The organism is Streptomyces sp. NBC_00045 (assembly GCF_045041095.1).
Taxonomy (GTDB): Bacteria; Actinomycetota; Actinomycetes; order Streptomycetales; family Streptomycetaceae; genus Streptomyces.
The window spans coordinates 2,007,096-2,233,615 of record NZ_CP108271.1; the positions used below are offsets into that span (position 1 = coordinate 2,007,096).

General features: G+C 72.0%; 205 protein-coding genes, 3 rRNA genes, 3 pseudogenes and 1 riboswitch (2 of these 212 cut by a window edge). Of the genes and pseudogenes, 80 read left to right on the forward strand and 131 right to left on the reverse strand.

Annotation, left to right across the window (positions count from 1 at the left end):
• On the reverse strand, positions 1-976 hold the beginning of the coding sequence (locus OHA65_RS09515; RefSeq protein WP_328762274.1) for a right-handed parallel beta-helix repeat-containing protein. Its footprint begins 1,130 nt before the window's first position; the window shows 976 of its 2,106 coding nt (coding positions 1-976); the start codon lies at positions 974-976; its stop codon lies beyond the left edge, outside the window.
• A 191-nt stretch (positions 977-1,167) separates the two neighbouring features.
• Between OHA65_RS09515 and hmgA the strand changes: the two genes are divergently transcribed.
• Positions 1,168-2,481 carry a homogentisate 1,2-dioxygenase gene (gene hmgA / locus OHA65_RS09520; protein ID WP_328762276.1) on the forward strand — a complete coding sequence of 438 codons (1,314 nt, stop codon included), beginning with the start codon at positions 1,168-1,170 and terminating at the stop codon, positions 2,479-2,481.
• A gap of 85 nt (positions 2,482-2,566) precedes the next feature.
• Positions 2,567-3,316 carry a GntR family transcriptional regulator gene (locus tag OHA65_RS09525; protein ID WP_327282698.1) on the forward strand — a complete coding sequence of 250 codons (750 nt, stop codon included), beginning with the start codon at positions 2,567-2,569 and terminating at the stop codon, positions 3,314-3,316.
• Between the two features lie 57 nt (positions 3,317-3,373).
• Here OHA65_RS09525 and OHA65_RS09530 read toward each other — a convergent pair whose 3' ends face one another.
• Positions 3,374-3,538 (reverse strand): hypothetical protein, encoded by a 165-nt coding sequence (locus tag OHA65_RS09530; RefSeq protein ID WP_327282699.1) that lies wholly within the window; start codon positions 3,536-3,538, stop codon positions 3,374-3,376.
• A gap of 155 nt (positions 3,539-3,693) precedes the next feature.
• Between OHA65_RS09530 and OHA65_RS09535 the strand changes: the two genes are divergently transcribed.
• On the forward strand, positions 3,694-4,809 hold the full coding sequence (locus tag OHA65_RS09535; RefSeq protein ID WP_328765159.1) for a type ISP restriction/modification enzyme: 1,116 nt from the start codon (positions 3,694-3,696) through the stop codon (positions 4,807-4,809).
• Positions 4,810-5,060: 251 nt separating this feature from the next.
• Here the strand turns inward: OHA65_RS09535 and OHA65_RS09540 are convergent, their stop codons facing one another.
• Positions 5,061-5,795, reverse strand: a complete 735-nt coding sequence (locus OHA65_RS09540) for a TetR/AcrR family transcriptional regulator (protein ID WP_327282700.1) — start codon at positions 5,793-5,795, stop codon at positions 5,061-5,063.
• A gap of 64 nt (positions 5,796-5,859) precedes the next feature.
• On the opposite strand from OHA65_RS09540, the gene OHA65_RS09545 reads away from it, so the two are divergent.
• The 3 genes from OHA65_RS09545 to OHA65_RS09555 all read left to right on the forward strand — a co-directional run bounded on the left by OHA65_RS09545 (position 5,860) and on the right by OHA65_RS09555 (position 8,947).
• A complete protein-coding gene (locus tag OHA65_RS09545) occupies positions 5,860-6,822 on the forward strand; it encodes an ATP-binding cassette domain-containing protein (protein WP_329313099.1) in 963 nt (320 codons plus the stop codon).
• Complete coding sequence (locus OHA65_RS09550; RefSeq protein WP_327282702.1) at positions 6,819-7,607, forward strand: ABC transporter permease; 789 nt, start codon at positions 6,819-6,821, stop codon at positions 7,605-7,607. Before OHA65_RS09545 ends, OHA65_RS09550 begins: the two co-directional genes overlap by 4 nt.
• A gap of 116 nt (positions 7,608-7,723) precedes the next feature.
• Positions 7,724-8,947: a CaiB/BaiF CoA-transferase family protein gene (locus OHA65_RS09555; protein ID WP_327282703.1), complete on the forward strand. Its 1,224-nt coding sequence runs from the start codon at positions 7,724-7,726 to the stop codon at positions 8,945-8,947.
• 37 nt (positions 8,948-8,984) lie between these two features.
• Here the strand turns inward: OHA65_RS09555 and OHA65_RS09560 are convergent, their stop codons facing one another.
• Entirely contained in the window at positions 8,985-9,254 is a 270-nt protein-coding gene (locus OHA65_RS09560) for a hypothetical protein (protein WP_076046471.1), read from the reverse strand.
• 366 nt (positions 9,255-9,620) lie between these two features.
• On the opposite strand from OHA65_RS09560, the gene OHA65_RS09565 reads away from it, so the two are divergent.
• Positions 9,621-11,315, forward strand: a complete 1,695-nt coding sequence (locus OHA65_RS09565; protein ID WP_328765160.1) for a serine/threonine-protein kinase — start codon at positions 9,621-9,623, stop codon at positions 11,313-11,315.
• Positions 11,316-11,323: 8 nt separating this feature from the next.
• Here OHA65_RS09565 and OHA65_RS09570 read toward each other — a convergent pair.
• Positions 11,324-12,126: pseudogene (locus OHA65_RS09570) on the reverse strand (SGNH/GDSL hydrolase family protein).
• 206 nt (positions 12,127-12,332) lie between these two features.
• Here OHA65_RS09570 and OHA65_RS09575 point away from each other — a divergent pair.
• Together OHA65_RS09575 and OHA65_RS09580 are read left to right on the forward strand one after the other, a co-directional pair.
• Positions 12,333-13,433: a DUF5925 domain-containing protein gene (locus OHA65_RS09575; protein ID WP_371646429.1), complete on the forward strand. Its 1,101-nt coding sequence runs from the start codon at positions 12,333-12,335 to the stop codon at positions 13,431-13,433.
• 115 nt (positions 13,434-13,548) lie between these two features.
• A complete protein-coding gene (locus tag OHA65_RS09580; protein WP_328762281.1) occupies positions 13,549-14,091 on the forward strand; it encodes an FABP family protein in 543 nt (180 codons plus the stop codon).
• 19 nt (positions 14,092-14,110) lie between these two features.
• Here the strand turns inward: OHA65_RS09580 and OHA65_RS09585 are convergent, their stop codons facing one another.
• Positions 14,111-14,497, reverse strand: coding sequence for a GntR family transcriptional regulator (locus OHA65_RS09585; RefSeq protein WP_327282706.1), 387 nt, complete (start codon positions 14,495-14,497; stop codon positions 14,111-14,113).
• Between the two features lie 247 nt (positions 14,498-14,744).
• Here OHA65_RS09585 and OHA65_RS09590 point away from each other — a divergent pair, with 247 nt between their 5' ends.
• Positions 14,745-15,764, forward strand: a complete 1,020-nt coding sequence (locus OHA65_RS09590) for a lytic polysaccharide monooxygenase (protein ID WP_327282707.1) — start codon at positions 14,745-14,747, stop codon at positions 15,762-15,764.
• 39 nt (positions 15,765-15,803) lie between these two features.
• Here OHA65_RS09590 and OHA65_RS09595 read toward each other — a convergent pair whose 3' ends face one another.
• Positions 15,804-16,670: an alpha/beta fold hydrolase gene (locus OHA65_RS09595; RefSeq protein ID WP_327282708.1), complete on the reverse strand. Its 867-nt coding sequence runs from the start codon at positions 16,668-16,670 to the stop codon at positions 15,804-15,806.
• Between the two features lie 191 nt (positions 16,671-16,861).
• Here OHA65_RS09595 and OHA65_RS09600 point away from each other — a divergent pair, with 191 nt between their 5' ends.
• Entirely contained in the window at positions 16,862-18,010 is a 1,149-nt protein-coding gene (locus tag OHA65_RS09600; protein WP_329313105.1) for an acyl-CoA dehydrogenase family protein, read from the forward strand.
• Here OHA65_RS09600 and OHA65_RS09605 read toward each other — a convergent pair.
• Both OHA65_RS09605 and OHA65_RS09610 read right to left on the reverse strand, forming a co-directional pair.
• Entirely contained in the window at positions 18,007-18,996 is a 990-nt protein-coding gene (locus tag OHA65_RS09605) for a hypothetical protein (RefSeq protein WP_371646431.1), read from the reverse strand. The two genes, OHA65_RS09600 and OHA65_RS09605, sit on opposite strands and share 4 nt — an antisense overlap.
• Complete coding sequence (locus OHA65_RS09610) at positions 18,993-22,532, reverse strand: DNA polymerase III subunit alpha (RefSeq protein WP_328762288.1); 3,540 nt, start codon at positions 22,530-22,532, stop codon at positions 18,993-18,995. The genes OHA65_RS09605 and OHA65_RS09610 overlap by 4 nt, the downstream gene beginning before the upstream one ends.
• Before the next feature lie 64 nt (positions 22,533-22,596).
• Here OHA65_RS09610 and OHA65_RS09615 point away from each other — a divergent pair, with 64 nt between their 5' ends.
• The 3 genes from OHA65_RS09615 to OHA65_RS09625 all read left to right on the forward strand — a co-directional run bounded on the left by OHA65_RS09615 (position 22,597) and on the right by OHA65_RS09625 (position 24,487).
• The gene (locus tag OHA65_RS09615; RefSeq protein ID WP_405759169.1) at positions 22,597-22,788 is read left to right on the forward strand and encodes a TetR family transcriptional regulator C-terminal domain-containing protein; all 192 of its coding nucleotides are present in this window, start codon (positions 22,597-22,599) and stop codon (positions 22,786-22,788) included.
• A 98-nt stretch (positions 22,789-22,886) separates the two neighbouring features.
• Positions 22,887-23,792, forward strand: a complete 906-nt coding sequence (locus OHA65_RS09620) for an alpha/beta hydrolase (RefSeq protein ID WP_328762291.1) — start codon at positions 22,887-22,889, stop codon at positions 23,790-23,792.
• Between the two features lie 122 nt (positions 23,793-23,914).
• Positions 23,915-24,487: a dihydrofolate reductase family protein gene (locus tag OHA65_RS09625; RefSeq protein ID WP_327282714.1), complete on the forward strand. Its 573-nt coding sequence runs from the start codon at positions 23,915-23,917 to the stop codon at positions 24,485-24,487.
• Between the two features lie 60 nt (positions 24,488-24,547).
• Here the strand turns inward: OHA65_RS09625 and OHA65_RS09630 are convergent, their stop codons facing one another.
• From OHA65_RS09630 to OHA65_RS09645, 4 genes are all read right to left on the reverse strand, one after another.
• Positions 24,548-25,321 carry a hypothetical protein gene (locus OHA65_RS09630; protein WP_327282715.1) on the reverse strand — a complete coding sequence of 258 codons (774 nt, stop codon included), beginning with the start codon at positions 25,319-25,321 and terminating at the stop codon, positions 24,548-24,550.
• Positions 25,322-25,431: 110 nt separating this feature from the next.
• Positions 25,432-26,307 carry a S1 family peptidase gene (locus OHA65_RS09635; RefSeq protein WP_327282716.1) on the reverse strand — a complete coding sequence of 292 codons (876 nt, stop codon included), beginning with the start codon at positions 26,305-26,307 and terminating at the stop codon, positions 25,432-25,434.
• 148 nt (positions 26,308-26,455) lie between these two features.
• Complete coding sequence (locus OHA65_RS09640) at positions 26,456-27,277, reverse strand: DUF1684 domain-containing protein (protein WP_327282717.1); 822 nt, start codon at positions 27,275-27,277, stop codon at positions 26,456-26,458.
• Between the two features lie 77 nt (positions 27,278-27,354).
• On the reverse strand, positions 27,355-28,686 hold the full coding sequence (locus OHA65_RS09645) for a DUF5685 family protein (RefSeq protein ID WP_405761744.1): 1,332 nt from the start codon (positions 28,684-28,686) through the stop codon (positions 27,355-27,357).
• Positions 28,687-28,968: 282 nt separating this feature from the next.
• Here OHA65_RS09645 and OHA65_RS09650 point away from each other — a divergent pair, with 282 nt between their 5' ends.
• Positions 28,969-29,418: a cell division protein SepF gene (locus OHA65_RS09650; RefSeq protein ID WP_327282719.1), complete on the forward strand. Its 450-nt coding sequence runs from the start codon at positions 28,969-28,971 to the stop codon at positions 29,416-29,418.
• Positions 29,419-29,427: 9 nt separating this feature from the next.
• Here OHA65_RS09650 and OHA65_RS09655 read toward each other — a convergent pair whose 3' ends face one another.
• Both OHA65_RS09655 and OHA65_RS09660 read right to left on the reverse strand, forming a co-directional pair.
• Positions 29,428-30,612 carry an acyl-CoA dehydrogenase family protein gene (locus OHA65_RS09655; protein ID WP_405755381.1) on the reverse strand — a complete coding sequence of 395 codons (1,185 nt, stop codon included), beginning with the start codon at positions 30,610-30,612 and terminating at the stop codon, positions 29,428-29,430.
• A 150-nt stretch (positions 30,613-30,762) separates the two neighbouring features.
• The gene (locus tag OHA65_RS09660; protein ID WP_405761745.1) at positions 30,763-32,430 is read right to left on the reverse strand and encodes an MFS transporter; all 1,668 of its coding nucleotides are present in this window, start codon (positions 32,428-32,430) and stop codon (positions 30,763-30,765) included.
• A gap of 315 nt (positions 32,431-32,745) precedes the next feature.
• Between OHA65_RS09660 and OHA65_RS09665 the strand changes: the two genes are divergently transcribed.
• Both OHA65_RS09665 and OHA65_RS09670 read left to right on the forward strand, forming a co-directional pair.
• Positions 32,746-33,861 carry a hypothetical protein gene (locus OHA65_RS09665; protein ID WP_405761747.1) on the forward strand — a complete coding sequence of 372 codons (1,116 nt, stop codon included), beginning with the start codon at positions 32,746-32,748 and terminating at the stop codon, positions 33,859-33,861.
• A 236-nt stretch (positions 33,862-34,097) separates the two neighbouring features.
• Positions 34,098-35,186: a phosphatase PAP2 family protein gene (locus OHA65_RS09670; RefSeq protein WP_327282723.1), complete on the forward strand. Its 1,089-nt coding sequence runs from the start codon at positions 34,098-34,100 to the stop codon at positions 35,184-35,186.
• Between the two features lie 383 nt (positions 35,187-35,569).
• On the opposite strand, the gene OHA65_RS09675 is transcribed toward OHA65_RS09670, so the two are convergent.
• On the reverse strand, positions 35,570-36,535 hold the full coding sequence (locus OHA65_RS09675; RefSeq protein ID WP_327282724.1) for a YafY family protein: 966 nt from the start codon (positions 36,533-36,535) through the stop codon (positions 35,570-35,572).
• A gap of 110 nt (positions 36,536-36,645) precedes the next feature.
• The gene (locus tag OHA65_RS09680) at positions 36,646-37,503 is read right to left on the reverse strand and encodes a transglycosylase family protein (RefSeq protein ID WP_405761749.1); all 858 of its coding nucleotides are present in this window, start codon (positions 37,501-37,503) and stop codon (positions 36,646-36,648) included.
• Between the two features lie 293 nt (positions 37,504-37,796).
• Between OHA65_RS09680 and OHA65_RS09685 the strand changes: the two genes are divergently transcribed.
• Together OHA65_RS09685 and OHA65_RS09690 are read left to right on the forward strand one after the other, a co-directional pair.
• The gene (locus tag OHA65_RS09685; protein WP_327282725.1) at positions 37,797-38,612 is read left to right on the forward strand and encodes a hypothetical protein; all 816 of its coding nucleotides are present in this window, start codon (positions 37,797-37,799) and stop codon (positions 38,610-38,612) included.
• A 233-nt stretch (positions 38,613-38,845) separates the two neighbouring features.
• Positions 38,846-39,289, forward strand: a complete 444-nt coding sequence (locus OHA65_RS09690) for a hypothetical protein (RefSeq protein WP_327282726.1) — start codon at positions 38,846-38,848, stop codon at positions 39,287-39,289.
• A 16-nt stretch (positions 39,290-39,305) separates the two neighbouring features.
• Here the strand turns inward: OHA65_RS09690 and der are convergent, their stop codons facing one another.
• The 4 genes from der to OHA65_RS09710 form a co-directional block, all read right to left on the reverse strand.
• Entirely contained in the window at positions 39,306-40,766 is a 1,461-nt protein-coding gene (der, locus tag OHA65_RS09695; RefSeq protein WP_327282727.1) for a ribosome biogenesis GTPase Der, read from the reverse strand.
• A gap of 76 nt (positions 40,767-40,842) precedes the next feature.
• Positions 40,843-41,430 (reverse strand): lysophospholipid acyltransferase family protein, encoded by a 588-nt coding sequence (locus OHA65_RS09700; RefSeq protein ID WP_327285593.1) that lies wholly within the window; start codon positions 41,428-41,430, stop codon positions 40,843-40,845.
• A gap of 56 nt (positions 41,431-41,486) precedes the next feature.
• Entirely contained in the window at positions 41,487-42,185 is a 699-nt protein-coding gene (gene cmk / locus OHA65_RS09705) for a (d)CMP kinase (RefSeq protein WP_327282728.1), read from the reverse strand.
• Positions 42,186-42,312: 127 nt separating this feature from the next.
• Entirely contained in the window at positions 42,313-43,401 is a 1,089-nt protein-coding gene (locus OHA65_RS09710; protein WP_327282729.1) for a prephenate dehydrogenase, read from the reverse strand.
• Between the two features lie 90 nt (positions 43,402-43,491).
• Here OHA65_RS09710 and OHA65_RS09715 point away from each other — a divergent pair, with 90 nt between their 5' ends.
• From OHA65_RS09715 to OHA65_RS09725, 3 genes are all read left to right on the forward strand, one after another.
• A complete protein-coding gene (locus OHA65_RS09715) occupies positions 43,492-43,986 on the forward strand; it encodes a DUF952 domain-containing protein (RefSeq protein ID WP_327282730.1) in 495 nt (164 codons plus the stop codon).
• A 95-nt stretch (positions 43,987-44,081) separates the two neighbouring features.
• Positions 44,082-44,552, forward strand: a complete 471-nt coding sequence (locus tag OHA65_RS09720) for a Rieske (2Fe-2S) protein (RefSeq protein ID WP_327282731.1) — start codon at positions 44,082-44,084, stop codon at positions 44,550-44,552.
• Positions 44,553-44,580: 28 nt separating this feature from the next.
• Entirely contained in the window at positions 44,581-45,288 is a 708-nt protein-coding gene (locus tag OHA65_RS09725; RefSeq protein ID WP_327282732.1) for a DNA polymerase beta superfamily protein, read from the forward strand.
• 71 nt (positions 45,289-45,359) lie between these two features.
• Here the strand turns inward: OHA65_RS09725 and OHA65_RS09730 are convergent.
• From OHA65_RS09730 to OHA65_RS09795, 14 genes and pseudogenes are all read right to left on the reverse strand, one after another.
• Positions 45,360-45,488: pseudogene (locus OHA65_RS09730) on the reverse strand (DNA polymerase beta superfamily protein); the annotation flags it as partial.
• A gap of 14 nt (positions 45,489-45,502) precedes the next feature.
• Positions 45,503-46,519, reverse strand: coding sequence for an ADP-ribosylglycohydrolase family protein (locus OHA65_RS09735; RefSeq protein WP_327282733.1), 1,017 nt, complete (start codon positions 46,517-46,519; stop codon positions 45,503-45,505).
• A complete protein-coding gene (locus OHA65_RS09740) occupies positions 46,516-47,247 on the reverse strand; it encodes an NUDIX domain-containing protein (protein WP_327282734.1) in 732 nt (243 codons plus the stop codon). The genes OHA65_RS09735 and OHA65_RS09740 overlap by 4 nt, the downstream gene beginning before the upstream one ends.
• The gene (locus OHA65_RS09745; RefSeq protein WP_327282735.1) at positions 47,244-48,341 is read right to left on the reverse strand and encodes an AAA family ATPase; all 1,098 of its coding nucleotides are present in this window, start codon (positions 48,339-48,341) and stop codon (positions 47,244-47,246) included. Before OHA65_RS09745 ends, OHA65_RS09740 begins: the two co-directional genes overlap by 4 nt.
• Positions 48,338-48,937: a nicotinamide riboside transporter PnuC gene (pnuC, locus tag OHA65_RS09750; RefSeq protein ID WP_327282736.1), complete on the reverse strand. Its 600-nt coding sequence runs from the start codon at positions 48,935-48,937 to the stop codon at positions 48,338-48,340. The genes OHA65_RS09745 and pnuC overlap by 4 nt, the downstream gene beginning before the upstream one ends.
• Before the next feature lie 128 nt (positions 48,938-49,065).
• Positions 49,066-50,358, reverse strand: a complete 1,293-nt coding sequence (locus tag OHA65_RS09755; protein ID WP_327282737.1) for a pseudouridine synthase — start codon at positions 50,356-50,358, stop codon at positions 49,066-49,068.
• Entirely contained in the window at positions 50,358-50,987 is a 630-nt protein-coding gene (gene scpB / locus OHA65_RS09760) for an SMC-Scp complex subunit ScpB (protein ID WP_327282738.1), read from the reverse strand. The genes OHA65_RS09755 and scpB overlap by 1 nt, the downstream gene beginning before the upstream one ends.
• On the reverse strand, positions 50,984-52,009 hold the full coding sequence (locus OHA65_RS09765) for a segregation/condensation protein A (RefSeq protein WP_328765162.1): 1,026 nt from the start codon (positions 52,007-52,009) through the stop codon (positions 50,984-50,986). The genes scpB and OHA65_RS09765 overlap by 4 nt, the downstream gene beginning before the upstream one ends.
• Positions 52,010-53,222: 1,213 nt before the next feature.
• On the reverse strand, positions 53,223-53,714 hold the full coding sequence (locus OHA65_RS09770) for a hypothetical protein (RefSeq protein ID WP_327282739.1): 492 nt from the start codon (positions 53,712-53,714) through the stop codon (positions 53,223-53,225).
• Positions 53,699-54,859: a ParA family protein gene (locus tag OHA65_RS09775; RefSeq protein WP_371646450.1), complete on the reverse strand. Its 1,161-nt coding sequence runs from the start codon at positions 54,857-54,859 to the stop codon at positions 53,699-53,701. The genes OHA65_RS09770 and OHA65_RS09775 overlap by 16 nt, the downstream gene beginning before the upstream one ends.
• Positions 54,860-55,185: 326 nt before the next feature.
• Positions 55,186-56,301 carry an alanine dehydrogenase gene (ald, locus tag OHA65_RS09780; protein ID WP_327282741.1) on the reverse strand — a complete coding sequence of 372 codons (1,116 nt, stop codon included), beginning with the start codon at positions 56,299-56,301 and terminating at the stop codon, positions 55,186-55,188.
• Between the two features lie 152 nt (positions 56,302-56,453).
• Complete coding sequence (locus OHA65_RS09785) at positions 56,454-58,517, reverse strand: tetratricopeptide repeat protein (RefSeq protein ID WP_327282742.1); 2,064 nt, start codon at positions 58,515-58,517, stop codon at positions 56,454-56,456.
• 76 nt (positions 58,518-58,593) lie between these two features.
• Complete coding sequence (locus tag OHA65_RS09790; protein WP_327285595.1) at positions 58,594-59,223, reverse strand: NUDIX hydrolase; 630 nt, start codon at positions 59,221-59,223, stop codon at positions 58,594-58,596.
• An 89-nt stretch (positions 59,224-59,312) separates the two neighbouring features.
• Entirely contained in the window at positions 59,313-60,950 is a 1,638-nt protein-coding gene (locus OHA65_RS09795) for a CTP synthase (RefSeq protein WP_327282743.1), read from the reverse strand.
• 446 nt (positions 60,951-61,396) lie between these two features.
• On the opposite strand from OHA65_RS09795, the gene OHA65_RS09800 reads away from it, so the two are divergent.
• The 3 genes from OHA65_RS09800 to OHA65_RS09810 all read left to right on the forward strand — a co-directional run bounded on the left by OHA65_RS09800 (position 61,397) and on the right by OHA65_RS09810 (position 66,484).
• Complete coding sequence (locus tag OHA65_RS09800; protein WP_327282744.1) at positions 61,397-63,250, forward strand: glycoside hydrolase family 15 protein; 1,854 nt, start codon at positions 61,397-61,399, stop codon at positions 63,248-63,250.
• Positions 63,251-63,381: 131 nt separating this feature from the next.
• On the forward strand, positions 63,382-64,764 hold the full coding sequence (locus OHA65_RS09805; protein ID WP_328762304.1) for an FAD-binding oxidoreductase: 1,383 nt from the start codon (positions 63,382-63,384) through the stop codon (positions 64,762-64,764).
• 94 nt (positions 64,765-64,858) lie between these two features.
• Positions 64,859-66,484, forward strand: coding sequence for a PucR family transcriptional regulator (locus OHA65_RS09810; protein ID WP_327282746.1), 1,626 nt, complete (start codon positions 64,859-64,861; stop codon positions 66,482-66,484).
• 555 nt (positions 66,485-67,039) lie between these two features.
• Here OHA65_RS09810 and OHA65_RS09815 read toward each other — a convergent pair.
• From OHA65_RS09815 to OHA65_RS09835, 5 genes are all read right to left on the reverse strand, one after another.
• Entirely contained in the window at positions 67,040-68,164 is a 1,125-nt protein-coding gene (locus OHA65_RS09815; RefSeq protein ID WP_327282747.1) for a glycosyltransferase family 4 protein, read from the reverse strand.
• Between the two features lie 208 nt (positions 68,165-68,372).
• Positions 68,373-70,091, reverse strand: a complete 1,719-nt coding sequence (gene recN / locus OHA65_RS09820) for a DNA repair protein RecN (RefSeq protein ID WP_327285596.1) — start codon at positions 70,089-70,091, stop codon at positions 68,373-68,375.
• Between the two features lie 85 nt (positions 70,092-70,176).
• The gene (locus OHA65_RS09825) at positions 70,177-71,121 is read right to left on the reverse strand and encodes an NAD kinase (protein ID WP_327282748.1); all 945 of its coding nucleotides are present in this window, start codon (positions 71,119-71,121) and stop codon (positions 70,177-70,179) included.
• Positions 71,118-71,933, reverse strand: coding sequence for a TlyA family RNA methyltransferase (locus OHA65_RS09830; RefSeq protein ID WP_327282749.1), 816 nt, complete (start codon positions 71,931-71,933; stop codon positions 71,118-71,120). Before OHA65_RS09830 ends, OHA65_RS09825 begins: the two co-directional genes overlap by 4 nt.
• A gap of 7 nt (positions 71,934-71,940) precedes the next feature.
• Positions 71,941-72,270: a hypothetical protein gene (locus tag OHA65_RS09835; RefSeq protein WP_327282750.1), complete on the reverse strand. Its 330-nt coding sequence runs from the start codon at positions 72,268-72,270 to the stop codon at positions 71,941-71,943.
• Positions 72,271-72,335: 65 nt separating this feature from the next.
• Between OHA65_RS09835 and OHA65_RS09840 the strand changes: the two genes are divergently transcribed.
• Positions 72,336-72,683 (forward strand): SCP2 sterol-binding domain-containing protein, encoded by a 348-nt coding sequence (locus OHA65_RS09840; RefSeq protein WP_328762307.1) that lies wholly within the window; start codon positions 72,336-72,338, stop codon positions 72,681-72,683.
• A 115-nt stretch (positions 72,684-72,798) separates the two neighbouring features.
• On the opposite strand, the gene OHA65_RS09845 is transcribed toward OHA65_RS09840, so the two are convergent.
• The 4 genes from OHA65_RS09845 to OHA65_RS09860 form a co-directional block, all read right to left on the reverse strand.
• Positions 72,799-73,653 carry an ABC transporter ATP-binding protein gene (locus OHA65_RS09845; RefSeq protein WP_327282752.1) on the reverse strand — a complete coding sequence of 285 codons (855 nt, stop codon included), beginning with the start codon at positions 73,651-73,653 and terminating at the stop codon, positions 72,799-72,801.
• Complete coding sequence (locus tag OHA65_RS09850) at positions 73,650-74,720, reverse strand: FecCD family ABC transporter permease (protein ID WP_405761751.1); 1,071 nt, start codon at positions 74,718-74,720, stop codon at positions 73,650-73,652. Before OHA65_RS09850 ends, OHA65_RS09845 begins: the two co-directional genes overlap by 4 nt.
• Entirely contained in the window at positions 74,717-75,763 is a 1,047-nt protein-coding gene (locus tag OHA65_RS09855; RefSeq protein WP_405761753.1) for a FecCD family ABC transporter permease, read from the reverse strand. The genes OHA65_RS09850 and OHA65_RS09855 overlap by 4 nt, the downstream gene beginning before the upstream one ends.
• Positions 75,764-75,916: 153 nt before the next feature.
• Positions 75,917-76,948 (reverse strand): HAD-IIA family hydrolase, encoded by a 1,032-nt coding sequence (locus OHA65_RS09860; protein ID WP_371646456.1) that lies wholly within the window; start codon positions 76,946-76,948, stop codon positions 75,917-75,919.
• A gap of 118 nt (positions 76,949-77,066) precedes the next feature.
• On the opposite strand from OHA65_RS09860, the gene OHA65_RS09865 reads away from it, so the two are divergent.
• Complete coding sequence (locus tag OHA65_RS09865) at positions 77,067-78,338, forward strand: DUF1015 domain-containing protein (RefSeq protein WP_327282756.1); 1,272 nt, start codon at positions 77,067-77,069, stop codon at positions 78,336-78,338.
• 84 nt (positions 78,339-78,422) lie between these two features.
• Here the strand turns inward: OHA65_RS09865 and OHA65_RS09870 are convergent, their stop codons facing one another.
• The 6 genes from OHA65_RS09870 to OHA65_RS09895 all read right to left on the reverse strand — a co-directional run bounded on the left by OHA65_RS09870 (position 78,423) and on the right by OHA65_RS09895 (position 87,314).
• Positions 78,423-79,292: a tetratricopeptide repeat protein gene (locus tag OHA65_RS09870; RefSeq protein ID WP_327285597.1), complete on the reverse strand. Its 870-nt coding sequence runs from the start codon at positions 79,290-79,292 to the stop codon at positions 78,423-78,425.
• On the reverse strand, positions 79,289-80,776 hold the full coding sequence (locus OHA65_RS09875) for a hypothetical protein (RefSeq protein ID WP_405763492.1): 1,488 nt from the start codon (positions 80,774-80,776) through the stop codon (positions 79,289-79,291). The genes OHA65_RS09870 and OHA65_RS09875 overlap by 4 nt, the downstream gene beginning before the upstream one ends.
• Before the next feature lie 223 nt (positions 80,777-80,999).
• A 5S ribosomal RNA gene (gene rrf, locus OHA65_RS09880) occupies positions 81,000-81,116 on the reverse strand.
• A 106-nt stretch (positions 81,117-81,222) separates the two neighbouring features.
• A 23S ribosomal RNA gene (locus tag OHA65_RS09885) occupies positions 81,223-84,345 on the reverse strand.
• A 279-nt stretch (positions 84,346-84,624) separates the two neighbouring features.
• Positions 84,625-86,149, reverse strand: a 16S ribosomal RNA gene (locus OHA65_RS09890).
• The 16S, 23S and 5S rRNA genes sit together here, the layout of an rRNA operon.
• Positions 86,150-86,672: 523 nt before the next feature.
• Positions 86,673-87,314, reverse strand: coding sequence for a DNA-3-methyladenine glycosylase (locus OHA65_RS09895; protein WP_327282757.1), 642 nt, complete (start codon positions 87,312-87,314; stop codon positions 86,673-86,675).
• Positions 87,315-87,425: 111 nt separating this feature from the next.
• Between OHA65_RS09895 and OHA65_RS09900 the strand changes: the two genes are divergently transcribed.
• The 3 genes from OHA65_RS09900 to OHA65_RS09910 all read left to right on the forward strand — a co-directional run bounded on the left by OHA65_RS09900 (position 87,426) and on the right by OHA65_RS09910 (position 89,438).
• Positions 87,426-88,208 (forward strand): sporulation protein, encoded by a 783-nt coding sequence (locus OHA65_RS09900; protein WP_327282758.1) that lies wholly within the window; start codon positions 87,426-87,428, stop codon positions 88,206-88,208.
• A gap of 40 nt (positions 88,209-88,248) precedes the next feature.
• On the forward strand, positions 88,249-88,782 hold the full coding sequence (locus tag OHA65_RS09905) for a YbhB/YbcL family Raf kinase inhibitor-like protein (RefSeq protein ID WP_327282759.1): 534 nt from the start codon (positions 88,249-88,251) through the stop codon (positions 88,780-88,782).
• Positions 88,783-88,931: 149 nt separating this feature from the next.
• Positions 88,932-89,438, forward strand: coding sequence for an HNH endonuclease (locus OHA65_RS09910; protein ID WP_327282760.1), 507 nt, complete (start codon positions 88,932-88,934; stop codon positions 89,436-89,438).
• Between the two features lie 48 nt (positions 89,439-89,486).
• Here OHA65_RS09910 and OHA65_RS09915 read toward each other — a convergent pair whose 3' ends face one another.
• The 4 genes from OHA65_RS09915 to OHA65_RS09930 all read right to left on the reverse strand — a co-directional run bounded on the left by OHA65_RS09915 (position 89,487) and on the right by OHA65_RS09930 (position 92,778).
• The gene (locus OHA65_RS09915) at positions 89,487-90,263 is read right to left on the reverse strand and encodes a sulfite exporter TauE/SafE family protein (RefSeq protein ID WP_328762312.1); all 777 of its coding nucleotides are present in this window, start codon (positions 90,261-90,263) and stop codon (positions 89,487-89,489) included.
• Between the two features lie 110 nt (positions 90,264-90,373).
• The gene (locus OHA65_RS09920; protein ID WP_327282761.1) at positions 90,374-91,366 is read right to left on the reverse strand and encodes an SPFH domain-containing protein; all 993 of its coding nucleotides are present in this window, start codon (positions 91,364-91,366) and stop codon (positions 90,374-90,376) included.
• A gap of 94 nt (positions 91,367-91,460) precedes the next feature.
• Positions 91,461-91,889 carry an NfeD family protein gene (locus OHA65_RS09925; protein WP_405761755.1) on the reverse strand — a complete coding sequence of 143 codons (429 nt, stop codon included), beginning with the start codon at positions 91,887-91,889 and terminating at the stop codon, positions 91,461-91,463.
• 88 nt (positions 91,890-91,977) lie between these two features.
• A complete protein-coding gene (locus OHA65_RS09930) occupies positions 91,978-92,778 on the reverse strand; it encodes an ABC transporter ATP-binding protein (protein ID WP_054222280.1) in 801 nt (266 codons plus the stop codon).
• 155 nt (positions 92,779-92,933) lie between these two features.
• Here OHA65_RS09930 and OHA65_RS09935 point away from each other — a divergent pair, with 155 nt between their 5' ends.
• Positions 92,934-93,716, forward strand: a complete 783-nt coding sequence (locus OHA65_RS09935; protein ID WP_327282763.1) for a hypothetical protein — start codon at positions 92,934-92,936, stop codon at positions 93,714-93,716.
• A gap of 83 nt (positions 93,717-93,799) precedes the next feature.
• Here OHA65_RS09935 and OHA65_RS09940 read toward each other — a convergent pair whose 3' ends face one another.
• From OHA65_RS09940 to OHA65_RS09950, 3 genes are all read right to left on the reverse strand, one after another.
• Positions 93,800-94,045 carry a chaplin gene (locus OHA65_RS09940; protein ID WP_327282764.1) on the reverse strand — a complete coding sequence of 82 codons (246 nt, stop codon included), beginning with the start codon at positions 94,043-94,045 and terminating at the stop codon, positions 93,800-93,802.
• Between the two features lie 151 nt (positions 94,046-94,196).
• Positions 94,197-94,838: a response regulator transcription factor gene (locus OHA65_RS09945; protein WP_327282765.1), complete on the reverse strand. Its 642-nt coding sequence runs from the start codon at positions 94,836-94,838 to the stop codon at positions 94,197-94,199.
• Positions 94,831-95,976: a GAF domain-containing sensor histidine kinase gene (locus OHA65_RS09950; RefSeq protein WP_327282766.1), complete on the reverse strand. Its 1,146-nt coding sequence runs from the start codon at positions 95,974-95,976 to the stop codon at positions 94,831-94,833. Before OHA65_RS09950 ends, OHA65_RS09945 begins: the two co-directional genes overlap by 8 nt.
• 473 nt (positions 95,977-96,449) lie before the next feature.
• Between OHA65_RS09950 and OHA65_RS09955 the strand changes: the two genes are divergently transcribed.
• Positions 96,450-97,175 carry a transglycosylase SLT domain-containing protein gene (locus OHA65_RS09955; protein ID WP_327282767.1) on the forward strand — a complete coding sequence of 242 codons (726 nt, stop codon included), beginning with the start codon at positions 96,450-96,452 and terminating at the stop codon, positions 97,173-97,175.
• Positions 97,176-97,276: 101 nt separating this feature from the next.
• Here OHA65_RS09955 and OHA65_RS09960 read toward each other — a convergent pair whose 3' ends face one another.
• The gene (locus OHA65_RS09960; RefSeq protein ID WP_327282768.1) at positions 97,277-99,826 is read right to left on the reverse strand and encodes an FHA domain-containing protein; all 2,550 of its coding nucleotides are present in this window, start codon (positions 99,824-99,826) and stop codon (positions 97,277-97,279) included.
• 255 nt (positions 99,827-100,081) lie between these two features.
• On the opposite strand from OHA65_RS09960, the gene OHA65_RS09965 reads away from it, so the two are divergent.
• Together OHA65_RS09965 and serB are read left to right on the forward strand one after the other, a co-directional pair.
• Complete coding sequence (locus OHA65_RS09965; RefSeq protein WP_405761757.1) at positions 100,082-101,689, forward strand: streptophobe family protein; 1,608 nt, start codon at positions 100,082-100,084, stop codon at positions 101,687-101,689.
• Positions 101,690-101,961: 272 nt separating this feature from the next.
• Positions 101,962-103,161 carry a phosphoserine phosphatase SerB gene (serB, locus tag OHA65_RS09970; protein WP_327282770.1) on the forward strand — a complete coding sequence of 400 codons (1,200 nt, stop codon included), beginning with the start codon at positions 101,962-101,964 and terminating at the stop codon, positions 103,159-103,161.
• 103 nt (positions 103,162-103,264) lie between these two features.
• Here the strand turns inward: serB and OHA65_RS09975 are convergent, their stop codons facing one another.
• The 4 genes from OHA65_RS09975 to OHA65_RS09990 form a co-directional block, all read right to left on the reverse strand.
• Positions 103,265-103,786, reverse strand: a complete 522-nt coding sequence (locus OHA65_RS09975; RefSeq protein WP_327282771.1) for a histidine phosphatase family protein — start codon at positions 103,784-103,786, stop codon at positions 103,265-103,267.
• 124 nt (positions 103,787-103,910) lie between these two features.
• The gene (locus OHA65_RS09980; RefSeq protein WP_371646471.1) at positions 103,911-104,114 is read right to left on the reverse strand and encodes a hypothetical protein; all 204 of its coding nucleotides are present in this window, start codon (positions 104,112-104,114) and stop codon (positions 103,911-103,913) included.
• A gap of 160 nt (positions 104,115-104,274) precedes the next feature.
• Entirely contained in the window at positions 104,275-104,394 is a 120-nt protein-coding gene (locus OHA65_RS09985; protein ID WP_267882186.1) for an SGM_5486 family transporter-associated protein, read from the reverse strand.
• A gap of 5 nt (positions 104,395-104,399) precedes the next feature.
• Positions 104,400-105,704, reverse strand: a complete 1,305-nt coding sequence (locus OHA65_RS09990) for an MFS transporter (RefSeq protein ID WP_328762319.1) — start codon at positions 105,702-105,704, stop codon at positions 104,400-104,402.
• A gap of 71 nt (positions 105,705-105,775) precedes the next feature.
• Between OHA65_RS09990 and OHA65_RS09995 the strand changes: the two genes are divergently transcribed.
• A complete protein-coding gene (locus OHA65_RS09995) occupies positions 105,776-106,447 on the forward strand; it encodes a FadR/GntR family transcriptional regulator (RefSeq protein WP_327282774.1) in 672 nt (223 codons plus the stop codon).
• Between the two features lie 75 nt (positions 106,448-106,522).
• Here OHA65_RS09995 and OHA65_RS10000 read toward each other — a convergent pair whose 3' ends face one another.
• From OHA65_RS10000 to fabG, 3 genes are all read right to left on the reverse strand, one after another.
• Positions 106,523-107,017, reverse strand: a complete 495-nt coding sequence (locus OHA65_RS10000) for a hypothetical protein (RefSeq protein ID WP_328762321.1) — start codon at positions 107,015-107,017, stop codon at positions 106,523-106,525.
• Between the two features lie 214 nt (positions 107,018-107,231).
• The gene (gene fabI / locus OHA65_RS10005; protein WP_327282776.1) at positions 107,232-108,002 is read right to left on the reverse strand and encodes an enoyl-ACP reductase FabI; all 771 of its coding nucleotides are present in this window, start codon (positions 108,000-108,002) and stop codon (positions 107,232-107,234) included.
• A gap of 5 nt (positions 108,003-108,007) precedes the next feature.
• A complete protein-coding gene (gene fabG / locus OHA65_RS10010; RefSeq protein WP_030300576.1) occupies positions 108,008-108,727 on the reverse strand; it encodes a 3-oxoacyl-[acyl-carrier-protein] reductase in 720 nt (239 codons plus the stop codon).
• Between the two features lie 185 nt (positions 108,728-108,912).
• Between fabG and OHA65_RS10015 the strand changes: the two genes are divergently transcribed.
• From OHA65_RS10015 to tyrS, 3 genes are read left to right on the forward strand one after another with little or no spacing between them, the layout of a single operon-like run.
• Entirely contained in the window at positions 108,913-110,436 is a 1,524-nt protein-coding gene (locus OHA65_RS10015) for a TldD/PmbA family protein (RefSeq protein WP_327282777.1), read from the forward strand.
• Positions 110,433-111,836, forward strand: coding sequence for a metallopeptidase TldD-related protein (locus tag OHA65_RS10020; RefSeq protein WP_327282778.1), 1,404 nt, complete (start codon positions 110,433-110,435; stop codon positions 111,834-111,836). Before OHA65_RS10015 ends, OHA65_RS10020 begins: the two co-directional genes overlap by 4 nt.
• A gap of 58 nt (positions 111,837-111,894) precedes the next feature.
• Positions 111,895-113,163, forward strand: a complete 1,269-nt coding sequence (tyrS, locus tag OHA65_RS10025) for a tyrosine--tRNA ligase (protein WP_327282779.1) — start codon at positions 111,895-111,897, stop codon at positions 113,161-113,163.
• An 86-nt stretch (positions 113,164-113,249) separates the two neighbouring features.
• On the opposite strand, the gene OHA65_RS10030 is transcribed toward tyrS, so the two are convergent.
• A complete protein-coding gene (locus OHA65_RS10030) occupies positions 113,250-113,528 on the reverse strand; it encodes a GlsB/YeaQ/YmgE family stress response membrane protein (protein ID WP_327282780.1) in 279 nt (92 codons plus the stop codon).
• Positions 113,529-113,761: 233 nt separating this feature from the next.
• On the opposite strand from OHA65_RS10030, the gene OHA65_RS10035 reads away from it, so the two are divergent.
• On the forward strand, positions 113,762-114,040 hold the full coding sequence (locus tag OHA65_RS10035) for a DUF3099 domain-containing protein (protein ID WP_327282781.1): 279 nt from the start codon (positions 113,762-113,764) through the stop codon (positions 114,038-114,040).
• Positions 114,041-114,186: 146 nt separating this feature from the next.
• Positions 114,187-114,462, forward strand: coding sequence for a hypothetical protein (locus OHA65_RS10040; RefSeq protein WP_328762323.1), 276 nt, complete (start codon positions 114,187-114,189; stop codon positions 114,460-114,462).
• A 29-nt stretch (positions 114,463-114,491) separates the two neighbouring features.
• On the opposite strand, the gene moaA is transcribed toward OHA65_RS10040, so the two are convergent.
• From moaA to OHA65_RS10055, 3 genes are all read right to left on the reverse strand, one after another.
• Positions 114,492-115,481 carry a GTP 3',8-cyclase MoaA gene (gene moaA, locus OHA65_RS10045; protein ID WP_327282783.1) on the reverse strand — a complete coding sequence of 330 codons (990 nt, stop codon included), beginning with the start codon at positions 115,479-115,481 and terminating at the stop codon, positions 114,492-114,494.
• Between the two features lie 177 nt (positions 115,482-115,658).
• On the reverse strand, positions 115,659-117,296 hold the full coding sequence (locus OHA65_RS10050; protein WP_327282784.1) for a cation acetate symporter: 1,638 nt from the start codon (positions 117,294-117,296) through the stop codon (positions 115,659-115,661).
• On the reverse strand, positions 117,293-117,658 hold the full coding sequence (locus OHA65_RS10055; RefSeq protein WP_327282785.1) for a DUF485 domain-containing protein: 366 nt from the start codon (positions 117,656-117,658) through the stop codon (positions 117,293-117,295). Before OHA65_RS10055 ends, OHA65_RS10050 begins: the two co-directional genes overlap by 4 nt.
• Before the next feature lie 264 nt (positions 117,659-117,922).
• On the opposite strand from OHA65_RS10055, the gene OHA65_RS10060 reads away from it, so the two are divergent.
• A complete protein-coding gene (locus OHA65_RS10060; RefSeq protein ID WP_327282786.1) occupies positions 117,923-119,464 on the forward strand; it encodes a S8 family serine peptidase in 1,542 nt (513 codons plus the stop codon).
• A gap of 68 nt (positions 119,465-119,532) precedes the next feature.
• Here OHA65_RS10060 and OHA65_RS10065 read toward each other — a convergent pair whose 3' ends face one another.
• The 3 genes from OHA65_RS10065 to OHA65_RS10075 are packed head-to-tail and all read right to left on the reverse strand — an operon-like array spanning position 119,533 to position 122,214.
• The gene (locus tag OHA65_RS10065) at positions 119,533-120,576 is read right to left on the reverse strand and encodes a zinc-dependent alcohol dehydrogenase family protein (RefSeq protein ID WP_327282787.1); all 1,044 of its coding nucleotides are present in this window, start codon (positions 120,574-120,576) and stop codon (positions 119,533-119,535) included.
• A gap of 28 nt (positions 120,577-120,604) precedes the next feature.
• Positions 120,605-121,300, reverse strand: a complete 696-nt coding sequence (locus OHA65_RS10070; protein ID WP_327282788.1) for a lysoplasmalogenase — start codon at positions 121,298-121,300, stop codon at positions 120,605-120,607.
• Positions 121,297-122,214, reverse strand: a complete 918-nt coding sequence (locus OHA65_RS10075; RefSeq protein WP_327282789.1) for a sterol desaturase family protein — start codon at positions 122,212-122,214, stop codon at positions 121,297-121,299. Before OHA65_RS10075 ends, OHA65_RS10070 begins: the two co-directional genes overlap by 4 nt.
• Positions 122,215-122,327: 113 nt before the next feature.
• Between OHA65_RS10075 and OHA65_RS10080 the strand changes: the two genes are divergently transcribed.
• A complete protein-coding gene (locus OHA65_RS10080) occupies positions 122,328-125,423 on the forward strand; it encodes an NACHT domain-containing protein (protein WP_328762329.1) in 3,096 nt (1,031 codons plus the stop codon).
• Between the two features lie 22 nt (positions 125,424-125,445).
• On the opposite strand, the gene OHA65_RS10085 is transcribed toward OHA65_RS10080, so the two are convergent.
• The 4 genes from OHA65_RS10085 to OHA65_RS10100 are packed head-to-tail and all read right to left on the reverse strand — an operon-like array spanning position 125,446 to position 129,650.
• Positions 125,446-126,666 carry an amidohydrolase family protein gene (locus OHA65_RS10085; RefSeq protein ID WP_328762331.1) on the reverse strand — a complete coding sequence of 407 codons (1,221 nt, stop codon included), beginning with the start codon at positions 126,664-126,666 and terminating at the stop codon, positions 125,446-125,448.
• Complete coding sequence (locus OHA65_RS10090; protein WP_327282792.1) at positions 126,663-127,955, reverse strand: amidohydrolase family protein; 1,293 nt, start codon at positions 127,953-127,955, stop codon at positions 126,663-126,665. Before OHA65_RS10090 ends, OHA65_RS10085 begins: the two co-directional genes overlap by 4 nt.
• A gap of 11 nt (positions 127,956-127,966) precedes the next feature.
• Positions 127,967-128,851 carry an SDR family NAD(P)-dependent oxidoreductase gene (locus tag OHA65_RS10095; protein ID WP_328762333.1) on the reverse strand — a complete coding sequence of 295 codons (885 nt, stop codon included), beginning with the start codon at positions 128,849-128,851 and terminating at the stop codon, positions 127,967-127,969.
• A gap of 1 nt (position 128,852) precedes the next feature.
• Positions 128,853-129,650, reverse strand: a complete 798-nt coding sequence (locus OHA65_RS10100) for an acetoacetate decarboxylase family protein (RefSeq protein ID WP_327282794.1) — start codon at positions 129,648-129,650, stop codon at positions 128,853-128,855.
• 122 nt (positions 129,651-129,772) lie between these two features.
• On the opposite strand from OHA65_RS10100, the gene OHA65_RS10105 reads away from it, so the two are divergent.
• The 5 genes from OHA65_RS10105 (at position 129,773) to OHA65_RS10125 (ending at position 133,415) form a co-directional block, all read left to right on the forward strand.
• Positions 129,773-130,465 (forward strand): TetR family transcriptional regulator, encoded by a 693-nt coding sequence (locus OHA65_RS10105; protein WP_329313141.1) that lies wholly within the window; start codon positions 129,773-129,775, stop codon positions 130,463-130,465.
• 43 nt (positions 130,466-130,508) lie between these two features.
• The gene (locus OHA65_RS10110; protein WP_327285599.1) at positions 130,509-131,486 is read left to right on the forward strand and encodes a DEDDh family exonuclease; all 978 of its coding nucleotides are present in this window, start codon (positions 130,509-130,511) and stop codon (positions 131,484-131,486) included.
• Between the two features lie 64 nt (positions 131,487-131,550).
• Positions 131,551-131,784, forward strand: coding sequence for a hypothetical protein (locus OHA65_RS10115; RefSeq protein ID WP_078613516.1), 234 nt, complete (start codon positions 131,551-131,553; stop codon positions 131,782-131,784).
• A 70-nt stretch (positions 131,785-131,854) separates the two neighbouring features.
• The gene (locus OHA65_RS10120) at positions 131,855-132,649 is read left to right on the forward strand and encodes an SURF1 family protein (RefSeq protein WP_327282796.1); all 795 of its coding nucleotides are present in this window, start codon (positions 131,855-131,857) and stop codon (positions 132,647-132,649) included.
• A 10-nt stretch (positions 132,650-132,659) separates the two neighbouring features.
• Positions 132,660-133,415: an SDR family oxidoreductase gene (locus OHA65_RS10125; RefSeq protein ID WP_328762338.1), complete on the forward strand. Its 756-nt coding sequence runs from the start codon at positions 132,660-132,662 to the stop codon at positions 133,413-133,415.
• A gap of 42 nt (positions 133,416-133,457) precedes the next feature.
• On the opposite strand, the gene amaP is transcribed toward OHA65_RS10125, so the two are convergent.
• From amaP to OHA65_RS10150, 5 genes are read right to left on the reverse strand one after another with little or no spacing between them, the layout of a single operon-like run.
• Entirely contained in the window at positions 133,458-134,033 is a 576-nt protein-coding gene (amaP, locus tag OHA65_RS10130) for an alkaline shock response membrane anchor protein AmaP (RefSeq protein ID WP_327282798.1), read from the reverse strand.
• A gap of 4 nt (positions 134,034-134,037) precedes the next feature.
• A complete protein-coding gene (locus OHA65_RS10135; RefSeq protein WP_327282799.1) occupies positions 134,038-134,640 on the reverse strand; it encodes a DUF6286 domain-containing protein in 603 nt (200 codons plus the stop codon).
• Positions 134,637-135,074, reverse strand: a complete 438-nt coding sequence (locus tag OHA65_RS10140; RefSeq protein WP_327282800.1) for a hypothetical protein — start codon at positions 135,072-135,074, stop codon at positions 134,637-134,639. The genes OHA65_RS10135 and OHA65_RS10140 overlap by 4 nt, the downstream gene beginning before the upstream one ends.
• A 7-nt stretch (positions 135,075-135,081) precedes the next feature.
• Positions 135,082-135,264: a hypothetical protein gene (locus OHA65_RS10145; protein WP_327282801.1), complete on the reverse strand. Its 183-nt coding sequence runs from the start codon at positions 135,262-135,264 to the stop codon at positions 135,082-135,084.
• A gap of 10 nt (positions 135,265-135,274) precedes the next feature.
• The gene (locus OHA65_RS10150) at positions 135,275-135,706 is read right to left on the reverse strand and encodes an Asp23/Gls24 family envelope stress response protein (RefSeq protein WP_327282802.1); all 432 of its coding nucleotides are present in this window, start codon (positions 135,704-135,706) and stop codon (positions 135,275-135,277) included.
• Positions 135,707-135,895: 189 nt separating this feature from the next.
• Here OHA65_RS10150 and OHA65_RS10155 point away from each other — a divergent pair, with 189 nt between their 5' ends.
• Positions 135,896-136,849, forward strand: a complete 954-nt coding sequence (locus tag OHA65_RS10155) for a zinc-binding dehydrogenase (RefSeq protein WP_327282803.1) — start codon at positions 135,896-135,898, stop codon at positions 136,847-136,849.
• A gap of 69 nt (positions 136,850-136,918) precedes the next feature.
• Here the strand turns inward: OHA65_RS10155 and OHA65_RS10160 are convergent, their stop codons facing one another.
• The 3 genes from OHA65_RS10160 to OHA65_RS10170 form a co-directional block, all read right to left on the reverse strand.
• A complete protein-coding gene (locus OHA65_RS10160; RefSeq protein WP_405761761.1) occupies positions 136,919-137,698 on the reverse strand; it encodes an enoyl-CoA hydratase/isomerase family protein in 780 nt (259 codons plus the stop codon).
• Between the two features lie 188 nt (positions 137,699-137,886).
• The gene (locus OHA65_RS10165; protein ID WP_054222696.1) at positions 137,887-138,108 is read right to left on the reverse strand and encodes a helix-turn-helix domain-containing protein; all 222 of its coding nucleotides are present in this window, start codon (positions 138,106-138,108) and stop codon (positions 137,887-137,889) included.
• A 372-nt stretch (positions 138,109-138,480) separates the two neighbouring features.
• Positions 138,481-140,079 carry an ABC-F family ATP-binding cassette domain-containing protein gene (locus OHA65_RS10170; RefSeq protein ID WP_371646492.1) on the reverse strand — a complete coding sequence of 533 codons (1,599 nt, stop codon included), beginning with the start codon at positions 140,077-140,079 and terminating at the stop codon, positions 138,481-138,483.
• Between the two features lie 294 nt (positions 140,080-140,373).
• On the opposite strand from OHA65_RS10170, the gene OHA65_RS10175 reads away from it, so the two are divergent.
• A complete protein-coding gene (locus tag OHA65_RS10175; RefSeq protein ID WP_328762344.1) occupies positions 140,374-141,264 on the forward strand; it encodes a neutral zinc metallopeptidase in 891 nt (296 codons plus the stop codon).
• 146 nt (positions 141,265-141,410) lie between these two features.
• The gene (locus OHA65_RS10180; RefSeq protein WP_327282807.1) at positions 141,411-141,806 is read left to right on the forward strand and encodes a VOC family protein; all 396 of its coding nucleotides are present in this window, start codon (positions 141,411-141,413) and stop codon (positions 141,804-141,806) included.
• Positions 141,807-141,852: 46 nt separating this feature from the next.
• Here OHA65_RS10180 and OHA65_RS10185 read toward each other — a convergent pair whose 3' ends face one another.
• Together OHA65_RS10185 and OHA65_RS10190 are read right to left on the reverse strand one after the other, a co-directional pair.
• Positions 141,853-143,337, reverse strand: coding sequence for a hypothetical protein (locus tag OHA65_RS10185; protein ID WP_371646494.1), 1,485 nt, complete (start codon positions 143,335-143,337; stop codon positions 141,853-141,855).
• A gap of 117 nt (positions 143,338-143,454) precedes the next feature.
• Positions 143,455-144,585, reverse strand: coding sequence for a hypothetical protein (locus OHA65_RS10190; RefSeq protein ID WP_327282808.1), 1,131 nt, complete (start codon positions 144,583-144,585; stop codon positions 143,455-143,457).
• A 355-nt stretch (positions 144,586-144,940) separates the two neighbouring features.
• On the opposite strand from OHA65_RS10190, the gene OHA65_RS10195 reads away from it, so the two are divergent.
• The 7 genes from OHA65_RS10195 (at position 144,941) to OHA65_RS10225 (ending at position 153,544) form a co-directional block, all read left to right on the forward strand.
• A complete protein-coding gene (locus OHA65_RS10195; RefSeq protein WP_328762348.1) occupies positions 144,941-146,230 on the forward strand; it encodes an inorganic phosphate transporter in 1,290 nt (429 codons plus the stop codon).
• Between the two features lie 28 nt (positions 146,231-146,258).
• Positions 146,259-146,480: a hypothetical protein gene (locus OHA65_RS10200; RefSeq protein WP_327282810.1), complete on the forward strand. Its 222-nt coding sequence runs from the start codon at positions 146,259-146,261 to the stop codon at positions 146,478-146,480.
• A gap of 114 nt (positions 146,481-146,594) precedes the next feature.
• Positions 146,595-146,746, forward strand: a riboswitch (cobalamin riboswitch).
• 38 nt (positions 146,747-146,784) lie between these two features.
• On the forward strand, positions 146,785-147,744 hold the full coding sequence (locus OHA65_RS10205; RefSeq protein WP_405755458.1) for a cobalamin biosynthesis protein: 960 nt from the start codon (positions 146,785-146,787) through the stop codon (positions 147,742-147,744).
• Positions 147,745-147,755: 11 nt separating this feature from the next.
• Positions 147,756-149,300, forward strand: a complete 1,545-nt coding sequence (locus tag OHA65_RS10210; RefSeq protein ID WP_405759175.1) for a cobyric acid synthase — start codon at positions 147,756-147,758, stop codon at positions 149,298-149,300.
• Positions 149,301-149,454: 154 nt separating this feature from the next.
• Entirely contained in the window at positions 149,455-151,563 is a 2,109-nt protein-coding gene (locus OHA65_RS10215) for a putative cobaltochelatase (RefSeq protein ID WP_405755461.1), read from the forward strand.
• On the forward strand, positions 151,563-152,162 hold the full coding sequence (gene cobO / locus OHA65_RS10220; protein WP_054222705.1) for a cob(I)yrinic acid a,c-diamide adenosyltransferase: 600 nt from the start codon (positions 151,563-151,565) through the stop codon (positions 152,160-152,162). Before OHA65_RS10215 ends, cobO begins: the two co-directional genes overlap by 1 nt.
• Positions 152,156-153,544 carry a cobyrinate a,c-diamide synthase gene (locus tag OHA65_RS10225; RefSeq protein WP_371646502.1) on the forward strand — a complete coding sequence of 463 codons (1,389 nt, stop codon included), beginning with the start codon at positions 152,156-152,158 and terminating at the stop codon, positions 153,542-153,544. The genes cobO and OHA65_RS10225 overlap by 7 nt, the downstream gene beginning before the upstream one ends.
• 11 nt (positions 153,545-153,555) lie before the next feature.
• On the opposite strand, the gene OHA65_RS10230 is transcribed toward OHA65_RS10225, so the two are convergent.
• Positions 153,556-154,281 (reverse strand): ZIP family metal transporter, encoded by a 726-nt coding sequence (locus OHA65_RS10230; protein WP_327282814.1) that lies wholly within the window; start codon positions 154,279-154,281, stop codon positions 153,556-153,558.
• An 86-nt stretch (positions 154,282-154,367) separates the two neighbouring features.
• Between OHA65_RS10230 and cobC the strand changes: the two genes are divergently transcribed.
• A complete protein-coding gene (cobC, locus tag OHA65_RS10235) occupies positions 154,368-155,798 on the forward strand; it encodes an Rv2231c family pyridoxal phosphate-dependent protein CobC (RefSeq protein ID WP_327282815.1) in 1,431 nt (476 codons plus the stop codon).
• A 117-nt stretch (positions 155,799-155,915) separates the two neighbouring features.
• A complete protein-coding gene (locus tag OHA65_RS10240; RefSeq protein WP_405761762.1) occupies positions 155,916-157,154 on the forward strand; it encodes a CapA family protein in 1,239 nt (412 codons plus the stop codon).
• A 13-nt stretch (positions 157,155-157,167) separates the two neighbouring features.
• On the opposite strand, the gene OHA65_RS10245 is transcribed toward OHA65_RS10240, so the two are convergent.
• Together OHA65_RS10245 and OHA65_RS10250 are read right to left on the reverse strand one after the other, a co-directional pair.
• Positions 157,168-158,088, reverse strand: a complete 921-nt coding sequence (locus OHA65_RS10245; RefSeq protein WP_405755467.1) for an SCO1860 family LAETG-anchored protein — start codon at positions 158,086-158,088, stop codon at positions 157,168-157,170.
• Positions 158,089-158,383: 295 nt separating this feature from the next.
• A complete protein-coding gene (locus tag OHA65_RS10250) occupies positions 158,384-159,472 on the reverse strand; it encodes an amidohydrolase family protein (protein WP_371646507.1) in 1,089 nt (362 codons plus the stop codon).
• 88 nt (positions 159,473-159,560) lie between these two features.
• Between OHA65_RS10250 and OHA65_RS10255 the strand changes: the two genes are divergently transcribed.
• A complete protein-coding gene (locus OHA65_RS10255; RefSeq protein WP_329313150.1) occupies positions 159,561-160,649 on the forward strand; it encodes an aminotransferase class V-fold PLP-dependent enzyme in 1,089 nt (362 codons plus the stop codon).
• 66 nt (positions 160,650-160,715) lie between these two features.
• Here OHA65_RS10255 and OHA65_RS10260 read toward each other — a convergent pair.
• The 8 genes and pseudogenes from OHA65_RS10260 to OHA65_RS10295 form a co-directional block, all read right to left on the reverse strand.
• Positions 160,716-161,366: pseudogene (locus tag OHA65_RS10260) on the reverse strand (DNA alkylation repair protein); the annotation flags it as partial.
• A gap of 135 nt (positions 161,367-161,501) precedes the next feature.
• Entirely contained in the window at positions 161,502-162,206 is a 705-nt protein-coding gene (locus OHA65_RS10265; RefSeq protein WP_371646510.1) for a DsbA family oxidoreductase, read from the reverse strand.
• A gap of 64 nt (positions 162,207-162,270) precedes the next feature.
• Positions 162,271-162,732, reverse strand: a complete 462-nt coding sequence (locus OHA65_RS10270) for an N-acetyltransferase family protein (protein WP_371646805.1) — start codon at positions 162,730-162,732, stop codon at positions 162,271-162,273.
• A gap of 62 nt (positions 162,733-162,794) precedes the next feature.
• Positions 162,795-164,243 carry a penicillin-binding protein 2 gene (locus OHA65_RS10275; RefSeq protein WP_327282822.1) on the reverse strand — a complete coding sequence of 483 codons (1,449 nt, stop codon included), beginning with the start codon at positions 164,241-164,243 and terminating at the stop codon, positions 162,795-162,797.
• 62 nt (positions 164,244-164,305) lie between these two features.
• On the reverse strand, positions 164,306-164,974 hold the full coding sequence (locus tag OHA65_RS10280) for a response regulator transcription factor (RefSeq protein WP_327282823.1): 669 nt from the start codon (positions 164,972-164,974) through the stop codon (positions 164,306-164,308).
• Positions 164,971-166,278, reverse strand: a complete 1,308-nt coding sequence (locus OHA65_RS10285; protein WP_329313154.1) for a histidine kinase — start codon at positions 166,276-166,278, stop codon at positions 164,971-164,973. Before OHA65_RS10285 ends, OHA65_RS10280 begins: the two co-directional genes overlap by 4 nt.
• Positions 166,279-166,353: 75 nt before the next feature.
• On the reverse strand, positions 166,354-167,205 hold the full coding sequence (locus OHA65_RS10290; RefSeq protein WP_405761764.1) for a hypothetical protein: 852 nt from the start codon (positions 167,203-167,205) through the stop codon (positions 166,354-166,356).
• 296 nt (positions 167,206-167,501) lie between these two features.
• Positions 167,502-168,317 (reverse strand): IclR family transcriptional regulator, encoded by an 816-nt coding sequence (locus tag OHA65_RS10295; protein ID WP_327282826.1) that lies wholly within the window; start codon positions 168,315-168,317, stop codon positions 167,502-167,504.
• A gap of 146 nt (positions 168,318-168,463) precedes the next feature.
• On the opposite strand from OHA65_RS10295, the gene OHA65_RS10300 reads away from it, so the two are divergent.
• The 4 genes from OHA65_RS10300 (at position 168,464) to OHA65_RS10315 (ending at position 171,963) form a co-directional block, all read left to right on the forward strand.
• Positions 168,464-169,987, forward strand: a complete 1,524-nt coding sequence (locus OHA65_RS10300; protein ID WP_327282827.1) for an aldehyde dehydrogenase (NADP(+)) — start codon at positions 168,464-168,466, stop codon at positions 169,985-169,987.
• Between the two features lie 145 nt (positions 169,988-170,132).
• Positions 170,133-170,354, forward strand: a complete 222-nt coding sequence (locus OHA65_RS10305) for a hypothetical protein (RefSeq protein WP_327282828.1) — start codon at positions 170,133-170,135, stop codon at positions 170,352-170,354.
• Positions 170,355-170,416: 62 nt separating this feature from the next.
• Entirely contained in the window at positions 170,417-171,664 is a 1,248-nt protein-coding gene (locus OHA65_RS10310) for a TerD family protein (RefSeq protein ID WP_329316342.1), read from the forward strand.
• Positions 171,665-171,777: 113 nt separating this feature from the next.
• The gene (locus OHA65_RS10315) at positions 171,778-171,963 is read left to right on the forward strand and encodes a hypothetical protein (RefSeq protein ID WP_327282830.1); all 186 of its coding nucleotides are present in this window, start codon (positions 171,778-171,780) and stop codon (positions 171,961-171,963) included.
• Between the two features lie 65 nt (positions 171,964-172,028).
• Here the strand turns inward: OHA65_RS10315 and OHA65_RS10320 are convergent, their stop codons facing one another.
• The gene (locus OHA65_RS10320; protein WP_329313158.1) at positions 172,029-173,468 is read right to left on the reverse strand and encodes an alkaline phosphatase PhoX; all 1,440 of its coding nucleotides are present in this window, start codon (positions 173,466-173,468) and stop codon (positions 172,029-172,031) included.
• Between the two features lie 248 nt (positions 173,469-173,716).
• A complete protein-coding gene (locus OHA65_RS10325; RefSeq protein WP_329313160.1) occupies positions 173,717-175,189 on the reverse strand; it encodes a hypothetical protein in 1,473 nt (490 codons plus the stop codon).
• Positions 175,190-175,508: 319 nt separating this feature from the next.
• On the opposite strand from OHA65_RS10325, the gene OHA65_RS10330 reads away from it, so the two are divergent.
• The 3 genes from OHA65_RS10330 (at position 175,509) to OHA65_RS10340 (ending at position 178,292) form a co-directional block, all read left to right on the forward strand.
• Positions 175,509-177,350 (forward strand): endonuclease/exonuclease/phosphatase family protein, encoded by a 1,842-nt coding sequence (locus OHA65_RS10330; protein WP_329313163.1) that lies wholly within the window; start codon positions 175,509-175,511, stop codon positions 177,348-177,350.
• A 99-nt stretch (positions 177,351-177,449) separates the two neighbouring features.
• Entirely contained in the window at positions 177,450-177,887 is a 438-nt protein-coding gene (locus OHA65_RS10335) for a GNAT family N-acetyltransferase (RefSeq protein ID WP_327282834.1), read from the forward strand.
• A 150-nt stretch (positions 177,888-178,037) separates the two neighbouring features.
• Positions 178,038-178,292 (forward strand): hypothetical protein, encoded by a 255-nt coding sequence (locus tag OHA65_RS10340; RefSeq protein WP_327282835.1) that lies wholly within the window; start codon positions 178,038-178,040, stop codon positions 178,290-178,292.
• A gap of 232 nt (positions 178,293-178,524) precedes the next feature.
• Here the strand turns inward: OHA65_RS10340 and dapD are convergent, their stop codons facing one another.
• Positions 178,525-179,505 (reverse strand): 2,3,4,5-tetrahydropyridine-2,6-dicarboxylate N-succinyltransferase, encoded by a 981-nt coding sequence (gene dapD / locus OHA65_RS10345; protein WP_327282836.1) that lies wholly within the window; start codon positions 179,503-179,505, stop codon positions 178,525-178,527.
• 9 nt (positions 179,506-179,514) lie between these two features.
• On the reverse strand, positions 179,515-180,789 hold the full coding sequence (locus OHA65_RS10350; protein WP_327285603.1) for an MFS transporter: 1,275 nt from the start codon (positions 180,787-180,789) through the stop codon (positions 179,515-179,517).
• A 104-nt stretch (positions 180,790-180,893) separates the two neighbouring features.
• Here OHA65_RS10350 and OHA65_RS10355 point away from each other — a divergent pair, with 104 nt between their 5' ends.
• Positions 180,894-181,769, forward strand: coding sequence for a winged helix-turn-helix transcriptional regulator (locus OHA65_RS10355; RefSeq protein ID WP_327282837.1), 876 nt, complete (start codon positions 180,894-180,896; stop codon positions 181,767-181,769).
• Between the two features lie 52 nt (positions 181,770-181,821).
• Here OHA65_RS10355 and OHA65_RS10360 read toward each other — a convergent pair whose 3' ends face one another.
• The 11 genes from OHA65_RS10360 to OHA65_RS10410 form a co-directional block, all read right to left on the reverse strand.
• Positions 181,822-182,400 carry a TetR/AcrR family transcriptional regulator gene (locus OHA65_RS10360; RefSeq protein ID WP_371646519.1) on the reverse strand — a complete coding sequence of 193 codons (579 nt, stop codon included), beginning with the start codon at positions 182,398-182,400 and terminating at the stop codon, positions 181,822-181,824.
• Entirely contained in the window at positions 182,400-182,720 is a 321-nt protein-coding gene (locus OHA65_RS10365; RefSeq protein ID WP_327282839.1) for a multidrug efflux SMR transporter, read from the reverse strand. Before OHA65_RS10365 ends, OHA65_RS10360 begins: the two co-directional genes overlap by 1 nt.
• A 62-nt stretch (positions 182,721-182,782) precedes the next feature.
• Positions 182,783-184,153: a DUF3616 domain-containing protein gene (locus tag OHA65_RS10370; RefSeq protein WP_329313168.1), complete on the reverse strand. Its 1,371-nt coding sequence runs from the start codon at positions 184,151-184,153 to the stop codon at positions 182,783-182,785.
• Positions 184,154-184,362: 209 nt separating this feature from the next.
• Positions 184,363-184,710, reverse strand: coding sequence for a metal-sulfur cluster assembly factor (locus tag OHA65_RS10375; protein ID WP_053688648.1), 348 nt, complete (start codon positions 184,708-184,710; stop codon positions 184,363-184,365).
• On the reverse strand, positions 184,707-185,171 hold the full coding sequence (gene sufU, locus OHA65_RS10380) for a Fe-S cluster assembly sulfur transfer protein SufU (protein WP_030160391.1): 465 nt from the start codon (positions 185,169-185,171) through the stop codon (positions 184,707-184,709). Before sufU ends, OHA65_RS10375 begins: the two co-directional genes overlap by 4 nt.
• 16 nt (positions 185,172-185,187) lie before the next feature.
• Positions 185,188-186,444, reverse strand: coding sequence for a cysteine desulfurase (locus OHA65_RS10385; protein WP_030858993.1), 1,257 nt, complete (start codon positions 186,442-186,444; stop codon positions 185,188-185,190).
• Positions 186,441-187,205, reverse strand: a complete 765-nt coding sequence (gene sufC, locus OHA65_RS10390) for a Fe-S cluster assembly ATPase SufC (protein WP_327282841.1) — start codon at positions 187,203-187,205, stop codon at positions 186,441-186,443. Before sufC ends, OHA65_RS10385 begins: the two co-directional genes overlap by 4 nt.
• Before the next feature lie 7 nt (positions 187,206-187,212).
• Positions 187,213-187,530 (reverse strand): bifunctional 3-phenylpropionate/cinnamic acid dioxygenase ferredoxin subunit, encoded by a 318-nt coding sequence (locus OHA65_RS10395; protein ID WP_053785806.1) that lies wholly within the window; start codon positions 187,528-187,530, stop codon positions 187,213-187,215.
• Positions 187,530-188,708 (reverse strand): Fe-S cluster assembly protein SufD, encoded by a 1,179-nt coding sequence (gene sufD, locus OHA65_RS10400; RefSeq protein ID WP_327282842.1) that lies wholly within the window; start codon positions 188,706-188,708, stop codon positions 187,530-187,532. The genes OHA65_RS10395 and sufD overlap by 1 nt, the downstream gene beginning before the upstream one ends.
• A gap of 78 nt (positions 188,709-188,786) precedes the next feature.
• A complete protein-coding gene (gene sufB / locus OHA65_RS10405) occupies positions 188,787-190,202 on the reverse strand; it encodes a Fe-S cluster assembly protein SufB (protein WP_266630401.1) in 1,416 nt (471 codons plus the stop codon).
• Complete coding sequence (locus OHA65_RS10410) at positions 190,199-190,942, reverse strand: MarR family transcriptional regulator (RefSeq protein ID WP_327282843.1); 744 nt, start codon at positions 190,940-190,942, stop codon at positions 190,199-190,201. Before OHA65_RS10410 ends, sufB begins: the two co-directional genes overlap by 4 nt.
• A 364-nt stretch (positions 190,943-191,306) precedes the next feature.
• Here OHA65_RS10410 and OHA65_RS10415 point away from each other — a divergent pair, with 364 nt between their 5' ends.
• The 4 genes from OHA65_RS10415 (at position 191,307) to OHA65_RS10430 (ending at position 195,254) form a co-directional block, all read left to right on the forward strand.
• The gene (locus OHA65_RS10415) at positions 191,307-192,233 is read left to right on the forward strand and encodes an ABC transporter ATP-binding protein (RefSeq protein WP_328762365.1); all 927 of its coding nucleotides are present in this window, start codon (positions 191,307-191,309) and stop codon (positions 192,231-192,233) included.
• Positions 192,230-193,015: an ABC transporter permease gene (locus OHA65_RS10420; protein WP_405761767.1), complete on the forward strand. Its 786-nt coding sequence runs from the start codon at positions 192,230-192,232 to the stop codon at positions 193,013-193,015. The genes OHA65_RS10415 and OHA65_RS10420 overlap by 4 nt, the downstream gene beginning before the upstream one ends.
• Positions 193,016-193,099: 84 nt before the next feature.
• On the forward strand, positions 193,100-194,260 hold the full coding sequence (locus OHA65_RS10425) for a hypothetical protein (RefSeq protein WP_327282846.1): 1,161 nt from the start codon (positions 193,100-193,102) through the stop codon (positions 194,258-194,260).
• Between the two features lie 25 nt (positions 194,261-194,285).
• The gene (locus tag OHA65_RS10430; protein ID WP_405759178.1) at positions 194,286-195,254 is read left to right on the forward strand and encodes a COX15/CtaA family protein; all 969 of its coding nucleotides are present in this window, start codon (positions 194,286-194,288) and stop codon (positions 195,252-195,254) included.
• A gap of 58 nt (positions 195,255-195,312) precedes the next feature.
• Here the strand turns inward: OHA65_RS10430 and OHA65_RS10435 are convergent, their stop codons facing one another.
• The 3 genes from OHA65_RS10435 to OHA65_RS10445 all read right to left on the reverse strand — a co-directional run bounded on the left by OHA65_RS10435 (position 195,313) and on the right by OHA65_RS10445 (position 197,920).
• A complete protein-coding gene (locus tag OHA65_RS10435) occupies positions 195,313-196,440 on the reverse strand; it encodes an amidohydrolase family protein (protein WP_405761769.1) in 1,128 nt (375 codons plus the stop codon).
• Between the two features lie 148 nt (positions 196,441-196,588).
• Entirely contained in the window at positions 196,589-196,933 is a 345-nt protein-coding gene (locus OHA65_RS10440; protein WP_327282849.1) for a hypothetical protein, read from the reverse strand.
• A gap of 39 nt (positions 196,934-196,972) precedes the next feature.
• Positions 196,973-197,920 carry a heme o synthase gene (locus OHA65_RS10445; protein ID WP_327285604.1) on the reverse strand — a complete coding sequence of 316 codons (948 nt, stop codon included), beginning with the start codon at positions 197,918-197,920 and terminating at the stop codon, positions 196,973-196,975.
• A 256-nt stretch (positions 197,921-198,176) separates the two neighbouring features.
• Here OHA65_RS10445 and tkt point away from each other — a divergent pair, with 256 nt between their 5' ends.
• From tkt to pgl, 5 genes are all read left to right on the forward strand, one after another.
• Positions 198,177-200,282, forward strand: a complete 2,106-nt coding sequence (tkt, locus tag OHA65_RS10450; protein WP_327282850.1) for a transketolase — start codon at positions 198,177-198,179, stop codon at positions 200,280-200,282.
• Between the two features lie 35 nt (positions 200,283-200,317).
• Positions 200,318-201,436: a transaldolase gene (gene tal / locus OHA65_RS10455; protein ID WP_327282851.1), complete on the forward strand. Its 1,119-nt coding sequence runs from the start codon at positions 200,318-200,320 to the stop codon at positions 201,434-201,436.
• A gap of 5 nt (positions 201,437-201,441) precedes the next feature.
• The gene (gene zwf, locus OHA65_RS10460; RefSeq protein ID WP_327282852.1) at positions 201,442-202,968 is read left to right on the forward strand and encodes a glucose-6-phosphate dehydrogenase; all 1,527 of its coding nucleotides are present in this window, start codon (positions 201,442-201,444) and stop codon (positions 202,966-202,968) included.
• A complete protein-coding gene (opcA, locus tag OHA65_RS10465) occupies positions 202,965-204,056 on the forward strand; it encodes a glucose-6-phosphate dehydrogenase assembly protein OpcA (protein ID WP_327282853.1) in 1,092 nt (363 codons plus the stop codon). The genes zwf and opcA overlap by 4 nt, the downstream gene beginning before the upstream one ends.
• Positions 204,057-204,156: 100 nt before the next feature.
• Positions 204,157-204,939, forward strand: a complete 783-nt coding sequence (pgl, locus tag OHA65_RS10470; RefSeq protein ID WP_327282854.1) for a 6-phosphogluconolactonase — start codon at positions 204,157-204,159, stop codon at positions 204,937-204,939.
• 77 nt (positions 204,940-205,016) lie between these two features.
• Here the strand turns inward: pgl and pgi are convergent, their stop codons facing one another.
• The 13 genes from pgi to OHA65_RS10535 form a co-directional block, all read right to left on the reverse strand.
• Positions 205,017-206,723: a glucose-6-phosphate isomerase gene (gene pgi / locus OHA65_RS10475; protein ID WP_405763392.1), complete on the reverse strand. Its 1,707-nt coding sequence runs from the start codon at positions 206,721-206,723 to the stop codon at positions 205,017-205,019.
• Positions 206,724-206,876: 153 nt separating this feature from the next.
• Entirely contained in the window at positions 206,877-207,212 is a 336-nt protein-coding gene (locus tag OHA65_RS10480; protein ID WP_007263454.1) for an RNA polymerase-binding protein RbpA, read from the reverse strand.
• A gap of 186 nt (positions 207,213-207,398) precedes the next feature.
• On the reverse strand, positions 207,399-207,620 hold the full coding sequence (gene secG / locus OHA65_RS10485) for a preprotein translocase subunit SecG (RefSeq protein WP_327285605.1): 222 nt from the start codon (positions 207,618-207,620) through the stop codon (positions 207,399-207,401).
• Positions 207,621-207,771: 151 nt separating this feature from the next.
• On the reverse strand, positions 207,772-208,548 hold the full coding sequence (gene tpiA / locus OHA65_RS10490; RefSeq protein WP_327282856.1) for a triose-phosphate isomerase: 777 nt from the start codon (positions 208,546-208,548) through the stop codon (positions 207,772-207,774).
• Positions 208,549-208,554: 6 nt separating this feature from the next.
• Positions 208,555-209,766: a phosphoglycerate kinase gene (locus OHA65_RS10495; protein WP_327282857.1), complete on the reverse strand. Its 1,212-nt coding sequence runs from the start codon at positions 209,764-209,766 to the stop codon at positions 208,555-208,557.
• A 144-nt stretch (positions 209,767-209,910) separates the two neighbouring features.
• The gene (gene gap / locus OHA65_RS10500; RefSeq protein ID WP_327282858.1) at positions 209,911-210,918 is read right to left on the reverse strand and encodes a type I glyceraldehyde-3-phosphate dehydrogenase; all 1,008 of its coding nucleotides are present in this window, start codon (positions 210,916-210,918) and stop codon (positions 209,911-209,913) included.
• Between the two features lie 231 nt (positions 210,919-211,149).
• Complete coding sequence (locus tag OHA65_RS10505; RefSeq protein ID WP_405761771.1) at positions 211,150-214,104, reverse strand: M14 family zinc carboxypeptidase; 2,955 nt, start codon at positions 214,102-214,104, stop codon at positions 211,150-211,152.
• Positions 214,105-214,335: 231 nt separating this feature from the next.
• Entirely contained in the window at positions 214,336-215,325 is a 990-nt protein-coding gene (gene whiA, locus OHA65_RS10510; RefSeq protein WP_030160342.1) for a DNA-binding protein WhiA, read from the reverse strand.
• Positions 215,316-216,386 (reverse strand): uridine diphosphate-N-acetylglucosamine-binding protein YvcK, encoded by a 1,071-nt coding sequence (yvcK, locus tag OHA65_RS10515; protein ID WP_327282860.1) that lies wholly within the window; start codon positions 216,384-216,386, stop codon positions 215,316-215,318. Before yvcK ends, whiA begins: the two co-directional genes overlap by 10 nt.
• Positions 216,383-217,390, reverse strand: coding sequence for an RNase adapter RapZ (gene rapZ / locus OHA65_RS10520; RefSeq protein WP_405761773.1), 1,008 nt, complete (start codon positions 217,388-217,390; stop codon positions 216,383-216,385). The genes yvcK and rapZ overlap by 4 nt, the downstream gene beginning before the upstream one ends.
• Positions 217,387-219,441 carry an excinuclease ABC subunit UvrC gene (uvrC, locus tag OHA65_RS10525; protein WP_405755511.1) on the reverse strand — a complete coding sequence of 685 codons (2,055 nt, stop codon included), beginning with the start codon at positions 219,439-219,441 and terminating at the stop codon, positions 217,387-217,389. The genes rapZ and uvrC overlap by 4 nt, the downstream gene beginning before the upstream one ends.
• Before the next feature lie 697 nt (positions 219,442-220,138).
• Positions 220,139-220,978: a hypothetical protein gene (locus OHA65_RS10530; RefSeq protein WP_405761775.1), complete on the reverse strand. Its 840-nt coding sequence runs from the start codon at positions 220,976-220,978 to the stop codon at positions 220,139-220,141.
• Positions 220,979-220,983: 5 nt separating this feature from the next.
• Positions 220,984-221,637, reverse strand: a complete 654-nt coding sequence (locus OHA65_RS10535) for a papain-like cysteine protease family protein (RefSeq protein ID WP_405761776.1) — start codon at positions 221,635-221,637, stop codon at positions 220,984-220,986.
• 252 nt (positions 221,638-221,889) lie between these two features.
• Between OHA65_RS10535 and OHA65_RS10540 the strand changes: the two genes are divergently transcribed.
• Positions 221,890-222,879 (forward strand): hypothetical protein, encoded by a 990-nt coding sequence (locus OHA65_RS10540; RefSeq protein WP_327282864.1) that lies wholly within the window; start codon positions 221,890-221,892, stop codon positions 222,877-222,879.
• 40 nt (positions 222,880-222,919) lie between these two features.
• On the opposite strand, the gene OHA65_RS10545 is transcribed toward OHA65_RS10540, so the two are convergent.
• Complete coding sequence (locus OHA65_RS10545) at positions 222,920-223,351, reverse strand: Rieske (2Fe-2S) protein (RefSeq protein WP_327282865.1); 432 nt, start codon at positions 223,349-223,351, stop codon at positions 222,920-222,922.
• A 142-nt stretch (positions 223,352-223,493) separates the two neighbouring features.
• Here OHA65_RS10545 and OHA65_RS10550 point away from each other — a divergent pair, with 142 nt between their 5' ends.
• Complete coding sequence (locus OHA65_RS10550) at positions 223,494-224,390, forward strand: carbohydrate kinase (RefSeq protein ID WP_328762381.1); 897 nt, start codon at positions 223,494-223,496, stop codon at positions 224,388-224,390.
• Here OHA65_RS10550 and OHA65_RS10555 read toward each other — a convergent pair.
• The gene (locus tag OHA65_RS10555; protein WP_327282867.1) at positions 224,380-225,003 is read right to left on the reverse strand and encodes a TetR/AcrR family transcriptional regulator; all 624 of its coding nucleotides are present in this window, start codon (positions 225,001-225,003) and stop codon (positions 224,380-224,382) included. The two genes, OHA65_RS10550 and OHA65_RS10555, sit on opposite strands and share 11 nt — an antisense overlap.
• On the opposite strand from OHA65_RS10555, the gene OHA65_RS10560 reads away from it, so the two are divergent.
• Positions 224,924-225,283, forward strand: a complete 360-nt coding sequence (locus tag OHA65_RS10560) for an NAD(P)-binding oxidoreductase (RefSeq protein WP_327282868.1) — start codon at positions 224,924-224,926, stop codon at positions 225,281-225,283. The two genes, OHA65_RS10555 and OHA65_RS10560, sit on opposite strands and share 80 nt — an antisense overlap.
• A gap of 214 nt (positions 225,284-225,497) precedes the next feature.
• Here OHA65_RS10560 and uvrA read toward each other — a convergent pair whose 3' ends face one another.
• Positions 225,498-226,520, reverse strand: partial view of an excinuclease ABC subunit UvrA gene (gene uvrA / locus OHA65_RS10565; RefSeq protein ID WP_329313185.1) — the 3' portion only. It continues 1,974 nt past the right edge of the window; only the last 1,023 of its 2,997 coding nucleotides appear in the window; the start codon falls outside the window, past its right edge; the stop codon is at positions 225,498-225,500.

Sequence of the window (226,520 nt, forward strand, 5' to 3'; positions counted from 1 at the left end):
AGGCGCTGTCCATCGAGGCGCCGCCCATGTTCTGGTCGAACTCGTTGTCGTGCACCCAGACCGAGTCGCCCGCGGTGCCGGAGTAGCCCACCATGTTGTGGTGGCTGTGGCAGCCCGTGATCTCGATGGAGTAGCGCGGGACCTCGTAGCCGCGGCCGTCGTTGATGTTGGAGGCGCTGCCGGGGTAGATGCCGGAGTCGCCGTTCCCGTACGACTCGCAGTTCTTGTAGAGCCCGTGGTCGCTGGCGAAGGTCAGGAAGCCGTACTCGTCGTTCCAGCGGGTCAGTACGTCGTCGATGACGAACCCGTCGCCCGCGAGGACGTACAGCGAGTTGAAGGTGGTGCGCTGCGCGGTGAAGTTGCGGAAGTAGATGCCGTTCGACTTGTCGGCGCGGATGGCGTTCAGCTTCTGGTACTTGGCGTCGATGACGACGTCGAGGCGGGTGGCGCCGGTGCCCTCGATCTGTAGGTCCGTCTTGCCGAGGACGGCGACGAGGTTCTGGTTGTGCCGGCACTGCACCTGCTGCTCGTAGCTGAGGATCTGGTAGCCGAGCGCGGAGTTGGGGGCCTTGAGCGCGGCGCACTCCCCCGCCGGCTTCGGCAGTGAGGGCTCCTCCTCGTACAGGCCGGGGAGGATCGCGATGTTCATGCCGGGCCGGTCCACCGCGTCGACGGCTTCCTGGAGGTGCCGGTAGCCGCTCTTCTCGCAGCGCTCGTACAGGGCGAGGTTGCGCTGTTTCAGCTCCTCGGGGAAGGCGGATATCCGGCGTTCGAAGGCGGGCCGGTCGGTCTTGCAGACCAGCAGGTCGGGCTCGGCCTTCCGGTACTGCGGCACGGACCCGGAGCCGTCGGGCAGGGTCACGGGGCGCTCCTCGTGCGCGCGTGCGGCGGGCGCGGCGGCGAAGAGGGACACGAGGGCGAGGAGGGCGGCGAGGAGCGCCGCCGGCACGGCAGGGAACCTGCGGGTCCACGACATGCGCGTGAGAGTAGAGCAATGTTCATCTTTTTGGATCCCCCGCGGCACCGCCAATCGGCACGACGCACCCGCCCCGGCCTCCCCCACCGGCCCGATCCGGCCAGGCAGCCCGGGGAGCCATTGACGCGCGCGCCGCGGAATCCTACTGTCAACCATAGGATTCCTTCGACAGTCACAGAGCGGGAGCACCCATGAGCGAGCAGGCCAGGAAGACGGCGGAGGCACTGGAATACCTCACCGGCTTCGGCAACGAGCACAGCTCGGAAGCCGTCCCCGGCGCCCTGCCGCCCGGCCGCAACTCGCCCCAGCGCGCACCCCTCGGCCTGTACGCCGAGCAGCTCAGCGGCAGCGCCTTCACCGAGCCCCGCAACCACAACCGCCGCTCCTGGCTCTACCGCATCCGCCCCTCGGCGGCCCACCCGCCGTTCGCCCGGATCGACAACGGCGCCTTGCGCTCCGCACCCTTCACCGAGGCCCCCGCGGACCCCAACCGGCTCCGCTGGAACCCGCTGCCCGACCCGGCCCCCGGCACCGACTTCCTGGCGGGCCTGTGGACCCTCGGCGGCAACGGCGACACCACCCAGCGCAGCGGCATGGCCATCCACCTCTACTCCGCCAACGCCTCCATGACCGACCGGGTGTTCAGCGACTCCGACGGCGAGCTGCTGATCGTCCCCGAGCGCGGCGGCCTGTTGCTGCGCACCGAGCTCGGCCTGCTCAGCGCCGGCCCGGGCGAGGTCGCCCTGATCCCCCGCGGCGTGCGCTTCCGGGTGGAGCTGCTGGACGACGACGCCCGCGGGTACGTCTGCGAGAACTACGGCCGCCCCTTCGAGCTGCCCGACCTTGGCCCCATCGGCGCCAACGGCCTCGCCGCCGCGCGCGACTTCCGGGCCCCGGTGGCCGCGTACGAGGACGTCGAGCGCCCGACCGAGGTGATCAACAAGTTCTGCGGCAACCTCTGGGCCGCCACCCACGACCACTCCCCGCTCGACGTGGTCGCCTGGTACGGCACGCACACCCCGTACGTGTACGACCTGCGTCGTTTCAACGTCCTGGGCTCCATCAGCTACGACCACCCGGACCCGTCGATCTTCACCGTGCTGACCTCGCCCTCCGACACCCCGGGGCTCGCGGGCGTGGACTTCGTGGTCTTCGCCCCGCGCTGGCTGGTCGGCGAGGACACCTTCCGCCCGCCGTACTTCCACCGGAACGTCATGAGCGAGTACATGGGCCTGATCGAGGGCGCCTACGACGCCAAGGCGGAAGGCTTCGTCCCCGGCGGCGGCTCGCTGCACAACATGATGTCCGCGCACGGACCGGACCGGGAGACCTTCGACCGGGCGAGCGCCGCCGAGCTGAAGCCGCAGAAGATCGACGACGGCCTGGCCTTCATGTTCGAAACCCGCTGGCCGATCACCGCCACCACCCAGGCGGCCGGCGCCGATCACCTCCAGCGCGGATACGACGACGTCTGGCAGGGTCTCCAGCGGCACTTCCGCGCCTAGTATCGCTACGCGCCACGCACAGCGCGCCGTGTGTCACGCACGGCGCCCCGCGCGCCCCACGCCCCGTCCGTACGGAGAACCACCCGTGACCGCCTTCGCCCCCGACTCGCTCGTGCTCAACCGGAAGCTGCCGCTCTGGTACCAGGTGTCGCAGTCGCTGCGCGCCTCGATACTGGGGCGCACCCCGGACGCCTCGCTGCGCCTGCCCACCGAGGAGCAGCTCGCCGAGCACTACGGGGTGAGCGTGCTGACCATGCGCCAGGCGCTCAAGGAGCTGGAGGGCGAGGGGCTGATCAGCCGGCACCGGCGGCGCGGCACGTTCATCGAGCCGGGTGCTCGGCGCGGGGCGCCGGTGCGCCTGTTGGGTTCGGTCGACGCCATCGTCGCGCAGCAGTCGGGCGACCGCACGACGGTCCTCGGCCATGAGCGGACGGTCGTGTCCGGGGAGCTGCTGGAGCACTTCCCGGACACGGCCGAGGTGGTCACGTACCGCCGGCTGCGCCATGACGGCGAGAGCGGCGAGCCGACCAACTGGGTGGAGAACGCGGTGCGCCCGGAGGTGGCCGAGGCGGTGGACCTGGCCGATCTGGCCCGCTGGCCGATGACGAAGGTGCTGCGTGACGTGGTGGGAGTGAAGATCAGCAGGATCACGGACACGGTCGAGGCGCGGCTGGCCGACCCGGAGACGGCCGAGCTGCTCCAGGTGCCGCTGCTCAGTCCGATCCTGCACTACACGGGCGTGACGTACGACGAGGACGGCCGGGTCGTGGACGTGGCGCGGATCCGGTACCGGGGCGACCGGTTCTCGTTCACGGTCACCGTCGACGCCACCTGACCCTTCGACGCCACGCGACCGCTCGACGCCGGCCGACCGTCCCCGCAGGACGCGACGCTACTTCTCCTCGTCGTCCCTGCTGCGTTCGCCCTCCGCCTGCGACGGCGTGGTCCGCGTCGTCTGCGGGTGGTGCCGCTGCATCTTCTCCTTCTCGTCCATGTCCTCGTCGAGCCGCTCGCCCTCGGCCTGCGACGGAGTCGAGTATTCGTCGTACTGACTCATGACCGCCTCCTCGCCATCGGAACCCATCCGTACGGAACACCGAACATATCCGTACATAGGGAGCGTATCTCTTCGGCCCGCGCGCAGCCCGGTCGCCGCCGCCCGTCGCTACCATCTGCCGGGTGAGCGAAGACGTACCGCTGCTGGACGATCTGATGCCCTGGGCCGTGGGCGGCCTGCGCCTGGGCCGGGCCTGGGTGGCGGCCCCCGACCCCGCGGCCCTGCGCGCCCGCTGGGCGGCCCTGACCGGCGCCGAAGGGTCCGAGCGGGACCGGCTGTTCCGCCCGACCCGGACCCGTACGCCCACCACCGGGGCGGCCGCGCTGCCCGGACAGCGCTCGCCGTCGACCGCCCGCTTCGCCGATGCGCCGGGCCCCTGCCCCGACCCCGTACGGGTGCTGCGCGACCCCTTCGACGAGCAGTGGCTGCTGCCCGACCAGCGGCTCATCGACACGGCCCGGCCGGAGCTGTGGCGGGTCCTCGACGAACACCAGCTCTTCGCCGTCGAGACCCCGGAGCTGCTGGTCACCGCCCACCTCCCGGCCGGCCGCCTGGGCCGGATCCGCCCGCTGCACCGGCGCCCCGGCGGCGCCGAGCCCAATTTCGCGCCGGGCCTGCTGCCGCTGCTGGGCGAGCGCTACGACTGCCCGGTGACCCCGCAGGACGTGCTGTGCTGGATCCTCGCGGCGGGCCGCCCCGGGCCCCGCGGGTACGAGGTCCCGCTCACCGCCGACCCCGGGCGCTGGCGGGCCGGGCTGGAGCTGGGGCACCGGCTGCTCACCGTCCAGCTGCGCGGCGGGCCCGGCGCCGAGCCGCCCCGGTTGCCCGGCGGGCGGCGCCCGTACGTGCGCTCGGCGGTGCAGGCCTGGCCGGAGGGGCTCACGTACGACGCGGAGAGCGAGACCTTGAGCCTGGGGGCCGGGACGGTCTCCCCCGTGCCGCCGGGCGCCTGGGAGTACGAGGTGCAGGGCGGCACGCGCGTGCTGGAGGCCTGGTTCGCCGCCCGCACCGCCCACCGGGACCCGCAGGCCGACGGGCTGGAGGCGATCGGTCCGGCCGAGTGGCCGCAGGCCTGGACCTCGGAGCTACTGGCACTGGTGACCACGTTGGCGCTGCTGGCCGATCTGGCTCCGGAGCGGGCGGCTTTCACCCCCGGGCCGCTGCTGCCGGCGGCTGCGGGAGTACTGCCGCCGCCGCGCTGGGCCCGGCGCCCGGCCTCCGTTCTGGACCACCAGGAGGAGGGCCCGGGGGGCCAGTTCGCCCTGCTCTGACCCAAACACCGCCACCCCACCCCCGCTGCACCCGACCGAGCACAGGCCGGGCACAGGCCGAGCACAGGCCGAGCGCAGGCCGGACCCCGCCGAGCCCGGGCCGGTGCCAGGCCGGATCCCCACCGGGCGCACGCCGGGCCTGACCCCGACCGGGCACGGGCCGAGCGCAGCCGGGCGCACGCCGGGCCTGCCCCCGACCACGCACAGGCCGGACCGGGCCGGACCCCGACCGAGCCCGGGCCGGGCCGCGGTCAGCCCTGTGTCGGTTCCCAGGCCCCGAGGAGGCGGGACACCGAGCGGTCGAAGACCGCGGCGAGGTCGGACGCCGCCTCCGACACCGGATGGGCGCCCGTGAGCGCCGCCGCCAGCAGGGGGTACTCCCCCGTCGCCAGCCGGGAGACCAGCCAGGCCGTGCGTACGCCCTCCTCTGCGGTCTCGCTCCACGGCAGCGACCGGGCCCGCTCGGCCAGGGCCAGCTCGCTCGCCACGAAGGTGGCCACCGTGCCGTTGACCGCGGCGACGAGTTCCAGCTTCTGTGGACCGGGGACCTCCAGCGGGACCAGGCAGTCCAGGCTGTGCTCCAGGTAGCGCAGGGCGTTCGGGCTGAAGCCGTACACGGGCGACAGCAGCCGGGGCAGCCAGGGGTGGCGGTGCATCAGCTCCCGCGTCTGGCGGGCGAGCGCAAGCAGGTCGGCCCGCCAGTCCCCGGTCGGCGGGGTCAGTTCGTACTCCCCGCTGACCGCGTCGACCATCAGCTCGTACAGGTCCTCCTTGCGCGGCACGTAGTTGTAGAGGGACATCGTCCCGGCGCCGATCCCGGCGGCCACCCGCCGCATGGAGACGGCCTCGATCCCCTCCGCGTCCGCGATCCGCACGGCCTCGGCCGCGATGGACTCGCGGGTGTGCGCGGGCCGGGGTCCGCGTCCGGCGCGGCCCGGGCGGGCCCAGATCACTTCGGGTTGGGCGGGTCGCCCGCTCGCTGCCATCACTCGATCACCTCGCCCTCATCCTAGTTACGTACACCGTACGGAGTGAGGTAGGGTCCCCCACATGACAACTACGTACGCTGTACTGAGTGAGGGTTTGGAGAAGCGCTTCGGCGAGGTGCACGCCCTGCGCGGCCTCGATCTGGCCGTGCCGGAGGGCTCGGTCTGCGGCCTCCTCGGCCCCAACGGGGCCGGAAAGACCACGGCCGTACGGATCCTTGCCACGCTGACCCGGCCCACCGGCGGACGCGCCCTCGTCGCCGGCCACGACGTCACGCGCGATCCGGCCGCCGTCCGCCGCGCCATCGGCGTCACCGGCCAGTACGCCTCCGTCGACGGGGACCTGACGGGCCGCGAGAACCTGCGGCTCTTCGCCCGCCTCGCGGGACTGCGCGGAGCGGACGCGCGGACCCGCGCCGACGGGCTACTGGAGCGCTTCGGCCTCACCGAAGCCGCCGACCGGGTGACCTCCACCTGGTCCGGCGGGATGCGCAGGCGCCTCGACCTGGCCGCCGGGCTGATCACCCACCCCCGGGTGCTGTTCCTCGACGAGCCCACCACCGGCCTCGATCCGGCGGCCCGCGAGCACATCTGGACGGCCGTACGGGCGCTCGCCGAGGAGGGCACGACCGTCCTGCTCACCACCCAGTACCTGGAGGAGGCCGACCGTCTCGCCGACGACATCGTGGTCGTGGACCGCGGCCGGGCCGTCGCCACCGGCACCCCGGACGAGCTCAAGTCCCGGATCGGCGCGTACGCCGAAGTGACCGTCGCCGAGGCCGCGGCACTCGACGGCGCGGCCGTCGTACTCGACCAGCTGACCGGCGGGCGGCCCGTACTCGACCGGCAGTGCCTGACCGCCGGGGTGACGACCACGGACCGGGAGCTCACCCTGCCCCGGATCATCCGCGCGCTCGACCGGGCCGGGGTCCCGGTCACCGACGCGAGTCTGCGTCCCCCCACCCTCGACGAGGTGTTCCTGCGCCTCACCCGGAGCCCCCTCGCGCAGAAGGAGCACGCGGCATGAGCACCCTGCTGTCGGACGGCGGCGCCGTCTTCACCCGCCAGTTGCAGAAGGCCCGGCACGCGCCCGCGCTGCTGGTCCTCACGCAGACCATGCCGATCACGATGCTGCTCTTCTTCGGGTACGTGTTCGGCAGCGCGCTCGCCATGCCCGGCTCCGAGTACCGCGAGTTCCTGGTGCCCGGGCTGCTCGCCGCGACCGCCGCGAACGGCCTGATGACGGGCATGTTCACGGCCGCGCAGGACGTCCACCGTGGGGTGACGGACCGCTTCCGCTCGCTGCCGATGAGCCGCGCGGCCGTACCGCTCGGGCAGACGGCCGCCGATCTGCTGACCACGGCGGTCTCCATGGTGCCGGTGATGCTAGTGGGGCTCGCGATGGGCTGGCGGATCGAGAACGGGCTCCCGGGCGCACTGGGGGCGTTCGGCGTGCTGCTGCTGTTCCGCTTCGCGACGGCATGGGTGGGGACGTACCTCGGCCTGCTCAGTCGGAGCGAGGAGGCGGCGGGCCAGCTCGGCAGCGCCACCTTCGTACTGCCGATGCTGTCCAGCGCGTACCTGCCGACCGCCGGACTGCCCGGATGGCTGCGCGCGGTCGCCGAGTGGAACCCGATCAGCGCCGTCGCCACGGCGGTGCGCTCGCTGTGCGGGAACGCCGGTGGCGAGGCCGCGGCGGGCGCCGCGTGGCCGGCGGCGCACCCGGTCGCGGGAGCCGTCGCCTGGTCGCTGCTCCTGCTGGTCCTCTGCGCGCCGCCGGCCGCGCGCAGGTTCGCGCGCGGCCAGGACTGAGAGCCGCGCCCGCCGCGACTAAGACCGGCGCCACAGGCGGACGAACCGTGAAAAGCAGGGGATGTCGGCGCCCCGTGTGGTGACAGGCCGGGGGCCGGGCAGGTAGGCAGGCTGTCATGACATCCGACTCACCCGTGCCCGCGCACCCCGTCGACCCCCTGCCGCTCGACGGTGTCACCGTCGTCGCCGTCGAACAGGCCGTCTCGGCCCCTTTCGCCACCCGCCAGCTCGCCGACCTCGGAGCCCGGGTGATCAAGGTCGAGCGGCCCGACGGCGGCGACTTCGCGCGCGCCTACGACACCACTGCGCACGGACTGGCCTCGCACTTCGTCTGGGCCAACCGCGGCAAGGAGTCGATCGCGCTCGACCTGAAGGACCCGCGCGGCCTGGAGGTGCTGCACGAACTGCTCGCCGGCGCCGACGTCTTCGTGCAGAACCTCGCCCAGGGGGCCGCGGCCCGGCTCGGCCTCGATTCGGCCTCGCTGTGCGAGCGCTACCCGCGGCTGGTCGCCGTCGACATCTCCGGGTACGGGTCCGAGGGCCCGTACGCCCACAAGCGCGCCTACGACATGCTCGTGCAGTGCGAGGCGGGGCTGGTCTCGGTGACCGGCACGCCGGAGCAGCCCGTCAAGGCGGGCATTCCGGCGGCGGACATCGCGGCGGCCATGTACGCCTTCTCCGGGGTCCTCGCGGCCCTTCTGCGCCGCGGGACGACCGGGCGCGGGGGCCGGGTGGAGGTCTCGATGCTCGACGCGCTGGCCGAATGGATGGGGCATCCGCTGCACCACACCATGCACGGCGGGGAGCAGCCGGTGCGCACGGGCCTCGCGCACGCCGTCATCGCCCCGTACGACGCCTACCCGACGGCGGACGGGGACCGGGTGCTGTTGTCGGTGCAGAACGACCGCGAGTGGCGTCGGCTCGCAGAACAGGTGTTGGAGCGGCCCGAGTTGGCCGAGGATCCGGCGTACGCGACGAACGCGGCGCGCACCCGGGGGCGGGAGAAGACCGATGCGGTGGTCGCCGAGGCGCTGGCCCGGCTGGGCGCGGACGAGGCGGTCGAGCGGCTGGAGGCGGCGGGCATCGCGTGCGCACGGCTGAACTCGGTGGCCCGGCTCGCACAGCATCCGCAGCTGGCCGCACGGGACCGCTGGCGGGAGGTGGGATCACCGGCGGGTCCGCTACGGGCACTGCTGCCGCCGATCGGCCTGCCGGGTGGCGCGGCACCGCACATGGGTGCGGTGCCCGCGCTCGGCGAACACACCGAGGCCCTGCTGCGCGCCCTGGGGATGACGGGCGCACAGATCACGACACTGCGCCGGGATGGTGTGGTTGCGTAGGGCCGGGGGCGAAACCTTGAGGAGTCGGGGACGGTTGTTACGAGCGGCGGCTACCGAAGAGCGTGCGACGCAGACGGCGCAGCGGCGCGAAGAGCGAGACGCGCGCGCTCCGGCTCCGCAGGCGGTGCGTGTGGTCGCGAGAGGTGAGTTCGCGCATCAGCAGCGTCGCCTCGGCCGTCTCGCGGTGGGGGACGGCAGGTCCGCCCAGCACGGCGAGGTGGCGGTCGAGGCGCGAACTGGTCGCACTACTGCCGCACGTGATGGCAGGCACGCGTGGCGGCCTGCTGCGCATTGCTATCTGTTCCATGTTCTCTCCCCACCCGTACGAGGGCACCCGGCCCGGGCAGGGTAACCCTATCGCCCCCACGTCGTGCTCGGGTATCCCGGTGGTGTGAATTACCCCTATAGCGACGGGGAGTTGACGATTACTCAGCGGAGTCATCCGTCACTCTCCGCAGGTAAGGGGGGGCCTTCGGGGGGCGCCGCGCGGGTCGTGCGCGGACCGGGGCCACATCGCGCGCGCTGCGCTAACTTGGAGTGATCGCCCGCCGACACACGGACACACCAGGGGGCTCGCGTGAGTGACGAAATCGGCGGGGCGGGCGGGGAATCCGCTGCGGACCGTGTCATCTCGGGCCGGTACCGGCTGATCGACGTGCTGGGCCGGGGCGGCATGGGCATCGTGTGGCGGGCCCGTGACGAAGTACTGGGCCGCGAGGTCGCCGTCAAAGAGGTCCGGCCTCCGACGGGGCTGGACGGCGCCGCGATCGGCCGGATGTACCGGCGGCTCGAACGGGAGGCCTGGGCGGCAGCCCGGGTCTCGCACCGCGGGGTCGTCACGGTCTACGACGTGGTGACCGAGGACGGCCGGCCCTGGATCGTGATGGAGCTGGTGCGCGGGCTGTCGCTGGCCGACGTACTGGAGGCCGAGGGGCCGCTCACCCCGCAGCGGGCCGCGCACCTCGGGGAGCAGGTGCTGGCCGCGCTGCGCGCCGCGCACGAGGCCGGGGTGTTGCACCGGGACGTCAAGCCCTCCAACGTGCTGATCGCCAACGACGGCCGGATGGTGCTGAGCGACTTCGGGATCGCCAGCCTGGAGGGATCGTCGACGATCACGATGACGGGCGAGGTGGTGGGCTCCCCCGAGTTCCTCGCACCGGAGCGGGCGCTGGGGCGCGATCCGGGGCCCGAATCGGACCTGTGGTCGCTCGGGGTGATGTTGTACGCCGCCGTCGAAGGGGTTTCGCCGTTCCGGCAGGACACCCCGCTCTCGACGCTGCGGGCGGTGGTGGACGAGGAGCTGCCGCCACCGCACCGGGCGGGCCCGCTGACCCCGGTGCTGGAGGGGCTGCTGCGCAAGGACCCGGCGGAGCGGCTGCCCGCGGCGGAGGCGGCCCGGATGCTGCGGATCGTCGGGGCGGGCGGGACCCTGCGGGGCTCCGGCGGCGCGGTGTCCGGGCCGGACTCCCCGACGGCCACGGCGCACCACCGGGCCGGCCCGCAGGACAGGCCGTACGGGCGCGACCGGCGCGACGGGCCGACCCCGCCGATGCCGGTGCCGATGACCGATCCGGCGTCGGGTACCGCTGCGGCCGGGGCCGCGGGCGGCGGGGCGCCGCGCGAGGGGCGGGCCGGGCTGGTGCTGACCGTCGGGATCATCGTGCTGCTGCTGGCGGTGGTCGCGTTGGGGTGGCTGCTGCTCAAGGACCGCGGCGACACGGGCGGGAGCGGGGGCACCGGCCCGACGGGTCCGGTCACCACGGCGGCCGGGACGTCCACGGAGCCGTCCGCCTCACCGTCGCCGTCACCGTCCGCCACGCCGTCGCCGTCGCCGTCCGCTTCGCCGTCGGCCACGCCCGCGCCGCACTTCGCCGTGGCGGTGCACGCCGTACGGGCGGACTACCGGGGGACGTGCCCGCCCGATGCGGCGCGGGCGCCCGCCTTCACGGCGACCGTCGAAGCGGACCGTACGCCCGCCGTACTGGAGTACCGCTGGGCGACGCGCAGCGGGGTCACCTCCGACCCCGGCTGGCAGTCCGTCACTTACGGGGCGGACGGGCCCCGGAGCCGGCAGCTGGACCACACCGAGCTCACGTACTACCCGAACGCGACCTTCGACGACGCGGTCCGGCTGGAGGTGCGGGGGGCCGCACCGGCGGTTTCGGACTGGGTGGAGTTCTCCGTGACGTGCGAAGAGGGGGAGGGGGAACCCCCGACGGACGGGGCCTCCCCCTCCCCCGGGCCGAGCGGTTCACCGGCCCCGGTGTCGGCGGGGCCGGCGACCCCGGCGGCCACCACCGAGCCGGTGGCCGCGGGGCCCGGGGCTGCGGAGTCCGAGGCCGCGGGCCCGGACGCCACTGCCTCGTGACCGCCCGGTCAGGCGGCGTTGGTGAAGACGGGCAGGTAGCCACCGGACTGTCCGGCGGCCGTGGGGTGGTACGACTCGCCGATGTTGAGCCAGTTGAGGCTGTGCAGCCACGCGTCGGCGGAGCAGATCTCGTGGCCGGTGAAGGCGCCGGCGACCGAGGCGAAGGTGAAGCCGTGGTCGGCGGCGCGTTTGGCGATGGCGGCGTTCAGGTAGTCGGCCGCACCGTTGATGGCGGAGCGCTCGCCCTCCGTGAGGCCGGTGACGCAGGTTCCGTTCAGCTTGTAGAAGCGGGGATAGCCGAGGACGACGACGTGCGCGCCCGGCGCCCGGCCGTGGATGGCGTCGTAGACCTGGTCGAGCTGGCCGGGGAGGGTGGAGTCGACGTACGCCTTGGCCTGGTTGACGCGACTGACGCAGGTGGACTCGGACTGGAGCACACAGGTCGTCATGACGTCGGAGAATCCTGCGTCGTTGCCGCCGATGGTGATGCTGACCAGGTCGGTGCCGGAGTTCAGCGGACCGAGCTGCCCGGAGAGGACGTCACCCGTACGGGCGCCGGAGCAGGCGGTGAAGGAGAAGGTCTGCGGGGAGTGGGCGGCGGCCACAGGGCCGGGTAGGCGCGGGAGGTGCGCTTGCAGTTGCCGCTCCCGCTGTCGTAGTTGCCGGCGCCGACGCCGGAGGAGTACGAGTCGCCGAGGGCGACGTAGCCGAAATCGGCCGTGGCGGCGGCCGCTTGTCCGGTGCCGAACAGGGCGGCGCCCGCGGCGAGTAAGAGGGAGGAGGTCAGGGCGGCGAAGCGCGACATCTTCATGCTCATGTGTGCGGCTCCTTGTGGGGGTTACTCCTGAGTCCGTGGTACTGGGAGCCGGGGTTGGCCGGAAGTGTTCATGCCAAGAATTTTCGGCGTGGAGTTGCGACCCGAATCTTCACCACCGGCGCGTTTGAAGAGGGAACCCGGGCACCCGATCCGGCGAAACACGGGTGCACGAGGTCACTTCGTGCCGGATCATGGGCGCCATGCCAGCCAACCCGCATGACGCGCTGCCGATCCGGCTCAACGTCGACGACAGCGATTCGCCGTCGGATGTCGTCGACGCGCTGTTCCTCGGCCGGTTCGCCTCCGGCGAGCAGCCGTACTCGCACAGCGTGACGATCGAGCGGGTGAAGGCGGAGGCGACCTTGCTGCCGCCCGAGGCCACAGTGCTGCGCTCGGCGCGCGACTCCGACCGCAGCGCCACCCTCGCGGAGGGCGAGGGCTGGACGATGCTCGTCTCCCGCTGGAGCCGCGGCGCGGACGTCACAGTGACGGCGGTCAGCGACGAACTCGCCGCCGGCGTGCTCGGCGAGGCCACGGAGGGGGTGCAGGACGAACCCGAACCGCAGCCGGAGAACGTCACCATGGGGTTCTGGTACGTCTCCCCCCGCCGCGGCCCGTACCGGACGACCCGCCAGATCGCCGCCGGGACCTGGGCGGAGGTGCGGCCCAACTACACGGCGCCGGTGGCCGGGGCGATGGACCGGCTGATGAAGGTGACCCCGGACGACATCGCGGGGCGGCTGCTCCTGCTGCACGGCCCGCCGGGCACCGGCAAGACCTCCGCACTGCGGACGCTGGCCCGGTCGTGGCGGGACTGGTGCCAGGTGGACTGCGTCCTGGACCCGGAGCGGCTGTTCAACGACGTGGGCTACCTGATGGACATCGCGATCGGCGAGGACGAGGGCACGGCGAAGGGCCGCTGGCGGCTGCTCCTACTGGAGGACTGCGACGAGCTGATCCGCGGCGAGGCCCGGCACACGGCCGGCCAGGCGCTGTCGCGGCTGCTGAACCTGACGGACGGGCTGCTGGGGCAGGGCCGCAACGTGCTGGTCGGGGTGACCACCAACGAGGACCTGGAACGGCTGCACCCGGCGGTGGTCCGGCCGGGCCGCTGCCTGGCCCGCATCGAGGTGGGCCGCCTGACGCACGGCGAGGCGGTGGACTGGTTGGGCACGGACGAGGGGGTCTCGCGCGAGGGCGCCACGCTGGCCGAGCTGTTCGCGCTGCGACGGGGCGCGGGCCCCGCGTCGCTGCTGCCGCCGCAGGGCCAGCACGACCCGGAGGCGGGCCTGTACCTGTAGCCGGCCCGTCCCGGGCGGAGCCGTGGGCGGGGCGGGGGCCGGCCGGACCCGTACGCCGACGACAATGGGCCCCGGCCCGGGGAGAGTCCCGGGGACACCGAACAGGAGCGTGCACGTGCCCGAGCCGGCGCAGGAGAACCCGTACCCCGACAGCCAGGTCCTCGGCGAGGGCCCGGAGCCGCACCCCCAGCTGAAGCCCGTCCTGCACCTCCTGGGCCGCTGGCACGGCAGCGGTGCGGGCGAGTACCCGACGCTGGAACAGGACTTCCGGTACGAGCAGGAGATCACCTTCAGCCACGACGGCCGGCCGTTCCTGCGCTACGAGTCGCGCGCCTGGCTGGTCGACGGGTCCGGCACGGCCCTGCGCCCCTCGGGGCGGGAGTCCGGGTGGTGGCGCATCCTGCCCGACGCCTCCGTGGAGGTGGTCCTCGCGCACCCGACCGGCATCGTGGAGACGTACGTCGGCCGGGTCTCCGGCGCGGAGATCGAGATGGCCACCGACACCGTGGCCCGCACCCCGAAGGCCAAGGAGGTCACCGCGATGCGGCGCCGGTACGCCTTCCACGACGGGGAACTGACGGTCGAACAGGACATGGCGGCCATGGGACAGCCCCTCACCCACCACCTCCGGGCGCGGCTGCGCCCGTACGGGGGCTGAGGGGCCGGGGTTCTTCGGGCTACCGGCCGTACCGGGCGCGCAGGGCGTCCAGGGCGGCCGCCGTGGCCTCGTCGAAGCCCAGGCCCAGCCGCTTCGCGCGTTCCGCATAGGCCTGCGCGGCGGAGGCCGCCTCCCGGGCGGCCCCGTCGCCGGCGGCCGCGACGAAGGTCCCGTTCCGGCCCCGGGTCTCGATCACCCCGTCGCCCTCCAGGGCCCGGTAGGCCTTCGCGACCGTGTTCGCCGCCAGCCCCAGCTCCTCCGCGAGCCCGCGCACCGTCGGCAGCTTGTACCCGACCGGCAGGTCGCCGGCCCGCGCCGCCCCGGCGATCTGGGCGCGCAGCTGCTCGTAGGGGGCGGCCGCGCCGGCCGCACCGTCGATCCGGATCTTCAGGTTCGTCGAGGTCACCCCTGGATTCTCCCCCATCCGCCCTCTTTCTGTAGGCCCGCTTAGTGCTTCCTTAAGCGCACCCTAAAGATCTTCGCGGGGGCCTCGAAAGGGGCGGGAGCCGGGGTGCGGGGGGCTAGCTTGACGGGGCCGAGGAGGGCATGGGGCGGCGTCGGAACCCACGGGGGGCGGCGCCGCCCAGCCCGGTTCCCGGCGCACCGACGACCGCGATCCGCGCCCGCACCGCCGCTCCGAAGGAGATCCACTCATGCCCGCACGCCGCCGTACCGTGACCCGTATCGCCGCAGTCGGTCTCGCCCCGCTCGCGGTGGCCGCGTACGCCGCCGCACCGGCGGCCGCGCACGGCTCGATGACGGACCCGGTCAGCCGGGTGGCGGCCTGCTACGCGGAGGGGCCCGAGTCCCCGAAGTCGGCCGCCTGCAAGGCGGCGGTGGCGGCGAGCGGCGCGCAGGCGTTCTACGACTGGAACGCGGTGAACATCGCCAACGCGGCCGGCAACCACCGCTCGTTGATCCCGAACGGCCAGCTCTGCTCCGCCGGCAACGACAAGTACCGGGGCCTGGACCTGGCCCGCGCCGACTGGCCGGCGAGCCCGATGACCGCGGGCGAGCACACCTTCCGGTACAAGGGGACCGCCCCGCACAAGGGCTCCTTCGAGCTGTACGTCACGAAGGACGGCTACGACCCGGCCAAGCCGCTGAAGTGGTCGGACCTGGAGCCGGCGCCGTTCGCGAAGGCCACCGACCCGGGCATGCAGAACGGGGACTACGTGTTCTCCGGCAGCGTGCCGAACAAGTCCGGGCGGCACCTGATCTACAGCATCTGGCAGCGCTCGGACAGCCCGGAGGCCTTCTACACCTGCTCGGACGTGGTGTTCGGCAAGGACAGCGGCGGCAGCACGGGCACCGGGACCGGCACCGCCCCGAGCGCCAAGCCGAGTGCGCAGCCGAGCGCCAGGTCCTCCGCCGGCGGCCGCCCCTCGGCCGCGCCCAAGGCTCCGACGGACCAGCAGATCGCGGACGGGGAGAGCAAGTCCACCGTGGAGCACAACGGCCACGGTGACAACGACCCGAAGACGAACGGCAGTACCGCGCTCGCCCCGGTGCCTTCGGATTCCCCGGCGGGTACCGGCCTCGCCGCGACGGGGGGCAGCGCCGCCACCCCGTTGATCGCGATCGCCGGGGCGGGCGTGCTGGCCCTCGGGGCGGCCGTGCTGTTCGCCGTGGCCCGACGCCGTGCGACGACGCCGGGCCGCCACGGTCTCTAGCACGGCCCGTTCACCGGACCGGCCGCCTGTGCGTCGACGTCACTCGAAGACGGACGCGCAGGTGGTCCGGGTGGCGTGCGCCGGGTCGAGGGAGTTGAGCGCCTCGTGCCAGGCGATCCGGTCGGTGAGCCCGATGGCGACGTGCTCGGAGAGGTCCAGCGGGCACAGGTCCTGGAGCACGACGTTGCGTACGTTGGAGCCGGCCCCCTGGAGGAACGCGCTCCGGTAGGGCGTGACGACCTCGTCGTACTTGGTCGCGATGACCGTGTACTGGACCCCCGGCACGGTGTCCCCGACCGCGTTGAGCTTCGTCACGAACGCCGATCCGGCGATCTGGTCGGCCAGCCCCGGTGTCGCGGAGCTGATCAGGTCCTCGGCGCCGGGGAAGTACGGGAGCAGCTGGGTGAGCCCGTCCAGGGTGGTGCCGTGGTTGTCGGGGGCGAGCCCGATCAGTGCGTTGACCTTGGGGGCGCCGCCGAGGAACTTGAGGTAGTAGTTCGGCATCATGCCGCCCTGCGAGTGGCCGACGACGTCGGTCTTGGCGGCTCCGGTGGAGGCCAGCACCTTGTCGACGAACACGGCCAGCTGGCCGGCCGACTTGTCGATGGGGCCGAGCCCGTTGAAGAGGGGAACGCCGGGCAGCTGCCCGTAGTCGAGGGAGTAGACGCAGTACCCGCGGTGGACGAGGTACGGCGCGAATCCGAGCCAGTTGTCCACCGAGTTCCCGAAGGTGCCGTGGACGAGCACGACGGGGCGGGGATGGGCGGCCGAAGGTTTGCAGGACCAGTCGTTCCAGCCGCTGCTGGGTGCGTACGCGGCCTGCGCGGCGCCGGTGGGGGCGACGAGGGCGGCAGCGGCGAGGGTGAGGACGGCCAGCGGGCGGAGCAGGCGTCGCCAGGGCAGCATCGGGTGATCTCCTTGCGGGGTCAGGGAAATACGTGGGGGTTCGTCCCGTGATCCGGATCACAAGGGGGGGGATGCTTGCCGTCAAATTACGGGCGGGTAGCAAAACTTGGAAGTTACGCGTCAGTAAAAAATGCGTGTCGCCGCCCGCCCCGGCACGCCCCCGAGACAATGGAGTCCCTACTCCTCGTGAGGTGAGTGATCGGATGCAGTGGGCTCCCGGTGCGGGAACGGCCTTGGCCACCCCGCCCGACCTCGCCGCCGACCCGCTCGTTTCCTCGGTCACCGAGCTCGCCGTGGGCACGCTGGTGCCCGCCGCGGAGGAGACCGCGCAGGAGGGCGTGCCGCGTTCACACCTCGATGCCCTCGCCCGCTGCGGCGCGTACGGGGCGCTCGGCCACACCCCCGACCCCGGGAGCGGACTGACGACTCGTCAAGTTGTCCGTGAAGTGAACGAGTTGCTGTCCGCGGCGGACCCCTCCACCTGGTTCGTCCACACGCAGCACTTCGGTCTGGTGAAGGGGCTCCAGGGGGCCACCGGCCCGGAGGCCGCCGCACTGCGCGAGCGGTGGTCCGCCGACCTCGCCTCGGGGACCAGGCGCGGCACGGCCGGTTTCGCCTTCCTGCGGCACGCCCGGCCGCCCGTCACCGCGGAGCCGACCGCCGACGGGTGGCGGCTGCGCGGCCGGGTGCCCTGGATGACCGGCTGGGGCCTCTCCGACGTGGTGTACCTCGGCGCCCTCGCCCCGGACGACCGGGTGCTGTTCGCCGCGGTGGACTGCGGGCCCGATGGGGATCCGGGGCTGGTCCCCGCCGGGGCGGCGGAGCTGTGGGCGATGAACGGCACCCGCACGGTGGCGGTGGAGGTCCGCGACGTCCTGGTCCCGCCGAGCGCGGTGGTCTGCGTACAGCCCCGGGCGGAGTGGGCCCGCGCCTACGACCTTGAGAACGCAAACGCCCACCCCGCCGTCTTCGGACACGTGCGCGCCGCGGCCGATTTCCTGCTGCGGTCGGCCCCCGCAGCCGGCGCCGCGTACGAGGAGCTCGGCCTGCGGGTCGCGCAGGACGCGGCCCGGCTGCGCACGGAGGCCTACGCGCTGCGCGACGAACTGCCGCCGCAGGAGCGGGTCGAGGACCGGCTGGCACTGCGGGCGGCCGTCCTCGAACTCGGCGTACGGGCGGCCACCGCCTGCGTCGCCGCGACGGGCGGCCGGGCGATCTCGTACGGGAACACCGCCGGGCGCCTCGCCCGCGAGGCCCAGTTCCACCTCATCCAGGCCCAGACCTCCGGGCTGCGCTCCGAAATGGCCCGGCTCCTGCTGGGCGGGCCGGACACCCGTTAGGCCGCCCTGTGGAAGGTCGCGGCCGGGCGGACCGTGCCCGGGCCGAACCGGGCGTTCGCGCGGTCGACGGCCGCCTCCACCGTCAGGCGGGCTTCGCGGACCGGGTCCAGGGAGATCTGCCGGGACGCCCGCTCGGCGCCCGTGAGGTCCTCGGCGCGCAGCACCATGCCGGTCAGCCGAGCCCGTTGCAGCCCGGCCGCGTCCAGCAGGCGGTAGGCCGCGGCCCGCAGGTCCTCGTCGTGCCCGGACGCCTCCGGGAGCCGTCGGGCCCGCTCCCATCGGGCGCCCCCGGCGAACTGCAGGGTCAGCGACAGGGAGCGGGCGGCCTGGCGGCGGCCGCGCAGTACCGCGCCGAGGCGGACCACCAGGCCGAGGAGCACGGCCCGGGCGTGCGGGCCGTCGAGCTCGTGCCGGGTGAAGCCGCTGCGGACGGCGGCCGACGCGGGCAGGTCCTTCGGGGTGACGGGGCGCGGGTCGATCCCGCGGGCGCGCTCCGCGGCCAGCCGGCCCGCCCGCTGCCCCAGGATCCGTTCGACGGTGCCCGGGGAGACGGCCGCGACCGCGCCGACCGTGTGCAGCCCGTACCCGCGCAGCGCCTCCGCCTGTTTGGGGCCGATGCCGTGCAGGGCCTCCACCGGCAGCGGCCCGAGGAAGGCGTCCGCCGCGCCTTCGGGCACGGCCAGGACGCCACCGGGCCCGGGCACCCGGGCGGAGGCCGTCGCCGCCACCGCCCAGGTCCCGGCGACCCCGATCCGTACGTCCGTGCCGAGCCGGGCGAGCGCGCGCAGCCGCACCAGTTCGGCGATCCGGCGGGCGTCCGCGCCGAAGTACCGCCGGGCGCCGCGTACGTGCACCAGCGCCGCCCGGGGCGGCAGGGCCTGCACCGTCGGGGAGAACTCCCTCAGGAGTTCCAGGACCTCGCGGTAGCCCTCCTCGGTCAGGGTCGGAGCGCACCGTACGTGCAGGACGCCGTTGGCCGGGGTCATCCCGCGCTCCCCGGGCTGGAGTGCCACAGCTTGCGGCCGGTCGCGGCGCGGTCGCCGGCCGGCTGGAGGTCGGCCCACGGGTTCATCTCGTATCCGGTGGGCAGGTGGATGCGGCGCCCGGAGCCGGCGGTGTCCGCGGGCTCCCCCGCCCCGGGCAGCGGCTCCGCCAGGCGGGCCGTGACCGCGTCCAGGCCGCCCGCGGCCCGCAGTTCCACCAGCTCCGCCAGGTCCCAGGCGGCCGCGCCGACCACGCTCAGGCTCTGCGGTCCGCGCCGCTGGACGACACCCCGCACCAGCAACAGGAACGAGTGGAAGACGGTGTGCGCGCACGCCTCGTGGCTGTCGTCGAAGAAGGCCAGGTCGACCAGGCCCGTCCCGTCGTCCAGCGTGGTGAAGATGACCCGCCTCCCGGAGCGGATCGGCGGGGTCTGGGTGGCGGCCTTGGCCCCCGCGACCAGTACGGTCCGGCCGTGCTCGATCTCGCGCAACCTACTGGCGGGGACCGCCCCCAGCTCCGCGAGGAAGGCGTGGTGGTCCCCCATCAGGTGCCGCGAGGTGTCCATGCCGAGCACGCCCAGCTCCGCGCTGAGCCGCTCCGCCTCGTTCAGGTCGGGCAGGCCGACGGGGGCCGTCGACCGGCCGCCGTCCAGCGGGAGTTGGACACTGCCCGGCCGGGCCCCCGCCGACCGCTGCACGCCGTGCAGCTCGGCCACGTGCAGCAGCAGGTCGCGCCGGTTGGCGCCGAAGGCGTCCAGCGCCCCGACCTGCGCGAGCCGCTGCGCGACCGGCCGCCCGGGGTGCGCCCGGTCCCAGAAGTCGCGCAGCGATCCGTACGGCTGCCCGTCCTCGATCCGGCGGGCCTCCGCCTCGCTGATGCCGTGGACGTCGGCCAGGGCCAGCCGGAGCCCCCACACCGGAGGAGCCCCGACCTCGGACACCAGTTCGATGCGGTGGGCCACCGCCGAGCGGTTCACGTCCAGCGGCAGCACCGGCACGCCCCGCCGCCGCGCGTCCGCCAGCAGCAGCCGCTTCGGGTACATCCCCGGGTCGTGCGTGAGCAGGCCGGCGTAGAACGCGGCCGGGTGGTGCGCCTTCAGCCACGCCGACTGGTACGTCGGCACGGCGAAGGCCACCGCGTGCGCCTTGCAGAACCCGTACGAGCCGAACGCCTCGACGATCTCCCAGGTCCGGCCGATCACCTCGGGCGCGTAGCCCCGTTCGCCCGCCTTCGCCGCGAACCACACCTTGATCCGCGCCTGCGACTCGGGGTCGGAGAGCCCGCGCCGCACCCGGTCCGCCTCGTCGCGCCCGCAGCCGGTCATGACGTTCACGATCTCGATGATCTGCTCGTGGAAGACCACCACCCCGTACGTTTCGCGCAGTGCGTCCGCCAGGTCCTCGTGCGGGTAGCGGACCGGGGCCCGCCCGTGCCGCGCCTCGATGAACGGCCGCACCATGTCGGCGGCGACCGGGCCGGGCCGGAACAGCGAGATGTCGACGACCAGGTCGTGGAAGGTCGACGGCTGGAGCCGGCCCACCAGGTCGCGCTGGCCCGGCGACTCGATCTGGAAGCAGCCCAGCGTCTCGGCCGAGCGGATCAGCTCGTACGTCGCCCCGTCGCCCGGCGGGACCTGGGCGGGGTCGTCCAGGTCGAGCTCCTCCCCCGTGCCGCGTCGGATCTCCGCGACGGCGTGCGCCATCGCGGACTGCATCCGCACGCCCAGCACGTCGAGTTTGAGCAGCCCGAGCTCCTCCACGTCGTCCTTGTCGAACTGGGACATCGGGAAGCCCTCGCCGCTGGTGGGCAGCACGGGGGTGCGGGCGAGCAGCGAAGCGTCGGAGAGCAGCACCCCGCACGGGTGCATGGCGATCCCGCGCGGCAGCGCGTCGAGCGCCTCGACGAGCTCCCACAACCGCCCGTGCTCCTCCCCGCGTACGTCGCGCAGTTCGGGGAGCTCGGCGAGGGCCGTGCGGGCGTCGCGGGCCCGGATGTGCGGGAAGGCCTTGGCGAGCCGGTCGACGGTGGCCGGGTCCATGGACAGGGCGGCGCCGACGTCGCGGACGGCGTGCCGGACCCGGTAGGTCTCGGGCATGGAGACGGTGGCGACGCGCTCGGTGCCGAAGCGGTCGATGATCCGCCGGTAGACCTCCAGCCGGCGGGCGGACTCCACGTCGATGTCGATGTCGGGCAGGACGTGGCGGCGCTTGGACAGGAAGCGCTCCATCAACAGGCCCTGCTCGACGGGGTCGGCGTGGGCGATGCCGAGGAGGTGGTTGACGAGGGAGCCGGCGCCGGAGCCGCGGGCGGCCACCCGGATGCCCATCGCGCGTACGTCGTCCACGACTTGAGCGACCGTCAGGAAGTACGAGGCGTACCCGTGGTAGGCGATGATGTCCAGCTCGTGGTGCATCCGCTCCCAGTACGCGCGGTCGTCGGCGTAGCCGCGCAGCACCATGCCGGCGGAGGCCCGGGAGGCCAGGACCCGCTGGGCGGTGCGGTGGGCCGCGCCGACGAGGTGGGCCTCGGGGAAGTGCACGGAGCCCATGCCGAGGTCGTCCTCGGGGTCCACGGCGCAGGCCTCGGCGGTACGCCGGGTCTCCGCGAGCAGCCGGCGCGCGTCAGCGGGGCCGAGGCCCGCGGCCCGGGCGATCCGGTCGGCGGCCTCGGCCATGGCGGCGGGGGCCTTGAGCCAACGTTCGCCACTGTCGAGGGGGCCGCGGGGGTCGACGGGGACGAGGCGGCGGGCCGCGTCGAGGACGTCGGCGACCGGTCCCTGGCCGGGGTCGGCGTACCGGACGGCGTTGGTCAGGACGGCCGGGACGCCCTGCTCGGCGGCGAAGCCGACCGTACGGGCGGCCAGCCGCAGCGAGCCGGGGCCGGTGCCGGTGCGGCCGTGGTCGACGGCCTCCAGGCGCAGGGAGTCCCCGTAGACCTCCCGCCAGGGCGCGAGCAGTCGCACGGCCCGGTCCGGCCGCCCGGCGGCCAGCGCCCGGCCCACTTCGGACCCGGGGCCGAGCAGTGCGTACACGGACTCGCCGCGCAGGGCGTTCCAGGTCAGCGCGGGCCGCGCACCGGAGCCGCCCGGGCCCTCGGGGTCCCCGGCGGCGACCCCGTCGCCGGCCGCGTGGGTCGCATGGGCCGCGGTGACCATGCGGCACAGCTCGGCCCAGCCGGCGGCGCCGTCCCGGGCCAGGAAGACGGCGCGCGGGGCGGACTCGTCGAGGAAGGCGCCGCCGCGCACCGGGGTCCGGCGCCGCTGGGAGGCTTCCGGGGAGCCCGCGCGGGAGCCCGCCGCGGAACCACCGACCGCTTCCGCGGCGTACGGCACGGCCAGGTCGACCCCGAACAGCGGCCGGATCCCGGCCTTCGCGCAGGCCTTCGCGAACCGCACCGCACCCGCGAGGGTGTCGCGGTCGGTCAGGGCCAGGGCGTCCATGCCCCGCTCGGCGGCACGCTCCGCCAGCCGTTCGGGGTGCGAGCCTCCGTAGCGCACGGAGAACCCCGAAACGGTGTGCAGATGCGTAAACCCGGGCACCCGCGGCCTCCTGCTTCGATCGGATGGAACACCTCCCCCGTCTCCACCATAGAGCAATTCGAATATCCGTGCGAAACATTCGTTCGACCAGGGCCGCTTCGCCGCCGACCTGGACGTGCCCGCCCGCGCGTCGGAGCTGCTCGCCCTGCTGGACGGGCTGAGCACCCGCGTGGTGCTCGGGCAGCGCGACGCGGACCGACCGGCGTCCCTGGAGCGCGCCCGCTCGGCGGCGGCCCTGCTCGTCCCGCACCTCTAGGCCGTGTCCGCGTAGGCCGTGTCCGCGGCGCGGAGAGCGGGAAGGCTTGCGGACACGGTCTCCGTATCGGATTCCCGACGCTCGTGGGAGGGACCGCAGTGCGCATCGAGGTGGGCCTGGCCGACGGGCGGAAGCTGATCGCGCGACAGTGGGGGGCTCGCGACGGCTCACCGGTGCTGCTCCACCACGGCATGCCGGGCAGCCGCCTGGGCGTCGCGCTCGGCGACGCCCCCGCACGGCACCCCCACGTCCGTTTCTTCTCCTACGACCGGCCCGGCTACGGGGAGTCCGGCCGCGCGCCGGGGCGGCGCGTGGCCGACGCCGCCGCCGACTCCGCCGCCGTCGCGGACGCCCTGGGCATCGACCGCTTCGCGGTCGTCGGCCGCTCCGGGGGCGGTCCGCACGCGCTCGCCTGCGCGGCCCTGCTCCCCGAACGGGTGACGGCGGCGGTCTGCCTGGTCGGCCTCGCGCCCCGCGACGGCACCGGGCTCGACTGGTACGCCGGCATGACCCCGTTCAACGTGGAGCACTACACCCTGGCGGACCGCGACCCCGCGGCTCTGGAACGGCTCCTCACCCCCCGGGCGGCGCGGATCCGCCGCGATCCGGGGCTGCTGCTCGAAGACCTGCGCGCGGACCTCTCGACCGCGGACCTCGCGGTCCTGGCTGACCCCCGGGTGCGCCGCTGCGTGCGGGACACCCTCCGGGAGGCACTGCGGACCTCCGCGTACGGCTGGCTGGACGACTCCCTCGCGCTCTGCCGGCCCTGGGGGTGCGATCCGCGGGCGGTCTCCTGCCCGGTCATGCTCTGGCACGGCGCCGAGGACGTGTTCTCACCGGTGGGGCATTTCCACTGGCTGGCGGAGCACATCGGGCGCAGCACGGCGGTGCTCAAGCCCGGAGCCGGCCATTTCGCGGCGCAATACGCCCTCTGCGAGGCGCTGGACTGGCTCCGGGGCCGGGCGGTTGCGTGCGGATCGACTCGGATCGACGGGGACCGATGAGTTTCCCCGCGATCGGCAGTCAGAGATCATGAGGGGTGTGACGCGTTGCCGCACGAGCGGGCACGGCGCGACGCACCGCCGAAGCTGCCGGACATGGACACGAGAGACCGAGGAACCCTCCGATGCGCACCCTGATCAGCACCGCGTTCATCTCGCTCGACGGCGTCGTGGAGGCCCCGGGGGGCGAGCCCGGCTACCGCAACTCCGGCTGGACCTTCAAGCACACGGAGTTCCTGCCCGAGGCGTTCGACATCAAGGGGCGGGAGCAGAAGGAAGCCACGGCGATGCTGATGGGCCGCGTCAGCTACGAGGCGTTCAGCCCGGTGTGGCCGGACATGGCGGACTTCGCCGACTACAAAGTGATGCCGAAGTACGTCGTCTCCACCACCCTCACCGAGGACGACCTGGTGTCGAACTGGGGCGAGACCACGATCCTGCGCTCGCTCGACGAGGTCGCCGCGCTCAAGGAGACGGAAGGCGGCCCGATCATCGTCCACGGCAGCGCCTCCCTGAACCAGGCCCTCTCGGACGCCGGCCTGATCGACCGCTACCACCTCCTCGTCTTCCCGCTGCTGCTCGGCGCCGGCAAGCGCCTCTTCAGCACCGCGGACAACGACACCCGGAAGCTGGAACTCGTCGAACACGAGGTCTACGCCAACGGCCTGCAGAAGCAGGTCTTCGACGTCGTCCACTGACGCGGCTCCCGCCGCCGCATCCGGCCGGGTGCGGGGCCCTGCGGCCGGTTCGCGGGCCCTTCATCCGGTGGGCGGCGCGGTCCGGGGTACGGGCACGGGCCGTGCGGCCCGGGGTTGCTCCACGGGCGCGACCACCGGTTCCCGGGCCCCCTTGAGGCAGTCCATGACCCGCTCGTGCGTGTCCCCGACGCTGTCCACCACCTGGATGCGCACGAGGAACGCCTGCACCTCGTCGATGAACCGCTTCGAGAACACCCCCAGCATTATGGTCTCGTACGTACCGGTCGCCACCAGCGGGAATCCCGCGCCGATGCTGGCGAGGCGGAAATCGGCCGCGGGCCGCAGCCCGATCTCGCCCAGCCGCTCACCGGCCTCGCGCAGGTTCATCCACGCCCCCTCGGGAACCGGCCCGTCGACGACGTCGCCCGCCGGCACCACGAGGTAGTCCACGCGGTGCACCCCCGCGTTGTGCTGGCCGCCGTTGAGGACGCCCGTGCTCCAGGCCTTCGCATCGCCCGGCAGTACCCCCGCCACGTACTCGGAGCGCCACCCCAGCAGGGGCCGGACCGTACGGGCGTACTGGGCGCGGGCCAGCACGGCTCCGGCCGCCACGGCCAGCAGGCTGGCCAGCGGTTCCTCGGGCATCAGCTGGAGCCGCCAGGGCCAGTGGGCGCGCGTCGCCTCGGACAGGTTGCCGCGGGCGACCTCCCAGACGAGGACGGCGACGAGCAGGCACAGCAGCACCAGGGGCGCGGTGAACAGCCAGGGATTGCGCCGGATGCGCCGCTGCGCATCCGAAACGGGCCCGCCCCGGCCGGAGGGCGCATTGCTCATGCGTGCCACCTCACTCCTCAACAATGGGCCCCCGCCCGTGAGTTCGGGCGGGGGCTCATGATTGTGCCGGGTCCGGGAGGGCCGTGGCGCCCCCCGTCAGCGGTGGAGGCTCAGTAGACGCTCACCCCGTAGGCGTTGAGGGCTTCGACGACGGGCTGGAAGAAGGTGGTCCCGCCCGAGGTGCAGTCGCCGCTGCCGCCGGAGGTCAGGCCGATCGCCTTGGTGCCGGAGTAAAGCGGGCCGCCGCTGTCGCCGGGCTCGGCGCAGACGTTGGTGCGGATCATGCCGTAGACGATGTCGCCGCCGCCGTAGTTGACGGTGGCGTTGAGGCCGGTCACCGAGCCGCCGTGGGTGCCGGTGGTGGAGCCGCGCCGGGTGACGGACATCCCGACGGTGGCGTTGGCGGCGCTGGTGATGTCCTGGCTGCCGACGGTGCCCGCGTGGGCGAGGGAGGCGTTGTCGTAGCGCACGAGGCCGTAGTCGTTGTTCGGGAAGCTCGACCCGACGGTCGCACCGATCGTGGTGGTGTGCGCGGAGCTCGTCCACCAGGTGCCGGCGCCGTCGGTGCAGTGCCCCGCGGTCAGCACGTAGTACGTGGTCCCGCTGCGCACGTTGAAGCCGAGGGAGCAGCGCCAGCCGGAGGTGTAGATGGCGTCGCCGCCGGAGATCAGCTTGCGCAGCTTGCCGGGGGTGCGCTCGATGCGCAGGGCTCCGGCGTCGGCTCCGGCCTCGGTACGGATCTTGGCGAGGTCCACGGCGGTGACGGTGGAGTCGGCGGTGACCACGAGGGTTCCGCTGGCGGGGTCGGTGTACCAGGCGGTGCCGGCGACGTCGGCGCGCTGGACGGAGGCTCCGGCGGCAGCGAGCCGCGCTGCGCTGAAGCCGCTGTCCGCGCTCGCCGCGGTGGGGGCGGCGAGCCCGGCGACGGCTGCCAGGCCAGCGGCCACGGCGAGCAGCCGGGTACGGGTGATGCTCTTGATCCTCACTTCTCGTCCTCCCGGAAGGGATCGGGGGCCCGGCGGACAGTGGGGGGCGCCGGAGCCCGTGAGGCGCAGCCGGAGGTACGGCGGGCGCACAGGATTTCGTCGTGCCCCTGACAAGCCCCCGGAAGGCGCTGTCGGGAGTGTCTCGGCGTCAGATTCGGGCGGCAAGGGCATCTTTCAGCCTCCGCTCGCCCACCGCGACCTCGAAGGGCAGGGTGTTCCCAGGGGGCGGGAACGGGCAGATGAAATGGTCCGCGAAGGCGCAGGGCGGCAGCACGGTCCGGTTGAAGTCGACGGTGATCGAGCCGTCCACCGGGTCGGGAACCCCCGGCTTCAGGAAGCGGAAGCGGTAGCTGGAGCTCCCCCCGGTGGCATCGCCGATGACGGCCCAGAGGCTGCCGTCGTCCTCGTCGACGGCGACCTGGAGGGTGTGCTCGGCACCCCGGTACGCGAAGCTCAGCTCGCCGCCGAGGCCGAGCCCGCGCGCCCGCCCGTCGACGTTCGCCACCTGGACGGTCCGGTCCTCGCCGTACGGCCGGAAGCGCCCCGGCCGTACGAAGTCCGGGTCGTACGGGGTGGCCTCGATTCCGGCGAAGGCCCGGCGCGCCGCGGAGGCGGGGTCGAAGACCCGTACCGCCCACTCCCCCTCGCGCCGGATCACGGTGATCCGGAGGTCCCCTCGGGCGGCGATCCGGGAGCGCGCGGGCGGTGCGTGGTCGGCAGCGAGGACGGCGTCCCCGGTGAAGGGCTCGCCGTCGAGGCTGAGGCCGTCCTCGGTGGAGGCGGTCAGTGCCACCCCGCCCTCGGTGGCGCGCCAGCGCCCCGGAACGGCCGGAAGTCGACCTTCCGGGTAGTCGGAGAGCCAGTGGGTGCCGATGAGGGAGAGGGGGCCGTAGGGGGCGGACACGGAAGCCACCCGATGCTCGTGCCATTTCCGCCAGGCGGTCTTCGGATCATCTGCGTCATCGCTCATCCGCTCAACCCTTCCACGCGGGCCCGGACGGGAACCTCCCTGTACGCCGTCCGGACCCACGGAAAACCGAAAGGGCGTCAGCAGTCGCAGCCGCAGCCGTCGCAGCCGTCGCAGCAGCACCCGTCACAACTGCAGCAGTCGCAGCAGCCGCTGCAGTCGGGGCAGCCGTTGCCGCAGTCGCAGGCCTCGCACCACGCGTCCCGCTTCTTGCGGGACCACGGCCCCTCGTGCTCGGTGCAGCACAGCTGGCAGGTGCAGAACAGCCCCAGGGACACGGCGCACCCGGCGAGCAGCCCTCGGCGCGGCTTCTGCGGCGGCAGGCCGCCGCCGGGACCCGTGGGCGGTCCGGGTATCCAGGGGCCGCCGGGGCCGCCCGCGCCGCCGCCGTACGGATTCCCGCCGTACGGGTTGCCGCCCTGGCCGCCCTGGCCGCCGTGCGGGGCGCCCCCGTACGGGCCGCCGGCGTACGGGGCGCCCTGGCCCGGGCCGTAGCCCTGCGGCGGTGCCCCGTAGCCGCCCTGCCCCGCGGCGTTCGTGCCCACGTGTCCGCAGCTACTCACCCCGAAGGCCCGGTCCACGGAGGTCTTCAGCTCGTGCACGAGCAGCCGGTGGGCCAGTCCGGCGTCCGCGAACTCGACCTCGCGCAGCGCCAGCCTGATGCCGTGCAGGGCGTCGTCCGCGAGCCGGCGGGCCTCGGCGAGCGGGGTACCGGTGGCCGTCAGCGGGTTCCAGGCGCCCGCGGCGGCGTCCGCGGCCTGGTCCTCGACGGCGTCCAGGAGGTGCGCGAGGCGCCCGAAGTAGCGGCCCGCCTCGGCGAGTGCGGGGGCGTTGCCTGGCCGTCCGGCCAGCTGCGCGGTATGGGCGAAGGCGGCGGCGGTCGCGGTCTCCGTCGGCTCGGTCACCACGAGCACGGGCGTGCCCGCCCCGGCCAGCGTCTCGATGCCCGCCTGCCGGTCCACGGCGTCGACGAGGACGGCCGTGTCGAAGCCGAGCGAGGCCCCGGTGCGGGCGCCGGCCCGGTCCCATCCGCGGGCCACCTTGCGCGCGGCGGCGGCGATCGGCGCTCGGGCCAACAGCCCGTCCCGGTCGGCCACGTGGTCCCGCACCTTGGCCGAGGCGAGGACGAGCGAGACGGCGGCCGCGAGCCGCGCCCCCTCGCCCTTGGCCACCGCGGCGGTGCGCATGCCGCGCAGCGGGCAGGGGCCGGCGGTGCGCCGGGAGCCGGGCGCCGGCCCGGACTGAGCCTCCGTCAGAACGGAGACGAGCAGCCCGTCGTAGTTGGTCACGATCCGTGCGAACTGCCCGTGGTCTGCGCGAAGTGCTAGGCACAACCCGCAGAGATGGGCCATCCACTCCGTCTTGAAACGCTCCCCGAGCCGGTGCGTGCAAGGTCTGACGATGCCGAACAAACCGGTCCCCCGTGTGTCATGCGCGTGCGTGAAGCGCATCGTATCGAGCCGGATCGTTCACTCGTACGTCTCCGTCGATCACCCGCACGGCGGCGGCAGTCGTATTTTCACTCAGACAGCAGCGGTACCCACCAGGATCCTTGACGGTGCAACGGATGTTCTGCACCAGTACCGTCACGAAACCACTGCGCGGCGGCTATCCACTTGGCGCGTTGTCAGCATCATGGACGACCATAGGGGCAGCGGAGAGAAGACGACTTACCGCGGTGAAAGGAGGCGACCATGGGTTCGGTACGCAAGGCGAGTGCCTGGTTGGGTCTCGTGGAGGACAGCGACGACGAGCGTTACTACGACGACGACTACGCGGAGGCCGCACAGGGTTCCGTCTCGGGCCCCGGCGACCAGTGGGTCACCGACCCCCGGGTCAAGGTCGCGTCGGAGTCGGCCGTCGACCAGGGCCGGCGGATCGCGACGGTCACCCCGGACGGCTTCCGTGACGCGCGCGGCATCGGCGAGCTGTTCCGCGAGGGCGTCCCGGTGATCGTGAACCTGTCGTCCATGGACCCGGCCGACGCCAAGCGCGTGGTCGACTTCGCGGCCGGTCTGACCTTCGGCCTGCGCGGCTCGATCGAGCGGGTGGCGACCAGGGTCTTCCTGCTGACCCCGGCCGACACCCAGATCGTGAGCGGCGAGCCCGCCGGCCGCTCGCGCGACTTCTTCAACCAGAGCTGAGCAGGGCCCTCACCGGAAGGCGTCGAGCCCGGTGAGCGCCTTGCCCAGCACCAACTGGTGCATCTCGACGGTGCCCTCGTAGGTGAGCACCGATTCGAGGTTGGTGGCGTGCCGCATGACGGGGTATTCGAGCGAGATCCCGTTGGCGCCCAGAATGGTCCGCGCGGTGCGGCAGATCTCGATGGCCTCGCGGACGTTGTTGAGCTTGCCGAAACTGATCTGCTCCGGCCGCAGGGTGCCCGCGTCCATCCGCCGGCCCAGGTGGTGGGCGAGCAGGATGCCCTTGTGGAGCTCCAGCGCCATGTCGGCGAGCTTCGCCTGGGTGAGCTGGAAGCCGCCGATGGGCTTGCCGAACTGCTCCCGCGTCCGCGCGTAGTCGAGCGCCGCCTCGAAGCTGGCGCGCGCCGCGCCCATGGCCCCCCAGATGATCCCGTACCGCGCGTGGCTGAGGCAGCCCAGCGGCCCCTTGAGCCCGGTGACACCCGGAAGCACCGCGTCCGCGGGCAGCCGTACGTCGTCCATGACCAGCTCGCTGGTGACCGAGGCCCGCAGCGACCACTTGTGCTTGATCTCGGGCGCCGAGAACCCGGCGGCGTCGGTCGGCACGGCGAAGCCGCGGATCCCCTCGTCGGTCTGCGCCCAGACGACGGCCACGGCCGCCACGCTGCCGTTGGTGATCCACATCTTGCGGCCGTTCAGCACCCAGTCGGTGCCGTCGCGCTTCGCGTACGTGCGCATGGCGGCCGGGTCGGAACCGACGTCGGGCTCGGTCAGGCCGAAGCAGCCGATCAGCTCGCCGGCAGCCATGCCGGGGAGCCAGCGCTGCTTCTGCTCCTCGGAGCCGTACTTCCAGATCGCGTACATGGCCAGGGAGCCCTGCACGGAGACGAGGGACCGGATCCCGGAATCGGCGGCTTCCAGTTCGAGGCAGGCCAGCCCGTACTGCACGGCGCTGGCGCCGGCGCACCCGTAGCCCTGGAGGGACATCCCGAGCGCGCCGAGCGCGCCGAGCTCCTTCGCGAGGTCCCGGATGCCGGGGAGCTCGCCGCTCTCGTACCAGTCGGCGACGTACGGGAGCACGCGGTCGGCGGCCCAGCCGCGGACGGTGTCCCGGATGGCGAGGTCCTCGGGCGCGAGGAGCTCGTCGAGCCCGAGCGGATCGGTGGGTACGAAGGGCGTTCTCGACGCGGACACGAAGGGCCTCCCGGCGGACATGCGGTCATGGCTAGCGCTGCTAGTTTGTCGCCACCCCCGCCCGCGGTCCACCCCCACCTTCAGCCCCCGCGCAGCGGGAGCCGTCGGGGTGCGGCGTCGTCGCGGCCGGAACCGGCTGCGCCCCGGTGGTCAGCCCGCGCGGCCGGGGACCACCGTGTCGCGGTCCGGCGTCGTCGCCGGAGCCGGGATGCGGGGGGCGTCCGGACCCGCCTGGGCGGGGAGCCGCAGGGGTTCGGTCTCGCCCTCGGCAGGGTCGGGGCATTCCATGACCCGCGGAAGCTTCAGCGCCATCGCGGCGCCCGCCAGCAGCAGCACCGCGCTCACCACGAGCGTGACGTGCAGCCCGTGCACGAACGAGTGCCGCGCCGCCGCGTACAGCGACTCGCCCGCCGCGCCGCCGAGGGAGCCCGCGATCTGGTAGGCCTCGCCCAGGGAGTTCGCGGCGTCGGCCGCGTCCGCGGCCGACACCCCCGGCACGTGCAGCAGCCCCGGCGCGTAGGCCGCGTTCATGACGCTGCCGAGCAGGGCGATGCCCATGCCCGCGCCCAGCTGGTACGAGGTCTCGCCTATGGAAGCCGCGCCCCCGGCGGTGTCCGCGGGCGCCTCGCTCAGCATCGACTCGTACGCCGCGAACAAGGTGGTCTGCAGCCCGAAGCCGAGGACGATGAACCCGATCGTGAGCAGCGCGGGCCGGTCGTGCTGGCCCATGAAGGTCAGCAGTAGCACGCCGCAGGCCGTCAGGACGAAGCCCAGCGACACCATGGTGCGCGGCCCGATCCGGGCCAGCGTGTACGACCCGGTGGCGCCTGCGGCCATGGCGGCGAAGGTGAGCGGCAGCAGCCGCAGTCCGGTCTCCAGCGGGCTCAGCTCCAGCACCAGCTGGAGGTACTGGACCGCGATCAGCTCCAGCCCGACCAGCGCCAGCATGGCGAGCACGATGCATCCGACGGACGTGGAGAAGGCCGCGCGCGAGAACATCCGCATGTCGATCAGGGGGTGCGGACGCCGCTTCTGCCGCCGTACGAACAGGATCAACAGCACCGCACCGAGCAGCAGCGGCACCAGCGCCTCGGCGTCCAGGAGCCGGCGCTCGGCGCCCAGCCTCTTGACGCCGAGGACCACGCAGAGCACGCCGGCGGCGGCCATCAGCGCGCCGAGCACGTCCCAGGGTCCTTCGCAGGAGCCCTTGGACTCGGGCAGCAGCCAGCGGCCGAGCGGCAGGATCAGCGCCATCAGCGGAATGTTGATCAGGAAGACCGAGCCCCACCAGAAGTGCTGGACCAGGAAGCCGCCGAGGACCGGTCCGCTGGCCGCGCCGATGGCGGCGACGGCGGTCCAGATGCCGATGGCGAGGGCCCGCTCGCGCCGGTCGGGGAAGACCTGGCGCAGGATCGACAGGGTGGCCGGCATGATCATCGCGCCGCCGACGCCGAGGAGGGCGCGGGCGGCGATGAGGACCTGGGCGTTGTCGGCGAGGGCCGCCAGCAGGGAGGCCGCGCCGAAGAGCCCGTAGCCGATGAGGAGTATCCGGCGGCGGCCGACCCGGTCCCCGAGGGTGCCGAAGAGGATCAGCAGGGAGGCGCAGACCAGCGGGTAGGCGTCAACGATCCAGAGCAGCTCGACCGCACCGGGGCGCAGGTCCTCGGTGACGGAGGGGACGGCTACGTGCAAGATCGTCGCGTCGAGCGCGACGAGGACCAGGCTGACGCACAGGACCGCGAGGACGAGCCAGCGGTTGGCCCCGCCGGAGGCGGCTCGCAGCCGCAGCCGGAAGGCGGCCGCGTTCGTCCCCGACATGCATGTACCTCCCAGATGATCGCTCGCACTCGGCGGACCAGCGTGTTGAGGAGCCACGGGGGTGGTGCGCGGTGCGGCGTCCTACGGGGTCCGGCATCGACAGGCGAGTGAACGGTCAGCGTACGCGAGTTCGTCTGCCCGACACGTGGCCAAGCTCTCACCGCGGCGGCGACCGCGGTGTGGTGTGCGCCACTCGGATCACCCCTCCTCCCCGCTACCGCCCGGGTGGTGCCCGGGCGGCGCCCCCACCGCGTACACGCGCGGTCACGACCCGTGGTTCTGCGCTGACGGCACCCACGTGCGCCACCGATAATCATGCCCGTGAAAGATCTTGGATTTCGCCGGGCCGCGCCCGCCCTGGCCGTCTTCGCGGCGGTCCGGCTCCTCGGGCTGGCCGTGCTCGCGGCGTGGGGCGCCGCCGTCGACAGCAGCCCGCACACGCTGCTGTCGGCGCGCTGGGACTCGCTCTGGTACGCCCGCATCGCCGCCGAGGGGTACGGGTACGAGGTGCTCCTCCCCAACGGGGACGTGCACTCGAACCTGGCGTTCTTCCCGCTGCTGCCGTGGCTGGAACGGCTGGTCGCGGCGCCGACCGGGCTGTCTTACGGCTCCGCGGGCCTGGTCGTCTCGGCGGTCGCCGGGCTCGCGGCGGCCTGGGGGATCTTCGCCGTCGCGGACCTCGTCCACGGCCGCCGGGCGGGCGTGTTCGCCGCCGGGGTGTGGGCGGCGCTGCCCGTCGGCATCGTGCAGTCCATGGCGTACAGCGAGTCGCTGTTCACTGCGCTGGCCGCCTGGGCGCTGTACGGAGCCCTGCGCGGCCGGTGGCTGACCGCCGGCCTGCTCGCGGCGGGGGCGGGTCTGACCCGCCCGGTCGGCGCCGCGGTGGTGGCGGCGGTGTGGGTGGCGGCCGCCCTGGCCCGGCGGCGCGGGGAGCGGTCCTGGCGGATGGCGGCGGGGGCGGCGCTGGCCCCGCTGGGGGCGGCCGCGTACGTGCTGTGGGTCGGGGCGCGCACCGGCCACGGGCTGCTCGGCTACCTGGACGTGCAGGGCGGCTGGGGCAACGGCTTCGACGGCGGCTGGGCGTTCGCCCGGTTCATCGGGGCGAAGCTGGCGTCGTCCGCGGCCCTGGCCGGGGTCGGGCTGATCGCCGGCGTCGTACTGGTGCTGTGGCTGTACCGGCTGTGCCTGAAGCAGCGGCAGCCGGCGCCGTTGCTGGTGTACTGCGGGATCGTGGTGGCGCTGGCGCTGTGCGCGTCGGGGTACTTCGGATCCAAGCCGCGGCTACTGCTCCCGGCGTTCCCGCTGCTGCTGCCGGCGGCGGTGGCGCTGGCCCGGTGGCGGACCGGCCGGGCGGTCGCGGTACTGGGCGCGGCGGCGTTGGCGTCGGCGGTTTACGGGGCCTTCTGGCTGAACGGGTCGGGGCCCCCGTAGGCCCTCATCAAGGAACGGATCATTCCGATCCATCTTTGAGCAAAGTAATTGCGCGGCAGCGATAAAGCCCGACTAAGCATGCGAAACAATGGCCGGGGCAATGGATCGCGGCAGCTCCAACTAATGCCGAAATCCGAGCAATTAAGTCCCGCGTGAGACCAACTCCACATCACATGGTCATCACAAAGCCCGTGATTCGACCGGGCCGCCCATCGGCGCGCGGTAACGTCGATTGAGTGCGTACCGACCAAATCCTGACCCGTCTGGAGCGTGTGTTCGCCCGGCTGGACCGGGAACCAGAGCGACCGGCTCATCTGCAAACACCGCAGATGAGCCGGCACCGCGTCGTGCTCCTCGGATCGACCCTCGCGTTCTACCTCGCGATCGTGGTGGCCGTCCTGACCACGTCCTGGCTCGTCCGCCTGGACTGGCAGGTCATGTTCTTCCGGCCCTACGAGCAGTGGCCGCAGCTGCACGCGTTCCTCGACTACCTCGTGGTCCTGGGCCAGCGCGGACCCACCGCGGTCATGGTCGCCGCCTGGCTCGGCTGGCGCTCCTGGCGCCAGCACACCCTCCGCCCGCTGATCACCCTCGGCGTGGCGCTGCTCCTGCTCAACATCACCGTCGGCGCCGTCAAGCTCGGTCTCGGCCGGCTCGGCCCGCACTACGCCACCCAGATCGGCTCGGCCGAGCTCTTCGCCGGCGGCGATATATTCCCTTCCGGCCACACCGCCAACGCCGTCGTGACCTGGGGAATCCTGGCCTACCTGGCTTCCACCACGGTCACCCGGCGGGTGCTGTCCGTGGTGTCCGCCACCGTCTCGCTGAGCGTCGGCGCCACCACCGTGTACCTCGGCACGCACTGGGTCAGCGACGTGCTGCTCGGCTGGTCCGCGGGTCTGCTGATCATGCTGGCGCTGCCCTGGTTCGAGCCGCTGATCGCCGGCGCCGAGGCCCGGGTCTTCGCCCTGCGGGAGCGGCTGCGCCGCCGGCTGGAGACCGGAACCGTGCCCGCCCCGGTCGCCGCCGCGCTCACGCCGCTGCTCTCCGCGGGCGGCAAGTGGCAGCTCCGGCTCCCCACCGATGCCGCCGGCACGCGGGAGCCCGCCGCCGCACCGACCACCGCGCCCGTCGCGGCGACCGTGCAGGCGGCCGGTGCGGGGCACGCCCCGGTGCCCCGACCCGCCGCGCACGTCTCCGGCCGGCCGCACCTGATCCGGTCCGAGCGGACCCCGGTCACGCCTGCCGGCAGCCGCCGCCCGGCCCACACCGAGCGGCCCGCCGCCGCGGGACGGGCCGCGGCCCGTCCGGCCACCGGCGGCTGACCACCCGCACGGGACGCTGCGGGTCGTACGCAACTCCGCGGGGCGGTACGCACCACCTCCCCCGCACCACCGAGGCGGGCCGGGTCATCACCCGGCCCGCCTCGGCCATTTAGGTGGTCTTCCTCGTGCAGATGACCGGAACGTCAGCGCAGCGCCCGGAGGTTCGTCCGTACCGGGTCACGCTTGTGTCACGGAATGTCGACAGTTCTTTGACGGGGCGCGCTTCATCCGCAGCACCGCCGAAGTGCCCGTGCGCCATTCTTTTTCCGGCTCGCGACACGGCCCGCCCACAGCGCGTTTCGCATTCCGTCCCGGACCCCCGGAATTTCCAACGGGATTGCGCCGGCCCGCCTGGCACTGCCCGATGAACCCCCTCGGTTTCCTTACATCTTCTCCACGGCCCGACCGAGAAGGTCCCGGGCCGCCCTGATCCGGTCCGTCAGCTCCGGCGGCTCCAGCACCTCGAACTCACAGCCGAGCAGCATGACGTGAATGACGAGTACGTCGAGGTTCACGGCTCCCGTGTGCAGCAGGCAGCTGTCGGCGTCGAGCGCCTCCAGGGACCCGTCGCTGGGCCCCACGATCCGGGCCGCCTCCCGTGCCGGCACCTTCAGCCTCAGCACCGCCTTGGCCGCGTACGCGTGCTGCGCCACGCCGCGCGACACGTACGCGGCGAGGTCCTCGGCGGGGGCCGGACGCGGGGTGAACCTCGGCCCGTGCGGCGGTCTGGGATCGATCCGGTCGGCGCGGAAAGTCCGCCAGTCCTCCCGGTCCAGATCCCAGGCGACCAGGTACCAGCGCCGCTCGGTGCACACCAGCCGGTGCGGTTCCACCACGCGGCGGCTGACGTTCCCCTCGTGGTCCCGGTAGCCGAAGCGCAGCCGCTCGCTGTCCCGGCACGCGGCGGCGAGGTCGGTCAACACGGAGGCGTCCACGGTGGTCGGACCCGGGCCGCGCAGCATGGGCACGGTGAACTCGTTGAGCGCCGACACCCGGCGCCGCAGCCGTCCCGGCAGCACCTGCTCCAGCTTGGCGAGCGCCCGTACGGAGGCCTCCCCGATCCCCTCGACGCCGTTCCCCGCGGCCGTCCGCAGGCCCACCGCCACGGCGACGGCCTCGTCGTCGTCCAGCAGCAGCGGCGGCAGCTCGGCCCCGGCACCCAGCTGGTACCCGCCGCCGGTGCCGGGGCTGGCGTTCACCGGGTAACCGAGCTCCCGGAGCCGGTCCACGTCGCGCCGCACCGTCCTCGGGGTCACGCCGAGGCGCTCCGCCAGGTCGGCGCCGGTCCATTCGCGGTGGGCCTGCAACAGGGACAACAGGCGCAGCAGTCGTGCGGAGGTCTCCAGCATGCCGAGCAGTCTGCCTCCCGGCAGCCCGCCCTCCGAATCGCCCCCGCGCCCGAGCGCACCGGCCAGGCCCCCCACGGGCCGTCACGGGCCGGGGCCGCCCCGAGGCCCCGTCAAAAACCCGGCCGCGCCGCCGAGCCCGCAGGCTTGGCCGCCGTGACTGCGGGCCTCGCCACCGGACGTGGCGCCGGGGATGCGGGTCTCGGCACCGGACGCGCCGCCGGGGATGCGGGCTTCGCCACCGGGGCCGGACGCGCTGCCGGACTCGGCCCGACCACCGGGCCCGCGGGGGCCGGGGTCGGCACGGCCGAGGGAGCCGGGGACGCGCCCGGCGGGGTCGGCGGGGTGGGCCGCGCCACCGGAGCGGGCGGGTCCGAAGCCGGGAGGGTCAGCAGGGTGCCGACCACGAGTGCCTGCGGCTTCGGGCCGATCACCGCCCGGTTCGCCTCGTACAGCGCCTGCCGGCCGCCCTTCACCCGGTACCGCAGGGCGAGCCCGTCCAGGGTGTCCCCGGTCCGGACCACGTGCATGCGCCCCGCCAGCCCGTACCGCTTCGAGCACACCGGCCACGCGTCCCACCCCTGGGACCCCAGCACGTCCTCCGCCACCCGGATCTGCTGCTCCCGGCTCGCCAGATCGGCCCGCGCCGCGAACACCAGCCCGCCGTGCTCCTCCCACGTCGGCTGCCAGAACTGCAGCCCCCCGTAGAAGCCGTTGCCGGTGTTGACCGCCCAGCGCCCGCTGCTCTCGCAGTCGGCCACGCAGTCCCACGGCCATACCCCCTCCGGCCCGCAGTCCCCCGGCCCGGTCCCGATGATCCCGGGCGAGCCGGGGTGGGCCGCCCCCGCGGGCCCGGGCGCGGGGGGCGGCGGAGCCGCGCCGGCCCCCGACGGGAGTACGAGGACGAGGACCAGCACGGCAGCAGCAGCGACGGCCGCCGGGACGGCACGCCGGATCCGGAGGTCGGGCACCGCGTCACGCTACGCAGGCCCGTGGCGCCCGCCGGGCCCGCCACGCGGCCCGTACCGCACCCCACCCGGTCGGCCGAGCCGCCGGCCCCGCCGGAAACGGCCAGGTCCGACCACCAACTGGCCACATCCAAAAAACAGTTGGCACGAAAACAAAGCCCCGGTCCGACCGTTCACCCCTCCGGGGGCCCGGTTCGATTCCGTTCCCTCCAACGGCGTGACCCCGGCCACCGCTCCACCGTTGAGCCCGGCGTGCCGGGATCCGCCCGGCCCCGCCTAGTCCGAGGAGCCAGCCCGTGCCCCGCATGCTCGACGTCAGTGATGAGGTACGTGCCGAGATCGGTGACGAAGAAGCCGAGAGGCTGCTCACCGGCGACGACGCACCTCGCAGCTACGACTGCACCTCCTGCCGCACTCCCGGGGACCCCGAGACCGACCGCACCAGCACGGTGCTGTTCGTCGGCGAGGAGACGGCCGTCCTCGCCTTCGCCCACGCCGGCTGCATCCCCTCGCAGGTGGTCACCGTCTCCGAGGAGCAGCTCCAGGGCGCGGTCCGCAGCATCACCGGTGACAGCCCCGCCGCGGCGTCCGGCGGATTCGCCGGGCGCGCGCCGCAGAACGTGCCCGGCGGCCAGGCCGTCCTCGGCATCACCAGCGGGCTGATCCTGATCGGCGGCGAGCTGCACCCCGCCCTCGTCGTCGAGCCGACCGCGCCGATCGCCCGCCCCGGCACCACCGGCCCCGGCGACGACTTCCTGCCGCTCCTCATCGAGCAGGGGTTCATCCCGGTCACCGACACCGCCGAGCTGCCCTCCCCGCTCGCCGGCTGGTCCGTGCTGCTCGCCGCGGGCCAGCTGCACGCCGTGCTCCAGCCCGGCGCCGAGGGCGGCGGCCAGGTCGCCTGGTGGCAGGCGCACCAGGCGCTGTCGGTCACCGACGGCTGGCGTGCCGCCGTCAACAAGACCCAGCGCGTCCTCGTCTACGCCGCCCCGGTCGGCTCCATCGGTCAGCAGCCCCGCGAGGACCTGCTGCGCGACGCGCTGGACAAGGCCGCCGCCGGCGGCAAGCTCGTGGCGGCCTCGATGCCGCTGGCAGGCACCTCCGGCGCCTGACGCCACCACGGACTTCCGCACGGCTGCGCCGCCCCCGGTCGGGGGCGGCGCAGCCGTTTGCCGGCAGGGGGACGCCACCGGTGGCCGTCGAGTGCGCGGTCACGCGCGTGCACCCCCGGCGATCTGCGTTTTCTGCTTCGCGCCCGCATCCGCGGGGCCCTGGGTTCGTTGGCTGATACGTGCATTCATACGACCCCTCCCGCGCCCCTGCCCACGCGAGCACCGTCTCCCCGATGCGCCCCGCAAGGGACCGGGAGAGCGCTCCGGCCGCCGTCTCGCACACCCCGATCTACGACACGCTGTACTCGGAGTACCTGCGCGCCTTCCGGGCCCTGCCGGGCGACCGCACCGGCGAGGAGGACCTCGGGTTCACGGCGTTCTCGTACGGCGGCGCGTACGCGGTCGGCGGCCCCGCGTACGGCAGCGGGCCCGTGTACGGAGGCGGCTCGTACGGAAGCGGCTGGAACGGGTACGCGTGGCAGACCGACCCGTGGCCGGCCTCGTACGCCCCGGCGCCGCAGCCCTCGTACGCGTACGCCGGGTCCGCGGCCGGCAGTGGCGGGACCGGCGGCCCGGGCCCCGCGCCCGGGTCCGCATACGCCAACGGGCGGCAGCACCACACCGGGATGCAGCACATCCCGGCGGCCCTGCCGCCCGCTCCGCGCCGGGGCTACTGACCCCGGACCGCCGCCGCTACTTCTTCTTGTACTGCGCGCCGCGCTTCTCGCGCACCCGCACGGAGATGTGGAGCGGGGTCCCCTCGAAGCCGAACTCCTCGCGCAGGCGGCGCTCGATGAAGCGCCGGTAGCCGTGCTCCAGGAAGCCGGAGGCGAAGAGGACGAAACGCGGCGGCTTGCTCCCCGCCTGGGTGCCGAACAGGATGCGGGGCTGCTTGCCGCCGCGGATCGGGTGCGGGTGGGCCGCCACGACCTCGCCGAGGAAGGCGTTCAGCCGACCGGTCGGGATGCGCGTCTCCCAGCCCGCGAGGGCCGTCTCGATCGCCGGGACCAGCTTCTCCATGTGGCGGCCGGTGAGCGCCGAGACGTTCACCCGGGGCGCCCAGGAGACCTGCTGCATCTCGGTCTCGATCTCGCGCTCAAGGTAGTAGCGGCGCTCCTCGTCGAGCTCGTCCCACTTGTTGTACGCGATCACGATCGCGCGCCCGGCCTCGACGGCCATGGTGATGATGCGCTGGTCCTGGACGCTGATCGTCTCGGTGGTGTCGATCAGGATGACCGCGACCTCCGCCTTCTCGACGGCGGCGGCCGTGCGCAGGGAGGCGTAGTAGTCGGCGCCCTGCTGGAGGTGCACCTTCTTGCGGATGCCCGCGGTGTCCACGAACTTCCAGGTGACGCCGCCGAGCTCGATCAGCTCGTCGACCGGGTCGCGGGTGGTGCCGGCCAGCTCGTTGACGACGACGCGGTCCTCCTTCGCCACCTTGTTCAGCAGCGAGGACTTGCCGACGTTCGGGCGGCCGATGAGCGCGATGCGCCGGGGGCCGCCCACGGGGGTGCCGCCGAAGGTCTGCTCGGGCGCCTCGGGGAGCGCCTCCAGGACGGCGTCGAGCATGTCGCCCGTACCGCGGCCGTGCAGCGAGGAGACCGGGTGCGGCTGGCCGAGGCCGAGGGACCACAGGGACGCCGCGTCGGACTCGCCGCTCTGGCCGTCGACCTTGTTCGCGCACAGGACGACGGGCTTGCCCGCCCGGCGCAGCAGCCTCACGACGGCCTCGTCGCTGTCGGTGGCGCCGACCTTGGCGTCGACGACGAAGACGACCGCGTCGGCGGTCTCGATGGCGTACTCGGCCTGGGCGGCGACGGCCGCGTCGATGCCGAGGACGTCCTGCTCCCAGCCTCCGGTGTCGACGACCTTGAACCGGCGGCCGGCCCACTCGGCCTCGTAGGTGACGCGGTCGCGGGTGACGCCCGGCTTGTCCTCGACGACCGCCTCGCGGCGGCCGATGATGCGGTTCACCAGGGTCGACTTGCCGACGTTCGGGCGGCCGACGACGGCGAGCACGGGCAGCGGCCCGTGGCCCGCCTCCGCGATCGCGCCCTCGACGTCCTCTACCTCGAAGCCTTCCTCCGCGGCGAGCTCCATGAACTCCGCGTACTCGGCATCGCCAAGCGCTCCGTGGTCGTGCTGGTCGTTCATGAAGTCCGTTCCTCGTCGTTCGTGGTGATCGGTGGTGCCCGCGCAGCGCGGTTCCACTACTGGGGTCAAGTCTCGCTCAGCGCCCGGTGAGGCGCTTGGCGTCGGCCAGGTGGGCGGTCAGCCTGCTCTGGATGCGTACGGTGGCCTGGTCCAGGGCCGTACGGGTGCGGCGGCCGGTGCCGTCGCCCGCGTCGAACGCCGATCCGAAGACGACGTCGACGCGGCTCTTGAACGGCGGCAGTCCGCGGACCAGCCGCCCTTGGCTCTCGCTGCTGCCCAGTACGGCCACGGGCACGACGGGTGCGCCGCTGCGGACCGCGAAGTACGCGAGCCCGGCGCGCAGCGAGGCGAAATCACCCTCGCCGCGGGTGCCCTCGGGGAAGATCCCCAGGGCTCCGCCGTTCTCCAGCACCGCGAGCGCCTTGGTGATCGCGCCCCGGTCCGTGCCCGTACGGTCGACCTTGACCTGGCCGATCCCGTCCAGGAACGGGCCGAGCGGGCCGATGTACGCCTCCCTCTTGATGAGGAAGTGCAGCGGCCTCGGGGCGGTGCCCATGACCATCGGCCCGTCGAGGTTGTGCGCGTGGTTCACGGCAAGGATGACAGGGCCCGAGGCGGGCACGCGCCAGGCACCCAGCACGCGCGGCTTCCACAGCCCGTACATGAGGCCGATGCCGATCCGCCGGCCGAGCGCCGCACCCTTGAGGGAGGGCGTTCCGCTCACTTGCGCCCCGCCCGCTTCTCTTCCACGAGCGTCACGACGCACTCGATCACCTGGTCGAGCGTGAGCTCGGTGGTGTCGACCTCGACGGCGTCGTCGGCCTTGGCCAGCGGGGAGGTCTTGCGGCCCGAGTCGGCGGCGTCGCGCTTGATCAGGGCTTCCTTGGTGGCCGCGAGGTCCGTGGCCTCCTTGCCGCGCAGCTCACCGCTGCGGCGCGCGGCGCGGGCCTCGGCGGACGCGGTCAGGAAGATCTTGAGGTCGGCGTCGGGCAGGACGGTGGTGCCGATGTCCCGCCCCTCGACGACGATCCCGCCCTCGGCCGAGGCGGCGATGGAGCGCTGGAGCTCGGTGATCAGGCTGCGCACCTCGGGGACGGCGCTGACGGCGCTGACCTTGGAGGTGACCTCCTGGGTGCGGATCGGACCGGAGGCGTCCAGGCCGTCGACCGTGATGGTCGGCGCGGCCGGGTCGGTACCGGAGACGATGCCGGGCTTGCCGGCGGCCACCGCGATGGCGTGCGGGTCGTCGGTGTCGACCCCGTTGGTGATCATCCACCAGGTGATGGCCCGGTACTGGGCACCGGTGTCCAGGTAGCGCAGCCCGAGCTTGGCGGCCACGGCCTTGGAGGTGCTGGACTTGCCCGTGCCGGAGGGACCGTCGATGGCGACGATCACGGCGGACGGAGCTGCGGTTTCCACGGTGCGGGCACCTTCCTGGTTGCGCGTACGTGTCCGGGCGCGCCAAAGCGCCCCTCCCCAAGGTTACCGGCCCCGGGCGCGGGCGCCGCCCAGTACCGGGGAGTACCGGGCGGGCGACCCGACGGGACTACTGCTGGCGCAGTGCCCAGCCGCGTTCGCGCAGCTCCGCGGTGAGGGCGGCGGCCGCCCTCGGATCGACCATGAGCTGGACCAGACCGGCCTGCTGGCCGGTGGCGTGCTCGATGCGGACGTCCTCGACGTTGACCCCGGCCCGCCCGGCGTCGGCGAAGATCCGCGCGAGCTCGCCCGGCTGGTCGCTGATCAGTACGGCGACCGTCTCGTACGCCATGGGGGCGGCTCCGTGCTTGCCCGGTACCCGTACCCGGCCCGCGTTGCCCCGCTTGAGGACGTCCTCGATGCCGGCCGCTCCCCCGCGCCGCTTCTCGACGTCCGCCGACTGGAGACCGCGCAGTGCGTCGACCGTGGCCTCCAGGTCGGAGGCGATGCCCGCCAGGACATCGGCCACCGGACCCGGGTTGGCCGAGAGGATCTCCACCCACATCCGCGGATCGGAGGCGGCGATCCGCGTCACGTCCCGGATGCCCTGACCGCACAGCCGCACCGCCGTTTCGTCGGCCTCCTCCAGGCGCGCCGCGACCATGCTGGACACCAGCTGCGGGGTGTGCGAGACCAGCGCGACGGCCCTGTCGTGCGCGTCGGCGTCCATCACCACGGGTACGGCCTTGCACAGGGCCACCAGTTCGAGCGCCAGGTTGAGCACCTCGTGGTCGGTGTCCCGGGTCGGGGTCAGCACCCAGGGTCGGCCCTCGAAGAGGTCGGCCGTCGCGGCCAGCGGGCCCGACCGTTCCTTGCCGGCCATCGGATGGGTCCCGATGTAGGGGGCGACGTCCACCCCCAGGGACTCCAGCTCCCGGCGCGGCCCGCCCTTGACGCTGGCCACGTCCACGTACGCCCGGGCCACCCCGCGACCGATCGCGTCGGCGAGCGTCGCGGCCACGTGGGCCGGCGGAACGGCGACGATCGCGAGGTCCACCTGGCCGTCGGGGGCCTCGTCGGTGCCCGCGCCGAGGGCGGCGGCCGTACGGGCCTGGGCCGGATCGTGGTCGACGAGGTGGACGGTGATCCCCCGGCCGGCCAGGGCGAGCGCCGCGGAGGTGCCGATCAGTCCGGTTCCGATGACGACGGCGGTTCTCACGGGCGCTCCAGGGATGCGGGTGTGGGGTGTAACGGCAAGTCAGGCCAGGGTAGCCAGCCCGCACGGCACGGGGGCCCGGCAGCCCGTCATGTGGGACGGAAGGGTGCCGTCCGGCAGCGCCTCGGCGATCTGGGCGCCCCCGCCTCGGCCCCTGGGGACCGGGACATCGCCAATGTCGCCCGGTTCACCCCCGGCTGCCACTTGGTGCGGGCCGTCGGCCCCGACTGCGGTAGAACCGTGGGCATGATCTTCCACATCGTTCCGCTCGCCGACTGGACCGCCGCGCCCGAGCTCCCGTACGCCCCCTCCTCGCTCGACTCGGAGGGTTTCGTGCACTGTTCGGCGGACCGCCCGACGGTGCTCGCGATCGCGGACGCGCACTACCGCGAAGCACCGGGTCCCCTGCTGGCCGTCGAGCTCGACGAGCGGGCCCTGACCTCCGAGGTCCGCCGCGAGGGTGAATCGGGCGGCCGCTACCCGCACGTCCACGGCCCGTTGGACCGGGCGGCCGTCGTCCGCGTCTGGGAGGTCGTGCGCACGCCGGGCGGCCCGACGGAGTTGGCCCCGTGGGATCAGGGCTCCTGAGCTCCGGAACCGGGCGGCGCGGGGTCTTCTCCTGGGAGCCGTGACGCGCCAGGATGCTGCACGCCATTCCCGGACCCCCGATCGAGGAGCACCCCATGAGCGACCCCACGCCGACGGCCCGACGCACGGTACTGGCGGCAGGAGCGGCCGTCGTGCTGGCGGGCGGCACGCTCACCGCGTGCGGCAGCGAGGAGAAGAACCCGAAGAGCGAGCCGGGCAGCCCCTCGACCCCGCAGGCGGCTGCCACGCCGTCCTCCTCGTCGGGAACGGGAACGGGAACGGCACTGCTCAAGTCCTCTGCCGTACCGGTGGGCGGCGGCACGATCCTCAAGGAGGAGAAGCTCGTCGTCACCCAGCCCACGGCCGGGTCCTTCCGGTGCTTCACGGCGGTGTGCACGCACCAGGGATGCATCGTGAACAAGGTCGAGGCCGGCACCATCGACTGCCCCTGCCACGGCAGCAAGTTCCAGATCACGGACGGCGCGGTGGCCCACGGTCCGGCGACCCGCCCCCTGGCGGAGAAGCAGATCACGGTGGCCCCGGACGGGGATATCTCGCTCGCGTAGCGGAGCCGCTCCCGCCTACGCTCCCGGGATGAACCAGCCGACGACGCCCGCACGATCCCCGCACCTCGACCTCGTCCACGACCACACGGTCTACGCGTGCGTCATGGGCTCGCGGGCGTTCGGCCTGGCGACGGAGGCGAGCGACACCGACCGGCGCGGCGTCTACGTCGCCCCGACACCGCTGTTCTGGCGCTTCGAGAAGCCGCCGACGCATGTGGAGGGCCCGCGGGAGGAGGAGTTCTCCTGGGAGCTGGAACGCTTCTGCGAACTCGCCCTGCGCGCCAACCCGAACATCCTGGAGTGCCTGCACTCCCCGCTGGTGGAACGGGTGACCCCGGTGGGCGAGGAACTCCTCTCCCTCCGGGAGGCCTTCCTCTCCCGCCGGGCCCACACCTCCTTCACCCGGTACGCGACCTCCCAGCACGCCAAACTCGTCGCGGACGTCCGCATCCACGGCGCCCCGCGCTGGAAGCACGCCATGCACCTGCTGCGGCTGCTCCTGTCCTGCCGCGACCTCCTGCGCACGGGCCGCCTGACGATCGACGTCACCCCGCACCGCGACCGGCTCCTGGCGGTCAAGCGCGGCGAACTCACCTGGTCCGAGGTCGACGCGTGGATGACCCGGCTGACGGCCCAGTCCGGGGCCGCCCTCACCACCACCGCACTCCCCGAAGAACCGGACCTCGCCCGCGTACAGGACTTCCTGATCCGCACCCGCCGGGCATCAGCCGTCTAACGTCCGGCGCCGTACGACGAGGTCGTCCAGTGCGTCGTACGACGACGGCTGCAACGGCAGCGCGGACGCGGGAGGTGGGCACCGCGCAGATCGATGTCCGAGTCCCGGGACGGGAAGCCGTACAGGTGGGCGCCCGAGACCGTGGCGAACAACAGCGGAAAGGGCTGGTCCGCCACCACCGGGGACAGGTCGGCACTCATGGCGTCGAGCACGGTCACACGTCCCAGAGGGTGCCGAAGGCCAGGAGTTCCTCGCGGTATTCGATGCGGCCCTCCCAGTCTCGGGGCCATGCGTCCGCGCCGAGGTGGGCGCCCGCGAAGGCGCCGGCCAGGCAGGCGATCGAGTCCGAGTCGCCCTTCGTGCAGGCCGCGCGGCGCAGGGCCGTCAGGGGTTCGTCCGGGAAGAGGAGGAAGCACTGGAGGGCCGTGGCCAGGGCCTCTTCCGCTATCCAGCCGTCGCCCGTGGTGAGGCACGGGTCCGTTTCCGGGGAGGGGTGGCGCAGGGCCGCCGCCAGGCGGTCCAGGACGGCCAGGCAGTCGTCCCAGCCCCGCGCGATGAAGGACTCCGGCGTCGCGTCCGAGGCCGTGCGCATCCAGAGGTCGCCGAGCCAGCGCTCGTGGTAGTGCGTGCGGTGGTGCAGGGCGTACGAGCGCAGCTGCCCGACCAGGCCCGTCACCTCGGTGCCCCGCGCGAGGAGGTACACCGCGCGGGCCGTCAGGTCGGAGGCCGCGAGCGCCGTCGGGTGGCCGTGGGTCAGGGCCGACTGGAGCTGGGCCGCGCCGGCCCGTTCCTCGTCCGTCCAGCCGGGGACCAGGCCCACCGGAGCCACCCGCATGTTCGCCCCGCAGCCCTTGGAGCCGGTCTGGCTGGCGTCGCGCCAGTCCCGTTCCGGGGAGTCCAGCAGCTGGCAGGCGCGCAGGCAGGTGTTGCCTGGGGCGCGGTTGTTCTCCGGCGAGTGGTACCAGTCGACGAACTCCTCGCGGACCGGGCGGGCCAGCCGCTGCGGGCCCACCGTGCCGCGATCCGTCGCCGTCCGGATGCCGCGGGCCAGGGCCAGGGTCATCTGGGTGTCGTCGGTGACGATCGCCGGGCGGGGCAGGGCCATGGAACGCCACGGGCCGGTCTTCGCCAGGATCGACGGGACGTCGTTGAACTCCGTCGGGAAGCCCAGTGCGTCGCCGAGGGCGAGGCCGAGGAGGGCTCCCGTCGCCGCCCGCTTCTTCAGAGTCATTTCGGGTGTCCTTCCGTGGGGCGCAGCAGCGGGGGGTGCAGGGATGTCGCCGGGCCCGCCCGGTACAGGGCGGCCGGCTTGCCTCGGCCCCCGGTCAGTCGGGCGGCTCCCGGCACCACCTCGACGAAGCCGGGCGTCGCCAGGACCTTGCGGCGGAAGTTGGGACGGTCCAGGACGGTGCCCCAGACGGTCTCGTAGACGGACTGAAGCTCCCCGAGGGTGAATTCGGGCGGGCAGAACCCCGTGGCCAGGCAGGTGTACTCCAGCTTCGCCCCGACCCGCGACCGGGCGTCCGCCAGGATCACCGCGTGGTCGAAGGCCAGGTCCGCGGCCTCCCCCACCGGTACCCAACGCGCCCGGTCCGCGTCGCCGCCGCCCTGCGCCGCCGGCTCCGGCATGTCCGGGACCAGGGCGGTGAAGGCCACGGAGACGACCCGCATCCGGGGATCGCGGTCCGGTTCGCTGTAGGTGCGCAGCTGCTCCAGGTGGAGCGCGCCGACGACCGCCTGCGGCAGGCCGGTCTCCTCGGCCAGTTCCCGGCGGGCCGCCGTCTCCGCCGACTCCCTGGGCAGCAGGAAGCCGCCGGGCAGTGCCCAGGCTCCCGCGTACGGGTTCTGGCCGCGGCGGATCAGCAGGACGTGCAGCGCTCCACCGCGGACGGTGAACACCGCCAGGTCGACCGTCACCGCGAACGGTTCGAAGGCGTACGGGTCGTAGGCCGCCGTCATCGCTTCTCCGGCAGGGGGTCCGCGAAGTGCCATCCCGCGCCGAGCAGTTCGTCGACCGCCTCGACCGCTGCCGTCAGCCGCGTCTCGCGGTCACCGCGTACGAGCAGGAAACGACGCCCGGTCCGGTCGAGTTCCGCGCGGAAGCGTTCCGTCATCCAGGGCCTCAGGTGCGGGCCGTCCCGCAGGCCGTCGTCCTCGAACGGGACGTCCGCGTGGTCCGTCAGCAGGTACAGGTCGCGGTGCGTCAGCGCGGCCACCTTCTCGACCTCCTCGTTGCGGCCCCCCACGTACCGCTCGTGCCAGATGCCGGTCGCGAAGGAGTCCGTGTCGCAGAACAGCACCGGCGAACCCGTCCGGGCCGCCCGCTCCTCCTCCGCGTCCTGCCGCCGCGCGATCACGGGGAACTCCGCCGAGGTGAACGACACGTCCTCCCATGTCGCCGCCGGGTCCGCCGCGCGCGCCGAGGCGAGCTTCTCCTCGCTGTAGGTGCGCCCGTACTCCGCGACCCAGCCCGTCCCGGCCCAGACTCCGCCGCGCGCCCGGTAGTGGTCCGCGAGGGCCCGGGACAGGGTCGTCGTGCCGGTCGACTCGGCGCCGAGGACGACGATCCGCCGGGTCAGTGCGGCCCGTACGCCCGGCCCCAGGAACTCCCAGTTCCCGACGGGGTCCGCCCGTACGGCCGTGCCGGAGACGGGGAAGCGGGTGCGTCCGGGGTCCACGCAGACCTCCTCGGCCCCGAACCGCCGGGCGAGTTCCGTCCCGTACTCCTCCGAGGTGAACACGGCGTCGACCGGACCGGGCACCGCGCCCCGGAAGACGGCCATGTGCGCTTCCCAGACCGCCGGGTCGTGCAGGTCGACCGGGACGTCGTCGACGGCGCCGACGACCTGCGCCTCCGGGTGCGCCTCGCGCATCCACGCCACCCGGTCGGCGAGCGGCACCGACTCCACCGACGCGGCGCACACCAGTACCGTCAGCCGCTCGCACCGCTGCTGGGCGGTGCGCACCAGGTGGTGGTGCCCGGCGTGCGGCGGGTAGAACTTGCCGAGCACCAGCCCGTGGACGTACCGCTTCGCGGAGCTCGCGGCGCTCATGCCGTGGCCCCCGCAGCCGTCGTACGGGCGTCGCGCGCCGGCAGCGTGCGCCGCCAGCCGAGCAGGCCGACCACGCAGAGCGCGAGGAAGCCGGCGTACAGGGCCGAGGTCAGGTACAGGCCCTTGTAGGCGTACAGGGGGATGTAGACGAGGTCGGCGGCGATCCACAGCCACCACGACTCCACGAGCTTGCGGCACTGGCCGTACGTGGCCACGAGCGAGAGGCTGGTGGTCAGCGCGTCCCAGAACGGGACGGTGGAGTCGGTGATCCGGCCCAGCAGCAGGGTGAGCCCGAGGACCCCCGCCGCCCCCGCCGCGCCCAGCGCGGCCCATTCGGTGCGCGTGGTGCGGCGCACCGGAAGGGCCTGTGCGGAGCCTGGTCCACCCCCGTGGGTCCAGGTCCACCAGCCGTACGCGGCGAGGGCGACGAAGACGATCTGCAGTCCGGCGTCGGCGTACAGGCCGGAGCGCTCGAACAGCACGATGAAGAAGACGTTGTTGGCGATGCCGATCGGCCAGTTCGCGACGTGCTGCCGGGCGACGAGCCAGACGCACAGGGCTCCGGTGGCGAACCCCAGTATTTCGGTCCAGCTCATGGCGCCCGACCTCCTCCCTCTTTAATGGTCAGGTTGACTATAAACAGGAGGGCGGGTCCCTGACAAGCGAAAAGCCCGCAGCGCCACGGGGGCACTGCGGGCTTTTCGCTCGCCGGGGGCGGGACCTACTACAGGCCGACCTCGCGCATGAGCATGCCGACCTCGGTGTTGGTCAGGCGGCGCAGCCAGCCGGACTTCTGGTCGCCCAGCTCGATCGGACCGAAGGAGGTCCGCACGAGCTTGTCGACCGGGAAGCCCGCCTCGGCGAGCATGCGGCGGACGATGTGCTTGCGGCCCTCGTGCAGGGTCACCTCGACCATGTAGTTCTTGCCGACCTGGTCGAGCACCCGGAAGTTGTCGGCGCGCGCCCAGCCGTCCTCCAGCTCGATGCCTTCCTTGAGCTGCTTGCCGATGTCGCGGGGCAGCGAACCGGTGATCGCGGCGACGTACGTCTTCTTCACGCCGTACTTCGGGTGCGTGAGGCGGTGCGCCAGCTCACCGTGGTTGGTGAGCAGGATGATGCCCTCGGTCTCGGTGTCGAGCCGGCCGACGTGGAAGAGACGGGTCTCCCGGTTGGTGACGTAGTCACCGAGGCACTGGCGGCCGTCCGGGTCCTCCATGGTGGAGACGACACCGGCGGGCTTGTTCAGCGCGAAGAACAGGTACGACTGGGTGGCGACCGTCAGGCCGTCCACCTTGATCTCGTCCTTCGGCTGGACGCGCTTGCCCTGCTCCAGCACGATCTCGCCGTTGACCTCGACGCGGGCCTGCTCGATGAGCTCCTCGCACGCACGTCGCGAACCCATGCCGGCACGGGCGAGCACCTTCTGCAGGCGCTCGCCTTCCTGCTCGGCGCCCGGGAAGGTCTTCGGGGTCTTGATCACGGGCTTGTCGGCGTACCGGTCGCGCACGCGCTCCTCGATCCGCGCGTCCAGCTCGCGGGGGCGGGACTGGCCGCTGCGGCTGCCGGGACCGCGGCGCGGGCCGCCGGCCCCGCCGATGCCGGGGGTCTTGGAGGTGCGGGGACCGCCCTTGGCGCCACCGCGCGCCGAGTCACCACGGGCACCGCCGCGGCTGCGCTCGCCCTCGGGGCCGACGTCGTAGCGGCGCTCCTCGGGGCGGGGGTTGCGGGGACGCTGCGGCGCCTGGTCGCGGTCACGGTCGCGCGGGGCGCCCGAGCCGGAGCCACCGCCGTAACCGCCGCCGGAGCTCCCGCCGCGGTAGCCACCGCCGCTGGAGCCGCCTCGGTTGCCACCGCCACCGGAGGAGCCGCCGCGCTGGCCGCCTCCACCGGAGGAGCTGCCGCCGCGGTAGCCACCGCCGCCGGAGGAGGAGCCGCCGCGGGAGTTACCGCGCCCGCCACCACCACCGCCGCCGCTGTTCCTGTTGCCGCCGCCGTTGCCGTTGCCGCTGCTTCGCATCAAAGTTCCGTCGTCTTGTCGTCTTCATCGGTATCCGGTGCATCCGGATCGAACGACGGAACACCCTCTTGCGTCTCGGCTTCGATCGCGTCCGCCTCGGGGAGGAAGGGCGCGAGCTCCGGGAGCTCGTCCAGGCCTCGCAGGCCCATCCGCTCCAGAAAGTAGTTCGTCGTCCTGTACAGGATCGCACCTGTTTCGGGTTCCGTGCCCGCCTCGGCCACCAGACCCCGCTGGAGCAGCGTCCGCATGACCCCGTCACAGTTCACTCCGCGGACCGCCGAAACCCGCGAGCGGCTCACCGGCTGGCGGTACGCGACCACCGCCAGGGTCTCCAGCGCCGCCTGGGTCAGCCGGGCCTGCTGGCCGTCCAGGACGAACCGCTCGACGGCGTCGGAGTACTCCGCCCGGGTGTAGAACCGCCAGCCGCCGGCGACCAGCCGCAGCTCGAAGCCCCGCCCCTGGACGGTGTACTCGTCGGCCAGCTCGCGCAGCGCGTCCGCGACCTCGCGCGGGGCGCGGTCCAGCACCTTGGCCAGGTGCGCCTCGGTCGCGGGCTCGTCCACGACCATGAGGACGGCCTCCAGGGCGGGCTTCAGCGCGAGGGCCGCCACGGCGCTCTCCGTCGTCATTCCTTGACCTCCACGATCCGGTCGAACTCGTCGGTCACCTTCGGCATCCCGTCGCCGTCCCCGCCGCTCCAGCGGACGGTGAGCGTCCGCAGCGCCTCCTCCTGGTCGAGGACCACCGCCTTCTCGCGGTACAGCTCCAGCAGCGCCAGGAACCGCGCGACGACCGTGAGGGTGTCGTCGGCGTCCTCGGTCAGCTCCGCGAAGGTGGCCTCGCCGCGCGCCTTGAGCAGCGCGACCACCACGGCGGCCTGCTCCCGCACACTGACGAGCGGGGCGTGGATGTGGTCCACGTAGACCTGCGGCTTGGCCTTGGGCTGCATGGCCTTGACCGCCAGCCGGGCGAACCCCTCGGCGCCGATGCCGATGACGACCTCGGGCAGCAGCTCGGCGTGGTGGTCTTCGAGACCGACGGTGCGTGGGTAACGGCGGCCCTCGCTCTCGGCGCGCCGCTCGAAGATCTCGGCGATCTGCTTGTACGCGCGGTACTGGAGCAGCCGGGCGAACAGCAGGTCACGGGCCTCCAGCAGGGCGAGGTCGGCCTCGTCCTCGACCTCGGCGGCGGGCAGCAGACGGGCGGCCTTGAGGTCCAGCAGGGTGGCGGCCACGACGAGGAACTCGGTGGTCTGGTCGAGGTCCCAGTCGGGGCCCATGGCGCGGATGTGCGCCATGAACTCGTCGGTGACCTTGGAGAGGGCGACCTCGGTGACGTCGAGCTTGTGCCGGGAGATCAGCTGGAGCAGCAGGTCGAAGGGGCCCTCGAAATTGGCGAGCCGCAGCGTGAACCGCCCGTCGGACTGCGCCCCGGCGACGGACGCTGCCGCTCCGCCCGCCACGGCCTCCTCCGGGGCCCCTACGGGGGCCTCAGCGGCCGCGGGGGGCCGGGTGGGGTCCTCGCCCGGCCCGGGCATCACGGGCGCCCCAGGGGGCGCGTGCGGGTCTCGCGGCCCGGACACGGACGGGGCACCCGGCCCGCGACCCAAACTGCGGCGGGCGGGGCGGCCGGGATCGGCGGGAAGGGGCATCACGGTCCAAGGCGGTACGGAGGGGTTCGGCGGCCACCCCCAAGGCTGCCACGCTCCCCCCACCCCCCTCCCCGGACCCGCCCACAGCAGACGGGCGGAGCACGACGGGACGGAAGCCACCGGAAGGCTGCGCGGCAGCCAGGCGGCCAGGAGGAGTGGACGGCAGCCAGGCGGCCGGAACGCACACCCCAGCCGGGAGACCGACGCGGCAGCCACGCAGCCGAGCACGAAAGCGGACGGGGAGGGGGCGGGCGGCAGCCACGGACCCGGAAGCAAGCCGCTCCACCGGGAGGGGTGGACGGAAGCCACGGGGACGGGAGCCTGACACCCCTCCGGCAGGGGCGGGCGGCAGCCAGCCGGTAGCGAGACACCCCACCGGGAGGTGCCGGCGACAGCCACGAAGCCGGGAGCCAGACACTCCGACGGGAGGTGCCGGCGGCAGCCACCCAGCCGGGAGCAAGCCGCTCCACCGGCAGGGGGCGGGCGTAAGCCGCACAGCCGGGAGCAAGCCGCTCCACCGGCAGGGGGCGGGCGTAAGCCGCACAGCCGGCAGCCAGACACCCCACCGGCAGGGGGCGGGCGTAAGCCGCACAGCCGGCAGCCAGACACCCCACCGGGAGTGGGTGGGCGGCAGCCGCGGAGCCGGGAGCGCGAAATCCGCACCCAGGGTGCAGTCACACAAGGCCCAGCGGCCCGCCCTCCCCGCCTTCCGACCACCCGTCACGGGCCCTCCCGCTGACTGGGGCACCGGTCACCACGGGCAGGAGCGCATCATCACGCCGACATCGCCCACGGTCACCACAGATGGACACACCCACCGGCCGGACCAGCACCTCACGCCGACACCAGCAACGGTCACAAGCGGCCGGACGGGCGGGCAACCGGCCGGCCAGCCGGCCAAAGAACGACCGGTCCGCGCACAGAGCTGCGCACAACGGTCAGACAGTGCGGGCACACAGGACGGGACAACGACGGGAGCGTCCTGACCTACAGGAAAGACCAGCCGCAGGCCGCACACGACACCAACACCCACCACCAGGGGCGGCTGCAGGCCTCCCTACAGGACATCCCCCCACACCCACCCACACCGCCCCACCAAAACCATCAACACCACCACCGAACAACACCACCCACCACCGCCCCCGCAACGCCACCCGCCCCAATCAAAAGCAGGAGCAGCAGGAGCACGGTCGCGGCAGCGCCCGGCGGCCCGTCAGCGGCCGCGGAGTCTGCGGACCAGGATGCTTGCGTCGCCGCGGGATTCCAGGTCCGCCAGGACCACGGCCACCGCCTCGCGGACGATGCGTCCGCGGTCCACCGCGAGCCCGTGCTCGCCGCGCAGCACCAACCGCGCGTGCTCCAGGTCCATGAGCTCCTCGGCGGAGACGTAGACCGTGATCTTCTCGTCGTGCCGTTCACGCCCGCTGGGCCGGCGGTTCGCACCGCGGCCCTGGCCCTTGCCCCGCCGCGGTTCCGGGCTGACAGAACCTTCCTGCGGGCGCCGGGGTGCTCCCACCACCGGCTCCGTACCGGCCGCCGCCTCCCGGCTGCGACCTTCGCCCGCCGTGCCCTCCGCCGACGCCGCCGCGTGTTCCCCGGCGGGTGACTCCTCGGGGCCCCGCCTCGGCGAGGACGCCTGGAGCGCCATCCCGCCGGTCGTACGGAACAGTTCGTCGGCTCCGGGCAGACTCACTCGGCGTGACACCGGGCGAGCACCTCCCTGGCCAGCTGGCGATACGCGGCGGCCCCGACGGAGTTGGAGGCGTACGTGGTGATCGGCTCGCCGGCGACCGTGGTCTCCGGGAAGCGCACCGTGCGGCCGATGACCGTGTGGTAGACGTGGTCGTCGAAGGCTTCGACGACGCGCGCCAGCACCTCACGGCTGTGCACCGTACGGGAGTCGTACATCGTGGCGAGGATGCCGTCGAGCTCCAGCTCGGGGTTGAGCCGCTCCTGCACCTTCTCGATGGTCTCGGTCAGCAGTGCCACACCGCGCAGTGCGAAGAACTCGCACTCCAGCGGCACGATGACCTTGTGAGCCGCCGTCAGGGCGTTCACGGTCAGCAGACCGAGCGAGGGCTGACAGTCGATCACGATGTAGTCGTAGTCGGCCATCAGGGGCTTCAGCGCCCGCTGCAGCGTCGACTCTCTCGCGACCTCGCTGACCAGCTGCACTTCCGCAGCGGACAGGTCGATGTTGCTCGGCAGCAGGTCCATGTTGGGGACCGCCGTCTTGAGCAGCACCTCGTCGGCCGACATGCCCCGCTCCATGAGCAGGTTGTAGACCGTCAGGTCGAGTTCCATCGGGTTCACGCCGAGGCCCACGGACAGCGCGCCCTGCGGGTCGAAGTCGACGAGCAGCACGCGGCGCCCGTACTCGGCGAGTGCGGCGCCCAGGTTGATGGTCGACGTGGTCTTGCCCACGCCGCCCTTCTGGTTGCACATCGCGATGATCGTCGCCGGACCGTGGTCGGTCAGCGGACCCGGGATCGGGAAGTACGGCAGCGGCCGTCCGGTCGGGCCGATCCGCTCCCGGCGCTGGCGTGCAGCGTCGGGGGCGAGGGTGGCCGCGTACTCGGGGTCGGGTTCGTACTCCGCGTCCGGGTCGTAGAAGTGCCCTTCGGGCACGTTTTCATAGTCGGCGAAACCCACGGGCTTTTCGCCGCTCAGGTCGCCGGCCCTGGAGTTCACGTCTAGGCCGTCCATGCTCTTTTGGGGCGTCGTCATGTGCTGGTGGTTTGCGAAGGTGCGGACTGCGACGGAGCCGACCGCTTCGAGCCCGGCGGGTCCTTGGCCCCGGTCAGGCGTCCCTGCTCGACCACCTCCGGGAGCAAATGTCGACTCATTCACAAGTCGTCTTACCTCCTCGGACGTGACCAGGACACTTATCGATAGGTCAGCGTGGCACCATGCCGACGGTTGGCGACTCTATGGCGTGTCACCGCTCAGCGGCAACACAATCCGTCGGACCGGCAACGATGTGTCGGCAACCGAACACCTCTCTGTCAAGGGCGTCCGGGCTGTCGCTGCGAAGTTTCGCGGGTGTGCGAAAGGGTTAAAGGGTTACGTTCGAGGCGAGTTGAGCAGCGCCCGCACGCATCCGGCAAACACGTCCGGCCGGACCTTGGGGGCAAGGTCCGGCCGGATACGTGAGATTGACGTCAGTCGTTGACGCTTCAGCCGAGCAGCGTGCTCAGCTCAAGGGTCGGGAGGCCGTGGGCCTCGGCGACCGGACCGTAAACGACCTGGCCGCCATGGGTGTTGAGGCCCAGCGCGAGCGCGGGGTCACGGCGCAGCGCCTCGGCCCAGCCGAGGTTCGCGAGCTGCACGATGTAGGGCAGGGTCGCGTTGGTCAGCGCGTAGGTGGAGGTGTTCGGCACCGCGCCCGGCATGTTGGCGACGCAGTAGAAGACCGAGTTGTGGACCTGGAAGGTCGGCTCGGCGTGGGTGGTCGGACGGGAGTCCTCGAAGCAGCCACCCTGGTCGATCGCAATGTCGACAAGGACACTTCCGGGCTTCATCTTGGCGACGAGCTCGTTGGTGACCAGCTTCGGTGCCTTCGCACCCGGGATCAGCACGGCACCGATGACGAGGTCGGCCTCGACGACGGCCTTCTCCAGCTCGTAGGCGTTGGAGACGATCGTCTTGATCTTCGTACCGAAGATCTTGTCGGCCTCGCGGAGCTTGTTGATGTCCCGGTCGAGCAGGGTCACGTGGAAGCCCATGCCGATGGCGATCTGCGCGGCGTTCCAGCCGGAGACGCCGCCACCGATGACCACGCACTCGCCGGCGTGGGTGCCGGGGACGCCGCCGGGGAGCACGCCGCGGCCGCCGGCCGAGCGCATCAGGTGGTAGGCGCCGACCTGCGGGGCCAGACGGCCCGCGACCTCGGACATCGGGGCGAGCAGCGGGAGCGCGCGGTTGGCGAGCTCGACCGTCTCGTACGCGATGGCGGTGGTGCCGGACTCCAGGAGGGCGTCCGTGCACTCGCGGGAGGCCGCCAGGTGCAGGTAGGTGAAGAGGGTCTGGTCCTTGCGGAGGCGGTGGTACTCCTCCGCGATGGGCTCCTTGACCTTCAGCAGCAGGTCGGCGATCGCCCAGACCTCGTCGGCGGTGCCGAGGATCTCGGCGCCGGCGGCGACGTACTCGGCGTCCGTGATCGAGGAGCCGACACCGGCGTTCTGCTCGATGAAGACCTGGTGGCCGCCTCGGACCAGCTCATGCACGCCGGCGGGCGTGATGGCGACCCGGAACTCGTTGTTCTTGACCTCGCGGGGGATGCCGACCTTCATCGTCGATCACGGTCCTTGGCTCAGGGGATATTACGGGGCACTTCCATACATACCCGCCCACAAGAACGCGCAACGGGATGCACCACGGGATGCTGTGGTGAAGCCAGTCTAATGAAGGACGACGCGCTGTCTAGCCTTGCAAACCAATAATCTCAGTCGGAACCACTACGGATTTCGCAGGCTGCGGGGTCGTCTCCCAGCAATCTGTCGGCCGCAGAGCGGTGCAGCCTCGCGGCTGCCGGGTCACCCAGCCGGTCCAGCGTGTCGGCCAGCCGCACCTGGAGCGCGGCCTGAAGCCGCAGGTCTTTGGCCCGGCGTGCGAGCTCCACCGCCTCGCGGCAGGTGTGCAGCGATTCCTCGGGCCTCCCCGCGTACTCCTGGATTCGCGCCATCTCGCTCAACGCCTTTGCCTGGCCCGGCACATCGGCCAGTTTCCGGTACCCCGCGGCGGCGGTCCGCCAGCTGCGCAGCGCGTCCCCGTAGCGGCCCGCGTACGTGTGCACGTTGCCGAGCCGTCCGTACAGCCGGGCCTCGTCCGCGCGCTCCCCGCGCGCCAGGGCCTGCGCCAGGGCCCGGCCGAACCAGTCGGCGGCGCGGTGCCAGTCGGCGAGCTCCTGGTAGGCGCCGCCTACGGATTCCATCGCTCGGCCGGTGGCGTACGGGTCGTTCGCGGCCCGTCCCGCGTCCAGCGCGGCCCGGTAGCGCTCCAACGCCTCCTGTGTGCGGCCGGTCTCGGCGTCCAGGTCGGCCAGGTTGAGCAGGGCCGCGGCCTGCTCCCGGTGCAGGCTTCGGCGCTCGGCCACGTCCAGGACCAGGCGGTGCAGCCCGTACAGCTCGGGGGCGGCCCCGGCGGTGCCGCGGTGCTCCGCGAGGGCCCGTACGAGGGCTGCGATCAGCCGGCGGGCCAGGGTGTCCAGCCCGCCGTCGGCCACGGCCAGGGAGGCGGCCGCGGACAGCGCGGGCAGCCGGGTGTCGAGCCAGGTGGCGGCGGCGCGCCGGTCGGGGAAGCGCAGCGCGCGCGGAAGTCCCTCCAGTTTCTCCGGACCGTGGAGGCGGGGGCCCTCGGCCCCCTCACCGGTTTCGGCCATGACCCGGCAGGAGTGCAGCAGGCGTACGGTGCGCTCCAGCATCCGGGCCCGGGCCAGCTGGACCTCGGCGGTGCGCTCCTTGGTCTCCAGTAGGGCCTGGATCAGCGGTGTGAGGCAGCCGGGCAGCAGGAAGAGCCCGTCGGAGGCGTGCCGGACGAGGCCCATCCCGGCGAAGTCCTCCAGCGTGGACTGGGCGGCGGCCACGGAGCAGCCGGCGAGGGCCGAGGCGGTGTGCGAGTCGACGATCCCGGCGGGGGCGAGCGGTAGCAACCGGAGGGTCCGCTGGGCGGGTTGCGGCAGGGACTCGTAGACGAGCCGGAAGGCGCGGGCCAGCGGGCCGCTGGTGCCGGGGGGCATCTCGTGGAGCTGTTTGGCCACGTCGGCGACGGCGGCCTTGGGGTGTGCGGTGAGCCAGCCGCCGACCAGGGCCAGTGCGGCGGGCTGCCCTCCGCACTCTTCGGCGAGGGACTCGGCGGCGCAGGGGTCGACGGTGATGCGGGTGTCCCCGATGCGCTGGGCGAGCATCTGGACCCCGGAGGGGGTGTCGAGCCCGCCGAGGGTGCAGGGGCGGACATCCGGAATCCCGGTGAGCGGCCCCTCGGCGGTGATGACGACGAGGCATTCGGGGGTGTCCGGCAGCAGCGCGTCGACCTGGTACGGGTCGGCGGCGTCGTCGACGAGCAGGATCGTGCGCCGTCCGGTGAGGGCGGCGCGCAGGGCGGAGCTGAGCTCGTCCTCGGCGGCGCCGGGGGGCGTGGCCTCGCCCAGCCCCTCCAGCAGGGTCCGGATCGCCCGCTCGGTGGCCACGGTCTCGCCGCCGGGGGTGGTGAGGCGGACCTTGAGGACGCCGTCGGGATAGTCGGCGGCGACCTCGCGGACGAACGCCTCGGCGAGGGCGGTGCGCCCCGACCCCGGCCGTCCGGCGACGAGCAGCACGCGCGCCCTGGGTGCCTTGGCCTTGCGCCCCGAGAGGGTGTCGAGCCCGGTCCGTGCGATGTCCTCGCGCAGCTCCTTGAGCTCGCGCCGCCGCCCGACGAAATCCGTCACGGATCCGCTCCTCTCCCTGCCTTCGGGTTGCGAGCGTAGTTCACGCAGAGCGACGACCTGTGTGGAGCGCGGCGGGCACATCGCCCGATCGGATCAACCGATGTTCACACCACGCCCCGGGGCCCGTCGGCACCCCCCAGCTGCGGCCCGGCGAGCCCTACACCTCGTACGGGCGGGCCGGCCACGGGGCCTGGGCGGGGCGCAGGGAGTCCAGGCCGTCGGTGGACGCCAGCGCGGCGGACAGGGCGAGCGCTCCCGTCACCAGTCCCGGATTGCCCAGCCGGCCTTCCAGGATCCCCCGGACCAGATCCTGTAGCGGAACGCGGGCGATCTGCATGTCCGCTTCCTCCTCCGACGCCGCGTACCGCTCCCCCTCCGCCTCGGACAGACCGCGCGCGAGGAAGATCCGGATCGCCTCGTCCGAACCGCCGGGGGACGCGAAGAAGTCCGCGAGCACCCGCCAGTCCTCGGCCTTGACGTGCGCCTCCTCGTACAGCTCCCGCTGGGCCGCGTGCAGCGGGTTCTCGCCGGGTACGTCGAGCAGCCCGGCCGGGAGTTCCCACAGCTTGTGCCGTACCGGGTGCCGGTACTGGCGCAGCACGAGCACGCCGCCGTCCTCGTCGAGCGCCAGCACGCACACCGAGCCCGGGTGGGCCTGGTAGTCGCGGCGCACCACCGATCCGTCCGGCATGCTCACCTGGTCCGAGCGGACCGACGTCTTCGCGCCCTCGAACGGCGTCCGTGAGGCGATGACCTCCCACGATTCGGCGTTGTCCGCGATGCCCATGGCCATGATCCGTACCCCGTGTCCTTCCGAAAACGCGACAGCCGGGGCAAGATCCTCGCCCCGGCTGTCTACGTTATGCGGTCAGGCCGTCACTTGGCCGCCTGCTGGCGCTCCACCGCCGCCTTGACCAGGCCCGCGAAGAGCGGGTGCGGGCGCGTCGGGCGCGAGCGCAGCTCCGGGTGGGCCTGGGTGGCCACGAGGTAGGGGTGGACCTCGCGCGGGTACTCGACGTACTCGACGAGCTTGTTGTCCGGGGAGGTGCCGGAGAAGACCAGGCCGGCCTTCTTCTCCAGCTCGCCGCGGTACGCGTTGTTGACCTCGTAGCGGTGGCGGTGGCGCTCGTCCACGTACGCCTGGTCGCCGTAGACCTCGCGCACGATGGAGCCCTCCGCGAGCTTGGCCGGGTACATGCCCAGGCGCATGGTGCCGCCCAGGTCGCCCGCGCCCTCGACGAAGGCCAGCTGCTCCTCCATGGTCGAGATGACCGGGTGCGGGGTGGAGGCGTCGAACTCGGTGGAGTTGGCCTCCGCGATGCCCGCGAGGTTGCGCGCGGCCTCGATGACCACGCACTGCAGGCCCAGGCACAGGCCGAGCAGCGGGACCTTGTTCTCGCGGGCGTAGGTGATCGCGCCGACCTTGCCGTTGACGCCGCGGTCGCCGAAGCCGCCGGGCACGCAGATCGCGTCCACGTCGGACAGCTGCGCGGCAGCTTCCGCCGGGGTCTTGCAGTCGTCGGAGGTGACCCACTTGATCTGGACGCGGGCCCTGTTGGCGAAACCGCCGGCGCGCAGCGCCTCGGTCACGGACAGGTACGCGTCGGGCAGGTCGATGTACTTGCCGACGAGCGCGACCTTGACCTCGTGGTCGGGGTTGTGGACGCGGTCCAGCAGGTCCTCCCAGACCGTCCAGTCCACGTCGCGGAACGGCAGGTCGAGCTTGCGCACGACGTACGCGTCGAGGCCCTCGGTGTGCAGCACCTTCGGGATGTCGTAGATCGACTTGGCGTCGATCGCGGCGACGACGGCCGCCTCGTCCACGTCGCACATCAGCGAGATCTTGCGCTTGATGGAGGTGGGGACGTCGCGGTCGGCGCGCAGCACGATCGCGTCGGGCTGGATGCCGATGTTGCGCAGGGCGGCGACCGAGTGCTGGGTCGGCTTGGTCTTCAGCTCGCCGGAGGGGCCGATGTAGGGCAGCAGCGAGATGTGCACGACGAAGACGTTGTCGCGGCCGACCTCGTGGCGGACCTGGCGGACCGTCTCCAGGAAGGGCAGCGACTCGATGTCGCCGACGGTGCCGCCGACCTCGGTGATGACGACGTCGACGTCCTCGGTCGCCATGCGGCGGATGCGGCTCTTGATCTCGTTGGTGATGTGCGGGATGACCTGCACGGTGTCACCGAGGTACTCGCCGCGCCGCTCCTTGGCGATGACCTGGGAGTAGACCTGGCCGGTGGTGACGTTGGCCGAGCCGTCGAGGTCGACGTCGAGGAAGCGCTCGTAGTGGCCGATGTCCAGGTCGGTCTCGGCGCCGTCGTTGGTGACGAACACCTCGCCGTGCTGGAACGGGTTCATCGTGCCCGGGTCGACGTTCAGGTAGGGGTCGAGCTTCTGCATGGTGACCCGCAGGCCGCGCGCCTTGAGCAGCGCACCCAGGCTGGAGGCCGTCAGGCCCTTGCCGAGGGAGGAGGCGACACCCCCGGTGACGAAGATGTGCTTGGTCGTCATGGCTGTGCTCGCCAAGAGGGGGCTCCCGTGGTCGCGAAGTGAGGTGCGGTGCATCCGGCGCCGGCCACCATCGAACCGGAGGCTCTCAGGGGGCGCCGAAGCTGCGGTTTCGGGGCTCCTGATTCGCACAGGCAGACCACCGGTCCACGGGGTACCAGCCTATCAGCGCCCGGGCCGGTCCGCCTCCGGGCACGCGCCGCGACGACTGCTCGACCCAGCGCCACCGGCCGTCCCGCGGCCGGTCACACCGTCGTTGCCGCTGGTCACCCATTTGGTCGAGTCATATTGTCCCCCGACTTCAGGAGATCACTAGGGTGCCGTCATATCCTGCTCGGATATCGCTTCACATCGCCGCCGAGCAGTCCGGCAGACGGCGTAACCCGGCCGCATCCGGAATCATGAGCTCAGTGCGGGGATCCACACCCACGGGACCGCGCAACCGCGCAATGCAAGCGCCCTTCGGGGCGGACGTGGCCGTTCGACTGGAGATCTACGTGTCCGGGCGCATCGAGGATTACGCACTGATCGGGGACATGCAGACCGCCGCGCTGGTCTGCCGGGACGGATCGGTGGACTGGTTGTGTCTGCCACGTTTCGACTCCCATGCCGTCTTCGCGAGCCTGCTGGGCACCGAGGACCACGGCTTCTGGCGCATCGGACCGGTGCTCCCCGGGGAAACCGGGGCCCCCGCGGCGACCCGGCGCCGCTACCAGGGCGACTCACTGGTCCTGGAATCCGAATGGGACACCCCGCGCGGCACGGTCCGCGTGATCGACTTCATGCCGCCCCGCGAGGACCATGCGCCGCAGCTGGTCCGCATCGTCGAGGGCGTCAGCGGGCGGGTCCCGATGCGCTCCGCGCTGCGCATGCGGTTCAGCTACGGCCGGGTCGTGCCCTGGGTGCACAAGGTCGACGGACGCACCGTCGCCGTCGCCGGCCCGGACTCCGTCTGGCTGGACACCGACGCGCAGACGTACGGCCGGGACCTGACCACGTACTCCGACTTCACCCTCGGCCCCGGCGACCGCAAGGCCTTCTGCATCAGCTGGCAGCCCTCCCACAAGGGCGCCCCGGACACCCCCGACGCGCAGGAGGCCCTGGCGACCACCGCCGCGTTCTGGCGCGAATGGGTCGACCACTGCACGTACCACGGCCCCTACCGCGAGGCCGTCATCCGCTCCCTGATCACCCTCAAGGCGCTCACGTACGGCCCCACGGGCGGCATCGTCGCCGCGCCCACCACCTCCCTGCCGGAGGAGATCGGCGGCGTCCGCAACTGGGACTACCGCTACACGTGGCTGCGCGACGCCGCCATCACCCTGTCCTCGCTGCTGCGCACCGGCTACCGCGAGGAGGCCCAGGCCTGGCGCGAGTGGCTGCTGCGCGCGGTCGCCGGCGACCCGGAGAACCTGCAGATCATGTACGGGATCGCCGGCGAGCGGGAACTCGGCGAGACCGAGCTGGACTGGCTGCCCGGGTACGAGGGATCGCGCCCGGTCCGGGTCGGCAACGGCGCCGCGCACCAGCTCCAGCTGGACGTGTACGGCGAGGTCACCGAGGCCCTCCACCTGGGTCACATGACGGGCCTGGCGCGCAACGACTACGCCTCGGTGCTCCAGTTGAAGCTGATCCGCTACCTGGAGACCCACTGGGACCAGCCCGACGAGGGCATCTGGGAGGTGCGCGGCCCGCGCCGCCACTTCGTCCACTCGAAGGTCATGGCCTGGGTCGCGGTGGACCGGACGATCAAGCTGATCGAGAGCGGCGACGCGGACGGCCCGCTGGAGCGGTGGCGCGAACTGCGCGACGAGATCCACCAGGACGTGTGCGAGAAGGGCTACGACAAGGAACGCAACACGTTCACGCAGTCGTACGGGTCGAAGGAGCTGGACGCCTCCCTGCTGCTGATCCCGCAGATGGGCTTCCTGCCGCCGGACGACAAGCGGGTCATCGGCACCATCGAGGCGATCCAGCGCGAGCTGTCCACGCCCGACGGGTTCATCCTGCGCTACCCGACGACCGGCGACGAGGCCGGTGTGGACGGACTCGAAGGCGACGAGGGGGCCTTCCTGGCGTGCTCGTTCTGGATGGCGGACGACCTGGCGATGATCGGCCGGGTCGACGAGGCCCGCCAGCTCTTCGAGCGGCTGCTGGCCCTGCGCAACGACCTGGGACTGCTGGCGGAGGAGTGGGATCCGCGGCTCCAGCGCCAGGTCGGCAACTTCCCGCAGGCGTTCAGCCACGTCCCCCTGATCGACACGGCCCTGCGGCTCACCGCCAGCGGGGCGTACGGAGGCTGACGCGGGCAGCGCGGCAGCGGTGCCGCGCCGCTGCCGCACACCGCTGCCGCACGCCGTCCGCTCACCGCGCCGTCGGCAACGGCCCCGCCTACGCTGGAAGGGTTCGTTTCCTGCGCGAAAGGGGCGCAGCCATGGCTCCCCACTCGAAGGCCGGCACGGCTTTGGCCGCGCTCCGCGAGGACTTGGCCGGTGAGGTCTTCGCTCCCGACGATCCGGGCTACGACGAGGCCCGGACGATCTTCAACTCGATGATCGACCGCAGGCCCGCCGTGATCGCCCGGTGCGAGAGCGAAGCGGACGTCGTCACCACGGTCCGCTTCGCCCGGGAGCTGGACCTGCCGATCGCGGTGCGCGGCGGCGGCCACAGCGTCGCCGGGATGTCCCTCAACGACGGCGGCGTCGTCGTCGACATGCGCCGGATGCAGGAGGTCACGGTCCATCCCGGGGCCAAGGCCGTACGCGTGGAGGGCGGCGCGGTGATGAGCGTGCTCGACCGCGCCTGCCAGCCGTACGGGCTCGCCACCACCGGTGGCCGGGTCTCCACCACCGGCGTCACCGGGTTCACCCTCGGCGGCGGATCGGGCTGGCTGGACCGGAAGTTCGGGCTGGCCGTCGACAACCTGCTCGGCGTGGACCTGGTCACCGCGGACGGCAACACCGTGACGGCGACCGCCGAGAACAACCCCGAGTTGTTCTGGGCCCTGCACGGCGGCGGCGGCAACTTCGGCGTCGCCACCTCGATCACGCTGCGCCTGCACGAGCTGCCGGAGTTCGCGATCTGCCTTCTGCTGTACCCGCCGGAGGCCGGACCCGAAGTACTGCGCACCTACCGCGAGGTGATCGAGGGCGGGCCGGCCGAGGCGGGCGGCGGCGTGATCTACCTGACCGGCCCGCCGGAACCCTTCGTACCGCCCGACCTGGTCGGGACGCGGCTGGTGGGCTCCCTCATCACGTACGCGGGGAGCGAGGAGGCGCTGCGCAAGCTCGCCGAGCCGCTGCTCGCGCTGCCGCACGTGGCGGAGGTGCTCATGGCCCTCCCGTACCCGGACTTCCAGTGCATGCTGGACGACCCGCCGGGCCTGCGGAACTACTGGTCCGCGGAGTACCTGACCGGCCTGCCGGACGAACTGGTCAGCGTGTTCTGCGCCCTCGGCGACGTGATGCCCTCGCCGTCCCCGACCCAGCACGCCCTCTTCCCGCTGGGCGGGGCCATCGCCGACGGGCCCTCGGAGTTCCCGGTTCCGTACCGTGACGCCCCCTGGGCCGTGCACCCGTTCGGCATCTGGGAGGACCCGGCCGAGGACGAACGCTGCCAGCAGTGGGTCCGTGACGTACGCGGCCACGTACAGCCGTGGAGCACGGGCGCGGTCTACCTCAACTTCACCGGTGACGAGGGCCCCGAGCGGGTGGTGGCCGGTCTCGGCGCGGAGAACCTGGCCAGGCTGGCCGCGGTGAAGCGTACGTACGACCCGGACAACGTGTTCCGCTTCAACCACAACATCAAGCCCGCGTGACCCGGTTGACGTCTCGGGCCGGACGGGGGCATATCGGACCTTGCCCCTGCCCGGTGATGTGCCGGGAACCGGGCGGCCGGTAGCGTCCCGCGATATGGACAACCAGGGCGGGATCACCGTTCAGCGGGCACTGGAGCTGCCCGGACTCCGCAGCGGGCTGCCGGAGGTGGTGGCCTGCGCCGACCGCCTCGGCCGGACCGTGCGCTGGGTGCACGCGGGCGAGGTGCCGAACATCGCCTCCCTGCTCAAGGGCGGGGAACTGCTGCTGACCACGGGGCTGGGCCTCGGCACCCGGCCCGCCGAGCAGCGCGCCTTCGTACGGCGCCTCGCGGACCGGGGGATCGCCGCGCTGGTCGTCGAACTCGGCCCGCGCTTCACCCGGCTCCCGGCGACCCTCGTCGAGACGGCCCGGGCGGCGGGCCTCCCGCTCGTCCAGCTCCACCGCGAAGTGCCGTTCGTGACGGTGACGGAGGAGGTCCACACCGAGATCGTCAACCACCACTACGCCCTGCTCCAGCGGGCCGAGGAAGTCCACCGGCGGTGCACCGAGGCCCTGCTGGGCGGCGGCGGGATCCCGCAGGTGCTGCGCATCCTGGCCGACTTCACCGGGAACCCGGTGTTCCTGGAGACCCCCGACGGCCAACTCCTGTACGCGGCGGGCCCGGTCTCCGGGGAGGCCGCGGCCGACCCGCTCCAGGTGTGGGAGGGCCTGCGGGGCCAGCGGGAGGCGGAGCCGTCGGCCAACGCGGTCCTGGTCGACGTCCCCGGCGGCGGCCACGGCACCGGCTCGATCCGCGCCAGGGTGGTCCTGCTGGGCGTGTCGGCGCCGCTGCTGCCCGTCCACCGGATGGCGGCGGAACGGACGGCGGGCGTCCTGGCCGTCGTTCTCATGCAGGCCCGCCAGGAGGACGAGCTGGCCGCGCGCGGCCGCGGCGACTTCCTCACCGACCTCGCGGAAGGCCGCATCTCTGCGGAGGACGCCCCGGCGCAAGCCCGCGTACTGGGCTTCAAACCCGGAGCCGGTCCGCTGCTGCCCGTCGTCATGCGGCTGGCCTCTGACCTCGGCCCGTCGGGGAACTGGGCCGTCCTGGCCCGGGCGGTCCTGGAGGAGCTGTCGTCGGTCGGCGTACCGGTGCTCCTCGGGGTCCGGCCGGTGGAAGGCCGGGTGCCGCTGCTGGTCTCGCTCCGCGCGGAATCGGAACGCGCGGCGGTCGCGGACCGGGTCGCGGCGGCGCTGCGGGCCGGTGTGGAACGCGCCGGCCTGGACCGGGCCGCGGCCCCGCCGGCGGTGGTCGTGGGCGTCGCGGGCGGCTGGGCGGCGGCCTCCTCCGGCCTGCGCCACGCCGCCGAGACCGCCACGGCCGCGCACGGCCTGCCGGCCCGACCCTGGTACGACGCCCGGCGGCTGGACATCGACCTGCTGCTGTGGCGGCTGCGGGAACACCCCGACCTGGCGGCGTTCGTGGACCGGGCGATCGGGCCGCTGCGGGTCCACGACGCGGCGTCCCGCCCACCGCTGCTGCCGACCCTGGAGACGTACCTGGCCCATGCGGGCCGCAAGGCGGAGACGGCGCGCGAGCTGCACCTCAACCGGCAGACGCTGTACAACCGGCTGGCCCGGATCTCAGAACTCCTGGGAACCGACCTGGACGACCCGGAGACGGTCCTCTCCCTGAGCCTGGCCCTCCGCGCCCGCCGCCACACCACGTCTCCTTCCTGACGCCCTCCTCGCACCGCGCGACCCTGGCGGCCCGCTCCTTCCCGACGTGTCCCTCCCCCAGGCCCCGCACCGCGGCGGGGTGCGGTGACCGCGCGCCGCGCGCAGCCGGGGATCGGCCCCGGGTCAGGGGCCAGGCGGCCTCCGACGGGCCACTGGCTGCCGTCCAGGGGCGCGGCGCCCCCTCCGAGGCGAGTGGTGCGCGCTCGCTGCTCAGAGCCCGTCGGCGGGCCGCAGGGGGCGGGTGGGCCCTGCGGGGCGTGTCGAGCCCCCTGGGCCATCCCGGCCCCGCCTGCGTTCGAGGCGGGGGTGAGGGCCCGGGCGGAGCCCCTGGGGCCCCGAGCCGGAACCTGACGCAGCCCTGTCGGCGACTGTGGCGGGGAATGGGCACGGGGGACGGGGGCTGGCCCACGGCGACCGGGCCGCACCCGCACGACGCCCTCGCCCCCATCCAGCCCTGCCGGCGATCCAGGCACGAGGGCCCGGGCGGAGCCCCTGGAGCCCCGAGCACGCCGGAACCTGGCCCAGCCACCCGTCGGCGACTGCGGCGGGGTGGGGTCAGGGGCGGCGGGGGGTCAGTTCGTCGTAGATCGAGAGGATCTGCGCCACCGTGTCGTCCTCCGACGGCCACGTCGCCGCCTGGGCCCGCCCCGCCGCGGCCAACCCGCTCCGCCGGGCCGGGTCCGACAGGAGGTCCGCCACCGCCGTTGCCAGCGCGGCCGCATCCCCGTACGGCACCAGCACCCCCGCGTCCCCGACCAGCTCCGGCACGCCCCCGACCGCCGTCGCGACCAGCGGCACCCCCGCCCGCAGGGCCTCCTGCGCCAGCAGGGACCGCGCCTCCCACCGGCTGGGCAGCACCGCCAGGTCCGCCGCCGCCAGCAGTTGCGCCGCGTCCCGGCGCCGCCCCAGCAGCCGCACCGGCAGACCCTCGGCCTCGATCCGCCGGGTCAGCTCGGCCCGCTGGGGGCCCTCCCCCGCGATCACGACCAGCGGCAGCGGCTCCAGTACCCGCCACGCCCGCGCCGCGTCCAGCAGTACGGAGTACCCCCGGTGTTCCACCAGGCTGCCGACCGCGATCAGCAGCGGCCGTCCCACCGCTCCGAGTTCCGCCCGTGCCTTGCCGGGGTCCGCCGTGTCGTCCGGGCCGGCCGGTCCCGGCCCCATCGGCACGGCCACCGGCGCCAGTCGTGCGTCCCGGGCGCCCCGCGCCCGTGCCAGGTCCACCTGGTCCGAGGACGCGCCCAGCACCACCGCCGCGGCCCGTGCCACGTGCCGTTCCAGCACCCGGCCGAGGCGCCCGAGCGCCCCTTCGGCCGCCGGGCCGCCGCCGTGCCAGCTCACCACGAGCGGGACCCGGCGCCCGCGCAGCGCCAGCGCGGCCCGCATTCCGGCTCGTACTCCGTGCGCGTGCACCACGTCCGCCCCGGCGCACACGGCGCGCAGCGCGCTCACCGCGTCCGGGGTGAACTGCGCCCCGGCGCCGGTGAAGTCGTACTCCCCCTCCGCTTCGACGGGCGCGCACACCGTGACCCCGACCCCGCGCGCGGCGAGCCCGGTGGTGAGCGACCGTACGTGCGCGCTGCTGCCCGCGCCGGCGCCGCCGAGTACTTGGACGGTGCGGAGCGGTGGCCGCCCGTACGGCTGCGCGGGGACGGGGGTGGAGACCGGGGAGCTGCTCACGGGCCGAAGCTCCAGGGTGAGGGAGGAAGGCAGAGACTCGCCCAGGATGCCAGTCCGCACGCGCGTTCCGGGACCATACGGGTGCGGATCCCGCAGGAGATACCGTCACACGCCCCCGAGTCTCACCCACACGGCGTAGCGCAGGATGCGACGAGGGCCCGGGACGGCGTCCGTCCCGGGTCCTCGCACACCACGACCGCGACCGCGGCTACACGTCCGCGCGCGCCGCCGCCAACAGTTCCTCGGCGTGCGCCCGCGCGGACGCCGAGTCCTCGTGGCCGGCCAGCATGCGCGACAGCTCGCGGATGCGGTCCTCGCCTTCGAGGACGGTGACCCCGCTCCTCGTCACGGACCCGTCGTTGGTCTTCTCGACGAGCAGCTGCCGGTCCGCGAAGGCGGCGACCTGCGGCAGGTGCGTGACGACCACGACCTGCGCCGACTTGGCCAGTTTCGCGAGCCGCCGTCCGACCTCGACCGCCGCCTTGCCGCCGACGCCCGCGTCGACCTCGTCGAAGAGGTAGGTCGGCACCGGGTCGGAGCCGGCGAACACGACCTCCACCGCCAGCATCACGCGCGACAGTTCACCGCCCGAGGCGCCCTTGGCGATCGGCCGCGGCTGGGCGCCCGGGTGCGGGGCGAGCAGCAGTTCGACCTCGTCCGTGCCCGAGGGCCCGTACGCGACCGGACGGCCGTCCACGTCCACCCCGTCGGGGTCCTCCACCTGCCGGATGTCGATCGTCACCCGTGCGTGCGGCATCGCCAGCGACGCGAGCTCCTGCGTGACGGCCGACGCGAACCGCGTCGCCGCCTCCACCCGCGCGTCGGTCAGCCCCTGCGCCAGCAGCGACAGTTCGGCCCGCAGCCCGTCGCGTTCGGCGGTCAGTTCGGTGATCCGCTCGTCGTCGCCGTCCAGCTCCAGCAGCCGGGCCGAGCCCCGCTCGGCCCACTCCAGGACGGAGTCGATCGAGTCGCCGTACTTGCGCGTCAGCTGGGTCAGGGCCGCCCGCCGCTCTTCCACCGCGGCGAGTCGCAGCGGATCGGCGTCCAGGTCGTCGGCGTAGCCGGCGAGTTCCCCGGCGACGTCGGCGAGCAGGATCCCGAGCTCCCCGATCCGTTCCGCGAGCGCGCCGAGCGCCGCGTCGTGGGTCCGTACGGCTTCCAGGGCCCGGTGTGCGCCCGCGACGAGGGTGTTGGCGTCGACGTCCTCCGGGTCCTCGACGTCGCCCGCGAGGGCCGCGTGGGCGATCTGCGCCGCCGAGGCGAGCGATTCGGCGTGGCCGAGCCGTTCCGCCTCCGCCGCGAGCTCGGCGTCCTCGCCGGCCAGCGGTTCCACGGCGGCGATCTCGTCCAGGCCGAAGCGCAGCAGGTCGGCCTCCTGGGCGCGTTCCCGGGCCCGGGTGGTGATCTCGTCGAGTTCGACGGCGACGGCGCGCAGCCGCCGGTAGGCGGCCCCGTACTTCTCCAGCGGGACGGCGACGGCGTCGCCGGCGTACCGGTCGAGTGCCTGGCGCTGGCGGGCGGGCCGCAGCAGCCCCTGCTGGTCGGTCTGCCCGTGCACGGCGACGAGGTCGTCCGCGAGTTCGCCGAGCAGGCCGACGGGCACGGAGCGGCCGCCGACGTGGGCGCGCGAGCGCCCCTCGGCGGACACGGTCCGGCTGATCAGCAGGGCTCCGTCGTCGAGCTCGGCCCCGGCTTCCTCGGCGCGTACGGCGGCGGGCGCGTCGGGGCGCATGACGATGCGGCCCTCCACGACCGCCGCCTTGGCCCCGATCCGGACCAGGGCCGGGTCGGCGCGACCGCCGAGCAGCAGGCCGAGGCTGGTGACGACCATCGTCTTGCCCGCGCCGGTCTCACCCGTCACCGCGGTGAAACCGGGCGACAGCTCGACCACCGCGTCGTCGATGACCCCGAGCGACCGTATCCGCATCTCCTCAAGCACGGGACGACGATACCGAGGTTTCACCGGTGCCATGTGACGTCACCCGTCGAGAGTTTCCCGAACGAATGTGCTATTAGTGGGGCGCTCCGCGCCACCCAGACACCGGCAGCGCGAACTTCGCGACGAGCCGGTCCGTGAACGACGCGTGGTGCAGCCGGGCGAGCCGCACCGGCACCGCGCCCCGCCGGACCTCCACCCGGGCCCCTGCCGGCAGCTCCAGCGTCCGGCGGCCGTCGCACCACAGCACGCCGTGCGGCACTCCGGTCTGCACCTCCACCGCCAGCACCGAGTCCGGCGAGGTCACCAGCGGCTTCGCGAACAGCGCGTGCGCGCTGATCGGCACCATCAGCAGCGCTTCCACCTCCGGCCAGACCACCGGCCCGCCGGCGGAGAAGGCGTACGCCGTGGATCCCGTCGGGGTCGCGCAGACGATCCCGTCGCAGCCGAAGCCGGACACCGGGCGCCCGTCGATCTCCAGGACCACTTCGAGCATCCGTTCGGGCGACACCTTCTGGACGGCCGCCTCGTTCAGCGCCCAGTCCCGGTGGACGACGTCTCCGTTCGTCCGTACGAGCACGTCGAGGGTCATCCGCTCCTCGACCTCGTACGCCCGCGTCACGACCCGGTCCACGACCTTGTCCAGGTCGTCCCGCTCGGCCTCCGCGAGGAACCCCACCCGACCCAGGTTCACCCCCAGCATCGGCACGCCCGAGCCGCGCGCGAACTCCGCGCCGCGCAGCAGGGTCCCGTCGCCGCCCAGCACGATGAGCAGCTCGCAACCTTCGAGCGCCGCGGGGGTGCACTCGGCCACCAGCTCCACCTCGGGCGGCAGTGGCAGGTCCCTCGCCTCGAACTCGACGACCCGTACGCCTAGCCCGCTCTTCAGCAGCCCCTGTACGACCAGCTCGGCGCTGCGGATGGCCGCCGGCCGCCCGGTGTGCGCCAGCAGGAAGACGGTCCGCCCCTCCGTCGGAACCGATGATTGCGAGGTATCCGACCTGTCCGCTGATTCAGTCACTGCGGCCCCTCCGCCACTGCTCGGTCAACATCCGCCGGGTCGAGTGCCGGTGCCCCCGCCCTCAGCCACAGAAAGTACTCGACGTTACCCGACGGACCGGGCAACGGACTCGCGGTCACCCCGAGCACGCCGAGCCCCAGCTTCGCCGCCCGGGCCGCCACCTCGCGCACGGCCTCCGCCCGCAGCTCCGGGCTGCGTACGACGCCGCCGCTGCCGAGCCGGTCCTTGCCGACCTCGAACTGCGGCTTGACCATCAGCACCAGGTCCGCGTCCGGGGCGCAGCAGCGCACCAGGGCGGGCAGGACCAGGCCGATGGAGATGAAGGACAGGTCGCCGACGACGAGGTCGACCGGGGTCCCGTCGAGCTGCTCGACGGTGAGCTCGCGGACGTTCGTCCGGTCCTTGACGGTGACCCGGTCGTCGCTCTGCAGCGACCAGGCGAGCTGCCCGTAGCCGACGTCGACGGCCATCACGTGGGCCACGCCCGCGCGCAGCAGTACGTCGGTGAACCCGCCGGTGGAGGCGCCGGCGTCCAGCGCCCGGCGGCCCTCGACGGCCAGGCCCTGCGGCTGGAAGGCCGCCAGTGCGCCGGCCAGTTTGTGGCCGCCCCGGGAGACGTAGTCGGGGTCGCTGTCGTCCTTGAGGACCACCAGGGCCGCGCTGGTCTCGACCTGGGTGGCCGCCTTGGTCGCGGTGGCGCCGCCGACCGTCACCCGGCCCGCGGCGATCAGCTGGGCGGCGTGCTCGCGCGAGCGGGCCATGCTGCGGCGTACCAGTTCGGCGTCCAGGCGGCGGCGTGCCACTCCTGCCACGTTCGGTTCAGCTCCTGTTTTCGTACGGTCCGGGGACGGGCGGTGCGTCCAGCGCGGTCAGCGCGTCGCGCAACCCCCTGTGCACATCCTCGTACACCGCGACGTGTCCGTCCGCCGTGAGGTGGTCGGCTTCGGCCAGCCGCTCCAGGTGCGCGTCCACCCCGGCATGGCCGGTGGGCGTACGGACGAGGCCGAGGGGCTCGGGGCCGGCGGGCCCGGCGGAGGGCTCCGGCGCCGCTTCCCCGGAGGCGCCGAGTACCGCGGACACGCCCGGTTCACCACGTTCACCCGGTACGTCCGGTGCGTCCGGTGCCGCGTCGGCCAAGTCGTCGGTCATGCCACGACGCTACCCCGAAGCACCCGGGCGGCCGCGCACGGCTCTGCGGTACGGTCGAGATCACGATGGCTACGATCGATGAGTGCCGCGCCGCACTCGACCGACTTTCCGACAACCTCGCGCAGGCCGACGGCAGTGTGCGCGGTGCTGCCGCGCTGGACCGCTCCCTGAGCTGCCACATCACGGACCTCGACCAGACCTTCACCGGCCGCCTCGAAGGAGGCCGGATCCGGGTGGACGCGGTCTCCCCCGGTCCGCCCGCCGCCAAGGCCGAGATCCGGCTCGCGATGGCCGGGGACGACCTGGTGGCGATGGTCGCGGGCGAGCTGAAGTTCGCCAAGGCCTGGGCCTCCGGCCGGGTCCGGCTGGAGGCCGGCTTCCGCGACCTGCTCCGCCTCAAGAGCCTGCTGTGACCCGGCACGACCCGGCCCCGCCCGGTCGCATCGGGGCGCCGGGGGCACGCCGGCCGTAGCCGGAGGAGGGACCGGGAACGGCGCCCCGGCAACGGCGCGCACGCTCCCTCGACGGTCAGCCCGCGGCACCCTTACCGGTCAAACGCCCGGCCCGGGTCCTGGCGGCCGGGATCACCAGCGGGGTGCCCGTCTCCGGGTCATCGATGATCTGGCAGCGCAGCCCGAACACCTTCTCCACCAGCTCCGCCGTGACCACCTCGGCCGGCGGCCCCTCCGCGACGACCTCTCCGCCGCGCATCGCGATCAGGTGCGTGGCGTAGCGGGCCGCGTGGTTGAGGTCGTGCAGCACGGCCACCAGGGTCCGGCCCTGGTTCTCGTGCAGTTCGGCGCACAGGTCCAGCACGTCGATCTGGTGCTGGATGTCGAGGTAGGTGGTCGGCTCGTCCAGGAGCAGCAGCGGCGTCTGCTGCGCGAGCGCCATCGCGATCCACACCCGCTGGCGCTGGCCGCCCGACAGCTCGTCCACCGACCGGTCCGCGAGCTCGGCGACCCCGGTCGAGGCCATGGATTCGAGGACGATCCGCTCGTCCTCCGGCGACCACTGCCGCAGCAGCCCCTGGTGCGGGTAGCGGCCCCGCGAGACCAGGTCGGCGACGGTGATCCCGTCCGGCGCGATCGAGGACTGCGGCAGCAGGCCCAGCGTCTTGGCGACCTTCTTGGCCGGCATCGACCCGATGGCCTGCCCGTCCAGCAGTACCTGCCCGGCGGACGGCTTCAGCATCCGCGACAGGGCCCGCAGCAGCGTGGACTTGCCACACGCGTTGGGTCCGACGATCACCGTGAACGAGTGGTCGGGGATCTCCACCGACAGGTTCTCGGCGATGACCCGCTGGTCGTAGCCGAGGGTCACGTTCTGCGCGGTCAGCCGCTGCACCTGCGTACTCCTTGAGTTGCTCGTGTCCGTGCTCATATACGTCCCGCCCTGCGCTCGGTGACGAGCAGCCAGAGCAGGTAGACACCGCCGACCAGCCCCGTCACCACACCCACCGGCAGCTGGTCGGCGCCGAAGGCGCGCTGCGAGGCCCAGTCGGACACGAGCAGCAGGACGGAGCCCATCAGCGCGCCGGCGAGCAGGTTCGACCCGGGCGAGCGGGTCAGCCGCCGGGCCAGCTGGGGCGCGGCCAGGGCGACGAACGAGATGGGTCCGGCGGCCGCGGCGGCCGCGGTGGTCAACAGGACCGCCGCCAGCATCAGCAGCATCCGCGTACGTTCCACCCGTACTCCGAGGGCGTACGCGGCGTCGTCGCCCATCTCCATCATCCGCAGGGCCCGGCCCTGCCCGAGGACGAGCGGGAACAGCACCGCACACGTCCCGAGCAGCGGCCAGACCTGGCTCCAGTCCCGGCCGGCGAGCGAGCCGGTCAGCCAGACCATCGCACGGGTGGCCTCGACGAGCTGGGCCTTGGTCAGCAGGTAGTTGATGACGGCGACGAGCATTGCGGAGGCGCCGATGCCGACCAGCACCAGCCGGTAGCCGTGGATGCCGCGCTTGTACGACAGCAGGTAGACGACGACGCCGGTGAGCAGTCCGCCCACGAGCGCGCCTCCCGCGACCGCGTTCACGTCGCCCTTGAACAGGACGATCACGGTGAGCGCACCGACCGACGCGCCGTAGCTGAAGCCGAGCAGGTCCGGGGAGCCGAGCGGGTTGCGGGAGACGGACTGGAAGACCGCGCCGGCCATGCCGAGCGCGGCGCCCACCAGCAGGGCGACCAGCACGCGCGGCAGCCGCAGGTCGTTGACGATGAAGTCGTGGGCGGGGGTGCCGTTGCCCAGCAGGGTCTGTACGACGTCCCACGGCGCGATCTCGAAGTCGCCGGTGCCGATCAGGACGACGGCCATCGCCAGCGCGGCCGCGGTGAGCAGCAGTCCGGCGACCAGCGCCCGGGGCTCCAGGCGCAGGGACAGCCCGCCGGGGCCGCGCAGGGGACGGGAGCCGCGGGAGCCGGGCTCGTCCGCCCGGAGGTCGACGGTCACAGCTGGGCCATCCTCTTGCGCCGGACGAGGTAGATGAAGACGGGTCCGCCGATGAGCGCGGTGACGATGCCGACCTGGAGCTCGGCGGGCCGGGTGACGACCCGGCCGACGACGTCCGCGCCCAACAGCAGCACCGGCGAGAGGACCGCCGAGTAGGCGAGCACCCACCGCATGTCGGGGCCGGTGAGGAGCCGCACCAGGTGCGGGATCATCAGCCCGATGAAGACGATCGGCCCGCAGGCGGCGGTCGCCGCCCCGCACAGCAGGGTGATGGCGACCACTGCGGCGATCCGGGTCCGGGTGAGGTGGGCGCCGAGGGCCCGCGCGGTGTCGTCGCCCATGGCCATCGCGTTCAGCGGCCGGCCCAGCGACAGCGCGATCACCGCGCCCACCAGCAGGAACGGCGCGACCTGCCGGACGGTGTCCATGTTCGCGGAAGCCAGCGAGCCCACGGTCCAGAAGCGGATCTTGTCCAGCGCCTTGCTGTCCATCAGCTGCACGGCGTTGATGTAGCCGACCAGGGCCGCGCTGGCGGCGGTACCGGCGAGCGCGAGGCGCACCGGTGTCGCGCTGCGGCTGCCGCCGAGTACGTAGACCACGACGGAGACGACGGCGGCGCCGAGGAAGGCCCACCACACGAACTCGCTGAGCGAGGAGGCTCCGAGGAAGGTGACGGCCGAGACCACGGCGGCCGCGGCGCCCGCGTTGACGCCGAGGATGCCCGGCTCGGCCAGCGGATTGCGGGTCAGCGCCTGCATGACCGCACCGGAGAGGCCGAGGCCGAGCCCGACCATCAGCCCGAGGAGGGTGCGCGGCACCCGCAGGTCGCGCACCACCACGTCGGAGGGCGTTCCCGCGTAGTGGAACAGGCCGTGCCAGACCTGGTCGAGGGGCATCTGTTTGGCGCCCACGGCGATGCTCGCCACCGCGATCAGGGCCAGCACCGCGAGGGCGCCGAGCAGACCGGCGGCGCGGGCCGCGTGCCGCGGGCGGGCGGCGGCGACCGGCGCCGCGCTCTGTTCAGGGGGACTCTCGACCAACACGGAAGTTAGGTTAGCCTACCCTCCGCCCGGCCAGGTGCCGTTCCGCCTGATCAGCCCCTGCTCGACACCGGCAGGGAACCGGCTCGGCCCCGGCTCGGCACACGGCGCCTCACGGACCGCCGCCCGACTGCCCGACTGCCCGGCCGCCCCCGCCTACAACCCGATCCGGGCCAGGGCCTTCCCCGCGTCCAGCGAGCAGGAACCCTCGACCGCCTGGGTCCAGGCGGCCGCGCACATCGCCCGCAGCCCGTCGATCGGATCGCCCTCGCCCCGCAACTCCAGTACGTCCGCCGCCGCCACCGCGGTCCAGCCACCACAGCGGAAGCCCCCGTCCGCCGCCACGACCTCCGGCTGCCCCGTCAGCAGCCCCCGCAGGTCCCGGTCCACGTACGTCGGCCGGTGCCTCGGCTCGGCCCGCAGCAGCTGCGCCCCGTCCGTCACCCCGGTCAGCACCAGCAGCGAGTCCACCTCCCCGTTGAAAGCGCCCTCGATGTCCGTGTCCAGCCGGTCACCGACCACCAGCGGCCGCTCGGCCCCGGTCCGCAGCACCGTCTCCCGGTGCATCGGGGGCAGCGGCTTCCCCGCCACCTGCGGTTCGGCACCCGTGGCGATCCGGACGACCTCCACCGCGGCCCCGTTGCCGGGCCCGATCCCGCGCGCCCCCGGAATCGTCAGATCGGTGTTCGACGCGTACCACGGCACCCCGCGGTGGATCGCGTACGCGGCCTCCGCGAACCGCGACCACGGCAGGTCCGGGCCCCCGTACCCCTGGACCACCGCCGCGAGCCCCTCCTCGTCGGCGGAGTCCACCGGGACCAGCCCCCGCTCGCGCAGCGCGACCCGGAGCCCCTCCCCGCCGATCACCAGCACCTTCGACCCCGGCTCCACCTGCTCCGAGATCAGCCGGGCCACGGCCTGCGCCGAGGTGATCACCTCACCGGCCTCGGTCGGGATGCCCAGCTCGCTCAGGTGCTCGGCGACCGCCTCCGGGGTACGCAGCGCGTTGTTCGTGACGTACGCGAGGTGCATCCCGTCGGCCCGGGCCGACGCCAGCGACTGCGCCGCGTACGCGATCGCCTCGCCGCCCGCGTACACCACTCCGTCCAGGTCCAGCAGGGCCGTGTCGTACGCCTTGTGCAGGCTGCGCTCGCTGCCCGCCGGACTCGTCCTGATCTGCCGGGTCATCCTGTCGGCTCCCTGTCCGTTCGATCCTCGACCGGTCCGTGACCGATCCCGACTGCTTGTGCTGCGGTCTTGCTCACCCGATCATCCCGCATCGCGAGACGCGTCTTACCATGCACCAATGACCACATCTGGTACTGCGGACGACGGGCTGCGCCTGATCCCCTTCCACGGACTGCGCTATGACCCGGAGCGTGTCGGCAGCCTGGCCGCCGTCACCTCACCGCCGTACGACGTGGTGGTGCGCCCGGACGGCGTCGACCACTTGCAGTCCGCCGATCCGCACAACATCGTCCGCCTGATCCTGCCTCAGGCGGACACCCCCGCCGAGCGCAACGAACAGGCCGCACGCACCCTGCACGACTGGCTCCGCAACGGCATCCTCAGCGCCGACCCCGAGCCCGCCCTCTACGTCTACGAGCAGCGCAAGGGCGGCCTGCTGCAGCGCGGTGTGATCGGTGCCCTCGCCCTGTCGCAGCCCGACGCCGGCATCGTCCTCCCGCACGAGGACGTGATGCCGGACGTGGTCACCGACCGGGCCGGCCTGATGCGGGCGGCTTCGGCCAATCTGGAGCCCCTCCTGCTCACCTATCTCGGGGACGACACCGCAGCCGGCGCGGCCGAGGTCGTCGAGCGGACCGCGACAGGCACTCCGCTGCTCGCCACCACCACCGAGGACGGCTTCCGCCACCGGCTCTGGGCCATCACCGACCCCGCCGACCTGGCCGCCGTCACCGCCGACCTCGGGCACCGCCAGGCCCTCATCGCCGACGGACACCACCGCTGGGCGACGTACCTGCGCCTGCAGGAGGAGCACCAGTCCCCCACCGCATGGGACTTCGGGCTGGTCCTCCTCGTCGACACGGCCCGCTACCCGCTCCAGGTGCGCGCCATCCACCGGATGCTGCGCCGCACCCCGGTCGCGGACGCCCTGGCCGCCGTCGAGGGCAGCTTCCGGGTCCGCCCGGTCGAGGGCCCGCTGCCGCTCGCCCTGGAGGCCCTCGCCGACGCCGCGGAGCGCGGCAACGCCTTCCTCCTGACCGGCGACGGCACCTTCCACCTGGTCACCGACCCGGATCTGGACCTCCTGGAGCGCACCGTGCGCCGCGACCGTCCCGAGGCCTGGCGCCGGCTGGACGCGACCGTCCTGCACGCGACCCTGCTCGACGCGCTGTGGCAGATCCCCGACACCCCCGACCAGATCTCGTACATCCACGACGCCGCAGCCACCGTCGCCATGGCCGAGCGTCACGGCGGCACCGCGGTCCTGCTGCACCCCGTACGGGAGCAGGTCGTGCGGGACCTGGCCCGCCAGGGCGTCACGATGCCCCGCAAGTCCACGTCCTTCGGCCCGAAGCCGGCCACCGGCCTGGTCCTGCGCAGCCTGACCTGACCCGGCCCGGCCCGGCCGCGGATACGAAAAAGGGCGGCACCCCACCGGGGGTGCCGCCCTTTCTCAGTTCAGCAGGACCGCTGCTCAGGCCTTGTCACGGGCCTGGGCGTCGTCCTCGTCCTCGTCCTCGTCCTCGACGACGGCGATCTCGTCGGTGACGTCGACGTCGGCGTCCGCGTCGGACCGCTCCAGGGGCTCGTACTCGTCGTCGTCCTCGTCGTAGTACTCGGCCTGGTCGGACGCACGCTCGGCAGCAGCCACCTCGGCGGCGTCCTGCTCTTCGTCCTCGTCGTCCTCGTCGTCCTCGTCCTCGTCGACCCCGTCCGGCTCATCGCCGGCGAGCGCGTCGACGAACTCGACGCCGTCCAGCTCGGCGAGCCGGTCGGAGGCGTCCATCGAGCCGTCCTTGTCCGCCTCGACCGTCTTGGCGAACCACTCGCGCGCCTCGTCCTCACGGCCGGCCGCCAGCAGGGCGTCCGCGTAGGCGTACCGCAGGCGCGCGGTCCACGGCTGGATGGCGTTGGAGGCCAGCTCGGGGCTCTGCAGGGTCACGATGGCGGCGTCGAGCTGCCCCATGTCCCGGCGCGCACCGGCGGCGACCAGGCGCATCTCGACCTGGCCGGCCTTGTCCAGCTTCTGCACCTCGGGCTCGCCGGCCATGGCCAGCGCGCGCTCGGGGCGGCCGAGGCCGCGCTCGCAGTCGGCCATGACGGGCCACAGTTCGACGGAACCGGTCATGCGCTTGGCGGCGCGGAACTCCGCGAGCGCCTCGCTGTACTTCTGCGTGGCGTACGCGGCGAAGCCGGCGGCCTCGCGGACGGCAGCGACGCGGGAGGCCAGGCGCAGGGCGATGCGCGAGTACGCGTACGCCTGCTCCGGGTCCTCGTCGATCAGCCGGGCGACCATGACCAGGTTGCGGGAGACCTCCTCGGCCAGGCCCTTGGGCAGGCTCAGGAGCTCCTGGCGGACATCGGCGTCGATCTCCAGGCCGGTGACGTCCTCGTCGATCGGAAGCCGCTTGACCGGGTCCCGGTCGCGGTCCGCGCGGTAGTCGCGGTCGCCGCCACGGTCGTCGCGACCGCCACGGTAGCCACCGCGGTCGCCACCACGGTCATCACGACCGCGGAACCCGCCACGGTCGCCACCGCGGTCGTCACGGCGCGGGTACGACGGACGGTCGCCACCACGGTCATCGCGACCGCCACGGAAACCACCGCGGTCGTCATCACGACGCGGGTACGAGGGACGGCCACCACGGTCGTCATCGCGGCGCGGGTAGGACGGGCGGGTACCACGGTCGTCATCGCGGCGCGGGTACGAGGGGCGCTCGCCACGGTCGTCACGGCGGAAGCCACCACCACCGCCGCCGGAGGGGCGCTCACCGCGGTCGTCGCGGCGCGGGTACGACGGACGGTCGCCACCGCGGTCGTCGCGACGCGGGTACGAGGGACGGTCCTCGCGGCCGCGGAAGCCGCCGCCGGAGGGGCGCTCACCGCGGTCGTCGCGACGCGGGTACGACGGACGGTCGCCACCGCGGTCGTCGCGACGCGGGTACGAGGGACGGTCCTCGCGGCCGCGGAAGCCGCCGCCGGAGGGACGCTCGCCACGGTCGTCGCGGCGGAAGCCACCACCACCGCCGCCAGAGGGACGCTCACCACGGTCGTCGCGACGCGGGTACGACGGACGGTCGCCACCACGCTCATCACGGCCACCACGGAAACCACCGCGGTCGTCATCACGACGCGGGTACGAGGGGCGCTCGCCACGGTCGTCACGGCGGAAGCCACCACCACCGCCGCCGGAGGGGCGCTCACCGCGGTCGTCGCGGCGCGGGTACGACGGACGGTCGCCACCGCGGTCGTCGCGACGCGGGTACGAGGGACGGTCCTCGCGGCCGCGGAAGCCGCCGCCGGAGGGACGCTCGCCACGGTCGTCGCGGCGGAAGCCACCACCACCGCCGCCAGAGGGACGCTCACCACGGTCGTCGCGACGCGGGTACGACGGACGGTCGCCACCACGCTCATCACGGCCACCACGGAAACCACCGCGGTCGTCATCACGACGCGGGTACGAGGGGCGCTCGCCACGGTCGTCACGGCGGAAGCCACCACCACCGCCGCCGGAGGGGCGCTCACCACGGTCGTCACGGCGCGGGTACGACGGACGGTCGCCACCACGCTCATCACGACCGCCACGGAAACCACCGCGGTCGTCATCACGACGCGGGTACGAGGGACGGCCACCACGGTCGTCATCACGGCGCGGGTAGGACGGGCGGTCGCCACCGCGGTCATCGCGACGGAAGCCGCCGCCACCACCGGTGGCGGGACGCCCGCCGCGGTCGTCGCGACGCGGGTACGACGGACGGTCGCCACCGGTCGGCCGGCCACCGCGGTCGTCGCGGCGGAAGCCACCACGGTCACCGCCACGGTCGTCACGGCCCCCGCGGTAGCCGCCCCTGTCACCGCCGTCGTTGCGACGAGGCTCGCGCTCCGGACGATCGTCGGGAGAGTTGGACATGGGTGTGACTCCTGTCTTCGGGGTACCGCTAGTCATTCTCGCGCAACCAACCCATGGCCGCGCTTCGGCGTAAAGAGGTGAAAAACAAAAAGGACCCTTGGTCCAGCGTTGAACGCTGGACCAAGGGTCCTTTGAAAGATTGTTCGGCGGCGTCCTACTCTCCCACAGGGTCCCCCCTGCAGTACCATCGGCGCTGAAAGGCTTAGCTTCCGGGTTCGGAATGTAACCGGGCGTTTCCCTAACGCTATGACCACCGAAACCCTATCGGTTTCGAGCGAACAAGCACACTTTGTAGTTATGTTCTAGCTCTAGAAACCAGCAACTGTTCGTTGCTTCAGAACTAACACAGTGGACGCGAGCAACTGAGGACAAGCCCTCGGCCTATTAGTACCAGTCAGCTCCACCCGTTACCGGGCTTCCACATCTGGCCTATCAACCCAGTCGTCTACTGGGAGCCTTACCCTCTCAAGGAGGTGGGAATACTCATCTTGAAGCAGGCTTCCCGCTTAGATGCTTTCAGCGGTTATCCCTCCCGAACGTAGCCAACCAGCCATGCCCTTGGCAGGACAACTGGCACACCAGAGGTTCGTCCGTCCCGGTCCTCTCGTACTAGGGACAGCCCTTCTCAATATTCCTACGCGCACAGCGGATAGGGACCGAACTGTCTCACGACGTTCTAAACCCAGCTCGCGTACCGCTTTAATGGGCGAACAGCCCAACCCTTGGGACCGACTCCAGCCCCAGGATGCGACGAGCCGACATCGAGGTGCCAAACCATCCCGTCGATATGGACTCTTGGGGAAGATCAGCCTGTTATCCCCGGGGTACCTTTTATCCGTTGAGCGACGGCGCTTCCACAAGCCACCGCCGGATCACTAGTCCCGACTTTCGTCCCTGCTCGACCCGTCGGTCTCACAGTCAAGCTCCCTTGTGCACTTACACTCAACACCTGATTGCCAACCAGGCTGAGGGAACCTTTGGGCGCCTCCGTTACCCTTTGGGAGGCAACCGCCCCAGTTAAACTACCCATCAGACACTGTCCCTGATCCGGATCACGGACCGAGGTTAGACATCCAGCACGACCAGAGTGGTATTTCAACGGCGACTCCACAACCACTGGCGTGGCTGCTTCAAAGTCTCCCACCTATCCTACACAAGCCGAACCGAACACCAATATCAAACTGTAGTAAAGGTCCCGGGGTCTTTCCGTCCTGCTGCGCGAAACGAGCATCTTTACTCGTAGTGCAATTTCACCGGGCCTATGGTTGAGACAGTCGAGAAGTCGTTACGCCATTCGTGCAGGTCGGAACTTACCCGACAAGGAATTTCGCTACCTTAGGATGGTTATAGTTACCACCGCCGTTTACTGGCGCTTAAGTTCTCAGCTTCGCACACCCGAAAGTGCACTAACCGGTCCCCTTAACGTTCCAGCACCGGGCAGGCGTCAGTCCGTATACATCGCCTTACGGCTTCGCACGGACCTGTGTTTTTAGTAAACAGTCGCTTCTCGCTGGTCTCTGCGGCCACCCCCAGCTCACGGAGCAAGTCCGATCACCAGTGATGGCCCCCCTTCTCCCGAAGTTACGGGGGCATTTTGCCGAGTTCCTTAACCATAGTTCACCCGAACGCCTCGGTATTCTCTACCTGACCACCTGAGTCGGTTTAGGGTACGGGCCGCCATGAAACTCGCTAGAGGCTTTTCTCGACAGCATAGGATCATCCACTTCACCACAATCGGCTCGGCATCAGGTCTCAGCCTTAATGAGGGACGGATTTGCCTACCCCTCGGCCTACACCCTTACCCCGGGACAACCACCGCCCGGGCTGGACTACCTTCCTGCGTCACCCCATCGCTTACCTACTACAAGTCTGGTTCGTCGGCTCCACCACTTTCCTTTCCCCGAAGGGTCCGGAACGGCTTCACGGACTTAGCATCGCCTGATTCGATATTGGGCGTTTCAAAGCGGGTACCGGAATATCAACCGGTTGTCCATCGACTACGCCTGTCGGCCTCGCCTTAGGTCCCGACTTACCCTGGGCAGATCAGCTTGACCCAGGAACCCTTAGTCAATCGGCGCACACGTTTCTCACGTGTGTATCGCTACTCATGCCTGCATTCTCACTCGTGAACCGTCCACAACTAGCTTCCGCTGCTGCTTCACCCGGCACACGACGCTCCCCTACCCATCACAGCGGGCGTTGGCCCTATTGCTGCAATGACACGACTTCGGCGGTACGCTTGAGCCCCGCTACATTGTCGGCGCGGAATCACTTGACCAGTGAGCTATTACGCACTCTTTCAAGGGTGGCTGCTTCTAAGCCAACCTCCTGGTTGTCTCTGCGACTCCACATCCTTTCCCACTTAGCGTACGCTTAGGGGCCTTAGTCGATGCTCTGGGCTGTTTCCCTCTCGACCATGGAGCTTATCCCCCACAGTCTCACTGCCGTGCTCTCACTTACCGGCATTCGGAGTTTGGCTAAGGTCAGTAACCCGGTAGGGCCCATCGCCTATCCAGTGCTCTACCTCCGGCAAGAAACACACGACGCTGCACCTAAATGCATTTCGGGGAGAACCAGCTATCACGGAGTTTGATTGGCCTTTCACCCCTAACCACAGGTCATCCCCCAGGTTTTCAACCCTGGTGGGTTCGGTCCTCCACGAAGTCTTACCTCCGCTTCAACCTGCCCATGGCTAGATCACTCCGCTTCGGGTCTAGAGCGTGCAACTCAATCGCCCTATTCGGACTCGCTTTCGCTACGGCTTCCCCACACGGGTTAACCTCGCTACACACCGCTAACTCGCAGGCTCATTCTTCAAAAGGCACGCAGTCACGACTGTATGTGCAAGCACATACAGCGACGCTCCCACGGCTTGTAGGCACACGGTTTCAGGTACTATTTCACTCCGCTCCCGCGGTACTTTTCACCATTCCCTCACGGTACTATCCGCTATCGGTCACCAGGGAATATTTAGGCTTAGCGGGTGGTCCCGCCAGATTCACACGGGATTTCTCGGGCCCCGTGCTACTTGGGAGATTCTTAAGCAAGCCGCTGATGTTTCGTCTACGGGGGTCTTACCCTCTACGCCGGACCTTTCGCATGTCCTTCGACTACATCAACGGTTTCTGACTCGCCGACCGGCCGGCAGACCGATCAAAAGAATTCCCACAACCCCGCATGCGCAACCCCTGCCGGGTATCACACGCATACGGTTTGGCCTCATCCGGTTTCGCTCGCCACTACTCCCGGAATCACGGTTGTTTTCTCTTCCTGAGGGTACTGAGATGTTTCACTTCCCCTCGTTCCCTCCACACTGCCTATGTGTTCAGCAGTGGGTGACAGCCCATGACGACTGCCGGGTTTCCCCATTCGGACACCCCCGGATCAAAGCTCAGTTGGCAGCTCCCCGGGGCCTATCGCGGCCTCTCACGTCCTTCATCGGTTCCTGGTGCCAAGGCATCCACCGTGCGCCCTTAAAAACTTGGCCACAGATGCTCGCGTCCACTGTGTAGTTCTCAAACAACGACCAGCCACCCGTCACACACTCCCTAAGGAATGCTTTACCGGGGCCGGCACTGAAGACATGACCTTACGGCCGTACCTTCAGGACCCAACAACGTGCCAAGCACGATCCCCTCCACTTCACTGTGTTCCACGCCGAAGCAGTACTTACAGAGAGTTTTGGAAACCGTGCCAACTAATCAACGTTCCACCCATGAGCTGACCGTGCAGAACGTTTGTCTGCAATCGGTACTGTGCTCCTTAGAAAGGAGGTGATCCAGCCGCACCTTCCGGTACGGCTACCTTGTTACGACTTCGTCCCAATCGCCAGTCCCACCTTCGACAGCTCCCTCCCTTACGGGTTGGGCCACCGGCTTCGGGTGTTACCGACTTTCGTGACGTGACGGGCGGTGTGTACAAGGCCCGGGAACGTATTCACCGCAGCAATGCTGATCTGCGATTACTAGCAACTCCGACTTCATGGGGTCGAGTTGCAGACCCCAATCCGAACTGAGACCGGCTTTTTGAGATTCGCTCCACCTCACGGTATCGCAGCTCATTGTACCGGCCATTGTAGCACGTGTGCAGCCCAAGACATAAGGGGCATGATGACTTGACGTCGTCCCCACCTTCCTCCGAGTTGACCCCGGCGGTCTCCTGTGAGTCCCCATCACCCCGAAGGGCATGCTGGCAACACAGGACAAGGGTTGCGCTCGTTGCGGGACTTAACCCAACATCTCACGACACGAGCTGACGACAGCCATGCACCACCTGTATACCGACCACAAGGGGGGCACTATCTCTAATGCTTTCCGGTATATGTCAAGCCTTGGTAAGGTTCTTCGCGTTGCGTCGAATTAAGCCACATGCTCCGCTGCTTGTGCGGGCCCCCGTCAATTCCTTTGAGTTTTAGCCTTGCGGCCGTACTCCCCAGGCGGGGAACTTAATGCGTTAGCTGCGGCACCGACGACGTGGAATGTCGCCAACACCTAGTTCCCAACGTTTACGGCGTGGACTACCAGGGTATCTAATCCTGTTCGCTCCCCACGCTTTCGCTCCTCAGCGTCAGTAATGGCCCAGAGATCCGCCTTCGCCACCGGTGTTCCTCCTGATATCTGCGCATTTCACCGCTACACCAGGAATTCCGATCTCCCCTACCACACTCTAGCTAGCCCGTATCGAATGCAGACCCGAGGTTAAGCCTCGGGCTTTCACATCCGACGTGACAAGCCGCCTACGAGCTCTTTACGCCCAATAATTCCGGACAACGCTTGCGCCCTACGTATTACCGCGGCTGCTGGCACGTAGTTAGCCGGCGCTTCTTCTGCAGGTACCGTCACTTTCGCTTCTTCCCTGCTGAAAGAGGTTTACAACCCGAAGGCCGTCATCCCTCACGCGGCGTCGCTGCATCAGGCTTTCGCCCATTGTGCAATATTCCCCACTGCTGCCTCCCGTAGGAGTCTGGGCCGTGTCTCAGTCCCAGTGTGGCCGGTCGCCCTCTCAGGCCGGCTACCCGTCGTCGCCTTGGTGGGCCATTACCCCACCAACAAGCTGATAGGCCGCGGGCTCATCCTTCACCGCCGGAGCTTTTAACCCCCACCCATGCAGGCAGGAGTATTATCCGGTATTAGACCCCGTTTCCAGGGCTTGTCCCAGAGTGAAGGGCAGATTGCCCACGTGTTACTCACCCGTTCGCCACTAATCCACCCCGAAGGGCTTCATCGTTCGACTTGCATGTGTTAAGCACGCCGCCAGCGTTCGTCCTGAGCCAGGATCAAACTCTCCATGAATGTTTACCCGTAATCGGGTGCACACGCACTTAGAGCGGGACGATCATGTCGGAATATGACCGACCGTCCACTGCGTCCTCGCTGTGTTGTTGCCTGCCCCGAAAGACAGGACTTTTTCAAAGGAACCTCATCCACCGAAATGGACGGGGTATCAACTTCTGGCGTTGATTTTTGGCACGCTGTTGAGTTCTCAAGGAACGGACGCTTCCTTTGTACTCACCCTCTCGGGCTTTCCTCCGGGCTTTCGTTCTTCGTTTCCAACTCTACCAGATCATTTCCGCTGTCGTTTCCGACTTGGATTTGAATTCTGCGGCCGTTGGGGGCCTTTGCCTTTCGGCGTTCCACCACTTTAGCGCTTATCCCTTGCGACTCATAATCGAGCCACTGGATTCGAATTCGGGCATGCCGAAATCGACCCCGCCAGGGGTACGTCGTAGGTAGTGGGTTGGCCGCTCCGGGGTCTGCTGATGGCAGTGCCCCGTTCAAGCGGCTCGGGCTACGTTAGGCGTCCGCCAAGGGCGAGTCAAGTTGAACGGCGGCGTGGCGCGTGGGCGCGGTACGGGCTCACTGTCGGGTCACTCGTGATCCAGTAGCGGTAGGGATGGCCCGCGCCGGCGCCTCCGACTCCCGTGCGGGGACCGATGCTCACCAGGTCGGGTGTGGTGGCGGTGCCCTTCAAGAGTTCCAGCGGGGAACCGGGGCCGGCGCAGAGGTCGGTACCGTCCAGGGAGCGGTCGATCCCCAGGGCCGTGGCCAGGCGGGCCGGCCCTTTGGCCAGTTCTCGGTCGCTTCTGGCTGAAAGTCGACGTTTGCGAGCCAGGTCGGCACCTTCGGTGATCTCGCCCGCGCGCAGCAGGACCCCGCTCGCGTGGCCCGGCGGGCCGCACACCAGGTTGAGGCTGAACCACATGCCGTAGATGAAGTAGACGTACGCGTGTCCGGGCGGACCGAACATGGATGCGTTGCGTGCGGTGCGTCCCCTATAGGCGTGGGAGCCGGGGTCGGCCTCCCCCTCGTACGCCTCCACCTCCGTGATGCGGAGCTCCAGCGGGCCTTCCGGTGTACGGCGGACCAGGATGCGGCCGAGCAGGTCCGGGGCCACCGTGAGGACCGGCCGGTCGAAGAAGGACCGGGCCAGGGGCGTACGGTCGGGGCGCGCGCTCATCCGGTCGAGCGTAGTCGAACGCGCACATCTGCAACCGGGGCCTAAGGTTCCGCGTTTGTCAGGGTGTACTCGTAAGCGGTAGTCGCACGAGCCTTCAAGGGGAGTCAGAGCATGGGGTTCAAGAAGCTGTTCGCGGCGCTGGGTGCCGGCGGTGCTTCGGTGGACACGATCATCACCGAGCCGAACGTCGTGCCGGGCGGGATCGTCCAGGGTGAGGTCCGCATCCAGGGCGGTTCCGTGGAGCAGCAGATCGAGGGCCTGTCCATCGGCCTCCAGGCCCGGGTCGAGGTGGAGGGCGGCGACCAGGAGTACAAACAGGACATCGTCTTCACCAAGCAGCGTCTCGGTGGTGCCTTCCAGGTGCAGCCCGGCGCCCTGCACGTGGTGCCGTTCGGGCTGGAGATCCCGTGGGAGACGCCGATCACCCACTTCGGGGGTCAGCAGCTGCACGGGATGAACATCGGGGTCAGCACCGAGCTGGAGATCGCGCGTGCGGTGGACGCCGGCGACCTCGACCCGATCAACGTGCACCCGGTGCCGGCGCAGCAGGCGATCCTGGACGCGTTCCGTCAGCTCGGCTTCAGCTTCCGCAGCGCGGACATGGAGCGCGGGCACATCCGCGGGACGCGCCAGACGCTGCCGTTCTACCAGGAGATCGAGTTCCTCCCGCCGTCGCAGTACCGCGGGCTGAACCAGGTGGAGCTGACCTTCATCTCGGACGGCCGTGAGATGGACGTCGTGCTGGAGATGGACAAGAAGTCGGGGCTGTTCACCGAGGGCAGCGACACGTACCGCTGCTTCCAGGTGGGTCTGCAGTCGTACCAGGGGACCGACTGGGCTGCTTACCTCAACCAGTGGATCGCGTCCGTGGGTTCGCAGCGCAACTGGTTCTAGGCTCGGGCCGTACCCCTCACCCGATCCAGGAGGTTCAGCAGTGGCCGAGCAGAGCAGGGCGCCCCTTCCGCACGACTTCCACCCCCAGGTGCACGCGTTCTCCGTGGAGAGTGCCGATCTGGAACCCGGTGGTGAGCTGGGCGACGCCCAGGTCCTGCGGAGTGGGAACGTCTCGCCGCACCTGAAGTGGGAAGGGTTTCCGGAGGGGACCAAGAGCTTCGCCGTGACGTGCTTCGACCCGGATGCCCCGACGGGCAGCGGGTTCTGGCACTGGGTGCTCTTCGACCTGCCCGCTTCGGTCACCGAGCTGCCGGCCGGCGCGGGGAGCGGCACGTTCGACGGCCTGCCCGCCGGGGCCGTGCACGTAAGGAACGACTACGGCACGCAGGACTTCGGTGGTGCCGCTCCGCCGGCCGGGGAGCGGCACCGGTACGTGTTCACCGTGTACGCGGTGGACCAGGAGAAGCTGGGCCCCGGTGCGGACGTCTCGCCGGCGGTCGTCGGATTCAACCTGCGCTTCCACTCGTTGGGGCGGGCGCAGCTGATCGGTGAGTACGAGGCTCCCGCGAGCTGATCGTTCGCCGTGCGTTTGCCCGGTCCTGGTCTAAAGACGACCAGGACCGGGCATTTTTATTGCGTTGTCCCGCGTGGCGCGCGCGGCCAGAGTGGGTGCGGGCCCTGCCGCCAGGGTGGTCGCGGGCCTGCACACGGGAGGTGGGCGAGATGCGGGACACGCTGGTGCTGAATGCGAGCTTCGAGCCGCTGTCGACGGTGACGCTGAACCGGGCCGTGGTCCTGGTGCTCCAGGACAAGGCCGTCGTCGAACAGTCGCATCCCGAACTGCGTGTGCGTGGTGCCAGCTTGGATCTTCCGATGCCCCGGGTGATCAGGCTGTGCAGGTACGTACGGGTGCCGTTCCGAAGACATGCTCCCTGGTCACGGAGGGGGGTGCTGGTCCGGGACCAGCACCGTTGCGCGTACTGCGGGAAGCGCGCGACGACCGTGGACCACGTGCTGCCCCGGGCCCAGGGCGGTGGGGACACGTGGTTGAACACGGTGGCCTCCTGTGCCGAGGACAATCACCGCAAGGCGGCCCGGACTCCGGAGGAGGCGGGGATGCCGCTCCTCCGCAAGCCCTTCGTGCCGTCTCCGGCGGATGCCATGCTGCTGGCCCTGGGAGTGGGGGGCAGCGGTGCGCTCCCGGAGTGGCTGGAGCGTTCCGCCTCGTAGGGCCGTATGACCGCCGGTGTGCTGGGCGACGTATTTCCGCTACGTCGCTCAGCGCAGTAGGAGCTGGACGATCGCGATGACGCCGACGGCCACGATGACGGCGCGGAGCACGGTGGGCGACAGGCGGCGGCCGACCTTGGCGCCGATCTGGCCGCCGAGGGTGGAGCCGACGGCGATCAGGAGCACGGCCGTCCAGTCGAACTCGGCGACGAAGAGGAAGAAGACGGCCGCGATGCCGTTCACGAGGGCGGCGATGACGTTCTTGACGGCGTTGATGCGTTGCAGGTCCTCGTGGAGCAGCAGGCCCATCAGGCCGAGGTAGAGAACGCCCTGGGCGGCGCCGAAGTAGCCGCCGTAGGCGCTGGAGAGCAGCATTCCGGTCAGCAGGGCGGGGCCGCCGTCGGGGTGTCCGCCGTCTCCTCCTGCGGCTTCCTGGCGCTTGCGCAGGAGTGCGGCGAGCCGGGGCTGGAGGATGACGAGCACGAGGGCGAGTCCGATGAGGACGGGCACGATCGTGTCGAAGGAGTCCGACGGCAGGGTGAGGAGCAGGACGGCGCCCGCGAGTCCTCCGACGAGGGAGACGGCGCCGAGCCGGACGATGCGGCTGCGCTGGCCCTGGAGCTCCTTGCGGTAGCCGACGGCCCCGCTGATGGAACCGGGCACCAGGCCGAGGGTGTTGGACACGTTGGCGGTGACCGGCGGGAGCCCGGTGGCGAGCAGCACCGGGAAGGTGATGAGCGTGCCGGAGCCGACGATGGTGTTGATGGTGCCGGCGCCGATGCCGGCCGCGAACACCGCGAGCGATTCCCAGAGGGACATGGACATGGACATGGACGGGGCCATCCCCTTTGCATAGTGAGTCGCCTCCCCGCCATGAAGGTCGAGGGGCCTCACTGATCATGCAGTAGGGGATGCCGGTCCGGGGAGGGCGGGTGCTAGTCGATCGGGGGCTGTTCGCGCCGGTCCGTGCCGTTCGCCGCCTTGCCCGTGCCGTTGCCGTCGCCTCCGGCGGGCTTGCCGGTGTTCTGCGGGTTGAAGCCCGAACCGCCACCCATGGGGCCGAAGTTGCCCATGGCTCCAGAGAGGCCCTTGAGGGCGTCTCCGATCTCGCTGGGCACGATCCACAGCTTGTTGGCGTCGCCCTCGGCGATCTTCGGGAGCATCTGGAGGTACTGGTAGGCGAGGAGCTTCTGGTCCGCGTCTCCGGCGTGGATGGACTCGAAGACCGTACGGATGGCCTGGGCCTCGCCCTCGGCCCTCAGCGCGGCGGCCTTGGCCTCACCCTCGGCGCGCAGGATGGAGGACTGCTTCTCGCCCTCGGCGCGCAGGATCTCGGACTGCCGGACACCCTCGGCCTGGAGGATCGCGGCGCGCTTGTCGCGGTCGGCGCGCATCTGCTTCTCCATCGAGTCCTGGATGGAGGTCGGCGGCTCGATCGCCTTGAGCTCGACGCGGTTGACGCGGATGCCCCACTTGCCGGTGGCCTCGTCGAGGACGCCGCGCAGGGCGGCGTTGATCTCCTCGCGGGAGGTCAGGGTCCGTTCCAGGTCCATGCCGCCGATGATGTTGCGCAGGGTGGTGACGGTGAGCTGCTCGATGGCCTGGATGTAGCTGGCGACCTCGTACGTCGCGGCGCGCGCGTCGGTCACCTGGTAGTAGATGACCGTGTCGATGTTGACGACCAGGTTGTCCTGGGTGATGACCGGCTGCGGCGGGAACGGCACGACCTGCTCGCGCAGGTCGATGCGGTTGCGGATCGAGTCGATGAACGGGACGACGATGTTGAGGCCCGCGTTGAGGGTCCGCGTGTAGCGGCCGAAGCGTTCGACGATGGCGGCGCTGGCCTGCGGGATCACCTGGATCGTCTTGACCAGTGCGATGAAGACCAGAACCACCAGAATGATCAGGACGATGATGATCGGTTGCATGCGGTTCCCCGTGCCCTTCCGGCTGTCTGTGCTGCCCCGTTGAGCGGAGTCTCGCAGACCCCGGGGCCGCGGGTCGGCTGCTTAGCGCACAAGCTCACATCACGACCGCGGTGGCTCCGTCGATCTCCACGACGTCCACTTGCTGGCCCGGTTCGAAGCTGCTGTCCGCATCGAGGGTGCGTGCGGACCAGATCTCGCCGGCGAGTTTGATCCGGCCTCCGCTGCCGTCCACGCGTTCGAGGACGAGCGCGCTCCTGCCCTTCAACGCGTCGATTCCGGTGCGGTGTTGGGGCCGCTGCTCGCGGTGGTGGTTGGCGATCGAGCGGACGACGGCGATGAGCGCCACCGAGACGATCACGAAGGCCAGGACCTGGGCGACGACTCCCCCGCCGAACGCCGCTGTGACGGCGGCCGCGACCGCGCCGACGGCGAACATGCCGAACTCCGGCATCGCCGTCAGGACGAGCGGGATGCCCAGTCCGACCGCGCCGATGAGCCACCACAGCCACGCGTCGATGTTCACATGGTCATGGTAGGTCGGGCGGGCGCGGTCAGGACAGGGTGCGACGGTTCCCGTACCGGGAGTGCGGATGCCGGATCGGGGAGGCGCTCTAGCGGAGCGGGAGGCCCTGGGCGGTCCAGCGGTCGCTGTCGTTGCGCTCGACGACCAGGGGGAGGCCGAAGCAGAGCGACAGGTTGCGGGAGGTCAGTTCGAGGTCGATCGGACCCGCGGTGACGACCTTGCCCTGGCGGATCATCAGGACGTGGGTGAAGCCGGGGGCGATCTCCTCGACGTGGTGCGTGACCATCACCATGGACGGCGCGAGCGGGTCGCGGGCGAGGCGGCCGAGGCGGCGTACGAGGTCCTCGCGGCCGCCGAGGTCGAGGCCGGCGGCGGGCTCGTCGAGGAGGAGGAGCTCGGGGTCGGTCATCAGGGCGCGGGCGATCAGGGTGCGCTTGCGCTCGCCCTCGGAGAGGGTGCCGAACTTCCGGTCGAGGTATTCGGTCATGCCGAGGCGGTCGAGGAAGGCGCGGGCGCGCTGCTCGTCGATCTCCTCGTACTCCTCCTGCCAGGTCGCCGTCATGCCGTAGGCGGCGGTGAGGACGGTCTGCAGGACGGTCTGGCGCTTGGGGAGCTTGTCGGCGAGCGCGATGCCGGCGACGCCGATGCGCGGGCGCAGCTCGAAGACGTCGCTGCCGGGCTTGCCGAGGGTGCTGCCGAGGATGGTGGCGGCGCCCTTGGTGGGGAAGAGGTAGCTGGAGGCGAGGTTCAGCAGCGTGGTCTTGCCGGCGCCGTTGGGGCCGAGGATCACCCAGCGCTCCCCCTCCTTCACCGACCAGGAGACCTGGTCCACCAGAGCCCGGCCCTCGCGGACCACGGATACGTCCACCAGCTCCAGAACATCGCTCATGAGCGTGTTGTCTCCCCTTGCAGTCTCGGTTTCGTCTGTGCACCGGAAGGCGCAGCCCCAGGGGAAAACCTACGCCACTCGGCGAGGGGTCCGGGCGCCAGGTTGGCCGCGCGGCCCGATCCGGGTCGATCCGGGTCGATCCGTAAAGTGGGGGAATGCTTTTCGAACCACGTTCAGGGCGGTTGGCCGCCTGGGGGAACGCACTGCTGGCCGGACTGGTCTCGCCCGACGGGGCCGTGTTGTCGATCGTGGGCGAGGACGCCGTGCACCGGGTGGTGGGGCTGCCGGGCGAATCGGGTCCGGTGGGCCTGACGCTGGCGCTCGGGCGGCTGCGCGCGCTGGGGGTGACCGGGCTGCGGGTGGCGCTACCGGCGCCGGGGCATCCGCTGGGGCTGAGCGGGCCGGCGGAGTTCAATGCGCGGGCGCTGGATGCCGAGGAAGCGGTGGTCGCGGTGGGTGCGGCGCTGGGTCTGGTGCCGGAGGTGGTCGAGGCCGGGCCGGCGGGGGACGTGCACGTCTCGGTGACCTGGCACTGCCTGCCGGTGCGGGAGGCCCCGCCGGCGGACGTGCCGTCGCTGGGTGAGGCGGAGCGGGAGCTGGCGGAGGCGCTGCGCGATGCGACGGTGGTGCTGACGCGGCTGGACGTGGCGGGGTCGGGGCCGGTGGCGGAGGCCGCGCTGTCGGCGTACCGGGCGCGGGCGGATGCCGGGCGGGAAGTGCTGGCGCCGGGGTATCCGACGCGGGCGGTGCGGGTACTGGCGCTGGCGCAGCGGGTGGATCTGCTGGTGTCGCTGGCGTACGAGCACGGGCCGGGCGGTGCGGTGGCCGCCTCGGAGATGGCGGCGCGGGCGGAGGCGCTGCGTCCGGTGGAGCGGGTGGCGCGACGGGCGCTGGTCGCCGCGTACAACTCGGCCGTCGAGGAGCGCGAGCGGGGCTGAGGGCCGTCTTTCGCGGGCCGGACGCGGCTCGGCCCCGCTTCCCGGGGAGAGGTGGGGAAGCGGGGCCGGTCCCGGGGCGGGGGTCAGGCGTTGACGCCCGTGTTGCCCCAGGCGCCGTTCAGCAGGCCGATGACCGTGACGGCGTTGCCGACCACGTTGATCGGGACGTCGACGGGGACCTGGACCTGGTTTCCGGAGACGACGCCCGGCGAGCCCACGGCCTGGCCGTCCGCCGACGCACCGCCGTGCGCCGAGGAGACGCCGGCGCCCGCGGCAAGGAGGCCGCCCGCGATCATGGTGACGGCAGTGGCCTTCTTGATGTTCTTCACGTTCTTCGTCCTCCAGTGCGTCTGCCGCGGCCAGCCGCCGCGGCACGTCATGAAGAACGGTCATCTGACGAACGGGATGCGCCATGTGGGCGACATCCACCCGACCGTATGAATTTGTGATCGGAACTGGACAGTCCGATTCTGGTCGGGTTCAGTCCGTGATCCCGTGCCGGACCGCCCACAACGCCGCCTGGGTGCGGTCCGCGAGGTCCAGTTTCATCAAGATGTTCGAGACGTGCGTCTTGACCGTCTTCTCCGACAGCACGAGCGCGCGGGCGATCTCCCGGTTGGAGCGGCCGTCCGCGATGAGGGACAGCACCTCCCGTTCCCGTTCGGTCAGGGAGCCGCCCCGGCCCGACGAGGGCTGCCCGTCCTGCGAGAGCAGGGCCTGCGCCACCTCCGGCTGGAGCAGCACGTGGCCTGCGTGGACGGAGCGGATGGCTCCGGCCAGGGCCTCGGGGTCGATGTCCTTGTAGACGTATCCCGCGGCTCCGCCCCGCAGTGCCGGCACCACCGTCCGCTGTTCGGTGAAGCTCGTGACGATCAGTACCCGCGCGGGATGTGCCAGCGCGCGCAGTCTGCGCAGGGCCTCGATGCCGTCGGTGCCCGGCATCTTGATGTCCATGAGGATCACGTCGGGTCGCAGCTCCTCGGCCCGTGCCACGCCCTCCTCCCCGTCGGCGGCCTCCCCGACCACCTCGATGTCGTCCTGGACCTCCAGGAAGGTGCGCAGCCCGCGGCGGACCACCTGGTGGTCGTCCACGAGGAGCACGCGGATGGGTGCGTCAGCCACCGGGGACCTCCATCTCGATCGTGGTGCCCGCTGCGGGCTCCGAGTGCACGGTGAGGCGGCCGCCGACGCCGCTCGCCCGGTCCCCCATGGAGACCAGGCCGAGGTGGCGCCCGGCCGCGCGGATCGAGGAAGGGGAGAAGCCCCTTCCGTTGTCCGTGACGGTCAGGACTGCTCCCGCGGCCCGGCGGGCGAGGGTGACCTCGACGTGGTCGCCGCCGGAGTGCCGCAGGGCGTTGTGGAGGGCTTCCTGGGCAACCCTGAGCAGCGCCTCCTCCTGGGTCGCCGGGAGGGCCCGTATGCCGTCGCAGGTGAAGGTGACGTGCGCGGTGTGGGCGCGGTCGAGTACGTGGACCTGGTCGCGGAGGGTCGCGATCAGGCCGTCCTCGTCGAGACCCGCCGGGCGCAGCTCGGTCACGGCGGCGCGCAGTTCGTCGGCGGCCTCCGCGGCCAGGGCGGCGACCTGCTGGAGCTCGTCCTTGGCGCGGGCCGGGTCGCGGTCGACGAGCGCGGCGGCGGCCTGGGCGGTCAGGCGGAGCGAGAAGAGCTTCTGGGCGACGGCGTCGTGCAGCTCGTGGGCGAGGCGGGAGCGCTCCTCGGCGATGGTGAGCTCGCGGCTGCGCTCGTAGAGCCGGGCGTTGGTGAGGGCGATCGCCGCGTGCTGGGCGAGGAGCGCGAGGAGCTCCTCGTCCTCCTGCGTGAAGCCGCCGGGGCTGCGTTTGTTCGCGAGGAAGAGGGCGCCGAGGGTCTCTTCGCCGTCGCGGACGGGCTGGCCGAGGAAGTCGGACATTTCGGGGTGGGCGGCGGGCCAGCCCTCGAAGCGGGGGTCCTTGCGCACGTCGGCCAGCCGCTCGGGGCCGTCCTGGTGGAGCATCGCGGCGAGGATGCCGTGCTGGCGGGGCAGCGGGCCGATCCGGCGCCACTGCTCCTCGCTGATGCCGTCCACGACGAACTGGGCGAACCCGCCGTGGTCGTCCGGGACGCCCAGGGCCGCGTACTCGGCGTCGAGCAGCTCGCGGGCCGAGACGACGATCGTGCGCAGGACGTCGCGGACCTCCAGCCGGCGGCTCATGGCGAGCAGGGCGGTGCTGACGGCGGCGAGGCCGCTGCGGGGGCTGCCGAACCCGGGACTGGCTGTCATGAGGTCACCGTACTCGCGGCTCTGACCTGCGGGATCGGGCTCGGGCCCTAGGGCGGAGGGCCGGGCGTCCTCCTCCGTAGGGAGGGGGTCGCGGGGGCCGTGTCTGCCTTGAGCATGAGGGCGGGCGGGGGTTCGTGGTCCTCAGGTCGGAGAATTTCATTACAGAGTGCATTGCTACCGCAACACATGGCGAGACCGTTACGTGGCCGATGTGAGCCCGCGCATAGGACGCAGGTCACTTACGAAGTTGCCTAGTGGATAAATAAAGGGCGTGTCAGCACTGCTGCGCCTAGCGCCGAGCCCGGAATTCCGGGCTCCGTGACGTCCCGTGATCCACTAAGCAGGATCGTACGTCACACCTTTGCCAGGCGATTTTGCCGCCGCTAAGAATTGCTCCCGTCGCACAGCGCCGCGGATCCCGGATCCGAGCGGCGCTTTCCTGCGGCTCCCGCTATTCGAAGAGGTTGCTACGCATGTCCAAGACCAGCACCCCCGGCCACAGTCGTCGTCTGACGAAGGCGCACAAGATGTCCTTCGCCGCGTTCGCCACCATCGGCGCCGCCGCCCTGGCCGCCACCGTCGTCCCCGCCGGCACCGCCGACGCCGGTACGACCGTGACCGCCGCCCCCGTGGCGTGGACCCAGGCTGTCGAGGGTGTCCAGGCCAAGACCGTGCAGCACCTCACCGCCCAGACCAAGCTGGCCACCGACGCGGCGAAGGTCGAGGCCGCCGTGAAGGCCAAGGCCGCCGCCGTCGCGAAGGCGAAGGCCGACGCCGAGGCGAAGGCCAAGGCGAAGGCCAAGGCCGAGGCCAAGGCGAAGAAGGACCGCGAGGCGAAGGCTGCTGCCAGCCGTTCCGCCGTGCGCAAGCCGGTCTACGCGAACAACCTTGACGGCTGGATCAAGGAGTCGCTGTCGATCATGAAGGCGCACAAGATTCCGGGCACCTACAACGGCCTGTACAAGAACATCATGCGCGAGTCGAGCGGCAACCCGCGGGCGATCAACAACTGGGACATCAACGCCCAGAACGGCGTGCCCTCGAAGGGTCTGCTCCAGATCATCAAGCCGACGTTCCTCGCGTACCACGTCCCCGGCACCCCGCTGGACCAGTACCACCCGGTCGCCAACATCGTCGCGTCGGCCAACTACGCCGCCGCCCGTTACGGCTCGATCGACAACGTCAACAGCGCCTACTAAGGGCCATTGGCGGAGCAACCCCCCACGCGCCTCAGGGCGGCACCCGGTATCCGGGTGCCGCCCTGAGGCGTTGGTGCGGGGTGTTCGCCGGAGCGGGCCGACTAGTTGCGCATGACCTCCGGCTCGTGGCGGCGCAGCAGCTTCTCCACGGCGAAGCCGCAGGCCACGCCGATGAGCAGCAGGATCGTGATGTTCACGCCCCACTGTGCGATGGAGTGCTCCCAGAGCGGATCGGTGTTGGTCGGGTTCTGCTGGTCCCACGGCGGCATGAGCCTGCCGAGGTCGAGCGTGGTACCGGCGGCGGCGACCGCCCAGCGCGACGGCATCAGCCAGGCGAACTGCTCCAGGCCGGGCGAGTCGTAGACCTGGAAGAGGATGCCGGTGAACACGACCTGGACGATCGCGAACATCACGAGCAGCGGCATGGTCTTCTCGGCGGTCTTCACCAGCGAGGAGATCACGAGGCCGAACATCATCGAGGTGAAGCCGAGCGCGGTGACCGACAGGCAGAGCTCGACGGCCGGCGGCATGAGCAGGCCCTCGGTGGGCAGGTCGCGCGGGGTGAAGCCGATGGCGCAGATGACCGCGCCCTGGATGGCCGTGATGAAGCCGAGGACGATCACCTTCGACATGAGGTACGCCGACCGCGACAGGCCGGTGGCGCGCTCGCGCTCGTAGATGACCCGTTCCTTGATCAACTCACGGACCGAGTTCGCGGCGCCCGAGAAGCACATGCCGACGCACAGGATCAGCATGATCGTGCCGGCGTCGCCGTTGAACCGGGACGGCGGCTTCGGCGGCGCGAGGCCGAAGGTCGCGGGGATGACCGTGGAGACCACGCCCAGGACCGCGGGCAGGATCAGCATGAGGGCCATGAAGCCCTTGTCGGACGCGATCACCGAGACGTAGCGGCGGATCAGGGTCCACAGCTGATCGCCCCAGCCCTGCGCCTTCGGCGGCATCATCTGCTGCATCGGCGGCATCGCGACCTGCTGCGGCGCGACCGCGTCGAGGTCCGCGGCGTACAGCTGGTAGTGCTGCGAACCCTTCCAGCGGCCGGCCCAGTCGTAGTCGCGGTAGTTCTCGAAGGCCGAGAAGACGTCCGCCCACGTGGTGTAGCCGAAGAAGTTCAGCGCCTCGTCCGGCGGGCCGAAGTACGCGACCGACCCGCCCGGGGCCATGACCAGCAGCTTGTCGCAAAGGGACAGCTCGGCGACGGAGTGGGTGACGACCAGGACCGTGCGGCCGTCGTCGGCGAGGCCGCGCAGCAGCTGCATGACGTCGCGGTCCATGCCCGGGTCGAGGCCGGAGGTCGGCTCGTCCAGGAAGATCAGCGAGGGCTTGGTGAGGAGCTCCAGCGCCACGGACACGCGCTTGCGCTGACCACCGGAAAGCGCGGTGATCTTCTTGTCCTTGTGGATGTCGAGCTTGAGCTCGCGCAGGACCTCGCCGATGCGGGCAGCGCGCTCGGCCTCGGCGGTGTCGCCGGGGAAGCGGAGCTTGGCCGCGTACTTGAGGGCCGTGCTGACCTTCAGCTCCTTGTGCAGGATGTCGTCCTGCGGGACCAGGCCGATGCGCTGGCGGAGCTCCGCGAACTGCTTGTACAGGTTGCGGTTGTCGTAGAGGACGTCGCCCTCGTTGGCGGGCCGGTAACCGGTCAGCGCCTTGAGCAGCGTCGACTTTCCGGAGCCGGAGGGGCCGATGACGCCGATGAGCGACTTCTCCGGGACGCCGAAGGTGACGTCCTTGAGGATCTGCTTGCCGCCGTCGACCGTCACCGTGAGGTGGCGGGCCGAGAAGGAGACGTCACCGGTGTCGACGAACTCCTCAAGCCGGTCACCGACGATCCGGAACGTCGAGTGACCGACGCCGACGATGTCGTTCGGGCCGAGCAGCGCGGTGCCGGACTTGGCCAGCGGCTGGCCGTTGACGTAGGTGCCGTTGTGGCTGCCGAGGTCGTGGATCTCGAAGCGGCCGTTGGCGGAGCGGAACTCCGCGTGGTGGCGCGAGACCTGGAGGTCCGAGACGACGAGTTCGTTCTCCAGCGCACGGCCGATCCGCATGACGCGGCCGACGGCGATCTGGTGGAACGTCGTCGGGCTGCGGTCACCGCCGTAGGCGGGACCTGCGCCCTGCGCCGGGTGCGGCGCGGCGCCGCCGCCCTGCTGCTGCGGGAAGTGCGGCTGCTGCGGCTGCTGGTGGGCGGCGGGCTGCTGCGCCTGCTGCTGCCAGGCCTGCTGCTGCGGCTGCGCGGGCGCCTGGTACGCCGGGGCGGCCTGCTGGGCCGGGGCCTGGTAGGCGGGCGCCGGGGCCTGGTACGCCGGGGCCGCCTGCTGCGGTACGGCCTGCTGCGGCGCGGCGGCGGCACTCAGATTCAGCCGCGGGCCGTCGGTGGCGTTGCCCAGGTGGACCGGCGTGCCCGGCACGAGCTCCGCCTGCTGGACCCGCGCGCCGCGCACGTAGGTGCCGTTGGTGCTGCCGTGGTCCTCGATGCCCCAACCCCGGCCGTTCCAGGCGATGGTGGCATGCCGCCACGACACCCGGGCGTCATCGATCACCACGTCTCCCTGGGGGTCACGCCCCAGCGAGTACGACCTGGACGGATCGAGCGTCCAGGTCCTTCCATTCAATTCCAGTACGAGTTCCGGCACTCCAGCCCCACTTAAGTCCCCCGAGAATCCCCCTGACGCCAGGGAGTCCGACGTCAGGGAGTCTAGGGATGGCGAACATCCGGGGGAACTATTTCAGGCCCGCGGCCACATGTGGAATCGGGGCCTTCCCACGGCGTCTACGTCTGCCCGTTGACGGGGGTGAAAGTCACCCGGAGAGTGAGATACGGGACTTCTCGCCCTGGCCGGTTCCGTCCGGCGCCGTCCCGTCCCGCTCGGCAGGCATCGGGAGCACGCATGCGCCGCATTCGTTGGGGAGACGTGCTCGTCTCGGCGATCGCCGCCGCCGGTTGGGCCTTCGTCGCCATGGCTGGGGTCGCCGCCCTGGGGCTGCGGCTGCTCGGCGCCGACGGCTGGGGGTACCCCCGGACGGAATCCGGGGGAGGCTCCCTCGTAGCGATGACGGCCGCCGTGGTGGTCCTCGCGATCGGCGGCGCGGTCACCCCGTCGGGGGACGTGACGGTCCTCGGGACCACCGGGCCGGGGTCACCGACCTCACTGGCCGTCATGCCGCTCGGGGTCGGGCTGGCCGGGGCGCTGGTCCTGGCCCGGATCTTCCTGCGCTCGCTCCGGACCGGGGCGCCGCCCGGGGAACTCGCCGCCCGCGCGGCCGCGGTGGCGGCGCTGTTCGTCGCCGCGGCGGCCGGGCTGGCCCGGGCCGGGCGCGACGTGGTCACCCTGGAGGGGACGCGGCTGCCGAGGACCCCGCCGAAGGTGGTGGTCCCCGGGATCGGCGACATCGGCGGGGTGCTCCCGGACCGCCTCGGGGACCTGATCGACACCCGGCCCCGCGTGGGGTTCTCGGTGGAGTCCGGGCCGACGCTGCTGGGCGCGGCCGTGTGGGTGTCGGCCGTACTGGCATTGGCGCTGCTGGCTTCGCGGCGCGGACCGGCAGCGTTCGCGCGGCTGCGGCCCGCGGTGTCGGCGCTGGTGGTGGCGCTGCTGGGGGCGGTGGCGGCCGGGCTGGCGGCCGCGGTGTGGGCGGCTCTGGGGGACGAACACCCGCAGCGGGTGCTGGGCGCCGCACTGCTGGGGACGCCGAACGGGGCCTGGACGGGAATGCTGCTGGGGCTGTTCGTGCCGTTCGACGGCCGGGCCACGGGCACGCCGGGCCGACTCCTGCCGGATCCGCTGGACGATCTGCTGGGGGTGTCGGCGCGGGAGCCGGTGACGGTGTCCCGGCTCGCGGAGTACGACGGCCGGGTCTGGCTGCTGGTCGCCGGGGCGGGGCTGCTGCTGCTCGGCGCCGGTGTGCTGGCTGCCGTACGCACTCCCGGGCGCGGGATCCTGGAGTGCGCCGTGCGGCTGTCGGCGGTGACCGCGGTGGCGCTGGCGGTGCTGGTGCGTCTGACGGGGCTGTCGGTGGACGCCTCACTGTCGGTGCTCGGCGTCGATGCAGTGGACGCCGCGGTGCGGCTGTGGGGCGACACGCCCTACGCGCTGCTGCTCGGGGCGGCCTGGGGTGCGGTGGCGGGCGGTGCGGGGGCCCTGGCGGCCGGTGGGCGCCGTCCGCCGCTGCCGGTGCCGACGGCTGCGCCGGGCGGAGCCGGCCGAACGGCGGGCGCGGCGGGCGCGGGCGGCGCGGCTCCCGGTGCGCCGACGGCCCCGTACCGGCCCGCGCCGGGGCGGCCGTACCCGTACGCCCGACCGGCCCCCGCGCCGGAGCCGTACCCGGACGCCGAGCCGGACGGCTCCTGGGACGTCACCATCACCTGGCTGCCCCGGAAGCCCCGCGGACGCCCGGCCCCGCCCCACCGCCCGCCGTTCACCCCGCCCCCGCCGCCTCCCCCGCCTCCCCCGCCGCGACCGCCGAAGCCCCCGCAACCCCCCGGGCCCCCGGGCTGAGGCCGCCGATCCGCCGAGCCGGGGGCGGGCGAGGCCGGGCGGGGCGAGGCCGGGCGGGGCGGGGTCGGACATATCGAACACGGTCGGCCGCCGGCCCGCCCCCAGCGCCCCGACACCCGTTCTTCGGCCCCCGTTCATCCCCCCGCCACCCGCTGTGCCGTCCCCCGGACGCCCGCGCCGGGCAGCGGCGGCACGCGCTCCGCCGGAAAATGGTTCCGGCAGGTGGGACGGGGGTCCAAGCACGGAGGGCGGGAAGATACGGTGAGGGCACCATGAGCGCTTCGCAGACCTCCGACGTCCCCACCCTCCTCGTCAAGATCTTCGGCAAGGACCGTCCCGGGATCACCGCCGGGCTGTTCGACACCCTCGCCGCCTACTCCGTCGACGTCGTCGACATCGAGCAGGTCGTCACCCGTGGCCGCATCGTCCTGTGCGCCCTCGTCACCCAACCCACCGGCGGCGCCGAGGGCGAGCTGCGGGCCACCGTCCACAGCTGGGCCGAGTCGCTCAAGATGCAGGCCGAGATCCTCTCCGGCACCGGCGACAACCGGCCGCGCGGCAGCGGCCGTTCCCACGTCACCGTCCTCGGACACCCGCTCACCGCCGAGTCCACGGCCGCCATCGCCGCCCGCATCACCGCGACCGGCGGCAACATCGACCGCATCTTCCGGCTCGCCAAGTACCCGGTCACGGCCGTCGAGTTCGCCGTCTCCGGCTGCGAGACCGAGCCGCTGCGCACCGCCCTGGCCACCGCCGCCGCGCACATCGGCGTCGACGTGGCCGTCGTCTCGGCCGGCCTGCACCGCCGGGCCCAGCGCCTGGTCGTCATGGACGTGGACTCGACCCTGATCCAGGACGAGGTCATCGAGCTGTTCGCGGCACACGCCGGCTGCGAAGCCGAGGTCGCCGAGGTGACCGAGCGGGCCATGCGCGGCGAGCTGGACTTCGAGCAGTCGCTGCACGCCCGCGTGAAGCTGCTGGCCGGGCTGGACGCCTCCGTCGTGGACAAGGTCCGCTCCGAAGTGCGGCTCACCCCGGGCGCCCGGACCCTGATCCGCACCCTCAAGCAGCTCGGCTACCAGGTGGGTGTGGTCTCCGGCGGGTTCACGCAGGTGACGGACGACCTGCAGGAACGGCTGGGCCTGGACTTCGCCTCGGCCAACACCCTTGAGATCGTCGACGGCAAGCTGACCGGCCGGGTCACCGGCGAGATCGTGGACCGGGCGGGCAAGGCCCGGCTGCTGCGCCGCTTCGCGGCCGAGGCCGGCGTACCGCTGGCCCAGACGGTGGCGATCGGCGACGGCGCCAACGACCTGGACATGCTGAACGCGGCCGGGCTGGGCGTGGCCTTCAACGCCAAGCCGGTGGTCCGCGAGGCCGCGCACACGGCGGTGAACGTGCCGTTCCTGGACGCGGTGCTGTACCTGCTCGGGGTCACCCGGGAAGAGGTCGAGGCCGCGGGCCTGACCTGAGGCGCCCGCGGACGAGGACGGGCCCCGGCGGATCGACCGCGCCGGGGCCCGTCCTCGTACCTGCGTCGTGCCTCGTACCTGCGTCGCGGCGACGTACGCCCGCTCAGTGGTCCTTGGGCGTCCAGTAGTCCAGCAGGGTGCCCACCCCGTGCTCCACGGACTTCCAGGAGCCGGTGAAGGAGACGACGGCGAAGGCCGCGGTCGGGAACCCGGTCTGGGTCATACGGGCCAGGGTGTCGCCCTCCGCGCGTCCCGAGAGGGCGTCGGCGAGGGCGTGCATGCCCGGGTTGTGGCCGATGACGAGGAGGTCCTTGACCTCGTCGGACGTCTCGTTCAGGAGGGCGATGAGCTGGCCCAGCGAGGCGTCGTACAGCCGTTCCTCGTACGAGGTCCGCGGCCGGTGCGGCATCTCCTGGACGGCGAGCTTCCAGGTCTCACGGGTGCGGGCGGCGGTGGAGCAGAGGGCCAGGTCGAAGGTGATGCCGGTCTCGGCCAGCTTCAGCCCGGCGGCCGGTGCGTCCTTGCGGCCCCGTTCCGCCAGCGGGCGGTCGTGGTCGGCCACCTGCGGCCAGTCGGCCTTGGCGTGCCGGAGGAGGACGATCCTGCGGGGTGTGTCGGCGCTCATGGCTCCCAGCTTCGCACGAATCGGGCCATGGAGCGCAGGGTGTTGGGGCGCTCGGCGGCGCGTGCGGGGCGGCCCCCGGCGCGCATCGGCCCGTGCGCGCTCGGGGGCCCGCGCAGGTGCCCGGTCAGCCGACGACGCGCAGGATCTGTTCGGTGACCTGGAGGATGGCGGTGGCCTCTCCGGTGGCGGCATGGGCCTCGCCGGAGCCGGCGAGCAGCATCAGCAGGAGGCCGAAGGCGAGCGCGGGAAGGGCCAGCGCCCACCAGTGCAGCCGGGCGCTCGCGCCGTGCTGTCGGGGACCGGGGCCGCGGACGTGCGGGGATGTCATGGGGGCCGACATGGCCGCCTCCGTGGGTGCGGGGTGGGACTGGCTCGCTCTCTTCGAATCTATGGATCCGAAGACGCGCTGCCCATCCGGGGCACACCCCAGTCGACCCTGAACCTGACCCCCTAGGGGTTGGGGGGTTATCCCCACCCGGGGGCCGCCGTCAGGGGGAGACGACGGTCGCGATGACGGAGATGATCACGGTCACGACGAGCATCGCGCCCAGCACCATGCCGAGCTTCTTGTGACTGTTCTGCGGGTTCGGTTCGAGTACGGGCGACATGCCGCTCAGTCTCGCATGCCGCATTCGTCCTCGATCGTGCGGTCCCGGCCGGCCAGGACGCCCAGCACGATCTGCGGGACCAGTAGGCCCGTCATGACGGTCAGGGGCAGGTCCCAGCCGCCACTGTGCTGGTAGAGCGCGCCGACGAGGAGCGGCCCGGGGATGGAGATCAGGTAGCCGACGCTCTGCGCGAAGGCGGACAGCTTGACGACACCGGCCGGCGACTTGGCGCGCAGCCCGATCATCGTGATGACGAGGGGGAACGCGCAGTTGGAGACGCCGAGCAGGAGGGCCCAGGCCCAGGCTCCGGCGGCGGGGGCGAAGTGGAGGCCGCTGTATCCGACGACGCCGAAGACGCCGAGGGTGACGGCGATGGCCCCCTGGTTCCGCATCCGTCCGGCCAGGTTGGGGATGACGAAGGCGAGCGGTACGCCCATGACCATGGTGACGGCGAGCAGGATGCCGGCGGTGCCGGCGGAGACCCCGGCGTCGCGGAAGATCTGCGGGAGCCAGCCCATGGTGATGTACGCGCCGGTGGCTTGCAGACCGAAGTAGCAGGCCAGGGCCCAGGCGGTACGGCTGCGGACGATCTTCGGACCCTCGTCGGCCCGTACGTCCGCGGCGGGCCCGGAGGCGGCCCGCCTCTCCCGCCGGACGGCCGCCGTGACGGGCAGCCAGGGCAGTACGGCGGCCACCGCCAGCACGGCCCAGACCAGCAGGCCCGTGCGCCAGCTGCCGCCGAGGGCGGAGGTCATGGGGACGGTCACGGCGGCGGCGAGCGAGGTGCCGATGGCCAGGGCCATGGAGTACAGGCCCGTCATGGTGCCCACGCGGTCCGGGAACCAGCGCTTGACGATGACCGGGAGCAGCACGTTGGTCAGGGCTATGCCCGCCAGGGACAGGGCGCTGGCGGCGAGGAACCCGACGGCGTTGTCGGTGAAGGGCCGGATCAGCAGGCCGGCCGCGACGGCGACCATGCCGGCGCAGACGACGGCGGCGGGGCCGAAGCGGCGGGAGAGCCGGGGTGCGGTGACGCCGAAGACGGCGAAGCAGAGCGCGGGGACGGAGGTGATCAGTCCGGCGACGGTGCCGCTCATGCCGAGACCCGTGCGGACCTCCTCGAAGAGGGCGCCGAGGCTGGTGATGGCGGGCCGCAGGTTGAGGGCGGCCAGCACGATGCCGACGATGAGGACCGGGCCGAGCCAGGTGGGCTGCGGTCGCGGGTTCGCGGGGGTGGTGGAGCGGGGCTGGGCGGGTACCGTGCGCGCGGCCAGGGGCCGGTTCAGGGTGCGGATGTCTTCGTCGGGCATAGCGCCATCATAGAATCATAGGATGATTGACTGTCACCCCCTAGGCTGAACCCCGAGAGGACCCCGCCCGCATGCCGTTGACCTCACCCCGGCGCTCCGCGCTCGTCGACCAGGTGATCGCCCAGCTCAGGAACCAGATCACGTCCGGCGAATGGCCGGTCGGATCCCGCATCCCCACGGAGCCGGAACTGGTCGAGCTGCTGGGCGTCGCCCGCAACACCGTGCGGGAGGCCGTCCGGGCCCTCGCGCACAACGGGCTCCTGGACATCCGGCAGGGCTCCGGGACGTACGTCATCGCCACCAGCGAGCTGGCCGGCGTGATGCACCGCCGCTTCGCGGGCGCCGACCCGCGGCACATCGCGGAGCTCCGCTCGACGCTGGAGTCCTCCGCGGCCCGACTGGCGGCCGAGCGGCGCACCGAGCGGGACCTGGTCCAGCTGGACGCGCTGCTGGCGCGGCGCGAGGAGGCCTGGGAGAGCGGGGACGCGGAGCGGTTCGTGGCCGCGGACGTGGCGCTGCACATGGCGGTGGTGGCCGCCTCGCACAACGAGGTGCTGATCGAGCTCTACGCGGACCTCGGCGACCTGGTGGCCGACTGGCTGCGCACGGACGTGGGCACGGAGCTGGATCCGGCGGCGCACCTGGACCACGCACGGCTGATCGAGGCGGTCCGGCGCGGGGACGGGGACGCGGCGGCCTCGGAGGCTGCGGGCTACCCGTTCGCGTGCCTGGGCAAGAAGTAGTGCGCGACAGGAGGCGGCGGCGCGGCAGGACACGGCGGCGCGCCGTCCGGCGACCGGGAGGTGCGGCCGTCCCGGTCACGGCCGTTGGTGGGTGACCCAGGCCGAGCGGACCTCCTTCCAGCAGCGGCTGGTGAGCTCGATCCGTCCGGCCGGCCCGACGGCGGTCGCGGCGCTGTCCGCGTCCACGTCCCACCAGCGGTCGCATTCCACGTGCAGGCGCAGGAGGTCGGTCTCCGGATAGGCGTTGTGGCAGGTGGCCGTCACCTGCGAGCCCTCGATCACGGTGTCGCAGTCGGCGCCGAACAGCTCCGCTCCGGCCGGCGGGGCGGTCCGTACGGGCGGCTCGGCGGAGATCTCGTCGAGGTCCACGACGGCCCGGTCCGGGGCCCGGTCCGGGGCCTGTTCCACGGCTTGGTCCGCGGCCTGTTCCACGACGGCGGGGGCCACCGCCTCGGGCCCGGGCACCGGTTCGCCCCCGTCGGGCTGCGCGACGGCCCCCGGGACCAGGAACCCCGTCAGGACCACCGAGGTGACCAGCAGCGATACCGCTCGGCTCCGCCTCGCGCGCACTCCTGCACCTCCGCCCCGCACGCGCCGGGAAGATCCCGACTCGGCCAGTTTGCAGGCATCCGTCCAGGTTTTCGACTCGGGAAGATCCGGTCGGAGGGCGAAAATCTGATCGAGCGAGCCGCCGGGATCCCCGCCCCCACGGGCACGTACGGCGGCGGCCGCGCCCCCCGGGAGGGAGACGCGGCCGCCGCCGTACGGACGTACGCGTGTGCGCTCAGGCACCCATCGCGTGCAGGCCGCCGTCCACGTGGACGATCTCGCCGGTGGTCTTCGGGAACCAGTCCGACAGCAGGGCCACGACGCCCCGGCCGGTCGGCTCCGGGTCGCTCATGTCCCACTCCAGCATGGAGCGGTGGTTCCAGGTGTCCGCCAGGTCCGAGAAGCCCGGGATGGACTTCGCGGCCATCGAGCCGAGCGGCCCGGCCGAGACCAGGTTGCAGCGGATGTTCTCCTTGCCCAGGTCGCGGGCGAGGTAGCGGCTGGTGGCCTCCAGGGCGGCCTTGGCCGGGCCCATCCAGTCGTACTGCGGCCAGGCGAACTGCGCGTCGAAGGTGAGGCCGACGATGGCCGCGCCCTCCGCCGGGAACAGCGGCTTGCACGCCATGGTCAGCGACTTCAGCGAGAACGCCGAGACGTGCATGGCGGTCGCGACCGACTCGAACGGGGTGTTCAGGAAGTTGCCGCCGAGGGCGTCCTGCGGGGCGAAGCCGATCGAGTGCACGACGCCGTCGAGGCCGCCGAGCTCGTCGCGGACGAGGCCCTCCAGGCGGGCCAGGTGCTCGTCGTTGGTGACGTCGAGCTCGATCACCTTGACCGGCTTGGGCAGCTTCTTGGCGATGCGCTCGGTCAGCGACGGGCGCGGCCACGCGGTGAGGATGACCTCGGCGCCCTGCTCCTGAGCCAGCTTTGCGGCGTGGAAGGCGATGGACGACTCCATCAGCACCCCGGTGATGAGGATGCGCTTGCCGTCGAGAATTCCGCTCATGGTGATCAGTGACCCATGCCCAATCCGCCGTCAACGGGAATGACGGCTCCTGTGATGTACGCGGCGTCGTCGGACGCCAGGAAGCTCACGGCTGCCGCGATCTCCTCGGGCTGCGCGTAGCGGCCCAGGGGCACCTGGCCGACGATGCCCGCGCGCTGCTCGTCGGTGAGCACCTTCGTCATGTCGGTGTCCACGAAACCGGGGGCCACGACGTTGAAGGTGATGTTGCGCGAGCCGAGCTCACGGGCGAGCGAGCGGGCGAAGCCGACCAGCGCCGCCTTGGAGGCGGCGTAGTTGGCCTGTCCGGCCGAACCCAGCAGGCCGACGACCGAGGAGATCAGGACGACGCGGCCCTTCTTGGCACGGAGCATGCCACGGTTCGCGCGCTTGACCACCCGGAACGTGCCGGTGAGGTTGGTGTCGACGACGGACGCGAAGTCCTCCTCGGACATGCGCATGAGCAGCGTGTCCTTGGTGATGCCGGCGTTGGCCACCAGCACCTCGACCGCTCCGTGCGCGTCCTCGATCTCCTTGTAGGCCTGCTCCACCTGCTCCGAGTCGGTGATGTCGCAGCGGACCGCCAGGACGCCGAGCGCGGTGAGCTCCTGCGGCGGCTCACCCGACCGGTACGTGATCGCGACCTTGTCGCCGGCCTGCGCGAAGGCTCGGGCGATGGCGAGGCCGATGCCCCGGTTTCCTCCGGTGACGAGAACCGAGCGGCTCAACGGATCACCCTTTCGACTAGCGGTCTGAGTAACCAAAAACCTATAGGCCAGGTACCCCGTGCGCAGAATCGATCTCCCACAGGGCCTTGCGACGGGCTCTGTCGAGTCCCTACAGAAAGATGTAGGCACAAGCGCCCCGAGCGCGACATGATCGAGGCGACCGGCCCCGACCCCGGGAGGACTTCGTGCCCCATTCCATCGACGCGGCCTTCACCGCGCTGCCCTTGCGGGCGCTCGCCGACGCGGCGCTCGCCCGGGCCCGCGCGCTGGGCTCCGACCATGCCGACTTCCGGCTCGAACGGATCCGCAGCGCCTCCTGGCGACTCCGGGACGCCAAGCCGTCCGGCAGTTCCGACACCACCGACCTCGGGTACGCGGTCCGGGTGGTGCACGGGGGCAGCTGGGGGTTCGCCTCCGGTGTGGACCTGACCATGGACGGTGCCGCCAAGGTGGCCTCGCAGGCCGTGGCCATGGCCAAGCTGTCCGCCCAGGTCATCAAGGCCGCCGGTTCGAACGAGCGGGTCGAGCTCGCCGACGAGCCGGTGCACGCCGACAAGACGTGGATCTCCGCGTACGAGGTGAACCCGTTCGAGGTCCCGGACGCGGAGAAGGCGGCCCTGCTCGCCGACTGGAGCTCCCGCCTGCTGGCCGCCGACGGGGTCGCGCACGTCGACGCCTCGCTGCTCGCCGTCCACGAGAACAAGTTCTACGCCGACACCGCGGGCACCGTGACCACGCAGCAGCGCGTGCGGATCCACCCGCAGCTGACCGCGGTGGCCGTGGACGCCACCACCGGCGAGTTCGACTCGATGCGCACCATCGCCCCGCCGGCCGGCCGCGGCTGGGAGTACCTGACCGGCACCGGTTGGGACTGGAACACCGAGCTGGAGCAGATCCCCGGGCTGCTCGCCGAGAAGATGCGGGCGCCGAGCGTCGAGGCCGGGCGCTACGACCTGGTCGTGGACCCGTCCAACCTGTGGCTCACCATCCACGAGTCCATCGGTCACGCCACCGAGCTCGACCGGGCGCTGGGCTACGAGGCCGCGTACGCGGGGACCTCCTTCGCCACCTTCGACCAGCTCGGCAAGCTCAAGTACGGCTCCCCGGTCATGAACGTGACCGGCGACCGCACCGCCGAGCACGGGCTCGCCACCATCGGCTTCGACGACGAGGGCGTCCAGGCGCAGAGCTGGGACCTCGTCAAGGACGGCACCCTGGTCGGCTACCAGCTCGACCGGCGGATCGCGAAGCTCACCGACCTCGGCCGCTCCAACGGCTGCGCCTTCGCCGACTCCCCCGGGCACGTGCCCGTCCAGCGGATGGCGAACGTCTCGCTCCGGCCGGATCCGGGCGGGCTGTCCACCGAGGACCTGATCGGCGGGGTGGAGCGCGGCATCTACGTCGTCGGCGACCGCTCCTGGTCGATCGACATGCAGCGCTACAACTTCCAGTTCACCGGGCAGCGGTTCTTCCGGATCGAGAACGGCAGGCTGGCCGGGCAGCTGCGCGACGTCGCCTACCAGGCCACGACCACCGACTTCTGGGGCTCCATGGAGAAGGTCGGCGGCCCGCAGACGTACGTGCTGGGCGGCGCCTTCAACTGCGGCAAGGCCCAGCCGGGGCAGGTCGCGGCGGTCTCGCACGGCTGCCCGTCCGCGCTGTTCCGCGACGTGAACATCTTGAACACCACGCAGGAGGCCGGCCGATGAGCACGCTTTCGAACGGACGCAGCAAGCCCCACGAGATCGTCGAGCGGGCGCTGGAGCTGTCCACCGCCGACGGCTGCGTCGTCATCGCCGACGAGGAGTCGACGGCCAACCTGCGCTGGGCGGGCAACGCGCTCACCACCAACGGCGTGACCCGCGGCCGGACCCTGACGGTCATCGCCACGGTCGACGGCAAGGAGGGCACGGCCTCGGGGGTCGTATCGCGCTCCGCCGTCACCGCGGACGACCTGGAGCCGCTGGTCCGCGCCGCCGAGGCCGCCGCGCGGAGCGCCGGCCCCGCGGAGGACGCCCGGCCGCTGGTCACCGGGACGCCGTCCTCGCCCGACTTCGCGGACGCCCCGGCCGAGACCTCCTCGGCCGTGTTCGCGGACTTCGCCCCGGCCCTCGGCGAGGCCTTCGCCCGGGCCCGTGCGGGCGGCCGGGAGCTGTACGGCTTCGCCAACCACGAGCTGGTCTCCACGTACGTCGGCACCTCGACGGGCCTGCGGCTGCGTCACGACCAGCCGAACGGCACCCTGGAGCTCAACGCCAAGTCCCCCGACCGGCAGCGCTCGGCCTGGACCGGCCGCTCCACCCGGGACTTCAAGGACGTGGACCCGACCGTGCTGGACGCCGAGCTCGCGGTACGACTGGGCTGGGCGGAGCGGAAGATCGACCTGCCCGCGGGCCGGTACGAGACCCTGCTGCCCCCGACGGCGGTCGCCGACCTGTTGATCTACCAGATGTGGTCCGCGTCGGCCCGGGACGCGGTCGAGGGCCGCACGGTGTTCTCCAAGCCCGGCGGCGGCACCCGGCTCGGCGAGAAGCTGTCCGAGCTGCCGCTGACCCTGCGCAGCGACCCGAACGCGCCGGGCCTGGAGTCCGCTCCGTTCGTGATCGCGCACAGCTCGGGCGACGATGCCTCGGTCTTCGACAACGGCCTGCCGGTCCCGGCGACGGAGTGGCTGCGCGAGGGCGAACTGGCACGGCTGACCACGACCCGGCACAGCGCGGCCATGACCGGCATGCCGGTCTCGCCGGGCTTCGGGAACCTGATCCTGGAGGGCGGCGGCGACAAGTCGCTGGAGGAGATGGTGGCCGACACCGAGCGGGGTCTGCTGCTGACCTGCCTCTGGTACATCCGCGAGGTGGACCCGGCGACGCTGCTGCTGACGGGGCTGACCCGGGACGGCGTCTACCTGGTGGAGAACGGCCAGGTCGTCGGCGAGGTGAACAACTTCCGGTTCAACGAATCGCCGGTGGACCTGCTGTCGCGGGCCGTGGAGGCGGGCCGGACCGAAAAGACCCTGCCGCGCGAGTGGAGCGACTGGTTCACCCGGGCCGCGATGCCCGCTCTGCGGATCCCGGACTTCAACATGAGCTCGGTCAGCAGGGGCGTCTGATCCACCTAGACTGGTCATCGGGCGTGACGCAATCATCATCTGAAGGAGTCGAGAGACCTTGACGGACATCGTCGACGAGCTGAAGTGGCGTGGGCTCTTCGCCCAGTCCACCGACGAAGAAGCGCTGCGCAAGGCCTTCGCGGACGGTCCGGTCACCTTCTATTGCGGCTTCGACCCGACGGCGGCGTCCCTGCACGTGGGACACCTGGTACAGGTGCTGACCGTACGGCGGCTCCAGCAGGCCGGACACCGGCCGCTGGCGCTGGTCGGCGGGGCCACCGGTCAGATCGGCGACCCGCGGCCGACCGCCGAGCGAACGCTGAACGACCCGGAGACCGTAGCCAACTGGGTGGGCCGGCTGCGGTCCCAGATCGAGCCGTACCTGTCCTTCGAGGGCGAGAACGCGGCCGTCATGGTGAACAACCTGGACTGGACGGCGGGCATGTCCGCCATCGAGTTCCTGCGGGACATCGGCAAGCACTTCCGCGTCAACAAGATGCTGACGAAGGACTCGGTCGCCAAGCGCCTGGAGTCCGACCAGGGCATCAGCTACACCGAGTTCAGCTACCAGCTGCTCCAGGGCATGGACTTCCTGGAGCTGTACCGGCGCTACGGCTGCACCCTCCAGCAGGGCGGGTCCGACCAGTGGGGCAACCTCACGGCCGGCCTCGACCTGATCCACCGCCTGGAGCCGCACGCCGAGGTGCACGCGCTGGCGACCCCGCTGATGGTCAAGGCCGACGGCACCAAGTTCGGCAAGACCGAGGGCGGGGCCGTCTGGCTGGACCCGGAGATGACCACCCCGTACGCCTTCTACCAGTTCTGGCTGAACGTGGACGACCGGGACATCTCCACCTACATGCGGATCCTGTCCTTCAAGTCCCGCACGGAGCTGGAAGAGCTGGAGGCGCAGACCGCGGAGCGTCCGCAGGCGCGCGCCGCCCAGCGGGCGCTGGCGGAGGAGCTGACCACCCTGGTGCACGGCGCCGACCAGTGCGCCGCCGTGATCGCGGCGTCGAAGGCGCTGTTCGGCCAGGGCGAGCTCGCGGACTTGGACGAGGCCACGCTGGCCGCCGCCCTGTCCGAGCTGCCGCGCGCCGAGGTCACCGAGCTCGGCCTGGTGGTGGACCTGCTCGCGGAGACCGGGCTGGTGGCGAGCAAGTCGGCCGGTCGCCGGACGGTGAAGGAGGGCGGCGCCTACGTGAACAACGTGAAGGTCACCGCCGAGGACGCGGTCCCCGCCAAGGAGGAGCTGCTGCACGGGCGCTGGCTGGTGCTGCGCCGCGGCAAGAAGAACCTGGCGGCGGTCGAGGTCACGGGCGCCTGAGGGCCACGGCCGACGGCTTGACGGCTGAGCGCGGCGGAGGGGCCGGTGCGGACGGATGTCCGGCCGGCCCCTCCGTCATGCCGCCCTCAGATCGTCTGCTTCTTCCCGCCCCGCAGCGACATGTAGATCATCTCGCCGAGGCCCACGATCAGGACGGCTCCGGCGAGCTCCAGCAGGTGCCGGGTCCAGTCGATGCCCTTGGTGTCCCCGACGCCGATCCAGTGCGCGACGGCGTTGCCGAGGATCGCACCGACGATGCCGAAGAGGGTGGTCAGCCAGAGGGGCTGGTGCTGTTTGCCCGGCAGGATCGCCCGGGCTATGAGGCCCAGCACGAAACCGACGATGATCGCCCACAACCATTGCATGTCGAGCCTCCTCGTGGCGCGTTGTGCGCATGTGGGCCCAGTTTCGACCCGTACGGCCTACTGCGCATTTCGGACGCCCCCGTTCGGGGGACACCCCCTCTCCTCGTCACGGAACGGGCGGCGTACGGTGGAGAGGTCCGGACCGGGGAGCGTCCGGCAGGCGAATCGGGCGGTGGAGCGTGGAGCGGAAGAAGCGGAACGGAGCCGAGGTCTTCCGGATCACCGGAGCCCGGATGGGCCTCGACGAGGACGTGCGGGGACGCCAGCGCCGGTACGTCATCTCGATGGCGATCAGGACGCTGTCGGTGGTGGCGACGGTGGTCCTGTGGAACGTGGAACGTCACGTGGCGATCGTGACGCTCATCGCGGGCGCGCTGCTACCGTACGTGGCCGTGGTCATCGCCAACGCGGGGCGCGAATCGACCCCCTCACTGCCCTCGCACTTCATCCCCTCACCTGTGCGTCCGGCACTGAACACGGGAAACCTCAAGAAAACCTCAGATCAATCATGAAGTTCCGGTGCACTGCACCGGGTCCTGCGTGACATACTGCCTACGCGCTCCGCATCCCCCGTCGGAGCGACGGACCGACGCCGGGCAGCTCCCCCCGTGGCTGCCCGGCGTCGCCTTTCCGTGGCAGGGGTTTGTAGGGTTGAGGCGTGAACTCCCCTGACTCCCCCGATGCTCCCGACGCCGCTCGTTCCCCCGGGTCCGCCGAGGCGCCCGCCTGCTCGGCGAAGGGCTGCCGCGATGCGGCCGTCTGGGTCCTTGTGTGGAACAACCCGAAGCTGCACGCGCCGGAGCGCCGCAAGACCTGGCTGGCGTGCGAGGAGCACCGCGAACACCTGTCCCAGTTCCTGGGGGTCCGCGGCTTCCTCAAGGACGTCGTGAAGCTGGACGAATGGGTCCAGCCGGAGGGCTCGGAGCGCCGCTAGGCGCCGGAGCGGCGGTCGCCGATCGGCCGTCAGCCGCCGATCGCGGACATCGGGCGGTCGGGCTGGAGGAAGGACGGGTCGTCGAGTCCGGACCCGGCCTTCTTGCCCCACATCGCCACCTTCCACAGGCGGGCGATCTCCTCGTCCGGAGCGCCGGAGCGCAGGGCTCCGCGCAGGTCCGACTCCTCGGTGGCGAACAGGCAGGTACGGACCTGGCCGTCCGCGGTGAGCCGGGTGCGGTCGCAGGCGCCGCAGAAGGGTCTGGTGACCGAGGCGATCACGCCGACGGTGGCCGGGCCGTCGTCGACCAGCCAGCGCTCCGCCGGGGCGGATCCGCGTTCTTCGGCGCCTTCCTCGGCGAGCGTGAAGCGGGTGCGCAGCGACGCGAGGATGTCCCCGGCGGTGATCATGCCGTCGCGCTTCCAGCCGTGCTGGGCATCGAGCGGCATCTGCTCGATGAAGCGAAGTTCGTACTCGTTCTCGACGGCCCAGGCGAGCAGGTCGGGGGCCTCGTCGTCGTTCAGGCCCGGCATCAGGACGGCGTTGACCTTGACGGGGGTCAGGCCGGCCTCGCGGGCCGCGGCCATGCCGTCGATGACGTCGTGGTGCCGGTCGCGCCGGGTGAGGGTCTTGAAGACCTCGGGCCGCAGCGTGTCCAACGAAACGTTTACCCGGTCCAGGCCCGCGGCCTTGAGCGCCTGTGCGGTGCGCTTGAGGCCTATGCCGTTGGTGGTCAGGGACATCTTGGGGCGGGGCTCCAAGGCCGCGCACTGTTCGACGATCCCGACCAGGCCGGGGCGCAGCAGCGGCTCCCCGCCGGTGAAGCGGACTTCGGTGATGCCCAGCTGTGTGACGGCGATGCGGATCAGCCGGACGATCTCCTCGTCACTCAGCAGATCCGATTTCCCGAGCCACTGCAGGCCCTCCTCGGGCATGCAGTACGTACAGCGCAGATTGCACCGGTCGGTGAGCGAGACGCGCAGGTCAGTGGCCACGCGGCCGTAGGTGTCGAGAAGCATTTCGGGCCCCCTCCCCAGTCCGGTCCATAGAGGTTTGCGCCACTTTGAATAAATGCCTGGCGCTGTATTCGAGCCTACGCGACGGCCGTGACTCCTCGGGATGCCCAAATGAACGAGACACGGCGTGGCCGCGTCGTAGAGAAGTACGACGCGGCCACGTTCCGTGTGTGGAGTATTTCAGTGCGCGCCCGTTCCCGTGAGGGAGCGGACCTCAAGTTCCGCGAACTTCTTGGGGTCGGCCTCCTCCTTGGACAGGAGGGTTCCCAGCCAGCCCAGCAGGAAGCCGAGCGGGATCGAGACGATGCCCGGGTTCTCCAGGGGGAACCAGTAGAAGTCGGCGTCCTTGAACATCGAGGTGGGCTTTCCGGAGACGACCGGGGAGAACAGCACCAGGACGACCGCGGAGACGAGGCCTCCGTAGATGGACCACAGTGCGCCCCGGGTGGTGAAGCGCTTCCAGAAGAGGCTGTAGAGGATCGTCGGCAGGTTCGCGGAGGCGGCGACCGCGAAGGCGAGGGCGACGAGCCCGGCGACGTTGAGGTCGCGGGCCAGGGCGCCGAGGCCGATGGCGACGGCGCCGATCACGACGGTGGACCAGCGGGCCGCCCGGACCTCCTCCTTCTCGGTGGCATTGCCCTTGCGGATCACGTTGACGTACAGGTCGTGGGCGAAGGACGACGACGAGGCGAGGGTGAGCCCGGCCACCACCGCGAGGATGGTGGCGAACGCGACCGCGGAGATCACGGCGAGCAGGACCGCGCCGCCCGTGGAGCCGGCTCCGCCGCCGACCTCCTGGGCGAGCAGCGGGGCGGCGGTGTTGCCGGCCTTGTTGGAGGCGAGGATGTCGGTCCGCTTGAGCAGGGCGGCGGCGCCGAAGCCGAGGGCGATGGTCATCAGGTAGAAGGCGCCGATGATGCCGATGGCCCAGTTCACGGACTTGCGGGCGGCCTTGGCCGTGGGCACCGTGTAGAAGCGGATCAGGATGTGCGGCAGGCCGGCGGTGCCGAGGACCAGTGCGATGCCGAGCGAGATGAAGTCCAGCTTGGTCGTCGAGTCCTTGCCGTACTTGAGGCCGGGCTCCAGGAACTTGGCGCCCTGGCCGCTGTTCTCGGCCGCCTTGCCCAGCAGGTCGGAGATGTTGAAGTTGAACTTCAACAGCACCAGGAAGGTGATGAGCAGGGTGCCCGCGATGAGCAGGACCGCCTTGATCATCTGGACCCAGGTGGTGCCCTTCATGCCGCCGATGGTGACGTAGAGGATCATCAGCACGCCGACCAGCGCGACGACGGCGACCTTGCCGCCGTCGCTCGTGATGCCGAGGAGCAGCGAGACGAGCACGCCGGCGCCCGCCATCTGGGCGAGCAGATAGAAGATCGAGACCACGATGGTGGAGGTGCCGGCGGCGGTACGGACGGGCCGCTGGCGCATCCGGAACGCGAGGACGTCGCCCATCGTGTAGCGGCCGGAGTTGCGCAGCGGCTCGGCGACGAGCAGCAGGGCGACCAGCCAGGCCACGAGGAAGCCGATGGAGTAGAGGAAGCCGTCGTACCCGAAGAGCGCGATGGCGCCGGCGATGCCGAGGAAGGACGCGGCGGACATGTAGTCGCCGGAGATGGCCAGGCCGTTCTGGAAGCCGGTGAACTGGCGGCCGCCCGCGTAGAAGTCGGCGGCGTCCTTGGTCTGGCGGCCGGCCCAGATCGTGATGACGAGGGTGGCGACGACGAACAGCCCGAACAGGGTCATGATCAGCGGCCGGTGCTCGGTGGCCCCGGCGGCGAAGTCCGCCGCGAGGGGGAGCGCGAGGGTGTCGCTCATTCGCCGGCCTCCATCCGCGCCTTGATCGCCGCGGCCTTGGGGTCGAGCTTCGCGGCGGCGTGCCGGGAGTACAGGTACGCGATGAGGAAGGTCGTCGCGAACTGGGCGAGGCCGAACACGAGGGCGACGTTGACGTTGCCGAAGAGCTTGGTCCCCATGAACCCGCCGGCGTAGTTGGACAGCAGGACGTAGAGCAGGTACCAGGCGATGAAGGCCACGGTGAGAGGGAAGGCGAAGGAGCGGTAGGAAGTGCGCAGTTCGGCGAATTCGGCGCTCTGCTGGACGCTTTCGAACTCTTCGGCCGTGGGGCTCGCCGCGGGCGTTACCGCGCTGCCGTGCGGCGGCGCTGCTTCGGTGGTCACGGGGGGCTCTCCTTGTGACGCGGGTGCGGTGGGGACGACGGACAAAACAACCTCCGTGTGGGGGGGGACGGTGGCGCTGATCCCCCCTTGTCAACGGCACGTACGGCGCGTCGGGACGGTTCAACACCCGCTGATACTTGGGAAATTGATTTGTCGAACTGATGGCGGAGTGGCGAACGGCGGCACTAGGTTCACCTGTCATGAACCCGTCGTCCTGCGCGACCGCGCGCGGACGGCTTCTTTCACGGATGATGTGGAGAACCCATGGCTCATCTGGGATCCGGTCGCCGGCGTATCGCCGTACCGATCGGCCTGGCGCTCACCGCCTCGCTCGCCTTCCTGCCCTCGGTCGCGGCCTCCGCCGCCCCGCTGGGCAACACGGCGGGTACGGCGACCGCGGCGAAGCCCGACACCACGGGCCCGAAGCTCTCGTACGTCGCGAACCTGAACACGTACGCCACGGTCAAGGCCGCGAAGAAGGCCGTCGAGCGGGCCGGCGGAACGGTGGTGACGTCCTACGAGCAGATCGGGGTCGTCGTCGCACACTCCCAGAACCCGGACTTCGCCAAGCAGCTGCGCGCGCAGCGCGGCCTTTTCGTGTCGGTCGGCGCCACCCGGACGGCCCCCCTCCAGCCGGTGCAGACCACCGAGGAGGGCACGACGCAGAAGCTGAGCGCGGCGGACGCCGCCAAGGCGGCGGCAGCCGCCGCGGACGGTCAGGAGCCGCTGGAGCCCAACCAGTGGGACCTGCGGGCGATCAAGGCCGATCAGGCGCACAAGATCAACGATGGCAGCCCGGACGTCACCGTGGGCGTCATCGACACGGGTGTCGACGACACCCACCCGGACCTCGCGGCGAACTTCTCCAAGGGCCAGTCGGCGAACTGCGTCGGCGGTGTCGCGGACACCACCGACGGCGCGTGGCGCCCGTACCCCGACGGCAGCGACCACGGCACGCACGTCGCCGGGACCATCGCGGCCGCGCGCAACGGCATCGGCATCTCGGGCGTCGCCCCGGGCGTGAAGGTCGCCGCCATCAAGGTCAGCGAGCCGGGCACCAGCCTGTTCTTCACCGAGGCGGTCGTCTGCGGCTTCATGTTCGCCGCCGAGAAGGGGATCGAGGTGACCAACAACAGCTACTACGTCGACCCCTGGCTCTACAACTGCAAGGCGGACGACGACCAGAAGGCGCTGGTGGAGGCCCTCGGCCGGGCGACCAAGTACGCCGAGCGCAAGGGCGTCCTCAGCGTGGCCTCTGCCGGGAACTCGAACCACGACCTGGCGTCGAACGCGATAGTCGACGACACGAGCCCGGACGACGGCACCCCGGTCCCGCGCACGATCGACCCGCACGTCTGCCTGGACATTCCCACCCAGCTCCCGGGTGTGGTCACGGTGAGCGCGACCGGTGACCAGGGCATCAGGTCGTACTACTCCAGCTTCGGCCTGGGCGTCGTCGACGTCGCCGCCCCCGGCGGCGACAAGTGGCAGATTCCGGCCACCCCGGACGCCAACGGTCGTGTGCTGTCCACCCTGCCGGGCGGCGGCTACGGCTACAAGCAGGGCACTTCGATGGCCGGACCGCACGTGGCGGGCGTGGCGGCGCTGCTCAAGAGCGCCCACCCGCAGGCCACGCCCTCGCAGCTCCAGGCCATGCTGAAGGCCCAGGCCACGAAGGCGGCCTGCCCGGAGAAGCTGTACGACGCCACGGGCGCGCTGGTCGACGCCACCACCTGCCAGAGCAAGTGGGGCCAGACCGGCTACTACGGCTACGGCGTGGTGGACGCGCTGAAGGCCGTGAAGTAGCGGCTCGAACGGGAGGGGCCGGCCCGGGGGAACTTCCCCGGGCCGGCCCCTCCGCCCGTTCCGGGCCGTCAGGGCTTGATGAGCACCTTCAGCGCGCTGCGGTCGTCCATCGCACGGTAGCCGTCCGGGACCTCGTCCAGGGACACGGCGCGGTCGAAGACGGGCGCCGGGTCGATCGCGCCGCTCAGCACGTCCGCCAGCAGCTCCGGGATGTACGCGCGCACCGGGGCGACGCCGCCGCGCAGGGTGATGTTGCGGTCGAACATGACGCCGAGGTCGAGGCCCGTGCCGCTGCCGTGCGGAACGCCGACGTAGCCGATGGCCCCGCCGTCGCGGGTGATGTTCACGGCGGTGCGCATGGACTGCTCGGTGCCGACGGCCTCGATGACCGCGTGGGCGCCCTGGCCGCCGGTGAGCTCGCGGACGGCGGCCTCGGCGGCCTCGCCGCGCTCGGCGACGACGTCGGTGGCCCCGAAGAGCTTGGCGATGTCCGTACGGACGGTGTGCCGACCCAGTGCGATGATCCGCTCGGCGCCGAGGCGCTTGGCGGCGAGGACCCCGCACAGGCCGACCGCGCCGTCGCCGACGACGGCCACGGTGGAGCCCTTGCGGACGCCTGCGCCCAGGGCGGCGTGGTGCCCGGTGCCCATGACGTCGGACAGTGCGAGCAGGCCGGTCAGCAGGTGGTCGTCGGAGACGGCGTCCGCGGGCAGCTTCACGAGGGTGCCGTCGGCGTGCGGGACACGGACGGCCTCGCCCTGCCCGCCGTCGTGGCCGACCGAGCCCCAGAAGCCGCCGTCCACGCAAGAGGTGTGCAGGCCCTCGGAGCAGTAGTCGCAGGTGCCGTCGGACCACATGAAGGGGGCGACGACGAGATCGCCGGCTTTGAGGCCGGACACGGACGGGCCGGTCTCCTCGACGATGCCGAGGAACTCGTGGCCGATGCGCTGGCCGGGCTGGCGCTCGGCCTCGCCGCGGTAGGCCCACAGGTCGCTGCCGCAGATGCAGGCGCGCAGCACGCGGACGACGGCGTCCTCGGGGCGCTGGATCGCAGCGTCGGGCACCTCCTCCACGCGGATGTCGTGCGGGGCGTGGATGACGGTGGCTCGCATGGTCGTGCAGCCCTCCGGATCAGGTAGTTCAGTCTTGTAGGACTGTCCTACCGTACGCCTGCGCCGGGGCGAGAGCCCCGGTGGCCAGCAGGTACTGGGCGGCGACGTAGGTGGCCATGATCCAGAAGTCGGGGCGGGGCAGCTGCGGCCAGTCGGCGACGCCGGTGGCGATCAGCGTGTCGGAGAGCAGGAACAGCGCCCCGCCGAGGCCGGCGCGCAGGCCGAGGGCGCTGGAGCGGTAGGCCATGGCGGTGAGCAGCAGGCTGTACCCGGCGACCGGGATGCGCAGACCGGCTGGCAGGTCGCCCCAGAGCAGCGCGACGGTCCCCAGGAGGGCGACGGCGTACGCGCCCCCGAGCGCGGGATGCGTACCGCGCCGACCGAAGAGCACGAGGTAGCAGACGTGCCCGGCGGCGAAGGATCCCATGCCGACGAGGAAGGCGGGCTCGGCGTCGAAGAGCAGCGCCAGGTCCCCGCCCCATCCGAACAGCAGGGCGGCGATCAGCAGCCCGGGAGCCCGCCGGGTGACCACGTGGGCGACGAGCAGCGGCATCAGCAGCGGCTTGGCGATGACGTGCCCGAGGTGCCAGCCGGCCAGCAGCGAGCCGAGGTCGACGACGGTCGCGGCGGCGAAGGCGGCGAGCAGGATCCGGCCGGCCGCCCCGTCGGCGGCTGCCGCCGCGGGGCGCGCCCAGGAGGGCGTACGGGAGTCGGTGTCGCTCACGCGGCGTGCTCCGGGGCGGTCGCGGGCTCGGCGGCGGGGGCGCTGCGCGCTGTGGTCCCGGCGGCGGGGGCGGGTACGGGTGCTGGTGCGGGCTGCCAGCCGGGGCCGCGGAAGACGCGGCCCGCCCGCTCGCGCCAGCTGCGGGCGGCGCGGACGTCGCGGGCGATGGCGGCGTACTCGTGCGTGGCCACGCGCAGCGGGTTGTGGGTGTTGATGTTCTTGGTGAGCCCGTAGACGGGCTTGTCGGTCTCCCCGACCCAGGAGCCGAACATCCGGTCCCAGATGATCAGGATGCCGCCAAAGTTGCGGTCCAGGTAGCCGCCCTGGGAGGCGTGGTGGACGCGGTGGTGCGAGGGGGTGTTGAAGACGTACTCGTAGGCGCGCGGCAGCTTTCCGATGCGCTCGGTGTGGACCCAGAACTGGTAGAGGAGGTTCAGGCCGTAGCAGAACGGGATCGCGGCCGGGTGCACGCCGAGGGCGACCATCGGCAGGTAGAACCACCAGGTGGTCGCGCTGGTCCAGGGCTGGCGCAGGGCGGTGGTGAGGTTGAACCGACGGCTGCTGTGGTGGACCACGTGACAGGCCCACAGGATGCGGATGACGTGGTGGAGCCGGTGCTGCCAGTAGTAGAGGAAGTCCTGGAGGAGCAGCATCAGCAGGGCGGTCCACCACAGGAACGGGACCCGCAGCGGGGTCAGTTCGTAGACCGCCGTGAAGACGGCGACGACCGGGATCTTCCAGAGCAGGTCGAAGCCGATGCTGCCGAGCCCCATGGCGACGCTCGTGACCGCGTCCTTGGTGTCGTAGCCGGCGGCGTCCTCGTCGGGATGGAGCCGGTAGCTCACCACCTCGATGACGGTGAGCAGCACGAAGGCAGGTATGGACCACAGCACGACATCGGGCAGGTTCGGCATGCCCGCACCATAGAGCGGGTTCGGGGGCGCCGCTAGGGGTTGTTACCGATCGGTATCCATCGGTGTTACCCCGGGTTCGCGAGATGATGTCCGGGTCAAGGGGAGGGCGGGGGATGACGGGCTTCGAGACGGTTCTCTTAAAGGTGGCGGGGACGGCGGCGGGAGCGCTGGTGAAGTCCCTACTGGGCCGCGCACCGGGCGCGGGACTGGCCGCCGACCCGGTGCATCCGGCGGCCCGCTGGCAGCGCCCGGAGGAACTGGGCGGGCCGGAGGTCCGCCGGCTGGCCCACGTACTGGCCGCGCGCCTGGGCGAGGCAACGGGCCGCTTGCCGGAGCACGAACGCCTGGCGGTGGTCGACGCGGTGGGCGACGCGTTCGCCGCACTGGGGACGCTGGACGCGGAGGCCCTCTTCGCGGCGGACCTGGACCCGGCGGCCCTGGCCGCGATGCTGGCGCCGCCGCGCGGCGCGGCCCTGAGCGAGGCGGCCGAGTCCGTCTACCGCGACCTGGTCGCCCTGTGCTGCGCGCACGCCGTGGAGTACACGACGACGCTGCCGGGCTTCGGGGCGCGCGCGGAGGTGGAGCTGATCCGCCGCACCGGCGAGCTGACGCGCGTCGTGGAGCGGATGGGGCGGCGCGAGGACGGCGCGGCCCACGCGTTCGAGGAGCGGTACGCGCGCTACGTCGCCGATACCCACGGCCGCCTCCAGCTGTTCGGCCTGACCTTCAGCCAGGCCCGTGCGGAGTGGCCGCTGGACCTGGCGTACATCAGCCTGGCGGTGAGCGGCGAGCAGCTGCTGGAGGAGCCCGGCCGCCACTCGGCCATGAAGACCGAGCTGGCCTTGAGCGCCTCCGAGCGCGTCCTGCTGCGCGGCCCGGCGGGTTCGGGCAAGAGCACCCTGGTGCAGTGGCTGGCCCTGAACGCGGCGAGGCGGAGCTTCAAGGCCGGCCTGCACCACTGGAACACCCTCGTCCCCTTCGTCCTACGGCTGCGCTCGTTCAACTCGCCCGAGGGCCTGCCGATGCCGCAGGACTGGCTGCGCGCCTCGGGGGTGCCGCTGCGCGCGCCGGACGGCTGGGTCGAGAACCTGCTGTCCCAAGGGCGGGCGCTCGTCCTGGTCGACGGGGTCGACGAAGTGCCGTCCAAGTTCCGCAGCCGCACGGAGGAGTGGCTCAGATCCCTGCTCGCGGCCTATCCCCGGGCCCGTTACGTGGTGACCACCCGGCCGTCGGCGGTCCCGGAGGACTGGCTGACCGCGCAGGGCTTCTCCCTCCTGTCCCTGCTGCCGATGGAGCGCGCCGACGTGAGCGCGTTCATCACGCACTGGCACGACTCCGCCCGCGCGGAGTGCGGCTCCGAGGAGGAGCGGGACAGCCTGGAGCGGTACGAGAAGTCGCTCATCCAGTCCGTCGGCTCCCGCCGGGACCTCGGATGGCTGGCCTCGAACCCCCTCATGTGCGCCTTGCTGTGCGCCCTGAACCGGGACCGCCACATGCACCTGCCCCGGGCCCGTAAGGAGCTGTACGACGCCGCCTTGGACATGCTCCTGGTGCGCCGGGACACCGAACGGGACATATCAGGCGTCGAGGGCGTGTACCTCAGTAGGGACGAGCAGACCCTGCTGCTCCAGCGGCTCGCGTACTGGCTCATCCGCAACGGCCAGGTGGAGGCGTCCTGCACGGAGGCGCAGGAGATGGTCGGCGAGTGGCTCGCTGCCATGCCCCAGGTGCGGGCGCAGGCAGGAGTCGAGCAGGTGTTCCGGCACCTGCTGATCCGCAGCGGGCTGCTCCGCGAACCGGTACCGGGGTCGGTCCACTTCGTGCACCGGACCTTCCAGGACTACCTGGGCGCCAAAGCGGCCGTGGAAGCACGGGACTTCGGCGTGCTGGTGGGCAACGCCCACGAGGACGCGTGGGAGGACGTGGTCCGCATGGCCGTCGGGCACGCCCGCCCCGATGAGCGTGCGCGCCTGCTCCGGCAGCTGCTGCGGCGGGCCGACAAGGTCAAGCGGGACCAGAGCCGGCTGGTCCTGCTGGCCGCGGCCTGCCTGGAGCACGCCCCGGAGCTGGACCCCGCGGTCTGGCACGAGGTGGAGGCGCGTACGGCGCACCTGCTGCCGCCGCACTCGGTGGGGCAGGCCGAGGAGCTGGCCAAGGCGGGCGAACTGGTCCTGGAACTCCTGCCGGGCCCGGCGGGCCTGGACGAGCAGCAGGCCGCCGCCGTCATCCGCACGGCCGCACTGGTCGGCGGCGAGCGGGCGCTCCAGGTCATCGCCGGCTTCCGCAGGGACGACCGCTACGACGTGGTCCACGAACTGTCCGACTCCTGGGGGCGGTTCCCCAACGACGCGTACGCGGACGCGGTCCTGGCCGATGCCCCCGTGCGCGTCGGGCACCTGCACGTCCGCACGCCGGAGCAGCTGTCCGTGCTCGGCCGGATGCCCCACGTCCAACGGGTCCACCTCACGTGGAACGGCGCCATCCCGACGGATATCTCCGGGCGGCGGGACCTGGAGTGGCTGGTCATCCACCGCAATCCGGCGCTGACCGATCTCGCACCGCTGGCTGGACACCCGAAGCTCCGGCACCTCGGCGTACTGGACTGCCCGGAGGTCACGGGCATCGAGGCGGTCGCCGAGCTGGCGGCGGCGGACAGCCTCGCCTTCGGCTACCTCCGGGAGGGGCTCTCGCTGGCCCCGCTGGCGGCGGTCGAGGGGCTCAAGTCCCTGGTCATCGGGTTCGAGCCGGAACAGCGGTGGATCGGGGACGTCCCGGCGGCCGAGGGGCTGACGTCCCTGGCCCTGTGGCAAGGCGTCCGCCGGATGACCCTCGACGGGATCGAGCGGTGGCCGGGGGTGAAGGACCTGACGATCGCGGGCAGCCTGCAGTACCGGCAGCTGGTCCGCTCGCTCCCGCTCCCGGGGCTCGGCTCCCTGCAGATCCGGCATGCCGCATCCGTGTCGGCGGCGGCCCTCGTGCCGTACCGGCACCTGACCGAACTCGTGCTGATCAGGTGCGCGTTCGAGGGGACGCTGGAGCCGCTGACCGAGCTGCCCGGGCTGCGGCTTCTCGTACTGCGCGAATGCCTCGGGACACTGGACCTCTCACCGTTCGCGGACACGGACGGGCTCGTGATCGAGGTGGACCGGCGCACCAGCGTGGTCGGCGGCGAGCGGCTCCCGCCGGGGCGGCTCGTGTTCAGGCACTGAGCCGCCCGGCGGGATCACGCCCTCACCAGACCCGGACCGAGCCGCCCCGGGCGAACGCGGGGCTGGTGGCTTCGGGCGGGACCTGCGTCAGCGGCTCGGCGATCTCCGTCACCAGCGGGCCGTGCTTCGCCGCCAGGCCGTCGAGGAGGGAGAGGTCGAAGCCGTACACGCGGGCCGCGTTGCCGCCGGCCATCGCGGCGACCTCGTCCCGGGGGAGGCCCGCGTACGCGATGCGCAGGCCTTCGCGGGAGTACGGGGTGGTGCCCTCGTCGTGGGGGTAGTCGCTGCCCCACATGATCTTGTCGAGGCCGATCCGCTCCCGCAGCGGGACCTCGTGGGGGCGCATGAAGCTGGCCCCCACGAAACAGTTGTCCCGCCAGACCTCGCTCGGGCCCTTGCCCATGGACTCGGCCAGGCCCGCCCCGAACTTGGCCTCCGCCGTGGCCGAGGCCGCGACCAGGCGGCCGTGGTAGTAGTCCAGCATGTCCAGCACGCCCGGGATCCAGCCGGAGCCCTGCTCCGTCAGGACCAGCTTGAGGCCGGGGTGGCGGCGGAAGGCCCCGCCGAAGATGAGGTGCCACAGGGCTCGGTGCGAGAACCAGGTGGTCTCCACCATGAAGACGGCCCGGGCCGCCGGTTCGTCGCCGAGCGGCGGCGACGCCGAGCCGCCGTGGTGGTTGACGGGGACGTCCAGCTCGTCGCACACCGCCCAGATCGGGTCGTACGCCGCCGAGTGGAGCTCCGGGACCGACGAGCCGGGCGGCACGCCGGGCAGCAGGATGCCGCCCGTGAGGCCCGCCTCCTTCGTGCGGCGGATCTCCTTCACCGCCGCGTCCACGTCGTTCAGCAGGATCTGGACCACGCCCGCCCGGCGGCCCGGCGCGTCCGCGCAGAAGTCCGCCAGCCAGCGGTTGTGGGCCTGGAGCCCGGCCCACCGCATCGTGTACTCCGCGGCCGTCGGCGGCTGGGCCATCAAGGAGGCCTTGGGGAAGAACGGCGGGATGGTGTTGGGGAAGACGACCTCGGCCACGATGCCGTCCGCCTCCAGTTCGGACAGCCGCCGCGCCGAGTTCCAGTTGCGGTCCGCGGTGTCCGCGAGGAGGTCCTCGTACGGGTTCACGTACGTGGCGGCCCAGGCGTCGAACTCCTCGTGGTACCGCTTCTCCAGGTACGGCTTGTAGTCCAGCAGGTCCGCGCCGGCGTGGCAGTCCGCCGAGATGACCGTGTAGCGGTCGCCCGTCACCGCGACACCCCCAGGACGGGGAAGTCGTTGTCGGTCAGCCAGTGTCGGCCGACTTCGCGGGACCGGGCCCAGGAGGCCTCCACCGCCGCCTGGTCGGCGCTCTGACCCAGTTCCGTCGGTGTCGGGCCGATCCGGCGGGCGATCGGGGCGAGTTTGCCCGTGTCGAAACCGAAGACGTCCGCCGCGGCCAGGCCCAGCATCCGGCGGGTCTCGCCGACGGGGATGTCGTGGAAGGTGTTCTTCAGCCAGGACCGGGTGTCGGGCCAGGTCCCCTCGGGGTGCGGGAAGTCCGATCCCCACAGGATGTTGTCCACGCCGATCTCGTAGCGCTGCGCGAGCTCGCGCCGCTTGGTGTTCGTCGCACAGATGAACACCTGCCGGTCCAGGTACTCGCTCGGCGGGCGCTTCAGCTCCTCGAACGGCGACAGCTTCTTGCCACCGTGCGCGCCGAGGTACAGGCGGTCCATGAACCACAACTGGTTCGGCAGCCACCAGCAGCCCGACTCGGCGACGCCGAACTTCAGGCCCGGGTGCCGTTCGAAGACCCCGGACCAGAGCAGGAACCACAGCGGACGGGCCGGCCACCAGGTGACCTCGGAGACGAAGATGCCCAGGTGGTCCCCGTACTCGTGGCGGGGGGAGGACCCGGAGTGGGTGACGATCGGCATCTGCGTCTCGGCCGCGGCCGCCCAGACGGGGTCGTAGCGGCGGTCGTGGTAGGGCGCCTTGTCCACCCACATCGCGGGGATCATCAGCGCGCCGAGCCCGGAGTCCTTGGCCCGGTGGATCTCGGCGACGACCTTCGACGGCTCGCCGGTGATGGGCAGCAGGGCGACCCCGCAGTGCCGCTCGGGGGTCTGGGAGACGAACTCCGCCAGCCAGCGGTTGTGCGCCTGCGCGCCCGCCATGCCGAGCTCGGGGTCCTGGTCGCCGGAGAGCCCGAGGCCCACCCCGAAGGGCGCTGCGGTCTGGCTGTCCACGGCGTCGGCGTCGGGGAAGACGACCTCGGCGGCGACCCCGTCGCCGTCGAGTTCCTTCAGGCGCTGCGCGGTGTCCCAGCCGCCCTTGAGGCCCTCCTCGTGATCGTGGAACCACTTCTCGGCGAAGGCCTCGTTGCGGACGCCGAGGCGGGTGGCTTCGGCGCGGCGGGCGTCGCGCTGGCCGAGGAACTCGTCGAACTGCGGATGGAACCGGGAGTCGAGGTAGGGGCGGTACTGCTCGGTCGGCAGTCCCGCGTGGCAGTCGGAGGAGATGATCAGGTACGGGTCTTCGTACGGCGTGTCACTCACTGCACGGCTCCTCAGTCGAGGATGAAGCTCTCCAGGTAGGCGGGGTTGGCGCGGTCGAGCATCGACTGCGACCGGGCGCGGATCTGCCGATCGCTGTGCTCGCTCGCCGGGAGCATCCAGAAGCGGTCGGCGCGGATGCCGTCGACGACGTGCTCGGCGACCTCCTCGACCGGGGTGAAGTCCACCTCGTGGCCGGCCGCCCTCATCGCGGCCTCGTACTGGTCGAGGCCGCGGTACGGGGTCTTGCGCGGCCGCTCCTTGGCGTACCGCTCGGGCCGGTTGCGGTGCGACTCCCACAGCCCGGTGCGCAGCATGTGCGGTCCGGGGAAGAGGACGGAGGCGCCGATGGCGGCGCCCTCCGCCTTGAGGTGGGCGTACAGCGACTCGGTCATGGTGACCACGGCCGCTTTGGTGACGGCGTAGACGGAGGCGGTGGGCAGCGGGGCGATGCCGCCGTCGCCGGAGGATGTGTTGACGACGTGGCCGGGGCCGCCGCCCGCGATCATGCGGGGGACGAAGGCCTGGATCCCGTGGAAGACGCCCCAGACGTTGACGGAGAAGGCCCATTTCCAGTCGTTGGGCTCGTGCTCCCACATCCGGCCTTCGGCGCCGGAGCCGACGCCCGCGTTGTTGCAGAGCACCTGCACGGCGCCGAAGGCGTCGTACGCGGCGTCGGCCAGAGCGGTCACGGAGTCGCGGTCGCTGACGTCGACGGGCCGGGCGAGCACCTGGGCGCCGTCGGCGGTCAGCTCGTCGGCGGCCTTGCGCAGGGCGCCCTCCTCCACGTCGGCGAGGACGACCTTCAGCCCCTCGGCCGCGAAGCGGCGGGCCATGGCGAGGCCGATGCCACTGGCGGCGCCGGTGACGACGGCCACCTGCCCGGGTTCGAGGCGCACGTCAGATGCTCCCTTCGGGCGGGCCGTCGAGGATCTGCATGGGGTCGTCGTAGCGCTGGTGGACGTACGGGAGGAGGGCCTGGGCGCTGACCCGCTCCACGACGCGGCCCTTCTGGTCGGTGGTCTTCTCGCCGATGGTGATCTCCACGATCCGGCGCACGGGGAGGTCGGCGACGGGGTCGAACATCGACTCGCGCAGGACCACGTCACCGGTGATGTGCTCCAGCTTGCGGACCTTCTCGTTGCGGGTGACGTGCACGAGGACCGGGTCGGCGTCGAAGCCCGAACCGTCCACCGCGGGGAGGAACTTGAAGTAGAAGTCGGTCTTGGTGGCGGGCTCGGGCAGCGGCAGCTCGCGGTCGACCGCCCCGCGCACCTCGACGAAGGCGATCCCGTGCCGGGCCAGGGCGGCCCGTACGACGAGGCCCTCGCGCTCGACGGTGACCTCGCCCAGCTTCTTCGGTTCGCCGAAGACCTCGCGGCCTCCGACCAGGGCCCGCTCGTGGGTCATCGGCATGACCAACGGGTACCAGCCCTCGACCCCGCCGTGCTGGGCGGCGACGGCCACCGAGCCGGCGCCCAGGGGGTAGCCGGGCAGGTCGACCTTGCTGATGTTGGCCCGCACCAGGGGTCGCTCGGCGGGCTTGAGCGGAGGCGGCAGGACCGCCGCCACCACGTCCGGGTCGCTCTCCCAGACCGCGACCACGCCGGTGGACCAGATGTCGGGGAGCCGGGAACTCTTCTCGCGCGACGCCGCGATCTCGGCCTCGGTGCGCGCTCCGTACCGTATGCGTGCCATGTATCGCACCATCCCTCGTCTCGGGGGGAGTCGGTTCTGTAACACAGTTACACCGCCACCGATGAAGGGTAAAGACCCCTGCACCGACCAGAACTGACGCCCCGACAGATTGGCGGACGGCCATGGCCAGAACCACGCTCACCCGCGCCGAGGTACTGGAGGCGGCCGCCTCCCTGGTCAAGCAGCACGGCCCGGCCGCCCTCACCATGCGCAAACTCGCCGCCGAGCTGGGCACCGCGGTGACCTCCATCTACTGGCACGTCGGCAACCGCGAATCACTGCTCGACGCCCTCGTGGAGCGGACCGTCCAGGAGATGGGCGCGATCCGGCCGGCCGGCCACAGCCCCGTCGAGCGGATCCTCTCCGTGGCCCGGATCCTGCGCCGCGAACTGCGCGAGCGCCCGCACCTGATCGCGATGGTCCACGAACGCGGCCTCACCGAGCAGATGTTCCTGCCCGCCCAGCAGGCCCTGGTCCACGAGGTGCGCGCGGCCGGGCTGCGCGGGGCCCGGGCCGCCGACGCGGTGCGCGCGGTCCAGTTCCAGATCGTCGGCTTCCTGCTCGTGGAGCGCAACCGCGAACGCTCCCCCGCCCAGTCCCCCGCCGAGAGCGACCTCTGGGCTCCTCCCCCCGGCTCCGCCGGGGAGACCCCCACCGCCGCCCCCGACGACCCGGAACTCGCCCGCGCCCTGGCCCGCCCGGCGGACCCGGAACGCCTGTTCCTGCTCTCCGTACGGGCCCTGGTCCACACCCTCCTGGCCGACGGCACGACCTCCCCGCCGAGCCGTGGACGAGTGGCGGACGGCGGACGGTGAAAGGCCGTCGGGACACGGGTGTCAGTCCGTGCCGATATCCTCTGTGACCATGCTCGACGACCGTACGACCGCAGAGACGACGTGGCCGACCGCGTACCCCGAGGGGTACGCGGTCGTCGACGTGGAGACGACCGGGCTCGCTCGCGACGACCGGATAATCTCCGCCGCCGTCTACCGGCTCGACGCCCAGGGCAACGTGGAGGACCACTGGTACACCCTGGTCAACCCGCAGCGGGACCCGGGCCCGGTCTGGATCCACGGGCTGACGAGCGACATGCTCCAGGACGCGCCGCTCTTCCAGGACATCGCCGAGGAGTTCGCGGGCCGGCTCGCGGACCGGGTGCTGGTCGCGCACAACGCCATGTTCGACTGGCAGATGATCGCCCGCGAGTACGCGCGGGCCTCCGTGACCGCACCGGTCCGTCAGCGGCTGTGCACCATCGCCCTGTCGAAGGAGCTGAACCTCCCGCTGCCCAACCACAAGCTGGAGTCGCTCGCCGCGCACTTCGGGGTGGTCCAGCAGCGCGCCCACCACGCGCTCGACGACGCCCGCGTGCTCGCGGAAGCGTTCCGTCCGTCGCTGCACGCCGCCGCGCGGGACGGGGTACGGCTGCCCCTGCTGGAATGCCGCCCGCTGACGGAGTGGTCGGACTCCCCGGTCACCCCGCGGATCGGCCGGCAGGCCTCGTACGGGAGCGGCAGCTGGCGGCCCTCGCGCAAGCGGCAGCCGTGCCCGCACCCGAACCCGGGCCGCTTCGAGGACGGCAAACCGCTCAAGCAGGGCATGCGGATCGCCTTCTCGGGTGACACCTCGGTGGACCGGGAGCTGCTGGAGGACCGGGCGGTCGAGGCGGGCCTGCACGTCGCGACGAGTGTGTCGCGGCTCACGAGCCTGCTCGTGACGAACGACCCCGACTCGGCCACCTCCAAGACGGTCAAGGCGAAGTCCTTCGGTACGCCGGTGGTCGACGAGGCGGCCTTCACCCAACTGCTGCGGGACGTGGCTGCGGCAGACGGGTGAGCGTCGGGCGACTCGCCCGGCGCCCCCTTTCGCGCTGCGCCCGTCCGGTCCCACCCTGTGGCGCATGGCACGTTGTGAGGTCTGCGGAAACGATTACGGCATGTCCTTCGAGGTGCACGCGCAGGGCAGCGTGCACGTCTTCGACTGCTTCTCCTGCGCCATCCACCGCATGGCGCCGATCTGCGAGCACTGCCGGGTGCAGATCATCGGGCAGGGCGTCGAAGTCGAGGGCCAGTGGTTCTGCGGGGCGCACTGCGCCCGCGCGGAAGGGAAGGTGGGCATCGTCGACCGGGTGTGACCTCTCCTCCCCGACCCCGGACGGCCACCCGGCCACCGGGGTCTTCCCGGCTGGGGGTACCGTCGTGGGCGTGTACCGCTTTGTGCTGACCCGGCAATGGGTGTGCCTCACCCTGATCGCCCTCGCCTTCATCCCCGCGATGATCAAGCTGGGGTTCTGGCAGTACCACCGCCATGAGCACCGGGTCGCGCAGAACGAACTGATCGCGTCGAACCTGACGGCGAAGCCCGTACCGATGACCGAGGTCACCTCCCCCGGCCACCGGGTCCCGCGCGCCGACTACTGGCGCGCCGTCACCGCGACCGGTACGTACGACACCGCGCACGAGGTCGTCGTGCGCATGCGGACCGACAACGACGAGAAGGTCGGCTTCCACGTCCTCACCCCGCTCGTGCTGTCCGACGGCCGGGTGGTCCTGGTCAACCGCGGCTGGGTGGCCGGCGGCGACGACCCGCGCGCGTACCCGCCGGTGCCGGCCGCGCCCTCGGGCGAGGTGACGGTCAACGGCCGGCTGAAGGCCGACGAAACGAGCGTCGGCAGCGGCATCAAGGACCGCAAGGGCCTGCCGGACCGCCAGGTGATGCTGATCAACAGCGCGCAGCAGGCGGAGTACCTGGGCAAGCCCGTCCTCGGTGGCTACCTGGAGCTCACGGCTCCGGCCCCGGCGGGCGGCATCCCGCAGATGGTCGCCGAACCCGACCACGACTCGATCGGCCCGCACATGGCGTACGCCGTGCAGTGGTGGCTGTTCGCGGCGGCGGTGCCGGTGGGCTGGCTGGTCCTCGTCCGGCGGGAGAAGCGCGACCGTGCGGCGGCCGCGGCGGCCGGCGCCACCCCAGAGCGGGAGCCGGTGCCGACGGCGTAGCGTGTCGGGCATGGATCTTGGACTGAAAGACCGTGTCTACGTCGTCACCGGAGCCACCCGTGGCCTGGGCTTCGCCTCGGCGCGCGAACTGGCGGCGGACGGCGCGAAGGTGATCGTGACGGGCCGCGACGCGGCGCGGGCCGCCGAAGCGGCGGCCTCGCTGGGGCCGGACGTGGTGGGGGTCGCCGCGGACAACTCCGACCCGGAGGCGGCGGCCAGGCTCGTCGCCACCGCGAAGGAACGCTTCGGCCGCCTGGACGGCATCCTCATCAGCGTCGGCGGCCCCACCCCCGGCTTCGCGGCGACCAACACCGACGAGCAGTGGGCCGCGGCGTTCGAGTCGGTTTTCCTGGGCGCGGTACGGCTGGCCCGCGCGGCGGCCGCCGAACTGGGCGAGGGCGGGGTCATCGGCTTCGTCCTGTCGGGCTCGGTCCACGAGCCGATCCCGGGCCTGACGATCTCCAACGGCCTGCGGCCGGGGCTGGCGGGCTTCGCCAAGTCCCTCTCGGTGGAGCTCGGACCGCGCGGCATCCGCGTGGTCGGACTGTTGCCGGCCCGGATCGATACCGACCGGGTGCGCGATCTCGACGCCCTGTCGGGCGATGGGGCGGCGGCCCGCGCGGCCAATGAAGCCGGCATTCCGCTGCGCCGCTACGGCACCCCGGAGGAGTTCGGCCGCTCGGCGGCGTTCCTGCTGTCGCCCGCGGCCTCGTACCTGACGGGCATCATGCTCCCGGTCGACGGCGGCTCCCGCCACGGCTTCTGACGCCCCGGCCTCCCCCGGGCTCGCCTCCCCGGGCCGGCCGCCTCAGGTGACGCGGCGGGCCCGGTGGGAGGCGACCCGGAACCGGGCCACCACCGGGAGTTCGGGGAGGCCCGCCGACCGGCGGGCATGGCCGAGCACCGGCCCGGCCAACGCTGCCAGGGCATCGGCCGGGACCGCATGCGGCTCCAGTTCCAGCTCCACCCGCAGGTTCGGACCCCCACGACGGCTTCGGCGCCCCTGGCGGCCCCGCAGGACGACGCTGCACCGGGCGACCCCGTCCAGCGCGCCCGCCTCCGCGGCCACCACATCCTCCAGGGCCCGCCCCCGCAGCACCGCGAACGCGCCGTCTGCGGTGTCCACCACCAGCGCCCGCAACCGCGAGCGCCGCAGCTGCGCCAGCAGCCACCACAACGCGAGCACCACGCAAACCCCGAGCCCCGCGAGCACCGCCCACCACCACCAGCCCTCGGCATGCCAGTACCGCGCCCGGGTCGCCGCCGTCAGCAGTGGCTCGTGGCGGCCGCCGAGCGGCCGGAACGCCGCCAGCAGGGCCACCCCGGCCACCAGCAGCACGGCGCCGATGATCCCGAGCAGGATCCGGTTCACCGTCCCGAGCATCCCCTCACCTCTTCCCGACGGGGGCCCTGGTGACCCGTACCCGCGGCTGCGGCGCGTCCGCGAGGCCCAGTTCCCCGATGCCGATGGCGAGGACCTCCTCCAGGTCCGCCCGTACCTCGTCCAGCTCGCGGAAGTGGGACTCCGCCCGGACCGCGACACGGGACCGCCGCACCGCGACCCGCGCCGAGCGCACCCCGGACACCTCCATCGCCCGGTCCCGCAGCACCAGCGCGGCGGCCTTGCGCCCCAGCCCGGCCCGGACCCCGGCCTGCGGGTCCGGCGTCCGCATCGACAGGATCCTGCGCAGCCCGGGGGTCAGGGCGAGGAGCAGCAGCACCGCCCCGACCACGACGAGGGCCCCGGCGCCGACGAGCACCCACAGGTCCGCGGGCGTCTGCTGCTCCAGCTGGTGGGCGAGTTCCCGGCGCCACTGCATACCGGGGCGGCCGGCCCGTACGGCGGCGAGGTCGTAGAGGAACAGGCCCGCCGCCCCGAGCACGGCCAGTGCCGTCAGCGCGGCCGGGATCCGCCGGGCGGACCGGAAGCGGGCGACGCGGGCCGGGGCCACCGTCTGGGGCGGGGCTTGGCCGGGGGCGGGCGCCGTCACCGCAGCTTCCGGTCCCGTACGGCGGCGGTCCGGGTGTGCGCGGAATGCAGGTGCTCGATGTCGATGTCCACCTCGGGCACGGACATGCCGGCGCACTCCTCGACGCGGTGGACGACCTGGTGGCGGACGGCCGCGCACTGCGCGGCGAGGTCGGAGGGGTAGGCGAGCTCAAGGCTCACCCGCACCCGGGCGATGTCGTGGTGCACGGTGACGGTGGCGTGCGGGGCGGCCGCCGCGCCCCGGGCGGAACCAGAGGCACCCGGACCACCGGGGACCCCCGTGGGCCCGTCGGCCTGGAGCGGCCCGACCGGCCGTGCGGCGAGGGCCTCCCGGGCGGCCTGCGCAGCGATCTTGGCGACGACCCGGTCGGCGATCCGGGTGGCCCCCCGTTCGGCGGGGGGCACGCGCGGCGGGACCGCCCGTGGCGTGGTCATCGGGGCCTCACCTGTCGCGGTCGCGGGGACGGAAGAAGTCGCCGGGTTCCAGGTCCCCGTCCAGGAACCGGCCGACGATGAAGCCGATGGCGCCCAGCGCCGCCACCAGCAGGAAGGCTCCGAATCCGCCGAAGTATCCGGCGAACGCGAGCGCCATGCCGGCGAAGAGGCCGACGATCGCCATCCTCATGCGGGCTCCTTCACTGGAGTCGGGGCTCCGGCTCCTCGTCGGGCTCGTCGGGGAGCTTCACATCGCTGACCGCGATGTTGACCTCGACGACCTCAAGGCTGGTCATCCGCTCGACCGCCGAGATGACGTTCTCGCGGACGGCCCGCGCCACGTCGCGGATCGCCACGCCGTAGTCGACGACGATCTCCAGGTCGAGGGCCGTCTGCAGCTCGCCGACCTCGGCCTTCACTCCGCGGGTGACCGACGATTTCGCCCCGCCGGGTACCCGGTCGCGGACGGCGCCGAAGGTACGGGAGAAGCCGCTGCCGCTGCCCATGGCGTGGACGCCGACCACCTCGCGGGCGGCGAGTCCGGCGATCTTCTCGACCACCCCGTCCGAGATGGTGGTGCGGCCGCGGTCGGCCGGATTGCGGGAGGCGCCCCCGGCTGTGGATTCGGTCATCGCGTGTCCCTTCGCGCGGATTGGACTCACTCCGCACCACGGTAAGCGCGGAGCCGCGACGGCGCGCAGGGACTACGCCGGTCGGCCGGGAACGGATTTGGGATCACCCTTGACCTCGACCGCGGTTGAGGTCCGAGAGTTGGGCGGTGATCAAGGCCGAAAGGGCCGGGTCGGACGAGGGGAAACGTCATGCGCGCGATACGGGTGGACGGGTACGGCGGTCCAGAGGTCCTGGTGCCGGTGGAACTGCCGGATCCGGTCCCGGGGGCGGGCGAGGTGGTGGTCCGCACCGAGGCCGTGGACACGATCTTCGTGGAGACCCAGATCCGCGGGGGCTGGGGCGAGGCCTTCGGCGTCAACCCGCCGTACGTGCCGGGCGGCGCGGCCGCGGGGACGGTCGTCGCCGTGGGCGAAGGGGTGGACCCGGGCTGGCAGGGCCGCCGGGTCGTGGCGGCCCCGGGCACGAAGGGGACGTACGCGGAACTGGTCCGGGTCCCGCAGGAGCTGCTGGTCCCGGTCCCGGCGGGGCTGGAGCCGGCCGAGGCGGCGGCGCTGGCGCACGACGGAGTGACCGGTACGGGCATCGCGGAGGGCGTCGGCATCGGGGCGGGCGACCGGGTGCTGATCCTCGGCGCCGCCGGCGGGATGGGCACGCTGCTGGTACAGCTCGCGGTGGCGGCGGGGGCGTACGTGGTGGGGGCCGCGCGGGGCGAGCGGAAGCTCGCGCTGATCCGGGAGCTGGGCGCGGACCTGGCGGTGGACTACACGGAGCCGGGCTGGACCGGTGCGGTCGGCGGTCCGGTGGACGTCCTGCTGGACGGCGTCGGCGGCGAGCTGGGACTGGCCGGCTTCGGGCTGGTCCGCGACGGCGGGCGGGTCTCGGCACACGGCGCCCCGAGCGGCGGCTTCACCGAACTGGATCCGGCGGAGGCGGAGCGGCGCGGGATCGCCCTGCGCGGGATCGCGGACGTCCAGTTCCCGCCCGCGGAGATCACCCGCCTGGCGGGCTTCGCCCTGGCCGAGGCAGCGGCCGGGCGGCTGCGCCCGGTGATCGCCCGGAGGTTCCCGCTGGCCGAGGCCGAGGAGGCGCACCGCGCGATCGAGGCCCGCGCCGTCCCGGGCAAGGCCCTGCTGATCCCCTGACCGGAGCGGCGGTGCGGCGCGCGTTCCCCCGGGCCGGAGCTCCCGGGAAACGGCGCCGCACCCGCGGGGTCAGTCGGAGATGCCGGCCAGGTCACGCAGGCGGCGGGCCTGGGCGGCGCGCTCCGCCGAGCGCTGCGCGTCGTAGGGGCGGGACCCTGCGTCGCGGAGCAGCGCCTTCGTCTCGATCACGGCGTCCCGCGGCGGAGCCAGGAGCGCCGTCGTGAGGTCCTGCACCGCCGCGTCGAGTTCCCCGGCCGGTACGACCAGGTTGGCCAGTCCGACCCGCTCCGCCTCCTCGGCATGCACGAAGCGGCCCGTCGCGCAGATCTCCAGCGCGCGGGCGTAGCCGACCAGGGAGGTCAGCGGCTGGGTGCCGGCCAGGTCCGGCACGAGACCGAGGCTGGTCTCGCGCATGGCGAACTGCACGTCGTCGGCTACCACGCGCAGGTCACACGCCAGCGCGAGCTGGAAGCCGGCGCCGATCGCATGCCCCTGCACGGCGGCGATGGAGAGGATGTCATTGCGTCGCCACCAGGTGAAAGCCTCCTGGTACTCGGCGATGGTGGAGTCGAGCAGTTCGTCCGAACCGCGCGCCAGATCGAGGAAGGACGGCTCACCCTCGAAACCCTCGGGAGTGAACGCCTGCCGGTCGAGTCCGGCGGAGAAGGACTGGCCCTCACCGCGCAGCACCACGACCCGGACGGTGCCCGGCAACGACCTTCCGGCCTCCGTCAACGCCCGCCAGAGCGCGGGGGACTGAGCGTTTCGCTTGGCCGGATTGGTCAGTGTCACCGTGGCGACCGAGTCGTCCACGGTGAGCCGTACGCCGTCCTTGTCGAGCAGAGCCATCTGTGTGCCTCCGGTGTGCAGTCGGCCGCCTCCCGGCCTAAGTGACTGCACAGTAACCACCCAGTCGACCGGACGGCCGACCGGGGGTCACCGAAGGAACCGCGGTGTGGGTAGACAAGCGTCTAGCACCCCGGCCCCGGGCCTGACGGCCTGGGGGTACCCCCAGCGGTGGCGGGGGGAAATCCGGGTCAGGCCGTAGCCGCCTTCTTGCCGCGCGTCGCGCCACCGCGACCACGCAGCACGACTCCGGACTCACTGAGCATCCGGTGGACGAATCCGTAGGACCGGCCGGTTTCCTCGGCCAGCGCACGGATACTCGCACCGGAGTCGTACTTCTTCTTCAGGTCTGCCGCGAGCTTGTCGCGCGCGGCGCCGGTTACCCGGCTGCCCTTCTTCAGAGTCTCGGCCACCCGTGCCTCCTCATGGGAAGTGCGCTCTGGACTTCTCATGATCACCCCTCCCCGGCTTCCTGGCCACCCATTCAGCAAGGTCGGTACGACGGCATTTCTCCGGCAGTGGACGCACGAGCAGAACGGAATCTCCTCTTCCGCTGCATGACGTCCGTCACACTTCTTCACCCTCACCGGGAATCTCCAGGTCAGGGGCCGGACGCCGAAAAAAGACGGCCCCGGCCGCGTGCCCGGGCGGGCACGGCCGGAGCCGTCGTACAGAGCGCAGAGGTACGAGACCGTCTCACTCAGATGATGGATCACGCCTGAGCCGAATGATCCATAAGGAACTGGATCAACCCTTCAGGTCGTCGCCGGGCACCCCGGCGGACGTCAGGCGAGGGCCACGAGGTCCCGGTAATCCGGGCCCCACAGGTCCTCGACACCGTCCGGGAGCAGGATGATCCGCTCCGGCTCCAGTGCCTCGACCGCGCCCTCGTCGTGCGTGACGAGGATGACGGCGCCCTTGTACGTGCGCAGCGCGCCGAGGATCTCCTCGCGGCTGGCCGGGTCCAGGTTGTTGGTGGGCTCGTCGAGGAGCAGCACGTTCGCCGAGGAGACGACCAGCGTGGCCAGGGCCAGGCGGGTCTTCTCGCCGCCGGACAGGACGCCGGCCGGCTTGTCCACGTCGTCGCCGGAGAAGAGGAAGGAGCCGAGGGTCTTGCGCACCGCGACCAGGTCCAGGTCGGGCGCGGCGGAGCGCATGTTCTCCAGCACCGTGCGGTCCGGGTCGAGCGTCTCGTGCTCCTGCGCGTAGTAGCCGAGCTTGAGGCCGTGGCCCGGGGTGACCTCGCCGGTGTCCGGCTTCTCGGTGCCCGCGAGCAGCCGCAGCAGCGTCGTCTTGCCGGCGCCGTTGAGGCCGAGGATGACGACGCGGGAGCCCTTGTCGATGGCCAGGTCGACGTCGGTGAAGATCTCCAGGGAGCCGTACGACTTCGAAAGGCCCTCGGCGGTCAGCGGGGTCTTCCCGCAGGGCGCCGGGTCCGGGAAGCGCAGCTTGGCGACCTTGTCGGAGACGCGGACGGCTTCGAGGCCCGACAGCAGGCGCTCGGCGCGCTTGGCCATGTTCTGCGCGGCGACGGTCTTCGTCGCCTTGGCGCGCATCTTGTCCGCCTGCGAGTTCAGGGCCGCGGCCTTCTTCTCGGCGTTCTGGCGCTCGCGCTTGCGGCGCTTCTCGTCGGCCTCGCGCTGCTGCTGGTAGAGCTTCCAGCCCATGTTGTAGATGTCGATCTGGGACCGGTTGGCGTCCAGGTAGAAGACCTTGTTGACGACGGTCTCGACCAGGTCGACGTCGTGGGAGATCACGACGAAGCCGCCGCGGTAGTTCTTCAGGTAGTCGCGCAGCCAGACGATCGAGTCGGCGTCGAGGTGGTTGGTGGGCTCGTCGAGGAGCAGGGTGTCGGCGTCCGAGAAGAGGATCCGGGCGAGCTCGACGCGGCGCCGCTGACCGCCGGAGAGGGTGTGCAGCGGCTGGCCGAGGACCCGGTCGGGCAGGCTCAGGGCGGCCGAGATGGTCGCGGCCTCCGACTCGGCGGCGTACCCGCCCTTGGTGAGGAACTCGGTCTCCTGGCGCTCGTACTGCTTGAGCGCCTTCTCGCGGGTCGCGCCGGAGCCGGTGGCGATGCGCTCCTCGTTCATCCGCATCTTCTTGATCAGGACGTCGAGGCCGCGCGCGGACAGGATCCGGTCGCGGGCGAGCACGTCGAGGTCGCCGGTGCGCGGGTCCTGCGGGAGGTAGCCCACCTCGCCCGAGCGGGTGATGGAACCGGCGGCGGGCTGACCCTCGCCCGCGAGGCACTTGGTGAGGGTGGTCTTGCCCGCTCCGTTGCGGCCGACCAGGCCGATGCGGTCGCCCTTGGCGATGCGGAAGGAAGCGGACTCGATGAGGACGCGGGCGCCGGCGCGCAGCTCGACACCGGTGGCGGTGATCACGGAAATACTCCAGGGCGGGGGGACGGCGGAAGGGGGGCAGGACGCGATGCTTCGACGCCGCTAATCCGCGAGGAGATTTGCCATGGGATTCATTCTACCGGGGGTGTGCAACTGGTTTGGGGGGCGTCCGGCCCTTGACGCGCGGCCTTCGGCCCGGCCCTGCGCCCGCCCGTCCGCGCGTTCCGGCCGTCCCCCGTTCGGCGCACGGAGCGCTCCGGGGGCCGGGGCACGTATCAGGATGGACCCGGTGATACTCGCCACCGGGGCGGCCACGTTGATCGAGGGCGGTGCGGGATGCAGTTCGACGACGACGCGGATCTGGACACTTCCGAGGTCAAGGACGTGCGCGGCAGCCGCGTCCCGGGCGGGCGGGCAACGATCGGCGGCGGTATCGCGGGCCTCATCGCGTTGGCGCTCGGGCTGCTGTTCGGGGTGGGCCCGGACCAGCTGGGGCTGTCGTCCGGGAACCCGGAGCCGGTGGCGACCTCCTCCTCCGCCAGCGAGGTGCAGCGCAGCTGCAGGACCGGGCGGGACGCGAACACCCGGGAGGACTGCCGGCTGGTGGCGGTCGTCAACAGCACCCAGGACTTCTGGAAGGACGAGTTCGCCCGGCGCGGCGGCCGGTACACCTTGGCGTCCACCGTCTTCTTCACCGGCCGCGTGAACACCGCTTGCGGGGCCGCCACCTCGGCGGTCGGCCCCTTCTACTGCCCCGCGGACCGGCAGGTCTACCTGGACCTGGGCTTCTTCGACGAGCTGCGGACCAAGTTCGGCGCGAGCGGCGGCCCGTTCGCCCAGGCCTACGTCGTCGCCCACGAGTACGGGCACCACGTCCAGAACCTGACCGGAACCCTGCAGAAGGCCCAGGACGGCCGGCAGGGCGCGAACAGCAACGCGGTCAAGGTCGAGCTCCAGGCCGACTGCTACGCCGGGGTGTGGGCGCACAACGCGACGAGGACCCCGGACGAGTCCACGGGCCGGCCGCTGATCACCAGCCTGACCGACCAGGACATCAAGGACGGCCTGGACGCAGCGGCGGCGGTCGGCGACGACCGGATCCAAGAGAAGTTCCAGGGCCGCGTGACCCCGGAGTCCTGGACGCACGGCTCGGCCCAGCAGCGCCAGCAGTGGTTCTACCAGGGCTACCGCACGGGCGACATGGCCCGGTGCAACACCTTCCGCTGACCACCTTCCGCTGACCACCTTCCGCCAGCCGCCCTCCCGGTCGCCCGCCCGTGACGGCTCCCCGTGACGGCTTCCGTCGGCTGTCAGTGCCGCCTGCCATGCTGTGGCGTGGGTCACATCCACGACCACGAGAAGGAGTGATCGTCATGGCAAGCGTCCCGTCCGTCTTTCCGACCCTGCTCTACGCCGATGCCAAGGCCGCGATCCGGCAGCTGACGGATGCGTTCGGATTCACCCAGGTCGCGGTGTACGAGGGTGACGACGGCACCGTGATGCACGCCGAGCTGTCGTACGGGAACGGCGCGGTGATGCTCGGCAGCAAGGGCCGCGGCGGCGTGTTCGACAAGGCGATGGAGGGCGCCGGGCCGGTCGGGGTCTACGTCGTCGTCGACGATGTGGACGCGCACCACCGCCGCGCGGCCGAGCACGGGGTGGAGATCCTGATGGAGCCCACCGACCAGGACTACGGATCGCGCGACTACACGGCCCGCGACGCGGAGGGCAACATCTGGAGCTTCGGGACGTACGCGCCGCAGGTCTGAGCCCGCGGCGCGCCGCCCGGCAGCGCTTGCGACAGCCGTACCGGGGCTACGCCCCGCCGGTGTGGACCTGGAACGCGGCCCGGCGGACCGCCTTGGCCAGGGCCGGGTCGGGGTGCGCGGCGGCCAGGGCCACCAGCACCTGGACGGTGCGCGGGTGGCCGACCGCGCGGACCTCGTCCAGCAGCCGCGGGACGGTGGTCCGTACGGCCGAGTCGAGGTGGCGTGCCAGCAGGTCCGCCTCGCCGTGGTCGGCGATGGCGGCCGCGGTGTCCACCCAGAGCCAGGTCGATTCCTCGGCGGTGAGCACGTCCTGGGCCTCGTCGGGATCCACACCGTCGTGTTCGGCCAGCCAGAGCAGCGCGTACGGCCGCAGGGCGGGGTCGCGGACGGCGGCGCGCACCTCGGGTTCGGCCGGGGCTCCGACCACGCGCAGGGCTTCGAAGGCCAGGCCGCGCAGCAGGGCGTCCTCGCCGCGGGCGGCGTGCAGGAGCTCGCTGACGGCGTGGCCGACGGGCCGGGCGGCGAGCCAGGCCCGGTACTCGGCGCGGGCCGGTCCCGGGGTGAGCCGGGCGCAGCCGTGCAGCATCGCCGCGGCGGACTGCTCGATGTTCCCGGCCGGGCTCTGCGCGGCGACGCAGATCTGTTCGAGCTTGACCCAGACCGCCCAGCTGCCGAGCGGGGTGAGGGCGGCCTGCGCGGGGCCGAGGGTGACGGCGTCGACGGCGGCGAGCCCGCCGAGCGCCCAGCGCAGCAACCGGGCGAGCGGGACGGGCGCCACCGCGTGGCCGGTCGCCTCCGGCTCGACCGGCCGTGCGGTGGCCTGCCCGGTGGTCTGTGCGACGGCCGACGTCCCGTCAGCGGGCGAAGTCTCGCGCGCCGGTGCGTCGTAGGGGACCTCGCACCGTTCGTCGCGCAGTTCGGTGACCCGCTGACCGAGCAGGTCCAGCAGGTCCGGAACGGTCACGGGACCGGCGGACAGCTGGAGCAGGGACAGCAGTTGGGGCATCGCCTCGACCACCTCGGCGACGACCGCGGGGGTGATGTCGGCGGGCGCCGGGTGGACCAGCGACCAGGCGTCGAACAGTGCGACCCAGCCGCGCAGTACGGCGGTGTCGTCGCGGTCCCAGGCCCGCAGCCGCCAGCCGGGCCGGGCCTGGCCGCCGTGGACCTCGACGAGGCCCGCGAGCCGGGCGCGATCCCAGCCGACCCGGATCTGTCCGTGGGTCAGGTTCAGTTCGACTGCGGCGCGTTCGACATCGGCGGCGGGCAGCGCTCCCGCCGGGGCGGGGCGGCCTCCGCCGACGGTGCCGAGGTTGAGCTCGGCCCAGCGGGCGAGCCGTACGGCATCGGCCAGCGAGGCCCGGGCCCGGGTGGCGAGTTCGGCCGTGGCTGGGGTGCCCGCCGGGGGCCGGGAAGCGGAACGCGCGCGCCGGTCGGTCACCGCCTTGCGGGCCGCGGCGACCGACCGCGGGGAGACGAGTCGGAGTCTGGAGTCGCGAGCCAACTGCTCATCAGGCTTTCGGGACGTCACGGGAGCAGTCTCGCCCGTCACCGGCCGAAAGCCCAAACGGAACCAGCCATTATCGCTGCTCGGCATGGGGACATACGGGGAGAATGCTCCCTCCCCGCCCCCTCCGGCACACGGCCTTCACATAAGAGGGGTCAGGAACCGCCTCAGGGCCTCCTCGTATCCGGCCGGATCCGCGTTCCACATCGCCCCGTGCGGCGCTTCGTGGACGGTCCGCAGGGTGACCAGGTCGGGGCGGGCGGCGGCGAGCCGGCGGGAGGGCTCCCAGGGGGCGAGCGTGTCGTCCGGGCCGTGGAAGATCAGGACCGGGACGCGCAGCGCGCCTGGGTCGGCGCCCGGCGGCCGGCGGTCGACCCCCAGACCGGCGCGCGCCTCGGCGGCCCGCACCGCGAACGGCACCAGCGCGGCGGGAGTGCGGCGGGCGGCGACGAGCGCGCGCAAGGTGGTGTGCCAGTCGAGCACCGGCGAGTCCAGCACGAGTCCGCAGATCCGGTCGGCGAGGGCCGAGCGCTCGACGGCGCGCAGGGCCATGGCGGCCCCGGTGGACCAGCCGTGCAACACGACCCGGTCGGCGCCGTAGCGCAGGGCGTACCGGATGGCGGCGTCCACGTCCCGCCATTCCGATTCGCCGAGGTGGCCGAGACCGTCGGGTGAGGCGGGGGCGCCGAGGTCGCCGCGGTAGGCGAGGTCGAGGACGGGCATCCGCTGGCGGTGCAGGAAGGGCATGACCACCATCGGGTGCTCGCGACCGGCGCCGAGCCCGTGCACGGTGATCACCCAGGTGTCGCGGGCGGCGGGCACGAACCAGGCGGGCAGGGCGCCGAGCTCGCCGGGGACGTCCACGTCGGCGTGGTCGAGCCCGAGGGCGGTGCGCGGGTTGCCCGCGTGGACCTGGGGGGTGAGGGCGACCCGGGTGCCGGCGTCGAGGCTGCCGTGGGTGACGGCGAGGAGCCGGCGCACGACGGTGTCCGGGCCGTTCGCGGCGCCGTCGAGGACGGGTCCGACCGCGGCGTGCACCCCGGGGGCGGTGAGCCCGTACGTTCCGGGGCGCAGGGAGGCCAGCGAGCGGGTCAGCGTGATGCGGCCGGAGCCGCTGGCGTGGACGCTGAGCCGCGGCCCGCCGGGCAGGGGGCGGCCGGGCTCGTGCCGCAGGGCGACGTCGGCGGCGTGCCGGCCGGCCGCGACCGCGGCGGCACCGGCCCCGACAAGAGTGGTCGCGACGACCGCGGCCGTCGCTGTGGCGGTACGCACTGCTCCAGTGTCAGGGCGCGAGCGCGGGCGGGCCACTGGAGCGGAATACTCCGATTGGGGTCTGGGCGGTGTCGGCGACGGGGTCCGCAAGCGCCTCGCGGGGCCGGCCGGAAAAGTGATCTGGATCTCTTCCGGAAGCCCTCCGGGGTGGACCCGGAGGCCTCGGACCCCCTGCGGATCCGTTCGTTCACCAGGCTCTGACGTGCATTAATGGCGGTATCAACGGCAAAATCGGGACGAAGCTCCCGATGGCACGACGGGCCAGTACACCGCTCCGCCCGAGTCAGTTCATCTTCCGTTCACCCAGGTTGCCTACGGTCGCCGAGCCACTGACGTCAAACAGAAGCCTGGGTAAATGGAGCACATAACGCTTCTCCTCGGGATCGTGATCATCACCGCTCTCGTGTTCGACTTCACGAACGGTTTCCACGACACAGCCAACGCGATGGCCACCACCATCTCGACCGGCGCCCTCAAGCCCAAGACGGCGGTGGCCATGTCCGCCGTGCTCAACCTCGTCGGCGCGTTCATGTCCGTGGAGGTCGCCAAGACGATCTCCAAGGGCCTGATCAACGAGGAGGGCATCCAGCCAGAAGTGATCTTCGCCGCGCTGGTCGGCGCGATCCTCTGGAATCTCGTCACCTGGCTGGTCGGACTCCCCTCCAGCTCCTCCCACGCCCTGATGGGCGGCCTCATCGGTGCCGCGGTCGCCTCCGCCGGCATCGACGCCGTCAACGGCAGCGTGGTCGTCACCAAGGTGCTCATCCCCGCCGTCGCCGCCCCGATCGTGGCCGGCGTGGCCGCGATGCTGGCCGCGAAGGTCACGTACAAGCTCGGCGGCAAGGTCGGCCAGAAGACCTCCACCAAGGGCTACCGCGCCGGGCAGATCGCCTCGGCCGGTCTCGTCTCCCTCGCGCACGGCACCAACGACGCGCAGAAGACGATGGGCATCATCACCCTCGCCCTCGTCGCGGGCGGCGCCCTGGACTCCGGCGCGAACCCGCCGGTCTGGGTCATCATCTCCGCCGGCCTGGCCATCGCACTGGGCACCTCCCTGGGCGGCTGGCGCATCATCCGCACCATGGGTAGCGGCCTGACCGACCTCCAGCCGCAGCAGGGCTTCGCCGCCCAGACCTCGGCCGCGAGCGTCATCCTGGCCTCCTCCAGCCTCGGCTTCTCCCTCTCCACCACCCACGCGTGCTCCGGCGCCGTCATGGGTGCGGGCCTGGGCCGCAAGGGTGGTGTGGTCCGCTGGTCCACCGCCACCCGCATGTTCATCGCCTGGGGTCTGACCCTGCCGGCCGCCGCCGTCGTCGCCTCCGGCGCCGAGCTGGTCATGCGCACCGGTGACATCGGCGTCGCCGCCGTCGCGCTGTTCCTGATCGCCTCCTGCGTCGCGATCTGGGCCATCTCGCGCCGCCAGGTCGTCGACCACCACAACGTCAACGACGCCCGGACGGCCGCGGCCGAGGAGCCGGGTGTCGTCACCACGGCCATGGCCGCCGTCACCGTCCCGCCGACCATGGCCGCCGAGGCCGCCGCCGGTACGACCGCCGCAGTGGCCGACGAGGACCTGAAGGCCACCATCCCGGCCGCCGCCCCCGCGACTCCGGCGGCCCCCGCGGCTCCGGCCGCCGCGGTCTGACCCCGAGAACGACAGAGGAATCCGCAGCATGAAGATCGACTGGGCAGCACTCGGCTCCGTCTTCGGGGTCAGCCTCTCCGCCACCGTCGCGCTCGTGGCCCTGTTCACGATGGGCCTGGTGGGCCTCTCCAAGCACGAGGCCGCCACCGAGCAGGGCGGCACCGCCACCCTCGCCCGCAGCGGTGCGTACGCCTGCTTCGCGCTCGTCGCGGCAGCCGTGGCGTACGGGTTCTACCTGATCGTCGCCTGACCGACTCGGGCACGTCGTACGAAAGCTCCCTCCGGGTTTCCCGGGGGGAGCTTTCCCGTACCCGGGACCCGTCACTGTGACCTGCCTCGCCGCAGGTCAACGGCGAGTTGACGGGCCTTCGCGGTGCGTGGTGGACTGCCCGAGCCAATACGGCGGCATGGAGAGGAAGTCCGGTGCGAATCCGGCGCGGTCCCGCCACTGTCACCGGGGAGCACGCGACGCGTGCGCCTCGGGAGCCAGGAACTCCCACCGCCGGACACGTCGAACCAGGGCGCGGACCCTGAGTGAGGACATACCTGCCACCATGCGTGCCGATCGCGTCTTCGCGTACGGCGCCACGGCGGGCCTGATCGGCGACCGGATCCTCGGTGATCCGCGCCGAGGGCACCCCGTGGCCGCCTTCGGACGAGCAGCCGCCGCCGTCGAGCGCGCCCTGTGGCGCGACGACCGCGCCCGGGGCCTCGTCCATACCCTCGTGTGCGCCGGGGGCGCGGCCGCCGTCGGCGCGCTGGGCGCCCGCGCCGTGCGCTCGCGGCCCGCGACCGCCCGTATCGCCCTGACCGCGGCGGCCACCTGGGCCGTCGTCGGCGGCACCTCGCTGGGCAGGGAGGCCCGCGCCATCGGCGGCGCGCTCGCCGCCGGGGACGCCGAGGTGGCCCGCGAGCGGCTGCCGCACCTGTGCGGGCGCGACCCGCAGGCCCTGGACGAGCAGCAGATGGCCCGCGCCGTCGTGGAATCGGTCGCCGAGAACACCTCCGACGCGGTGGTCGGGGCCCTGGTGTGGGGCGCCGCCGCCGGGGTACCCGGGCTGCTGGCGTTCCGCGCCGTGAACACCCTGGACGCGATGGTGGGCCACAAGTCGCCGCGCTACCTGCGCTACGGCTGGGCCTCCGCCCGCCTCGACGACCTCGCGGGCTGGCCTGGCGCCCGGCTGACCGCCCTGGCCGCCGTACTGGCCGGACCCGACCGGCGGGGAGCCGTACGGGCCTGGCGTGCGGACGCCGCCGAGCACCCGAGCCCGAACGCCGGGCCCGTGGAGGCCTCCTTCGCCGGGGCGCTCGGTGTCCGGCTGGGGGGCACCCTGGCGTACGGGGGCCGGGTCGAGCACCGGGCCGTGCTGAACGGCGCGGCGGGGCGGCCGGTGGAGGTCGCGGACATCGAACGGGCGGTGCGGCTGTCGCGGCAGGTGACGTGGCTGGCACTCGGAGCGTGTGTGGCACTGCGCTGTGCAGTGTCGCGTTGGACTGGGAGGGGACGCCGGTGAGCGGCGGAAAGCTGGGCGGGGGACTCCTCGTCGCCGGCACGACCTCGGACGCCGGCAAGAGCGTGGTCACGGCGGGCATCTGCCGCTGGCTCGCCCGCCAGGGCGTGAAGGTGGCGCCCTTCAAGGCGCAGAACATGTCGCTGAACTCGTTCGTGACGCGCGAGGGCGCCGAGATCGGGCGCGCGCAGGCGATGCAGGCGCAGGCGGCGTGCGTGGAGCCGACCGCGCTGATGAACCCGGTGCTGCTCAAGCCCGGCAGTGACCGCAGCAGCCAGGTGGTGCTGCTGGGCAAGCCGGTGGGCGAGATGAGCGCGCGCGGGTTCTTCGGGGGGTCCGGTGGGTCGTCCCCCGGGAACGGACTGCACGGCGGGCGCCAGGAACAGTTGCTCGGCATCGTCACGGACTGCCTGGAGCAGCTGCGGGGCACGTATGACGCCGTGATCTGCGAGGGGGCCGGCAGCCCGGCCGAGATCAACCTGCGTCGGACCGACATCGTGAACATGGGCATCGCGCGGGCCGCCCGGTTCCCGGTGGTCGTGGTCGGCGACATCGACCGGGGCGGTGTGTTCGCCTCGTTCTTCGGGACGACGGCGCTGCTGTCGCCCGAAGACCAGTCGCTGATCGCCGGCTACCTGGTGAACAAGTTCCGCGGCGACGTGTCGCTGCTGGAGCCGGGCATGGAGATGCTGCGTTCACTCACCGGGCGGGGGACCTACGGTGTCCTCCCCTTCCAGCACGGGCTGGGCATCGACGAGGAGGACGGCCTCCGGGTCTCCCTGCGGGGCGCGGTGCGCGAGTCGGTCGTGGCCCCGCCGGTCGGCGAGGACGTGCTGCGGGTCGCGGTCTGCGCGGTGCCGCTGATGTCGAACTTCACGGACGTCGACGCGCTGGCTGCGGAGCCGGGCGTGGTGGTGCGGTTCGTGGACCGGGCCGAGGAACTGGCCGACGCGGACCTGGTCGTCGTACCGGGTACGCGCGGCACGGTGAAGGCCCTGGAGTGGCTGCGGGAGCGCGGGCTGGCCGGTGCGCTGCTGCGTCGGGCCGCGGAGGGCCGCCCGGTGCTGGGCATCTGCGGCGGCTTCCAGGTGCTCGGCGAGCGCATCGAGGACGAGGTCGAGTCGAAGGCCGGCTCGGTGGCGGGGCTCGGGCTGCTGCCGGTGCGCGTGCGGTTCGCGGCGGAGAAGACCCTGGCGCGGCCGCAGGGCACGGCACTGGGCGAGCCGGTGACCGGCTACGAGATCCACCACGGGGTGGCCGAAGTCCTGGGCGGGGAGCCGTTCCTGGACGGGTGCCGGGTCGGGTCGGTGTGGGGCACCCACTGGCACGGCTCCCTGGAGTCGGACGGCTTCCGCCGGGCGTTCCTGCGGCAGGTGGCCGCGGCCGCCGGGCGCCGGTTCGTCCCGGCGCCGGACACGTCGTTCGCCGCGCTGCGGGAGGAACAGCTCGACCTGCTCGGCGACCTGATCGAGGAGCACGCCGATACGCGTGCGCTGCTCCGGCTGATCGAGTCCGGCGCCCCTGCCGGCCTCCCCTTCCTCCCGCCGGGCGCCCCGTGACGGGCCGGGCCCTGCGGGGCCCGTCCCCTGCCCGCGCCGTGGACGTCTCGATCCCCGTGAGCGCGGGGAGCATCGGGAGACTCGGCAACCCTTGCACGATCGCAGCCCGTCGGCCCGTGCGTCGGCACGAGCCCCTCGAAGGAGCGAACAGCGGATGAGCATCACCCACTTCCCGTTCACAGCGGTGGTCGGTCAGGACGACCTGCGGCTGGCGCTCCTGCTCAACGCCGTGAGCCCCGCGGTCGGCGGCGTGCTCGTGCGCGGCGAGAAGGGGACCGCCAAGTCCACCGCCGTGCGCGCCCTGTCGGCGCTGCTGCCGCAGGTGGACGTCGTCCCCGGCTGCCGGTTCTCCTGCGCGCCCGGCGCGCCGGATCCGGCCTGCCCCGACGGCCCGCACGAGCCCGGCCCCGGTGCCGCCCGTCCCGCGCGCATGGTGGAGCTGCCGGTCGGCGCCTCCGAGGACCGGCTCGTCGGCGCCCTCGACATCGAGCGGGCCCTCTCGGAGGGCGTGAAGGCCTTCGAGCCCGGCCTGCTGGCCGACGCGCACCGCGGCATCCTGTACGTCGATGAAGTCAACCTCCTCCATGACCACTTGGTGGACGTTCTCCTCGACGCCGCCGCCATGGGCGCCTCCTACGTGGAGCGCGAGGGCGTCTCCGTCCGGCACGCCGCCCGCTTCCTGCTCGTCGGCACCATGAACCCCGAAGAGGGTGAGCTGCGGCCGCAGTTGCTCGACCGGTTCGGGCTGACCGTGGAGGTCGCCGCCTCCCGGGAGCCCGCGCAGCGCGTCGAGGTGGTGCGCCGCCGGCTCGCGTACGAGGACGATCCCGCGGGCTTCGCGAGCCGCTGGGCCGGGGACGAGCAGGAGGTGCGCGGCCGGGTCGTGGCCGCCCGTGCCCTGCTCCCACAGGTGGTGTTGGGTGACACTGCGCTGCTGCAGATCGCCGCCACCTGCGCCGGGTTCGAGGTCGACGGCATGCGCGCCGACATCGTGATGGCCCGTACCGCGACCGCGCTGGCGGCCTGGGCGGGACGGACCTCCGTGCGCAAGGAGGACGTCCGGCAGGCCGCCCTGCTGGCCCTCCCCCACCGGCGCCGGCGCAACCCCTTCGACGCGCCCGGCCTGGACGAGGACAAGCTCGACGAGATCCTGGACCGCTTCCCCGACGAGGAGCCGGAACCCGAGCCCGACCCGGAGCCCGAGGGTCCGGACGACGGCGGCGGTCCCGACGGGGACGGCGGCGGAGTGCCTCCGCAGAACGGCGGGCCCGAGACCGGCCACGCCCCCGATGCCCCCGACGCGCCCGACGGGACGGCCCCCGAGGACCGGGAGGCCACCGAACCGGAGCCCTCCGCCCCCCGGGGCGGAGCCGACGGCGCCGAGCAGGCCGCCGTCGGGGCCGCCGAGCCGTTCCGGACCAAGGTGCTCAGCGTGCCGGGCCTCGGCGAGGGAGCGGCCGGGCGCCGTTCGCGGGCCCGCACCGCGCACGGCCGCACCACCGGTGCCCAGCGCCCCCGGGGCCAGCTGACGAAGCTGCACCTCGCGGCTACCGTGCACGCCGCCGCCCCGCACCAGAAGGCGCGCGGCCGCGCCGGGCGCGGTCTGGTGATCCGCAAGGACGATCTGCGGCAGGCCACCCGGGAGGGCCGCGAGGGCAACCTCGTGCTGTTCTGCGTCGACGCCTCCGGCTCGATGGCCGCCCGGCAGCGCATGAGCGCGGTCAAGGGCGCGGTGCTCTCGCTGCTGCTGGACGCCTACCAGCGCCGGGACAAGGTCGGCCTGATCACTTTCCGCGGCACGGGTGCCGAACTGGCGCTGCCTCCCACCTCCTCGGTGGAGGCGGCCGCCGCCCGGCTGGAGAAGCTGCCGACCGGCGGCCGCACCCCCCTCGGACCGGGCCTGCTCAAGGCCCACGAGGTGCTGCGGATCGAGCGGCTGCGGGACCCCTCGCGCCGCCCGCTGCTGGTCGTCGTCACCGACGGGCGGGCCACTTCGGCCGGGGCCGTCGGCGGTGACCCGCGCGAGCTGTCGGGGCGCAGTGCCCGGCTGCTGGCCGCCCAGGGGATCGCCTCGGTGGTCGTGGACTGCGAGTCCGGGCCGGTCCGGCTGGGCCTGGCGGGGGCGCTCGCCGCCGACCTGGGCGGGCCCGCCGTGACCCTCGACGGGCTGCGGGCCGATTCACTGGCCGGGCTCGTGAAGAACGTACGTACCTCAGTGACATCCAGTGCATCACCCCACAGCAGCACCAGGAGGGCCGCGTAATGCCGCAGGGACAGCCGACCGTCGTTCCGGACGACGGACTCACGACGCGTCAGCGCCGTAACCGCCCGCTCGTGTTCGTCCACACCGGCCCGGGCAAGGGCAAGTCGACGGCGGCCTTCGGGCTGGCGCTGCGCGCCTGGAACCAGGGCTGGCCGATCGGGGTGTTCCAGTTCGTCAAGTCGGCGAAGTGGAAGGTCGGCGAGGAGAACGCGCTCAAGGTGCTCGGGGCCTCCGGCGAGGGCGGCTCCGTCGTCTGGCACAAGATGGGCGAGGGCTGGTCCTGGGTCCAGCGGGACGCGCAGCTCGACAACGAGCAGGCGGCCAAGGAGGGCTGGGAGCAGGTCAAGCGCGACCTGGCGGCCGAGACGCACAAGCTGTACGTGCTCGACGAGTTCGCGTACCCGATGCACTGGGGGTGGATCGACGTCGACGAGGTCATCGAGGTGCTCCGGAACCGTCCCGGCACCCAGCACGTGGTGATCACGGGGCGCAACGCGCCCGAGAAGCTGGTGGAGTTCGCGGACCTGGTGACCGAGATGACCAAGGTCAAGCACCCGATGGACGCGGGCCAGAAGGGCCAGAAGGGCATCGAGTGGTGACATCGCTCCACATTCCGCGACTGGTCATTGCCGCGCCGTCCTCCGGCAGCGGCAAGACCACCGTCGCGACGGGCCTGATGGCGGCCTTCGCGGAGCGCGGCCTCGCCGTGTCCCCGCACAAGGCCGGGCCCGATTACATCGACCCCGGCTACCACGCGCTGGCCACGGGTCGCCCGGGGCGCAACCTGGACGCCTTCATGTGCGGGCCGGAGCTGGTCGCTCCGCTGTTCGCGCACGGCGCCGCCGGCTGCGATCTGGCGGTCGTCGAGGGCGTGATGGGCCTCTACGACGGGGCCGCGGGGCGCGGTGAGCTGGCGTCGACGGCGCACGTCGCGAAGCTGCTGCGGGCGCCGGTGGTGCTGGTGGTCGACGCCTCGTCGCAGTCGCGGTCGGTGGCCGCGCTGGTGCACGGCTTCGCGTCGTTCGACCCGCAGGTGCGCCTCGGCGGCGTGATCCTGAACAAGGTGGGCTCCGACCGGCACGAGGCGATGCTCCGGGAGGCGCTGGAGGAGGCCGGGATGCCGGTCCTCGGTGTGCTGCGGCGGGCCCCGCAGGTGGCTGCGCCGTCGCGGCACCTGGGGCTGGTCCCCGTTGCCGAGCGGCGCGCCGATGCGTTGTCCTCCGTCGCGGCGCTGGCGGACCAGGTCCGCGCGGGCTGCGATCTGGAGGCCCTGCTGGCCCTGGCCCGCACGGCGCCGGCATTGGCCTGCGAGGCCTGGGACCCGGCAGGGGCCCTGGTCCCCCACCCCGCCCCTTCCCGGAACGGGGCCCTGCCCGGCCCCGTCATCGCCGTCGCGGGCGGACCGGCGTTCACGTTCTCCTACGCCGAGCACGCCGAGCTGCTCACCGCCGCCGGGGCCGAGGTCGTCACCTTCGACCCGCTGCGGGACGAGGCGCTCCCGCCCGGCACCGCCGGCCTGGTGATCGGCGGCGGGTTCCCCGAGGTGTACGCCCCGGAGCTCGCAGCCAACGAGCCGCTGCGCAAGGCCGTCGCGGGCTTCGCCGCGGACGGCGGACCCGTCGCCGCCGAGTGCGCAGGGCTGCTGTACCTCGCGCGGTCGCTGGACGGGAAGCCCATGTGCGGGGTCCTCGACGCCGACGCGCGGATGTCGGAGCGCCTGACCCTCGGCTACCGCGAGGCCGTCGCGGTGTCCGACAGCGCCCTGGCCGCCGCCGGTACCCGGCTGCGCGGCCACGAGTTCCACCGCACGGTGATCGAGCCCGGCGCCGGCGCCGCCCCCGCCTGGGGGTTCACGCACCCCGAGCGCCGGGTCGAGGGCTTCGTACGGCAGGGGGTGCACGCCAGCTACCTGCACACGCACTGGGCTGCGGAGCCCTCCGTCGCCCACCGTTTCGTGGAAGCGGCGGCAGCGCACCCGTGACACCAGTCCGCTCAGTCCGCGAGGCCCACCACCAGCCAGATCCCGGCCACCCCCCCCACCGTGCACATCAGCGTGGACAGGGCGGGGTGCTTGTGGTGCGCCTCGGGAAGGATCTCGGCCGCCGCGAGGTACAGCAGGGCGCCGCCGAAGAACCCGAGGTACGCCCCGAGGGGTTCCTCCGGAAGGGTGAACAGCGCAGTGGACGCCGCGCCCAGTACGGGGGCCACGGCGTCCGCGAAGAGCATCATCAGGGCCTTGCGGCGGGCGTTCCCGTACAGCCGGGTGAGCGTGTACGTGTTGAACCCGTCGGCGAAGTCGTGCGTGATGACGGCGAGCGACACGGCCACGCCCATCCCGCCGCCCACCTGGAAGGCCGCTCCCAGGGCGACCCCGTCGGCGAAGCTGTGGCCGACCATCGCCGCGGCCGCCGTCAGGCCGACCTCGGGGACGCGGCCCCCGTTCTCGGCGCCGTGCGCAGCCTGTCGTACCGCGAGCAGGCGCTCCACGACGTGCGCGATCAGGAACCCGGCCACGAAGAGCAGCAGGGCGAGCGGGACGCCGAACACCTCGCGACCCGCCGCGTGCAGCGACTCCGGCAGCAGGTCGAGGCCCACGACGCCGAGCATCAGCCCGCCGGCCAGGCCCAGCACGAGGTGGCGGCGGTCGGTGACGCGCTGCGCCGTCCATCCGCCCGCCAGGGTCATCAAGAACGCGCCCAACGCCACGATCACGGCCATGCGCCCCTGGATACCGACTCCTCGCCGTGTGCGCACGTCTGCGCGCGGGCGGCGGGTCACGAAGCATTGACGACGACGGAGGGGGCATGAGCCCGGTGGGCGAGTACGCGACACAGCTGGTGGTCGGGGTCGGCGGACGCGCGGGGGTGTCCGTGGCCGAGGTCTGCGCCCTGGTCGAGGAGACGCTACGGGGGGCCGGGCTGGCCACCGGGTCGGTGAAGGCGCTGGCCACGGTGGAGTCGAAGGCGGGCGAGGCGGGGATCACCGGCGCGGCGGAACGTTTCGGCGTGCCCCTGCTCAGCTATCCCGCCGAGGAGCTGGCCGGCATCTGCGTACCGCACCCCTCCGATGCGGCGCGCGACGCCGCCGGTACCTCCTCGGTGGCGGAGGCCGCGGCGCTCGCGGGCGGCGGGGAACTGCTCGTGCCGAAGCGCCGCTCGGTGGCGGCGACCTGCGCCGTGGCCACCGCGCAGGCCCATGACCTGCGCCATCACGGGGACGCGGAGGTGCGCGGCGACGGCGGCGCGCTGGTGGACCTCGCGGTGAACGTACGGGCGCACACCCCGCCGGAGTGGCTCAAGCAGCGCATCGCGGCTTCGCTCGGCGCCCTTTCCGCATACCCCGACGGGCGGGCGGCCCGCGCGGCGGTGGCGGCTCGGCACGGGCTGCCGGCCGATCGGGTGCTGTTGACGGCCGGGGCCGCGGAGGCGTTCGTGCTGATCGCGCGGGCCCTGGGCGCGCAGCGGCCGGTGGTGGTGCACCCGCAGTTCACGGAGCCGGAGTCGGCCCTGCGCGACGCGGGGCACACGGTGGAGCGGGTGCTGTTGCGGGCGGCGGACGGGTTCCGGCTGGACCCGGCGGCGGTGCCCGAGGACGCGGACCTGGTGGTGGTCGGCAACCCGACCAACCCGACGTCCGTCCTGCACCCGGCGGCGACTCTGGCCGCGCTGGCCCGGCCGGGCCGGATCCTGGTCGTGGACGAGGCGTTCATGGACGCGGTCCCGGGCGAGCGGGAGGCGCTGGCCGGGCGGACGGACGTGCCGGGTCTGGTGGTGCTGCGGAGCCTGACCAAGACGTGGGGGCTGGCGGGGCTGCGGATCGGCTACGTGCTGGCCGAGCCCGAGGTGATCGCGAAGCTGGCGGCCGCGCAGCCGCTGTGGCCGGTGTCCACGCCGGCGCTGGTGGCGGCGGAGGCCTGCGTGGCCCCGGCGGCGCTGGCGGAGGCGGAGGCCGCGGCCCGGCAGATGGCGGTGGACCGGGAGCACCTGCTGGCGGGGCTCGCGGAGTTCGAGGAGATCACGGTGTCGGGGGTGGCGGCCGGGCCGTTCGTCCTGGTCCAGATGGCGGGCGCCGCGGAGGTCCGCGTCCGGCTGCGCGCCCTCGGCTTCGCGGTCCGCCGCGGGGACACCTTCCCGGGCCTGGACCACTCCTGGCTCCGCCTGGCGGTTCGGGACCGTGTCACGACGGGCCGCCTCCTCCAAGCCCTCGACCACGCCCTGGCCCTGACCGCTCGCTGACCCGGCCTCTCTGACCTGCAACGCCGCGAATATCCGGACGCTTTGGCTCCGTTGGCGGGGCGGGCCGGGGTAGGCGATGATCTCGGCATCAGCAGGGGAGCACCGGGGGGTCCGGAAATGAACACGAGAGCGAAAACCGGCCTGGCGGCGGTCGCGGTGGCGGTCGTCGCCGGCGGGATCCTGGCCATGCCGAGCCTGCTCGACCACGGCAAGGACGCCGGCGAGCAGCGGCTCGCGGCCGGGGCCGGCCAGGGCAAGGCGAGCGCGGGCAAGGCGAGTCCGACGACGCCCGCCGGAGCCAAGCCGTTCACGCTGGTGGCGACGGGCGACATCATCCCGTACCCGTCGATCATCCAGCGGGCCGCGGACGACGCTCAGGGCAGCGGCCAGAGCCACGACTTCCGGAAGATATTCGCCGGGGTCAAGCCCCAAGTGGCCGCGGCCGACCTGGCGATATGCCACCACGAGATACCGTACGGCCGGCCCGGCGGCCCCTACACCGGATATCCCGCGTTCAAGGCCCCGCACCAGCTGGCCGACGCCCTGAAGGACGCCGGGTACGACAGCTGCTCCACCGGCTCGAACCACACCCTGGACGACGGATACGACGGCCTCGTCCGCACCCTGGAGCACCTGGACCGGGTCGGCATCAAGCACGTCGGATCGGCCCGCAGCGCCGAGGAAGCCAAGGCCCCGGCGGTGCTCTCGGCCGGCGGCGCCAAGGTCGCCCAGCTGGACTACACGTACGGGACGAACGGCATCCCGGTCCCGGCCGGCAAGCCCTGGTCCATCAACCTGCTCGACCAGAACCGGATGATCGCCGACGCGCGCGCGGCCCGGGCGGCCGGCGCCAACGTCGTCGTCCTCAGCGTCCACTGGGGCACCGAGTGGCAGACGGCCCCGGACAAGCAGCAGCTCGACGTGGCACAGGCGCTCACGGCCTCGCGCGGCCCGGACGGGCTCCCCGACATCGACCTGATCCTGGGCACCCACAACCACGTCCCGCAGCCGTACGAGAAGATCAACGGAACCTGGGTCGTCTTCGGCATGGGCGACCAGGTCGCCAGCTTCTACGAGGCCGACAAGGCGCGCGGCAACATGTCCTCGATCCCACGCTTCACCTTCGCCCCGGCGGCCGCCCACCCCGGCCGCTGGGAGGTGACCAAGGCCGAGTACCTCACGCAGTACTCGGACATGAACCCGCCGTTCCGCGTCGTCTGCGCTTCCTGCGCCGCCTCCGACCCGGGGCTCGGCGCCGCCAAGCAGTCCGCGTACGCCGACGTCGACAAGCAGGTCAGCGCCGCCGTGCTGTCGCGCGGAGCCGACAAGCAGGGGCTGGTGCACGCCACCCGCTGAGCCGCGGGCTCCGCTACGAGGTGCGGCCGCGCCGGGTCAGGACCAGCGCGGTCGCGCCGATGCCGAGCAGGACCAGCGCACCGCCGGCGACGTACGGCGCCGGCGAACCGCCGCCGGTCTCGGCCAGGTTGGCGTCGGTGGTGATGCCGGCCCCGGTCCCCGAGGCGGCGCTCTGCGGCTTGACGTCGAGCTTCGTCGACGGCTCCGGGGCCGGCCCGGTCGGGGCTTCGCAGTGCGCCTCGGCGAGCACGACCTCGCCGTCGACCTGTGCCACGTTGAGGTCCAGCGGGTTCACGGCCACCTTCAGCCGCAGTGCGGCCGCGGCGGCCGTGGTGGAGGTGGTCGAGGTGCCGGAGAGCTCCAGGCTGACCATGCCGACCTTGGGGACCTCGACCTTGGTCGGGCCGCCGGCCGAGAGGGTGACCTTCTTGCCGAGCACGGTCACGGCGCCCAGCACGTTCGAACTGGCCACGGGCTTCTTGCCCGCCTCGCAGACGGCCTTGGACGTGACGTTCTCCACCTGGATCAGGGAGAGCAGCGGCAGCCCCGGCACGTGCACCTTGGCGTTGGTCAGGTTGGCCTCCGCCTCGGCGCGGTTCTTGTCGGCGGTGGCTTTGGAGGTGGCCACGTCGGCGCGCAGCACGCTCACCGGCTGCCCTCCCTCGACCCCGTCCAGGGACACGGACAGGGCGGTCTTCTGGGCCGTCGCCGGGGCGGTGACCTCGTTGAGGGTGGTCTTCAGCGGCACGTCGACGGTCTTGTTGAGCAGGCCCACGTCCAGTCCGGCGCGCAGGACGACCGCACCGGCCTTGCCCTCTCCGCCGCCGGTGGAGCCGGCGCCTGCGGTGGCGAAGGCGGGCGGGGCGGTGAGCAGGGCGACCGCTCCCGTGGCGAGCAGGACGGCTGCGGGCATGCGGAAGGTGTTGCTGTTCACGGTGGTGGAACCCCCGGGGAGATGGGAGCCGTCGCGTCGCCAATGGGGGACATCGCGCGCCGACGGCCTCTAACCCTGGGAATCTTTACGCACGGAGAGTGAACGGGTGACAACCTGCGGTGAGTTCACCCCAATGGGTGGTTTCCATGCAGGCATTCGATTAGCTGCGCATCAGGAGGAACGGGAGTTCTTTTTCGCCACACAACAGAGGGCGATGCGCCGACGCCGATGACCCCGGCGGCCGTTCACAACGACGGCCGGGGCACCGGCGTCACGCGGTGCGTCAACCCTGCGCTCAGGCCCGGACCTTGCCGTTCACGATCACGCGCCGCGGCTGCGCCAGTGCCCGTACGTCGACCCGCGGGTCGGCGTCGTAGACCACCAGGTCCGCCGGCGCCCCCTCGGTCAGGCCCGGCCTGCCGAGCCACTCGCGTGCCGCCCACGTCGTCGCCGAGAGGGCCTCCAGGGCCGGGATCCCGGCCCGCACCAGCTCCGAGACCTCCGCCGCGACCAAGCCGTGCGGGAGGGAACCCCCCGCGTCGGTGCCGACGTACACACCGATGCCCGCGTCGTAGGCGGCCCGTACGGTGTCGTACCGGCGCTCGTGCAGCCGCCTCATGTGCGCCGACCAGCGCGGGAACTTGGTCTCGCCGCCCGCCGCCATCTTCGGGAACGTCGCGATGTTCACGAGCGTCGGGACGATCGCCACCCCCCGCTCCGCGAACAGCGGGATGGTGTCCTCCGTGAGCCCGGTGGCGTGCTCGATGCAGTCGATGCCCGCCTCGACCAGGTCGCGCAGCGAGTCCTCCGCGAAGCAGTGCGCGGTGACCCGGGCGCCCAGCCGGTGCGCCTCGGCGATGGCCGCCTCGACCTCCGCCCGCGGCCAGCAGGGCGCCAGGTCCCCGACCTCGCGGTCGATCCAGTCCCCCACCAGCTTCACCCAGCCGTCGCCGCGCTGCGCCTCGCGGCCCACGTACGCGACGAGGTCGGACGGCTCGATCTCGTGGGCGAAGTTGCGGATGTAGCGGCGGGGGCGGGCAATGTGCCGGCCCGCCCGGATGATCTTCGGGAGGTCCTCGCGGTCGTCGATCCACCGGGTGTCGGAGGGCGATCCGGCGTCGCGGATGAGGAGGGTGCCGGCGTCCCGGTCGGTCAGGGCCTGCCGTTCGGCGGTCTCCGCGTCGACCGGACCGTGGGCGTCCAGCCCCACGTGGCAGTGCGCGTCGACCAGGCCGGGCAGCGCCCAGCCGGACACCGTGGTGATCTCGCGGGCTCCGTGCGGGCGTTCGTACGAGATCCGGCCGCCCACCACCCAGAGTTCGTCGCGCGCGTCGTCGGATCCGACGAGCACACGCCCCTTCACATGCAGCACGTCATCGGTCATGTTCCGCACTGTACGTGCGGCCTCGGTACGCTCGTGCGGGTAGACCCGGGTAGCCCCGGGACGCAGCGGACGAAGAGAGAGCAGCACCGTGACCCACCCCCTCCTGGACCTTCCGCCGCTCACCGCGGAACGCTTCGCGTCGATCGAGCAGGGGGTCGCGGACCTCCTCTCCACCCGCCAGGACGTGGTGATCACCCAGGGCGAGGCGCTGCTCCCGCTGGAGGGCTGCATCCGCTCGGGAGCGCGGCCCGGTTCGACGGCGCTGAACATCGTGACCGGCCCGTACGGGACCACCTTCGGCAACTGGCTGCGCGACGCCGGGGCCCGGGTGGTGGACCTCGCGGTGCCGTTCGACACGGCGGTGACCGGTGCGCAGGTGGCCGAGGCCCTGACCGAGCACCCGGAGATCGACTTCGTCTCGCTGGTGCACGCGGAGGCGGCGACCGGCAACACCAACCCGGTCGCGGAGATCGGCGAGGCCGTACGGGCCCACGGCGCCCTGTTCATGCTGGACGCGGTGGCATCGGTGGGCGCGGAGGCGCTGCTGCCCGACGAGTGGGGCGTGGACCTGTGCGTGATCGGCGCCCAGAAGGCGATGGGCGGCCCGGCGGGCGTCTCGGCGGTGTCGGTCTCGGAGCGGGCGTGGGCCCGGTTCGCGGACAACCCGGCCGCACCGCGCCGCTCGTACCTCTCGCTCCTGGACTGGAAGGAACGCTGGATCGACACGGGCCGCACGGCGCTCCCGCACGCCCCGGCGCAGCTGGAGATGCTGGCGCTGGAGGCCTGCCTGGACCGGATCGCGGCCGAGGGCCTGCCGGCGGTGACGGCCCGCCACGCGGCCGCCGCGGCCGCGACCCGCGCGGGCGCGGTGACCCTGGGCGTCGCCCCGTACGTCCGCCGGGTCGCGGAGGCGGCCCCGGTGGCGACCACGCTGCGCGTGCCGAACGCCTCGCTGGTGGTGGCCAAGGCCCTGGCCGCCGCCCCGACGGCCCCCCTCGCGGCGGGCGGCGGTGCGCTGGCCCGCGAGATGGTCCGGGTCAACCACTACGGCCAGGCCGCGACGCTCCCGTCGGTCCTGACCGCCCTGACGACCCTGTCGAGCGCCCTCCCCACGGCCCCGGACCCCGCCGAGGCCCTGTCGGCGGCGGAATCGGCCTGGGCGGAAGCCCTCCGCTAGGCCCACCGGGCCGTGTCCGGGGGCGGGGCGGGGCGGCGGCTCCGCTACGCCCCCGGACACGGCAGCCCGTCTGCGCACCATCTCGGTGATCCAGATCGGCGCGAACGGAGACGTGCATCCCGGGGGCGTCGGGTAGTCCTTGAGCACCCCCAGCCGCTCACCGATCTCCATGGCCCGGACCCGGTACTCGGCGTGCTCGATCCCGATCTGCGCCAGGCAGTGGTTCATCGCCCACTGCAGCCGGTCCGGGGCGTCCGCCATCTCCGCCTCGATGACGTCGAGCAGTCCTGCCAGGTCGAGACCCTCCGGCTGCTTCGCCACGCGTTCGGTGGTCAGCGCCCAGCCGGCGCTCGCGACCACCGGATCCGGATCGGCGAACCAAGCCGAGCGCAGCTCTTCGGCGTGCGGGTTCTTCTTGACCACGTAGTTCACGAGCCAGTCGTGCACCTTGGGGGTGTGCGCCTCGCGCAGCATGGCGTCCAGCTCGGCTCGCTCGAACGCCTTCGGACGGCAGATCAGGATCGCCAGCAGTCGCGCCGCACCGTCGCCCGTCTCCCAGAGCCGGCGCGCGAGTTCCGGTTGCGTCTTCAGCCGTTTCGCGAGCGCGCGCAGCTTGGTGAGGTTCACGCCGTGGTCGTCGCCGTGCCTCTCGTTGATCGCGCGGGCCTTCGGGTCCTCCAGCGCGGCCAGCTCGGCCATCACCTCGGCCACCGTCATCCCGGGCGCCGTCGTCTCGGCCACGTCGGCCTCCTGTCGATCACGTGCGGGTTCCGCCCACGACGGTAGCCACCGTAACCCCCGGGTCCGACGGGGCCACGGACCCCGGGAGCCGAGCCCCCGGGGTCCGGTGGGTCAGGCGCGGGGGGCCGGGCAGGCGCCGGCGGGGTCGCAGGCGTCGGCCGGCGCGGGCTCCGCGACCTCGCGGCCGGCCCACGCCTGCTCCAGCGCCCGGGTGAACACCTCGGCGGGCTGCCCGCCGGAGATCCCGTAACGGCGGTCCAGCACGAAGAACGGCACGGCGTTGGCGCCGAGCTCCGCCGCCTCGCGCTCGTCGGCCCGCACCTCGGCCTCGTACGCCGAGTCGTCCGCGAGGACGGCGCGCACCTCCGCCTCGTCCAACCCGGCTTCCACCGCGAGCGCGACGAGCACCTCGGGGTCGAAGACGGACCGCTCCTCGGCGAAGTTCGCCCGGTAGGCGAGGTCGAGCAGCTCCTCCTGGCGGCCGCGGGCGGCGGCCAGGTGCAGCAGGCGGTGGACGTCGAAGGTGTTCCCGTGGTCGCGGCCCTCGGTGCGGTACGTCAGCCCCTCGGCTCGGGCGGCGGCGGCGACGTGCTCCTCCATGCCGCGCGCCTCCTCAAGGGTCCGGCCGTACTTCTTGGCGAGCATCTCCAGGACCGGCGCCGTCGTGCCCTTGGGGCTGTGCTGGTCGAGCTCGAAGGACCGGAAGACGACCTCGACCTCGTCACGGTGCGCGAACTCGGCCAGCCCCTTCGTGAAACGGGCCTTGCCGATGTAGCACCAGGGGCAGGCGATGTCGCTCCAGATCTCGACGCGCATGATCCTTCTTCTCTCCTTGTTCCGGGACGGGACGGTTTCCCCTTCAACCATCCACCGGAGCGTCTCATTCCCCGAGATTCAGCCAGAGGGTGAGGTGGGAGCCGGAGCGGAGGGGGCCCGTGGCGGGCGGGCGCCAGCCTTGGTGGGCGTAGAAGGCCTGGGCCCGGAGGTTGTGTTCGTAGACCTCCAGCCGGACCCGGCCCACGCCGGCGCGCAGCCAGGCGTCGACGCAGGCGGCGTGCAGGGCGGCGCCGGTGCCGCGGCGCCAGTGGGCCGGGTCGACGTGTAACTGGGTGAGGGTGGTCTCGCCGTCCGCCGTGCGGAAGGCCGCCACCCCCCTGAGCTCCCCGTCCTGCTCCGCGCACAGCACCCCGCCGTCGGTCGTGGCCCGTGCGACCGCCCTCGACCAGCCCTCGCGGGCGGCGTGCGCCTGCTCGGGGACGCGGCCGCGGTAATAAGTGGACCGGGCCCGGGTGTGGAGGGCCGCTATGGCATCGAGGTCTGCGGGTTGCGCGGTCCTGATCATGGACATGGAAACGCGCCGAGAACCGTGTCGGTTCCCGGCGCGTCGTAGGGCTACCGGCGCCGCTACTTCTTCAGCCACGCCTCCATCATCTTCTGGGCGATGGGAGCGGCGAGCTTGCCTCCCCCGATCTCGGAGCGGTCGGTGTCCGAGTTCTCGATCACCACGGCAACCGCGATCTGCTTGCCTCCCGACTTGCCGTACGAGGTGAACCAGGCCAGCGGCGGCAGGCTGTTGTTCACGCCGCGCTGCGCGGTACCGGTCTTGCCGCCCACCTCGGCGCCCGCCACCTGCGCGGGCTTGCCGCCGCCCTCGGTAGCGACCGTCCGCATGGCGTCCTGGAGCATCGACGCGGTCTTGGCGTTCATGACCTGCTCGGACTTCGGGTTCTTGAAGCTCTCCAGCACGTTGCCGTTCGCGTCGGTGACCTCGGACACCGAGTGCGGGGCGACGAGCTTGCCACCGTTCTCGATCGCGGCGGTCACCATCGCCATCTGGAGCGGGGTGGCCTGCACGTCGAACTGGCCGATACCCGTCTGCGCGACCTGGTCGACCGACATCTTCTGCGTCGGGTACTTGCTCGCCGGGCGGGCGGTGACGGGCGTCGCCGTCTCCGTGTTGAAGCCGAGCTTCTCGGCCATCGCCCGCATCTTGTCCTGGCCGAGCTTGTGCGCGAGCTCGGCGAAGACGTTGTTGCAGGACAGCCGCAGGGCGGTGCGCGGCGAGGCGTTGTTGCAGGCGGCGGATCCCGCCTCGCTGGGCAGCAGGGTCCGGGTTCCGGGGATCGTGTACGGGTCCGGGGTGCCGGTCGGCGTGTCGAGGTTGGTGACCAGGCCGTTCTCGATGGCCGCCGCCAGGGTGACCAGCTTGAAGGTGGAGCCCGGCGCCTGCGGCTTGCGCAGGGCCACGTTCTCCATGGCCTTGCCCTTGTCCTCGATCAACTTCTCCCAGGCTGCGTTGTCGTTGGCGCCCGTGATGGTGCCCGGATCGTAGGAGGGGTTGTTCACGATGGCGAGGATCTCGCCGGTCGCCGGGTCGATGGCGACGGCGGAGCCCTGCTTGCCCTGGAGCGCGTCGTACGCGGCCTTCTGCACGCCCTTGTCGATGGTCGTCAGCACGTCGCCCGGCGCGGCCCGCTTGTTGGTGAGCATGTCCATCACGGTCTTGAGCCGGTCGTCGGACCCGTTGAGGATCTTCTTGTAGACGCCCTCCAGCATGCTCGTGCCGAAGGCCTGGGAGCTGTAGCCGGTGATCGGCGCGTAGAGAGGACCGTCGACGTAGGTGCGCTTGTAGCCGAAGTCCTTCCCGCCCGTCTTCACCGAGCCGGTGATCGCCTCCCCGCCCACGATGATGTTGCCCAGCGGGTTCTCGTACTGCCCGATGAGGTTCCGTCGGTTGTTCTCGTTGTCTGCGAGCGCCTGGCCTTGGTAGGCCTGCACCCAGGTGACCCGCACCAAAAGGGCCAGCACCAGGAGCAGACAGAAGACCGACGCACGCCTGATCGTCTTGTTCATCCCCCAGAAGGACGTCCCAAGGCTCCCGGGCGTTCCGCTCTGCCCCGATTGTGGCGGGGTTCTCAGCCTTTCTTCATGAAGCCGCCCTCGTAGGCCGCGATGACCGCCTGGGTACGGTCGCGCGAGCCGGTCTTGGAGAGGACCGCGGCGACGTGCGACTTGACCGTCTGGGGGCCGACGCCGAGGCGCTCGCTCATCTCGTGGTTGGACAGTCCGGTGGCCATCAGGCGCAGCACGTCGGCTTCCCGGTCGGTGAGCCGGGCCACCCAGGCGGCGGGGCCCGCGGCGCCGGGCGCGTGCGACACCGCCAGGGAGCGGACGGCCGCCGGGAAGAGCAGGCAGTCTCCGCGGGAGACGAGGCGGACCGCGCCGATGAGCTCGTCGGGGTCGGCGCGCTTCAGGAGGAACCCGGCGGCGCCCGCGCGCAGCGCGTCGTAGACGTACGCGTCGTTCTCGAAGGTGGTGACGACCACGATCCGGGGCGGCTCGGGCATGGTGGCGATGATCTGCTCGGTGGCCCGAATGCCGTCGATCTCGGGCATCCGGACGTCCATCAGCACCACGTCGGGGGCCAGGGAGCGGACCAGTGGAACGGCTTCGGAACCGGAGGCCGCCTCACCGACGACCTCCAGGTCGGGTTCGGCTTCGAGGATGACCCGCAGGGCGGTGCGGACCATGCGCTCGTCGTCGGCGAGCACGATGCGCAGCGGCGGCCGGCCCGCGGCGGTCATCGGGAACCTCCGCCGAGCGGGAGGACGGCCCGCAGCCGCCACAGCTCCCGGTGCGGGCCCGCCTCGACCCGGCCGCCGAGCAGGGTGGCCCGCTCCGCGGCGCCGTGCAGCCCGCGGCCCCCGGTGGTGCGGGGCTGCCGCCCGTCGGCGGTGCCCGGCGGATTGGTCATGGTGATCTCCAGTTCGCGGTCGGTACTGCCTGCGCTGTTGTTCTTGTCCCGTACGGCGATCCGCAGCTCGACGGGGCCCGTTCCGTGGCGCAGGGCGTTGCTCAGGCCCTCCTGGACGATCCGGAAGGCCTCGCGGGAGGCGATGGCAGGGAGCTGCGCCCAGTTCCCGGCCGGTCCGGGGTCCTGGTGGGCGGTGACAGTGGTCCCGGCGGCCCGGGTGCGGGCCAGCAGTGCGTCGAGGTCGGCGGCGAGGGTCGGAGCGGGTGCGGCGTCGGGGCGGGCCGGGTCGCCGTCCCGCAGCAGGCCGAGGACGGCGTCGAGCTCGCCCACCGTCCGCCGGGTGGTGTCCTCGATCGCCGCCAGCGCCTCCCGTACGAACGCGGGGTCGCTGTCGAGCACCCGTCGGGCGGCGACCGCCTGGAGGGTGACGGCGCTCAGGGCGTGCCCGACCGCGTCGTGCAGCTCTCGGGCCAGCCGGTTGCGCACGGCCAGGTCGGCGGCCCGCTCCTCGGCCGCGGCCAGCCGGTCCGCCCCGGTCGGCCCGAGCAGGACGGGTGCCGTCCGGGCCAGCAGCGCCCCGGCGCCGGCGGCGCTCAGGACGAGGCCGCCCAGCATCCCGATCCCCAGCAGCGGGGCGGTGTACGGCGCGGCGCCGGTGCTGAACCAGTCCAGCCCCAAGGGGCTGTTCCGCAGCCTGCTCACGACCGGCAGCGCGATCAGCGCCACCGCCATGGGCGGTACCGCGAGACTCATCCCGCTGATCACCGCGCCGACCCCGAGGTGCAGGGTCCACCAGGCCGAGGTCCGCCCCCGGGCCGCCCAGGACCGGGCCGGTCCCTCGGCCAGCCGCTCCCCCGGCACCCCGCACAGGGCCCGTACGGCGCCGGCCGACATCGGTCGGACGAGCCCGAACAGACCGGTCACCGCGACCAGCGGCAGGGACAGCCCGTACGAGGCGAGGGTCAGCGCGGTGGAGCCGAAGACGTTGCCCCGGCCGGACCAGACGGCGACCACCACCTGGGCGAGCAGGAAGTACGGCATCAGCAGTGCCCCGCCGAGGATCAGGTGCACCCAGCGCAGCCGGGCCCGCGCCCCCAGCAGCCGGCCCACACCGGCCCGCGTCCCCGCACCCATCCCCTCGCCCCCCGTACACCGCGGCCCCCACCTTGACCGTCGCCCACCGGCCCGTCCCCCTCGCGTCGCTCCGCGTCACCCGGTGCGGCGGCGTGAGGCGAGGAACCGGGCCAGCACGAATGCGGCCAGCAGGCCGGTGATCGTTTGGCCAGCGTAGGTCAGGACCATCACGGTGGTGACCTCCTTCGCGGGATCGGTGACGCCCATCGTGGAGACCAGTAGCCACAGGCCCCAACCCACCGCCTCGGCAGCCCCGATCCAGGCGACGGCCAGCGCCCACCGGGCCTGCCCGGTCCCGCCCCGTGCCAGGTTCACCGCGCCCGCCCCCGCGGCCAGTACGCATATCCCGTGGGTGGCGTACACCGCGCCGGTCTGGGGACTGAACTGCGATATCTGCGAGGCGCTCAGCCCGGCCGTGCCCCCGAAGGCCCAGATGAGGTGCATCGCCGCCACGATCACGGCCGACACCGACGCGGCTGCCGCCACCACCCCCGTGGGTGACGGCAGCCGCTCGCCCTGGACGCCCTGCCACCGGCTGCCCCAGCGCTCCCGCGCATAGGGGACGAACAGCCCGGCCAGGGCAATGGCCTGCACGATGAAACCGCCGTAGACGACGTTGAACACCCACGGGTCGAGGAAGGGCTCCTTCGCCGCCTGCGCGACCGCGTCCGGCCCCAGTCCCACGGCCCCCAGGAGGAGTTGGGCCGGAAAGGCCACGACGATCAGGGCGAGCAGTCCGGTGGCGAAGAAGACCGGGACGGTCAGCAGCCAGGACGGCACCCGTCTGCCCCAGGGCCGGGTGAACACCAACACCAGGACCATGACGGCCGCGTCCATGGCCATCGTGATCGCGTTCGCCGCTTTGAAGAACATCCCGGGCTCCAGCAGCACACTGCCGTCCGGTATCCCGATGCGGCTCCCCGCCACCCAGGCCGCCCTTGAGGCACAGGTACGGCAAGGTGGCCACCAGGGCCGCCACTCGCAGGACCCTGCGCCCGGTCCCGATCCCGGTTCCGGCACGGGGCCCGACCCCGATCGCGGCCCCGCCCCCGGCCTCCCGGCCGGCGGCCATCGACCGCGCCACCGCGCCCGTCGCCGTCTCGTTCGTCTGCACCGCTCGTGTGGTCATGACTCAACGGTCGCGTCCGCGCCGCCCCGCCACCTCCCCCACGAAGGTGAACCGTCTCCCCCGCACGGGGGAGGCCCCGCCCCCGTCCACCGCCTCACATGCGACGGGTCGCCACCGACAGCCGGTCCCGCGCCTCGAACAGGGCCGCCTTGATCCGCTGCTCGTGGCCCGCCGTCAGCCGGGCCACCGGCACCGAGCAGCTCACCGCGTCCCGGGCCGGCGTCCGGTACGGCACCGCCACCCCGAAGCAGCGCAGCCCGAGGGTGTTCTCCTCCCGGTCCACCGCGTAGCCCTGCTCCCGTACCAGCGCCAGCTCCTCCACGAGCTGCTCCCGGTCGGTGATCGTGTGCTCGGTGACCGCCTCCAACCGCCGCGGCAGCAGCGCCCGCACCTCCTGGTCGGAGTGGGTCGCCAGCAGCGCCTTGCCCAGCGCGGTCGAGTGCACGGGCAGCCGCCGGCCGACGCGGGTGAACGGCCTCAGGTAGTGCTGGGACTGGCGGGTGGCCAGGTAGACGACGCTCGTGCCGTCCATCCGGGCCAGGTGGATGGTCTCGGTGGTGTCGTCGGAGAGCCGGTCCAGGGTGGGCCGGGCCGCGGCGACGACCTCGTCCCCGTCGATGTAGGAGCTGCCGACGAGCAGGGCCCGTACGCCGATTCCGTACCGCGTGCCCGTCGCGTCCGTCTCCACCCACCCCAGGTTCACCAGCGTGCGCAGCAGCATGTAGAGGCTGGACTTGGGCAGCGAGAGGTCGTGCTGGATGTCGGCCAGGCTGTGCAGTCCGGGCCGCGCCGCGAAGTGCTCCAGCAACAGCACCGTACGGACGGCGGATTTGACGGCCGCCGGCGCTCCCGGCCCCCCGCCCGCCAGGCTGTCCGGGCTCTGTGGGCTCACCGACTCGGCTGTGGTCATTCGCCTTTTGCCCCTCTTGTCTCTTGTCAACGCGGAAGACCCGGAAATAGAGTCCGGAACGGATGTGATCATTCATCCATCGGAACGGCGTTCACAATACTGAACGCCACCGCGCGGGTCAGGGCAGATCCAGGAGGCAGTGCGCCATGGCAGCAACACCAGTCTGGAGTGTGGACCCCCGCACCGGGAAGCAGCGCGAACAGGTTGCGGTGGAAGCCACATCCGGCGAGGTGGACGAAGCGGTGCGTGCCGCCCACGCGGCGCGCGGTGCGCTCGCCGACCGCACCGCCCGCGCGGCCTTCCTGCGCACGGCCGCCGACCTGCTCGACGAGGCCGCGGCCCACGTCATCGAGGCCGCCGACGCCGAGACCGCCCTCGGGCCGGGCCGGCTCACCGGCGAACTCGCCCGCACCACCGGCCAGCTGCGGGCCTTCGCCGACGCCGTCGACGAGGGCTCGTACCTCGACATCCGCATCGACCACGCCGATGCGGGCGCCGTCCCGCCGCGCCCCGAGCTGCGCCGCTACAAGGTGCCGCTGGGCGTGGTCGCGGTCTACGCGGCCTCGAACTTCCCGCTCGCCTTCTCCGTCCCCGGCGGGGACACCGCGAGCGCGCTCGCCGCCGGCTGCCCGGTGGTCGTCAAGGCGCACCCCGACCATCCGGCCACCTCCGAGCTGTGCGCCTCGCTGCTGCGCCGCGCGGCCGTGGCGGTCGGGCTGCCGGCCGGAGTGGTGGCCGTCGTCCACGGGTTCGACGCGGGCCTGGAGCTGATCCGCCACCCGCTCGTCTCCGCCGCGGGATTCACCGGTTCCATCCGGGGCGGGCGGGCACTGTTCGACGCGGCCGCCGCCCGGCCCGTACCCATCCCGTTCCACGGCGAGCTCGGCTCCCTCAACCCCGTCGTGGTCACGCCCGCGGCCGCCGCCGAGCGCGCCGAGGAGATCGCCGCCGGGCTCGCGGGTTCGGTCACCCTCGGGGTCGGCCAGTTCTGCGTCAAGCCGGGCCTGGTCCTCGTCCCCGCGGGCTCGGACGGCGACCGGCTCACCGGGGCGCTGACGAAGGCGCTGGGCGAAACGGAGCCGGGGGTCCTGCTCGACCACCGCATGCGCGAGAACTTCGTCTCCGGCGTGGGCGAGCGTGCCGCCCTGCCCGGCGTGAGCGCTCCCGTCACGCCCGGCTCCGGCGGCGAACACACCGTCGGCGCGGGGTACCTGACCGTCCCGGCCGGGCTGCTCCTGGAGGGCGGCGCGTACGAGGTGCTGCTGGAGGAGTGCTTCGGACCGGTGACCGTGGTCGTCCGGTACGCCGACCAGGGCGAGGCGGGGTCGGTGCTCGGGCTGCTCCCCGGGAACCTGAGCGCCACGCTCCAGCTGTCCGCGGCCGAGGCCGAGGGTGGTCCGGGCCCGGCGGCAGAGCTGATCGCGCAGGTCACGGCGCTGGCGGGGCGGATCGTGGTCAACGGCTGGCCGACCGGCGTCGCGGTGGCGCCGGCCCAGCACCACGGCGGTCCGTACCCGGCGGCGACCTCGCACTCCACGTCGGTCGGCGGGACCGCCATCGAGCGCTGGCTGCGGCCCGTGGCCTACCAGTCGGTGCCGGACCCGCTGCTTCCGGCGGAGCTGCGCGAGGGGAACCCGCTGGGGTTGCCGCGCCGCGTCACCGGCGGCTGAGGCCCCCGCGTCCGGGCCGGGACCGGGCCGCCGACCAGGGCCCGGCCCCAAGGCCCGGCCACGACCCCGGCCACGACCCCGGACCCCGGCCCCGGGCCCCGTAAATCCGTTGCCCGCCCGGCCCCCGACCGGCAGGCTGCCGGTCATGCCGAGACCCCACGGATTCACGTACGAACAGCGCGGCGACCAGAGCGTCGTCATCACGCACCAGGGCCGGGCCGCGAGCACCCTGCGCGGCGGTCGGGCGGAGAAGTTCCTCGCCGAGGTGGAGTCCGGCGACGCGCAGCTGGTGATGGCCCGCTGGACCGGCGCGTACAAGTTCGGCAACGAGCGGACGGCGAAGAACCACCCCCGCAACCGGCGCTGAAATCTCTCGCGAGGGTAAGGGAACGGCAAAGCGCCTCCGGTCGTTCTCCCGGCATGACCGCTATGACCCCAGGTTCCAACCTGCCGCTCAATACCGTCCGTGTGACGGTGGACGTGGCTGCCCCGGTGCGGCTCGACGTATCGGGACTCCTCCTCGCGGCGGACGGCAAGGTGCGTTCCGACGCCGACTTCATCTTCTACAACCAGCCGTCCGGGCCCGGTGTCAGCTACCGGTCGGGCGGCGGGGCGGCGCCGGACTCGATCACCGTGGACACGGGGGCGCTGCCGCCGGGCATCGAGCGGATCGTGGTCACGGCCAGTCCCGACGCCGCGGGTCAGACGTTCCAGGGCATCGAGCCCACCGCCACCGTGCGGCATGCGGAGAGCGGCGCGGTGATCGCCACCTTCACCCCGCCGCAGCTGGGTACCGAGACCGCGCTCGTGGTCGTCGAGGTCTACCAGCGCGGCGGCGTGTGGAAGGTGCGCGCGGTCGGCCAGGGGTACGCGAACGGCCTCGCCGGGATCGCGACCGACTTCGGGGTCTCCGTGGACGAGGACCCCCCGCCGCCCGCAGCGGCCCCGCAGGCTCCTGCGGCCCCGTCCGCGCCGTCCGCCTCCTCCTGGCCGAGTGCCCCGGCAACCCCGGCAGCGCCCGCGTTCCCCACGACGCCGTCGGCGCCCCCGGCAGCCCCGGCCCCGTCCGTCGCGGCGCCGCCGGCGGCCGCCGGCGCCGGGAAGATCAACCTCGACAAGGGTCGGGTCAGCCTCCAGAAGAACCAGACGGTGTCGCTCGTCAAGAACGGCCGCCCGCTGCTCTCCCAGGTCAAGATGGGCCTGGGCTGGGAGCCGGCGTTCCGCGGCCGGGACATCGACCTCGACGCGTCCGTGATCGCGTACGGGCCGGACCGCAACCACATCGACAGCTGCTACTTCGGCAAGCTGTCCATCCTGGGCGGTGCCGTCAAGCACTCGGGCGACAACCTCACCGGTGAGGGCGCCGGGGACGACGAGGTGATCGTCGTGGACCTCGGGCGGCTGCCCGCCGACGCCACCGGACTGGTCTTCACGGTCAACTCGTTCTCCGGCCAGAAGTTCACCGAGGTGGCCAAGGCCTACTGCCGCCTGATCGACGCGGCGAGCGGGGAGGAGCTGGTGCGCTTCGACCTCACCAGCGCCGAACCCCAGACCGGGGTCATGATGGCCAAGCTGATCCGCCAGTTCTCGGGCGAATGGGAGATGACGGCCATCGGCGAGTTTGTGAAGTCCCGCACAGTGCGCGGGATGGTCAAGCCCGGCTCCCAGACACTCTGAGCAGGTGGGCGGGCACGTGGAGCCACGATGACCGGCGAGCCCCCGGGCCGAGGTGATGGATTCCACCCTTAATCCGGACGTGACTGTCAGTGCCCGCCCGTAGCCTTGAAAGCATGTACACCACACTCCGGCCCGTGGGTCCCGCCCGCCCGTCCGCCGCAGAGGCGAACGAGGCGATACGGCACCTCGTCGAGACCCGGGTGGACGACGAGTGGCCCTCCGAGGCGTATGAGTTCCTGCTGGAGGAATGGGCCGCCGCCAGTCGCGCCGAGATCGCCGAGGTCGCCGCCGCCCAGTGAACGGGCGGCGGCGCAGCCGTCGATCGTGGTGCCGGCCGTCGCTCGTGCGTACCGACCTCCGGGCATCAGTGTGCGCGCCGCCACGGACCGGTGATGGCCAGCATGATGCCGGGCTCCTGGATGTTGGCGTACAGCGTGCGCCCGTCCGGGGAGAAGCAGACCCCCGTGAACTCGGAGTACTCCGGCTCCTGCGCCGTCCCCAGGTTCAGCTCGTTGCGCGCCAGCGGGTACGTGCGCCCGGACTCGGTGGCGCCGAACAGGTGTTGCAGCCCGCTGCCGTCCTCGGCGATCACCAGGCCGCCGTACGGAGAGACCGTGATGTTGTCGGGGCCGTCGAAGGAACCGTCCTTGGCCGGGTCGGCGTTCACCCCGAGCACGACCGTCAACCGGATCGTGCGCCGCTTCGGGTCGTAGAACCACACCTGGCCGTCGTGGGCCGTGCCCGGGCTCTCCTCACGGGCGTACGAGGAGACGAAGTACGTGCCGCCGTCGGCCCACCACATGCCCTCCAGCTTGCGGGCACGGGTCACCGCGCCGTCCCCGAACTGCTTGCGCACGGACAGCGTCCGCGCATCGCGGTCCGGCACGGTCACCCAGTCGACGCCGTAGACCGTGCCGATGTCCGTCGCGCGCGAGAGGTCGTCCACGAACCGGCCCGCGCCGTCGAAGCACTTGGCGGCGGCCAGCACGCCGGCGTCGGCCGCGAGGGTACGGAGCTTGCCGCGCCCGTGGCGGAAGCCGCTCGGCGGGGTCCAGCGGTAGAGCAGCCCGTTGGGGCCGGAGGCGTCCTCGGTCAGGTAGGCGTGGCCCTGGCGCGGGTCGATGACCACTGCCTCGTGGGCGTACCGGCCGAAGGCCTTGATCGGCTTCGGGTCGCGGTTGGCGCGGCGGTCGTGCGGGTCGACCTCGAACACGTAACCGTGGTCCTTGGTCATCCCGTTCTTGCCGGCCAGGTCCTCGGTCTCCTCGCAGGTCAACCAGGTGTCCCAGGGGGTGGCTCCGCCCGCGCAGTTGGTGGACGTACCGGCGATGCCCACCCATTCGGCGACCTCGCCGCCGCGGCGGACCTCGACGACCGTGCAGCCGCCGGCCGCGGCCGGGTCGTAGACGAGGCCCTCGGTGAGCGGGACGGGGTGGGCCCAGGCCTCCCGCTTGCCCTTGAGCTCGTGGTTGTTGACGAGGAGGGTGACTCCGCGGTGGCCCTCGAAGGCGGCCGTGCCGTCGTGGTTGGACGGGGTGGACTCGCCGGAGTCGAGGCTGGTGACACCGCTGTGGGTGATCACGCGGTAGCTGAACCCGGCGGGGAGGGCGAGCAGTCCGGCCGGGTCCGACAGGAGCGGGCCGTATCCGGGCTCGCAGGGGCGGCCGTGCTCGTCGCGCAGGGTGCCGTCGTCGGCCGCCAGCGCTCCCGGGGCGGTGGCGAGGGCCCCGACCGTGCCGGTGAGCGCGACTCCCGCGCCGGCGATGACGGTGCGGGCGGTGAAGTCTCTACGGCTGAGCGGCATCGGGTCTCCAGGGGTGGGGAGGTGGTGCGCCTGTCGTGCGGTCGTCGGCGCTCACGCTCCCGCCCGCACGTGAACGGCGGCTGAACTGCCCGCGAAGGGGAGCGGCCCCCTTGCCGGTGGCCGGAATGACCAACTCCGGCTCAGCAACCACGCGTTCCGGACGTCCCCTCCCCGGCCCGCCCCGGCGTCGCGGCCACCGTGGTGCCGCCGTCGCCCCAGCCTCCCCCTCCGTCCCGCAGGTTCCCGGGTCAGGCGCGCCGCGAACGCGCCTTGAAGGCGGCCTTGCGGGCCTCCTTGGCGGCCTTCTTGTCCGGGTGCATCCGGCCCATCGCCTCCAGTACGTACGCCGTCGCCGGGTGCTCCACCCGCCAGACCTGGTCGAAGAACCCCGCGTGGTGGGCCGTCAGCGACTCCATCAGTAGCGGCAGTTCCTCCGTCTCCCCGTCCGCCACGAGCTGCGCCGCGATCGTGTCGACGGTCAGCCAGAACACCATGGCCCCGTCCGGCGCCGGTACGTCGGCCGCCCCGCGTTCGGTCAGCCAGACCCGGGCGAGCCCGCCGAGCTCCGGGTCGTCCAGCACCGCGCGGACCGCGGGCTCGGCTTCCGGACCGGCCGGCGCCAGGGCCTGCTGGCAGCGCAGCCTGCGCAGCGGGCCACCCTCGTCGGCGCCCCGGGCGGCGGCCAGCAGTTCGGTGACCGCGACGGGCAGTTCGCGGCCGGCGAGCCACTGCTCGATCTCGGCCTGGGCGGCGCCCTCGGGGTAGCCGGAGACGGCGTCGAGAAGGGCGTCCGCGCCCTTGTCGGCCAGTTCGCCGACGGCGGGGGCGGCGACCCCGGCCTCCAGCATGCGGGCTCGGATCCCGTACAGGCCGAGCGGGGTCAGCCGCACCATCCCGTACCGGGAGACGTCCTCGTCGTCGGCCGCGCCGGCCATCGGACCGGCCGCGAACTCCTCGTCGTCCGCCTCCGCCATCAGCGCCTCGTCGACGGGCCGGAACTCGACGAGCCCGATCGGCTCCAGCTGCCGGAACTGGTCGTCGAGGCGCATCATCGCGTCCGAGACCTGCTCCAGCACGGCGTCCGTCGGTTCGGCCATGTCCTCGGGGATGACCATCGAGGCGGCGAGCACGGGCAGCGGAATCGGCCCGTCCGAGGCTCCGTGTTCGGAGACGGAGAGCAGGTAGAGGTTGGCGAGGACCCCGTCGAGGAAGTCCGCCTCGCGGCCGGGGTTCCAGTCGAGCCGGTCGAAGTCGACCACGCCGCCCTCGTCCAACGCGTCGACGAGGGCGTCCAGATCGGGCACGGCGGCGTCCGCGAGCACGGTGTCCAGGGCCGCCAGCCACAGGTCGAGCACCTCGCCGGGCGCGCCGCCGACCACCAGGGCCAGGTCCTCTCCGGGCACGGCGGTACCGGACTCCTCCTCGGCGTCCTCGTCAGGTTCGGTCACGTCGACGAGGCCGGTGTCCACGGCCACCCGCCAGGCCTGGCTGGCGAGCGCGGGGCCCTCCTCGTCGGCCGCGTCGAGGCCGAGCGCGGCGGCGGCCTCGGTCAATTGCGCGGCGACGAGTTCGCCGCCGATGTCGACGCGGGTGTCCGGTCCGGCCCAGCGGGCCAGCCGTACGGCGCGGGCGAACAGCGGGGCGACGAGGGCGTCGCGGGCCAGTTCCGCATCGGAGGGCAGCCGTACCGGCGGCAGCGTGGGGTGCGGCTCTGCGGACATGGGGCGGTCTCCTCGCGGACGCGGTGGGGCGGCGGGCACGGCCCCCGTGGGGCGGCCGTCCGGCGCACCAGAGTAGACGCATTTCGGGCGCGCCCGGCGGACCATCTCCTTTGGTTCATCCCACAGTCAGCTGCCATATCCCCTGGAGACCTTGACAACTTCCCTGGTCACACAGGAAATTGACGCGCGTAGATCTATGGGGGACCGGCTGGATTCCCGAGGATCTCCTGCGGATCAGCCGTGGAACCCCCTTGCGAATCCGGCCAAAACCACGCATCACCCTCTCGCTTCCTTCTTCCACACACCGGAGTTCTTGACCATGCGCTCCTCGCATCCCCGTTCCGCCGCCGTCTCGGCGCTCGTCGCCACCGCCCTGGCCACCGGTCTGCTGGCGGGCACCGCCGACGCGACCGAAAGCGACGCGTCCGCCGATCCGGTACGCATCCACGACATCCAGGGCACCACCCGGATATCCCCGCTGGGCGGCAAGCAGGTCGCCGATGTCGCGGGCATCGTGACGGGCGTGCGCACCTACGGCTCGCGCGGCTTCTGGATGCAGGACCCGGACGCCGACGACAACGACGCGACCAGTGAGGGCATCTTCGTCTTCACCAGTTCCGTCCCGACCGTCGCCGTCGGCGACGCGGTCAAGGTCTCCGGTCTGGTCGGCGAGTACGTCCCCGGCGGCGTCTCCTCCGGCAACCAGTCGGTCACCCAGATCTCCAAGCCGGCCGTGACCGTGGTCTCCTCGGGCAACGCGCTGCCCGAGGCCACTGCGATCAACGAGTACAACGTGCCCGCCGAGTACGCCCCGGCGGGCGACCCGGCCGCCGCGAACGGCATCAACGGCCTGACGCTGGAGCCCTCGCGCTACGCGCTGGACTTCTACGAGTCCCTTGAGGGCATGAACGTGAAGATCGGCACCTCGCGGGTGGTCGGCGCCACCGACCCGCACGCGGAGATGTGGGTCACCGTGAAGGGCTGGGAGAACACCGCCAAGCGCGGCGGCACGCTCTACGGCTCGTACGAGTCCCAGAACACCGGCCGGCTCCAGGTCCAGCAGCTCGCGCCGCTGGCGCAGCAGCCCTTCCCGGTGGCGAACGTCGGCGACAAGCTGACCGGCACCACCGAGGGCCCGCTGGACTTCAACCAGTTCGGCGGCTACACCCTGGTGGCGCGCACCCTCGGCACGGTCAAGGCGGGCACCCTCGCCCCCGAGACGACCAAGGCCCAGTCGCCCGGCGAGCTCGCGGTGGCCACGTACAACGTGGAGAACCTCGACCCGACCGACCCGCAGGAGAAGTTCGACAACCTGGCGAAGGCGGTCGTCCAGAACCTGTCCTCGCCCGACATCGTCGCCCTGGAGGAGATCCAGGACAACAACGGCGCCAAGAACGACGGCACCGTCTCGGCCGAGGAGACCATCAAGAAGTTCACCGCGGCCATCGCGGCGGCGGGCGGCCCGGCCTATGAGTGGCGGACCATCAACCCCGAGAACAACAAGGACGGCGGCGAGCCCGGCGGCAACATCCGCCAGGTGTTCCTCTTCAACCCCGCCCGGGTCTCCTTCACCGACCGCGCGGCGGGCGACTCGCTGACCGCGACCGGCGTGTCCAAGGAGAACGGCAAGGCCGCCCTGACCCACTCCCCCGGCCGCATCGACCCGACGAACCCGGCGTGGGCCGACAGCCGCAAGCCGCTGGCCGGCGAGTTCGTCTTCCGCGGCCGCACGGTCTTCGTGATCGCCAACCACTTCGGCTCCAAGGGCGGCGACGAGGGCCTGACCTCGATCCACCAGCCGCCGGTCCGCTCCTCGGAGGCCAAGCGGCTGCTCCAGGCGCAGGCGGTGAACTCCTTCGTCAAGGAGATCCTCGCGGCCGACAAGAACGCGAACGTCCTCGCCCTCGGCGACATCAACGACTTCGAGTTCTCGGGCACCGCGAAGGCGCTGGAGGACGGCGGCGCGCTGTACTCGGCGATCAAGTCGCTGCCGAAGGCGGAGCGCTACTCGTACGTGTACCAGGGCAACGCGCAGGTGCTGGACCAGATCCTGACCAGCCCGGCGATCAAGAACTTCACGTACGACAGCGTGCACATCAACGCGGAGTTCTCGGCGCAGAACAGCGACCACGACCCGCAGGTGCTGCGCTTCCGCCCGTGATCGCGGGAGGGGCCTGAGCCGCAGGGCGCCCGGACGCCGCCTCCCCCGGCAACCGCCGGGAGGTACCCGCTTTCCGGGCCTCCTGCCACACTTGCGGTCATGATCTTCCGTCTGGCCACCCGCGAGGACCTGCCCGTCGTACTGGGCCTATTGGCGGACTCCGGCGAGGAGCGTGCCGAGGTCACCGGGGCGCACGAGCGGGCCTTCGCCGCCATCGAGGCGGACGCCCGCAACGAGATGCTGGTCCTCGTCGAGGACGGGACGGTACTGGGCTGCCTGCAGCTGACGTACGTCCCGGGCCTCGGCCAGGGCGGCCGGGAGCGGGCGCTGGTCGAAGCCGTACGCGTGCGCGCGGACCGGCGGGGCGGCGGGCTGGGCGCGGAGTTGATGCGGCTGGCGGTGGCACGGGCGCACGAGCGCGGCTGCGGCCTGGTCCAGCTGACCAGCAACAAGCAGCGGGCGGACGCCCACCGCTTCTACGAGCGGCTGGGCTTCGCCCGCAGCCACGAGGGCTTCAAGCTGCACCTGGAGCACTGAGCGCGGGCGCCTCATCGGGGATCCCGGAGGAGAAGTCGGGGACTTTCGCCCCTGGCGTGACGCTCGCCACATCATTACCCATTCGACCCGGGTTGTGGTGTTGAGTGTCCCCACGCTCGACCATGTCCCCCCGCGCCCCCGGAGGACCGTGTGTTCCCCTCGCTCTCCTTCGCCCAGGAAATCGGCCTCGCCTTCCTGCTCGCGGCCGCCGTCGTGTGGGTGCTCGGCCTCGGCCACATGCTGTGGGGCTCCCGCTTCCAGCGCCCGGAGCCCGGTGCGTACGAGGGCGTCGCGGTGATCCCGGCCCAGCGCGGCGCGGCCGCGCACCCGATGGAGTCGGTCGAACTGACCGAGGCGGAGGAGGAGGCCTTCGCGGGCCTGATCCGCACCCTCCCCCTCCGCTGACCCGCCCGCCCCGGCGACACCCTCCCCCGCTCGGGGCGGGAGGACGTCCCGGGGCCGGGAAACGCACAACGCCCTCACCACCCCAGTCGGGGCCGGTGAGGGCGTTGTGGCGTTCCGAGCGTTGTGGCGTCCGGAACGTGGCGCGACGCCGGGCCTGGTGACCTCCGGGGCCGGGCCCGGCCTGGCCGGGCCTGGCAGCCCCGGCCGCGGTCGGGGCCGCGGCCCGTGCGCGTCAGTTGTGGCTGTGGAGGACCTCGTTCAGGCCGCCCCAGACCGCGTTGTTCGGGCGGGCCTCGACCGTGCCGGTGACCGAGTTGCGGCGGAAGAGGATGTTGCTGGCGCCCGAGAGCTCCAGGGCCTTGACGATCTGGCCGTCCGGGAGGGTGACGCGGGTGCCCGCGGTGACGTACAGGCCCGCCTCGACGATGCACTCGTCGCCCAGCGCGATGCCGACGCCCGCCTCGGCGCCGATCAGGCAGCGCTCGCCGATCGAGATGATCTGCTTGCCGCCGCCCGAGAGGGTGCCCATCGTGGAGGCGCCGCCGCCGATGTCGGAGCCGTTGCCGATCACGACGCCCGCCGAAATGCGGCCCTCGATCATGGAGGTGCCGAGGGTGCCGGCGTTGAAGTTGACGAAGCCCTCGTGCATGACGGTGGTGCCCTCGGCGAGGTGCGCGCCGAGGCGGACCCGGTCCGCGTCGGCGATGCGCACGCCCTTGGGGGCGACGTAGTCCGTCATCCGCGGGAACTTGTCGATCGAGGTGACCTGGAGGTACAGGCCCTCGGCGCGCGCGTTCAGTCGTACGGCCTCCACCTGGTCGACGGCGACCGGGCCCAGCGAGGTCCAGGCGACGTTGGCCAGCAGCCCGAAGACGCCGTCCAGGCTCTGGCCGTGCGGCTTGACCAGACGGTGGCTGAGCAGGTGCAGGCGCAGGTACGCGTCGTGCGCGTCCAGCGGCTTGTCCTCCAGGGAGGAGATCACGGTGCGGACGGCTACGACCTCGACGTCGCGGACCGCGTCCAGGCGGATCGCCTTGGCCGCGGCGGCACCCAGGAGCTGCACGGCCTGGTCGGCGGTGAGGCGCTCGGTGCCGGCCGGGCCGGGCTCGGCGACCAGCTCGGGGGCGGGGAACCAGGTGTCGAGGACGGTGCCGTCGGCGGCGATGGTGGCAAGTCCGGCGGCGACGGCGCCGGTGGTACGCGTAGCAGTCATGCCCGAAACCTAACCGGCGACGACCCGAGGGTGCGAACCGGTCTCATGTGCCGGTCGCGCCGCGTGTCGCGCCCCGCGCCCACCCTCGCGCCCGCCCCCGCTCCGAGCCCCGCGCCCTGCCCCGCCCCGTGCCGCGTACAGCACCGCGGCGCCCGCGCCCACCGCCAGCGCCGCGCACAGCGGCCACAGCAGCCCGGGCGCGGCCGCGTACAGGGCTCCGCCCAGCGGCGGCCCGAGGACGACGCCGCTGACGGAGACCCCCGCGTACAGGCTCTGGAACCGCCCGATGGCATGCTCGGGCGCCTGGTCGGCGACGTACGCCGTGGCGGTGGTCTTGTAGAGGATCTCGCCGAGGCTGAGCAGCACCATCATGGTGGCGGCGCTCGCGACCCCGACCCCGACCAGCAGTGCGGCGTACCCGGCGCCGACGAGGACCAGGCCGGTACCGATGACCGGGAGCGGCGGCCGGGCGCGCAGTGCGACGGCGGCCGGCAGCTCCAGCAGCAGGATGACGGCGCCGTTGAGGGCGATCACGAAGCCGAAGGCACGGGTGTCGAGCCCGTGGTCGGCGAGGAAGACGGGGAAGGTGCCGTACTGCTGGCGGTAGACGAGGTCGGTCACCAGGATCGCGCCGAGCAGGACGAGCACGGCCGGGCGGGCCCGGAGTTCCTCCCACACGCCGCGGCCCAGACCCCCGTCCGGGGCCGCGGCGGTGCGTGGGGCGCCGCGGGCGGGGACGACCCGTGCGGTCCAGAGGGCGAAGAACAGGGTGCCGAGACCGTCGCCGACGAAGAGCCAGTCGTACGAGACCCCGGTCGCGATCAGGGCCCCGAGGGGCGGGCCGAGGGTGAAGCCGCCGTTGGAGACGCAGCGGACGACGGCGAAGGCCTGCCGGCGGGCCCCCTCGGGGACGGTGACGGCGACCAGCGCTGAGTTGGCGGCCCGGACCACGCCGGAGGCGTACTGGGCCAGCGGCAGGGCCGCGTAGAGCCCGGCGGTGGGCAGCAGCGGGAAGCACATCAGGGCGAGGCCGCCCGCGGTGGAGGCGGCGAGCAGCACCCGGCGGTGGCCGAAGCGGTCCCCGTACCAGCCGCCGGTGAAGTTCCCGGCGACGAGGCCGATGCCGCCGATGCCGGTGACCAGGCCCGCCTGGGCGGTGGAGAGGCCGCGCGGGCCGGTCAGGTACAGGAAGACGAAGACGAAGGTGAAGCTGACGACGGCGTTGACGAACACCCCGGCCGCCAGGAGCCACACCACTCTGGGCACGTCCTTGAAGCCCTGCACCACGCCGCCCACTCCCCCGCAGATCCCCTGGAACCAAGTAAGTTCCTTTTGGGAACGGACTATGTCAGCATGACAGCCTTGGGTCAACGGACAAAGGAGTGCCCATGGCCCAGCGCACACACCTCGACGACGCGGACTGCGCCATCGCCCAGGCCCTCGACGTGGTGGGCGACTGGTGGACGCTGCTCATCGTGCGCGACGCCGCGCGCGGCGTGCACCGCTTCGACGCGTTCCAACGCGAGCTGGGGATGTCCCGCAAGGTGCTGGCCGAGCGGCTGAAGCTGCTGGTCGAAGCCGGGGTGCTGACGCGCGAGCCGTACCAGGAACGCCCGGTGCGGCACGAGTACCGGTTGACCCCGCGCGGGCGGGGGCTGCTGCCGGTCCTGGTGGCCCTCCAGGACTGGGGAGACGCGTGGGTCCTGGGAGAGGGAGAGATGACGGCGACGACGCAGGAGGCCTCGCGGGAGGCGGAGCGGGTGCACGCGCTGCGCGGCACGCGACTGCCGGAGCTGGTAATGCCGGACCGGTTCGGGGAGGTCCGGGACCCCGTGGCGGACACGCCGTTCACGGTCCTTTACTGCTTCCCCGGGGCGTACGCCAGGGCCGAGTCCTACCCGCCGGGGTGGGCCGGGATCCCGGGGGCGAAGGGCTGCACGTTCGAGTCGTGCACGTACCGGGACCAGCTGGCGCAGTTCACGGCGGCGGGGGCGACGGTGCACGGGGTGTCGACCCAGCGGCCCGACGAGCAGCGCGAGTTCGCCGAGGCGGAGGGGTTGCGGTTCCCGCTGCTGTCGGACGCGGACCTCACGCTGACGGCGGCGCTGCGGCTGCCGACCTTCCGGGCGGCGGGGGTGAGCCGGCTGAAGCGGTTGACGCTGGTGGTGGACCGTGAGCGCACGGTGCGCGAGGTGATCTACCCGATCCGGGACATCGAGGCGAGCGTCACCGCTGCGCTGGCCGCGGTCCGGTCCACCGGCTAGCAGCCGGGCACTGCGGCCCGGCATAGCCGGCAGGCCCGGCAGAGCCCGGCGGTCATGCGCCGACGGGCCGGGCGGGGGCGTCGGTACCGGCCGCGCCCGACAGGACCCGGGTCAGCAGCTCCCTCGTGTACGCCTCGTCGTACTCGGTGTCCGTCAGGAGCACCTGGAGGCTGATGCCGTCCATCACGGCCACCAGCGCCCGCGCGGTCCGCGGGTCCACCCTGCGGGCCAGGGCCGCCGACACGGACTCCGTCCACTCCGCGGCCACCGGGCGCAGTGCCGGGCGCCGCAGGGCCGCCAGGTACAGCTCGTACTCCAGCTCCGCCCGGGCCCGGTCGGCCGTCAGGAACGTCCCCAGCAGCCGAGCCAGCGCCCCGGCCAGGTCCGGGTCGTCGGTGTCCGGCAGCGGCGCGAGGCCCTCGTTCACCTGGCGCAGCGCCGCGATCAGCAGGTCGTCCAGCGTCTTGAAGTGGTACGTGGTCGAGCCCAGCGGGACGTCCGCCTCCGCCGCCACGCTGCGGTGGCTCAGCCCCGCGATGCCCTTGGCTCCCACCACCCGGATCGCCGCGTCGATGATCCGCTGGCGCCGCTGGGGGTCGTACCTGCGCCCGCCGCCGGTCGCGGCCGGCATCAGTGCGCCCCGCCCAGGTTCAGCAGCACCACGCCGCCGATGACCAGGGCGATCCCGGCGATCTTCGCCGCGGTGGCGGCCTCGCCCATGAACACCATGCCGATCGCGGCGATGGCGGCGGTGCCGGCCCCGGCCCAGATCGCGTAGGCCGTGCCCACCGACATCGACTTCAGCGTCTGCGCGAGCAGCGCGAAGGCGATGACGTAGCCGACCAGGGTGCCCAGCGACGGCCACAGCCTCGTGAAGCCGTCGCTGATCTTCATGGCGGTGGTCCCGGCCACCTCGGCGGCGATGGCCGCGGCAAGCAGTACGTAGGGCATGCGTACGAGGGTACACATCGATGTGTACCCCCGTACGCAACAGCCGGGTCAGCCGGAAGGGGTCAGTTCAGCGTGAACCAGGCCGCCCGCGACTTCTTGAACTCCGGGTGCGTCAGGTCCTTGGCCTCGATCCCGTCCCCGTACAGGTCCGCGGAACCGCTGTCCGTGATCAGCTGGACCCGCGCCCCCGCCACCGACAGGTCCGGCACGTCCACGATGGCCTCCCAGCCGCCCGGGTCCGTCGTCGGCAGGTCGGCCCGCTTGACCGGGGCGTGGCCCGCGACGCCGTCCCACTGGTAGAGCGCGTACGGGTCCGAGTTGTCGTCCGCGGCCCAGGAGCCGGCCAGGATCAGGTACTGGTCCGCCGCGTTCTTGCGGATGTCGCGGATCGACAGCCCGCCGAGGTCGAGCTCGATGCCCGCCCCGAAGGTGGCCTTGGCCCCGCTGGAGAGGACCTTGTCGAAGTTGGTCACCGGTACGATCAGCGCCTTGCCGCCCGGCACCGCCGGGGCCAGCGGGGCGCGGAAGCCCAGGTAGGCGGTGGTGGTCGAGCCCGGGGCGAACTCCAGGCCCTCCACGTTGAAGCCGTCGATCTGCTTGGGCGCCTGGCCCGCCGCGGTGCCGGCGGCGAAGCCGTAGCGGTTGCCGTTCTCCGTGTCCCAGGCCACCAGGTCGTCGCGGAGCTTCTTGTACGAGCGTCCGTACGCGAGCTGCGTGGCCGACCCGGAGCCGTTCAGCGTGGTGGTGAACACCGTGTTCCGGGGCGCCTTGTACTCGCCGTCCTTGTTGTTGCCGAGCGAGCCCGTCCAGTAGATGGTGTTGCCGATCAGGGTCGCCCCCTCGATGTCCACCTCCTTGGTGACGCCGAGCTGCGAGCTGAAGTCCCAGGTCCGGACCGGGGCGGCCGAGCGGGAGCGGTCGTACAGGCGCAGCACGTTGTTCTCGTCGTCGGCGACGACGGTGTAACCGCCGCCGACGTCCACGGCGGCCGAGGAGTCCGAGGCGCCGGAGAAGTAGCGGGCGTCGGCCGGGTTCTGCACGGCGGCCGAGGCGGCGTAGGACAGGGTCTTGGTGGCGCTCTTGCCGCCCAGCCCCGCCACCTTGACCGTGAGGCTCGTGTAGCCGCGGCCGCGCGCGGTGACGGCCAGCTGGCGCACCGCCCCGGCCCCGGTGACGGTCACGTCGCCGGTCCCGGCGACCGAGGCCTTGCTCGACGCGGACGCGCTGACCGTCAGCGCGGACACGTCGGCGCCACTCTGCCCCACGGTCACGTTCACCACCGGGTCCCCGACCGCGCCGACGGCGCCGGACAGGTACGACGCGGACAGGCTGATGGTCGGCGTCCCGTACGTCACCGCCTGGGCGGGCACGACCGTGACCGTCCCGGCGACGACCAGCGCCGCGATCCCTGCGATACCAAGCTGCTTCTTCATCGGTGTCCCCACGAGTCGGGCCGAGCGCGATCCACGCGTCACGCCGTCACGGCCGTCGAGCAGGTTCGGCCACCGTGGCCAACTTCCGGTGCACTTCAAGGGTCCGCCGGACGAACACGCAGGGCTCGTCGGAAGCCGTGGAGCTCCCGCCGGAAAAACGCGAAGGGCCCCCGGCACGATGCCGGGGGCCCTTCCTGGAGCGATACGGCTCAGACGTTGAAGCCGAGCGCGCGCAGCTGCTCGCGACCGTCGTCCGTGATCTTGTCCGGGCCCCACGGGGGCATCCAGACCCAATTGATGCGGAGCTCGTTGACGATGCCGTCCGTAGCCGACTTCGCCTGGTCCTCGATGACGTCCGTCAGCGGGCAGGCCGCCGAGGTCAGCGTCATGTCGAGGGTGGCGATGTTCGCGTCGTCGATGTGGATGCCGTAGATCAGGCCCAGGTTGACGACGTCGATGCCCAGCTCGGGGTCGACCACGTCGTAGAGGGCCTCGCGGACCTCCTCCTCGGTGGCCGGCTTGATCGACGCCTCGGGGGGCGTCGCGTTCTCGGTCATGCCGTCTTCCTCTCCGCGGCGTCACCCAGTGCTTGGGCGGTCGCGTCCTTCCAGGCCATCCAGCTCAGCAGAGCACACTTCACGCGGGCCGGGTACTTGGAGACGCCGACGAACGCGACCGCGTCCTCCAGCACCTCCTCCATGGCCTCGTCGGGCTCGATCTTGCCCTTCGACTGCATCATCTCCAGGAACACGCCCTGGATCTTCTGCGCCTCGGCCAGCTCCTTGCCGACGAGCAGCTCGTTCAGCACGGACGCGCTGGCCTGGCTGATGGAGCAGCCCTGGCCCTCGTACGAGACGTCGGTCAGCGTCTCGCCGTCGTACTTCACGCGCAGCGTGATCTCGTCGCCGCACGTCGGGTTGACGTGGTGCACCTCGGCGTCGCCGTCGCGCAGGCCACGCCCGTGCGGGTGCTTGTAGTGGTCCAGGATCAGTTCCTGGTACATCGAATCCAGCTTCACTGCGTCGCCCTCGTCGTCAGCCGAAGAAGTTCCGTACGTGCTCCAGCCCGTCGATCAGTGCGTCGACGTCGGCCGGAGAGGAGTACAGGTAGAAAGACGCTCGCGTGGTCGCGGGAATTCCGTAGCGCAGGCAGACCGGGCGTGCGCAGTGGTGTCCCACGCGGACCGCGATGCCCTGCTCGTCCAGGACCTGGCCGACATCGTGGGGGTGGATGTCACCGAGCGTGAAGGAGATCGCGGCGCCGCGGTCCTCGGCCGTGGTGGGGCCGATGATCCGCAGGTCGGGGACCTCCAGGAGGCGCTTGACCGCATACTCGGTGATCGCGTGCTCGTGCGCGGCGATCTTGTCCATGCCGATCGCGGTGAGGTAGTCCACGGCCGCGCCGAGGCCGACGGCCTGGGCGATCGGGGGCGTACCCGCCTCGAACTTGTGGGGCGCCGGGGCGTACGTCGAGGCGTGCATCGACACGGTCTCGATCATCTCGCCGCCGCCGAGGAACGGGGGCAGGTCCTCCAGGAGCTCCTGGCGGCCCCAGAGCACGCCGATGCCGGTCGGGCCGCACATCTTGTGGCCGGTGAAGGCCACGAAGTCGGCGCCGAGCGCCTGGACGTCCAGCGGCATGTGCGGAGCGGCCTGCGAGGCGTCGATCAGCACCAGCGCGCCGACCTCCTGCGCGCGCCGGACGATCGCCTCGACCGGGTTGATCGTGCCCATGATGTTGGAGACCAGCGTGAAGGAGACGATCTTCGTCTTCTCCGTGATGACCTCTTCGATGTTGGACAGGTCGAGCCGGCCGTCGTCGGTCAGGCCGAACCACTTCAGCTTCGCGCCGGTGCGCTGCGAGAGCAGCTGCCACGGAACGATGTTGGAGTGGTGCTCCATCTCCGTGATGGCGATCTCGGTCTCGCGGTCGACCCGGTAGGGCTCGTCCGCCCAACCGAGCATGTTCGCGACCAGGTTGAGCGACTCCGAGGCGTTCTTGGTGAAGATCACCTCGTCGCGGCTCGGCGCGTTGATGAAGGCGGCGACCTTGTCGCGGGCGCCCTCGTACAGCGCCGTGGCCTCCTCGGCGAGCACGTGCACGCCGCGGTGGACGTTGGCGTTGTGCTGCTCGTAGTACTCGTTCAGCGCGTCGAGCACCTGGCGCGGCTTCTGCGAGGTCGCAGCGTTGTCCAGGTAAACGATCTTCTTCCCGTCGTGGACCACGCGATCCAGAAGGGGGAAGTCCTTGCGGATCGCCTCGATGTCGAGGAGGCCAGGCAGCTGTGTCACGCGGTTGCGCCACCCTTCACGTACTTGTCGTAGCCCTCGGCCTCCAGCTGGTCCGCCAGCTCGGCGCCACCGGACTCGGCGATGCGGCCGTTCGCGAACACGTGCACGAAGTCGGGCTTGATGTAGCGCAGGATGCGCGTGTAGTGGGTGATCAGCAGCGTGCCGACCTCACCGGACTCACGGACGCGGTTGACACCCTCGGAGACGATGCGCAGGGCGTCGACGTCGAGGCCGGAGTCGGTCTCGTCGAGGATCGCGATCTTCGGCTTGAGGAGCTCCAGCTGGAGGATCTCGTGGCGCTTCTTCTCACCGCCGGAGAAGCCCTCGTTGACGTTGCGCTCGGCGAAGGCCGGGTCCATCTGGAGCTGCTCCATCGCGGACTTGACCTCCTTCACCCAGGTGCGCAGCTTCGGCGCCTCGCCGCGGATGGCGGTGGCGGAGGTGCGCAGGAAGTTGGAGACCGAGACACCGGGGACCTCGACCGGGTACTGCATGGCGAGGAAGACGCCGGCGCGGGCGCGCTCGTCGACGGACATCTCCAGGACGTCCTCGCCGTCGAGGGTCACGGTGCCACCGGTGATGGTGTACTTGGGGTGACCGGCGAGCGAGTACGCCAGGGTGGACTTGCCGGAGCCGTTGGGGCCCATGATGGCGTGCGTCTCACCCTGCTTGACGGTGAGGTCGACGCCCTTGAGGATCTCGCGGGCGCCGTTCTCGGCCTCGACGGAGACGTGCAGGTCGTGGATTTCAAGCGTTGCCATGGATGCCTCAGGACTCCTGGGTGAGGGAGACGAGCACGTCGTCCCCTTCGATCTTTACGGGGTATACGGGAACGGGGCGGGTCGCGGGCAGACCGGACGGCTTGCCGGTGCGCAGGTCGAACGAGGACCCGTGCAGCCAGCACTCGATCATGCAGTCCTCGACCTCGCCCTCCGAGAGCGAGACGTTCGCGTGCGAGCAGATGTCGTTGATCGCGAACACCTCCCCCTCGGTGGAGACGATGGACACCGGCGTGCCGTCGAGTTCCACCCGCTTGGGGGTGTTCTCCTCCAGCTCACTCAGCGCACAGGCCTTGACGTAGGTCATCAGACGGACGCCTCAAGCTCGGTCTCGATCTTGGTGAGGAGGCGCTCCTCGATGTCCGGGACACCGATCTGCTGGACGAGCTCGGCGAAGAAGCCGCGCACGACCAGGCGTCGGGCCTCGTCGGCCGGGATGCCGCGGGCCTGGAGGTAGAAGAGCTGCTCGTCGTCGAAGCGGCCGGTCGCGGAGGCGTGGCCGGCGCCGACGATCTCGCCGGTCTCGATCTCCAGGTTCGGCACCGAGTCGACCCGCGCGCCGTCCGTGAGGACGAGGTTGCGGTTCATCTCGTAGGTGTCGGTGCCCTCGGCGCTCTTCTCGATGAGGACGTCACCGATCCACACGGCGTGGGCGCCTTCGCCCTGCAGCGCACCCTTGTAGACCACGTGGGACTTGCAGTGCGGGGCGTCGTGCGTGACCAGGAGGCGGTGCTCCTGGTGCTGGTCGGCGTCCGTGAAGTACAGGCCGAGGAGCTCGGCCTCGCCGCCGGGGCCCGCGTAGCTGATCCGCGGGTGCAGACGAACGACGTCGCCGCCGAAGGTGACGACGATCGACTTGAAGGTCGCGTCGCGGCCGACCAGCGTGTTGTGCTGGGAGCAGTGGACGGCGGTGTCGTCCCAGTCCTGCACGGACACGACGGTGAGCTTGGCGCCGTCGCCGACGAGGAAGTCGACGTTGGCGGCGCGCACGCCGTCACCGGTGTGGTCGATGACGATGACGGCCTCGGCGAAGGCCTGTACGTCGAAGACCGTGTGCCCGAAGGTGGTGCCGCCCTCGCCGTGCAGCGAGACGCGCACCGGCTCGGTCAGGACGGTCTCCTTGGGCACGGTGACGACCGTGGCCTTGGCGAAGGACGAGAACGCCTGGGCGGCGATCCGGTCCACCGGGGTGCCGGCCTTACCGATGCGCGCGTCGTCGCGCTCCACCGACTCGACGGTGACGCCCTCGGGCGCGTCGATCTGGGCCTTCATGGTGCCGTTGGCGACCGCGGTGCCGTCGTGCAGACCGCGCAGGCGCGCCAGCGGGGTGAACCGCCACTCCTCCTCGCGGCCGTGGGGGACGGGGAAGTCCGCCACGTCGAAGGACGGGGGTGCGCTCATCCGGGTGGCGACGGTGGACTCGGCGGCCACCGCGATCGCGCCGGCGGTGGTCGAACCCGCCGGGATGTTCTGAGCCTCAGCCATGGCTGTCGTCTTGCTCGCTCTCTTAAAAGAACACGGTCTACGTCATTGAGGTGCTGCGGAGGTGCGGGGCGGTCGGGACTAGCCGACCGAGCCCTCCATCTGCAGCTCGATCAGCCGGTTGAGCTCCAGGGCGTACTCCATGGGCAGCTCGCGCGCGATGGGCTCGACGAAGCCGCGCACGATCATGGCCATGGCCTCGAACTCCGTCAGACCGCGGCTCATCAGGTAGAAGAGCTGGTCGTCGGAGACCTTGGAGACCGTGGCCTCGTGGCCCATGGAGACGTCGTCCTCTCGGACGTCCACGTACGGGTACGTGTCCGAGCGGGAGATCGTGTCGACCAGGAGCGCGTCGCAGAGCACGTTCGACTTGGAGCCGTGGGCGCCCTCGCCGATCTCGACCAGGCCGCGGTACGAGGTGCGGCCGCCGCCCCGCGCCACCGACTTGGAGACGATGTTGGAGGAGGTGTTCGGCGCCATGTGGACCATCTTGGAGCCGGCGTCCTGGTGCTGGCCCTCGCCCGCGAAGGCGATGGACAGGGTCTCGCCCTTGGCGTGCTCGCCCATCAGGTAGACGGCCGGGTACTTCATGGTGACCTTGGAACCGATGTTGCCGTCGATCCACTCCATGGTCGCGCCCTCGTACGCCACGGCGCGCTTGGTGACCAGGTTGTAGACGTTGTTCGACCAGTTCTGGATCGTCGTGTAGCGGCAGCGGCCGCCCTTCTTCACGATGATCTCGACCACGGCGCTGTGCAGCGAGTCCGAGGAGTAGATCGGGGCGGTGCAGCCCTCGACGTAGTGGACGTACGCGTCCTCGTCGACGATGATCAGCGTCCGCTCGAACTGGCCCATGTTCTCCGTGTTGATGCGGAAGTAGGCCTGGAGCGGGATGTCGACCTTGACGCCCTTGGGCACGTAGATGAACGAGCCGCCCGACCACACGGCGGTGTTCAGCGACGCGAACTTGTTGTCGCCGACCGGGATGACCGTGCCGAAGTACTCCTGGAAGAGCTCCGGGTGCTCCTTGAGCGCGGTGTCCGTGTCGAGGAAGATGACGCCCTGCTCCTCCAGGTCCTCGCGGATCTGGTGGTAGACGACCTCGGACTCGTACTGGGCGGCGACACCCGCGACGAGGCGCTGCTTCTCCGCCTCCGGGATGCCGAGCTTGTCGTACGTGTTCTTGATGTCCTCCGGCAGGTCCTCCCACGAAGCAGCCTGCTTCTCGGTCGAACGCACGAAGTACTTGATGTTGTTGAAGTCGATGCCGGAGAGGTCGGAGCCCCAGGTCGGCATGGGCTTCTTGCCGAAGAGCTTGAGGCCCTTGAGTCGGAGCTTCAGCATCCACTCCGGCTCGTTCTTCTTGGCCGAGATGTCGCGTACGACGTCCTCGGACAGACCCCGCTTGGCAGCGGCGCCGGCCGCGTCGGAGTCGGCCCAGCCATATTCGTAGGTGCCCAGGCCATCGAGCTCAGGGTGAGCAGTCTCCGTGGTCATGCGGGGTTCCTCCCGGCCGTACTTGCAGATGCAGATGTGTTGGTCTGTGCGGTGCCCGCGCCTCGTGGGATGAACGTGGTGCACACCCCGTCGCCGTGGGCGATCGTGGCGAGGCGCTGCACATGCGTCCCGAGCAGGCGGGAGAAGACCTCGGTCTCCGCCTCGCAGAGCTGCGGGAACTGCTCGGCGACATGGGCGACCGGGCAGTGGTGCTGGCAGAGCTGTTCACCGCTGTGCGGACCGGGAGCGCCCTTCGCCGTAGCAGCGTACCCGTCGGCGGTCAACGCCTTGGCAAGGGCCTCGGTGCGCTCCGCGGGGGCGGCGGCGTCCAGGCTTTCCCGGTAGGTCTCGGCCTGTGCGTCCATCCGCGCCCTGGCGAAGGCGGCGACGGCCGCCTCCCCCTGCTCGCCTCCGCCGGCGGCCTGCGCGATCCAGCGCAGTGCGTCCGCGGCGAGGGAGTCGTAGGACTGGTCGAACGCGTCGCGGCCGCAGTCGGTCAGCGCGAAGACCTTGGCGGGCCGGCCCCGGGTGCGCGTCCCGTAGACGCGCTGCTCACGGGGCTCGACCACGTCGTCGGCGACGAGCGTGTCGAGGTGGCGGCGGACGGCGGCCTGGGTGAGGCCGAGACGCGCGGCGAGGTCGGCGACGGTGGACGGACCGTGGTCCAGGATGGACCGCGCGACCCGGTTGCGGGTTGACCGCTCCCCGGTAGCGAGTTCCCCCTGGGGGGTCTCGATCATCCGTTCGCCGTATTTCACAACGCCATTGTTGCGTAATTAGTCGAGCCCCGACAAGCCGTGACCGAGACCACGCCAGGTGGCCTCTATCACTAAGGGTTACCTAATTTGTCGACGCAGAGTTATTCGGAAGCCAATGCTCCGCCATCCCCCGGGACCCCTGTGGTGACCCCGCACAGGGCTCCCACCAGCGATCCTCCGCCGATGGGGGACGGCGGCACGGTGAACGTCGAAATTCCGAAAAGATCACCGAAACCGACCGGGCCGTCCGGACCGCACTCCGGAAAAACTCATGGCCGCCCAGGACCGAAAGGGGCTTCCACCCCAGCGCCCGGAACCCCCTCCCCGGCTCCGTAGACTCACCCGCATGAGCAACGACCCCGCCGTGGAGATCCGCGGACTGGTGAAGCGGTACGGCCCCAAAACAGCGGTGGACGGGCTGGACCTCACCGTCCGCAAGGCTTCGGTCACCGCCGTACTCGGTCCCAACGGCGCGGGCAAGACGACCACCGTGGAGACCTGCGAGGGCTACTGCCGCCCCGACGCCGGCACCGTCCGCGTCCTCGGCCTCGACCCGATCGCCCAGGCCGAGGCCCTGCGCCCCCGGATCGGCGTGATGCTCCAGTCCGGCGGGGTCTACTCCGGCGCCCGCGCCGTCGAGATGCTGCGCCACATGGCCAAGCTGTACGCCGACCCCCTCGACGTGGACGTCCTGGTGGAACGGCTCGGGCTGGGCGGCTGCGGCCGCACCGCCTACCGCCGCCTCTCTGGCGGCCAGCAGCAGCGCCTGGCCCTGGCCATGGCCGTGGTCGGCCGCCCCGAGCTGGTCTTCCTGGACGAGCCGACCGCAGGTCTGGACCCCCAGGCCCGCCGGGCGACCTGGGACCTCGTACGGGAACTGCGTGCCGACGGGGTCGCCGTCGTCCTCACCACCCACCACATGGACGAGGCCGAGCAGCTCGCGGACGAGGTCGCCATCGTCGACGCCGGCCGGGTCATCGCCCACGGCAGCCCCGAGCAGCTGTGCCGCGGCGGCGCCGAGAACACCCTGCGCTTCACCGGCCGGCCCGCCCTCGACCTCGGCTCGCTGCTCAAGGCGCTGCCCGACGGCACCGAGGCCGCCGAGCTCAGCGCGGGCGCCTACCGGGTCACCGGCTCGGTGGACCCGCAGCTGCTGGCCACCGTCGCCTCCTGGTGCGCCCAGCACGGGGTGATGCCGAGCAGCCTCTCGGTGGAGCGGCACACCCTCGAAGACGTCTTTCTGGAGCTCACAGGCAAGGAGCTGCGCGCATGAGCGCCGGTACGTTCACCCCCAACCCGGGGGCCGCGCCCGTGTCCCGCATGATCCTGGCGCAGGCGGGGCTGGAGACCCGGATGCTGCTGCGCAACGGGGAGCAGCTGCTGCTGACCGTGATCATCCCGGCGCTGCTGCTGGTGCTGTTCTCCGCCGTCGACATCGTCACCGTGCCCGTCCAAGAGGGGGGCGGCACGGGGAACTCCGTGGACTTCCTCGCGCCCGGCGTCCTGGCGCTCGCCGTGATGTCCACCGCCTTCACCGGGCAGGCGATCGCCACCGGCTTCGACCGCCGCTACGGGGTCCTCAAGCGGCTCGGCGCCTCGCCGCTGCCGCGGTGGGCGCTGATGGCCGCGAAGACGCTGTCCGTGCTGGCCACCGAGGTGCTCCAGATCGCGCTGCTGACGGCGATCGCCTTCGCGCTGGGCTGGTCCCCGCACGGGAACCCGCTGTCGGCCGCCGCCCTGGTCCTGCTCGGCACCGCCGCGTTCTCCGGGCTCGGCCTGCTGATGGCGGGCACCCTGCGGGCCGAGGCCACGCTGGCCGCCGCCAACCTGGTGTTCCTGCTGCTGCTGGTCGGCGGCGGGGTGATCGTGCCGATGGAGAAGTTCCCCGGCGCCGTGCAGTCCGCCTTGGGGCTGCTGCCGATCTCGGCGCTTTCCCACGGCCTGCGCGAGGTGCTGCAACACGGGGCCGCGCTGCCGTGGGGGGACGTGGCCGTACTCGCCGCATGGGCCGTCCTCGGGCTGGGCGCCGCCGCGAAGCTCTTCCGCTGGGAGTGAATCGCCTCCCCCGGACGTTGGCCTGGCAGGAGGATGTGCGCCGCCCCGCGGGGGCGGTGCACACCAGGACGCCGGGGGGCGGGCATGGCGCAACGGGAAGACGTTCTACGACTGGACGCCCAATGGGCGAGGATCCGGTCGGGGGCCGCGCGGGCGGCGCCGGCCGAGGCCGAGGCGCTGCTCACGGAGCTGATCGGCGCCCTGCGCGAACCGGCGCGGACCGACCCCGAGTGCGCGGCGCGGCTCGGCCTGCGCCTGGGCGACCTGGCGGCCCGCCGGTTCGCCGGCGGTGACCGGGCCGGGGCCCTGTCCGCCGTCGAGGAGGGGTTGCGGCATGCGCAGCAGGCCGCCGCGCACGCCCCGGAGTACGCCCGCTGGTACGCCCGGGGCCTGATCAACCAGGGCGTCTGGCTGTCCTGGCCGCTCAGCGACGGGGACCGGCTGCCCCGCTACCCGCTGGGCCCTGCGGCCGAGAGCGGCCCGAGCGCCATGGAGCGGGCGGCGGGCGAGCGCGCCCGCGACCTGACCCGGGCGGCCGTCGAGGTGTGGGCGGGCCTGGACCAGCACGATCCGGTCAACCGCCGCGGCCTCGCCCAGGCGAAGGTCTTCCTCGGGGACCGCCTCGCGGAGCTGGGCGCCGCCGAGGAGGCGGTGGCCTGGGCGGTGGACGCGGAGGGCGGATTCCGCCAACTGCTGCTCGCGGCTCCCGGCTCCGAGGAGGCCCAGGAGGCGGAGGAGGCCCTCGACCACATCGGCCGCCAGCTCGAACTGCGGCTGCGCTACCTGTCCTTCGACTCCCTGGTGAGCCTGCGCGGGCAGGGCCTGCTGCCGGACCCCCTGCTGCCCCAGGCCGTGGTGGCGGCCCGGATCCAGGGGGTGGCCGAGCCCGAGATGGCGGCGCGGCTGCACCTGGAAGCCGAGCAGGTGCGCACGATGCTGGAGGTCACGCCCTGGCGCGCCGTGTGGCGCTTCGAGGTGCGCGGTCCTGACGGACTGTGGAACGTACAGGAACACCCTTGGCACAACGGGGCAGAAGTGAGGAATAGGACTGCTGAGGACATAGGTGACGAATTGGTCCGCCAGTTCGCGGCGTCCGCGGACTACCCGGGCGACGGCGGCCATTGGCGCGTCGGCGTCTGGTGGCACGAGGAAGGCGACCCCGCCGGGGCCCGGTTCAGGCGGGTCGCGGGACCCGACGCGGCGACGGGCGGGCCTACGGGCGGTGGGGCGGGGACCCCCTCGTGAAAGTTTGCACAAGGCTCCGCGTACGATAAGGGCCGTGTTGACCCCTCTCGCTTACATCGCCAGCCGCTGGACCCCGTCACCCCGGATCGTCCGGCGGGCCGCGCTCGCCGCGCTCGTCATGAGCGTGGTCATCGTCGTCACCGGCGGTGCGGTGCGGCTGACCGGTTCCGGTCTCGGCTGCGACACCTGGCCCAAGTGCACCGACGGCAGCCTGATCGTGACCGAGGAGCAGGGTTTCCACGGCGCCGTCGAGTTCGGCAACCGCATGCTGACGTACGTGCTCTGCGCGGCCGTCGGCTGGGGCATCATCGCGGCCCGCTCGGCCAAGCCCTGGCGCCGTTCGCTGACGCGGCTCGGCTGGCTCCAGTTCTTCATCGTGATGGGCAACGCGGTCCTCGGCGGCATCACCGTGCTGACGGGGCTCAACCCGTACAGCGTGGCCGGGCACTTCCTCCTCGCCACCTCCCTGATCACCGTCACGACGGTGACCTGGCAGCGCACCCGCGAAGGCGACACCGCTCCCCGGCCGCGCGTCCCCGGTCCCGTGCGCAAGCTGTCGTGGGCCTTGATCGCGACCACCCTGGTGCTGGTCGCGGCGGGCACGGTGGTCACCGGTTCGGGTCCGCACGCCGGCGACCGCAGCGAGATCGAGCGGATGCCGTTCGACTGGTCGGCCACCGCCCACGTCCACGCGGTCTCCGCCTGGGTGGTGTGCGCGCTCGCCGTCGCGATGTGGCTGGTGCTGCGCGTGGTCGACGCACCGACCGACACCCGGGCCCGCGCCCGTGACCTGCTGATCGTGCTGCTCGCCCAGGGCGGCATCGGCTACGTCCAGTACTTCACCCACGTGCCCGAGGTCCTGGTCGCCCTCCACATGCTCGGCTCCTGCCTGGTGTGGATCGCCGTGCTCCGCGTGGCGCTGAGCCTGCGCGAGCGGCCCGCCGCACAGGCGGAGATCCCGGCGCAGGCCGACCCGCAGCTCTCCTCCGTCTGAGCCGCCGGGGGCTCGGGGCCCGGCGCCGCGCCGGCCCGGACCCCTCGTGCGCGCCCGCTCAGCCCCGTTCGTCCAGCCGGTAGACGCGGCGGGCATTGCCCGCCGCGATCATGGCCGCGACCCGTTCGGCGTCCCGCCAGGACCAGGCGCCCTCACCGACCCAGCCGCCCAGCACCCGGCCCAACGCCTCTCGGAACACCAGGGCGCCCACCGCGTGCAGCTCGGGCAACCCGCGCCCGCCACTGGAGAACAGCAGCTTGCCGAACGGGGCGAGCTCCAACACCTCGGCCAGCACCCCTGCCGTGCGCGGCCCGCTCTGCCCCGGCGCCGCACCGAGATCGGCGTGGACGTGGGGGAACGCCGCCGCCAGCTGGGCGGCGTGCCGGTGGTACGGGTACCCGCCGAGCAGCACCAGCCGGGTCCCCAGCCCCGCGGTGGCCCGTACGAACTCCGTCAGCAACGCCGGATCGGTCAGCTCCGGCCGCTGCCCCGGCTCGCCCGCGCCCGCCCCGGTGTGCAGCTGGACCGGCAGCCCGGTCGCCACGGCGCTCCACAGCAGGTGCCGCAGGAGCACGGGGTCCCGTACGGCCCCGCCCTTGGAACGCCGGGCCAGCCACCGGCCGGCCGCCCCCCGCACCTCGCCCGGACCGGGCGGCTCCGGGTCGCGCCCGAGCACGGCGGGATACCCCGCGTCCGCACCGCACGTGAAGGCCACGGCCGCGGCGGCCGCGTGGTGGACGGCTCCGGCGAGATTGGCGAGGAAGGCGGGGACCGTGCCGGAGGTGTCGGCGACCTGTTCGGCCAGCAGCTCCAGCCGTACGACCTCGAAGGCGTCGGCGTCCCCCGCGAGCGCCAGTTCCTTGGGGACGGTCAGGTCGCCCGGGACTCCCGTGTCGACCAGATAGGCGGCCACCCCGGAACCGCGCAGCAGCCTGCGCCCGACCTCGGCGACCCCCAGCTCGCGCCGCCGGGCCAGGTAGCGGGCGGGGGTGCAGTGCGGCTCCAGTCCGAGGAGCGGCGGACACCAGCGGCGTACCGCGAACCCGGTCTGGGTGTCGAAGAAGGTGGTCCCGGCGGCGGCCGGGCCGGCCGAGCGGATCAGCTGGGCCTCGAAGGTGCCGAGGCCCAGCTCCGTGCGGAGCACTCCGTGGCAGTACTGGTCCACCAGGGGCGGCGTTTCGATCATCCGGGCATCCCGTTGCGGACGTGAGGAAGGGGCTTCCACACGTCCTAACGGGTGAGTGGGGTGTGAGGTGTTGCTCGCGCTGTTGACCGAGAGGCCACCTGGGGCACTTCCCGGTGGCGGCCGGCGGCGGGCGGAGCCGCTGCCCGACTCAGGCCGCCGGGTTCGACGCCCCGCCGAGCTGGATGCCGGCCATCCGCGACCACTCGTACGGACCGGTCTTCACACGGGCGGCGAACTCGCCGTCGAACTCCTCGTGGAGGGTCAGGCCGGCCTTCTGCGCGGCGAGCTCGGCCACCGCGTAGGTCGGGGCCACCAGATCGCCCCAGCCGCCGTCGGTGCCGACGAGGACGATCCGGGTGCCCGCCTGGCCGATGTGCGCGATCTGGCCCTCGGCGCCGCCGTGCTCCTTGGCGAACGCGCCGATCTGCTTGGCCAGCTTCGCGGCCTTCCGGTCCTGCTTCTTGTCTGCGGTGTCCGCCGTGGTGTCTGCCATGGACAGCATGCTACCGGCGGGTAATGAACGGAGGAAGCGTCAGCGGAGGAAGGGATCCACGGCCACCGCGACGAACAGCAGCGACACGTAGGTGATGGACCAGTGGAACAGGCGCATCTCCTTGAGCTTCGCGCCGGTCACGCCCGCCTTGGCCCGCGCGTGCAGCGCGTGCGCCTCCCACAGCCAAAAGCCGCCGGCCGCCAGCGCGACCGCGGTGTAGAACCAGCCGGTGTACCCCAGCGGGGTCAGCAGCAGCGAGACGGCCACCATCACCCAGCTGTAGATGACGATCTGGCGCGCCACGGCCTTGTTGCCCGCCACGACCGGCAGCATCGGCACGCCGACGCGCGCGTAGTCCTCCTTCACCTTCATGGACAGCGGCCAGTAGTGCGGCGGCGTCCAGAAGAAGATGACGAGGAAGAGGATGACGGCGGCCCAGGAGACCTCGTTCTTGACGGCGGACCAGCCGATGAGCACCGGCATGCAGCCCGCGATGCCGCCCCAGACGATGTTCTGCGCGGTGCGCCGCTTCAGCAGCATCGTGTAGACGACCACGTAGAAGAGGAGCGCGCCGAGCGCGAGCGCGGCCGACAGCCAGTTGACGAGGAACCCGAAGAACAGGGTGGAGACCACCGCGAGGGTGATGCCGAAGGCCAAGCACTCGCGCGGGCTGACCATGCCGGTCACCAGCGGCCGCTGCGACGTCCGGTCCATCAACGCGTCGATGTCGCGGTCGATGTACATGTTCAGCGCGTTGGCGCCGCCTGCGGACAAGTACCCGCCGAAGCAGGTCGCGAGGACCAGCCACAGTGACGGCACGCCCTGCTCGGCGAGGAACATCACCGGCACTGTGGTGATCAGCAGAAGTTCGATGATCCGCGGCTTGGTCAAAGCCACGAAAGCCATGACCCGGGCCCCGAACGGCCGGTGACCGGGGCTCGTCCCGAGCACCCCCGCTGGACGGGATTCGACGGCCGTCACGCACACCCCTGACAGAGAAACCAGCAAGCTCCGGACATATAGGTCCGCGGAAGGCTCGCACGTACCACGCCACTGTAGACGTTGCACTTACGTCGCCCCGCGCGGGGGTCGCCTCGTGTTGGTCCGATCGGACCGTCGACGTTGTGACGGACTGCGCGCACTCGAATAGCTGCACGCCGCCGCGGGGGTAGGCTCGGAATCGCGCCGGTGCACCGTTCGTCACCGGGTAACAAAGACATGTGGAGAGGAGCCCTGACTCACGGTGAGCACCAAGCCGACGACCACAGAGCTCGACTGGACCGACCTCGACCAGCGGGCCGTCGACACCGCCCGCATCCTGGCCGCCGACGCGGTCCAGAAGGTCGGTAACGGCCACCCCGGTACGGCGATGAGCCTGGCCCCCGCCGCGTACACCCTCTTCCAGAAGGTGATGCGGCACGACCCCGCGGATCCCGAGTGGGTCGGCCGCGACCGTTTCGTGCTTTCCGCGGGTCACTCGTCCCTCACTCTTTACACCCAGCTCTACCTCGGCGGCTTCGGCCTGGAGCTGGCCGACCTGGAGGCCTTCCGCACCTGGGGTTCCAAGACCCCCGGCCACCCGGAGTACGGTCACACGGCCGGCGTCGAGACCACCACCGGCCCGCTGGGCCAGGGCATCGCCAACGCGGTGGGCATGGCCATGGCCGCCCGTTACGAGCGCGGCCTGTTCGACCCGGAGGCCGCCCCGGGCACCTCCCCGTTCGACCACATGGTCTACGCGGTCGCGGGCGACGGCTGCCTCCAGGAGGGCATCTCCCACGAGGCGTCCGCCCTGGCCGGCCACCAGAAGCTCGGCAACCTGGTGCTGCTGTGGGACGACAACCACATCTCCATCGAGGGCGACACCGAGACGGCCGTCTCCGAGGACACCCTGAAGCGCTACGAGGCCTACGGCTGGCACGTCCAGCGCGTCGCCCAGCAGCCGAACGGCGACCTCGACCCGAAGGCGCTGTTCGAGGCCCTGGCCGCGGCCAAGGCCGAGACCGGGCGCCCCTCCTTCATCGCGATGCGCTCGATCATCGCCTGGCCGGCCCCGCACGCCCAGGGCACCGAGGCCTCGCACGGCTCGGCCCTCGGCGACGACGAGGTGGCCGCGACCAAGCGCGTGCTCGGCTTCGACCCGGAGAAGAGCTTCGACGTCTCCGACGAGGTCCTCTCGCACACCCGCAAGGCGCTGGACCGGGGCCGCGAGGCCAAGGCCGCGTGGGAGAAGGAATTCTCCGCCTGGCGCACCGCCAACGCGGAGCGCGCCGCCGAGTTCGACCGCATCAACGCCAACGAGCTGCCCGCGGGCTGGGAGGACAAGCTCCCCGCCTTCGAGACCGGCAAGGGCGTCGCCACCCGCGCGGCCTCCGGCAAGGTGCTCGAAGCGCTCGGTTCGGTCATCCCGGAGCTGTGGGGCGGCTCGGCCGACCTGGCCGGCTCCAACAACACCACGATCGACAAGCACTCGTCCTTCCTCCCGAAGGGCAACCCGCTGCCGGAGGCCGACCCGTACGGCCGCACCGTCCACTTCGGCATCCGCGAGCACGCCATGGCCGCGACCATGAACGGCATCGCGCTGCACGGCCACACCCGCATCTACGGCGGCACCTTCCTGGTGTTCTCCGACTACATGCGCAACGCCGTCCGCCTGTCCGCGCTGATGCACGTGCCGGTGACGTACGTGTGGACGCACGACTCCATCGGTCTGGGCGAGGACGGCCCGACCCACCAGCCGATCGAGCACCTCGCCTCGCTGCGCGCCATCCCGGGCCTGAACGTGGTCCGCCCGGCCGACGCGAACGAGACCGTCATCGCCTGGCGCGAGATCCTGCGCCGCCACACCAAGGTGTTCGGCAAGGGCGCCCCGCACGGTCTGGCGCTGACCCGCCAGGGCGTACCGACGTACGAGCGCAACGAGGACGCCGCCAAGGGCGGGTACGTGCTCTTCGAGGCGGAGGGCGGTCAGGCGCAGGTCGTCCTGATCGGTACGGGCTCCGAGGTCCAGCTCGCTGTCGGCGCGCGCGAGGCGCTCCAGGCCGAGGGCGTCCCGACCCGTGTGGTCTCGATGCCGTCCGTCGAGTGGTTCGAGGAGCAGGACCAGGCGTACAAGGACAGCGTCCTGCCGCCGTCCGTCAAGGCGCGGGTCGCGGTCGAGGCCGGTGTCGGCCTGACCTGGCACCGCTACGTCGGCGACGCCGGCCGGATCGTCTCGCTGGAGCACTTCGGTGCCTCGGCCGACGCCAAGGTGCTGTTCCGCGAGTTCGGTTTCACCCCCGAGGCCGTGGCCGCCGCCGCCAAGGCCTCTCTTGATGAAATCGGTGGGATCACCGCCGCCGCGCGCTGACACCGGTACACGAACCAGTAGGAGATGCAATTCCCATGACAGACGCACTCAAGCGCCTCTCCGACGAGGGCGTGGCGATCTGGCTGGACGACCTGTCCCGCAAGCGCATCACGTCCGGCAACCTGGCCGAGCTCATCGACCAGTCGCACGTGGTCGGTGTCACCACCAACCCGTCGATCTTCCAGAAGGCGATCAGCAGCGGTGACGGCTACGAGCAGCAGCTCGCCGACCTCGCCGCCCGCAAGGTCACCGTCGACGAAGCCATCCGGATGATCACGACGGCGGACGTCCGCGACGCCGCCGACATCCTGCGCCCGGTCTACGACCGCACCGACGGCCAGGACGGCCGGGTCTCCATCGAGGTCGACCCCCGGCTGGCCCACGACACCACGGCGACGATCGCCGAGGCCAAGCAGCTCGCCTGGCTGGTGGACCGCCCGAACACGCTGATCAAGATCCCGGCGACCAAGGCCGGCCTGCCGGCGATCACCGAGGTCATCGGCAAGGGCATCAGCGTCAACGTCACGCTGATCTTCTCGCTGGAGCGCTACCGCGAGGTCATGGACGCGTACCTGGCGGGTCTGGAGAAGGCCAAGGCCGCTGGCCTGGACCTGTCCGAGATCCACTCGGTCGCCTCCTTCTTCGTGTCCCGCGTGGACAGCGAGATCGACAAGCGCCTGGACGCCGTCGGCTCCGACGAGGCGAAGGCCCTCAAGGGCAAGGCGGCCCTCGCCAACGCCCGTCTGGCTTACGAGGCCTACGAGGAGGTCTTCTCCTCCGACCGGTGGAACGCCCTGGAGCGCGTCGGCGCCAACAAGCAGCGTGCGCTGTGGGCCTCGACGGGCGTCAAGGACCCGGCGTACAAGGACACCCTGTACGTGGTCGACCTGGTCGCCCCGAACACGGTGAACACCATGCCGGAGGCGACGCTGGAGGCGACCGCCGACCACGGCGAGATCACCGGTGACACCGTGCGCGGCACCTACGAGCAGGCGCGTGCCGAGCTCGATGCGGTCGCGAAGCTGGGCATCTCGTACGACGATGTCGTGCAGCTGCTGGAGGACGAGGGCGTCGAGAAGTTCGAGGCGGCTTGGAACGACCTGCTGAAGTCCACGGAGGCGGAGCTTGAGCGCCTCGCCCCTACGGAGGCCTGAGCACTTTGTCTGTAGACGGAGCGAACCCGCTTCGTGACGCACAGGACCGGCGGCTCCCGCGTATCGCGGGGCCGTCCGGCCTGGTCATTTTCGGCGTTACGGGTGACCTGTCGCGCAAGAAGCTGATGCCCGCCATCTACGACCTGGCGAACCGGGGGCTGCTGCCGCCGGGCTTCTCGCTGATCGGCTTCGCCCGCCGTGAGTGGGAGCACGAGGACTTCGCACAGGAGGTGTACGAGGCCGTCAAGCAGCACTCGCGCACCCCCTTCCGGGAGGAGGTCTGGCAGCAGCTGGTGCAGGGCTGCCGGTTCGTGCAGGGCGACTTCGACGACGACGCGGCGTTCGAGACGCTGAAGTCGACGATCGACGAGCTCGACAAGGCGCAGGGGACGGGCGGCAACTTCGCCTTCTACCTGTCCGTGCCGCCGAAGTTCTTCCCCAAGGTGGTCCAGCAGCTCAAGAACCACGGGCTGGCGCAGAAGGAGGGCTCTTGGCGGCGTGCCGTCATCGAGAAGCCCTTCGGGCACGACCTGAAGAGCGCCGAGGAGCTCAACAAGGTCGTCCACGAGGTGTTCCCGCGTGACGAGGTCTTCCGGATCGACCACTACCTCGGCAAGGAGACCGTCCAGAACATCCTGGCGCTCCGCTTCGCCAACACGATGTTCGAGCCGATCTGGAACCGGTCGTACGTCGACCACGTGCAGATCACCATGGCCGAGGACATCGGCATCGGCGGCCGGGCCGGGTACTACGACGGCATCGGCGCGGCCCGTGACGTCATCCAGAACCACCTGCTCCAGCTGCTCGCGCTGACCGCGATGGAGGAGCCCGGCTCCTTCCACCCCAAGGCGCTGGTGGCGGAGAAGCTCAAGGTCCTCACGGCCGTGGAGCTCCCCGAGGACCTGGGCAAGCACACCGTGCGCGGCCAGTACTCGGCGGCGTGGCAGGGCGGCGAGAAGGTCGTCGGGTACCTCGAAGAGGACGGCATCGACCCCAAGTCGAAGACCGACACCTACGCGGCGATCCGCCTGGAGATCAACAACCGCCGCTGGGCGGGCGTCCCGTTCTACCTGCGGACCGGCAAGCGCCTGGGCCGCCGCGTCACCGAGATCGCCGTGGTCTTCAAGCGGGCCCCGTACCTGCCGTTCGAGTCGGGCGCGACCGAGGAGCTGGGGCAGAACGCCCTGGTCATCCGGGTCCAGCCGGACGAGGGCGTGACGGTGCGCTTCGGCTCCAAGGTTCCGGGCACCTCCATGGAGGTCCGGGACGTCACGATGGACTTCGCGTACGGCGAGTCCTTCACGGAGTCGAGCCCCGAGGCGTACGAGCGGCTGATCCTCGACGTCCTGCTGGGTGACGCGAACCTCTTCCCGCGCCACCAGGAGGTCGAGCTGTCCTGGAACATCCTCGACCCGATCGAGGAGTACTGGGACAAGCACGGCAAGCCCGCGCAGTACCCGGCGGGCACCTGGGGGCCGATCGAGGCGGACGAGATGCTCGCACGAGACGGACGGAGCTGGCGCCGGCCATGAAGATCGACCTCACGGAGACCACCTCCAGCAAGATCAACGCCGCGTTGGTGCAGGCGCGCCGGGACATCGGCACGCCGGCCATCGGCATGGTCCTCACGCTGGTGATCGTGACCGACGAAGAGAACGCGTACGACGCGCTCAAGTCGGCGAACGACGCGTCCCACGAACACCCTTCGCGGATCGTCGTCGTCATCAAGCGGGTCAGCCGCTCGCCGCGCAGCCGCCGCGACGCCCGACTCGACGCGGAAGTCCGCGTCGGGGCGGACGCCGGCACCGGTGAGACGGTGGTGCTCCGCCTTCACGGTGAACTGGTCAACCACGCCCAGTCCGTGGTTCTCCCGCTCCTCCTGCCGGACGCGCCCGTCGTGGTCTGGTGGCCGGACGGCGCCCCGGCGAACCTGATGGGCGATCCGCTGGGTGCGCTCGGGCAGCGCCGGATCTCGGACACGTACGCCTGCGAGAGCCCGCAGCAGGCGCTCGGGGACCGGGCCGCGGCCTACGCCCCGGGTGACACGGACCTGTCCTGGACCCGGATCACGCCGTGGCGCTCGATGCTGGCCGCCGCGCTGGACCAGCAGACCGTGAAGGTCACCTCGGCGGTCGTCGAGGGCGAGGACGAGAACCCGAGCTGCGAGCTGCTGGCCATGTGGCTGGCGGACCGCCTCCAGGTGCCCGTCCGGCGGACCGGTTCGCAGGGCCCCGGCCTGACCTCGGTCCGGCTGGAGACCAAGGACGGCGACATCGTCCTGGACCGGGCCGACGGCTCGCTGGCCACGCTGTGCATGCCGGGTCAGCCCGACCGTGCAGTGGCGCTCAAGCGCCGCGACACGGCCGAGCTGCTCGCGGAGGAGCTGCGCCGGCTCGACCCGGACAACACCTACGAGGCCGCGCTGAAGTTCGGCGTGTCGCGTCTGGAGGCCGCTGTGGCCGCCGGCGCGTCGGCCGCTCCGGCGAAGACGGCGCCCGCACCGGCCGAGGTCACGGCCACGGACTCCCCCGAGACCGTGACCGGCCCCAAGGCCGACGCCGGGGCCGCGAAGCCCGCGGCCAAGCCCGCCAAGCCGGCCAGGAAGTCCTCGGCCAAGTAGCCGGCAGCCGCTGCGCGGAGCCGTCCCCGGCAGGGGATCCGGCTCCGCGCAGCGGTACACGTACCCACCGCACTATCAAGAAGGCGGCACCACCATGGGTATGACGACTCCCCAGGTCGTCGTCCACCGGGACAAGGAGCTGATGGCGCAGGCCGCGGCGGCCCGGCTCATCACGAAAATCGTGGACGCGCAGGCGGCCCGGGGCAGCGCCTCGGTGGTCCTGACCGGCGGGCGCAACGGCAACGGGCTGCTGGCCGCACTGGCGGCGGCCCCGGCCCGGGACGCCGTCGACTGGGCCCGGCTGGACCTGTGGTGGGGCGACGAGCGGTACGTCCCGGCCGACGACCCCGAGCGCAACCACGTACAGGCCCGGGAGGCCCTCCTGGACGCCGTCCCGGTGGACCCGGCGCGGGTGCACGTCATGCCGGCCTCGGACGGCCCGTACGGGGCGGACGTGGATGCCGCGGCCGCGGCCTACGCGGCCGAGCTGGCGAAGGCCGCGGGGCCCGAGGACCACGGCCCGGTCCCCACCTTCGACGTGCTGATGCTGGGTGTCGGTCCGGACACCCACGTCGCTTCGCTCTTCCCCGAGCACCCCGCCTCCCGCGAGACGGAGCGCACGGTGGTCGGCGTGCACGGCGCACCCAAGCCCCCGCCGACGCGGGTCTCGCTGACCCTCCCGGCGATCCGGGCGGCCCGGGAGGTCTGGCTGCTGGCGGCCGGCGAGGACAAGGCGGGCGCGGTGGCCATCGCGCTCGGCGGCGCGGGCGGCGTACAGGCGCCCGCCGCGCAGGCCTGCGGCCGCTCGCGCACCCTGTGGCTGCTGGACCGCGCGGCCGCGGCGAAGCTCCCGGCGGGGCTGTATCCGCCGGCCGCGTCCTGACGCGGCTTCCCGAACACGGAAGGGCCCGCTCTCCCCGGGGAGAGCGGGCCCTTCGTCATGACCGGGCGGCGACGGGCTCAGGCGCGGCCGCGCAGCTCCCGGTAGGTGGCCACGAGGGCCTTCGACGAGGCGTCCAGACCCGGAACGTCCGCGCCCTCCGTCAGCGCCGGCTCGACCCGCTTGGCGAGGACCTTGCCGAGCTCGACGCCCCACTGGTCGAAGGAATCGATGTTCCACACCGCGCCCTGGACGAACACCTTGTGCTCGTACAGCGCGATCAGCTGGCCCAGCACCGCCGGGGTGAGGTCCTGCGCCAGGATCGTCGTGGTCGGGTGGTTCCCCTTGAAGGTCTTGTGCGGGACCAGGGGCTCCGGCACGCCCTCCGCCCGGACCTCGTCCGCGGTCTTGCCGAAGGCCAGCGCCTGCGTCTGCGCGAAGAAGTTCGCCATCAGCAGGTCGTGCTGCGCCGCGAGCGGGGGCGGCAGTTCGCCGATCGGGCGGGCGAAGCCGATGAAGTCCGCCGGGATCACCCTCGTGCCCTGGTGGATCAACTGGTAGTAGGCGTGCTGCCCGTTGGTGCCGGGCGTGCCCCACACCACCGGACCGGTCTGCCAGTCCACCGGATTGCCGTCCCGGTCCACGGACTTGCCGTTGGACTCCATGTCCAGCTGCTGCAGGTACGCGGTGAAGCGGGAGAGGTAGTGGCTGTACGGCAGGACGGCGTGCGACTGCGCGTCGAAGAACGCCCCGTACCAGATCCCCAACAGGCCCATGAGGAGCGGTGCGTTCTGCTCCGGCGGCGCCGTGCGGAAGTGCTCGTCCACCGTGTGGAAGCCGCCCAGCAGCTCCCGGAAGGCGTCCGGGCCGATCGCGATCATCAGGGAGAGGCCGATCGCGGAGTCGAAGGAGTAGCGTCCACCGACCCAGTCCCAGAACCCGAACATGTTGTCCGGGTCGATGCCGAACGAGGTGACCTTCTCCGCGTTGGTCGACAGCGCCACGAAGTGCCGCGCCACGGCCGCCGCGTCACCGCCGAGACCCGCCAGCAGCCACTCGCGCGCCGACTCGGCGTTGGTGATGGTCTCGATGGTGGTGAAGGTCTTGGAGGCGATGATGAACAGCGTCTCGGCCGGGTCCAGGTCCCGTACCGCCTCGTGCAGGTCGGCGCCGTCCACGTTGGACACGAACCGTACGGTCAGCGCGCGGTCGGTGAACGCGCGCAGCGCCTCGTACGCCATCGCCGGACCCAGGTCGGAGCCGCCGATGCCGATGTTGACCACGTTCTTGATGCGCTTGCCGGTGAAGCCGGTCCACTGCCCCGAGCGGACCTGGTCGGAGAAGGCCGCCATCTTGTCGAGGACGGCGTGGACTTCCGGGACGACGTTCTCGCCGTCCACCTCGACCACCGCGTCCGCGGGTGCGCGCAGGGCGGTGTGCAGGACCGCCCGGTCCTCGGTCGTGTTGATCTTCTCGCCGCGGAACATCGCCTCGCGCAGCTCGGCCACGCCCGTCGCCGCCGCCAGCTCCCGCAGCAGCTCCAGCGTCTCGTCGGTCACGAGGTGCTTCGAGTAGTCGACGTACAGGTCCCCGACCCGCAGGGTGTAGCCCGTGCCCCGGTTCGGATCCGCTTCGAACAGCTCTCGCAGATGCGTCTGCCCCAGCTCTTCGCGGTGCTTGCCGAGTGCCAGCCACTCGGGCGTCCGGTTGAGCCTCGTACGGCCCTCCGGTCGCCCACCGCCACCCTCGCTCGACGCGCTTCGCTCGGCGGCCTGATTTGCGTTCATCTCGGACATCAACCCGTTTCTTCCGTCCTGTCGTGCCCCGCCGATCACCAACCTAAGGGATCGGAAGCGGCGCAACGCACGCAAAGGGGCCCGGCCCGCTGGAGAACGACTCCTGCGGGCCGGGCCCGATGTCACACCGTCACTGCTCCGTTTTCAGATCTCGCCGCGGAGTTTGGCCAGCGCCTCGGCGAGGATCGCCTCGCCATCGGCGTCCGTGCGGCGCTCCCGTACGTACGCCAGGTGCGTCTTGTAGGGCTCGGTGCGCGGCGGCGCCGGCGGGTTGTCCCGGTCTTGGCCGGCCGGGAACCCGCAGCGCGGGCAATCCCAGGTGTCCGGCACCTGTGCGTCGCTGGCGAAGCTCGGCTGCGTCTCGTGCCCGTTCGAGCACCAGAAGGAGATGCGCAGGCGGGGCGCGGATTCGCCGCGCTCGGCCTCACCCATCGGCCCCGCTCCGACCCGACTGCCACGGATCGCGTTGCCACTTGCCACGGTCGTAACTCCCTGCGTGATGGTGCCGCGAAGCGTGAGTGGATTCCGCTGCGGGCGCCCCAGTCTACGTAAGGCCCAACGCGCGTCCATCACATGGAGTTACTCACCCCACGCGCGGACGCCGTCCTCATGATAGGCGGGGCGGAGCCGACCGGACCGGCGGAATGGCCAGAACCGTCTGCTTCCCTACTTCAGCAGAATGCCGAGCGTCATGATGCAGGCGAACCAGAGGAGACCGATCACGACGGTGATGCGGTCCAGGTTGCGCTCGGCGACCGAGGAACCGCCGACCGACGACTGCATGCCGCCGCCGAACATGTCGGAAAGGCCGCCGCCCTTGCCCTTGTGCATCAGCACGAGCAGCATCAGCAGGGCGCTGAAGACGATCAGGGCGATCGAGAACCCCATAATCACGGCTGATTCCTACTTTCTGGCTTTTCTGGCTTTCCGGCTCTGCTGGATGTGCGCGGGGGCCAGTGGCTGGTCGTTCAGCCTCCTGGCCCCCGCAAGGGTACGACGGATCCGTCCTACCGCATACTCACTGCGACGATCACGCAGGTCACTGGTCGCGGAACCGGACGATCTTCACGAACTCGTCCGCGTCCAGAGCCGCGCCGCCGATCAGCGCGCCGTCGACGTCGGGCTGCGCCATGATCGCGGCGATGTTGCCCGACTTCACCGAGCCGCCGTACTGGATGCGGACCTTGTCGGCCAGCTCCTGGGAGTACAGCTCGGCGAGGCGGGTGCGGATCGCCCCGCAGACCTCCTGCGCGTCCTCGGGGGTGGCGACCTCGCCGGTCCCGATCGCCCAGACGGGCTCGTACGCGATCACGATGGACTCGACCTGCTCGGCCGGAACGTCCTTGAGGCCGCCGTCGACCTGGGCGAGGGTGTACGGGACCTGCTGTCCGGCCTTGCGGACGTCCAGGCCCTCGCCGACGCACAGGATCGGGGTGATCCCGTGCTGGTAGGCGGCCTTGACCTTGGCGTTGCAGAGCTCGTCGCCCTCGCCGTGGTACTGGCGGCGCTCGCTGTGGCCGACGGCCACGTACGTGCACTTCAGCTTCGCGAGCATCGAACCGGAGATCTCGCCAGTGTAGGCGCCGGAGTCGTGCGCCGAGATGTCCTGGGCGCCGTACTTGATCTTCAGCTTGTCGCCGTCGACCAGGGTCTGGACCGAGCGCAGGTCGACGAAGGGCGGCAGGACCGCGACCTCGACGGCGTCGTAGTCCTTGTCAGCGAGCGCGAAGGCGAGCTTCTGGACGTGCGCGATGGCCTCAAGGTGGTTGAGGTTCATCTTCCAGTTGCCCGCCATCAGCGGGGTACGCGTGGTCATAGGGGTTCAGACCTCCAGTGCGGCGAGGCCGGGGAGCGTCTTGCCCTCAAGGTATTCGAGGGAGGCGCCGCCACCGGTCGAGATGTGGCCGAAGGCGTTCTCGTCGAAGCCGAGCGTGCGCACGGCCGCGGCGGAGTCGCCGCCGCCGACCACGGTGAACGCGCTGCTGTCGACGAGGGCTCGCGCGATGGCGCTGGTGCCTCCGGCGTAGTCGGGGTGCTCGAAGACGCCCACGGGACCGTTCCAGAACACGGTCTCCGCGTCGGCGATCTTCGACGCGTACAGCTCGCGGGTCTTGGGACCGATGTCCAGACCCTCCTTGTCGGCGGGGATCTTGTCCGCGTCGACGGTCTCGAAGACGGCCGGAGCCTTGGTCTTCAGGTCCGGGAAGTTGGCCGAGGCCAGGATGTCGACCGGGAGGACCAGCTCGACGCCGTTCTTCTCGGCGCGCTCCATGTACTCCGTGACCTTGTCCAGCTGGTCTTCCTGGAGCAGGGAGATGCCGACCTCGTAGCCCTTGGCCTTGAGGAAGGTGTACGCCATGCCGCCGCCGATGAGCAGGCGGTCGGCCTTGCCGAGGAGCTCGTCGATGACAGCGAGCTTGTCGGAGACCTTGGCGCCGCCGAGGACGACCACGTACGGGCGCTTGACTTCGGCGGTCAGCTTCTTCAGGACGCCGACCTCGGTGGCGATCAGGTAACCGGCTGCGTGCGGGAGGCGCGCGGGCAGGTCGAAGACCGAGGCGTGCTTGCGGTGGACGGCGCCGAAGCCGTCGCCGACGTAGAGGTCGGCCAGCTCGGCGAGCTCGTCCGCGAAGGCGCCGCGCTCGGCGTCGTCCTTCGAGGTCTCACCGGCGTTGAAGCGCAGGTTCTCGATGACTGCGACCTGCCCGTCGGCGAGGGCGGCGACGGTCTCCTTGGCGGAGTCTCCGACGGTGTCGGTGGCGAACGCGACGTCCGCACCGAGCAGTTCACCCAGTCGCTTGGCGGCCGGAGCGAGCGAGAAGGCCGGCTCCGGGGCGCCCTTGGGGCGGCCCAGGTGCGAGGCGACGACCACGCGGGCGCCGGATTCGGCGAGCTTCGCGATGGTCGGCAGCACGGCGCGGATGCGGCCGTCGTCGCTGATCTCACCGTTCGCCAGAGGCACGTTGAGGTCCGCGCGGACGAAGACCCGCTTGCCGGTGACGCCTTCGGCGAGCAGTTCGTCGATCGTCTTCATGTGTTTCTACTCCTTATCCCCATACACGGGTTCTGCCGGTGCGGGGCCGATCGTTCGAGGCAAACGACAGGGCCCGTGCAGCGCTCCATCGCGCTGACCGGACCCTGCGTTCACGTCTTGGTGCCTAGCCCTGCTACCTGAGACTTAGAGCTGACCGCCGACGAAGACGGTCAGGTCGACGAGGCGGTTGGAGTAGCCCCACTCGTTGTCGTACCAGCCGACGACCTTGACCTGCGTACCGTCCTGAACCATGGTCAGGGAGGAGTCGAAGGTGCAGGAAGCCGGCCAGTTCACGATGTCGGAGGAGACGATCGCGTCCTCGGTGTAGTCGAGGATGCCCTTGAGCTGCCCCTCCGCGGCCTTCTGGAAGGCGGCGTTGATCTCTTCCTTGGTGGTCTCGCGGGAGAGCTCCAGGACGAGGTCGGTGACCGAGCCGGTCGGGACCGGGACGCGCATGGCGATGCCGTCCAGCTTGCCCTTGAGCTGCGGGAGGACCAGCGCGGTCGCCTTGGCGGCACCCGTCGAGGTCGGGATGATGTTCTCGGCGGCGGCGCGGGCGCGGCGCAGGTCCGAGTGCGGGAAGTCCAGGATGCGCTGGTCGTTCGTGTACGCGTGGACCGTCGTCATCATGCCCTTGACGATGCCGAAGTTCTCGTCGAGGACCTTGGCCATCGGCGCCACGCAGTTGGTGGTGCAGGAGGCGTTGGAGATGACGTGGTGGTTGGCGGCGTCGTACTTGTCCTGGTTGACGCCCATCACGATGGTGATGTCCTCGTCCTTGGCCGGAGCCGAGATGAGGACCTTCTTCGCGCCCGCGGCGATGTGCTTGGCGGCGTCGGCCTTCTTGGTGAAGATGCCGGTGGACTCGATGACGATGTCGGCACCGAGCTCCCCCCAGGGCAGGTTCGCGGGGTCGCGCTCGGCAAAGGTCTTGAAGGTGTTGTCGCCGACCGTGATGGTGTCGTCGGTGTGGGACACCTCGGCCTTGAGGCGGCCCAGAATGGTGTCGTACTTGAGAAGGTGCACCAGGGTCGCGTTGTCAGTCAGGTCATTGACACCGACGATCTCGATGTCCGCTCCCTGCTCAAGGAGCGCCCGGAAGTAGTTGCGGCCAATTCGGCCAAAACCGTTGATGCCTACGCGGATCGTCACGAACCGATCTCCTCGTTGGTGCGCCGGCCTGTCCCGCCGGCGAGCTGTATGGGATGTCCCCGACCGCTTACGACCCTACCTCTCCGTGAGCTTTTGAGTGACATCGGCCGGGACCTGACATTCCCCCTGCCACAGGGGGACCGCCGCCGGGGCACCGCACCGGGCACTCGGTGCGGCACCCCGGGGACCTCGGCCCCCGTCACTCAGGGTGAGCGACGGAGGCGTTGTCGATCAACGATGCAGCGACCGGAGCGCCTTACCGACGAGTACGGCTCGGTCCGCCGCCGCCGGCAGGTGTTCGAGGCCGAAACCGAGGAGCACGGTGTTACGCGTAGTGACCGACGCGTACGACTTGAACAGCTCCCCGGACCGGGACCAGTCCCCCGGAACCACGGGGCTTCCCGCAGGGGCGCCCTGCGCGGTCCATACCCCCAGCGAAGTCTCGAACCCCTCCGCGGGCTGGTCGGCTCCGCCGACGGAGACGCGCGCGTCGTCCGCGAAGAGGCCCCGGCCGCCGGAACCGCCGTCCGAAACGTACGAGAGGGAGACCTCTACGGTCTTGCCCGCGTACGCACTCAGGTCGAAGGTGACCTGCTTCCAGCCGTCGGAGGACCCGGTGAAGCTGTTCCACTGGCCGCTGGTGCCGTTGGCGGTGCAACCGGCGCTGTCGAGGGTGAGGTAGTGCTTCAGGAAGGGGTGGCCGTTGACGTAGAACCCGGCCTCGCACTCCGTCGGGACGGCGCTGCTGGTCAGGCCTCCCGCCTCGGGCAGCGTGGTCCAGTCCTCGGCGCCGCTGGTGTGGGCCTCCAGGACCGCGTGGTCGTAGCCCTGCTCGGTGTTCCAGTTCAGGGCCATCTTGAGCTGCGGCCTGTCGGCGGCGGTGACCTTGGTCAGGTCGACCGTGCGGGTCAGCCGCTTCCACTCGTCGTCCTCGTGGGTGGCCGCCGCCATCCACGCGCCGGCGTAGGGGGCGTACGGGTTCACGACCCCGGCGTACTGGCCCGCCTGCGCGCTCTTGAACTGCGGGAACTGCGCCGCGGGCAGGGAGTCGGAGGTGACCGCGTAGGAGCCGGGGGCGTTGAGCGGGTTGCCCGTCGCGTCGCCCAGGCCGCCCTTGGCGCCGGTGAGGGCACCCGTACCGGCGAAGCCGGTGGCGCCGCGGGCACTCATACGGCTGTAGGCGCCGAGGTAGTACTGGCTGAAGTCGTCCGTCACGGCGCGGCCGACCTGGGCGTTGCCGCCCGCGAGTTCACCGGCCTCGATCAGCTTGCCGCCCTCGTTGAGGAAGTCCCGAACGGCGAGCTGGGTGTCGCCGCCGGGGGTCTTGGCGCCGGTGTAGTGGACGGCCGTGCGGAAGTGGGAGAGCACGCCGAGGGGGTGCGGGACGCCCTGGACGGCCACGTCCCAGACAGCCGCCGACCTGCCGTTGGCGCGCAGGGCGTCGACGTACTCCTGCGCGTGCTGCGCCTTGGCGCCCTCCTCCGCGATCACCAGCACGTCGGCGCGGGGCCGCTGGGCCACCGTGTACGTGAAGTGCTCGCTGGAGACCTGCCGGCCGGAGCCGTCGCGGCCGGTGAACCAGACCTCGACCTTGTCGCCGGGCTTGGCTCCGTCCACCTTTGCCCGGTACTCGTCGAACCAGTTGTTGTCGTCGCCGCCGTAGACGTCGCCGCCCTTCCAGGCCTTGAGTCCGTCGTCGTGCGTGCGGCCGCCGTTGATGCGGAACTTGAGCTGCTTGTCCTTCAGCGCCTTGCGGGCCGTGACGGAGACCGTCTGGTCCTCTCCCTTGGCCACGTAGGAGGTGGTGAAGGGGTCCGGGGTGAAGTCCGCGGCGCTCAGGCCCACGGAGGACTTGGGCTGGTCCGGGTGGGCGGCGCTCTCGCCGACCGCGAGGGCGAAGGAGACGTTCTTCGCGAACTCCGCCTGGATGAGCTTCTCGTCGTCCGGGAAGTTGAACCCGGACTGGCAGTCCTCGGGCTTCCACCGGTCGTTGGGGTCGCTCGCGGAGGCCGTCTGGCAGGTGGTCATCTCCGGCGTGAACATCATGACGCCGTTGACGTTCGCGGCGTGGCCGTCGGCCTCGCCGTTGGTGGTGTAGAGCTCGGAGGAGATCTGCGGGTAGTAGCCCGGGATCGCGGAGTTCTCCGGGGTGCCGGCGAGCGCCTTGTACGCGACGTCGTCCGGGGTCGGGGTGGCCACCTGCCAGCCCACGCCGTAGAGCAGCAGCTCGGACGCGGAGTGGTAGTTGATCGCGTACTTGAAGCCGATGCGCTTCTCGAACTTGTCGAGGGCGACGGTCTCCGGCTCCGAGGACGCCTTGGCTCCGCGGTAGGTCTCGTTCGACTGGTTCGGCGAGGAACCCTCGTTGTCGTAGCCCCACTTGTAGGCGAAGTTCCGGTTGAGGTCGACGCCGTCGCCGGTGGTGATCTTCCCGTCGCCGTTGTTGTCGCGCAGGTTCTTGCGCCACAGCCGGTCGCCGCCCGGGGAGTGCGTGTAGTCGTACCCGTCCGGGTTGGCGGACAGCAGGAACCACAGCTCGGTGGAGTCCACCAGCTTGGTGATCCGCTGGTCCTTGCCGTAGTTGTCGAGGGTGTGGTGCATCAGCCGCCGGGTCATCTCCGGGGTGATCCACTCGCGGGCGTGCTGGTTGGACATGTAGAGCACGGACGGCTTGTCGCCGTCCTTGGTCGTGCGGGCGTTCTTGGTGACCTTCAGGGCGAGGATGTCCTTGCCCTGGACGGTCTTGCCGATGGAGACCACCTTGGCGAGGCCGGGGTTGGCCTGGGCGGTCTTGAGGATCTCCTCCTGGAGTCCGCCCTTGCCGCTGTAGGGGCGGAACACCCCGTCGCCGACGACCTGGGAGCGGGCCGCGCTCGCGGGGACCTTGTGCTCGGCGAGCTTGACGCCCTGGCCGGCGAGCTCCCTGGCCTGGCCGCCGGTGAGGAACAGCTCGACCTTGGCGGTCCCGGTCTCCGGGGCGCGTTCGGTGAGCTCGTGGGCGTCCTGGCCCGCGGCGAGGAGGAGCGGGATCTGCTCCTTGGTGACGTCCGCGTCGTAGACCCGAACCTCGTCGGCGCCGGGTGCTGCGTCCGCTGCGGGCTGGGCGTGGGCCGCCGGGAGGGCGGCCAGTGTGGTTCCGAAGACGAGTGCGCTTGCGGCGAGGATCGATCTCGCGCGGTGCCTCATGTGCCCCCCTGGGCGTCGTCTGCCACGAAAGCGTTTCGGACGACAGGCTCACGATCAGGCGATGCTCATGTCAATGGGGCGTGTCTCAAAGGGGCCCGCACGGGTGACGTGCGGGCCCCTTTGAGACGTACGGTCGGGCGTACGGGGGAGGTACGGCCCCGGTCCTCGCGACGCGTACGGGTACGGGTACGCAGCGCGGCCGCCGGGTACGGGTCGCGGCCGGGCCGCTGCCTAGCCGGCCATGTTGTCGGCCAGGTCCTCGCTGAGGTTCGACTCGGTCCCCGGGATGCCGAGGTCCTGCGCCCGCTTGTCGGCCATCGCCAGCAGACGGCGGATGCGGCCCGCGACCGCGTCCTTCGTCAGCGGCGGGTCGGCGAGCGCGCCCAGCTCCTCCAGGGAGGCCTGCTTGTGCTCCATGCGCAGCCGGCCGGCCGCGGCGAGGTGCTCGGGCACCTCTTCCCCGAGGATCTCCAGGGCGCGCTGGACCCGGGCTCCGGCCGCCACCGCGGCCCGTGCCGAGCGGCGCAGGTTGGCGTCGTCGAAGTTGGCGAGGCGGTTGGCGGTGGCGCGCACCTCGCGCCGCATCCGCCGCTCCTCCCAGGCCAGCACCGACTCGTGGGCCCCGAGCCGGGTCAGCAGGGCGCCGATCGCGTCACCGTCGCGGACCACGACCCGGTCCACACCGCGGACCTCGCGCGCCTTGGCGGCGATGGACAGCCGGCGGGCGGCACCCACCAGGGCCAGGGCGGCCTCCGGACCGGGGCAGGTCACCTCCAGCGAGGAGGACCGTCCCGGCTCGGTCAGCGAGCCGTGGGCCAGGAAGGCGCCGCGCCAGGCCGCCTCCGCGTCGCAGGTGGCCCCGGAGACCACCTGCGGGGGAAGACCCCGGATGGGTCGGCCGCGGCCGTCCACGAGCCCCGTCTGGCGCGCCAACTGGTCACCGCCGGCCACGACCCGGACGACGTACCGGCTGCCGCGGCGCAGCCCGCCGGGAGCCATGACGACCAGGTCCGAGGAATGGCCGAAGATCTCCAGGATGTCCTTGCGCAGACGCCGGGCAGCGATCCCGGTGTCCAGCTCCGCCTCGATGACGATCCGCCCGCTCACCAGGTGCAGCCCGCCCGCGAACCGAAGAATCGCCGAGACCTCCGCCTTCCTGCAGCAGGTCCGGGTGACGGGGAGCCGGGAGATCTCATCCTTCACCGCTGGCGTCATCGCCATGGGCCGATCCTTCCATGCATCCGAAAAATACGGTCGTACGCGGCGGCGAGCAGCTCCGGGTCATGCTTCGGAGAGCCGTCTTCCCTGGCCACCGGCGCCAGCTCGACCGCGGCACCGAACCGTTTTGCGGCATCGGCGAGGGACTCGCGGTCGGGCACGGCGGCCTCGTCGGCCAGCACCACGTCCAGGGCGAGTTTAGGGGCGTGTCGGGCCAAAACCTCCAAATGACGCTGCGGAGAGAAGCCCTCTGTTTCACCGGGCTGCGGCGCGAGGTTCAGCGAGAGGACCCGCCGGGCCTTGGTCTCGATCAGCGCGTCGAGCAGTTCCGGCACCAGCAGGTGCGGGATCACGGAGGAGAACCACGATCCCGGGCCGAGCACCACCCAGTCGGCGTCCAGGACCGCGGCGACGGCCTCCGGCACGGCCGGCGGATCTCCGGGCACCACCTGTACGGAGAGCACCTCGCCGGGGGTGGTGGCCACGGTGGCCTGCCCGCGGACGGTGTCGACCTCGTCCGGGCGGCTCTGGTCGTGGCCGCGGACCAGCGCCTGGAGCTCCAGCGGGACCGCAGACATCGGCAGCACCCGGCCCTGCGCGCCCAGCAGCTTCCCGACCAGGTCGAGGGCCTGGACGGGGTCGCCGAGCTGTTCCCACAGGGCGACGATCAGCAGGTTGCCGACCGCGTGCCCGTGCAGGTCGCCCTCGGACTGGAAGCGGTGCTGGATGACGCGGGCCCAGGTCTGGCCCCAGTCGTCATCGCCGCACAGCGCGGCCAGCGCCTTGCGCAGGTCGCCGGGCGGCAGCACGCCGAGCTCCTCGCGGAGCCGGCCGCTGGAGCCGCCGTCGTCGGCGACGGTGACCACGGCCGTGAGCTCGCCGGTGATCCGGCGCAGTGCTGCCAGGGAGGCCGACAGACCCATGCCGCCGCCGAGGGCGACGACCTTGGGTGCGACCACCTTGGGGGCTGCGCCGCGGCGGAGCCCGGTGCGGCCGGCGCCGTCCTCGCCCCGCCCCGAGGTGAGGCGGCGCAGGCGGCGCAGCCGCAGGGTGCGTCCGGTCACTCGCGCCCCATGTCCCGGTGGACTACGACGGTCTCGACTCCCTCGGAGGCGAGGCGGGCAGCGAGCTTCTCGGACATGGCCACACTGCGGTGCTTGCCGCCCGTGCAGCCGACCGCGATGGTCACGTACCGCTTGCCCTCGCGGCGGTAGCCGGTGGCGATGAGCTGGAGCAGCTCGGTGTAGCGGTCGAGGAACTCCTTGGCGCCGGGCTGGCTGAAGACGTAGCCCGACACCTCCGGGTTGAGGCCGGTGAAGGGGCGCAGCTCCGGGACCCAGTGCGGGTTCGGGATGAAGCGGCAGTCGACGACGAGGTCGGCGTCGACGGGGAGGCCGTACTTGTAGCCGAAGGACATGACGGTCGCCCGCAGCTCGGGCTCCTCGTCGCCCGCGAACTGGGCGTCCATCTTCGCCCGCAGCTCGTGCACGTTCAGGCTGGAGGTGTCGATGACCAGGTCGGCGTCGCCGCGCAGCTCGCGCAGCAGGTCGCGTTCGGCGGCGATGCCGTCGGTGATGCGGCCGTCGCCCTGGAGGGGGTGCGGGCGGCGGACCGACTCGAAGCGGCGGACCAGCGCGTCGTCGGAGGACTCCAGGAAGACGATGCGGCGGGTGACGCCCTTGCTGTCGAGGTCGGCGAGGGACTCGCGCAGCGCGTCGAAGAACTGGCGGCCGCGGACGTCGACGACGACGGCGATGCGCGCCACGTTGCCCTGCGAGCGGGCTCCGAGCTCCACCATGGTGGGGATCAGTGCCGGCGGGAGGTTGTCGACGACGAACCAGCCGAGGTCCTCCAGACACTTGGCCGCCGTACTGCGGCCGGCCCCGGACATGCCGGAGATGATCACCAGCTCGGGGATGGCCGCCTCGGCGGTATCTCCGGGCTCCACTGTCGTGCCCGTACTCACCTGTGCTCCGTCTCGGTCGTGCTCGGTCGTCTGATCGGCCGTCTGGTCGGTCGTCTGGTCGGTCGTCTGGTCGGTCGTCTGGTCGGTTTCGCGCTCGGTCATTGCTCGGTCCCCCGTTCGGACGATGTCCCCCAGCCTCCGCTGGGAGGTGCCCCCACCTGCGGGGTGGGGTGCTCATCCTCAATGATCTCTCCTGTCGCCGTGTTGACGGCAGGACCAGCGGGAACCGATCGGGCGAGGGCCGCGGCCACGGTCTCGGCCGTCTTGCGACCTATGCCCTGGACCTCGCAGATCTGCTCGATTGTCGCCTGTCTCAGCTTTTTCACCGAACCGAAGTGCTTGACCAGGGCCTGCCTGCGGCTTTCCCCGAGGCCGGGCACTTCGTCGAGCGGGCCGGCCTTGAGCCGCTTTCCGCGCTTGTTCCGCTGGTACTGGATGGCGAACCGGTGGGCTTCGTCACGGACCCGCTGGAGCAGGTACAGCCCCTCGCTGGTGCGGGGCAGCACGACCGGGTCGTCCTCGCCCGGCAGCCAGACCTCCTCCAGCCGCTTCGCCAGCCCGCACACGGCCACGTCGTCGATGCCGAGCTCATCCAGTGCCCGCTGGGCGGCGGCCACCTGCGGCTGCCCGCCGTCGACCACCACGAGCTGCGGCGGGTAGGCGAACCGCTTGGGCCGGCCGTCGTCCTCGGCGAGGGTACTCCCGCCGTCCTCCACGTCCTGTGCGTCCTCCGGGGACCACTCCCCCGTCTTCAGCTTCTCCTGGAGGTAGCGGCGGAAGCGCCGCGACACCACCTCGTGCATGGAGCGGACGTCGTCCTGCCCCTCGAACGACTTGATCTGGAAGCGCCGGTACTCGCTCTTGCGCGCCAGGCCGTCCTCGAAGACGACCATCGAGGCCACCACGTCGTCGCCCTGGAGGTGCGAGATGTCGAAGCACTCGATGCGCAGCGGCGCGCCGTCCAGGTCGAGGGCCTCGGCGATCTCCTCCAGGGCCCGGGAGCGGGTGGTGAGGTCGCTGGCGCGCTTGGTCTTGTGCAGGGCAAGGGACTGCTGCGCGTTGCGGTGGACGGTCTCCATCAGGGCCTTCTTGTCCCCGCGCTGCGGGATGCGCAGGCTGACCTGGGCGCCGCGCCGCTCGGCCAGCCACAGTGCCAGCGCCGGCGTGTCCTCGGGGAGCGCCGGAACCAGCACCTCCTTGGGAACGGCCTCGCCCTTCTCCTCCCCGTAAAGCTGCTGGAGGGCGTGCTCGACGAGCCCGGCGGTGTCGACGGCCTCCACCTTGTCGGTGACCCAGCCGCGCTGCCCGCGGACCCGACCGCCGCGTACGTGGAAGATCTGGACGGCCGCCTCCAGCTCGTCCTCGGCGACCGCGATCAGGTCGGCGTCGGTGGCGTCGGCGAGCACGACGGCGTTCTTCTCCATGGCCCGGCGCAGCGCCCCCATGTCGTCGCGCAGCCGGGCGGCCTTCTCGTACTCCATCTCCTCGGCGGCCTCGTGCATCTGCTTCTCCAGCCGGGACAGGTACGTCCCGGTGCGCCCGGCCATGAAGTCGCAGAAGTCCTCGGCCAGTTCGCGGTGCTCCTCGGGGGTGACCCTGCCGACGCAGGGGGCGGAGCACTTGCCGATGTAGCCGAGCAGACAGGGCCGGCCGATCTGCGCGGAGCGCTTGAACACGCCAGCGGAGCAGGTCCGTACCGGGAACACCCGCAGCATCAGGTCGACGGTCTCGCGGATCGCCCAGGCGTGTCCGTACGGTCCGAAGTACCGGACGCCCTTCTTCTTGGGCCCGCGCATGACCTGGACGCGCGGGTATTCCTCGTTCATCGTCACGGCGAGGGAGGGGTAGCTCTTGTCGTCCCGGTACTTGACGTTGAACCGGGGGTCGTACTCCTTGATCCAGGAGTATTCGAGCTGGAGCGCCTCGACCTCGGTGGAGACGACGGTCCACTCGACGGAGGCGGCCGTGGTCACCATCGTGGCGGTACGCGGATGCAGACCGGCGACGTCCTGGAAGTAGCTGGCCAGGCGTTGGCGCAGGCTCTTGGCCTTCCCGACGTAGATCACCCGGCGGTGCTCGTCGCGGAATCGGTAAACCCCCGGGGAGTCGGGGATCTGCCCCGGCGCGGGACGGTAACTGGAAGGGTCGGCCATGCCAACACCCTACTGGCGGGGGCTGACAACGTGCCCGTACCACCACCCGCCCCGAGAACCCGGAGCCCCGCCCGCTCCACCCCCGCCGACGCTTGAGGCACGGGCCCTTCCAGCCGCCCGGCGATCGAGCCGCCAGGCCCAGGCGGAGCCCCAGGCCCCTCCAGCCCGCCCGACGATCGAGGCGCTGGGCCCGGGCCGAGCCCACCCCTCCAGCCCGCCCGGCGATCGAGGAGCCGGGCCCGGGCCGAGCCCACCCCGCCAGCCCGCCCGACGATCGAGCCGCCAGGCCCAGGCGGAGCCCCGCGCCCCTCCAGCCCGCCCGGCGATCGAGACGCCAGGCCCGGGCGGAGCCCACCCCGCCAGCCCGCCCGACGATCGAGCCGCCAGGCCCGGGCGGAGCCCCAGGCCCTCCCAACCCGCCCGACGATTGAGGGCCGGGCCCGGGCAGAGCCCCGCGCCCCTCCAGCCCGCCCGACGATCGAGGCGCTGGGCCCGGGCCGAGCCCACCCCGCCAACCCGCCCGACGATCGAGGCGCCAGGCCCGGGCAGAGCCCCGCGCCCCGCCAGCCCGCCCGGCGATTGAGGGCCGGGGCCGGGCGGGGCACGGTGAACGGGAGAAGGGCGGGGCGGGGAGAGGGCAACCGCAGGGCCCGGACGGCCGACGGGCCGCCCGGGCCTGGGGCCGCGCCCCGGCTGGTCAGGCGGTGGCGCGGCCCCGCCGGGACCTGCGCACCGCGATCACGCCGGCCGTGCAGAGCGCGAGCGCCCCCGCCACGCCCCCGGCGGCGACCGGCGCCACCGCGAGACCGGCGAGACCGGCGGGAGCGGCGGGAGCGGCGGGAGCGGCGGGAGCGGCGGGAGCGGCGGGAGCGGCGGCCGCGTAACCCCCCGCCCCGCCCGCCTTCGCGTACGCGGACCCCGGCAACTTGTCCCCGTACGCCCGGGTCACCCGCGACCGGTACGAGCCGAGGCTGGTGCCCCCGGGGCCGACGGCGCGCTCGGCGTCCTCGTCCAGCGGCAGCACCAGGCTGCCCCCGGCCACGTACCAGGCGTCGATCTGCGGTTCCCGGAACACCGTCCCGCCGGGCAGTTTCGCGGCGCCGAGCTGCGCGTAGCGGAATTCGTCGTCGCCGGTGGCGATGTTCACGACCTGCCATCCCGCCTCGGTCTCCGCGGTCCACAGCGCGGCCTGCTGCCCGTCCGAGGAGACCGCCTTGCTGGCGAGGAACTCCAGCCGGGCCACGGGCGCCCCGGCCTTGCCGGCCACGAAGTCCGGGGAGAGGTAGCTGACCGGTATCGCCTCGCCTTCGATCCGCGGCCGTGCCGCGTCCGGCGCGACCTTGCCCTCGCGGGCGAAGAAGCGGGAGAGCGTGGCGAGCGTGTCGGGGGCGATGGCCGCCCGCCCGGCCGCGGCCCTGGTCTCGGCGGTGACGGAGCGGGGCTGCGGCACGGGGGCCGCCGAGGCCTGCGGGACCGGTACGACGAGGACGGCGACGGCGGTCGCGGCGAAGACCGCGGTGGCGGCACGCTTGGTCATGGCGTTCACGCCCCGATCCGGTAGAGGGAGTGGGTCCAGGAGAAGGTGCCGTTGTCCACGTACCAGGCGTGGGAGGCCCAGTTGTAGCGGTCGCTGGACGGCCACGGGTCGCCCCAGTAGACCCAGCTGTTGGCGGTGTCGTAGCCGTAGATGACGTGCATGTGGCCGCCGCCGTTCGACCACTGGATCCGGGTCTCGACGGGCCGGTTGGCGTCGATCTCGCCCTGCACGGTGGCGTAGCGCAGCCAACCGCTCACGTACGAGCCGGAGTTGATGCCGGCCCAGTTCAGGGCGGTCTGGACGTTGCCCAGGTTGGCTTGGTCGTTGGGGCAGTCGTAGCCCTGCTGGCGGTTGAAGGCGGCGTTGCAGAACTGGTTCTGGGTGTAGTTGCGGCCGAACCAGGTGGCGATGGTGTTGCCGCTCGCGGCCCAGCACCAGTTGGTCTTCTGCTGGGCCTGCATGGTGATGTTCAGGCGCTTGTACGCCAGGGCAGCGCCGGCGGCGGAGCCGGCGCCGGATTCGCGGGCGGCGACGGTGGCGGCACCGGCAGGGCTGGGGCTGGGCGTGGTACCGACGGCGGTGGCGGTACCGGTGGGCAGGACGAAGAGCACGGCGGTGACGACGGCGGCCAGGGAAAGCCGCCGGTTTCGGTTGCGCATCGCGTTCCTCCCGTGTGGGGATCTCCCCGGGTGGGGCCGGGGAGGGTGGGGATGGAGGAGCGCGTCCGGACGCTGCTGAGGAGCATCAGGGTGTTGTCGCGATCAGGTCAACAGGCTTCAATACGCCCTGACATTGCTGTGTGAACGGCAAGACCGCAGTGTGAACGACTGCCGTCCTGTCACCTGGACCCCGGGCGCCACCGGCGAGCTCTCCCGTCCCACCGCGCGTGAACGTTCACAGGAGGAGCCGTCATGCCGTCGACCGGGCAGAGCGTGCAGAGCGTGCAGAGCGTGCAGAGCGTGCGGGGCGGCGCGCAGGCGAACGCGCAGGAGCTCGGCCACCTGCTGCGCGCCGGTCCCTTCCATCTCGCACTGCGCGCCGCACTCTCCGCTCGCGGCCTGCCCCTGCACCGGGTCCAGCACCGCCTCGCGGCCCGCGGCATCAAGCTCGGCGTGACCAGCCTCAGCTACTGGCAGCAGGGCGCCCGCCGGCCGCGCCGCCCGGAGTCCATGAAGGCCGTACGGGCCCTGGAGCAGATCCTCGAACTGCCCGGGGGGACCCTGCTGCGGCTGCTCGCCGACCCGGAGGGCGCCGGGCCCGGGACGGTCCGCCCGCCGGCCCGCTCGTACCGGGCCCTGGTCAGCGTGGGCGCGGCGGTGGAGGGCCTATTGGCCGGCATGGAGCTGCCCGCCGACGGCGGCCTGCACACCGTCGGCCACCACGAGCGGGTGCGGATCGGCGCGGGCGGCGAGTTGCTGGGCCGCGAGTCCCAGCACGTCGTACGGGCCCACCGCGACGGCGTCGACCGGTACCTCGCCGTCCACCACGGCGATCCCGGCTGCGACCCGGCCCGGGTCCGCGTCCGGGCGGACGAGAACTGCCGGACCGGCCGCGTCCGCTGGCACCGGGAAGCCGAGGTGCTGGTCGCCGAACTGCTCTTCGACGCCCGGCTGCGCGCGGGCGACACGTACGTCTTCGGCTACGGCTTCGAGGACGGAACCGGCGGCCGCTGCACCGAGTACGTGCGCGGGTTCAGCTACAGCGGCGGGCAGTACGTGCTCCAGGTCCGCTTCGACGAGGCGGCGCTGCCGGTGCGCTGCCGGCGGTTCAGCCGGTCCGGGCCGGGGGCACCGCGCAACGGACTGGCGGACCTGACGCCGAGCGGACGCCACCGCGCCGTGCACCTGGTGGAGCCGGACGTGCGGCGCGGACTGCTGGGCATCGACTGGGACTGGGCGTAGCGCCCGGCCCCCGCCGCGGTCTTCCTGCCCCCGCGCCGGATCAGCCCGCGATGAGCTTGCCGCCCTCGGCCTTGACCGGGACGGCGGGCAGCGGTTCGGCGGCCGGGCCGCGCAGCACCTTGCCGGTCGTCACGTCGAAGCGGCTGCCGTGGCAGGGGCAGTTGCCCTCACCCTCGACGATCTTGTCCAGGACGCAGCCGGCGTGCGTGCACTGCGCGCTGAACGCCTTGTACTGGCCCTCCGCGGGGCAGCTGACGACCAGCTTCTGCTCCCGGAACAGCTTCGAGGAGCCCACCGGGACCGCGGACGCGGCGCCGAGCTCCACCGGGGCGGCCGGGACCGCCGGGGAGCCGGAACCGCTGTTGCCCTCGGTGGAACAGGCAGCGAGTGCCGCTCCGCCGCCGACGGCCCCCGCGAGGGCGGCGGCGCCCTTGAGCACGGTACGACGGGCGGCGGACTGCGACGCGGACATGCGGTTCTCCTGGCCTGGGGGTTCTGGTGGTGCTGCTGGTGTTCCCGGTTCTGCCGGGTCTGCCGGGTCTGCCGGGGGTCTGCCGGGCACCCCGACGATACCGCCGCCCTGTTCCGCCGCCCGATGGGATACCTTCCCCCGCGTGATCGTCGTCGGTGGAGAAGCCCTGATCGACCTCGTGCCCGTGGCGCAGCCGCCGGGTGCGCTCGTGCCGCGGCCGGGCGGGGGGCCGTACAACACCGCGCTGGCGCTGGGCCGGCTCGGTGCGGAGGTCGCGTTCTGCTCGCGGGTCTCGTCGGACGGCTTCGGCGAGAGCCTGCTCGCCGGGCTGCGCGCCGCCGGGGTGGACCTCTCACTGGTCCAGCGCGGGCCCGAGCCCACCACCCTGGCCGTGCCCTCGCTGGCCCCGGACGGCTCGGCGGCGTACGGCTTCTACGTGGAGGGCACGGCCGACCGGCTGTTCACCCTGCCCGAGGCGCTCCCCGCGGGCACCCGGGCCCTGGCGCTCGGCACCTGCTCCCTCGCCCTGGAGCCGGGCGCGAGCGCGTACGAGGCCCTGTTGCGCCGGGAGTCCGGGCGCGGGCTGCTGACGCTGCTGGACCCCAACATCCGCCCGGCGCTGATCACGGACCCGACGGCGTACCGTGCCCGGTTCCTGAGCTGGCTGCCCTACGTGTCCGTCCTCAAGCTGTCGGAGGAGGACGCCCGGTGGCTGGGCGGGCGGGTCTCGGACTGGCTGGCGGCGGGGCCCTCGGCAGTGGTGCTGACCCGGGGTGAGGACGGCCTGGTGGTTCGCACCCGGGAGGGCGCGCAGTACACGGCGGCGGCCCGACGGGTCGTCGTGGCGGACACGATCGGCGCGGGCGACACCGTCAACGCGGCCCTGCTGCACCGCCTGGCGGGCCCGTCGGCTCCGGCGGGTCCGGCCGACGGCCCGGTGGACTGGCCGGGGGTCTTGGCCTACGCGGCCCACGCGGCGGCGCTGACCTGCACCCGGGCGGGCGCGGAGCCGCCGTACGCGGCGGAGCTCAGCGGATAGCGGCCCACAGGGTCCGGGCCACGGCCGGGGCGAACTCCTCGACCGGGCGGACCACCTCCGGGCCGCAGAAGTGCAGGAAGAAGGCACGCTGGAAGCAGGCGCCGAGCAGCAGCTCCGCGGCGGCCTCCGGATCGGCGTCGGGGCGCAGCCGCCCCCGTTCGAGCTCGCGGCGCAGCCGGCCGGTGAGGGCGTCGCGTACGACGTGGGGGCCGGTGCCGATCTCCTGGACGCCTTCGCGGTGCCGGGTCAGCAGGGCGGGCTCGGCGAAGAGCGAGGCGGCCATGGGCATGGCGTCGGCGTAGAACAGCGAGGCGTGCCGGGCGATCGCGGCGAGCCCCTCCTCCACGGAGCGCTCGGCGTGGTCCCGGGCGAGTTCCGTCATGAGCGGCCCGGCGTTCGGGGTGCGCTCCATGAGGACGCGCACGAAGAGTTCCTCCTTGTTCGCGTAGTGCTTGTAGAGCGCGGCTTCGGAGCAGCCGGCCTCGCGGGCGATGGCGGTCACCGGCCCGTCGGTACGGGCCATCGTGTCTGCGATGGACCGGGCGGGCGTGAGCCGCTTCGCGGCGGTGAGCGCGGCCCCCGTCGGTCCTGACGTCGAGAGCGACGGGATCATGGCTCGGAAGGTCTTCCTCCCGCTGCTGCGGTGGGCCCTGCGCGACCTGTACGCGGACCTGGAGGTCATGGAGGCCGTGATCCGGGCGAGCGGGACCCGGTGGACGGTGATCCGCCCGCCGCGCTTGCTGAACAAGCCGCGGACCGGGAGCTACCGCCGGGTCATCGGTGCCAACGTCCCGGGAGCCCGGACCATCTCCCGCGCGGACGTCGCGGACGCCCTGCTGGTGTCGCTGACGGACCCGTCGACCGCAGACCGGGCGGTGGGCGTGGCGGCCTGACGGCTCGGCCCGGGCCGCGGTACGGCGTCCGGTACCAGCAGGCGGTCCCCACGGGGGTGGGGCCACCACGGTCGGCGGACACCGCGCCACGGCCCCGGAGCGGGCCCCGGCCCGGTGTGCCCGCACGCGGGCACACCCGGGACGGGGCAGGGTCCGGCTCGGCGTCGCACGAGCCGGAGCGCCCGCCCGGTCTCCGGAGCCCGAAACCCCGGGGTCAGGCCTTGCGGGCCCGCGTCGCGGTCTTCTTCGCCGGCGCGGCCTTCTTCACCGCAGCGGTCTTCTTGGCCGGGGCCGCCTTCTTCGCAGCGGCGGCCTTCTTGGCGGTGGTCTTCTTCGCCGGGGCGGCGTCCAGGGCCGCGTCCGAGACCCGCTCCGCACCGAGGATGTCCCGCAGGAACTTGCCGGTGTGGCTCGCGCCCACCGAGGCGACCTGCTCCGGCGTTCCCTCGGCGACCACCAAGCCGCCTCCGTACCCGCCTTCGGGGCCCATGTCGATGACCCAGTCCGCGGTCTTGACGACATCCAGGTTGTGCTCGATGACGATCACCGAGTTCCCCTTGTCCACCAGGCCGGAGAGGACCTTGATCAGCTTGCTGATGTCCTCGAAGTGCAGGCCCGTCGTCGGTTCGTCCAGCACGTACACCGTCCGGCCCGTCGAACGCTTCTGCAGCTCGGACGCCAGCTTCACGCGCTGGGCCTCACCGCCCGACAGCGTCGGCGCCGACTGGCCGAGCCGGACGTACCCGAGTCCCACCTCGTTCAGCGTCTTGAGGTGCCGCGCGATCGTCGGCACGGCCTCGAAGAAGTCCAGCGCCTCCTCGATCGGCATGTTCAGGACTTCGGCGATGGACTTGCCCTTGTAGTGGACCTCCAGCGTCTCCCGGTTGTACCGGTCGCCGTGGCAGACCTCGCACGGGACGTACACGTCCGGCAGGAAGTTCATCTCGATCTTGATGGTGCCGTCGCCGGAGCAGTTCTCGCACCGGCCGCCCTTGACGTTGAAGGAGAAGCGGCCCGGCAGGTAGCCGCGCACCTTCGCCTCCATGGTCTCCGCGAAGAGCTTGCGCACGTGGTCGAAGACGCCCGTGTACGTCGCCGGGTTGGACCGCGGGGTCCGGCCGATCGGCGACTGGTCGACGTGCACCACCTTGTCGACGAGGTCGTCCCCGTCCACCCGCGTGTGCCGTCCGGGCACGGACCGGGCGCCGTTCAGCTCGCGCGCCAGGTGCGTGTAGAG

Excerpts from the sequence above, each read along its gene's own strand:
- OHA65_RS09980 (WP_371646471.1), bottom strand. The coding sequence starts at position 104,114 with ATGACATCCCCGCACGTCCGCGGCCCCGGTCCCCGACAGCACGGCGCG.
- OHA65_RS09785 (WP_327282742.1), bottom strand. The coding sequence starts at position 58,517 with ATGTGCCCGCCGCGCTCCACACAGGTCGTCGCTCTGCGTGAACTACGC.
- OHA65_RS10145 (WP_327282801.1), bottom strand. The coding sequence starts at position 135,264 with ATGAGGATGGCGATCGTCGGCCTCTTCGCCGGCATGGCGCTCGCGTTC.
- OHA65_RS10435 (WP_405761769.1), bottom strand. The coding sequence starts at position 196,440 with ATGATCGAAACGCCGCCCCTGGTGGACCAGTACTGCCACGGAGTGCTC.
- OHA65_RS10205 (WP_405755458.1), top strand. The coding sequence starts at position 146,785 with ATGCGTGCCGATCGCGTCTTCGCGTACGGCGCCACGGCGGGCCTGATC.
- OHA65_RS09795 (WP_327282743.1), bottom strand. The coding sequence starts at position 60,950 with ATGACGACCAAGCACATCTTCGTCACCGGGGGTGTCGCCTCCTCCCTC.
- OHA65_RS09935 (WP_327282763.1), top strand. The coding sequence starts at position 92,934 with ATGCTTTTCGAACCACGTTCAGGGCGGTTGGCCGCCTGGGGGAACGCA.
- OHA65_RS10035 (WP_327282781.1), top strand. The coding sequence starts at position 113,762 with ATGGGCCTCGACGAGGACGTGCGGGGACGCCAGCGCCGGTACGTCATC.
- OHA65_RS09675 (WP_327282724.1), bottom strand. The coding sequence starts at position 36,535 with ATGCTGGAGACCTCCGCACGACTGCTGCGCCTGTTGTCCCTGTTGCAG.
- OHA65_RS10150 (WP_327282802.1), bottom strand. The coding sequence starts at position 135,706 with ATGACCGAATCCACAGCCGGGGGCGCCTCCCGCAATCCGGCCGACCGC.
- OHA65_RS10315 (WP_327282830.1), top strand. The coding sequence starts at position 171,778 with ATGTACACCACACTCCGGCCCGTGGGTCCCGCCCGCCCGTCCGCCGCA.
- OHA65_RS09565 (WP_328765160.1), top strand. The coding sequence starts at position 9,621 with ATGGGCATCGTGTGGCGGGCCCGTGACGAAGTACTGGGCCGCGAGGTC.
- OHA65_RS09800 (WP_327282744.1), top strand. The coding sequence starts at position 61,397 with ATGCAAGCGCCCTTCGGGGCGGACGTGGCCGTTCGACTGGAGATCTAC.
- pgi (WP_405763392.1), bottom strand. The coding sequence starts at position 206,723 with ATGAACGCAAATCAGGCCGCCGAGCGAAGCGCGTCGAGCGAGGGTGGC.
- OHA65_RS10230 (WP_327282814.1), bottom strand. The coding sequence starts at position 154,281 with ATGGCCGTGATCGTGGCGTTGGGCGCGTTCTTGATGACCCTGGCGGGC.
- ald (WP_327282741.1), bottom strand. The coding sequence starts at position 56,301 with ATGAAGGTCGGCATCCCCCGCGAGGTCAAGAACAACGAGTTCCGGGTC.
- hmgA (WP_328762276.1), top strand. The coding sequence starts at position 1,168 with ATGAGCGAGCAGGCCAGGAAGACGGCGGAGGCACTGGAATACCTCACC.
- OHA65_RS10360 (WP_371646519.1), bottom strand. The coding sequence starts at position 182,400 with ATGCCGGCCGCGACCGGCGGCGGGCGCAGGTACGACCCCCAGCGGCGC.
- OHA65_RS10050 (WP_327282784.1), bottom strand. The coding sequence starts at position 117,296 with ATGAGCGACACCCTCGCGCTCCCCCTCGCGGCGGACTTCGCCGCCGGG.
- OHA65_RS10440 (WP_327282849.1), bottom strand. The coding sequence starts at position 196,933 with ATGGCAGACACCACGGCGGACACCGCAGACAAGAAGCAGGACCGGAAG.
- OHA65_RS09630 (WP_327282715.1), bottom strand. The coding sequence starts at position 25,321 with ATGAGCAATGCGCCCTCCGGCCGGGGCGGGCCCGTTTCGGATGCGCAG.
- OHA65_RS09545 (WP_329313099.1), top strand. The coding sequence starts at position 5,860 with ATGACAACTACGTACGCTGTACTGAGTGAGGGTTTGGAGAAGCGCTTC.
- OHA65_RS10020 (WP_327282778.1), top strand. The coding sequence starts at position 110,433 with ATGAGCACGCTTTCGAACGGACGCAGCAAGCCCCACGAGATCGTCGAG.
- OHA65_RS09535 (WP_328765159.1), top strand. The coding sequence starts at position 3,694 with ATGCCCTGGGCCGTGGGCGGCCTGCGCCTGGGCCGGGCCTGGGTGGCG.
- OHA65_RS09650 (WP_327282719.1), top strand. The coding sequence starts at position 28,969 with ATGGGTTCGGTACGCAAGGCGAGTGCCTGGTTGGGTCTCGTGGAGGAC.
- OHA65_RS10495 (WP_327282857.1), bottom strand. The coding sequence starts at position 209,766 with ATGAAGACGATCGACGAACTGCTCGCCGAAGGCGTCACCGGCAAGCGG.
- OHA65_RS10295 (WP_327282826.1), bottom strand. The coding sequence starts at position 168,317 with ATGACCACAGCCGAGTCGGTGAGCCCACAGAGCCCGGACAGCCTGGCG.
- OHA65_RS09975 (WP_327282771.1), bottom strand. The coding sequence starts at position 103,786 with ATGAGCGCCGACACACCCCGCAGGATCGTCCTCCTCCGGCACGCCAAG.
- OHA65_RS10200 (WP_327282810.1), top strand. The coding sequence starts at position 146,259 with ATGAAGATCGACTGGGCAGCACTCGGCTCCGTCTTCGGGGTCAGCCTC.
- OHA65_RS10555 (WP_327282867.1), bottom strand. The coding sequence starts at position 225,003 with ATGATCCCGTCGCTCTCGACGTCAGGACCGACGGGGGCCGCGCTCACC.
- OHA65_RS09990 (WP_328762319.1), bottom strand. The coding sequence starts at position 105,704 with ATGCCCGACGAAGACATCCGCACCCTGAACCGGCCCCTGGCCGCGCGC.
- secG (WP_327285605.1), bottom strand. The coding sequence starts at position 207,620 with ATGGGGTTCTCGATCGCCCTGATCGTCTTCAGCGCCCTGCTGATGCTG.
- serB (WP_327282770.1), top strand. The coding sequence starts at position 101,962 with ATGAGCGCTTCGCAGACCTCCGACGTCCCCACCCTCCTCGTCAAGATC.
- OHA65_RS09725 (WP_327282732.1), top strand. The coding sequence starts at position 44,581 with ATGAACCAGCCGACGACGCCCGCACGATCCCCGCACCTCGACCTCGTC.
- OHA65_RS10355 (WP_327282837.1), top strand. The coding sequence starts at position 180,894 with ATGGCCCAGCGCACACACCTCGACGACGCGGACTGCGCCATCGCCCAG.
- OHA65_RS09590 (WP_327282707.1), top strand. The coding sequence starts at position 14,745 with ATGCCCGCACGCCGCCGTACCGTGACCCGTATCGCCGCAGTCGGTCTC.
- OHA65_RS10180 (WP_327282807.1), top strand. The coding sequence starts at position 141,411 with ATGGCAAGCGTCCCGTCCGTCTTTCCGACCCTGCTCTACGCCGATGCC.
- OHA65_RS10240 (WP_405761762.1), top strand. The coding sequence starts at position 155,916 with ATGAACACGAGAGCGAAAACCGGCCTGGCGGCGGTCGCGGTGGCGGTC.
- OHA65_RS09790 (WP_327285595.1), bottom strand. The coding sequence starts at position 59,223 with ATGGGCATCGCGGACAACGCCGAATCGTGGGAGGTCATCGCCTCACGG.
- OHA65_RS10175 (WP_328762344.1), top strand. The coding sequence starts at position 140,374 with ATGCAGTTCGACGACGACGCGGATCTGGACACTTCCGAGGTCAAGGAC.
- opcA (WP_327282853.1), top strand. The coding sequence starts at position 202,965 with ATGAAGATCGACCTCACGGAGACCACCTCCAGCAAGATCAACGCCGCG.
- OHA65_RS10375 (WP_053688648.1), bottom strand. The coding sequence starts at position 184,710 with ATGACCGAGAACGCGACGCCCCCCGAGGCGTCGATCAAGCCGGCCACC.
- OHA65_RS09720 (WP_327282731.1), top strand. The coding sequence starts at position 44,082 with ATGAGCGACCCCACGCCGACGGCCCGACGCACGGTACTGGCGGCAGGA.
- pnuC (WP_327282736.1), bottom strand. The coding sequence starts at position 48,937 with ATGAGCTGGACCGAAATACTGGGGTTCGCCACCGGAGCCCTGTGCGTC.
- OHA65_RS09700 (WP_327285593.1), bottom strand. The coding sequence starts at position 41,430 with ATGTACGGGCTGTGGAAGCCGCGCGTGCTGGGTGCCTGGCGCGTGCCC.
- OHA65_RS10365 (WP_327282839.1), bottom strand. The coding sequence starts at position 182,720 with ATGCCCTACGTACTGCTTGCCGCGGCCATCGCCGCCGAGGTGGCCGGG.
- OHA65_RS10560 (WP_327282868.1), top strand. The coding sequence starts at position 224,924 with ATGGACCGGGCGGGCGTGAGCCGCTTCGCGGCGGTGAGCGCGGCCCCC.
- OHA65_RS09860 (WP_371646456.1), bottom strand. The coding sequence starts at position 76,948 with ATGACCCGGCAGATCAGGACGAGTCCGGCGGGCAGCGAGCGCAGCCTG.
- OHA65_RS10265 (WP_371646510.1), bottom strand. The coding sequence starts at position 162,206 with ATGCGCGTCGAGATCTGGAGCGACATCGCCTGCCCCTGGTGCTACATC.
- OHA65_RS09840 (WP_328762307.1), top strand. The coding sequence starts at position 72,336 with ATGGCTACGATCGATGAGTGCCGCGCCGCACTCGACCGACTTTCCGAC.
- OHA65_RS10310 (WP_329316342.1), top strand. The coding sequence starts at position 170,417 with ATGACCCCAGGTTCCAACCTGCCGCTCAATACCGTCCGTGTGACGGTG.
- OHA65_RS09755 (WP_327282737.1), bottom strand. The coding sequence starts at position 50,358 with ATGCGAAGCAGCGGCAACGGCAACGGCGGCGGCAACAGGAACAGCGGC.
- OHA65_RS10300 (WP_327282827.1), top strand. The coding sequence starts at position 168,464 with ATGGCAGCAACACCAGTCTGGAGTGTGGACCCCCGCACCGGGAAGCAG.
- OHA65_RS09555 (WP_327282703.1), top strand. The coding sequence starts at position 7,724 with ATGACATCCGACTCACCCGTGCCCGCGCACCCCGTCGACCCCCTGCCG.
- OHA65_RS10060 (WP_327282786.1), top strand. The coding sequence starts at position 117,923 with ATGGCTCATCTGGGATCCGGTCGCCGGCGTATCGCCGTACCGATCGGC.
- OHA65_RS10140 (WP_327282800.1), bottom strand. The coding sequence starts at position 135,074 with ATGACCACGCCACGGGCGGTCCCGCCGCGCGTGCCCCCCGCCGAACGG.
- OHA65_RS10105 (WP_329313141.1), top strand. The coding sequence starts at position 129,773 with ATGGCCAGAACCACGCTCACCCGCGCCGAGGTACTGGAGGCGGCCGCC.
- OHA65_RS09740 (WP_327282734.1), bottom strand. The coding sequence starts at position 47,247 with ATGACGGCGGCCTACGACCCGTACGCCTTCGAACCGTTCGCGGTGACG.
- OHA65_RS10415 (WP_328762365.1), top strand. The coding sequence starts at position 191,307 with ATGAGCAACGACCCCGCCGTGGAGATCCGCGGACTGGTGAAGCGGTAC.
- sufC (WP_327282841.1), bottom strand. The coding sequence starts at position 187,205 with ATGGCAACGCTTGAAATCCACGACCTGCACGTCTCCGTCGAGGCCGAG.
- OHA65_RS10530 (WP_405761775.1), bottom strand. The coding sequence starts at position 220,978 with ATGACCAAGCGTGCCGCCACCGCGGTCTTCGCCGCGACCGCCGTCGCC.
- OHA65_RS10250 (WP_371646507.1), bottom strand. The coding sequence starts at position 159,472 with ATGACCGATGACGTGCTGCATGTGAAGGGGCGTGTGCTCGTCGGATCC.
- OHA65_RS09765 (WP_328765162.1), bottom strand. The coding sequence starts at position 52,009 with ATGCCCCTTCCCGCCGATCCCGGCCGCCCCGCCCGCCGCAGTTTGGGT.
- OHA65_RS09845 (WP_327282752.1), bottom strand. The coding sequence starts at position 73,653 with ATGAGCACGGACACGAGCAACTCAAGGAGTACGCAGGTGCAGCGGCTG.
- OHA65_RS09540 (WP_327282700.1), bottom strand. The coding sequence starts at position 5,795 with ATGGCAGCGAGCGGGCGACCCGCCCAACCCGAAGTGATCTGGGCCCGC.
- OHA65_RS10335 (WP_327282834.1), top strand. The coding sequence starts at position 177,450 with ATGATCTTCCGTCTGGCCACCCGCGAGGACCTGCCCGTCGTACTGGGC.
- sufB (WP_266630401.1), bottom strand. The coding sequence starts at position 190,202 with ATGACCACGGAGACTGCTCACCCTGAGCTCGATGGCCTGGGCACCTAC.
- OHA65_RS09955 (WP_327282767.1), top strand. The coding sequence starts at position 96,450 with ATGTCCAAGACCAGCACCCCCGGCCACAGTCGTCGTCTGACGAAGGCG.
- OHA65_RS09985 (WP_267882186.1), bottom strand. The coding sequence starts at position 104,394 with ATGTCGCCCGTACTCGAACCGAACCCGCAGAACAGTCACAAGAAGCTC.
- OHA65_RS09950 (WP_327282766.1), bottom strand. The coding sequence starts at position 95,976 with ATGACAGCCAGTCCCGGGTTCGGCAGCCCCCGCAGCGGCCTCGCCGCC.
- OHA65_RS10280 (WP_327282823.1), bottom strand. The coding sequence starts at position 164,974 with ATGACCGCCGCGGGCCGGCCGCCGCTGCGCATCGTGCTCGCCGACGAC.
- OHA65_RS10080 (WP_328762329.1), top strand. The coding sequence starts at position 122,328 with ATGACGGGCTTCGAGACGGTTCTCTTAAAGGTGGCGGGGACGGCGGCG.
- OHA65_RS10535 (WP_405761776.1), bottom strand. The coding sequence starts at position 221,637 with ATGCGCAACCGAAACCGGCGGCTTTCCCTGGCCGCCGTCGTCACCGCC.
- OHA65_RS09690 (WP_327282726.1), top strand. The coding sequence starts at position 38,846 with ATGCGCCCCGCAAGGGACCGGGAGAGCGCTCCGGCCGCCGTCTCGCAC.
- OHA65_RS10065 (WP_327282787.1), bottom strand. The coding sequence starts at position 120,576 with ATGCGAGCCACCGTCATCCACGCCCCGCACGACATCCGCGTGGAGGAG.
- rapZ (WP_405761773.1), bottom strand. The coding sequence starts at position 217,390 with ATGACCGAGCGCGAAACCGACCAGACGACCGACCAGACGACCGACCAG.
- OHA65_RS10420 (WP_405761767.1), top strand. The coding sequence starts at position 192,230 with ATGAGCGCCGGTACGTTCACCCCCAACCCGGGGGCCGCGCCCGTGTCC.
- sufD (WP_327282842.1), bottom strand. The coding sequence starts at position 188,708 with ATGGCTGAGGCTCAGAACATCCCGGCGGGTTCGACCACCGCCGGCGCG.
- OHA65_RS10100 (WP_327282794.1), bottom strand. The coding sequence starts at position 129,650 with ATGGCACGCATACGGTACGGAGCGCGCACCGAGGCCGAGATCGCGGCG.
- tpiA (WP_327282856.1), bottom strand. The coding sequence starts at position 208,548 with ATGACCACGCGTACCCCGCTGATGGCGGGCAACTGGAAGATGAACCTC.
- OHA65_RS09995 (WP_327282774.1), top strand. The coding sequence starts at position 105,776 with ATGCCGTTGACCTCACCCCGGCGCTCCGCGCTCGTCGACCAGGTGATC.
- OHA65_RS10285 (WP_329313154.1), bottom strand. The coding sequence starts at position 166,278 with ATGGGTGCGGGGACGCGGGCCGGTGTGGGCCGGCTGCTGGGGGCGCGG.
- moaA (WP_327282783.1), bottom strand. The coding sequence starts at position 115,481 with ATGCTTCTCGACACCTACGGCCGCGTGGCCACTGACCTGCGCGTCTCG.
- OHA65_RS09835 (WP_327282750.1), bottom strand. The coding sequence starts at position 72,270 with ATGACCGACGACTTGGCCGACGCGGCACCGGACGCACCGGACGTACCG.
- OHA65_RS10505 (WP_405761771.1), bottom strand. The coding sequence starts at position 214,104 with ATGAGGCACCGCGCGAGATCGATCCTCGCCGCAAGCGCACTCGTCTTC.
- OHA65_RS09745 (WP_327282735.1), bottom strand. The coding sequence starts at position 48,341 with ATGAGCGCCGCGAGCTCCGCGAAGCGGTACGTCCACGGGCTGGTGCTC.
- OHA65_RS09735 (WP_327282733.1), bottom strand. The coding sequence starts at position 46,519 with ATGACTCTGAAGAAGCGGGCGGCGACGGGAGCCCTCCTCGGCCTCGCC.
- OHA65_RS09810 (WP_327282746.1), top strand. The coding sequence starts at position 64,859 with ATGGACAACCAGGGCGGGATCACCGTTCAGCGGGCACTGGAGCTGCCC.
- OHA65_RS09665 (WP_405761747.1), top strand. The coding sequence starts at position 32,746 with ATGCCCGTGAAAGATCTTGGATTTCGCCGGGCCGCGCCCGCCCTGGCC.
- OHA65_RS09640 (WP_327282717.1), bottom strand. The coding sequence starts at position 27,277 with ATGAGCGATGACGCAGATGATCCGAAGACCGCCTGGCGGAAATGGCAC.
- OHA65_RS09900 (WP_327282758.1), top strand. The coding sequence starts at position 87,426 with ATGGGGTTCAAGAAGCTGTTCGCGGCGCTGGGTGCCGGCGGTGCTTCG.
- scpB (WP_327282738.1), bottom strand. The coding sequence starts at position 50,987 with ATGACGACGGAGAGCGCCGTGGCGGCCCTCGCGCTGAAGCCCGCCCTG.
- OHA65_RS09625 (WP_327282714.1), top strand. The coding sequence starts at position 23,915 with ATGCGCACCCTGATCAGCACCGCGTTCATCTCGCTCGACGGCGTCGTG.
- fabI (WP_327282776.1), bottom strand. The coding sequence starts at position 108,002 with ATGAGCGGAATTCTCGACGGCAAGCGCATCCTCATCACCGGGGTGCTG.
- OHA65_RS09595 (WP_327282708.1), bottom strand. The coding sequence starts at position 16,670 with ATGCTGCCCTGGCGACGCCTGCTCCGCCCGCTGGCCGTCCTCACCCTC.
- OHA65_RS10325 (WP_329313160.1), bottom strand. The coding sequence starts at position 175,189 with ATGTCCGCAGAGCCGCACCCCACGCTGCCGCCGGTACGGCTGCCCTCC.
- OHA65_RS10160 (WP_405761761.1), bottom strand. The coding sequence starts at position 137,698 with ATGGCTCTGCTCGACAAGGACGGCGTACGGCTCACCGTGGACGACTCG.
- OHA65_RS10425 (WP_327282846.1), top strand. The coding sequence starts at position 193,100 with ATGGCGCAACGGGAAGACGTTCTACGACTGGACGCCCAATGGGCGAGG.
- OHA65_RS10395 (WP_053785806.1), bottom strand. The coding sequence starts at position 187,530 with ATGACCTACGTCAAGGCCTGTGCGCTGAGTGAGCTGGAGGAGAACACC.
- OHA65_RS10275 (WP_327282822.1), bottom strand. The coding sequence starts at position 164,243 with ATGAACAAGACGATCAGGCGTGCGTCGGTCTTCTGTCTGCTCCTGGTG.
- OHA65_RS10195 (WP_328762348.1), top strand. The coding sequence starts at position 144,941 with ATGGAGCACATAACGCTTCTCCTCGGGATCGTGATCATCACCGCTCTC.
- OHA65_RS10030 (WP_327282780.1), bottom strand. The coding sequence starts at position 113,528 with ATGCAATGGTTGTGGGCGATCATCGTCGGTTTCGTGCTGGGCCTCATA.
- OHA65_RS10155 (WP_327282803.1), top strand. The coding sequence starts at position 135,896 with ATGCGCGCGATACGGGTGGACGGGTACGGCGGTCCAGAGGTCCTGGTG.
- OHA65_RS10270 (WP_371646805.1), bottom strand. The coding sequence starts at position 162,732 with ATGATCAGGACCGCGCAACCCGCAGACCTCGATGCCATAGCGGCCCTC.
- OHA65_RS10545 (WP_327282865.1), bottom strand. The coding sequence starts at position 223,351 with ATGTCCGCGTCGCAGTCCGCCGCCCGTCGTACCGTGCTCAAGGGCGCC.
- OHA65_RS10075 (WP_327282789.1), bottom strand. The coding sequence starts at position 122,214 with ATGCCGAACCTGCCCGATGTCGTGCTGTGGTCCATACCTGCCTTCGTG.
- OHA65_RS09575 (WP_371646429.1), top strand. The coding sequence starts at position 12,333 with ATGCCAGCCAACCCGCATGACGCGCTGCCGATCCGGCTCAACGTCGAC.
- OHA65_RS09920 (WP_327282761.1), bottom strand. The coding sequence starts at position 91,366 with ATGCAACCGATCATCATCGTCCTGATCATTCTGGTGGTTCTGGTCTTC.
- OHA65_RS10370 (WP_329313168.1), bottom strand. The coding sequence starts at position 184,153 with ATGAAGAAGCAGCTTGGTATCGCAGGGATCGCGGCGCTGGTCGTCGCC.
- OHA65_RS09930 (WP_054222280.1), bottom strand. The coding sequence starts at position 92,778 with ATGAGCGATGTTCTGGAGCTGGTGGACGTATCCGTGGTCCGCGAGGGC.
- recN (WP_327285596.1), bottom strand. The coding sequence starts at position 70,091 with ATGCGGATACGGTCGCTCGGGGTCATCGACGACGCGGTGGTCGAGCTG.
- OHA65_RS09560 (WP_076046471.1), bottom strand. The coding sequence starts at position 9,254 with ATGGAACAGATAGCAATGCGCAGCAGGCCGCCACGCGTGCCTGCCATC.
- der (WP_327282727.1), bottom strand. The coding sequence starts at position 40,766 with ATGAACGACCAGCACGACCACGGAGCGCTTGGCGATGCCGAGTACGCG.
- OHA65_RS09550 (WP_327282702.1), top strand. The coding sequence starts at position 6,819 with ATGAGCACCCTGCTGTCGGACGGCGGCGCCGTCTTCACCCGCCAGTTG.
- OHA65_RS09915 (WP_328762312.1), bottom strand. The coding sequence starts at position 90,263 with ATGTCCATGTCCCTCTGGGAATCGCTCGCGGTGTTCGCGGCCGGCATC.
- OHA65_RS09530 (WP_327282699.1), bottom strand. The coding sequence starts at position 3,538 with ATGAGTCAGTACGACGAATACTCGACTCCGTCGCAGGCCGAGGGCGAG.
- OHA65_RS10115 (WP_078613516.1), top strand. The coding sequence starts at position 131,551 with ATGGCACGTTGTGAGGTCTGCGGAAACGATTACGGCATGTCCTTCGAG.
- whiA (WP_030160342.1), bottom strand. The coding sequence starts at position 215,325 with ATGGCGATGACGCCAGCGGTGAAGGATGAGATCTCCCGGCTCCCCGTC.
- OHA65_RS09865 (WP_327282756.1), top strand. The coding sequence starts at position 77,067 with ATGACCACATCTGGTACTGCGGACGACGGGCTGCGCCTGATCCCCTTC.
- OHA65_RS10540 (WP_327282864.1), top strand. The coding sequence starts at position 221,890 with ATGCCGTCGACCGGGCAGAGCGTGCAGAGCGTGCAGAGCGTGCAGAGC.
- cobC (WP_327282815.1), top strand. The coding sequence starts at position 154,368 with ATGAGCCCGGTGGGCGAGTACGCGACACAGCTGGTGGTCGGGGTCGGC.
- OHA65_RS10320 (WP_329313158.1), bottom strand. The coding sequence starts at position 173,468 with ATGCCGCTCAGCCGTAGAGACTTCACCGCCCGCACCGTCATCGCCGGC.
- uvrC (WP_405755511.1), bottom strand. The coding sequence starts at position 219,441 with ATGGCCGACCCTTCCAGTTACCGTCCCGCGCCGGGGCAGATCCCCGAC.
- OHA65_RS09965 (WP_405761757.1), top strand. The coding sequence starts at position 100,082 with ATGCGCCGCATTCGTTGGGGAGACGTGCTCGTCTCGGCGATCGCCGCC.
- OHA65_RS09895 (WP_327282757.1), bottom strand. The coding sequence starts at position 87,314 with ATGAGCGCGCGCCCCGACCGTACGCCCCTGGCCCGGTCCTTCTTCGAC.
- OHA65_RS10410 (WP_327282843.1), bottom strand. The coding sequence starts at position 190,942 with ATGATCGAGACCCCCCAGGGGGAACTCGCTACCGGGGAGCGGTCAACC.
- OHA65_RS10305 (WP_327282828.1), top strand. The coding sequence starts at position 170,133 with ATGCCGAGACCCCACGGATTCACGTACGAACAGCGCGGCGACCAGAGC.
- OHA65_RS09660 (WP_405761745.1), bottom strand. The coding sequence starts at position 32,430 with ATGTCGGGGACGAACGCGGCCGCCTTCCGGCTGCGGCTGCGAGCCGCC.
- OHA65_RS09805 (WP_328762304.1), top strand. The coding sequence starts at position 63,382 with ATGGCTCCCCACTCGAAGGCCGGCACGGCTTTGGCCGCGCTCCGCGAG.
- OHA65_RS10215 (WP_405755461.1), top strand. The coding sequence starts at position 149,455 with ATGAGCATCACCCACTTCCCGTTCACAGCGGTGGTCGGTCAGGACGAC.
- tal (WP_327282851.1), top strand. The coding sequence starts at position 200,318 with ATGACAGACGCACTCAAGCGCCTCTCCGACGAGGGCGTGGCGATCTGG.
- OHA65_RS10330 (WP_329313163.1), top strand. The coding sequence starts at position 175,509 with ATGCGCTCCTCGCATCCCCGTTCCGCCGCCGTCTCGGCGCTCGTCGCC.
- pgl (WP_327282854.1), top strand. The coding sequence starts at position 204,157 with ATGACGACTCCCCAGGTCGTCGTCCACCGGGACAAGGAGCTGATGGCG.
- OHA65_RS09605 (WP_371646431.1), bottom strand. The coding sequence starts at position 18,996 with ATGACCCCGGCCAACGGCGTCCTGCACGTACGGTGCGCTCCGACCCTG.
- OHA65_RS10125 (WP_328762338.1), top strand. The coding sequence starts at position 132,660 with ATGGATCTTGGACTGAAAGACCGTGTCTACGTCGTCACCGGAGCCACC.
- cobO (WP_054222705.1), top strand. The coding sequence starts at position 151,563 with ATGCCGCAGGGACAGCCGACCGTCGTTCCGGACGACGGACTCACGACG.
- OHA65_RS09910 (WP_327282760.1), top strand. The coding sequence starts at position 88,932 with ATGCGGGACACGCTGGTGCTGAATGCGAGCTTCGAGCCGCTGTCGACG.
- dapD (WP_327282836.1), bottom strand. The coding sequence starts at position 179,505 with ATGACTGCTACGCGTACCACCGGCGCCGTCGCCGCCGGACTTGCCACC.
- amaP (WP_327282798.1), bottom strand. The coding sequence starts at position 134,033 with ATGCTCGGGACGGTGAACCGGATCCTGCTCGGGATCATCGGCGCCGTG.